At 69.1% G+C, this 228,659-nt stretch carries 215 protein-coding genes, 4 tRNA genes and 2 pseudogenes (2 of these 221 running past the window's edge); 150 read left to right on the forward strand and 71 right to left on the reverse strand.

The features are described 5' to 3' along the window. Positions 1–728 carry the end of an aldehyde dehydrogenase gene (gene adh / locus NQV15_RS02865; RefSeq protein ID WP_232398098.1) on the forward strand. The gene continues 796 nt to the left of window position 1, outside the view, so 728 of the gene's 1,524 nt are visible here — the last part of the coding sequence; its start codon lies off the left edge, out of view; its stop codon occupies positions 726–728. A gap of 16 nt (positions 729–744) precedes the next feature. Then, the gene (locus tag NQV15_RS02870; protein WP_232398099.1) at positions 745–1,134 is read left to right on the forward strand and encodes a DUF779 domain-containing protein; all 390 of its coding nucleotides are present in this window, start codon (positions 745–747) and stop codon (positions 1,132–1,134) included. A gap of 23 nt (positions 1,135–1,157) precedes the next feature. Here NQV15_RS02870 and NQV15_RS02875 read toward each other — a convergent pair whose 3' ends face one another. Beyond that, positions 1,158–2,453: a Wzz/FepE/Etk N-terminal domain-containing protein gene (locus NQV15_RS02875; protein WP_232398100.1), complete on the reverse strand. Its 1,296-nt coding sequence runs from the start codon at positions 2,451–2,453 to the stop codon at positions 1,158–1,160. Between the two features lie 416 nt (positions 2,454–2,869). Here NQV15_RS02875 and NQV15_RS02880 point away from each other — a divergent pair, with 416 nt between their 5' ends. The 6 genes from NQV15_RS02880 to NQV15_RS02905 all read left to right on the forward strand — a co-directional run bounded on the left by NQV15_RS02880 (position 2,870) and on the right by NQV15_RS02905 (position 8,874). Then, positions 2,870–3,682, forward strand: coding sequence for a sigma-70 family RNA polymerase sigma factor (locus tag NQV15_RS02880; protein WP_232398101.1), 813 nt, complete (start codon positions 2,870–2,872; stop codon positions 3,680–3,682). Next, the gene (locus NQV15_RS02885) at positions 3,667–4,191 is read left to right on the forward strand and encodes an adenylyltransferase/cytidyltransferase family protein (protein ID WP_232398102.1); all 525 of its coding nucleotides are present in this window, start codon (positions 3,667–3,669) and stop codon (positions 4,189–4,191) included. Before NQV15_RS02880 ends, NQV15_RS02885 begins: the two co-directional genes overlap by 16 nt. Before the next feature lie 33 nt (positions 4,192–4,224). Next, a complete protein-coding gene (locus tag NQV15_RS02890; protein ID WP_232398103.1) occupies positions 4,225–5,649 on the forward strand; it encodes a sugar transferase in 1,425 nt (474 codons plus the stop codon). 53 nt (positions 5,650–5,702) lie between these two features. Continuing rightward, the gene (locus tag NQV15_RS02895; RefSeq protein WP_232398104.1) at positions 5,703–7,304 is read left to right on the forward strand and encodes an AMP-binding protein; all 1,602 of its coding nucleotides are present in this window, start codon (positions 5,703–5,705) and stop codon (positions 7,302–7,304) included. Between the two features lie 53 nt (positions 7,305–7,357). After that, the gene (locus NQV15_RS02900; protein ID WP_232398105.1) at positions 7,358–8,392 is read left to right on the forward strand and encodes a YihY/virulence factor BrkB family protein; all 1,035 of its coding nucleotides are present in this window, start codon (positions 7,358–7,360) and stop codon (positions 8,390–8,392) included. Between the two features lie 86 nt (positions 8,393–8,478). Next, positions 8,479–8,874 carry a cold-shock protein gene (locus NQV15_RS02905; RefSeq protein ID WP_232398106.1) on the forward strand — a complete coding sequence of 132 codons (396 nt, stop codon included), beginning with the start codon at positions 8,479–8,481 and terminating at the stop codon, positions 8,872–8,874. Here NQV15_RS02905 and NQV15_RS02910 read toward each other — a convergent pair. Then, on the reverse strand, positions 8,871–10,319 hold the full coding sequence (locus NQV15_RS02910) for an MFS transporter (RefSeq protein ID WP_232398107.1): 1,449 nt from the start codon (positions 10,317–10,319) through the stop codon (positions 8,871–8,873). The genes NQV15_RS02905 and NQV15_RS02910 overlap by 4 nt on opposite strands. 60 nt (positions 10,320–10,379) lie before the next feature. Between NQV15_RS02910 and NQV15_RS02915 the strand changes: the two genes are divergently transcribed. Further along, positions 10,380–11,126 (forward strand): DUF3027 domain-containing protein, encoded by a 747-nt coding sequence (locus NQV15_RS02915; protein WP_232398108.1) that lies wholly within the window; start codon positions 10,380–10,382, stop codon positions 11,124–11,126. An 86-nt stretch (positions 11,127–11,212) separates the two neighbouring features. Then, positions 11,213–12,796, forward strand: coding sequence for an MDR family MFS transporter (locus tag NQV15_RS02920; protein WP_232398109.1), 1,584 nt, complete (start codon positions 11,213–11,215; stop codon positions 12,794–12,796). An 80-nt stretch (positions 12,797–12,876) separates the two neighbouring features. On the opposite strand, the gene NQV15_RS02925 is transcribed toward NQV15_RS02920, so the two are convergent. Beyond that, positions 12,877–13,284, reverse strand: coding sequence for a DUF2530 domain-containing protein (locus NQV15_RS02925; RefSeq protein WP_232398110.1), 408 nt, complete (start codon positions 13,282–13,284; stop codon positions 12,877–12,879). A 60-nt stretch (positions 13,285–13,344) separates the two neighbouring features. On the opposite strand from NQV15_RS02925, the gene NQV15_RS02930 reads away from it, so the two are divergent. The 3 genes from NQV15_RS02930 to NQV15_RS02940 all read left to right on the forward strand — a co-directional run bounded on the left by NQV15_RS02930 (position 13,345) and on the right by NQV15_RS02940 (position 16,418). Next, on the forward strand, positions 13,345–14,349 hold the full coding sequence (locus NQV15_RS02930) for an SMP-30/gluconolactonase/LRE family protein (RefSeq protein WP_232398111.1): 1,005 nt from the start codon (positions 13,345–13,347) through the stop codon (positions 14,347–14,349). Positions 14,350–14,437: 88 nt separating this feature from the next. Beyond that, complete coding sequence (locus NQV15_RS02935; protein WP_232398112.1) at positions 14,438–15,877, forward strand: NCS2 family permease; 1,440 nt, start codon at positions 14,438–14,440, stop codon at positions 15,875–15,877. A 22-nt stretch (positions 15,878–15,899) separates the two neighbouring features. Continuing rightward, the gene (locus NQV15_RS02940) at positions 15,900–16,418 is read left to right on the forward strand and encodes a gamma carbonic anhydrase family protein (protein WP_232398113.1); all 519 of its coding nucleotides are present in this window, start codon (positions 15,900–15,902) and stop codon (positions 16,416–16,418) included. 22 nt (positions 16,419–16,440) lie between these two features. Here NQV15_RS02940 and serC read toward each other — a convergent pair whose 3' ends face one another. Next, the gene (gene serC, locus NQV15_RS02945; protein WP_232398114.1) at positions 16,441–17,547 is read right to left on the reverse strand and encodes a phosphoserine transaminase; all 1,107 of its coding nucleotides are present in this window, start codon (positions 17,545–17,547) and stop codon (positions 16,441–16,443) included. A gap of 41 nt (positions 17,548–17,588) precedes the next feature. Here serC and NQV15_RS02950 point away from each other — a divergent pair, with 41 nt between their 5' ends. The 6 genes from NQV15_RS02950 to NQV15_RS02975 all read left to right on the forward strand — a co-directional run bounded on the left by NQV15_RS02950 (position 17,589) and on the right by NQV15_RS02975 (position 27,575). Beyond that, a complete protein-coding gene (locus NQV15_RS02950; RefSeq protein WP_232398115.1) occupies positions 17,589–17,906 on the forward strand; it encodes a hypothetical protein in 318 nt (105 codons plus the stop codon). Between the two features lie 63 nt (positions 17,907–17,969). Further along, entirely contained in the window at positions 17,970–19,796 is a 1,827-nt protein-coding gene (locus NQV15_RS02955; protein WP_232398116.1) for a methylmalonyl-CoA mutase family protein, read from the forward strand. Next, a complete protein-coding gene (scpA, locus tag NQV15_RS02960) occupies positions 19,793–21,976 on the forward strand; it encodes a methylmalonyl-CoA mutase (protein ID WP_232398117.1) in 2,184 nt (727 codons plus the stop codon). The genes NQV15_RS02955 and scpA overlap by 4 nt, the downstream gene beginning before the upstream one ends. A 13-nt stretch (positions 21,977–21,989) precedes the next feature. Continuing rightward, on the forward strand, positions 21,990–22,997 hold the full coding sequence (gene meaB, locus NQV15_RS02965; RefSeq protein WP_232398118.1) for a methylmalonyl Co-A mutase-associated GTPase MeaB: 1,008 nt from the start codon (positions 21,990–21,992) through the stop codon (positions 22,995–22,997). Positions 22,998–23,031: 34 nt separating this feature from the next. Next, positions 23,032–23,823, forward strand: a complete 792-nt coding sequence (locus NQV15_RS02970) for a transglutaminase-like domain-containing protein (protein WP_232398119.1) — start codon at positions 23,032–23,034, stop codon at positions 23,821–23,823. Between the two features lie 284 nt (positions 23,824–24,107). After that, positions 24,108–27,575: a glycosyltransferase gene (locus NQV15_RS02975; protein WP_232398120.1), complete on the forward strand. Its 3,468-nt coding sequence runs from the start codon at positions 24,108–24,110 to the stop codon at positions 27,573–27,575. Here the strand turns inward: NQV15_RS02975 and NQV15_RS02980 are convergent. Next, the gene (locus tag NQV15_RS02980; RefSeq protein ID WP_232398121.1) at positions 27,572–28,684 is read right to left on the reverse strand and encodes a citrate synthase 2; all 1,113 of its coding nucleotides are present in this window, start codon (positions 28,682–28,684) and stop codon (positions 27,572–27,574) included. The two genes, NQV15_RS02975 and NQV15_RS02980, sit on opposite strands and share 4 nt — an antisense overlap. 36 nt (positions 28,685–28,720) lie before the next feature. Here NQV15_RS02980 and pdxH point away from each other — a divergent pair, with 36 nt between their 5' ends. Together pdxH and NQV15_RS02990 are read left to right on the forward strand one after the other, a co-directional pair. Beyond that, positions 28,721–29,365 (forward strand): pyridoxamine 5'-phosphate oxidase, encoded by a 645-nt coding sequence (gene pdxH / locus NQV15_RS02985; RefSeq protein WP_232398122.1) that lies wholly within the window; start codon positions 28,721–28,723, stop codon positions 29,363–29,365. Then, positions 29,362–29,709, forward strand: a complete 348-nt coding sequence (locus NQV15_RS02990; protein WP_232398123.1) for a hypothetical protein — start codon at positions 29,362–29,364, stop codon at positions 29,707–29,709. Before pdxH ends, NQV15_RS02990 begins: the two co-directional genes overlap by 4 nt. Before the next feature lie 36 nt (positions 29,710–29,745). Here the strand turns inward: NQV15_RS02990 and NQV15_RS02995 are convergent, their stop codons facing one another. From NQV15_RS02995 to rfbB, 3 genes are all read right to left on the reverse strand, one after another. Further along, positions 29,746–31,005: an HNH endonuclease gene (locus tag NQV15_RS02995; protein WP_232398124.1), complete on the reverse strand. Its 1,260-nt coding sequence runs from the start codon at positions 31,003–31,005 to the stop codon at positions 29,746–29,748. 93 nt (positions 31,006–31,098) lie between these two features. Next, a complete protein-coding gene (locus NQV15_RS03000) occupies positions 31,099–32,391 on the reverse strand; it encodes a sugar nucleotide-binding protein (RefSeq protein WP_232398125.1) in 1,293 nt (430 codons plus the stop codon). A gap of 2 nt (positions 32,392–32,393) precedes the next feature. Then, positions 32,394–33,392, reverse strand: coding sequence for a dTDP-glucose 4,6-dehydratase (gene rfbB, locus NQV15_RS03005; RefSeq protein ID WP_232398126.1), 999 nt, complete (start codon positions 33,390–33,392; stop codon positions 32,394–32,396). Between the two features lie 80 nt (positions 33,393–33,472). Here rfbB and rfbA point away from each other — a divergent pair, with 80 nt between their 5' ends. Together rfbA and NQV15_RS03015 are read left to right on the forward strand one after the other, a co-directional pair. Continuing rightward, positions 33,473–34,336: a glucose-1-phosphate thymidylyltransferase RfbA gene (gene rfbA, locus NQV15_RS03010; RefSeq protein WP_232398127.1), complete on the forward strand. Its 864-nt coding sequence runs from the start codon at positions 33,473–33,475 to the stop codon at positions 34,334–34,336. 63 nt (positions 34,337–34,399) lie between these two features. Then, the gene (locus NQV15_RS03015) at positions 34,400–35,032 is read left to right on the forward strand and encodes a DedA family protein (RefSeq protein WP_232398128.1); all 633 of its coding nucleotides are present in this window, start codon (positions 34,400–34,402) and stop codon (positions 35,030–35,032) included. Here NQV15_RS03015 and NQV15_RS03020 read toward each other — a convergent pair. The 3 genes from NQV15_RS03020 to NQV15_RS03030 form a co-directional block, all read right to left on the reverse strand. After that, positions 35,016–36,200: an MFS transporter gene (locus tag NQV15_RS03020; RefSeq protein WP_232398129.1), complete on the reverse strand. Its 1,185-nt coding sequence runs from the start codon at positions 36,198–36,200 to the stop codon at positions 35,016–35,018. The genes NQV15_RS03015 and NQV15_RS03020 overlap by 17 nt on opposite strands. Positions 36,201–36,298: 98 nt before the next feature. Further along, on the reverse strand, positions 36,299–37,009 hold the full coding sequence (locus NQV15_RS03025; protein ID WP_232398130.1) for a hotdog family protein: 711 nt from the start codon (positions 37,007–37,009) through the stop codon (positions 36,299–36,301). 10 nt (positions 37,010–37,019) lie between these two features. Next, complete coding sequence (locus tag NQV15_RS03030) at positions 37,020–38,375, reverse strand: cryptochrome/photolyase family protein (RefSeq protein WP_232398131.1); 1,356 nt, start codon at positions 38,373–38,375, stop codon at positions 37,020–37,022. Positions 38,376–38,430: 55 nt separating this feature from the next. Between NQV15_RS03030 and NQV15_RS03035 the strand changes: the two genes are divergently transcribed. Next, on the forward strand, positions 38,431–39,120 hold the full coding sequence (locus NQV15_RS03035) for a metal-dependent transcriptional regulator (protein ID WP_232398132.1): 690 nt from the start codon (positions 38,431–38,433) through the stop codon (positions 39,118–39,120). A 76-nt stretch (positions 39,121–39,196) separates the two neighbouring features. On the opposite strand, the gene NQV15_RS03040 is transcribed toward NQV15_RS03035, so the two are convergent. Then, positions 39,197–40,006 carry a DUF1295 domain-containing protein gene (locus NQV15_RS03040; protein WP_232398133.1) on the reverse strand — a complete coding sequence of 270 codons (810 nt, stop codon included), beginning with the start codon at positions 40,004–40,006 and terminating at the stop codon, positions 39,197–39,199. 7 nt (positions 40,007–40,013) lie between these two features. After that, entirely contained in the window at positions 40,014–41,321 is a 1,308-nt protein-coding gene (locus NQV15_RS03045) for an SAM-dependent methyltransferase (protein WP_232398134.1), read from the reverse strand. A gap of 67 nt (positions 41,322–41,388) precedes the next feature. On the opposite strand from NQV15_RS03045, the gene NQV15_RS03050 reads away from it, so the two are divergent. The 3 genes from NQV15_RS03050 (at position 41,389) to NQV15_RS03060 (ending at position 44,573) form a co-directional block, all read left to right on the forward strand. After that, the gene (locus NQV15_RS03050; protein WP_232398135.1) at positions 41,389–41,877 is read left to right on the forward strand and encodes a PGPGW domain-containing protein; all 489 of its coding nucleotides are present in this window, start codon (positions 41,389–41,391) and stop codon (positions 41,875–41,877) included. Between the two features lie 72 nt (positions 41,878–41,949). Continuing rightward, positions 41,950–43,182: a S8 family serine peptidase gene (locus NQV15_RS03055; protein ID WP_232398136.1), complete on the forward strand. Its 1,233-nt coding sequence runs from the start codon at positions 41,950–41,952 to the stop codon at positions 43,180–43,182. 50 nt (positions 43,183–43,232) lie between these two features. Beyond that, entirely contained in the window at positions 43,233–44,573 is a 1,341-nt protein-coding gene (locus NQV15_RS03060; protein WP_232398137.1) for a dihydrolipoyl dehydrogenase family protein, read from the forward strand. 10 nt (positions 44,574–44,583) lie between these two features. Here the strand turns inward: NQV15_RS03060 and NQV15_RS03065 are convergent, their stop codons facing one another. From NQV15_RS03065 to NQV15_RS03085, 5 genes are all read right to left on the reverse strand, one after another. Continuing rightward, entirely contained in the window at positions 44,584–45,579 is a 996-nt protein-coding gene (locus tag NQV15_RS03065) for a DNA topoisomerase IB (protein ID WP_232398138.1), read from the reverse strand. A gap of 47 nt (positions 45,580–45,626) precedes the next feature. Continuing rightward, a complete protein-coding gene (locus NQV15_RS03070) occupies positions 45,627–46,319 on the reverse strand; it encodes a hypothetical protein (protein WP_232398139.1) in 693 nt (230 codons plus the stop codon). Next, positions 46,316–48,628, reverse strand: coding sequence for a putative bifunctional diguanylate cyclase/phosphodiesterase (locus tag NQV15_RS03075; RefSeq protein ID WP_232398140.1), 2,313 nt, complete (start codon positions 48,626–48,628; stop codon positions 46,316–46,318). Before NQV15_RS03075 ends, NQV15_RS03070 begins: the two co-directional genes overlap by 4 nt. Continuing rightward, the gene (locus NQV15_RS03080) at positions 48,625–50,013 is read right to left on the reverse strand and encodes a pyridoxal phosphate-dependent decarboxylase family protein (RefSeq protein WP_232398141.1); all 1,389 of its coding nucleotides are present in this window, start codon (positions 50,011–50,013) and stop codon (positions 48,625–48,627) included. Before NQV15_RS03080 ends, NQV15_RS03075 begins: the two co-directional genes overlap by 4 nt. 167 nt (positions 50,014–50,180) lie before the next feature. Continuing rightward, positions 50,181–50,254 (reverse strand) — tRNA-Arg (locus NQV15_RS03085). A 92-nt stretch (positions 50,255–50,346) separates the two neighbouring features. On the opposite strand from NQV15_RS03085, the gene NQV15_RS03090 reads away from it, so the two are divergent. The 4 genes from NQV15_RS03090 (at position 50,347) to NQV15_RS03105 (ending at position 53,304) form a co-directional block, all read left to right on the forward strand. Next, on the forward strand, positions 50,347–51,306 hold the full coding sequence (locus tag NQV15_RS03090) for an alpha/beta hydrolase family esterase (protein ID WP_232398142.1): 960 nt from the start codon (positions 50,347–50,349) through the stop codon (positions 51,304–51,306). A 27-nt stretch (positions 51,307–51,333) separates the two neighbouring features. Further along, on the forward strand, positions 51,334–52,128 hold the full coding sequence (locus NQV15_RS03095) for an HAD-IIA family hydrolase (RefSeq protein WP_232398143.1): 795 nt from the start codon (positions 51,334–51,336) through the stop codon (positions 52,126–52,128). Between the two features lie 113 nt (positions 52,129–52,241). Next, complete coding sequence (locus NQV15_RS03100; RefSeq protein WP_232398144.1) at positions 52,242–53,147, forward strand: NAD-dependent epimerase/dehydratase family protein; 906 nt, start codon at positions 52,242–52,244, stop codon at positions 53,145–53,147. Next, on the forward strand, positions 53,128–53,304 hold the full coding sequence (locus NQV15_RS03105) for a hypothetical protein (protein ID WP_232398145.1): 177 nt from the start codon (positions 53,128–53,130) through the stop codon (positions 53,302–53,304). The genes NQV15_RS03100 and NQV15_RS03105 overlap by 20 nt, the downstream gene beginning before the upstream one ends. Before the next feature lie 8 nt (positions 53,305–53,312). Here NQV15_RS03105 and mscL read toward each other — a convergent pair whose 3' ends face one another. Genes mscL through NQV15_RS03120 form a run of 3 tightly spaced genes read right to left on the reverse strand, consistent with a single transcriptional unit; the run spans position 53,313 to position 54,771 of the window. Further along, the gene (gene mscL, locus NQV15_RS03110) at positions 53,313–53,741 is read right to left on the reverse strand and encodes a large conductance mechanosensitive channel protein MscL (RefSeq protein ID WP_232398146.1); all 429 of its coding nucleotides are present in this window, start codon (positions 53,739–53,741) and stop codon (positions 53,313–53,315) included. A 54-nt stretch (positions 53,742–53,795) separates the two neighbouring features. Beyond that, complete coding sequence (locus NQV15_RS03115) at positions 53,796–54,404, reverse strand: SAF domain-containing protein (protein ID WP_232398147.1); 609 nt, start codon at positions 54,402–54,404, stop codon at positions 53,796–53,798. A gap of 55 nt (positions 54,405–54,459) precedes the next feature. Then, positions 54,460–54,771 (reverse strand): FmdB family zinc ribbon protein, encoded by a 312-nt coding sequence (locus tag NQV15_RS03120; RefSeq protein ID WP_232398148.1) that lies wholly within the window; start codon positions 54,769–54,771, stop codon positions 54,460–54,462. 99 nt (positions 54,772–54,870) lie between these two features. Between NQV15_RS03120 and NQV15_RS03125 the strand changes: the two genes are divergently transcribed. Genes NQV15_RS03125 through NQV15_RS03135 form a run of 3 tightly spaced genes read left to right on the forward strand, consistent with a single transcriptional unit; the run spans position 54,871 to position 59,793 of the window. Continuing rightward, complete coding sequence (locus NQV15_RS03125) at positions 54,871–56,235, forward strand: hemolysin family protein (protein ID WP_232398149.1); 1,365 nt, start codon at positions 54,871–54,873, stop codon at positions 56,233–56,235. Beyond that, positions 56,232–57,278, forward strand: a complete 1,047-nt coding sequence (locus NQV15_RS03130) for a hemolysin family protein (protein ID WP_232398150.1) — start codon at positions 56,232–56,234, stop codon at positions 57,276–57,278. The genes NQV15_RS03125 and NQV15_RS03130 overlap by 4 nt, the downstream gene beginning before the upstream one ends. Positions 57,279–57,288: 10 nt before the next feature. Then, a complete protein-coding gene (locus NQV15_RS03135; protein WP_232398151.1) occupies positions 57,289–59,793 on the forward strand; it encodes a penicillin acylase family protein in 2,505 nt (834 codons plus the stop codon). Here the strand turns inward: NQV15_RS03135 and NQV15_RS03140 are convergent. Next, positions 59,790–60,350: a 5-formyltetrahydrofolate cyclo-ligase gene (locus NQV15_RS03140; RefSeq protein ID WP_232398152.1), complete on the reverse strand. Its 561-nt coding sequence runs from the start codon at positions 60,348–60,350 to the stop codon at positions 59,790–59,792. The two genes, NQV15_RS03135 and NQV15_RS03140, sit on opposite strands and share 4 nt — an antisense overlap. A 23-nt stretch (positions 60,351–60,373) precedes the next feature. Between NQV15_RS03140 and NQV15_RS03145 the strand changes: the two genes are divergently transcribed. The 7 genes from NQV15_RS03145 to NQV15_RS03175 all read left to right on the forward strand — a co-directional run bounded on the left by NQV15_RS03145 (position 60,374) and on the right by NQV15_RS03175 (position 65,806). Further along, entirely contained in the window at positions 60,374–61,741 is a 1,368-nt protein-coding gene (locus NQV15_RS03145; protein ID WP_232398153.1) for a UTP--glucose-1-phosphate uridylyltransferase, read from the forward strand. Positions 61,742–61,746: 5 nt separating this feature from the next. Continuing rightward, positions 61,747–63,132 (forward strand): molybdotransferase-like divisome protein Glp, encoded by a 1,386-nt coding sequence (gene glp, locus NQV15_RS03150; protein ID WP_232398154.1) that lies wholly within the window; start codon positions 61,747–61,749, stop codon positions 63,130–63,132. Further along, positions 63,132–63,614, forward strand: a complete 483-nt coding sequence (moaC, locus tag NQV15_RS03155) for a cyclic pyranopterin monophosphate synthase MoaC (RefSeq protein WP_232398155.1) — start codon at positions 63,132–63,134, stop codon at positions 63,612–63,614. The genes glp and moaC overlap by 1 nt, the downstream gene beginning before the upstream one ends. After that, on the forward strand, positions 63,614–64,108 hold the full coding sequence (locus NQV15_RS03160) for a MogA/MoaB family molybdenum cofactor biosynthesis protein (RefSeq protein WP_232398156.1): 495 nt from the start codon (positions 63,614–63,616) through the stop codon (positions 64,106–64,108). Before moaC ends, NQV15_RS03160 begins: the two co-directional genes overlap by 1 nt. Further along, entirely contained in the window at positions 64,105–64,695 is a 591-nt protein-coding gene (locus NQV15_RS03165) for a GNAT family N-acetyltransferase (protein WP_232398157.1), read from the forward strand. Before NQV15_RS03160 ends, NQV15_RS03165 begins: the two co-directional genes overlap by 4 nt. Before the next feature lie 83 nt (positions 64,696–64,778). After that, entirely contained in the window at positions 64,779–65,690 is a 912-nt protein-coding gene (gene sepX / locus NQV15_RS03170; protein WP_232398158.1) for a divisome protein SepX/GlpR, read from the forward strand. A 43-nt stretch (positions 65,691–65,733) separates the two neighbouring features. Next, a tRNA-Ala gene (locus tag NQV15_RS03175) sits at positions 65,734–65,806 on the forward strand. 89 nt (positions 65,807–65,895) lie between these two features. Here NQV15_RS03175 and NQV15_RS03180 read toward each other — a convergent pair. Further along, positions 65,896–66,753, reverse strand: a complete 858-nt coding sequence (locus NQV15_RS03180) for an aldo/keto reductase (protein WP_232398159.1) — start codon at positions 66,751–66,753, stop codon at positions 65,896–65,898. A gap of 87 nt (positions 66,754–66,840) precedes the next feature. Beyond that, complete coding sequence (locus NQV15_RS03185; protein ID WP_232398160.1) at positions 66,841–68,220, reverse strand: NAD(P)/FAD-dependent oxidoreductase; 1,380 nt, start codon at positions 68,218–68,220, stop codon at positions 66,841–66,843. A 149-nt stretch (positions 68,221–68,369) separates the two neighbouring features. Here NQV15_RS03185 and NQV15_RS03190 point away from each other — a divergent pair, with 149 nt between their 5' ends. Then, positions 68,370–69,563: an NAD(P)/FAD-dependent oxidoreductase gene (locus NQV15_RS03190; RefSeq protein ID WP_232398161.1), complete on the forward strand. Its 1,194-nt coding sequence runs from the start codon at positions 68,370–68,372 to the stop codon at positions 69,561–69,563. Positions 69,564–69,569: 6 nt separating this feature from the next. Here the strand turns inward: NQV15_RS03190 and NQV15_RS03195 are convergent, their stop codons facing one another. Next, complete coding sequence (locus NQV15_RS03195; protein WP_232398162.1) at positions 69,570–71,096, reverse strand: dolichyl-phosphate-mannose--protein mannosyltransferase; 1,527 nt, start codon at positions 71,094–71,096, stop codon at positions 69,570–69,572. Between the two features lie 55 nt (positions 71,097–71,151). Here NQV15_RS03195 and rsmI point away from each other — a divergent pair, with 55 nt between their 5' ends. The 5 genes from rsmI (at position 71,152) to rsmA (ending at position 76,515) form a co-directional block, all read left to right on the forward strand. Further along, positions 71,152–71,979 carry a 16S rRNA (cytidine(1402)-2'-O)-methyltransferase gene (gene rsmI, locus NQV15_RS03200; RefSeq protein WP_232398163.1) on the forward strand — a complete coding sequence of 276 codons (828 nt, stop codon included), beginning with the start codon at positions 71,152–71,154 and terminating at the stop codon, positions 71,977–71,979. A 31-nt stretch (positions 71,980–72,010) separates the two neighbouring features. After that, positions 72,011–73,591, forward strand: a complete 1,581-nt coding sequence (metG, locus tag NQV15_RS03205; RefSeq protein ID WP_232398164.1) for a methionine--tRNA ligase — start codon at positions 72,011–72,013, stop codon at positions 73,589–73,591. Then, positions 73,588–74,460, forward strand: a complete 873-nt coding sequence (locus tag NQV15_RS03210; protein ID WP_232398165.1) for a TatD family hydrolase — start codon at positions 73,588–73,590, stop codon at positions 74,458–74,460. The genes metG and NQV15_RS03210 overlap by 4 nt, the downstream gene beginning before the upstream one ends. Before the next feature lie 61 nt (positions 74,461–74,521). Continuing rightward, a complete protein-coding gene (locus NQV15_RS03215; protein WP_306459357.1) occupies positions 74,522–75,655 on the forward strand; it encodes a resuscitation-promoting factor in 1,134 nt (377 codons plus the stop codon). Between the two features lie 14 nt (positions 75,656–75,669). Further along, positions 75,670–76,515 (forward strand): 16S rRNA (adenine(1518)-N(6)/adenine(1519)-N(6))-dimethyltransferase RsmA, encoded by an 846-nt coding sequence (rsmA, locus tag NQV15_RS03225; RefSeq protein ID WP_232398166.1) that lies wholly within the window; start codon positions 75,670–75,672, stop codon positions 76,513–76,515. Positions 76,516–76,518: 3 nt separating this feature from the next. Here the strand turns inward: rsmA and NQV15_RS03230 are convergent, their stop codons facing one another. Beyond that, entirely contained in the window at positions 76,519–77,211 is a 693-nt protein-coding gene (locus NQV15_RS03230) for a YoaK family protein (protein WP_232398167.1), read from the reverse strand. Between the two features lie 74 nt (positions 77,212–77,285). Here NQV15_RS03230 and NQV15_RS03235 point away from each other — a divergent pair, with 74 nt between their 5' ends. From NQV15_RS03235 to NQV15_RS03330, 20 genes are all read left to right on the forward strand, one after another. After that, complete coding sequence (locus tag NQV15_RS03235) at positions 77,286–78,344, forward strand: acetamidase/formamidase family protein (protein WP_232398168.1); 1,059 nt, start codon at positions 77,286–77,288, stop codon at positions 78,342–78,344. Beyond that, a complete protein-coding gene (locus tag NQV15_RS03240; protein ID WP_232398169.1) occupies positions 78,341–79,480 on the forward strand; it encodes an amidase family protein in 1,140 nt (379 codons plus the stop codon). Before NQV15_RS03235 ends, NQV15_RS03240 begins: the two co-directional genes overlap by 4 nt. 57 nt (positions 79,481–79,537) lie before the next feature. Next, the gene (gene uraD / locus NQV15_RS03245; protein ID WP_232398170.1) at positions 79,538–80,023 is read left to right on the forward strand and encodes a 2-oxo-4-hydroxy-4-carboxy-5-ureidoimidazoline decarboxylase; all 486 of its coding nucleotides are present in this window, start codon (positions 79,538–79,540) and stop codon (positions 80,021–80,023) included. Next, positions 80,020–80,334: a hydroxyisourate hydrolase gene (gene uraH / locus NQV15_RS03250; protein WP_232398171.1), complete on the forward strand. Its 315-nt coding sequence runs from the start codon at positions 80,020–80,022 to the stop codon at positions 80,332–80,334. Before uraD ends, uraH begins: the two co-directional genes overlap by 4 nt. Then, entirely contained in the window at positions 80,334–81,266 is a 933-nt protein-coding gene (gene pucL / locus NQV15_RS03255; protein WP_232398172.1) for a factor-independent urate hydroxylase, read from the forward strand. The genes uraH and pucL overlap by 1 nt, the downstream gene beginning before the upstream one ends. Further along, entirely contained in the window at positions 81,266–82,597 is a 1,332-nt protein-coding gene (gene allB / locus NQV15_RS03260; protein WP_232398173.1) for an allantoinase AllB, read from the forward strand. The genes pucL and allB overlap by 1 nt, the downstream gene beginning before the upstream one ends. Next, positions 82,594–83,814, forward strand: coding sequence for a pyridoxal-phosphate-dependent aminotransferase family protein (locus NQV15_RS03265; protein ID WP_232398174.1), 1,221 nt, complete (start codon positions 82,594–82,596; stop codon positions 83,812–83,814). The genes allB and NQV15_RS03265 overlap by 4 nt, the downstream gene beginning before the upstream one ends. Continuing rightward, a complete protein-coding gene (locus tag NQV15_RS03270) occupies positions 83,811–85,040 on the forward strand; it encodes an allantoate amidohydrolase (RefSeq protein WP_232398175.1) in 1,230 nt (409 codons plus the stop codon). Before NQV15_RS03265 ends, NQV15_RS03270 begins: the two co-directional genes overlap by 4 nt. Beyond that, positions 85,037–85,870 carry a MurR/RpiR family transcriptional regulator gene (locus NQV15_RS03275; protein ID WP_232398176.1) on the forward strand — a complete coding sequence of 278 codons (834 nt, stop codon included), beginning with the start codon at positions 85,037–85,039 and terminating at the stop codon, positions 85,868–85,870. Before NQV15_RS03270 ends, NQV15_RS03275 begins: the two co-directional genes overlap by 4 nt. Positions 85,871–85,872: 2 nt before the next feature. Then, positions 85,873–86,676, forward strand: coding sequence for an FAD binding domain-containing protein (locus NQV15_RS03280; RefSeq protein ID WP_232398177.1), 804 nt, complete (start codon positions 85,873–85,875; stop codon positions 86,674–86,676). Further along, positions 86,673–89,378 carry a molybdopterin-dependent oxidoreductase gene (locus NQV15_RS03285; protein WP_232398178.1) on the forward strand — a complete coding sequence of 902 codons (2,706 nt, stop codon included), beginning with the start codon at positions 86,673–86,675 and terminating at the stop codon, positions 89,376–89,378. Before NQV15_RS03280 ends, NQV15_RS03285 begins: the two co-directional genes overlap by 4 nt. Further along, on the forward strand, positions 89,375–89,851 hold the full coding sequence (locus tag NQV15_RS03290; RefSeq protein ID WP_232398179.1) for a nucleoside deaminase: 477 nt from the start codon (positions 89,375–89,377) through the stop codon (positions 89,849–89,851). Before NQV15_RS03285 ends, NQV15_RS03290 begins: the two co-directional genes overlap by 4 nt. Positions 89,852–89,976: 125 nt before the next feature. Then, the gene (locus NQV15_RS03295) at positions 89,977–91,050 is read left to right on the forward strand and encodes an ABC transporter substrate-binding protein (RefSeq protein ID WP_232398180.1); all 1,074 of its coding nucleotides are present in this window, start codon (positions 89,977–89,979) and stop codon (positions 91,048–91,050) included. Between the two features lie 26 nt (positions 91,051–91,076). Then, positions 91,077–91,910, forward strand: a complete 834-nt coding sequence (locus NQV15_RS03300) for an ABC transporter ATP-binding protein (protein WP_232398181.1) — start codon at positions 91,077–91,079, stop codon at positions 91,908–91,910. After that, positions 91,910–92,695 (forward strand): ABC transporter permease, encoded by a 786-nt coding sequence (locus tag NQV15_RS03305; protein WP_232398182.1) that lies wholly within the window; start codon positions 91,910–91,912, stop codon positions 92,693–92,695. The genes NQV15_RS03300 and NQV15_RS03305 overlap by 1 nt, the downstream gene beginning before the upstream one ends. An 8-nt stretch (positions 92,696–92,703) precedes the next feature. Next, the gene (locus tag NQV15_RS03310; protein ID WP_232398183.1) at positions 92,704–93,498 is read left to right on the forward strand and encodes an ABC transporter permease; all 795 of its coding nucleotides are present in this window, start codon (positions 92,704–92,706) and stop codon (positions 93,496–93,498) included. A gap of 1 nt (position 93,499) precedes the next feature. Continuing rightward, positions 93,500–94,219 carry a GntR family transcriptional regulator gene (locus tag NQV15_RS03315; protein WP_232398184.1) on the forward strand — a complete coding sequence of 240 codons (720 nt, stop codon included), beginning with the start codon at positions 93,500–93,502 and terminating at the stop codon, positions 94,217–94,219. Between the two features lie 115 nt (positions 94,220–94,334). Beyond that, positions 94,335–95,873 (forward strand): NCS1 family nucleobase:cation symporter-1, encoded by a 1,539-nt coding sequence (locus tag NQV15_RS03320; RefSeq protein ID WP_232398185.1) that lies wholly within the window; start codon positions 94,335–94,337, stop codon positions 95,871–95,873. Next, on the forward strand, positions 95,870–96,607 hold the full coding sequence (locus NQV15_RS03325; RefSeq protein ID WP_232398186.1) for an aspartate/glutamate racemase family protein: 738 nt from the start codon (positions 95,870–95,872) through the stop codon (positions 96,605–96,607). Before NQV15_RS03320 ends, NQV15_RS03325 begins: the two co-directional genes overlap by 4 nt. 9 nt (positions 96,608–96,616) lie before the next feature. Further along, complete coding sequence (locus NQV15_RS03330) at positions 96,617–97,534, forward strand: 4-(cytidine 5'-diphospho)-2-C-methyl-D-erythritol kinase (RefSeq protein WP_232398187.1); 918 nt, start codon at positions 96,617–96,619, stop codon at positions 97,532–97,534. A gap of 76 nt (positions 97,535–97,610) precedes the next feature. Here the strand turns inward: NQV15_RS03330 and NQV15_RS03335 are convergent, their stop codons facing one another. The 3 genes from NQV15_RS03335 to NQV15_RS03345 all read right to left on the reverse strand — a co-directional run bounded on the left by NQV15_RS03335 (position 97,611) and on the right by NQV15_RS03345 (position 100,950). Further along, entirely contained in the window at positions 97,611–98,483 is an 873-nt protein-coding gene (locus tag NQV15_RS03335; RefSeq protein ID WP_232398188.1) for a hypothetical protein, read from the reverse strand. Positions 98,484–98,642: 159 nt separating this feature from the next. After that, complete coding sequence (locus NQV15_RS03340; protein ID WP_232398189.1) at positions 98,643–100,427, reverse strand: ABC-F family ATP-binding cassette domain-containing protein; 1,785 nt, start codon at positions 100,425–100,427, stop codon at positions 98,643–98,645. Positions 100,428–100,461: 34 nt separating this feature from the next. After that, a complete protein-coding gene (locus NQV15_RS03345) occupies positions 100,462–100,950 on the reverse strand; it encodes a MarR family winged helix-turn-helix transcriptional regulator (protein WP_232398190.1) in 489 nt (162 codons plus the stop codon). A gap of 65 nt (positions 100,951–101,015) precedes the next feature. Here NQV15_RS03345 and NQV15_RS03350 point away from each other — a divergent pair, with 65 nt between their 5' ends. The 3 genes from NQV15_RS03350 to NQV15_RS03360 all read left to right on the forward strand — a co-directional run bounded on the left by NQV15_RS03350 (position 101,016) and on the right by NQV15_RS03360 (position 103,227). Beyond that, entirely contained in the window at positions 101,016–102,353 is a 1,338-nt protein-coding gene (locus tag NQV15_RS03350) for an amidase family protein (RefSeq protein WP_232398191.1), read from the forward strand. Beyond that, positions 102,353–103,123, forward strand: a complete 771-nt coding sequence (locus NQV15_RS03355) for a methyltransferase domain-containing protein (protein ID WP_232398192.1) — start codon at positions 102,353–102,355, stop codon at positions 103,121–103,123. Before NQV15_RS03350 ends, NQV15_RS03355 begins: the two co-directional genes overlap by 1 nt. A gap of 22 nt (positions 103,124–103,145) precedes the next feature. Next, positions 103,146–103,227, forward strand: a tRNA-Gln gene (locus NQV15_RS03360). Positions 103,228–103,255: 28 nt separating this feature from the next. Here NQV15_RS03360 and bla read toward each other — a convergent pair. After that, positions 103,256–104,161 carry a class A beta-lactamase gene (gene bla / locus NQV15_RS03365; protein ID WP_232398193.1) on the reverse strand — a complete coding sequence of 302 codons (906 nt, stop codon included), beginning with the start codon at positions 104,159–104,161 and terminating at the stop codon, positions 103,256–103,258. Between the two features lie 145 nt (positions 104,162–104,306). Between bla and glmU the strand changes: the two genes are divergently transcribed. Both glmU and NQV15_RS03375 read left to right on the forward strand, forming a co-directional pair. Further along, the gene (glmU, locus tag NQV15_RS03370) at positions 104,307–105,755 is read left to right on the forward strand and encodes a bifunctional UDP-N-acetylglucosamine diphosphorylase/glucosamine-1-phosphate N-acetyltransferase GlmU (protein ID WP_232398194.1); all 1,449 of its coding nucleotides are present in this window, start codon (positions 104,307–104,309) and stop codon (positions 105,753–105,755) included. Further along, positions 105,748–106,725: a ribose-phosphate diphosphokinase gene (locus NQV15_RS03375; RefSeq protein ID WP_306459360.1), complete on the forward strand. Its 978-nt coding sequence runs from the start codon at positions 105,748–105,750 to the stop codon at positions 106,723–106,725. The genes glmU and NQV15_RS03375 overlap by 8 nt, the downstream gene beginning before the upstream one ends. Before the next feature lie 83 nt (positions 106,726–106,808). Here the strand turns inward: NQV15_RS03375 and NQV15_RS03380 are convergent, their stop codons facing one another. Continuing rightward, complete coding sequence (locus NQV15_RS03380; protein ID WP_232398195.1) at positions 106,809–108,227, reverse strand: MSCRAMM family protein; 1,419 nt, start codon at positions 108,225–108,227, stop codon at positions 106,809–106,811. 143 nt (positions 108,228–108,370) lie between these two features. Between NQV15_RS03380 and NQV15_RS03385 the strand changes: the two genes are divergently transcribed. After that, entirely contained in the window at positions 108,371–109,339 is a 969-nt protein-coding gene (locus NQV15_RS03385) for a glycoside hydrolase family 6 protein (RefSeq protein ID WP_232398196.1), read from the forward strand. Between the two features lie 43 nt (positions 109,340–109,382). Further along, positions 109,383–110,327: a response regulator transcription factor gene (locus tag NQV15_RS03390; protein ID WP_232398197.1), complete on the forward strand. Its 945-nt coding sequence runs from the start codon at positions 109,383–109,385 to the stop codon at positions 110,325–110,327. A 24-nt stretch (positions 110,328–110,351) separates the two neighbouring features. Here the strand turns inward: NQV15_RS03390 and NQV15_RS03395 are convergent, their stop codons facing one another. The 4 genes from NQV15_RS03395 to NQV15_RS03410 form a co-directional block, all read right to left on the reverse strand. Beyond that, on the reverse strand, positions 110,352–111,068 hold the full coding sequence (locus tag NQV15_RS03395) for a hypothetical protein (RefSeq protein WP_232398198.1): 717 nt from the start codon (positions 111,066–111,068) through the stop codon (positions 110,352–110,354). A gap of 62 nt (positions 111,069–111,130) precedes the next feature. Beyond that, entirely contained in the window at positions 111,131–112,573 is a 1,443-nt protein-coding gene (locus tag NQV15_RS03400; protein ID WP_232398199.1) for a glycosyltransferase family 2 protein, read from the reverse strand. 99 nt (positions 112,574–112,672) lie between these two features. After that, the gene (locus NQV15_RS03405; protein ID WP_232398200.1) at positions 112,673–113,839 is read right to left on the reverse strand and encodes a GGDEF domain-containing protein; all 1,167 of its coding nucleotides are present in this window, start codon (positions 113,837–113,839) and stop codon (positions 112,673–112,675) included. Then, positions 113,839–115,563, reverse strand: a complete 1,725-nt coding sequence (locus tag NQV15_RS03410) for a sensor histidine kinase (RefSeq protein WP_232398201.1) — start codon at positions 115,561–115,563, stop codon at positions 113,839–113,841. Before NQV15_RS03410 ends, NQV15_RS03405 begins: the two co-directional genes overlap by 1 nt. Positions 115,564–115,771: 208 nt before the next feature. Between NQV15_RS03410 and NQV15_RS03415 the strand changes: the two genes are divergently transcribed. The 5 genes from NQV15_RS03415 to NQV15_RS03435 all read left to right on the forward strand — a co-directional run bounded on the left by NQV15_RS03415 (position 115,772) and on the right by NQV15_RS03435 (position 120,324). Beyond that, complete coding sequence (locus tag NQV15_RS03415) at positions 115,772–116,422, forward strand: 50S ribosomal protein L25/general stress protein Ctc (protein ID WP_232398202.1); 651 nt, start codon at positions 115,772–115,774, stop codon at positions 116,420–116,422. Next, positions 116,419–117,000, forward strand: coding sequence for an aminoacyl-tRNA hydrolase (pth, locus tag NQV15_RS03420; protein ID WP_232398203.1), 582 nt, complete (start codon positions 116,419–116,421; stop codon positions 116,998–117,000). Before NQV15_RS03415 ends, pth begins: the two co-directional genes overlap by 4 nt. 94 nt (positions 117,001–117,094) lie before the next feature. Continuing rightward, on the forward strand, positions 117,095–118,522 hold the full coding sequence (locus NQV15_RS03425; RefSeq protein ID WP_232398204.1) for an exopolysaccharide biosynthesis polyprenyl glycosylphosphotransferase: 1,428 nt from the start codon (positions 117,095–117,097) through the stop codon (positions 118,520–118,522). Then, complete coding sequence (locus NQV15_RS03430; protein WP_232398205.1) at positions 118,519–119,073, forward strand: hypothetical protein; 555 nt, start codon at positions 118,519–118,521, stop codon at positions 119,071–119,073. The genes NQV15_RS03425 and NQV15_RS03430 overlap by 4 nt, the downstream gene beginning before the upstream one ends. Positions 119,074–119,076: 3 nt before the next feature. Further along, the gene (locus NQV15_RS03435; protein WP_232398206.1) at positions 119,077–120,324 is read left to right on the forward strand and encodes an MFS transporter; all 1,248 of its coding nucleotides are present in this window, start codon (positions 119,077–119,079) and stop codon (positions 120,322–120,324) included. Between the two features lie 19 nt (positions 120,325–120,343). Here NQV15_RS03435 and NQV15_RS03440 read toward each other — a convergent pair whose 3' ends face one another. Next, positions 120,344–122,089, reverse strand: coding sequence for an AfsR/SARP family transcriptional regulator (locus tag NQV15_RS03440; protein WP_232398207.1), 1,746 nt, complete (start codon positions 122,087–122,089; stop codon positions 120,344–120,346). Positions 122,090–122,620: 531 nt separating this feature from the next. On the opposite strand from NQV15_RS03440, the gene NQV15_RS03445 reads away from it, so the two are divergent. Genes NQV15_RS03445 through NQV15_RS03475 form a run of 7 tightly spaced genes read left to right on the forward strand, consistent with a single transcriptional unit; the run spans position 122,621 to position 128,924 of the window. Beyond that, positions 122,621–123,307: a PIG-L deacetylase family protein gene (locus tag NQV15_RS03445; protein WP_232398208.1), complete on the forward strand. Its 687-nt coding sequence runs from the start codon at positions 122,621–122,623 to the stop codon at positions 123,305–123,307. Then, positions 123,304–123,993, forward strand: a complete 690-nt coding sequence (locus tag NQV15_RS03450) for a WbqC family protein (RefSeq protein ID WP_232398209.1) — start codon at positions 123,304–123,306, stop codon at positions 123,991–123,993. Before NQV15_RS03445 ends, NQV15_RS03450 begins: the two co-directional genes overlap by 4 nt. 17 nt (positions 123,994–124,010) lie before the next feature. Next, a complete protein-coding gene (locus NQV15_RS03455; RefSeq protein WP_232398210.1) occupies positions 124,011–125,006 on the forward strand; it encodes a TolB-like translocation protein in 996 nt (331 codons plus the stop codon). A 2-nt stretch (positions 125,007–125,008) separates the two neighbouring features. Beyond that, entirely contained in the window at positions 125,009–126,181 is a 1,173-nt protein-coding gene (locus NQV15_RS03460) for a hypothetical protein (RefSeq protein ID WP_232398211.1), read from the forward strand. After that, complete coding sequence (locus tag NQV15_RS03465; RefSeq protein ID WP_232398212.1) at positions 126,178–126,987, forward strand: WecB/TagA/CpsF family glycosyltransferase; 810 nt, start codon at positions 126,178–126,180, stop codon at positions 126,985–126,987. The genes NQV15_RS03460 and NQV15_RS03465 overlap by 4 nt, the downstream gene beginning before the upstream one ends. Continuing rightward, on the forward strand, positions 126,980–128,236 hold the full coding sequence (wecC, locus tag NQV15_RS03470; RefSeq protein ID WP_232398213.1) for a UDP-N-acetyl-D-mannosamine dehydrogenase: 1,257 nt from the start codon (positions 126,980–126,982) through the stop codon (positions 128,234–128,236). Before NQV15_RS03465 ends, wecC begins: the two co-directional genes overlap by 8 nt. A 34-nt stretch (positions 128,237–128,270) precedes the next feature. Beyond that, the gene (locus NQV15_RS03475; RefSeq protein WP_232398214.1) at positions 128,271–128,924 is read left to right on the forward strand and encodes a methyltransferase domain-containing protein; all 654 of its coding nucleotides are present in this window, start codon (positions 128,271–128,273) and stop codon (positions 128,922–128,924) included. A gap of 15 nt (positions 128,925–128,939) precedes the next feature. Here the strand turns inward: NQV15_RS03475 and wecB are convergent, their stop codons facing one another. Further along, on the reverse strand, positions 128,940–130,106 hold the full coding sequence (gene wecB / locus NQV15_RS03480; protein WP_232398215.1) for a non-hydrolyzing UDP-N-acetylglucosamine 2-epimerase: 1,167 nt from the start codon (positions 130,104–130,106) through the stop codon (positions 128,940–128,942). Then, a complete protein-coding gene (locus tag NQV15_RS03485; RefSeq protein WP_232398216.1) occupies positions 130,103–130,801 on the reverse strand; it encodes a hypothetical protein in 699 nt (232 codons plus the stop codon). The genes wecB and NQV15_RS03485 overlap by 4 nt, the downstream gene beginning before the upstream one ends. A gap of 152 nt (positions 130,802–130,953) precedes the next feature. Between NQV15_RS03485 and NQV15_RS03490 the strand changes: the two genes are divergently transcribed. The 4 genes from NQV15_RS03490 to NQV15_RS03505 all read left to right on the forward strand — a co-directional run bounded on the left by NQV15_RS03490 (position 130,954) and on the right by NQV15_RS03505 (position 134,338). Then, the gene (locus NQV15_RS03490) at positions 130,954–131,703 is read left to right on the forward strand and encodes a Wzz/FepE/Etk N-terminal domain-containing protein (protein WP_232398217.1); all 750 of its coding nucleotides are present in this window, start codon (positions 130,954–130,956) and stop codon (positions 131,701–131,703) included. After that, a complete protein-coding gene (locus NQV15_RS03495) occupies positions 131,678–133,012 on the forward strand; it encodes an O-antigen ligase family protein (protein WP_257125088.1) in 1,335 nt (444 codons plus the stop codon). The genes NQV15_RS03490 and NQV15_RS03495 overlap by 26 nt, the downstream gene beginning before the upstream one ends. A 266-nt stretch (positions 133,013–133,278) precedes the next feature. Then, positions 133,279–133,482, forward strand: coding sequence for a hypothetical protein (locus NQV15_RS18115; RefSeq protein ID WP_304523566.1), 204 nt, complete (start codon positions 133,279–133,281; stop codon positions 133,480–133,482). Between the two features lie 64 nt (positions 133,483–133,546). Next, the gene (locus tag NQV15_RS03505; protein WP_232398324.1) at positions 133,547–134,338 is read left to right on the forward strand and encodes a right-handed parallel beta-helix repeat-containing protein; all 792 of its coding nucleotides are present in this window, start codon (positions 133,547–133,549) and stop codon (positions 134,336–134,338) included. Between the two features lie 4 nt (positions 134,339–134,342). On the opposite strand, the gene NQV15_RS03510 is transcribed toward NQV15_RS03505, so the two are convergent. Beyond that, positions 134,343–135,242, reverse strand: coding sequence for a glycosyltransferase family 2 protein (locus tag NQV15_RS03510; protein ID WP_232398219.1), 900 nt, complete (start codon positions 135,240–135,242; stop codon positions 134,343–134,345). A gap of 94 nt (positions 135,243–135,336) precedes the next feature. Here NQV15_RS03510 and NQV15_RS03515 point away from each other — a divergent pair, with 94 nt between their 5' ends. Beyond that, positions 135,337–136,488, forward strand: a complete 1,152-nt coding sequence (locus tag NQV15_RS03515; protein WP_232398325.1) for a glycosyltransferase — start codon at positions 135,337–135,339, stop codon at positions 136,486–136,488. Between the two features lie 3 nt (positions 136,489–136,491). Here NQV15_RS03515 and NQV15_RS03520 read toward each other — a convergent pair whose 3' ends face one another. The 8 genes from NQV15_RS03520 to NQV15_RS03555 are packed head-to-tail and all read right to left on the reverse strand — an operon-like array spanning position 136,492 to position 148,979. Beyond that, positions 136,492–137,739, reverse strand: a complete 1,248-nt coding sequence (locus tag NQV15_RS03520) for a glycosyltransferase (protein ID WP_232398220.1) — start codon at positions 137,737–137,739, stop codon at positions 136,492–136,494. Then, positions 137,736–139,202 (reverse strand): lipopolysaccharide biosynthesis protein, encoded by a 1,467-nt coding sequence (locus NQV15_RS03525; protein ID WP_232398221.1) that lies wholly within the window; start codon positions 139,200–139,202, stop codon positions 137,736–137,738. Before NQV15_RS03525 ends, NQV15_RS03520 begins: the two co-directional genes overlap by 4 nt. Then, positions 139,199–140,320, reverse strand: coding sequence for a DegT/DnrJ/EryC1/StrS family aminotransferase (locus NQV15_RS03530; protein WP_232398222.1), 1,122 nt, complete (start codon positions 140,318–140,320; stop codon positions 139,199–139,201). Before NQV15_RS03530 ends, NQV15_RS03525 begins: the two co-directional genes overlap by 4 nt. Beyond that, complete coding sequence (locus NQV15_RS03535; protein WP_232398223.1) at positions 140,317–140,991, reverse strand: acetyltransferase; 675 nt, start codon at positions 140,989–140,991, stop codon at positions 140,317–140,319. The genes NQV15_RS03530 and NQV15_RS03535 overlap by 4 nt, the downstream gene beginning before the upstream one ends. After that, positions 140,988–142,133 carry a DegT/DnrJ/EryC1/StrS family aminotransferase gene (locus NQV15_RS03540; protein WP_232398224.1) on the reverse strand — a complete coding sequence of 382 codons (1,146 nt, stop codon included), beginning with the start codon at positions 142,131–142,133 and terminating at the stop codon, positions 140,988–140,990. Before NQV15_RS03540 ends, NQV15_RS03535 begins: the two co-directional genes overlap by 4 nt. Continuing rightward, the gene (locus NQV15_RS03545) at positions 142,130–143,128 is read right to left on the reverse strand and encodes an NAD-dependent epimerase/dehydratase family protein (protein ID WP_232398225.1); all 999 of its coding nucleotides are present in this window, start codon (positions 143,126–143,128) and stop codon (positions 142,130–142,132) included. The genes NQV15_RS03540 and NQV15_RS03545 overlap by 4 nt, the downstream gene beginning before the upstream one ends. Further along, entirely contained in the window at positions 143,125–144,219 is a 1,095-nt protein-coding gene (locus NQV15_RS03550; protein ID WP_232398226.1) for a Gfo/Idh/MocA family protein, read from the reverse strand. The genes NQV15_RS03545 and NQV15_RS03550 overlap by 4 nt, the downstream gene beginning before the upstream one ends. Beyond that, positions 144,216–148,979, reverse strand: a complete 4,764-nt coding sequence (locus NQV15_RS03555; RefSeq protein ID WP_232398227.1) for a DUF4082 domain-containing protein — start codon at positions 148,977–148,979, stop codon at positions 144,216–144,218. Before NQV15_RS03555 ends, NQV15_RS03550 begins: the two co-directional genes overlap by 4 nt. A gap of 189 nt (positions 148,980–149,168) precedes the next feature. Between NQV15_RS03555 and NQV15_RS03560 the strand changes: the two genes are divergently transcribed. After that, positions 149,169–149,777 (forward strand): acyltransferase, encoded by a 609-nt coding sequence (locus NQV15_RS03560; protein WP_232398228.1) that lies wholly within the window; start codon positions 149,169–149,171, stop codon positions 149,775–149,777. Positions 149,778–149,784: 7 nt separating this feature from the next. After that, on the forward strand, positions 149,785–150,840 hold the full coding sequence (locus tag NQV15_RS03565) for an LCP family protein (protein ID WP_232398229.1): 1,056 nt from the start codon (positions 149,785–149,787) through the stop codon (positions 150,838–150,840). 3 nt (positions 150,841–150,843) lie between these two features. Here the strand turns inward: NQV15_RS03565 and NQV15_RS03570 are convergent, their stop codons facing one another. Then, complete coding sequence (locus NQV15_RS03570) at positions 150,844–151,713, reverse strand: glycosyltransferase family 2 protein (protein ID WP_232398230.1); 870 nt, start codon at positions 151,711–151,713, stop codon at positions 150,844–150,846. A 59-nt stretch (positions 151,714–151,772) separates the two neighbouring features. Here NQV15_RS03570 and mfd point away from each other — a divergent pair, with 59 nt between their 5' ends. Then, complete coding sequence (gene mfd / locus NQV15_RS03575) at positions 151,773–155,309, forward strand: transcription-repair coupling factor (protein ID WP_232398231.1); 3,537 nt, start codon at positions 151,773–151,775, stop codon at positions 155,307–155,309. Positions 155,310–155,387: 78 nt separating this feature from the next. Here mfd and NQV15_RS03580 read toward each other — a convergent pair whose 3' ends face one another. Beyond that, positions 155,388–155,948 (reverse strand): 1-acyl-sn-glycerol-3-phosphate acyltransferase, encoded by a 561-nt coding sequence (locus NQV15_RS03580; protein WP_232398232.1) that lies wholly within the window; start codon positions 155,946–155,948, stop codon positions 155,388–155,390. A gap of 15 nt (positions 155,949–155,963) precedes the next feature. Continuing rightward, positions 155,964–157,253, reverse strand: a complete 1,290-nt coding sequence (locus NQV15_RS03585; protein WP_232398233.1) for an HNH endonuclease signature motif containing protein — start codon at positions 157,251–157,253, stop codon at positions 155,964–155,966. A 195-nt stretch (positions 157,254–157,448) separates the two neighbouring features. On the opposite strand from NQV15_RS03585, the gene NQV15_RS03590 reads away from it, so the two are divergent. From NQV15_RS03590 to NQV15_RS03645, 12 genes are all read left to right on the forward strand, one after another. Then, positions 157,449–158,948, forward strand: coding sequence for an APC family permease (locus NQV15_RS03590; RefSeq protein WP_232398234.1), 1,500 nt, complete (start codon positions 157,449–157,451; stop codon positions 158,946–158,948). A 2-nt stretch (positions 158,949–158,950) separates the two neighbouring features. After that, a complete protein-coding gene (locus tag NQV15_RS03595) occupies positions 158,951–159,598 on the forward strand; it encodes a hypothetical protein (protein WP_232398235.1) in 648 nt (215 codons plus the stop codon). Continuing rightward, positions 159,595–160,323 carry a MazG nucleotide pyrophosphohydrolase domain-containing protein gene (locus NQV15_RS03600; RefSeq protein WP_232398236.1) on the forward strand — a complete coding sequence of 243 codons (729 nt, stop codon included), beginning with the start codon at positions 159,595–159,597 and terminating at the stop codon, positions 160,321–160,323. Before NQV15_RS03595 ends, NQV15_RS03600 begins: the two co-directional genes overlap by 4 nt. A gap of 35 nt (positions 160,324–160,358) precedes the next feature. After that, positions 160,359–161,636, forward strand: coding sequence for a phosphopyruvate hydratase (gene eno / locus NQV15_RS03605; protein WP_232398237.1), 1,278 nt, complete (start codon positions 160,359–160,361; stop codon positions 161,634–161,636). A 117-nt stretch (positions 161,637–161,753) separates the two neighbouring features. Continuing rightward, positions 161,754–162,221 carry an FtsB family cell division protein gene (locus tag NQV15_RS03610; RefSeq protein WP_232398238.1) on the forward strand — a complete coding sequence of 156 codons (468 nt, stop codon included), beginning with the start codon at positions 161,754–161,756 and terminating at the stop codon, positions 162,219–162,221. Positions 162,222–162,223: 2 nt separating this feature from the next. Further along, positions 162,224–162,736 (forward strand): DUF501 domain-containing protein, encoded by a 513-nt coding sequence (locus NQV15_RS03615; RefSeq protein WP_232398239.1) that lies wholly within the window; start codon positions 162,224–162,226, stop codon positions 162,734–162,736. Positions 162,737–162,895: 159 nt separating this feature from the next. Further along, positions 162,896–163,675 (forward strand): cation:dicarboxylate symporter family transporter, encoded by a 780-nt coding sequence (locus NQV15_RS03620; protein ID WP_257125089.1) that lies wholly within the window; start codon positions 162,896–162,898, stop codon positions 163,673–163,675. A gap of 22 nt (positions 163,676–163,697) precedes the next feature. Continuing rightward, complete coding sequence (locus NQV15_RS03625; RefSeq protein WP_232398241.1) at positions 163,698–164,630, forward strand: Ppx/GppA phosphatase family protein; 933 nt, start codon at positions 163,698–163,700, stop codon at positions 164,628–164,630. A 20-nt stretch (positions 164,631–164,650) separates the two neighbouring features. Beyond that, complete coding sequence (locus NQV15_RS03630; RefSeq protein ID WP_232398242.1) at positions 164,651–165,559, forward strand: NAD(P)-dependent oxidoreductase; 909 nt, start codon at positions 164,651–164,653, stop codon at positions 165,557–165,559. Between the two features lie 7 nt (positions 165,560–165,566). Next, positions 165,567–165,640: transfer RNA gene (locus NQV15_RS03635), tRNA-Leu, on the forward strand. Positions 165,641–165,671: 31 nt separating this feature from the next. Then, positions 165,672–166,652 (forward strand): aldo/keto reductase, encoded by a 981-nt coding sequence (locus NQV15_RS03640; protein WP_232398243.1) that lies wholly within the window; start codon positions 165,672–165,674, stop codon positions 166,650–166,652. Positions 166,653–166,663: 11 nt separating this feature from the next. After that, a complete protein-coding gene (locus NQV15_RS03645) occupies positions 166,664–167,125 on the forward strand; it encodes a GNAT family N-acetyltransferase (RefSeq protein WP_232398244.1) in 462 nt (153 codons plus the stop codon). 1 nt (position 167,126) lies between these two features. Here the strand turns inward: NQV15_RS03645 and NQV15_RS03650 are convergent, their stop codons facing one another. Together NQV15_RS03650 and trmB are read right to left on the reverse strand one after the other, a co-directional pair. Beyond that, positions 167,127–167,507 carry a hypothetical protein gene (locus NQV15_RS03650; protein ID WP_232398245.1) on the reverse strand — a complete coding sequence of 127 codons (381 nt, stop codon included), beginning with the start codon at positions 167,505–167,507 and terminating at the stop codon, positions 167,127–167,129. A 5-nt stretch (positions 167,508–167,512) separates the two neighbouring features. Next, on the reverse strand, positions 167,513–168,232 hold the full coding sequence (gene trmB / locus NQV15_RS03655) for a tRNA (guanosine(46)-N7)-methyltransferase TrmB (protein ID WP_232398246.1): 720 nt from the start codon (positions 168,230–168,232) through the stop codon (positions 167,513–167,515). A 17-nt stretch (positions 168,233–168,249) separates the two neighbouring features. On the opposite strand from trmB, the gene NQV15_RS03660 reads away from it, so the two are divergent. Both NQV15_RS03660 and NQV15_RS03665 read left to right on the forward strand, forming a co-directional pair. After that, positions 168,250–168,768, forward strand: coding sequence for a DinB family protein (locus NQV15_RS03660; RefSeq protein WP_232398247.1), 519 nt, complete (start codon positions 168,250–168,252; stop codon positions 168,766–168,768). Positions 168,769–168,904: 136 nt separating this feature from the next. After that, entirely contained in the window at positions 168,905–169,756 is an 852-nt protein-coding gene (locus NQV15_RS03665; protein ID WP_232398248.1) for a Bax inhibitor-1/YccA family protein, read from the forward strand. A gap of 87 nt (positions 169,757–169,843) precedes the next feature. Here NQV15_RS03665 and NQV15_RS03670 read toward each other — a convergent pair whose 3' ends face one another. Beyond that, entirely contained in the window at positions 169,844–170,782 is a 939-nt protein-coding gene (locus NQV15_RS03670) for an SGNH/GDSL hydrolase family protein (protein WP_232398249.1), read from the reverse strand. 156 nt (positions 170,783–170,938) lie between these two features. Here NQV15_RS03670 and NQV15_RS03675 point away from each other — a divergent pair, with 156 nt between their 5' ends. Then, complete coding sequence (locus NQV15_RS03675; protein WP_232398250.1) at positions 170,939–172,333, forward strand: cytochrome P450; 1,395 nt, start codon at positions 170,939–170,941, stop codon at positions 172,331–172,333. Here the strand turns inward: NQV15_RS03675 and NQV15_RS03680 are convergent. From NQV15_RS03680 to NQV15_RS03690, 3 genes are all read right to left on the reverse strand, one after another. Continuing rightward, positions 172,317–172,751, reverse strand: a complete 435-nt coding sequence (locus tag NQV15_RS03680; RefSeq protein ID WP_232398251.1) for a VOC family protein — start codon at positions 172,749–172,751, stop codon at positions 172,317–172,319. The genes NQV15_RS03675 and NQV15_RS03680 overlap by 17 nt on opposite strands. Before the next feature lie 83 nt (positions 172,752–172,834). Next, on the reverse strand, positions 172,835–173,608 hold the full coding sequence (locus tag NQV15_RS03685) for an NmrA family NAD(P)-binding protein (protein WP_232398252.1): 774 nt from the start codon (positions 173,606–173,608) through the stop codon (positions 172,835–172,837). A gap of 80 nt (positions 173,609–173,688) precedes the next feature. Then, positions 173,689–174,273: a mismatch-specific DNA-glycosylase gene (locus NQV15_RS03690; protein ID WP_232398253.1), complete on the reverse strand. Its 585-nt coding sequence runs from the start codon at positions 174,271–174,273 to the stop codon at positions 173,689–173,691. 179 nt (positions 174,274–174,452) lie between these two features. On the opposite strand from NQV15_RS03690, the gene NQV15_RS03695 reads away from it, so the two are divergent. After that, positions 174,453–174,926 (forward strand): DUF4279 domain-containing protein, encoded by a 474-nt coding sequence (locus NQV15_RS03695; RefSeq protein WP_232398254.1) that lies wholly within the window; start codon positions 174,453–174,455, stop codon positions 174,924–174,926. Positions 174,927–174,971: 45 nt separating this feature from the next. Here NQV15_RS03695 and msrA read toward each other — a convergent pair whose 3' ends face one another. Then, positions 174,972–175,607 (reverse strand): peptide-methionine (S)-S-oxide reductase MsrA, encoded by a 636-nt coding sequence (msrA, locus tag NQV15_RS03700; protein WP_232398255.1) that lies wholly within the window; start codon positions 175,605–175,607, stop codon positions 174,972–174,974. Positions 175,608–175,773: 166 nt separating this feature from the next. On the opposite strand from msrA, the gene NQV15_RS03705 reads away from it, so the two are divergent. Next, positions 175,774–176,874: an AI-2E family transporter gene (locus NQV15_RS03705; protein ID WP_232398256.1), complete on the forward strand. Its 1,101-nt coding sequence runs from the start codon at positions 175,774–175,776 to the stop codon at positions 176,872–176,874. Then, positions 176,871–177,203, forward strand: a complete 333-nt coding sequence (locus NQV15_RS03710; protein ID WP_232398257.1) for an MmcQ/YjbR family DNA-binding protein — start codon at positions 176,871–176,873, stop codon at positions 177,201–177,203. The genes NQV15_RS03705 and NQV15_RS03710 overlap by 4 nt, the downstream gene beginning before the upstream one ends. A 12-nt stretch (positions 177,204–177,215) precedes the next feature. Here the strand turns inward: NQV15_RS03710 and NQV15_RS03715 are convergent, their stop codons facing one another. Then, entirely contained in the window at positions 177,216–177,653 is a 438-nt protein-coding gene (locus tag NQV15_RS03715) for a MarR family winged helix-turn-helix transcriptional regulator (RefSeq protein WP_232398258.1), read from the reverse strand. 69 nt (positions 177,654–177,722) lie between these two features. On the opposite strand from NQV15_RS03715, the gene ilvA reads away from it, so the two are divergent. Then, positions 177,723–178,913, forward strand: coding sequence for a threonine ammonia-lyase (gene ilvA / locus NQV15_RS03720; protein WP_306459361.1), 1,191 nt, complete (start codon positions 177,723–177,725; stop codon positions 178,911–178,913). 19 nt (positions 178,914–178,932) lie between these two features. Here the strand turns inward: ilvA and greA are convergent, their stop codons facing one another. After that, positions 178,933–179,436 (reverse strand): transcription elongation factor GreA, encoded by a 504-nt coding sequence (gene greA, locus NQV15_RS03725; protein ID WP_232398260.1) that lies wholly within the window; start codon positions 179,434–179,436, stop codon positions 178,933–178,935. A 62-nt stretch (positions 179,437–179,498) separates the two neighbouring features. Next, positions 179,499–179,876 (reverse strand): DUF4307 domain-containing protein, encoded by a 378-nt coding sequence (locus NQV15_RS03730; RefSeq protein ID WP_232398261.1) that lies wholly within the window; start codon positions 179,874–179,876, stop codon positions 179,499–179,501. Positions 179,877–180,000: 124 nt separating this feature from the next. Between NQV15_RS03730 and mca the strand changes: the two genes are divergently transcribed. The 4 genes from mca (at position 180,001) to NQV15_RS03750 (ending at position 183,209) form a co-directional block, all read left to right on the forward strand. Continuing rightward, complete coding sequence (mca, locus tag NQV15_RS03735; protein WP_232398262.1) at positions 180,001–180,873, forward strand: mycothiol conjugate amidase Mca; 873 nt, start codon at positions 180,001–180,003, stop codon at positions 180,871–180,873. Positions 180,874–180,877: 4 nt separating this feature from the next. Next, the gene (locus NQV15_RS03740) at positions 180,878–181,813 is read left to right on the forward strand and encodes a cation diffusion facilitator family transporter (protein ID WP_232398263.1); all 936 of its coding nucleotides are present in this window, start codon (positions 180,878–180,880) and stop codon (positions 181,811–181,813) included. Between the two features lie 71 nt (positions 181,814–181,884). Continuing rightward, positions 181,885–182,121 carry a hypothetical protein gene (locus NQV15_RS03745; protein ID WP_232398264.1) on the forward strand — a complete coding sequence of 79 codons (237 nt, stop codon included), beginning with the start codon at positions 181,885–181,887 and terminating at the stop codon, positions 182,119–182,121. An 8-nt stretch (positions 182,122–182,129) separates the two neighbouring features. After that, a complete protein-coding gene (locus NQV15_RS03750) occupies positions 182,130–183,209 on the forward strand; it encodes an SDR family oxidoreductase (protein ID WP_232398265.1) in 1,080 nt (359 codons plus the stop codon). Between the two features lie 96 nt (positions 183,210–183,305). Here the strand turns inward: NQV15_RS03750 and NQV15_RS03755 are convergent, their stop codons facing one another. Both NQV15_RS03755 and NQV15_RS03760 read right to left on the reverse strand, forming a co-directional pair. Further along, the gene (locus NQV15_RS03755) at positions 183,306–183,962 is read right to left on the reverse strand and encodes an HAD family hydrolase (protein WP_232398266.1); all 657 of its coding nucleotides are present in this window, start codon (positions 183,960–183,962) and stop codon (positions 183,306–183,308) included. Then, entirely contained in the window at positions 183,959–184,687 is a 729-nt protein-coding gene (locus NQV15_RS03760; RefSeq protein ID WP_232398267.1) for a GntR family transcriptional regulator, read from the reverse strand. The genes NQV15_RS03755 and NQV15_RS03760 overlap by 4 nt, the downstream gene beginning before the upstream one ends. Before the next feature lie 108 nt (positions 184,688–184,795). Here NQV15_RS03760 and NQV15_RS03765 point away from each other — a divergent pair, with 108 nt between their 5' ends. Genes NQV15_RS03765 through NQV15_RS03785 form a run of 5 tightly spaced genes read left to right on the forward strand, consistent with a single transcriptional unit; the run spans position 184,796 to position 190,407 of the window. Beyond that, positions 184,796–185,062, forward strand: a complete 267-nt coding sequence (locus NQV15_RS03765; protein ID WP_232398268.1) for a hypothetical protein — start codon at positions 184,796–184,798, stop codon at positions 185,060–185,062. Then, positions 185,038–186,300, forward strand: a complete 1,263-nt coding sequence (locus NQV15_RS03770) for an APC family permease (RefSeq protein ID WP_232398269.1) — start codon at positions 185,038–185,040, stop codon at positions 186,298–186,300. Before NQV15_RS03765 ends, NQV15_RS03770 begins: the two co-directional genes overlap by 25 nt. Next, positions 186,297–187,754, forward strand: coding sequence for an FGGY family carbohydrate kinase (locus NQV15_RS03775; RefSeq protein WP_232398270.1), 1,458 nt, complete (start codon positions 186,297–186,299; stop codon positions 187,752–187,754). The genes NQV15_RS03770 and NQV15_RS03775 overlap by 4 nt, the downstream gene beginning before the upstream one ends. Then, positions 187,751–189,172 carry an NAD(P)/FAD-dependent oxidoreductase gene (locus tag NQV15_RS03780; protein WP_232398271.1) on the forward strand — a complete coding sequence of 474 codons (1,422 nt, stop codon included), beginning with the start codon at positions 187,751–187,753 and terminating at the stop codon, positions 189,170–189,172. Before NQV15_RS03775 ends, NQV15_RS03780 begins: the two co-directional genes overlap by 4 nt. Continuing rightward, on the forward strand, positions 189,169–190,407 hold the full coding sequence (locus NQV15_RS03785) for an NAD(P)/FAD-dependent oxidoreductase (RefSeq protein WP_232398272.1): 1,239 nt from the start codon (positions 189,169–189,171) through the stop codon (positions 190,405–190,407). The genes NQV15_RS03780 and NQV15_RS03785 overlap by 4 nt, the downstream gene beginning before the upstream one ends. Positions 190,408–190,470: 63 nt before the next feature. Here the strand turns inward: NQV15_RS03785 and NQV15_RS03790 are convergent, their stop codons facing one another. The 6 genes and pseudogenes from NQV15_RS03790 to NQV15_RS03810 form a co-directional block, all read right to left on the reverse strand. Continuing rightward, complete coding sequence (locus NQV15_RS03790) at positions 190,471–190,680, reverse strand: AAA family ATPase (RefSeq protein WP_232398273.1); 210 nt, start codon at positions 190,678–190,680, stop codon at positions 190,471–190,473. Positions 190,681–190,715: 35 nt separating this feature from the next. Next, positions 190,716–191,898: pseudogene (gene mobF, locus NQV15_RS03795) on the reverse strand (MobF family relaxase). 25 nt (positions 191,899–191,923) lie between these two features. After that, complete coding sequence (locus NQV15_RS03800) at positions 191,924–192,196, reverse strand: hypothetical protein (RefSeq protein ID WP_232398274.1); 273 nt, start codon at positions 192,194–192,196, stop codon at positions 191,924–191,926. Between the two features lie 50 nt (positions 192,197–192,246). After that, positions 192,247–192,486: pseudogene (locus NQV15_RS18165) on the reverse strand (relaxase domain-containing protein); the annotation flags it as partial. Positions 192,487–192,798: 312 nt separating this feature from the next. After that, the gene (locus tag NQV15_RS03805; RefSeq protein WP_232398275.1) at positions 192,799–194,127 is read right to left on the reverse strand and encodes an FAD-binding oxidoreductase; all 1,329 of its coding nucleotides are present in this window, start codon (positions 194,125–194,127) and stop codon (positions 192,799–192,801) included. Positions 194,128–194,272: 145 nt separating this feature from the next. Next, positions 194,273–195,073, reverse strand: a complete 801-nt coding sequence (locus NQV15_RS03810; protein ID WP_232398276.1) for an IclR family transcriptional regulator — start codon at positions 195,071–195,073, stop codon at positions 194,273–194,275. Positions 195,074–195,214: 141 nt separating this feature from the next. Here NQV15_RS03810 and NQV15_RS03815 point away from each other — a divergent pair, with 141 nt between their 5' ends. From NQV15_RS03815 to NQV15_RS03825, 3 genes are all read left to right on the forward strand, one after another. Further along, complete coding sequence (locus NQV15_RS03815; protein WP_232398277.1) at positions 195,215–197,395, forward strand: malate synthase G; 2,181 nt, start codon at positions 195,215–195,217, stop codon at positions 197,393–197,395. Then, positions 197,392–197,820, forward strand: a complete 429-nt coding sequence (locus NQV15_RS03820; protein ID WP_232398278.1) for a GlcG/HbpS family heme-binding protein — start codon at positions 197,392–197,394, stop codon at positions 197,818–197,820. Before NQV15_RS03815 ends, NQV15_RS03820 begins: the two co-directional genes overlap by 4 nt. A 754-nt stretch (positions 197,821–198,574) precedes the next feature. Further along, positions 198,575–199,789, forward strand: a complete 1,215-nt coding sequence (locus NQV15_RS03825; protein ID WP_232398279.1) for an acyl-CoA dehydrogenase family protein — start codon at positions 198,575–198,577, stop codon at positions 199,787–199,789. 1,047 nt (positions 199,790–200,836) lie between these two features. Here the strand turns inward: NQV15_RS03825 and NQV15_RS03830 are convergent. Both NQV15_RS03830 and NQV15_RS18170 read right to left on the reverse strand, forming a co-directional pair. Next, positions 200,837–201,415 (reverse strand): ATP-binding protein, encoded by a 579-nt coding sequence (locus NQV15_RS03830; protein WP_232398280.1) that lies wholly within the window; start codon positions 201,413–201,415, stop codon positions 200,837–200,839. A 46-nt stretch (positions 201,416–201,461) separates the two neighbouring features. Then, positions 201,462–201,605, reverse strand: a complete 144-nt coding sequence (locus tag NQV15_RS18170; RefSeq protein WP_404801317.1) for a Mu transposase domain-containing protein — start codon at positions 201,603–201,605, stop codon at positions 201,462–201,464. Positions 201,606–202,146: 541 nt separating this feature from the next. Here NQV15_RS18170 and NQV15_RS18250 point away from each other — a divergent pair. Beyond that, a complete protein-coding gene (locus tag NQV15_RS18250; protein ID WP_439647519.1) occupies positions 202,147–202,509 on the forward strand; it encodes an integrase core domain-containing protein in 363 nt (120 codons plus the stop codon). A gap of 356 nt (positions 202,510–202,865) precedes the next feature. On the opposite strand, the gene NQV15_RS03840 is transcribed toward NQV15_RS18250, so the two are convergent. Further along, positions 202,866–203,699, reverse strand: coding sequence for an SDR family NAD(P)-dependent oxidoreductase (locus NQV15_RS03840; protein WP_232398281.1), 834 nt, complete (start codon positions 203,697–203,699; stop codon positions 202,866–202,868). A gap of 127 nt (positions 203,700–203,826) precedes the next feature. Between NQV15_RS03840 and NQV15_RS03845 the strand changes: the two genes are divergently transcribed. The 24 genes from NQV15_RS03845 to NQV15_RS03955 form a co-directional block, all read left to right on the forward strand. Continuing rightward, on the forward strand, positions 203,827–204,603 hold the full coding sequence (locus NQV15_RS03845; RefSeq protein WP_232398282.1) for an electron transfer flavoprotein subunit beta/FixA family protein: 777 nt from the start codon (positions 203,827–203,829) through the stop codon (positions 204,601–204,603). A gap of 28 nt (positions 204,604–204,631) precedes the next feature. Continuing rightward, positions 204,632–205,579: an electron transfer flavoprotein subunit alpha/FixB family protein gene (locus NQV15_RS03850; protein WP_232398283.1), complete on the forward strand. Its 948-nt coding sequence runs from the start codon at positions 204,632–204,634 to the stop codon at positions 205,577–205,579. A 218-nt stretch (positions 205,580–205,797) separates the two neighbouring features. Beyond that, positions 205,798–206,940, forward strand: coding sequence for an acyl-CoA dehydrogenase family protein (locus NQV15_RS03855; protein ID WP_232398326.1), 1,143 nt, complete (start codon positions 205,798–205,800; stop codon positions 206,938–206,940). Positions 206,941–206,981: 41 nt separating this feature from the next. After that, on the forward strand, positions 206,982–207,884 hold the full coding sequence (locus NQV15_RS03860; protein ID WP_232398284.1) for an acyl-CoA dehydrogenase family protein: 903 nt from the start codon (positions 206,982–206,984) through the stop codon (positions 207,882–207,884). After that, positions 207,877–209,109 carry an acyl-CoA dehydrogenase family protein gene (locus NQV15_RS03865; RefSeq protein ID WP_232398285.1) on the forward strand — a complete coding sequence of 411 codons (1,233 nt, stop codon included), beginning with the start codon at positions 207,877–207,879 and terminating at the stop codon, positions 209,107–209,109. Before NQV15_RS03860 ends, NQV15_RS03865 begins: the two co-directional genes overlap by 8 nt. Beyond that, positions 209,106–209,903 (forward strand): enoyl-CoA hydratase-related protein, encoded by a 798-nt coding sequence (locus NQV15_RS03870; protein WP_232398286.1) that lies wholly within the window; start codon positions 209,106–209,108, stop codon positions 209,901–209,903. Before NQV15_RS03865 ends, NQV15_RS03870 begins: the two co-directional genes overlap by 4 nt. Next, positions 209,904–211,523 carry an AMP-binding protein gene (locus NQV15_RS03875; RefSeq protein WP_232398287.1) on the forward strand — a complete coding sequence of 540 codons (1,620 nt, stop codon included), beginning with the start codon at positions 209,904–209,906 and terminating at the stop codon, positions 211,521–211,523. It abuts the gene before it with no gap. Next, on the forward strand, positions 211,520–212,611 hold the full coding sequence (locus NQV15_RS03880; protein ID WP_232398288.1) for an acyl-CoA dehydrogenase family protein: 1,092 nt from the start codon (positions 211,520–211,522) through the stop codon (positions 212,609–212,611). Before NQV15_RS03875 ends, NQV15_RS03880 begins: the two co-directional genes overlap by 4 nt. Then, positions 212,608–213,429: an acyl-CoA thioesterase gene (locus NQV15_RS03885; RefSeq protein WP_232398289.1), complete on the forward strand. Its 822-nt coding sequence runs from the start codon at positions 212,608–212,610 to the stop codon at positions 213,427–213,429. The genes NQV15_RS03880 and NQV15_RS03885 overlap by 4 nt, the downstream gene beginning before the upstream one ends. Further along, positions 213,426–214,325 (forward strand): SDR family NAD(P)-dependent oxidoreductase, encoded by a 900-nt coding sequence (locus tag NQV15_RS03890; RefSeq protein ID WP_232398290.1) that lies wholly within the window; start codon positions 213,426–213,428, stop codon positions 214,323–214,325. The genes NQV15_RS03885 and NQV15_RS03890 overlap by 4 nt, the downstream gene beginning before the upstream one ends. A gap of 78 nt (positions 214,326–214,403) precedes the next feature. Beyond that, complete coding sequence (locus NQV15_RS03895; protein WP_232398291.1) at positions 214,404–215,180, forward strand: SDR family NAD(P)-dependent oxidoreductase; 777 nt, start codon at positions 214,404–214,406, stop codon at positions 215,178–215,180. Further along, positions 215,177–216,394, forward strand: coding sequence for an acyl-CoA dehydrogenase family protein (locus NQV15_RS03900; RefSeq protein WP_232398292.1), 1,218 nt, complete (start codon positions 215,177–215,179; stop codon positions 216,392–216,394). The genes NQV15_RS03895 and NQV15_RS03900 overlap by 4 nt, the downstream gene beginning before the upstream one ends. Beyond that, positions 216,384–217,328 carry an acyl-CoA dehydrogenase family protein gene (locus NQV15_RS03905; protein WP_232398293.1) on the forward strand — a complete coding sequence of 315 codons (945 nt, stop codon included), beginning with the start codon at positions 216,384–216,386 and terminating at the stop codon, positions 217,326–217,328. The genes NQV15_RS03900 and NQV15_RS03905 overlap by 11 nt, the downstream gene beginning before the upstream one ends. Beyond that, on the forward strand, positions 217,325–218,137 hold the full coding sequence (locus NQV15_RS03910) for an enoyl-CoA hydratase/isomerase family protein (RefSeq protein ID WP_232398294.1): 813 nt from the start codon (positions 217,325–217,327) through the stop codon (positions 218,135–218,137). Before NQV15_RS03905 ends, NQV15_RS03910 begins: the two co-directional genes overlap by 4 nt. Before the next feature lie 41 nt (positions 218,138–218,178). Beyond that, the gene (locus NQV15_RS03915) at positions 218,179–218,922 is read left to right on the forward strand and encodes an enoyl-CoA hydratase/isomerase family protein (protein WP_232398295.1); all 744 of its coding nucleotides are present in this window, start codon (positions 218,179–218,181) and stop codon (positions 218,920–218,922) included. Positions 218,923–219,097: 175 nt separating this feature from the next. Beyond that, positions 219,098–219,928, forward strand: coding sequence for an alpha/beta hydrolase (locus NQV15_RS03920; RefSeq protein WP_232398327.1), 831 nt, complete (start codon positions 219,098–219,100; stop codon positions 219,926–219,928). 16 nt (positions 219,929–219,944) lie between these two features. Next, positions 219,945–220,730, forward strand: a complete 786-nt coding sequence (locus NQV15_RS03925; RefSeq protein WP_232398296.1) for an SDR family NAD(P)-dependent oxidoreductase — start codon at positions 219,945–219,947, stop codon at positions 220,728–220,730. Positions 220,731–220,981: 251 nt separating this feature from the next. Beyond that, the gene (locus tag NQV15_RS18175; RefSeq protein ID WP_369413829.1) at positions 220,982–221,482 is read left to right on the forward strand and encodes a flavin reductase family protein; all 501 of its coding nucleotides are present in this window, start codon (positions 220,982–220,984) and stop codon (positions 221,480–221,482) included. 142 nt (positions 221,483–221,624) lie between these two features. After that, positions 221,625–222,818 carry an acyl-CoA dehydrogenase family protein gene (locus NQV15_RS03930; RefSeq protein ID WP_232398297.1) on the forward strand — a complete coding sequence of 398 codons (1,194 nt, stop codon included), beginning with the start codon at positions 221,625–221,627 and terminating at the stop codon, positions 222,816–222,818. A gap of 109 nt (positions 222,819–222,927) precedes the next feature. Next, positions 222,928–224,028: a zinc-binding dehydrogenase gene (locus NQV15_RS03935; RefSeq protein ID WP_257125119.1), complete on the forward strand. Its 1,101-nt coding sequence runs from the start codon at positions 222,928–222,930 to the stop codon at positions 224,026–224,028. Positions 224,029–224,328: 300 nt separating this feature from the next. Then, positions 224,329–225,228, forward strand: coding sequence for a cyclase family protein (locus tag NQV15_RS03940; protein ID WP_232398299.1), 900 nt, complete (start codon positions 224,329–224,331; stop codon positions 225,226–225,228). Positions 225,229–225,295: 67 nt separating this feature from the next. Beyond that, positions 225,296–226,036, forward strand: coding sequence for an SDR family NAD(P)-dependent oxidoreductase (locus NQV15_RS03945; RefSeq protein WP_257125090.1), 741 nt, complete (start codon positions 225,296–225,298; stop codon positions 226,034–226,036). Positions 226,037–226,160: 124 nt separating this feature from the next. Next, entirely contained in the window at positions 226,161–227,213 is a 1,053-nt protein-coding gene (locus tag NQV15_RS03950) for an ABC transporter permease (protein WP_232398301.1), read from the forward strand. Beyond that, a protein-coding gene (locus NQV15_RS03955) for a sugar ABC transporter ATP-binding protein (RefSeq protein WP_232398302.1) crosses the window boundary here: on the forward strand, positions 227,129–228,659 show its 5' portion. 113 nt of this gene lie beyond the right edge of the window; the window shows 1,531 of its 1,644 coding nt (coding positions 1–1,531); the start codon lies at positions 227,129–227,131; its stop codon lies beyond the right edge, outside the window. Before NQV15_RS03950 ends, NQV15_RS03955 begins: the two co-directional genes overlap by 85 nt.

Here is a 228,659-nt window from a genome sequence, read left to right on the forward strand (position 1 = left end):
GCAAGAGCCCGAACATCTTCTTCGAGGACGTGGCGAGCAAGGACGATGCGTTCTACGACAAGGCGCTCGAGGGCTTCGCGATGTTCGCGCTGAACCAGGGCGAGGTGTGCACGTGCCCGAGCCGTGGCCTGATCCAGAACTCGATCCTGGAGCAGTTCCTGCCCGCCGCGACCGAGCGGGTCAAGGCGATCAAGCAGGGCAACCCGCTGGACACCGACACGATGCTGGGCGCGCAGGCCAGCAACGACCAGCTGGAGAAGATCCTGTCGTACTTCGAGATCGGCGTGCAGGAGGGCGCCCGCGTCATCACCGGCGGTGAGCGGGTCGATCTCGGCGGCGATCTGTCCGGCGGCTACTACGTCGCGCCGACGATCTTCCAGGGCAACAACAAGATGCGGATCTTCCAGGAGGAGATCTTCGGCCCGGTCGTGTCGGTCACCGGCTTCGAGGACTACGCCGACGCGATCGACATCGCCAACGACACGCTGTACGGACTGGGAGCCGGCGTGTGGTCGCGGGACGCGAACACCGCGTACAAGGCGGGCCGGGACATCCAGGCCGGCCGGGTGTGGACCAACTGCTACCACCAGTACCCGGCCCACGCGGCCTTCGGCGGCTACAAGTCCTCGGGCATCGGCCGCGAGAACCACAAGATGATGCTGGACCACTACCAGCAGACCAAGAACCTGCTGGTCTCGTACGACGAGAACAAGCTGGGCTTCTTCTGATGATGGGACGAGGCTGATGGCGGTCGACCGGGTCGCCATCACCCCGGAGGCTGCGGACCTGCTCCGCAGCCTCCGGGACTCGCACGCCGTGCCGCTGATGTTCCACCAGTCGGGTGGGTGCTGCGACGGCTCCGCCCCGATGTGCTTCACGCAGGGCACCTTCCTCACCGGCCACCAGGACGTCCATCTCGGGGACCTGGTGTACGGCGGGCCGGAGCCGGCACCCGTGTGGATCTCGCGCGAGCAGTTCGCCTACTGGTCGCACACGCACATCACGATCGACGTCGTGCCGGGGCGCGGTGCGGGATTCTCGATCGAGGGCCCGACGGGCAACCGGTTCATCATCCGGTCGCGGGTGTTCACCGAGGAGGAGATGTCCGAGCTGGCGACGTACGCGGCTCCGTGACAGCCCGGGGTGAGGGTCGCGCGTCAGCGGTGCAGCGTCACCAGCTCGGAGCGCTCCGGGAACAGCGCCGTCAGCGCGATGTCGACGCCCTTGGACTTCAGCAGGCCGGTCAGCCGGTTGAGGGCCTCGGCGTCGTCGGTCGTGGAGCGCGCCAGCACGACCGAGTCGGACCGGGTGGCCAGTGCGACCTTGTTGGCGTCCGAGGACAGGCGGGTCGTGTCGATGATGACGATCTCGCCGGCCCACGAGACCCGCTTCTTCTCGGTCGGCCAGCCGCGGCTGATCTTGCCCTCGTTGATCGCGCCGGCGTCGACGAAGCGCGCTGACCGGCCTCGGCGGGAGAGGGCGTCGACGAGCTCCTGGCCCGGTGTCAGCGCCCGACCCGGGTCGTCCTCGGCGTCGACCATGATCAGGAACGGGTCCTCGATGCCCAGATCGGCGGGGATCTTGAGCATGAAGGCCGCGATGTCCCAGGTGTCGGCGCGGTTGATGTCCTTGGTGCCGTCCAGGACGATCTGCTCGCCGAGCGACTGCAGGCCGTCGGCGCCCCCGATCTCAGAGCTCTGCTGGTCCTTCTTCAGCAGGGCGAACGGGATTCCGGCCAGCAGTCCGAGGAGCAGCCCGGCCAGGCCCAGCGTCACGGCTCCCGGTGTCGAGGAATCGTTCGGCGGCTGGGCGCTGCCGACGATCCGGCCGGGGGTCGGGTCGATGTTGCCGAGCTCCGCGAGCTTGTTGCCCAGGGCGTCGGCCTGGACACCGAACGCGCGCTGGCGCAGCACGCCGGCGTTCTCGGGCAGGTCGGCGCTGGCCTGGACGGCGGCGAGCTGTTCCTGCGCGGCCGTCCTCAGCCGTTCGACCTCGGCGGCGGCGTCGTCGCGCCGCGTCAGCAGATAGGCCTCGGCCACGGCATCGGCAGCCGCGGCCGCCTGACCGGCGGAGTCGCCGGTGAAGCGGATCGAGAGGATCAACGAGTCGTCGGGCGACTGGACGTCGATGGCGTCGCTGATGTCCTTGGCCGAGATCGCGTACCGGGGCTTGAGCGCCTTCGCGGCCGCCTGGGCGACCTCCGCAGAGGTCACGATGCCGGCTTCGGTCGGCATGCTGATCGATCGGGCCGAGTCGATCGACGAGCCGACCGGATCGGCGGAGATCGGGTTGACCGAGACCGTCGAGGTCGCCTCGTACCGAGACGGCACCGCCAAGGACACCGCAGCTCCCAGCAGGAGGCCCACGCCGGCGGCGGCGGCGACGACGCGCCAGCGCCGGCGAAGGGTGTCTCGCATCTCGGTGAGCTGAACGGGCTGCGGAGCTGTGACCATCGGGAGTGTCCTTGAGTCTGAACAAGATCCCGGGACCGGGTCCTGTACTGATGAGGAGGGGTCCGGCCGGTGGCTATGACGTCGCGGGCCCGAATTTCCGCGCTGAGGTGTAAATCACAGTTACCACCGTTGTCCGGGTCAGGGAGACATCCTGTGGCAAAAAAACATTGCCGACCCGCTGGGATCCCGCCTGAGTCGTCGGTTCGGGCCACGTCCGAGGATGCTCGATGCCGACATTTATTTATTTTGGGGCCGCAGTTGCAGTGAAAATATGCCATTCTCCCATCTGGCGTCGCGTCCGATCACATGGCAGGCTGCGATGGCCGACACCATCGGCCGCACGTCAACCGGGCCCTACATCGCCCGGGCGAACACAAATCCAGGGGACTCTCATGCACCACGTTGACGCTGTCAGCGTGTCCGATACCGAGCTGCAACTCGTTGATCTCGACGACGGGTCGCTCTTGGCCATGGCACGCACCGGCCACCAGGAGGCCTACGCCACCTTGTTCTCGCGGTACGGCTATGCCGCGCACCGCCTGGCCAGGCATCTGGGCCAGAAGGAGGACTCCGACGATGTCGTGTCGGAGGCCTTCGCGCAGGTCCTGGACCTGCTGGGCCGGGGCAAGGGGCCGGACCGGGCCTTCCGCGCCTATCTGTTCACGACGGTGCGCAACGAGTGCGCCCGCCGCGCCAAGGCGCGCAAGCGTGTCACCCCGACCGACGACATGCAGCAGATCGACACGCCGGTGGCCTTCGGCGGGGGCCAGCTCGACGCCTTCGAACGCTCGGCGATCCGAGCGGCGTACGAGTCGTTGCCGGCACGTTGGCAGACCGTCCTGTGGCACCTGGACGTCGAGGGACGCAAGCCCCACGAGCTCGGTCCGATGCTCGAGCTGTCGCCCAACAGTGTCTCGGCCCTCGTGTACCGGGCCCGCGCCGGCCTGAGGCAGGCCTATCTGCAGCAGCACGTCAAGCAGGACCGGCCCGGCGACGAGCGCGCCTGCCAGGAGAACCGGGGCAAGCTGTCGGGCTTCGTGCGGGGCACGGCCTCGGCCCGCGAGCAGGAACGGGTCCACGCCCACCTCCAGTCCTGCGGCGACTGCATGGCGGTCTACCTCGACCTGCAGGAGGTCAACCGCGAGGTCGGCACGGTCGCCGCGCCGCTGGCCCTCGCCGTGGCAACGGGCGGACTGTCGGCTCTGCTTCGGCGGTGGAAGAACGCCTGAACCGCCGTCACGATCCGGCGCTCCCTGGCTCTTCACTGAAGACACCGAGTGAAGGCATGGACCCAGTGAATGATGCGCGCCACATGTACGACGTCGGATACTGCAGCGGCGCATTCGACATGTTCCACGTAGGCCAGCTCAACCTCCTGCGCCGTGCCCGCAACCGGTGCCGCCACCTGGTCGTCGGCGTCGCGAGCGATGAGTACCTCGAGAGCGTGAAGGGCCGCGCGCCGGTCGTGCCGTGTGACGAGCGGATCGACATCATCTCCGCGCTGGGCATCGTCGACGAGGTGGTCATCGACCGCTCGCAGGACAAGCTGGCGATCTGGCAGCAGCGTCCCTTCGACGTGATCTTCAAGGATGGTGACTGGCAGGGCACACCGAACGGCTACCACCTCGAACGGGTGATGGGCAGTGTCGGCGTGGACGTGGTCTACTTCCCGCACACGGACCGCCCCGCCAGCTCGATGCTGCGGTCCTACCTGCTCGAGGGCGGCGCCGTCGAATGACGGTGTCCGATCCGGCCGGCAAGGGGCTCTGAGGTGGTCGCGGTCGACATCAGCGCCCCCTTGCAGGGCATGGACGTCGATGCCCGTACCGAGGTGCCGCGGCTCCCGTGGCCGCGCCGCGCCGGGAGCGTCCTCGTGCGGCAGGGCGTCTCGGGCTATCTCGCTGCCCTCGCCGTCTCGTGGTACCTCGCGGCCCGGCAGTTCGAGCTGCCCCCGGGCTGGACGGCCGGTGTCCTGGTCGTCACCTCGTCCTGGCTGCTGTACAGCTTCGCCGCGCTGCCGGCCTTCGAGCGGGCGCGGTCGTTCAGGCCGCCGTCACGACTCGTCGGGCTGGTCGGCACCGTCACCGTGGTGCTGATGATCGCGGGGGCCGAGAACTCCACCACCGTGCGGAGGGCGACGGTCGCGACCCTCGCGGCGGCTGCCGTCCTCGCCCTGTCCTCGGCGCTGCACCGTGTGGTCCTGCGCCACACGCCGACGATCCTGGTGGGCCACATCGACTCGGTGGATCACCTGCAGCGCCGATGGGCGAGGCGCAAGGACGTCAACGTCGTCGCGACGTGCTCGTGGCGGGCGCCGCACGAGCTCGCGCCCGCCGGAGCGGTGTCCGACCACAGCTTCCCCGAGATCGTGCGGGATGTGCTGGCGGCTGTTGCCGAGCGTCACGCGACATCTGTCGTGATCGCCAGCAGCCGTGCCTTCTCCAATCCGGCGCTGCGGCACCTCGCGTGGGCGCTGCAACGGGCGGAGGTGGAGTGCCTTGTCGTCGCCGACATGAGCGATCACGTCGAGTACCTGAGCCCGCGGCGGGTCGGCGACCAGATCGCCCTGTCGCTCCGGCCGCCCAACGACCACCTCATGTCCCTACTGGCCAAGTCGGTGCTGGACCGGGTGATCGCGGGCATCGCCCTGATCGTGCTGTCACCGCTGCTGCTGCTCATCGCGGTGCTCATCCGCGCGGGCTCGCGTGGGCCCGCGATCTTCCGCCAGGAACGGACCGGCCGTGACGGCCGGCCGTTCACGATGTTCAAGTTCCGCACCATGGTCGTCGACGCCGAGGAGCGCCTCGCGGGGCTGCGCGCCGACAACGAGGGCGCCGGTCCGCTGTTCAAGCTGGCCGACGATCCCCGCATCACCGCCTTCGGACGGGTGCTGCGGCGCACCTCGCTGGACGAGCTGCCCCAGCTGGTCAACATCGTCAAGGGCGACATGTCGCTGGTCGGCCCCCGCCCCGCCCTGCCGGCCGAGACCTCCCAGTACAGCTCGTGGGTCTGGCGCCGCCTCCACGTCAAGCCGGGACTGACCGGCCTCTGGCAGGTCAGCGGGCGCTCGCGGCTGTCGTGGGAGGACTCGATCCGGATCGACCTGCAGTACGTCAACAACTGGAATCTCAGGCTCGACCTGGCGATCCTGGCCCGCACCGTCCGAGCGGTGCTCTCGCGGGACGGCGCGATGTGAGGCGACGCCGTGACGGCAGGCAAAAGCGGTAACTCGTTGTTACACTCGCTGGCATGACCGACCTCGGCTACACGTTCAAGGTCCTCCAGCGGATCGGGTTGCTGCAACCGGTCATGCCCCACCGTCTCCTGGGAGCTGGCCTGGAGCTGGCCAAGTGGGGACCCGGGCTGCCCTCGGGTGTCGGCTCCGCGGCCAAGCGGTACCCGCAGCGCACGGCCATCATCGACGACGCCGGCGAGCTGACATGGGCGGAGCTGTCCGGGCAGGTCAACCAGCTGACCCAGGCGTTGAAGGACCGTGGTGCGCGCCCCGGCGACTCGATCGCCGTGCTGGCCCGCAACCACCGGTTCCTGGTCATGGCGCTCGTCGCGACGATGCAGCTGGGCGGGCGGGTGCTGCTGCTCAACACGATGGCCAGCCGGTCGCAGCTCGGCGAGCTCGTCCAGCGTGAGGACGCCACCGTCGTGATCCTGGACCAGGAGTTCCTGGAGGTCGCGCAGGACGTCGACCGGTCGCGGCTGGTGCTGGCCTGGGCCGATGACGATGCGCCGGACGACCTGCCGACCGTCGCGACGATGATCGACGGTCAGCCCGCCCGAGCCCACCCCAAGCCCGATCGGCACGGTCAGATCATCATCTTCACGTCCGGGACCACGGGGTTGCCCAAGGGCGCCCGGCGCGAAGAGCCCAAGAACCTGCTGCCGCTGATCGCCTTCTTCGGGTCGATCCCGTACCGCGGTGGCTCGACGGTCGCGCTCGCGGCGCCGCTGTTCCACTCCTGGGGCCTGCTGAACTTCGCCTTCGGCCTGTCGACCGCGCCCACCTACGTCCTGCGCCGCACGTTCGACGCCGAGCAGGTGCTGCGCGACATCGAGTCGCACCGTGCCGAGGTCCTGGTCGTGGTCCCGCTCATGATGCAGCGCATGACCGACGTCGATCCTGCCGTCATCGAGCGGACCGACGTGTCATCGCTGCGCATCACCGCCACCAGCGGATCGGCGCTCGCCGGGGAGCTGGCCAATCGCTACATGGATCTGTTCACCGACTCGGTCTACAACTTCTACGGGGCGACCGAGACCGGCTGGGTGACGATCGCCGGCCCCGAGGACCTGCGGGAGGCGCCCGGCACGGCCGGCACGCCACCGTTCCGGACGACGGTCAAGATCCTCGACCCGGACGGGCGCGAGCTGCCCCAGGGTGAGACCGGCGTCATCCACGTCGGCAACGACATGCCGTTCGGCGGCTACACCGACGGCAACACCAAGTCGTTCGCCGACGGCCTGATGAGCACGGGCGATCTGGGGCACTTCGACGAGAACGGACGCCTGTTCGTGTCGGGCCGCGACGACGACATGATCATCTCCGGTGGCGAGAACGTCTTTCCCCGTGAGCTCGAGGACGCGCTGATCGAGCACCCCGATGTGTCCGACGTGGTCGTGACCGGCATCCCGGACGAACGCTTCGGCCAGGTGCTCGCGGCCTATGTCGTGCTGAACCCCGGTGCGACGCTCAGCGAGGACGAGGTCAAGGCCTACGCCAAGGGCAAGGTGGCCCGGTTCGCGGTGCCGGCCAGGACGGTGTTTCTCGACGAGCTGCCGCGCAATGCCACCGGCAAGGTCATGAAGCGCGAGCTCCCCGAGATCGAGCAGTCCTAGAGCATCACGCAGCCTGACGGGCGCGCTGGCGTCGCTGTGGCAGGCTTTGCGGCGTGGACATCGCCGACGCGTCGCACCCGACGACGGCCGACGACGTCCCGCGGCCCGTCGGCCGGATCGACGCCTTCCAGCGCAAGCACCGCTTCATCGGCGTGCCACTGGCCATCGTCTACAAGTACTTCGACGACCAGGGCGCCTACCTGTCGGCGATCATCACGTACTACGCCTTCATCGCGATCTTCCCGCTCCTGCTGCTCAGCACGTCGATCCTGGGATTCGTCCTGCAGGACAATCCGGGGCTGCGCAACCGACTGCTCGACTCGGCCCTCAGCCAGTTCCCGATCGTCGGCGACCAGCTCGGCCGGCCCGAGGGTCTGCAGGGAAGCGCCGGCGCGATCGTGGTCGGCGCACTGACCGCGACCTACGGCGCGATGGGGCTGGGGCAGGCCCTGCAGAACGCGGCCAACATCGCCTGGTCGGTGCCTCGCAACAGTCGCGCCAATCCCATCCTGCTGCGGCTGCGCAGCCTCGCCTTCCTCCTGGTCAGCGGCCTGGGGGTCATGGCGTTGGCGATCGTGACGTCGGTGCTGTCCAACCCCGGTGTGCTCGGGACCGACCTCGGGCCGACGCTGGGATGGTTGGTCAGGCTGGCCAGCTTCTTGCTGACGGTGGTCATCTTCGCGTCGATCTTCCGCCTCGTCAGCCTGGGTCGCGCCCGCCTGCGGGCGGTGCTGCCGGGCGCCTTCGTGACGGGGGTGTTCTGGCAGGTCCTGCAGTTCGTCGGCAACACGTACGTGCGCGAGGTCATCGGCAAGGCCGACAACCAGGTCAACCAGACCTTCGCGCTGGTGCTGGGCCTGGTGGCGTTCATCTACATCGCGTCGATCATGGTCGTCATGGGCCTGGAGGTGAACGTCGTCCTGAGACGGCGCCTGTACCCGCGGGCCCTCCTGACCCCGTTCACCGACAACGTGATCCTCACCGAGGCCGATGAGCGGGCCTATGCGGCCTACGCCAAGTCGCAGCGGCACAAGGGGTTCGAGACGGTCGAGGTGACCTTCCAGAAGCGATCGGACGGGTCCGTCTGACGATCGGGGCGCACATGGTGGGCCCGGACCACTACGCTGGTGAGGACGACATCTGTCGTCCCGGACAGCGATGCGAAGGTGACACCATGCCCACGGGCAAAGTGAAGTGGTACGACTCCGAGAAGGGCTTCGGCTTCCTCAGCCGCGACGAGGGCGAGGACGTCTACGTCCGCGCCGATGCGCTGCCGGACGGCGTCACGTCCCTGAAGGCCGGATCGCGCGTCGAGTTCGGCATCGTGCAGGGCGGCCGGGGCGACCAGGCGCTGCAGGTGCGCCTGCTCGACCCCAAGACCTCCGTGTCCCGCTCGCAGGCACAGGCGCGGCGCAAGGACCCCGAGGCCATGGCGGTCATCGTCGAGGACCTCATCCGCATGCTCGACACGATCGGTGAGGGCTACCGGCACGGCCGCCACCCCGATGCCAAGAAGGCCAAGCCGGTCGCGCAGGTGCTGCGCGCCGTGGCGAGCGAGCTCGAGCTCTAGGAGCCCGTCGGCGTCCGGCTGCCGTCGCGATCTGCCGCGGCGGCGAGCCGGGAGCGCTGGAGGACGAAGACCAGCCACCCGATCAGCAGCGCGCCGATCACCAGAAGGCCGATGCGGGGGGTCGCGTCGAGGCTGAACAGCCCGATGCCGATCAGGCCACCGGTGACCCAACCCAGCTGGAGCAGGGTCTCGGAGCGGGCGAACATGCTGGTGCGGACGCGCTCGGGGACGTCGCGCTGGATCATCGCGTCCAGGCTCAGCTTGCCCAGCGACTGGCAGATGCCGACGGTCAGGCCCAGGATCACCGCGGTCCACCAGGTGAACAGCACCCCGACGGTCGCCAGCACCGCGACGTCGAGCACCAGCACGCCGACCACGACCTTCTCCGGTCGCCGGGTGCTCGCGGCCGAGCCGATCAGCGTGCCGATCGTGTTGCCGGCGCCGGCGCCGCCGATCACGAGCCCCAGCAGGATCGTCGGATTGCCGTCCCAGCCCATCGAGGCGGGTGGCTCACGCAGCGTGAACGCCATGAAGATGGTCAGGAATCCCGACAGCAGCCGCAGCCCGGCATTGCTGCGCAGCCCGTTGACGACCGAGCGCGTGATGCCGTGGCGCCGGCGCGTCGCCCCAGCGGTGGCCGTGAGCTCGATGGGCTCCTCGCCCTCGCTCGAGTCGACCTTGGCCGGGAGCAGGATCGCCAGCACGGTGCCGACCGCGAACAGCAGCGCTGCGTAGCGCAGGGCCCACTCCGCGCCGATCGTCGCTGCGCCGACTGCGATGGGCGCGGAGATCGCCGCGGCTCCGGTGCCGGTCAGCGAGATGCGGGAGTTGGCCTTGACCAGGGTGAAGGACTCCGGCAGCAGGCGGGGGACCGCCGACGCTCGGGTCACGCCGTACGCCTTGGACGAGACCAGGCAGCCCAGGGCGGCGAAGTAGAACGCTGGTGACTCATCGACCACGGCGCCGGCGAGCACCCAGCAGCAGAAGGCACGGATCGCGAGCGTGGCGCCGATGGCCCAGCGGCGGCCGCGGCGGAACCGGTCGAGGAACGGGCCGATCAGCGGGGCCACGACGGCGAACGGCAGCATCGTCAGCACCAGGAACAGGGCGACCTGACCGGTGGCCTCGCCGGTGGGGACGGTGAAGAACAGCGTGCCCGCCAGCGAGATCGCGACGGCCGCGTCGCCGGCGGTGTTGAAGGCGTGCAGCTCGAGCAGGCGCGAGAAGCCGCTCTCGCCGGCTCCGCCGGAGTGCGTGAAGCGCCGGGCACCGCCGAAGGCCGCGCTGCCCCCCTTGGCGAGGGCACGTCCGGTGCTGCGGGAGGCCCGGCCCACGGAGCGGGCGGCGCGGCTCAGTCCGGAGGACCGTGGCGTGTCGGCGCCGGACCGCTCTCCTGGGTACCCGGGATCGGTCGCGTGGTCATACGGCCAGTCGCGCTCCTCCATGCCGCCCATCCTGCCGCACCCCGGCACGCCATGTGCCACGACATGGGCGACAATGGGGGAATGCCCATCGATGACCAGCTCGCCGCCGCCGTCGCCATCGCGCGCGCCGCACTCGACGAGGCCACTGACGCAGCCACGATCGGCGATCACGTGGGTGTCGTCGAGGATGGCGAGCGCCTGGTCTCGCACCACTTCGCCTGCCGCAAGGCGGGATACACCGGCTGGTACTGGTCGGTCAGCATCTCGCGCGCACCCGACAGCGACCGGGTCACGGTCAACGACGTCGTGCTGCTGCCCGGCGACGATGCCATCACCGCTCCGGCCTGGACGCCGTACCGCGAGCGCATCCGCCCCGGCGACCTGAGCCCCGGCGACGTCCTGCCGCCCGACGAGGACGATGCGCGTCTGGTCCCTGCCTGGTCCGCCGGCGACGGCGAGGAGCAGACCCCGGACCGGTTCTTCGCCCGCGAGGTGGGCCTCGGTCGCGAGTGGGTGCTGTCCCTCGAGGGTCGCGAGCTGGCTGCCGACCGCTGGCAGGCCGGTGAGCAGGGTCCTGAGGCGGCGATCGCCCAGCAGGCTGCCGCCTCGTGCCACTCCTGCGGGTTCATGATCAGCCTGGCCGGCCCGCTCTCGGAGCGGTTCGGCGTGTGCGCCAACGGAATGGCCAATGACGACGGTCGGGTCGTGTCGTTCGAGCACGGCTGCGGTGCCCACTCCGGCGCCCGCCTCAGCCGATCGGCCGGTGCGCAGAAGCTGCCGCCGCCGGCCTTCGACACCCTCACTGTCGACGAGGTCGACAACTTCTGAGCTCCACCGCGGAACGCCCTTCGTGACCCTCGTCACGGAGGGCGTTCCTGGTTGCGCGCCGGGCGGCCCCGACCTATGGTTGCTGCATGCAACTAGAGGATGATCCGAAGGCCGTCGCGCCCGAACGGGTCGAGCAGTCAGCGCCCGAGTCGTACACGCACCGCGAGATCATGGAGATCCTGATCGGCCTGCTGGCTGCGCTGTTCACGGCGATCATCAGCTCGACGATCGTGTCGAACGCCCTTCCGACGATCATCGCCGACCTCGAGGGCTCGCAGGCCCAGTACACGTGGGTCGTGACGGCCTCGTTGCTGGCCATGACGGTCTCGACGCCCGTCTGGGGCAAGCTCTCGGACCTGTTCAACAAGAAGCTGTTGGTGCAGGTCTCGATCATCGTGTTCGTGATCGGCTCGGTGTTCGCAGGGCTGTCGCAGAACGTTCCCGAGCTCATCGCGATGCGTGTCGTCCAGGGCATCGGCATGGGCGGCCTGACGGCCAACGCCCAGTCGATCATCGGCTCGATCATCCCGCCGCGGGAGCGTGGTCGCTACAGCGGCTACCTGGGCGCCACGATGGCCGTCGCGACCGTCAGTGGACCGCTGGTCGGCGGCGTCATCGTGGACACCCCGGGGCTGGGCTGGCGCTGGACGTTCTACGTGTGCGTCCCGCTCGCCCTCGTGAGCCTGGTCATGCTGCAGAAGCACCTGCACATCGCCACGATCCGTCGCCGGGTCCAGGTCGACTACTTGGGCATCGTGCTCATCGCGATCGCTGCGAGCCTTCCGCTGCTGTGGGTCTCCTTCGCCGGCGACAGCTTCGCCTGGATGTCGTGGCAGAGCGCGGCCTTCGTCGTCGGCACGATCCTCGCGTGGGTCCTCACGGTCCGCGTCGAGCTGCGCCACCCCGAACCCATGGTGCCGATCGGCGTCATCCGCGAACGCACCACGGCACTGGCCATCATCGGCAGCATCGCCGTCGGCGTCGCGATCTTCGGCGGCTCGGTCTTCATCGGCCAGTACTTCCAGGTCGCCGGGGCGCGCACTCCGACCCAGGCCGGTCTGCTGACCATCCCGCTGATGCTGGGCTCCCTGGTCGGCACGCTGCTGTCGGGCCGCCTGATCACCAAGACGGGCTTCTGGAAGCGGTTCCTCGTGCTCGGCTCCGTGCTGCTGATCATCGGTCTGGCGCTGCTCGCGACGATCGACCACCGCACGCCGGAGTGGCACGCGATGGTCTTCCTGGGCTTCGTCGGGCTCGGCATGGGCATGCTGATGCAGAACTACGTGCTGGTCGTGCAGAACACCGTCGACGTCTCGCAGGTGGGAGCCACCAGCGCCGTCGTGGCGTTCTTCCGGTCGCTGGGTGGCGCCGTCGGCGTCTCCGTGCTGGGCGCGATCCTCGCCGCGCAGGTCAAGGACGATGTCACGTCCAAGCTGGCAGCGCTCGGCCCGGCCGCCAGCTCGGCCGGTGGCGGGTCCCTGCTGGACGTCAAGAACCTGCCGCCGCAGGTCGCCGAGATCGTCCGTGAGGCCTACGGTGACGCGACCGGCACGATCTTCCTGGTCGCGGCGTGCATCTCGGTGGTCAGCCTGGTCACGGCGCTGCTGATGAAGGAAGTGCCGCTGCGCACCACGCTGCACAAGACGGACGACGTCGACGCCAACGCCTGAGTGCCCCAGATCCCCGCTGGGCCTGACGTTTTGACCGACACGTACGGCGTGTCGGGGTCAAAACGTCAGGCCCAGCGGCGTCAGTCGCCCTTGCGGCGGCGGCCGGGCTGCATGCGCAGGGCGTTGCGGCGCCGGCGGCAGTACTCGATGCCGATCAGGCCGAGGCCGAAGCCGGCGACAGCCGTCCACAGCCACCACGTGCGGCCCTCCTCGTCGAGGGTGCCGAGGAACGGCAGCAGCGCGAGGACGACGACGCCCCAGGCGATCGTGCCGACGGTCATGGTGCGGACGCCGTCGACGTCCATCGGCTCGACCTCGGCGACGCGGTGCGTCGTGCGTCCGATCTCGAGCTCGGTGACCTCGGGCCGGCCGAACTCGTGGCGACGGGCGGCGCGTTCGAGGCGCGCGAGCTCGCGGTGCCCCATCTTGCGCTCGATGGTCTCGGGACCATCTCCCTGCTGGATGACCCAGTCGTCGCTGTCGCTCACCCCGCCAGCGTACCCGCCGCGACGACGGGCCCATCGTCGTCCTGTCATGCTTGAGGTGTCATGAATCCGCGCCATCGCCGCCTGCTCATCCCGGGCCTGCTCATCGCCCTGCTCGTCGTCGTCGTGATCGCGTCGCTGGCCGGCAAGGCCGACGCCGCGACGGACGGGCCGCAGCGCGTCAGCACGCTGGACGATCCCCGGATCAACGAGTCCAGCGGCCTGGTCCTCAGCATCGACGACGCGGACCGTGCCTACACGATCAACGACTCGGGCAGCGCGCCGATCGTCTACGCGCTGGACGTGCCGAGCGGACGCACCGTGGGCACCACACGGGTCGATGCGGACCTGGTCGACACCGAGGCGCTGTCGATCGACGCCGAGGGCACGCTGTGGATCGCCGACACGGGCGACAACCGGTCGACGCGCACCGATGCCGCGCTGTACTCGCTGCCTGCCGCGGAGCAGGGCAGCGACGCGGCGGCGGTGACCCGGTACCCGGTCACGTACCCGGGTGGGCCGATCGACGTCGAGGCGCTGGCGGTCGACCCGCGCACGGGTGACAAGTTCCTGATCAGCAAGGGCCTGTTCGGCGGCACCGTCTTCTCGCTGCCCGATCCGCTCGTCGCGGACCAGCCCAACGAGGCGGTGGCGATGAAGGGTGAGGTCCCCGGGCTGGTCACCGACGCGGCGTTCACGAAGGACGGCCGCCACGTCGTGGCGCGCACCTACACCTCGGCGTACCTGCTCGACCCCGCCACGTGGGACAGCGTCATGTCGATCGACGTCCCGTCGCTCGAGCAGGGGGAGACGCTGGCGACCGAGCCCTCCGGACGCTCGTTCCTGGTGGGCAGCGAGGGCGCCGGCTCCCCGATCGTCCGGGTGTCGTACTCGCCGCCGGCGCCAGCACCGGACCCCACGGCGTCGGTGGCCGCTGTCCAGCCGCCGGTGGCCGCGAAGGAACAGGCCGCGGGCGGCAACGGGTTCCCGGGTGCGACCTGGTTCTGGGCGTTGGTGGTCGTCGGCCTGCTCACGGCGATCGGCGCCGCGGCCACGCGCAGATCCTGATGCGGCGCGATGCCGGCGATCCGGGTTGGGCCATGCCGATCACGTCTGGCATGCTACTGCCGTTAAGCACCGCCGTGACAGGAGTGGCATGACCAGCACGATCGAGAAGTACTTCCAGATCTCGCAGCGCGGATCCACCATCGCGCGGGAGGTCCGGGGCGGCGTCGTCACCTTCTTGACGATGGCCTACATCATCGTGCTGAACCCGATCATCCTGGCCGGCGTGGCCGACGAGGAAGGCAAGTTCCTCGGCGGTGGCACCGAGCCCGGCTCCGGCTTCGCCACGATCGCCGTGTGCACCGCCCTGGTCGCCGGCGTGCTGACGATCCTGATGGGTGTCGTGGCCAACTTCCCGCTCGCGCTCGCGGCCGGTCTGGGCCTCAACGCCTTCGTCGCGTACTCCGTGGCGACCCAGATGACCTGGGCCGATGCGATGGGCCTGGTCGTGCTGGAGGGCATCATCATCCTGGTCCTGGTGCTGACCGGATTCCGGAAGGCCGTCTTCGACGCCGTCCCCGCCCAGCTCAAGACCGCGATCGCCGTGGGCATCGGTCTGTTCATCACCTTCATCGGCCTGGTCGACGCCGGCTTCATCCGCACGACCGGCAACGCCTCCCCGCCCATCGGCATGGGCATCGGCGGCAACCTGGCCGGCTGGCCCGTCCTGGTGTTCTGCATCGGCCTGCTGATCATGATCGCGCTGTACTCGCGGGGCGTGCCCGGTGCGATCCTGATCGGCATCGCCGTCACCACCGTGATCGCCGGCATCGTGCAGTGGCTGGCCGACGTCCCGGCCAGCGGCGGCGATGCGACGTCCAAGGGCTGGAACCTCAACGTCCCGGGGTGGCCCGAGAACGTGGTCGCCAAGCCCGACTTCTCGCTGCTCGGCGAGTTCTCCCTCTTCGGCTCGATCGAGCGGGTCGGCTTCGTCACCGCCGCGCTGCTGGTCTTCACGCTGCTGCTCGCCGACTTCTTCGACACGATGGGCACGATGACCGCGATCGGCAGCGAGGCGAAGCTCAACGACGCCGAGGGCACGCCGCCGAATGCGCAGCGCATCCTGGTCGTCGACTCCGTCGCCGCGATCGCCGGTGGCGCGGGCGGCGTCTCGTCCAACACGTCCTACGTCGAGTCGGCCGCCGGTGTCGGCGACGGGGCACGGACCGGTCTGGCCTCGGTCGTGACCGGCGTCCTGTTCCTGCTGTCGACGTTCTTCGCGCCGCTGGTCGAGCACATCCCCAACGAGGCGGCCGTCCCCGCGCTCGTCCTGGTCGGCTTCCTCATGATGAGCCAGGTCAAGGGCATCGACTGGGACGACATCGAGATCGCCATCCCGGCCTTCCTGACGATCGTCCTGATGCCGTTCGCGTACTCGATCACCGCAGGCATCGGCGCCGGGTTCATCGCCTACGTCCTGATCAAGGTGGTCAAGGGCAAGATCGCCGCACTGCACCCGCTGATGTGGATCATCACGGCCATGTTCGTGCTCTACTTCGCGATCGACCCGGTCAGCAACTGGATCAGCTGACATCGCGGGTAGGTTGTCCGGCATGTTGATCGCACTCGGAGACAAGGTCCCCCAGGTCGCGGAGAGCGCGTGGATCGCGCCGACCGCCGTGCTCGCCGGATCCGTCCGGATCGGCGAGGGCGCGAGCGTCTGGTACGGAGCCGTGCTCCGGGCGGACAACGAGCCCATCACGATCGGCGCGCGCAGCAACGTGCAGGACAATGCGGTGTTCCACGTCGACGCCGGCAAGCCCGTCGTCCTGGGCGAGGGTGTCTCGGTCGGCCACGGCGCGGTGATCCACGGGGCGACCGTCGGCGACCACGTCCTGGTGGGCATGAGCGCCACGATCATGAACGAGGCCGTCATCGGCGCCGAGTCGCTGATCGCGGCGGGCGCCCTGGTGACCGAGGGCATGGTCGTCCCGCCGCGCTCGCTCGTGGCCGGGGTGCCGGCCAAGGTGCGCCGTGAGCTCACCGAGGCCGAGATCGACAAGCTGCACCGCAATGCGTCGATCTACGAGGAGCACCGCGAGCTGCACCGCAGCGACACCGTCCTGGACTGAACCCGCCCGGCCCGGGGCGGACCTAGAGGTTCGCGACCACGTGGTCGATGCAGCGGGTCAGCTGCGTGACGTCATCGGGCTCGATCGCGGGGAACATCGCGATGCGCAGCTGGTTGCGGCCCAGGCCGCGGTAGCTGTCGACGTCCACGATCCCGTTCTCGCGCAGGTGACGGGTGACGTCTGCCTGCTCGACGCCGTCCAGGTCGATCGTGCCGACCACCAGGGAACGCTCGGACGGGGCCGGCACGAACGGTGAGGCGTACGAGGACGACTCGGCCCACGTGTACAGGCGCGACGAGGAGTCAGCGGTCCGGCTCACCGCCCAGTCCAGCCCGCCGTGCCCCAGCAGCCACTGCACCTGGTGCTCCATCAGGAACAGGGTAGCCAGCGCTGGGGTGTTGTAGGTCTGGTTCTTGCGCGAGTTGTCGATCGCCACCGGGAGGTCCAGGAAGCCCGGGATGTGCCGCCCGCCCGCCTTGATGCGCTCGGCCCGCTCGATGGCGGCGGGCGACATCAGCGCGATCCACAGGCCGCCGTCGGAGGCGAATCCCTTCTGCGGCGCGAAGTAGTAGACATCGGTCTGGTCGATGTCGACCGGAAGCCCGCCGGCGCCCGAGGTGGCGTCGACCAGCACCAACGCGTCGTCGTCGGCGCCGACGGGGCGGACGACCGGGGTCATGACACCCGTCGACGTCTCGTTGTGGGCCCAGGCGTAGACGTCGATGCCCTCGGAGGCCTGGGGGACGGGGTGGGTGGACGGATCCGTCTCGAGGATCTCCGGCGCCTCCAGGAACGGGGCCTTCTGGACGGCTGTCGCGAACTTGCGGGTGAACTCGCCGTGCACGAGATGCTGCGAGCGCCGCTCGATCAGGCCGAACGTCGCAGCGTCGAAGAACGCATGCGAGCCGCCGAGGCCCAGCACGACCTCGTAGCCGTCCGGGAGCGTGAACAGCTCTGCGAGGCCCTCACGCAGCGAGCCGACCAGGTTCTTGACCGGCGCCTGGCGGTGCGAGGTGCCCATCAGTGTCGTACCGGTCGCGGCGAGGGCATCGAGTGCCTCGACCCGGATCTTCGAGGGGCCGGACCCGAATCGTCCGTCCTGGGGCAGCAGCTCGGCGGGGATCTTCACGCGCCCAGTGTCTCAGGACCGCGGCCCGTAGGGTTGTCCGCGTGTGGACATGGGTGGACGGGGCCGAGGACATCGTCGAGGACGGCGGTTTCGCCGTGGGGGACGCGGTGGCGTGGCCGGCGCTGACGCGCGACTTCGACGAGCTGCTGCCGCAGCTGCCCGACGGGCTGGAGGCGGAGGTGACCAGTGCCGTCGACGACGGTGGCGACACCGAGATCGCCGGCACGATCTCGCGCATCGTCATGCTGACCGGCCGGCGCCGCATGCTGGCGCACGAGATCAGCGCCACGCCCGCCGAGCACGTGCAGGTCCTGGACATGGCCGGCTTCCTCGTGCACCTGGATGCGACCGGGGCGTAACGCGCTCGTCACATGCGTCACATTGGGTGGCCCGCCCCAGCGGTAGTTCGTACGATGCCCCCTATGGCATCTGACCCTTCGGCAAGCCCGAAGCCCCCCGCGGTCGAGGTTCCCCTCTCGAAGGGGCTGGAACACACCCAGCAGGAGTGGGAGAAGGCCACCGCCGCGGTGCTGCGCAAGTCGCGCCGGCTCGCCGAGGACGCGCCCGACTCCGATGTGTGGAGCGTCCTGGCGACGACGACGCTGGACGACATCTCGGTCACCCCGCTGGGGACGCCGGCGCTGAGCGCGGATCTTCCCGACGGTGGGCTGCCCGGCCAGGCGCCCTACACCCGCGGCACGACCGCGACGCGCGAGCTCGGCGGGTGGGACGTCCGCGCGTGGTTCACCGATCCCGACGTCGAGCGCACCGCCAAGGACGTCGTGACCGACCTGGAGAACGGCGTCAACTCGCTGTGGATCTCCGCGGGCACCGGCGGCGTGGCGATCGACGCCCTCGCCACGGTCCTCGAGCCGGTCTTCGTCGAGCTCGCGCCGATCGTCCTGGACGCCCCGTTCGAGCCCCTCGAGGCGGCCCGGGCGCTGGCCGCCGTGATCGCCGACAAGGGCGTCGCCGCGGCGCCCGGCACGAGCTTCGGCGCCGATCCCATCGGCGCGGCCTTCCGGGGCCGCGGGGTGGTCGACTTCGACGCCACGGTCGAGATCGCCCGCCTCGCGCAGCCGCTGGGCGCCCGCGCGATCACGGTCGACGCGACGGCCGTGCACGATGCGGGAGCGTCCGACGTCCAGGAGCTCGCATACTCCCTGGCCGCCGGCGTCCAGTACCTGCGCATCCTGACCGAGGCCGGCTTCGGCGTCGAGGAGGCCGCCGGGCTGATCGACTTCCGCTACGCCGCGACCGACGAGCAGTTCCCGACGATCGCCAAGTTCCGTGCCGCCCGCCGGCTCTGGAACCGGGTGGCCGAGCTGAGCGGCGTCACGACCGCCGCCGCCGGTCAGCTGCAGCACGCCGTGACGTCCCGGCCGATGATGGCCTCGTACGACCCGTACGTGAACATGCTGCGCACCACCGTCGCCGCCTTCGCCGCCGGTGTCGGCGGGGCCGCGGCCGTGACGGTCCTGCCGTTCGACGAGCCGCTGGGCCTGCCCGAGCCGTTCAGCCGCCGCATCGCCCGCAACACCTCGAGCCTGCTGATCAGCGAGTCCCACGTCGGCGCGGTGACCGATCCCGCCGGTGGTTCGCACGCCGTCGAGAAGCTGACCGACGACCTGGCCCGCGCGGCCTGGGAGCTGTTCGGCCGGATCGACGCCACCGACAGCCTCGAGGCCGCGCTCGACCTGGTGCGCTCGACCGTCGACGCGACGGTCTCGGAGCGTGCCCTGGCCATCGCGCGTCGTCAGCGCCCGATCACGGGCGTCTCGGAGTTCCCGAACCTGCACGAGCAGCTGCCGCAGCGCCGCCCGTACCCCAGCCCGCTGACGGTGCACCGCTACGCCGGCGAGTTCGAGGCCCTGCGCGACGAGCCCGCCGACAAGCCGGTGTTCCTGGCCGCCATGGGCCCGATCGCGAGCCACACGGCACGCGCGACGTTCGCGGCCAACCTGTTCGCCGCCGGTGGTGTCGACACCGTCGTGGGCGGTCCCACCGAGGGGGTCGACGACGTGCTCGCGGCCTACGAGGAGGCGGGACGTCCCGCCGTCGTCTGCCTGGTCGGCCACGACAAGGCCTACGAGGCGTGGGGTGCCGACCTGGTCACCGCCCTGCGCGAGGCCGGGGCGACCCACGTGGTCCTGGCGGGGAAGATGGACGTGGGCGCCGACATGACCGTGGCGGTGGGCGTCGATGCGCTGGCCTTCCTCCGTTCGATCCGAGAGGAGCTCACCCGATGAGCATCCCGAGCAACTTCTCCGGCCTGCCGCTGGATCCCGAGCAGCCGTACCAGCCGGATCCGGAGACGTACGCCCGTGCGACCGACGGCGCGGAGCCGTGGGCCTCGCCCGAGGGCATCGATGTCGAGGGCCTGTACACCGCAGCCGACCTGGAGGGTCTGGACGCCACCGACACCTATCCGGGCCTCACCCCGTTCCTGCGCGGCCCGTACCCGGCGATGTACACGACCCAGCCGTGGACGATCCGCCAGTACGCCGGCTTCTCGACCGCCGAGGAGTCCAATGCCTTCTACCGCCGCAACCTGGCCGCCGGCCAGAAGGGCCTCTCGGTCGCCTTCGACCTGGCGACCCACCGCGGTTACGACTCGGACAACCCGCGCGTCGTCGGCGACGTCGGCATGGCCGGTGTCGCGATCGACTCGATCTACGACACCCGCAAGCTGTTCGAGGGCATCCCGCTGGACGAGATGAGCGTCTCGATGACGATGAACGGCGCCGTGCTGCCGGTGCTCGCGCTGTACATCGTCGCCGCCGAGGAGCAGGGCGTGCCGCCCGAGAAGCTGTCGGGGACCATCCAGAACGACATCCTCAAGGAGTTCATGGTCCGCAACACCTACATCTACCCGCCGGCGCCGTCGATGCGGATCATCTCGGACATCTTCGCGTACACCGCGCAGAAGATGCCGCGGTTCAACTCGATCTCGATCTCCGGGTACCACATCCAGGAGGCCGGGGCCACGAACGACCTCGAGCTGGCGTACACGCTGGCCGACGGCATCGAGTACATCCGCGCGGGCCTGGACGTGGGCCTGGACATCGACGCATTCGCGCCCCGCCTGAGCTTCTTCTGGGCGATCGGCATGAACTTCTACATGGAGATCGCCAAGATGCGGGCGGCGCGTGCCCTGTGGGCGCAGCTCGTGGCGGACTTCAACCCCAAGAACCCCAAGAGCCTGAGCCTGCGCACCCACAGCCAGACGTCCGGCTGGTCGCTGACCGCGCAGGACGTCTACAACAACGTGGGCCGCACCGCGATCGAGGCGATGGCCGCGACGCAGGGTCACACCCAGTCGCTGCACACCAATGCCCTCGACGAGGCCATCGCGCTGCCGACCGACTTCAGCGCCCGCATCGCCCGCAACACCCAGCTGCTGCTGCAGCAGGAGTCCGGCACGACCGACATCATCGACCCGTGGGGCGGCTCGTACTACGTCGAGCGGCTGACCCACGACCTGGCGAACCGGGCGTGGGCGCACATCCAGGAGGTCGAGAAGGCCGGCGGCATGTCCAAGGCCATCGAGGCCGGCATCCCCAAGATGCGCATCGAGGAGGCCGCGGCCCGCACGCAGGCGCGCATCGACTCCGGCCAGCAGGCGGTCATCGGCGTCAACACGTACCGCCTGGCCGACGAGGACCCGCTCGAGGTGCTCAAGGTCGACAACAAGGCCGTGTACGCCTCGCAGATCGCCAAGCTCGAGCGGCTGCGCGCCGAGCGCAACCAGGACGATGTCGACGCAGCGCTGGCGGCCCTGACCCGCAGCGCCGAGCGCGGCTCCGCCACGGACGGGTCGCTGGACGACAACCTGCTGACGCTGGCGGTCAACGCCGCTCGCGCCAAGGCCACCGTCGGGGAGATCTCGGACGCCCTGGAGAAGGTCTACGGGCGCCACCAGGCCGTGATCCGTACGATCTCAGGTGTGTACCGCACCGAAGCCGGCCAGGCAGGCAACGTCGCCAAGGTCATCGAGACCACCGAGGAGTTCGAGAAGGCCGAGGGGCGCCGTCCCCGCATCCTGGTGGCCAAGATGGGCCAGGACGGCCACGACCGCGGCCAGAAGGTCATCGTGACGGCCTTCGCCGACATGGGATTCGACGTCGACGTGGGCCCGCTGTTCTCGACGCCCGAGGAGGTCGCCCAGCAGGCGATCGACGCCGATGTGCACATCGTCGGCGTGTCCTCGCTCGCGGCAGGTCACCTCACCCTGCTGCCGGCGCTGAAGAAGTCACTGGAGGAGCTCGGTCGTCCCGACATCATGGTCGTCATCGGCGGCGTCATCCCGCCCGATGACGTGCAGACGTTGAAGGACATGGGCGCGGCCGCGGTGTTCCTGCCGGGCACGGTCATCGCCGACTCGGCACTGGACCTGCTCGACAAGCTCCGCACGACCCTCCAGTCGTGACGGGACAGCGCTGATGGTCGACGTCACCGAGCTTGCCGACGACATCCGCGTCGGCAAGCGCGCGGCGATCTCGCGCGCCATCACGCTGGTGGAGTCCAGCCGCGCCGACCACCGGGCCGAGGCGCGCGAGCTGCTCGGGCTGCTCACCGACCCTTCGACGGGCTCAGGCGGCGATGGCGGCGCAGGGGGCGACAGCGGGGCGGTGCGGGTCGGCATCTCCGGTGTGCCCGGAGTCGGCAAGTCGACATTCATCGAGGCGCTCGGCACCCACCTGATCGACGAGGGGCACCGGGTCGGCGTCCTGGCGGTCGACCCGTCGAGCGTGCGCACGGGCGGCTCCGTCCTCGGCGACAAGACGCGCATGTCCAGGCTCGCGGTCAGCCCCGACGCCTTCATCCGCCCCTCGCCGAGCGCCGGGACGCTCGGCGGCGTCGCCCGGGCCACGAGCCAGGCCGTCACGGTGCTGGAGGCGGCCGGCTTCGACGTCATCCTGATCGAGACCGTCGGCGTCGGGCAGTCCGAGATCACCGTCGCGGGCATGGTCGACACCTTCTTGTTCCTCACCATCGCCCGGACCGGCGACCAGCTGCAGGGCATCAAGAAGGGCATCCTGGAGATCGCCGACGTCGTCGCGGTCAACAAGGCCGACGGCGACCGGGCCCAGGAGGCCGAGGCGACGTCCAAGGACCTCGCCGGCGCGCTGCGCCTGGTGCACGCCGGCACGAAGACGTGGGTCCCGCCGGTGCTGACCTGCTCGGCACTGGAGGGCACCGGCATCGACACCGTCTGGAACCGGATCATCCGCCACCGCGAGTTCCTGGGCCGCACGGGTCTGCGCGAGAAGCGTGCCCAGCAGCAGCTGGACTTCACCTGGGCGCTGGTGCGCGACGAGCTCGACCAGCGGCTGCGCAACGACCCCGCGGTCGCAGCCGTGCGCGCCGAGGTCCGCGAGGCGGTGCTGTCCGGGGAGATGCCGGCGGCCACGGCAGCCGACCGCATCCTCGAGGCCTACGACTCCTGACGCGGGCCCGGCGCGGCTGTGGCACGATCGGGCGGTGAAGAGAACCGTGACGGCCCACCTCGAGCTCTACCTGCACGGCGAGGCGGACCTGATCTTCTCGATCGCCGTCGCCCAGGGCCAGGACGTCACCGAGTCGCTGCAGATCAGCTCCAACGGCGTGCAGCTCGACCCGCACGAGATCATCGGCCGGCACGGCACGCGCCTGCACCGGCTGACCGGACCCGTCGGGCCGATGGTCATCGACTACTCCGCCGAGGTCCGTGGACAGGCCGATGCGCCGCCGGTCGAGGAGCTCGACATCATCGAGTACCGCCGGCCCAGCCGGTACTGCGAGTCCGACACCCTCTTCGCGACGGCCCGCTCGGAGTTCGCGGGGGTCCAGGGCAAGGAGCTGCTGGACGCGGTCAGCACGTGGGTGGGTGATCGCCTCAGGTACGTCGCCGGAGCGAGCCAGCCGACCGACGGCGCCGTGGCCACGATGCTGGCCCGCCGAGGCGTGTGCCGCGACTACGCGCACCTCGTCGTCGCCCTGCTGCGGGCGCTGGACGTCCCCGCCCGCCTGGCGGCGGTGTACGCCCCGGGCCTGGCCCCGATGGACTTCCACGCGGTTGCCGAGGCCTTCGTCGAGGGTGCCTGGCAGGTGGTGGACGCGACGGCGCTGGCCCCCCGGAGCTCACTGCTGCGCATCGCGACCGGCCAGGACGCCTCCGAGACCGCCTTCTTGTCCCAGCACGGCGCGGCCGTCGACCTGCGCTGGATGGCGGTCACCGCGGTCGTCGACGAGCTCCCCGGCGACGACCTGACCCAGCTCGTCACGCTGCGCTGAGACCGATCCGGACGGACTAGGGGTCAATAGTCCCAAATAACTAGTTCCGCCACGAAAGTCAAGACTGCACTTGGGGCAGATAATTCGCTACTGTCTTTCACAGAGGCACTGACGCGCAAGCGTCACGAGGCCGGCCGTCTCGGGGGGATGGCCGGCCTCCTCGTCTTTTCCGGCAGCGACAGCGGCGCGCGCCGCCTCGTCCTGAGCCTGTCGAAGGGGGCCTCGTCGCCGCCGCCGAGTGGCGCATTGCGTAGTCTTCGGGGTGCCCGACACCGAGGAGGAGCATGTCGCCGTCGCCCGCGGACCGGTTGCGCAGCGTCGCCAAGAGGGCCCGTGAGGCCGCCCGGACCGACGGGACGCCCGCCGACTCCGATGCGCGCACGCTCTTGGCCTCGGGACTGTTCGATCCCTGGTACTACGGCCTGCAGACGCGCACCGAGATGACGCCGTCCGAGGCCGCGGAGCACTACCTGAGCGACGGCGCGGCGTCCGGGCTGCTGCCCAATCCGCTCACCGACGTGGACGCGACAGGGCTGGCGCCGGACGACGTCGTCGCCGCGCTGCTGGGCGGCGCCGCCAGAACCTTCCCGGTCCGGCCGATCCTGGACGATCTGGAGCTGGTCGCGCTCGCGCCCGCCGCGACCGAGCATCCCGGCGGTCCCGTGGGCTTCTACCTGGAGCATGCCCGCGCCGGGGCACCCGTCCCCGCGCTGGGGCAGCGGTCGTGGAAGCGCTTCGTCCGCCTGCGCCAGCAGCAGTCGGCGGCGCTGGAGACGATCCTGGCCGCCGCGGTGCTCGACCGGCCGTACTACGAGGCACAGACCAGGCGGACGTTCCTGAGCGATCGCCAGGCGGTGTGGCACTTCCTGGAGACGGGGGAGTCGGCGGCGTTGTCGCTCTCGCCGCTGTACGAACGCGCCTGGTACCGCAGCAAGGCCGGGGTCCGGACGCCGATGACCTTCATGCACCTGCTGCGCACGGGCCAGACCGCCGGGGCGGCCGGTCCGCACTTCGACGGCGCGACCCATCTGCAGAGTGCCCCCGAGGCGGCCGATCATCCCGGCGGACCGCTCGGCCACTTCCTGTCCCAGGCAGACGACGCGACCCTGACGGTCCCGGACCCCGATTCCGGGATCGTGCCGGTCCCATGGGGCGCGTTCCGCGAGCACCTGCTCGCCGCGGCCACCGAGACCGGCCGTCAGGAGGCGCTGCTGCGTCCCCGGCCGACCAGCACGGCCCGGTGGACCCTTGCCGCAGCCGAGCCCGCCGAGGGCAGCTCAGAGCGCGTCACGATCGTCGCCGACGCGCGCACCTGGGGCCGCGACGTGCCCGAGCGCCTCGCCACGGTCCTCGCCCAGCGGTACCAGACCTGGACGATGCGGGTCGCGGTCGACGAGGGGGCGCCGATCCCACCCTCGCTGGCCGAGCTCGACGACCTGCGCATCGTGCTGGTGCCGACCCGGGCGGAATCCTGGGCCGGGCGAGCCCAGGACGTCCTGGCGACGGCCGACGAGCCGTGGACCATCTTCTGGCAGCCCCAGGAGACGTGGTCGCCCGCGCTGCTCGGCGCGCTGCTGTCTGCCGCGGCGCCGGACACCCTCGTGCACGCCGCCGTCGTGGACGAGGAGACCGGCCGGTGGTGGACCGATCTGGCCGACCACGACGCGCTGGTGTGGGACGAGCCCCGCTCGCTCGCGGCCATGCTCGTGCCCACCGAACGCCTGCGCGCGGACGCGCTGCGGTCGCAGGCCGAGGACCGGTTCGGCTGGGACTTCCTGCTGCGGCACGACCTGACCCCCCGCTTCGTCCCCTTCATCGGGCTGAGGGCAGCCGATCCGGGCAGCCTGCCGACCAGCGCCGGCCGCCGCAGCACCTACGCGCAGGTCGTCCGGTCTGCTGCCGCGGCCGACTGGGACACCATCACCCGGGGGAGCGGCACCCGGGTCGTCGGACGTGCGTCCGTCCTCGTCGTCGCGACCGGAGACCGCCACCGGACGCGCCGGGCCGTCGACAGTGTCCTCGAGGGCACTGCCGGCGACGTCGAGGTCGTGCTGGTCGACAACGGCTCCCATCGGGAGGTCTCCGCGATCCTCACCGCCTGCTACGCCGGCGACCCGCGTGTCCATGTCCACCGCCTTCCGTCGACGTCCCACACCCCGGTCGCGGTCAACCGCGCCGTGGCCGCGTCAACAGGCGAGGTGGTGGTGCTCCTGGACCACGACAACCAGGTGGACCCCGGCTGGCTCGAGCCGCTCGTCGAGGCGCTGCGCGACCCGGACGTGCTCGCCGCACAGCCGCTGCTGCTGACCGCCGACGACACGATCCGGTCGGCCGGGGTGGTCGGCGTGGGCCGCCACCTCGTACCCGTGCACCTGCTGGCGTCCCACCCGGTGGAGGACCTGCCCGCCGGCGACATCGCCCCCGACGCGGTCAGCGGCGTGTGCCTCGCGGTCCGCGCCGACGCGCTCGCCTCCGTCGGCGGGCTCGACCCGGTCTTCTCCGACCTGGCGGACGTCGACCTGTGCCTGCGGCTCGCCGACAGCCGAACCGGCCGGTTCGCGACCGTCGCCCGGTCCCGGGTCAGCCGTCGGGCGCGGCAGGCGATCCCACCGCCGGCCGAGGCGGACCAGCTGCAGCTGCTCGAGCGCTGGGGTGGACGCCTGCCGGAGCCGCGGATCGAGCACTGGCAACGAGCAGGGTTCGAGGTGGCCGGTTTCCGCGCCGGACCGGGGCTGCCGGCCAGTCGCCGGCGCACGACCGTGACGCCCGAGCTCACGCGGACGCCGCGGCTGGTCGCCGAGGGTCCCGGGGCCGGGCTGCCCAGCCTGCGCTGGGCCATCAAGATCGCCGCCCAAGGGGGTCCGCGCGGCGACGAGTGGGGCGACACGTACTTCGCCGCCGATCTCGTCCGTGGCCTGCGGGCCTGGGGACAGGAGGCCTTCGTCGACCGCCGCGGCGCCCACGAGCGTCCCGGGGTCGACGGCCTGGACGATGTCACCGTGACCCTGCGCGGGCGCTGGCCCGCGGTCACGCAGCCGGGCGCGACCAACGTCTTGTGGGTCATCAGCCACCCCGACGAGGTGCCGCTGGAGGAGCTGGGCCAGGGCTTCGACCTGATCTACTCCGCGGGCGCCGGCTGGGCCGAGCAGGTCAGGGCGGCCACGTCGCTGGACGTCCGCACGCTGCTGCAGGCCACCGACGCCTCGCGCTTCACGACGCACGGCGAGGCGATGGCCGGGCTGGGGACGTTGTTCGTGGGGCGTACCCGCAAGGTGATGCGCCCCGTGGTGGGCGATGCACTGGCAGCCGGTGCCGATCTGACCGTCTTCGGCGACGGGTGGGAGTCGTTCATCGACCCGGCCCATGTCGCGGCCGATCACCTGCCCAACGAGCAGGTGCCGGCGGCCTACCGGGGCGCTCGCATCGTCCTGAACGACCACTGGTCCGACATGGCCCGGCTCGGCTTCTACTCCAACCGGCTGTTCGACGCCGTGGCGTCGGGGGCGCGCGTCGTGACCGACCCGGTCGAGGGTGTCGAGGAGCTGCTGGGCCCGTCGGTGCGCAGCTACCGGACGCTCGACGAGCTACGGGACCTGCTGGACCCGAGCGGGTCGGCCTGGCCGGACCCGGACGTCGTCGCGGCCAATGCCGCGCGCGTCGCCGCAGAGCACTCGTTCGTGGCCCGCGCGAAGGTGCTGCTCGCGGACGTGCTCAACGCGCGAGGCGTCGAGCACGTCCTGGACGAGCGTTAGGCCTTGGTGGCGGCCCAGTCGGGGTTCCAGCCCTCGACCTCGTCGGCGCCACGCGAGGCGGGGCCGGTGTAGATCGCGGACGGGCGGATCAGGCGGCCGGTGCGCTTCTGCTCCAGGATGTGCGCGCTCCAGCCGGCCGTGCGGGCCGACGTGAACATCGCGGTGAACATGTGCGGGGGGATCTCGGCGTAGTCCAGGACGATGGCCGCCCAGAACTCCACATTGGTCTCCAGCACACGGTCGGGACGACGCTCCTTGAGCTCCTTGAGCGCAGCCTCCTCCAGGGCGATCGCGACCTCGGCGCGGGGGGCGTTGAGCTCCTTGGCCGTGCGGCGCAGCGTGCGGGCGCGGGGGTCCTGGGCGCGGTAGACGCGGTGGCCGAAGCCCATGAGCCGCTCGCCCTTGTCGAGCAGGTCCTTGACGTACTTGGTCGCGTCGCCGGCCTTCTCGACCTCCTCGATCATCGTCAGCACGCGGGCCGGGGCGCCGCCGTGCAGCGGGCCCGACATCGCGCCGACCGCACCCGAGAGTGCGGCAGCTGCGTCGGCACCGGTCGAGGCGATGACACGGGCGGTGAACGTGGAGGCGTTCATGCCGTGCTCGGCAGCGGAGACCCAGTAGGCGTCGATGGCCTTGGCGTGATCGGGGTTGACCTCACCGCGCCAGCGGGTCAGGAAGCGCTCGGTGATGGTGCCGGCCTTGTCGACCTCGCTCTGCGGGACGAACGGCTGTCCGACGCCACGCGCCGCCTGGGCGACGTACGACAGCACCATGACCGCCGCGCGGGCCAGGTCGTCGCGGGCCTGCGTGTCGTCGATGTCGTACAGCTGCTTCATGCCCCAGGCGGGAGCGGTCAGCGCGATGGCGCTCTGCACGTCCGCGCGGATGTCTCCGGAGTGGACGGGGATCGGGAACGGCTCGGCGGGCGGGAGACCGGGCTCGTAGGCCCCGTCGACCAGCAGGCCCCAGATCTTCTCGAAGGGGACGCGACCCACCAGGTCGTCGATGTCGACGCCGCGGTAACGAAGCGCAGACCCTTCCTTGTCGGGTTCGGCGATCTCGCTCTCGAATGCGATGACGCCTTCAAGTCCGTGGTGCACTTCAGTCATAGGCTGCATTCTGCACTGCGCAGCTAGTCTCGGCACATGGAGTCCCCAGATCTGGCGCGGATGAGGTCGGAGTACGCCCACGACGGGCTCGACGAGCAGGCCGCCGGCGACGACCCGTTGGTGCTGTTCGACCGCTGGTTCGACGATGCGGTGACAGCCGGCGTGCACGAGCCGAACGCCATGGCGCTGGCCACCGCGACGCCGCAGGGGCGGCCCTCGTCGCGCATCGTCCTGCTCAAGGGGCTGGACGACCGCGGTCTGGTGTTCTTCAGCGGCTACGAGTCCCGCAAGGGCCGGGAGCTCAGCGCGAATCCGTGGGCTGCCGCCACGATGCTGTGGCACCCGCTGCAGCGCCAGGTGCGGATCGAGGGCTCGGTGACCCGGATCCCGGAGGAGGAGTCGGACGCCTACTTCGCAGTGCGGCCACGGGGGGCGCAGATCGGTGCGGTCGCATCGCCGCAGTCGCAGCCGATTGCCGATCGGCGGACGTTGGACCAGCGGGTCGCCGACGTCGAGCAGGCCTGTGCGGGCCGTGACATCGAGCGTCCGGCGGTGTGGGGAGGTTTTCGCATCGCCGTCGACTCGATCGAGTTCTGGCAGGGGCGCGACAGCCGCCTGCACGACCGGCTGCTGTTCACCCGCGCGCCCGGCGGCTGGACCCGCGAGCGCCTGGCGCCGTGATCACCGGCCCGATGCGGGTGTACCTCCACTCCAGTGCAGAGGTGATCGCCTTGGAGGCGCCGCTGGAGAAGGGGCAACGCGTGCGCTGGTTCGTCCGGTGGCCCGGTGACATCGCGGAGGGGTACGGCGGGGACCTGGCGACCCGCCTGGGGATCGCGCCGGCGGACCTGACCGGCGGTCGGCTGCTCGTGGAGGACCACGACTGTTACTTCCCCAGCGCGGACGATGCCGATGCCTGGTGGATCGAAGGGACGGTGTCGTCCTGGGCCAAGCGGCCCGGCGATCCCGTGGGTTCCTACGTTCTCGTCGATCTGGACGACGTGACGATGAGCCGGTACCAGTAAGACCTCGGGCGTGCCGGTGGGCCGCCGGACGGTGGGTCAGGCGGCTTGGCGGTAGCCGGTTCGTCGTCGGCGGCGGATGGGTCGCCCGGCGCGGGTGGTGAAGGCGAACCCGTCGACGGCATTGCCCTCGATGTGCAGACGCCCACGGTGCAACAGGTGATGGCACCTGACGCAGAGCCCGATGAGCTGGTCGACGTCGGTGCGCCCGCCGAGCGACCACCACACGACGTGGTGGATCTCGAGGTGGGTGTGGTTGCACCCGGGGGTCGCGCAGACCCCGCTCTGGCGGGCGATCACGGATCGGCGTTGCTTGAGGTTCGGTTGGTACTTCGCGGTGCCGGCGTTCAGGACCTGCGCCTGCCTGGTTCCGCCGTCCGTCTTCATCAGAAAAGCGGTGACCTCGCTGATGCACATGAAGTACATCAGCAGATTCGGCCCGATCGCCCCGTGACCGGCCAGGGTGGCGGGTTCGGTGGGTGGCATCGGGTCGGGACGCAGATACGGCTCCTCGGTCTGCTGACGGACCCGCTCAGCGGCGGCGGCAACGGTGTCGGCGTCAGCGAACACCGACACGTGCGGCTTCAGCCCCTTGTCCGACGGCAGCTGCCCGCTGCCCAGGATCGAGGACAGCAGGTCGTCCAACCCCTGCACCCGGCGTTCCGAACCGGACCGGGTGTCGTCGGGGCCATCAGGCGCCGATACGGAGTCCAGGACCTTCTTCAGCTTCGCCCCAGTGGTCGTGTTCAAGAACCCCGTCACGTGCCAGCCATCGGGCAGGGCGTTGACCTGGAAGTCCTGCTTGTCCATGCCCTTCTCCCAGGCATCATCCAAATCGTCCGGATGGGTGCGGTCCTTCAGATGCTTGACCGCCTCGAACAATTCACCCGGCTCATGCTCACGGGCAACCTGGACGAACAGTTCCTCGTGCATCCGCATCAGATCCAGACCGACATGCGCCAACCCATAGACGAACACCCGCACATGCGCGGCGCTGATCTGGCCGGTCACGGCGGCCTCGGCCACGAGCGACAGATCCCGCAATGCCCCGACGCTGCGCACCAAGGCAGTCGCTTGGCCTGCATTCATCCGCAGCTGGGTCCGCACCCAGGCGTTCAGCGTTGACGCGCCGTCGATCTCGAAATCCTTGGAGGCATCCAGCTCGGCCAGCGCAATCGCCTGCGCCGCATCAAGTGCATCCTTCGCGGCCTGGATCGCCACCGCACGCTCCCGTGCGTCCCCGCTTCGCAACGACTGTGCGGCGGTCCGCATCGCGTCGATCGTGGGGGCTGGGTCCATGGCCTCATTCTACTCGAACACATGTTCGAATAGAAGTGACCAAAGTCCTGTCTTTGCAGCGAAAAACAGTCAAACCAGTTCGCGCCAATGGCGTCAGTGCAGGGCGCTGTACTTCGGTCGCGGAGCCATGTCCTTGCCCTCGCCGTAGACCTCGGTCGAGACACCGGTGACGTCGGCCGGATCGCGACCGGCCTCGGCGAACACCTCACGGGCGATGTCGGCCCAGGTCTTGACCGGTCCACCACCGGTGATGTGGTGGATGCCGTAGGGCGCGCCGCTGCGGACGAGGTCGACCAGACCCGCAGCCAGCTCGGCTGCGGTGGTCAGGCGTCCGTACTGGTCGTCGACCACGGTGGGGCTGACGCCGTCGCGGGCCAGGCGCTCCATCGTCGACACGAAGTTGCCGCCGTCGCCGATGACCCAGCTGGTGCGGACGATGTAGTGGCGCGGGACGGTCGACGTCACGGCCTCGCCGGCGGCCTTCGTCTGGCCGTACACACCCAGCGGGGAGACGGCCTCGTCGACGGTGTGCGTCTCGGCGGTGCCGTCGAAGACGTAGTCGGACGAGACATTGACGAGCGTGAGCCGGTGCTGGGTCGCGATGCGGGCCAGGGTCGCCACGGCGGTGACGTTGACGGCCCAGGCGGCGCGGCGTCCCTCGGGCGTCTCGGCGCGGTCCACCGCGGTGTAGGCGGCCGCGTTGTAGATCGTGTCGACGTCCTTCCACGGGACGGAGTCGTACGAGGCGGGATCGGTCAGGTCCAGGTCGGCGCGGGTCAGGGCCAGCGCATCGGGCAGCAGCTCGCGCAGCGCACGGCCGAGCTGGCCGTCCGCGCCGAGGATGACCGATCGGCGCGGGGCGATGGGCTCGACGTCGGCGAGGCGGGGGTGCGCCTTGTCCTTGTCGGACACCTCTGCCAGCGGCAGCGGCCACGGGATCGCGACGGTCTCGTCCAGCAGGTTGAGGTTGGTGTACTTCGCGTCCGCGGACCAGTGCTCGTTGACCAGGTACGAGTAGGCGGTGCGGTCCTCGAGCGTCTGGTAGGAGTTGGCGACGCCACGGGGCACGAAGACCGCGACCCCGGGCTCGATCTCGATCGAGAACGACTGGCCGAAGGTGTCACCCGCACGCAGGTCGACCCAGGCGCCGAAGACGCGGCCGACGACGACCGAGACGAGCTTGTCCCACGGCTCGGCGTGGATGCCGCGGGTCGCGCCGGCGGTGTTGTTGTACGAGACGTTGTGCTGGACCGGTCCGAAGTCGGGCAGGCCGGCGGCGATCATCTTCTCGCGCTGCCAGTTCTCGATGAACCAGCCGCGGTTGTCCGCGTGGACGGGGATGCGCAGGACGAGCAGCCCCGGGATCGGGGTCGTGGTGACGTCCATGGTCACTGTCCCTGGGCGGCGTACTTGGACTCGGTCTCGGCCTTCGCGGGCCGCCACCAGGCCTCGTTGTCGCGGTACCACTGGACGGTGTCGGCCAGGCCGGTCTCGAAGTCGCCGAAGGCGGGCTTCCAGCCGAGCTCGGTGCGCAGCTTGGTCGAGTCGATCGCGTAGCGGCGGTCGTGGCCGGGGCGGTCGTTGACGTGGTCGAAGTCATCGGGCTCGCGGCCGAAGATCTCCAGCAGGGCGCCGACGACCTCGCGGTTGTTCTTCTCGCCGTCGGCGCCGATCAGGTAGGTCTGGCCGATCTCGCCGGTGTTCAGGATCGTCAGGACGGCGCTGGAGTGGTCCTCGACGTGGATCCAGTCGCGGACGTTGAGGCCGTCGCCGTACAGGCGGGGGCGCTGGCCGTCGATGAGCTGGGTGATCTGGCGGGGGATGAACTTCTCGACGTGCTGGTACGGGCCGTAGTTGTTCGAGCAGTTGCTGATCGTGGCGCGGACACCGAAGGAGCGGACCCAGGCGCGCACCAGCAGGTCCGAGCCGGCCTTGGTGGCCGAGTAGGGGCTGGACGGCTCGTAGGCGGTGGCCTCGGTGAACCGGTTCGGGTCGTCGAGCTCGAGGTCGCCGTAGACCTCGTCGGTGGAGATGTGGTGGAACCGCACGTCGTGGCGACGCACGGCCTCCAGCAGCGTGAACGTCCCGACCAGGTTGGTCTGCACGAACGGGCTGGGGTCGTTCAGCGAGTTGTCGTTGTGCGACTCGGCGGCGAAGTGGACGACCGCGTCGTGGTTGGCGACCAGGTCGTCGACCAAGGCGGCGTCGACGATGTCACCCACGACCAGCGTGCAGCGGTCGGCGGGCAGGTCGGAGATCGACTCGCGACTGGCCGCGTAGGTCAGCTTGTCGAGCACGGTGACCGACAGGTCCGTGTTGGCGATGAGATGACGGACGAAGTTGGAGCCGATGAACCCGGCGCCACCTGTGACGAGGACAGAACGCATGCGCGCCAGCCTAGTGCACTTGGGGCTGCCCCCCGACGCGCGTTCTGCCGTGATACCGGCTCACCCTAGGATGGTCGGCCATGCGAGGAATCATCCTGGCCGGGGGAACCGGCTCACGTCTGCACCCGGTGACCAAGGCGGTCAGCAAGCAGCTGATGCCGGTCTACGACAAGCCGATGATCTACTACCCGCTGTCGACGCTGATCCTGGCCGGCATCTCCGAGGTCCTGATCATCACGACGCCGCACGACGCCGATCAGTTCGAGCGGCTGCTCGGCGACGGCTCGCAGTTCGGCATCACCATCACCTATGCGCAGCAGCCCAGCCCCGACGGCCTGGCGCAGGCGTTCGTGATCGGCGCCGACCACATCGGCGACGAGTCGGTCGCGCTCGTCCTGGGCGACAACATCTTCTACGGTGCCGGCCTGGGCACCCAGCTGGCCCGCTTCGAGGACGTCGACGGCGCGGTCATCTTCGGCTACCGGGTCAAGGACCCGTCCGCATCGGGTGTCGTGGAGTTCGACGCCGAGGGCAAGGCGATCTCGCTGGAGGAGAAGCCCGAGGTCCCCAAGAGCCACTTCGCGGTGCCGGGGCTGTACTTCTACGGCAACGACGTGGTCGAGAAGTCCCGCACGCTGAAGCCCTCGGCGCGTGGCGAGCTGGAGATCACCGACCTGAACCGCCTCTACCTGGAGGAGGGACGCCTGCAGGTCGACGTCCTGGAGCGCGGTGTCGCCTGGCTCGACACCGGCACCTTCGACGGGCTGGCCGAGGCCGGCGAGTTCATCCGCACCGTCCAGCACCGCCAGGGCCTGTCGATCGGCTGCCCCGAGGAAGCCGCGTGGCGAGCCGGGTTCCTGTCCGACGAGGGCCTGCGCGCGCAGGCCGCCGCCTACGCCAAGAGCGGCTACGGCGAGTACCTGCTCGGCCTGCTGGCCGAGTAGGAGTTCACCCGGCGTCCACCCCGGCTCCTGCTGCCGGACGTCCGGCGCCGGCACCGTGGAGGCATGAACGAGCTGATGCCTCTCGGCGCAGGGTTCGCGCTGGCGTTCGCGGAGTCGGGCCTCGGCCTGGGCATGCTGCTGCCGGGGGAGACCGCGGTCGTGCTGCTGGCGGCCACGATGGGGTCGGCCGGCCAGCTGTTCGCCCTCGGGGTCGTCGTGATGGTCGGCGCCAGCCTCGGCGACCACGTCGGATACCTCCTGGGCCGGCGCTGCGGCGACGCGCTGGGCCAGACGCGGGCGGTCCGGCGGCTCGGCCGGCACCACTACGAGCGGGCGACCGATCTGCTGCGCCGCCGCGGCGGGACTGCGGTGTTCATGACCCGTCTCGTCCCAGTGGTGCGCACGCTGACGCCGGCCGCCGCCGGTGCGTCCGGCCTGGGATACCGCCGCTTCGCGATCGCCTCGCTGTCGGGCTCGGCTGTGTGGTCGACTGCCTACGTCGGGGGAGGGTCGGTCGTCGCGGGCTTGGCGACGGTCACCACGGGCACCCTCGGGCGCGCGTCGTGGCTGCTGCTCGTCCTGCTGGCCCTGGCCGTCCTGCCGGTCCTGCTGGTCCGCGCCGTCACCGGGGTGCGACCTGCGGCAGCCGCCCCCGAGGTCGGATCGCTCGAGCTCGCGCTCAGGACCCGCGGGTGACGCGGTAGCGGACGAACGACGGGACGGCGAGCGATGCCACGACCACCCCGATCACGACGAGCACACCTCCGCCGGCCGCAGCGGCCGCGGTGCCGACCGCGGCCGCCGTGGCCCCGTGCAGGGTGTCCGCGATCCGCGGGCCACCGGCCACCACCACGATGAAGACGCCTTGCAGCCGGCCGCGCATCGCGTCATCGGCCGCCGACAGCAGCATGCTGGACCGGAAGGCCGCCGAGGCCATGTCGGCCGCACCACCGACCACGAGCATCGCCAGTGCGACAACCAGCATCGCGGTCGTCCACCGGTCGGCGAGGGCGACAGCGACACCGAAGCCGATCATCGCCACGCCCCACACGACGATGCAGATGACCACAGCGAGGCCCTGCCGGCGGACCCGCGAGACCCAGCCGCTGAACACACCGCCGATCACGGCACCGGCCGGGATCGCGGCGAACAGCAGCGCGAAGACGAGGCCGCCGTCGTCCGGGCCGTCGAAGCTCACGTGGGCGATCTCGGGGAACAGCGCACGGGGCATGCCGAAGACCATCGCGATCAGATCGACGACGAACGACATCATCAGGACGGGCTGGGTGCGCAGGTACACGAATCCGTCGATCACGGCGCGGACGCCCGGCACCGCGGTCGCGGCGTCCATCACCGGCAGGCTGGGCAGGCGCAGCACCGCGCCGAGCGTCGCGAACAGGGTCAGCGTGTCGATCAGGTAGAGCCAGGCGAAGCCCGTGAAGGGGATGAGGATGCCGGCCACGAGCGGCCCGGCGATCGCCCCGGCCATCGTGACGGTCATGTTGAGCGAGTTCGCCGCCGGCAGCAGCAGCGGATCGACGATCTTGGGCAGGATCGCGCTGCGGGTCGGCTGGTTGACGGCGAAGAATGCCTGCTGGACCGAGAACAGGCACAGCAGCAGCCAGACGTTGGTGTTGCCGGCGGCGGCCTGCGCCCAGAACAGGGCGCTGGTGACGATCAGGCCGACCGTCGTGACGATCAGCATCGTGCGGCGATCGAAGACGTCCGCCAGCGCGCCGCCGTACAGGCCGAACACGACCAGCGGGACGAGGCCGAACACCCCGGCCAGGCCCACGTACGCCGATGAGCCGGTGTCGGCGTACAGCTGGGCGGGCACCGCGACGACGGTGAGCTGGGCGCCCACCACGGTGATGATGTTCGCCAGCCACAGGCGCCGGAAGTGGGGGCTCCTCAGCGGCCGGACGTCGGCGAGCAGGTGCGACAGGGAGCGGCGTGCGTCGGTCAGCGGAATGCCTCGGCGTCGACCTGGATCCAGATCTGCTCCGCGCGGCCCAGCAGCTCACCGCCTGCGGTGTACAGAGCCGTGTCGGTGATGAACTTGCGGCCGTCCCGGTTGCGCAGCACTCCCGTCACCAGGCATTCCTCGCCGGCGCGCGGGGGCCGGACGACCTCGGCGGTCATGCGTCCCAGCACCATGACCTGCTTGGTGAAGTCGGCGGCCCACCCGCCGGGGCAGTCCAGCGCGGCCCAGGTCGTCGGGACGTCCAGCGCGCCGTCGGCGCCGCCGAAGGCCGCGTGCGGAGTCCACGCAGCCGCCGTCCGGTGCTCGTCGACGGGGCCGGGGAACAGGCGCAGGCCGTCACCGTCCCCGCGGGCCGTCCCGCACGTGAAGCAGCGGTCGAAGGGGTGATGGGTGAAGCCGGGATAGGCCGCCAGCGCCTGCTTCGCCTCCGCGGCGGTGGGTGCGGGCGGCACGTCACGGGCGAACTGGCCGGGCCCGGCCGATCCGACGACGGCGCCCCCGGTGGTCAGCAGGCGCACCTCTCCCGTCTCGGAGTCGTGCTCCCAGGTCAGCGCCGTGTCCAGGGGCGGCGGGATGCGCAGGGTCGAGGTGACGGGGCCGGAGCCGAGCTGGGCGGCCAGGAGGCCTGCGACGTATCCGCCGTTGCCGGAGTGCTCGGGACCGTTGAACTGTGCGGGGATGGTCACCATGGCGGTGACATTACCGACCCGCTCGGATGGCGTCATAGCGGCGCAGCGACTCGGCGCGTTCCTCGGCGTGGTCGACGATCGGCGCGGGGTAGCCGGCGGGCGGCTCGGCCATCTCCCACGGCGTGTGCACGTGCTTGGCCGGGACGTCGGCCAGCTCGGGCACCCAGCGCCGGACGTACCGGCCGTCGGGGTCGAACTTCTTGCCCTGGGTCATGGGGTTGAAGACCCGGAAGTACGGCGAGGCATCCGTGCCCGAGCCGGCGACCCACTGCCAGCCGTGCTGGTTGGAGGCCAGGTCGGCGTCCGCCAGGAGGTCGAGGAAGTGGCGGGCGCCGTGCTGCCACTCCAGGTGCAGGTCCTTGACCAGGAAGCTCGCCACGATCATGCGTACCCGGTTGTGCATCCAGCCCTCCGCGCGCAGCTGGCGCATGCCGGCATCGACGATCGGGATGCCGGTCTGCCCGGTCTTCCACGCCTCGAGGTCGTCGCCCGGGTGGTCGTAGGTCATCGCCTCGAAGGTGTGGTCGTAGTAGCCGAACGCCGAGTCGGGCCGCTGGTGCAGGACATCGGCGTAGAACTCCCGGAACCCGAGCTCGCGGGTGTACGCATCGGCCCCGGACAAGCTCAGCGTCGCCAGGTCGGCCAGCATCGTCCGCGGGTGGATCGAGCCCCACTTGAGGTGCACCGACATCCGCGACGTCCGGTCGGGGCCCGGCAGGTCCCGGGCGGTGTCGTAGTCCGGCAGGTCGTCGTCCATGAAGGCGTGCCAGCGCTCGAGCGCAGCCTCCTCGCCGAGGGGCGGCAGGGTCAGGCCGTCGGGGACGGGCGCCTCGTCGATGCGGTGGGTGCGGCCGGTCGGACGCAGCCACGGCGCGTCGTCGACGCGATCGGCCGGGGCTCGCCAGCCGTGCTCGGCCCACCGCCGGTACCAAGGCGTGAATACCCGGAACCCGGTGCCGTCGGGCTTGGTGACCCGGCCGGGCGCGACGGCATAGGGCGATCCGGTCCGGACCAGCGCGATGCCGTGCTCCGCGAGGGCCTGCTCGACGGCGGCATCGCGGCGGGCCCCGTACGGCGCGTAGTCCGCCGACACGTGGACGCTCGTCGCGCCCGCCGCCCGGGCGACCCTGGTCACCTCCGCGACCGGATCGCCGTGCACGACGTGCAGCCCGCCGATGCGGTCGGACAGCTGCGCCAGCAGGCGGGAGAGGTAGGCGACGCGGGTCGTGGCGCGCGGCGTCCAGAGGGTGTCGTCGAGGACGAACAGCGGAACGACCCCGTCCGGCCCCGCGGCGATCGCCTGGTGGAGCGCCGGGTGGTCGCCGAGACGCAGGTCACGGCGGAACCACATCACGGACGTCGCCATGTCTCCCATTGTGCGGCGTGGTGGAGAAGCTCGCAGGGCATGGGACAATGGACGGGTGAGCGAGCTGATCGACACCACCGAGATGTACCTCCGCACGGTCTATGAGCTGGAGGAAGAGGGGATTGTCCCGCTGCGTGCGCGCATCGCCGAGCGCCTGCACCAGAGCGGACCGACGGTCTCCCAGACCGTTGCGCGCATGGAGCGCGACGGCCTGCTCGCCGTCGAGGGCGACCGGCACCTCGAGCTCTCGGAGAAGGGCCGCCAGCTGGCCACCCGGGTCATGCGCAAGCACCGTCTCGCCGAGCGCCTGCTGATCGACGTCATCGGTCTGGAGATCGAGTACGTCCACGAGGAGGCGTGCCGCTGGGAGCACGTGATGTCCGAGCAGGTCGAGCGCCGGCTCATCAAGATCCTCGAGCACCCGACCGAGTCGCCCTACGGCAACCCCATCCCCGGTCTGGCCGAGCTGGGCCAGGTCGTCGACGAGGACCGGTTCCTCAGCGGCGTCGTGGCGATGACCAAGGCCGTCGCGCAGAGCACCGAGCCGAAGCGCCTGGTGATCCGGCGCATCGCCGAGGAGCTGCAGAAGGACACCGAGGTCATGTCGGTCCTGCGGCGCGTCGGGGCACTGCCGGGCAACGACGTCCTGGTGTCGCTCGGACACGACGGCGTCATCGTGGCGCGGCAGGCCGAGACGGCCGAGATCGACCTCGAGGCAGCCGGCCACATCTTCGTCACCGCCTGACGCAACCCACGCGTCAGCGTCCGCAACCCACGCGTCAGCGTGCGCAACCCACGCGTCAGCGTGCGCAACCCACGCGTCAGCGTTTGGGGGGCAGGGGGACGAAGTAGCTCGTGCGGCGGACGTAGTCGTCCCAGCCGGGCTTCTTGCGCTGACCCAGCTCGTTGAGCTTCGCGCCCGTGACGTTGACCAGCGAGTAGGTCATGATCGCCGGCCCGACCAGGGCGACGAGCCCCGGCCACGAGCCCGCACCGACCAGGCCGATGCCCCACCACACGCAGGCGTCCCCGAAGTAGTTGGGGTGGCGGGTCAGGCTCCACAGACCCGTGTCCATGATCTTGCCGCGGTTGGCCGGATCGCTCTTGTACGCCTTGAGCTGGGCGTCGCCGACGGTCTCGAAGAACAGCCCCACGGCCCAGACCAGGATGCCGAGGACCGCCAGCGGCACCGACATGCGGTCGTTGTTCGGGCCGACCATCAGCGGCGCCGACACGATGAACATGGCCACGCCCTGCGGCACGAACACCCGGGTGACCGCCGTCGTGGCGAACGAGCGACCGGCAGCCTCGCCCTTCTGGAGCAGATCGGCGTAGCGGGGGTCCTCGCCCGCGCCTGAGTTGCGTCCGCCGACGTGCCAGGCCAGCCGCAGGCCCCAGACCGCGACCATGGCCAGCACGATCCACCGCTGCGCCCGGCCACCGTCGCCGCCCAGCGACACCAGCGCGGACACGAGCGCCACGACGACGAATCCCAGCCCCCACAGCGTGTCGACGATCGACAGGAGGTGCCGGCGCAGGGCGTACGCCAGCCCGACACCCATGAAGACCAGGAGCGCGCCGAAGCCGGCCGCGAACGTGAGGCCGGTCTGCGCCAGGTCGTTGTCGATCATCGGGTGGTCACGTCAGCCAGTCCAGGGGAGAGGCGGGCATGCCGCTGACGCCACGCGGCGAGGGCTTGACCGCGAGGATCTGGTCGACGCCCATGCGGTTCTCCTCGAAGGCCAACGAGCCGCCGGCGAGGTACAGACGCCACACGCGGGCCTGCTCCTCGCCGATCAGCTTGACCGCGGTGTCCCAGCCCGCCTCGAGCCGGGCCGCCCACCCGGCCACGGTCTGCGGGTAGTGCTCGCGCATCGCCTGGACGTCGCGGATCTCCAGCCCGGAGGCCGCGATGCGCCCGATCGTCGTGGCCAGCGGCACCATGTGCATGTCGGGGGCGATGTAGGTCTCGATGAACGGCCCGCCACCGGGATGGTCAGCGGGGGAGCCGTTGCTGCGGGACATCTGCTGGATCAGCGCGCGCCCGCCCGGCTTGAGGTAGCGGTGGATCGAGTCGACGAACACGATGTACTCCGCATCGCCGACGTGCTCGCCCATCTCGATCGAGGCGATCGCGTCGATGCCGCCGTCACGGACCCCGGAGGCGGCCAGGTCGCGGAAGTGCCGCAGGCTGACGTCGACCCGGTCGGACAGGCCGCGCTCGGCGGCACGAGCCAGGACGTGGTCGCGCTGCTCGACCGACAGCGTCACCCCGGTGACGTGGACGCCGTAGTGCTCGGCGGCGAACAGCGTCAGCGAGCCCCAGCCGGAGCCGATGTCGACCATCTTCATGCCGGGCTGCAGGCCGAGCTTGCGGCAGACCAGGTGCAGCTTGGCGGTCTGCGCCTCCTCCAGCGTCATGTCCGGGGCGGCGTGGAAGCCGCTCGAGTACGCCATGGTCGGGTCGAGGATCAGCTCGTAGAAGTCGTTGGACAGGTCGTAGTGGTGCGAGATCGCCGCTTGGTCGCGTTCTCGGCTGTGCAGCTCCCCGGTCAGGGCGGACTCGGCGGCCGGTGCGGCGGGGCGCGGGCCGATCGCGCCGACCCGCACGGCCAGCCCGACGGCCCTGGCCACCTGGCGCGGGCCGATCCTCGGTCGTCCGGCGAGCTCGTCGGACGCCCGGGCCTCGCGCACGGCGTCCCACATGGCGCGCAGCCCCTCGCCGAGATCGCCCTCGACGTCCAGATCGCCCTGGACATAGGCGCGGGCCACGCCGAGCTCGCCGGGCTTCCACAGGATGTGACGCAGGGCGCGCTTGTCGCGGATCACGACGACGGGCGCCCCCGGGACACCGGCCGCGCTGCCGTCCCACGCCCGCAGCCGGATGGGCAGGTGGAGGCCGAGAGTGTCCTCGGCCAGGGACAACAGGGATGCCGCGATGTTCACCGCGCCAGTCAACCGTCGGCCGCGGGGACCCGCCACCTGAGTTCGCCCGGTGGGGCAGAATGTCCCCATGAGCGTTGGTACCAGGATCGAGCACTGGTTCCGGCGGACGGGCTCGGAGGTCCTCGGCTGGCTCCTGGTGCCGGTCGGCATCGTCATGATGCCCGCTCCGGGCCCCGGCACCCTCGTGCTCGTCGCCGGTCTCGCGCTCCTGGCCCGGCACTACGTGTGGGCCCAGCGGCTGCTGGTGCCGCTGGAGCGCGCCGCGATCGAGGCAGCCAAGTTCGGTGTCGCGACCCTGCCGCGCATCCTGCTCAGCCTGCTGGGAGTCGTGTGGCTCGTCGCGCTGGGCTTCATCTGGTGGATCAAGCCGAACATCCCCGAGTTCGACGTGCTGGGCATCGGCGTCGGCCCGGAGCTGCCCGCGGCCGGCTGGGGCACGGCGCTGGGCCTGTGGACGTCGGCCGTGGCGGCCCTGGGGCTGCTCGTCTACAGCATCGTGAAATGGCGCGAGCCCCGCTCAGCACGCCGACGGGCGACGGATTGGCAGGCCCCGTAGTGTTCGTGCTGGCGCGGCCCGCCGGTCGCCGTCCATCCCCGTGAACCCGGCTCGAGAAGGACGATCAACACTGTGGCACTGCGACGCACGCTCCTGACCCTGACCACCGGCCTGGCGCTGACGATCGGCATGTCGCCGCTCGCGCCGGCAGGCGCCGAATCGGTCGATGCGGAGGCGGCCGACATCCTGGCGTCGGCTCCCTCGGGCGAGCCGGTCACCGTCGTGACGACCACGCAGACCGCGGACGGTCCCCAGTTCTCGACCAAGGTCACCCGCTCGCGCGGAGAGGCGCTCGATGTCATCTCCTCGGCGCTGGACTCCTCGTCGGTGGACGCCGTCGACGTCGCCCACCCCGTCTCGATCGCGGTGACGGCCGCCAAGAAGAAGTCCAAGTCCAAGAAGTCCAAGCGGGTCAAGCGCTCCAACGACAGCTTGCGCAAGCGGCAGTGGGCCCTGAACCGGCTGGATGTGGAGAAGGTCTGGCGCAAGTCCTCCGGCAAGCGCGCCGTCGTCGCCGTGATCGACACGGGCGTGTGGGCCAGCCATCCCGATCTCAAGGGCCGTGTGCTCAAGGGGCGCGACTTCATCGAGAACGATCGCTCCGCGGGTGACCGCAACGGCCACGGCACCCACGTCGCGGGGATCATCGCCGCCAAGGCGAACAACAAGCGGGGCATCGCCGGGGTCGCCCCCTCGGCCAAGATCCTGCCCGTGCGGGTCCTGAACGCCGCCGGCGCCGGCAACACGGCCACGGTGGCCCGCGGCATCGTCTACGCCGTCAACAAGAAGGCGGACGTCATCAACCTGTCCCTGGCCGGCGTGCAGTCCGACGCCCAGCTCCAGGCGGCCATCCGCTACGCCCAGTCGCGCAATGTCGTCGTCGTGGCGGCCGCGGGCAACCGCGGCTGCGGCGCCCCGGCGTCCTATCCCGCGGCGTACCCGGGGGTCATCGGGGTCGGCGCGATCCACCGCAACGGCGGCGTCGACCGGTACTCGAACTGCGGCAGCTACGTCGATCTGGTGGCGCCGGGCACCTCGATCCGCTCCACCGTGATCCGGCACCCCTCCCTGGGCCTGCCCTGCCAGTACGGCAAGGACTACTGCATGATGTCCGGGACGTCGATGGCGGCGCCGCACGTCGCAGCCGCCGCGGCGATCCTGAAGTCCAGGACCAAGCGCGGCATGGGCCCCAACAAGATCAAGCGCCTCCTGCTCACCAAGGCTGACGACATCGTGACACCGGGCTACGACACGACCTCGGGCTTCGGGGTCCTGAACATCAAGCGGAGCCTCTCCGGACGCTGAGCCGTCCGGAAGGGGGTCGCCAACGGGCGGCTCATGACTGACACTGGAGCATGGCTGAAGTCTCATGTGATGTCGTCGTGGTCGGTCTGGGTCCCGGCGGGGAAGCGCTGGTGGCCCGACTCGCCGCGGCGGGCCTGGACGTCGTGGCCGTCGAGAAGGAGCTGGTCGGGGGCGAGTGCCCCTACTGGGGGTGCATCCCGTCCAAGATGCTGATCCGGGCCGCGAACGCCCTGGCGGAGACCCGCCGGGTGGACCGCCTCGCCGGCAAGGCCACGGTGACCCCCGACTTCGGGCTGGTGGCGCGGCGCATCCGGGAGGAGGCGACCGATGACTGGGACGACACCGTCGCGGCCGACCGCATCACCGATGCGGGCGCCCGGCTGGTCCGCGGGCACGGGCGCCTCGACGGTGATCGCCGGGTCGTCGTGGGGGACGACGTCTTCGTCGCGTCCGCCGGCGTCGTGCTGAACACCGGGACGGCGGCTGCCGTGCCGCCGGTGCACGGGCTCGCCGACACCCCGTTCTGGACCAACCGGGAGGCGCTGGAGGCCGAGGCCGCGCCGGCGTCCATGATCGTGATCGGGGGCGGCTCGATCGGGGTGGAGCTGGCGCAGGCGTTCGCGCGCTTCGGCACCGAGGTCACGGTGCTGGAGGTGGGACCCCGCATCCTGGCCGTCGAGGAGCCCGAGACGTCCGAGCTCATCGCGGGCGTGTTCGAGGCCGAGGGCATCGGCGTCCACGCCGGCATCACGATCGACGCGGTGGCGCACGACGGCGAGGTGTTCCACGTGACCTGCGGCCAGGTCACCTTCGAGGCCGAACGGCTGCTGGTCGCGGCGGGACGGAAGCCGCGCATCGACGACGTCGGCCTGGACACCGTCGGCGTCGAGCCGGGGCGGCACCTGACCGTCGACGACTCGATGCAGGTCACACCCGGCCTGTGGGCGATCGGCGACATCGTCGGTCGTGGCGCCTTCACGCACGTGTCGATGTATCAGTCCGAGCGGGCGGCGCGATCGATCCTCGGCGAACCGCTGGGGGAGTACGACACGAGCCTGCCGCGGGTCACCTTCACCGATCCGGAGGTCGGTGGGGTCGGCCTCACCGAGCAGCAGGCCCGCGACCGGGGCATCTCGGTGCGCATCGGCTCGACCGACCTGGCCGCGAGCAGCCGCGGCTTCGTCCACGGTCCCGGCAACGAGGGCCTCATCAAGATCGTCATCGACGAGGACGCCGGTGTCGTCGTCGGGGCGAACTGCGTGGGGACGACCGGGGGAGAGACGGTGTCCGCGCTGGCGTTCGCGGTCCGCGCGCAGATCCCCGTCGAGACGCTGCGCAACACGATCTACGCCTATCCGACGTTCTGGCGGGCCATCGAGTCGGCCCTCTAGCGGTCGCCGCTCAGGTCTGGCCCAGCAGCGCGAGCACCTCGCGCTCCAGCTTGCGGCTGGTCGGCGCTCCCGGGGCGACCCGGCGGTGGACCGGCGAGACCGTCTTGCCGACCTGGAACAGGTCGATGACGCGCGGGTCGACGTACGACGACCGGGCGACGGCCGGGGTGTTGCCCAGGTGCTCCGAGACGTCGCGCATCGCGGCCGCGACGACGCGCTTGCGCCGGGACACCGTCGACCCGTCGTGGCCGGCCAGGGCCAGGGCCGCGATCGTGGTGCCGCGCCAGGTCCGGAAGTCCTTGGCGGAGTGGTCCTCGCCCAGCAACGACTTGATGTACGCATTGACGTCGGACGCGTCCAGGTCGTGCCAGTACCGCCCGGACTTGTACGCCAGCAGCCGGTTGCTGCCGCCCCGGCGCCGGCGCAGCGTCTCCAGCACCTCCCGGACACGGTCGTCGCGCACCGTGACGTCGACCTCCTGGCCGGACTTCGCCGTGTACGCGAAGGACAGGCCCCGTCCCGCGGGGTGCACGTGCTGCTTCTCCAGCGTGGTCAGCCCGAAGCTGCCGTTCTCCTCGGCGTACCGCACCGAGCCGATGCGGAACATGCCGAGGTCGAGCAGGCTGAACGCGGTCGCGGACACCCGTTCGAGGGTCAGGCCCTCGCCGCCGAGATCGCGGCGGGCGCGCCCGCGGTGCGCCAGCAGGGAGGCGGCGAAGTCCTCCATCCGCTCGAACTTCTCCTGGTCGCGTCGTTCGCGCCACTGCGGGTGGTAGATGTACTGACGCCGCCCGGCGTCGTCGGTGCCGACGGCCTGCAGGTGGCCGTTGTCGACCGAGCAGATCCACACCTCGGTCCACGCCGGGGGGATGACCAGCAGCTTGCAGCGCTCGACCTGCTCGGGCTCGAGCGGTCGGCCGTCCTCGTCGAGGTACCGAAATCCCCGGCCGTGCTTGACCCTGGTCCAGCCGGGAGAGCTGACGGACGTGCGGCGGAGGCGGACCATGGTGGGACCACGCTAGGCGCAGGCGGTCCCGTCGGCACGTCGAAGCATCACGCCGGCGAGGTCACGCTGCGGCGGTGCCACACCCAGTCCGTCGGCATCGTGACGCCGTCCAGGCCGATCCCCTGGAAGATGAGCCGGTAGGCATCGGGATTGTCCTGCCGTTGCTGCTCGAGGCCACGGTTCAGGTTGGCCCACAGCGGGGTGCTGCTCGGCGAGCCGAGGTACTCGGCGGTCTTGGTGCCGGGCAGCGCGTGGATGTGCAGGCCCAGTGCGCTCAGCAGCTGGCGCACGTGGGAGTCCAGGATCATGACGATGAAGTCGATGTCGTTGGCGTACGCCGCCCGCACGATGCCGTGGTACAGCGCACCGGCGCACAGCCCGCCGCGGCCCGCGCCCTTGCGGACCGCGATCGTGGAGATGTCCCAGGTCCGGGCGGGATCGACGCCGGCGGCGCGGGCCGAGCGCAGCCCGTCGACCTGCCACGGCGGACGGCTCACGTCGTTGAGCGTCTTGAGCCCTTTGGGGCCGGGGGCGATGAAGCGCAGCGCCGCCGCGGCCACCCCGTCGTCCTGCATGACCACCATGAATCCGGTCGAGTCGGTGTAGGGGCCGTACTCGACGTCGAACTCCTCCGACGTGTTGCCGTAGGCCTCCAGGAATACATCGGACTCGCACTGCTTGGCAGCGGCGAGCTCGTCGCCCACTGGATCGAACACGAAGCGCAGGGGTGCTGCGGTCATCGTGACTCCTCTCGGTCCTGCTCGGGGTCTGCAACGTCCTTTGCCGACGACTCGGAGGAGTTGTTGTTCCGGGTCCAATCGCGCACCCAGCGCTCGACCTGGTCGGCGGGCATCGGGCGGGCGAGGTGGTAGCCCTGCACCGTGTCGATGCCCATCGCGACCAGGGCGACGAGGTCGGCGGCGTTCTCGACGCCCTCGGCGACGATGCGCATCTCCAGGGCGTGCGCGAGCTGGATCGTGGAGGCCACGATCATCCGGCTGCGGGCGTCGCTCGCCACGTTGGCGATCAGCGCGCGGTCGATCTTGAGCTCCTGCACCGGGAGGTTGCGCAGATAGGTCAGGGACGAGAACCCCGTCCCGTAGTCGTCGATCGCGACCTGCACGCCATGGCTGCGCAGCTCGAGCAGGACCTCGCGGGTGTGCTGCGGATCGTCCAGGAAGGTGTCCTCGGTGACCTCCAGGACGAGGCGGTCGACGGGGATGTCCCATTTCTCGATGGCCGCGTACAACCGCGGGAGGAAGGTCGGTCCCAGCAGCTCGGGAGGCGCGCAGTTGATCGCGACGGCGACGTCCAGACCGGCCCGGCGGCGCGCGTCGAAGTCCTCGACGGCCTGCTTGGCCACGACCTCGGACAGCTGCCCCATCAGGCCTGCACGCCGGGCGGCGGGCAGGAACGAGACCGGGCTGATCACCCCCTGGATCGGGTGCCGCCACCGCACCAGGGCCTCCAGGCCGCACACCTGCATCGTGGCGGCGTCGAGCTGGGGTTGGTACCAGACCTCGATCTGGCCGTCGGCGATGGCCTTGCGGAGCTCCTCGGCCATCTGCAGCCGCGAGCGGGTGAAGTCGTCGAGCTGGGAGTCGTAGAGCGCGACACCGAGCCCGGCGTTCTTGGCCTGGTACATCGCGACGTCCGCGCGCCGCAGGACCTCGCTGCCGTCATCGTCCTCGGGGCCGGCGACGGTGACGCCGATCGATCCGGCCGGGGTGATCTCGATGTCCTCGACGAGCAATGGCTTGGCCAGCTCCCGGAGCACGTGGTGCGCGGTCTCCATCAGCACGATCTCGTCGGTCGTGTCCATGATGATCGCGAACTCGTCGCCGCCGAGACGGGCGACCCGCGCGTGGGCGTCGACGCCCTCGGTCATCCTGACCGCCACGAGCCGGAGCACGGTGTCGCCCGCACGGTGGCCGAGGGAGTCGTTGATGTCCTTGAAGCCGTCGAGGTCGAGCAGCATGAGGGCCAGGGGGTTGCGGGCGGCCAGCTCGGTCGACAGCCAGGCCCGTACCGCTCGCCGGTTGGGCAGCTTGGTGAGGTCGTCGGTCTGGGACAGCGCGAATGCGTCGTTGGCCCGGTTGGCGTCCCGCAGCGCGAGGACCAGTCGGGCGCCGACGGCCACCAGCGTGAGGATGGACGGCGGCAGCATGTAGTAGGCCAGCGTGTCGTCCGGACGCAGCGTCAGGACGATCAGGGCGACGACTCCGGCCCCCATCAGGACGGGGGTGTCGGCGCTCTTGGGGACGGCGCGGATGACCGACTGCGGGGGCCGGCACGCCGCTGCGACCAGCAGGGAGAAGCTGGCTCCCCACAGGGCGTAGCTGACGTTGCCGAAGTCGTAGGTGCTGGCCGAGCCCTGCAGGGCCAGCGCGGAGTCGGCCACGCCCAGCAGGAGGAACGCCCCGCCGATCATGAGGGACTTGCGGCGGTCCGTCCGGGTCTGCAGGAGGGACTGGCCGAGCACGAGGAGCGCCAGGATCATGTCGGCCAGCGGGTAGATCAGCGCCAGCAGCAGCGACACCCCCTCCTGGTGGGACGCCGCCTGGACCGGGGTGACCACCAGGAGGCAGGCCAGGCTGGCGGTTCCGCCGCAGATGATGACGATGTCCAGCCAGCTGCGGGCGGGACGTGCCTGGCGCCGGTCGACATCGCGCAGCAGGTAGCCGGCCATGCCCAGGTAGGACACCAGGAACAGCCACTCCCCGTTGCCGGGGAACGTCGCCTCCTGATCGACCCGGGCGGCGTTGACCAGGATCGACCCCAGCGCCCACGTCGAGAGCGCGGCGATCAGCAGCACCAGGGCGAGTCGCCGCTTGGGATGGATCGCTGCCGCGAGTGCCGTCTGCAGGACGAGCAGGGGGAAGAAGATCGCGAGCGCAGTGAGCAGCACCGTGGGAGTGTGCTGGCCCGTGGACTGCAGGATCTCGTCGACGAGGATGCCGACGAGCATCACCGCCCACGGCAGGGGCGCGACGATCCGCTGGGCCAGGGCGAGGCGGGAGCGCGGCGCGCCGCGGGTCAGCAAGCTCACCACGATCTGCTGTCCCCTGTCGCACGATGGTCGGTGTCCGGCACGTCCTCCAGTGCTGGGGACGTGTCGGGCTCAAGAGTATTCAGGATGAAGTCCACATCGTCGGTCGAGGTCAGCGGGTTCACGAAACACAGCCGCAGCGCCGGTTTCCCCGCGTAGGTCGTGGGCGTCACGAGGGCCGTCCGGCGGGACCGGAGCCCGGCGGACCAGGCGGCGTATCGCGCGGCGTCCCAGCCGATCCGGCGGAACAGCACGACCGAGAGCCGGGGCTCTGTCACGAGCTCGAGGTGTGGGGCCGCCTCGACTTGTTTGGCGGCGTAGCCGGCCACGGCCAGGCAGGTCTCGACGGCGTCGACGTAGGCATCGGTGCCATTGGCCACCAGAGAGGCCCACACCGGGATCCCTCGCGCCCGGCGGGTCAGATGAGCCGCGTAGTCGGCGGGGTTGTCGTCGTCGTTGTCGACGGCGTCGAGGTATGCGGCACGCTGCCGGTGGGCGGAACGGGCCACGGCGGGGTCCAGGTACAGCACCGCCGCGCAGTCGAATGGCGTGAACAGCCACTTGTGCGGATCGATCGTGACCGAATCGGCCCGCTGGATGCCGTCGAACTGCGGGCGCCGGGTCGGGGACAGCAGGGCGGCCCCGCCGTAGGCGGCGTCGACGTGCATCCAGATGCCGCGTGCCTCGCAGGTCGCGGCGATCCCGGCGAGGTCGTCGATCGCCCCGGTGTTGGTGGCGCCGGCGTTCGCGACGACCGCCACGACGTCCCGTGGGTCGAGCGAGTCCAGCACGGTCGCCAGGTCCGCGGCCCCCGTGGGGTGGTCGGGGGAGCCTGCCGAGACGACCCGGCAACCCATGATCGCGGCGGCCGAGCGGATCGAGGAGTGCGCGGCGGCGCTGATCACGATGACATCCGGAAGGCCACCGCCAGAGCCCACCCGGTCGTGGCGGGCCGCCACGAGGGCGCTGAGATTGGCGAGCGACCCGCCGCTCACGAAGACGCCGTGGGCGTCCTCGGGATAGCCGATGACATCGCACAGCCAGCGCACCGCCATCCGCTCGGCGACGACGACGTCCCCGGCCTCCAGCTCGCTGCCGCCGTACACGGCGGCCGCAGACAGTGCGGCGTCGGCGATGACGGCAGCCGGCGTCGGGGATCCGCCGACGAAGGCCAGGTAGCGGGGATGGTCGGCCGGGAAGCTGCTCGGCAGCAGGACATCGCGCAGCAACGCCCAGGTGGCCCGGATGCCGATCCCCGAACGGCCCACCGCAGGGAGCGCGCCCGCGCTGCCGGGCGGGATCAGGACAGGCGCGTCGCGTCGATCGGCGATCCAGGCGGCGAGCTCGCCGAGCACCTGCCGTTCCTGCAGCGCGAAGTCGTGCACGTCGGCCCATCGAGTCAGAAGTGGTGGGATGACGCCCGCAGCGAGCGGCACCGAGACCGGCCCTGCGCAGTTCTCCCCGAAACGTTCTTGGCGAGGATAACGGTGTCGTGGGTCATCTGGCTGCACGGCGGGACGTGAGTGGGGTCACTGGTCCGGTCCGCTCGGGGTGCCCTCGACAGGAATCGAACCTGTGGCCTACCGCTTAGGAGGCGGTCGCTCTATCCGACTGAGCTACGAGGGCGTGGAGTCAGGTTATCGACTCTTGGTCCGACACCCTACGATCGCCCTTGTGTCATGCCGCCGGAACCACCCCATGTGCCGGGGTTGCGCGCGATGAGACGTCTGCTGGTCGGCCTCTCGATCCTGGTCATGGTGGCCGGCGGGATCGTGTTCTACGCGGCGAACGGGGACGCCACCGAGCAGGTCCGGACCGCCCCCGCGGGGTGCTCGATCGCCCGGCCGCTGCCGCCGGGCAGCACGATGCACACGATCACCTCCGGCGGGCACACCCGCCGGTACCTGCTGCACGTCCCCCCGACGTACCAGGGCAACACCGCGGCGCCGGTCGTGCTGATGTTCCACGGCCTCGGCGGCGACCCGAAGACCGTCGTGGACGCCACCGACATGGCTGACCGCGCCGACGAGGACGGGACGGTCCTGGTCGTCCCGCTCGGCCGCGGCACCCCCTCGGAGTGGAAGTTCCGCGATCCGGTCGGCGATCCCGACTCCGACCTGACCTTCGTCCGTGACCTGGTGCGCCACGTCCAGCGCACGGCCTGCACCGATCCGTCCCGCCTGTACGCCGCCGGATTCTCCAACGGCTCGGCGCTGACGCTCGCGCTGGCCTGCGACGGCACGACGAGGTTCGCCGCCTACGCCGCGGTCTCCGGCCCGTTCTACGAGCCGCGGTGCGATGACGCCCCGCCCGCCTCGATCATCTACTTCCACGGGACGTCCGACACCACGGTGCCGTTCGGCGGCGCCGAGACCGTCATCGGTCGCCTGCCCCCGGTCAACGACACGATGTCCAACTGGGCGACCCGCGGGCGGTGCCCGTCGTCACAGGCGTCCACCACCGCCGACGACGCGGTCCGCCACTTCGCCTGGCGAGGCTGCCGGGGCGGCACCGACGTCGACATCTACGCGGTGGTCGGCGGTGTCCACGGCTGGCCGGGCGGCGGTCCGATGTCCCCCGGCCGGGCCTCGCAGACCAAGGACAGCCCGGTCGACGCGACCGCGCTGCTGTGGTCCTTCTTCCAGCGTCACCCGCGTACCCCCGTGTCTGCGGGGTGACAATGGGGGCATGACGGACGTGCGCGCATGACCAAGCCCATCGAGACCTGGCTCACCGACATGGACGGTGTCCTCGTCCACGAGGAGAAGGTGATCCCCGGTGCGCCCGAGTTCATCGCCCGCCTCCGGGAGGCCGGCCGCAAGTTCCTGGTGCTGACCAACAACTCGATCTTCACGCCGCGCGATCTGTGTGCCCGCCTCCGGGCGGCCGGCATCGACGTGCCCGAGTCGGCGATCTGGACGTCCGCCCTGGCGACGGCGCAGTTCCTGAACGAGCAGCGCCCCGAGGGCACCGCCTATGTCATCGGCGAGGCCGGGATGACCACGGCCCTGCACGACGTCGGCTACATCATGACCAGCAACGCACCCGACTACGTCGTGCTGGGGGAGACCCGGACCTACTCGTTCGAGGCGATCACCCGCGCGATCCAGCTGATCGAGGCCGGGGCCCGGTTCATCGCGACCAATCCCGATGCGACGGGCCCCTCCCCGGCCGGATCGTTGCCCGCGACGGGATCGGTGGCGGCGCTGGTGACCAAGGCCACCGGCGTCGAGCCCTACTTCGTCGGCAAGCCCAATCCGCTGATGATGCGCAGTGCACTCAACAAGATCGAGGCGCACTCGGAGACCACGGTCATGATCGGCGACCGGATGGACACCGATGTCCTGTCGGGCCTGGAGTCCGGGCTGCGGACCTTCCTGGTGCTGAGCGGCTCGACGCGCCCCGGCACGGTGGACCGGTACCCGTTCCGTCCCACCCAGGTGTTCTCCTCGATCGCCGACATCGTCCCGCTGGTGACCCAAGAAGCTACCGACGAGTAGGCGAAGCCGGACTAAGGTTGTTATCGTTTCGCAGTCTCCTGGCGGGCCCGACCGGTCCTGACGGAGGCGCCCGGACGATCTCGTGCCGGGTCAGCCCACCCAGGGAGTCGATCGTGAAGATTTTCCTCACGGGTGCAAGCGGAGTGATGGGCCGATCGTCCATCGATGCCTTGCACCGAGCCGGCCACGACGTGGTCGGTCTGGCGCGTACCCCTGACTCCGCGAGCCGGCTCGCCGCCCTCGGCGTGGAACCCTGCCTGGGTGACGTCTACGACCGCGCGGCGATGACAGCCGGCATGCAGGGCTGCGATGCGGTCGCCAATCTCGCGACGAAGGTCCCGATCGGCGCGCAGGCGCTGCGCCCCGGATCGCTCAAGGCGATCGACCGCATCCGGCTGCACGGCTCGAAGGTCGTCACGGAGGCCGCGCGCCGGGCCGGTGTGGGACGACTGGTGCAGCAGAGCCTCAGCTTCATCTACGCCGACCACGGCGACGAGTGGGTCGACGAGCGCTGCCCCGTCGACGTGACCCGGGCGACCGAGCCGGTCGTCGTGGCCGAGGACAACGTCCGCGCCCTCGCCGACGAGGGGGGAGTCCCGGTCAGCCTGCGCTTCGGCCTGATCACCGGCGACGACCCCAACACGGCGTGGCTGTTCCGCCGCGCCGCCGCAGGTCGCTCGATCGGCCTCGGTGAGGCGGAGTCCTGGATGCACGTCATCCACCCCGACGACGTCGGGACCGCGGTGGTCCATGCGCTGACGGCGCCCGCCGGTGTCTACAACGTGGGCGCCGAGCCGGTGCTGCGCCGGAGCTACGTCGACACGATCGCCGCCGCCGCGGGGCGCACGAAGGGCGGACACTTCCTGCCCCCATGGATCCTGCGGCTGGGTGCCGAGAAGCTGGAGATCCTGGTGCGCTCGCAGCGGGTCAGCTCGCAGCTGTTCAGCGATCGCACCGGATGGCACCCGATCCGTCCCACCCTGTCACCGGACTGGTTCGATGACCTCGTCCCGGCCTGATCGGGCCGAGCAGGAGCGCCGCCGCCGGGCGGCCGAGCTGCTCGGTGACCTGCTGCCCACCACGACGTCCGACGAGACCGACGAGGGCTGGAACGAGCAGCGCGGGACGTCACGCGACGAGGAGCTGCTGCGCGACGTCCCGCCCCACCACGGCTGAGGGCCGCCCTACAGCCCGCCGGTCCCGCCGGGGGGCGTCCCGCCGGGGCGCTGCGCCAGGGAGTCGCGGATCTCGCGCAGCAGCGCGATGTCCTCGCTGACGCCCTCGGGCTCGGGCTCCGTGCCGCGGTCCCGCATCTCGTTGACCTTCTTCATCGGCACCACGATGAAGAAGTAGACGACGGCCGCGGTGATCGCGAACGTGATGACCTGGTTGATGAAGCCGCCGACGTCGATCAGCGTCTTCGGGTTGTCGCTGAAGATCTTGAAGCCCAGGCCGTTGGCGGAGTTCGCGCCCCCGAACGCGGCCAGCAGCGGGTTGATGAACGATGACGTGAACGAGGCCACCAGCGCCGTGAACGCGGTGCCGATGACGACCGCGACGGCGAGGTCGACGATGTTTCCGCGGAGCAGGAAGTCCTTGAATCCCTTGAGCATGTGTCCTCCTGGGTGGGTGGTTCCTCGACCCTAGCCACGACCGGGAGCCGTTCACTACCCGCCAGAGGTCCCGCGACCGGACGAGCCGATGACGCTCAGGCGTGAGGACAGGCCGGCCTGGGCCAGCGCCAGCGCCCCGTCCTCGGTGGTCACGACGCCGAGGGCGGCCACGTCGGCGTCCTCGGCTCCGGGCACCGTGACCACCTCGGCGTCACGGACCACGACCTCGGCGGGGGTCTCACCGCCCGGGTCGACCGCCACGACGTCGACCCGGTCGCCGACCCGCACCGCGGTCGCGTCGGCGGGGTCGATGCGGATCGTGGCGAAGACGGCGCCCTCGCCGTGACCCGAGAGCGCGCCGGGGCCGATGACGCGGAAGTCCGTCAACGGCTCGCCGGCCCGCATGGGCCCGGCCACCCGGCGGCCGATCGCCTCGCTCCGGCCGAGGACGTGCGCCGGAACCGCAGACGGCGCCACGGCGGCGTTGTGCACGTCATCGGCGGTCACGACATGGCCGCTGGGCAGGTCGTGGCGGGCGACCAGGACCGGCTCGGTCCGCGGGGCCTGCCGCACGGCGGTCAGCCCCGCCAGCACCGCCAGCCCGGCGAGGACGGCCGCGATCAGTCGTCGGTGCTCGTCGAGGAGCAGCTGGAGACGTCCCATCCCCGGAGGCTAGGCCGGTGGCGGCGCGAGCGTCCGGGGCTGTCCACAGGCCTGCTCAGGCGGCGGAGTCGGACCCGGTCTTCTTGGCGGGCGTGGCCGCGGCGGGCTTGCTGTCGCCGGAGCCCGACGAGCTGCTCGAGGTCGAGGTGGTCGACGAGGTCGAGCTGGTGGAGGCCGTCGACGACGAGCCCGACCGGCTGTCGGTCTTGTAGAACCCGGAGCCCTTGAACACCACACCCACGGCGTTGAACACCTTGCGGAGATCTCCTCCGCAGCTCGGGCACACGGTCAATGCATCGTCGGTGAAGCTCTGCTGGACCTCCAGCGCTTCTCCGCAGTCCTTGCACTGGTACTGGTACTTCGGCACGACTTGCTCCGCTCGGTCGATATTGCGATCCCAAGGGTACAGTTGTGCCACCGTGACCGATCACTTCCCTCATGGGGACAGCCCTTCCGGAGCACATCGATGACCGAATGGCTACTCCTGGCCAGTTCCGTGCTCCTCATGTTCGCCTGCGGTGTGTTCGTCGCCGCCGAGTTCTCCTTCGTGACCGTCGACCGGGCCACGATCGAGCGCGATGCCGCCGCCGGCGACAAGGGAGCCCAGGGCACGCTCATCGCGCTGCGGTCCCTGTCGACCCAGCTCAGCGGCGCGCAGCTGGGCATCACGATCACGAACCTGGCCATCGGCTTCCTGGCCGAACCGGCGATCGGCAGCCTCCTGCGCGATCCACTCGCCTCGGCCGGGCTCGAGGGCGGCGCGCTCCGTGGCACGTCCTATGCGATCGCCCTGGTGTTCAGCACCGTCGTGACGATGCTGATCGGCGAGCTCGTGCCCAAGAACTTCGCCCTGGCGCTGCCGCAACGCTGCGCGGCCGCCACCCAGCTGCCGCAGCGGATCTTCACCAAGATCATGGCCTGGCCGATCCGCCTGCTCAACGGGATGGCCAACGCCATCCTGCGCGCGCTGGGGGTCGAGCCGCAGGAGGAGCTGCGCTCGGCCCGCTCGCCCGTCGAGCTGCGGTCGCTGGTGCTGCGCTCCGCCCTGGAGGGCGCGATCGACGACGAGACCGCAGAGCTGGTGGCCCGCAGCATCGCCTTCGGTGACCGGACCGCGGCCGACGTCCGGACCCCGCGGGTGCGGGTGCACTTCCTGGAGGGACGCGACACGGCGCTGGACGTCATCGAGGCGGCCCGGCAGACCGGTCACTCACGCTTCCCGGTCATCGGCCGATCGCCGGACGACATCTTGGGCATCGTGCACGTCAAGCAGGCCGTGGGCGTCGACGTCGACCGGCGCCGCAACGTCCGGGTCGTCGACATCTCCGCGCCGGCCACGATCGTCCCCGACAGCATCGAGCTGGACCCGCTGCTGTCGCTGCTGCGCGAGCAGGGCATGCAGATGGCCGTCGTCGTCGACGAGTACGGCGGCACCGACGGAGTCGTGACGCTGGAGGATCTCGTCGAGGAGATCGTGGGCGACATCGCCGACGAGCACGACCGGCTCTCCTCGCGCAGCCGGCACCGCCGCGACGGCACGTGGTCGCTGTCGGGTCTGCTGCGGCCCGACGAGGTCGAGGAGCAGACCGGCATCCCGCTGCCCGAGGGCGAGGACTACGAGACGATCGCCGGCCTCATCCACGACGAGCTGGGACGCATCGCGGTGCGCGGCGACGTCGTCACGCTCACCGTGGACCGCAGGCCCGAGGACGATGACGAGGACCCCGAGCCGATGATCGTCACCCTGACCGTGGAACGCATGGAGGGACGCCGCATCGACCGCGTCTCGTTGACCGCCGACGCGGTGCAGACGGCCGGTGAGCAGGCATGAGCGACTGGTTCGCGGTCCTGCTGACCGTGGTGCTGCTGGCACTGAACGCCCTGTTCGTGGCGGCCGAGTTCGCACTGATCTCGGCCCGGCGGACACAGCTGGAGCCGCGGATCGCCGCCGGCTCCCGTCCCGCCCGCATGGCGATGCGGGCGATCGAGAACATCACCCAGGTCATGGCCGCCGCCCAGCTGGGCATCACGATCTGCTCATTGGGCCTCGGTGCGGTCGGCGAGCCGGCCATCGCCCACCTGCTGGAACCGCTGTTCGAGGCCGCCCATGTGCCCGAGGGCCTGGTGCACCCCATCTCGTTCACGATCGCGATGACCGTCGTGGTGGGCGCGCACGTCGTGCTCGGCGAGATGGTGCCCAAGAACCTGGCCCTCGTCGGCCCCGACCGGGCCGCGCTGGTGCTCGGCCCGTTCATGCTGGGCGTCGTCCTGGTGCTCAAGCCGTTCGTGGTCCTGCTCAACGGCGCGGCCAACCTGATCGTCCGGATGTTCCGGGTCGTGCCGGTCGACGAGGTGTCGTCGACGTTCACGCATGACGAGGTGGCCGGTCTGGTCGAGGAGTCGCGCCGCGAGGGCCTGCTGGACGAGGACGAGTACGGGCTGGTCTCCGGCGCGCTCGACTTCTCCGACGGCACCGTCGACCAGGTGCTGATCCCGCTGGCGGGCCTCGTCACGATCACCCCGAACGCCACCCCGATCGATGTCGAGCGGGCCTGCGCCGAGACCGGCTTCTCGCGCTTCCCGGTCACCGACGCGCTGGGCGACCTGAGCGGGTACCTGCACATCAAGGACGTCCTGGAGACCGACGAGCGGTCCCGCCGCGAGACGATCGCCGACAAGTGGGTGCGCCCGCTCGCGACCGTGGTCGCGGGTTCGGGCCTGTACGAGGCCCTGCGCACCATGCAGGCCCGGGGCTCGCACATGGCGCGGGTCGCCGACGCGAACGGCACGGTGCTGGGCGTCATCATGCTCGAGGACGTGCTCGAGGAGCTCGTCGGCGAGATCCGGAGCAGCAGGCCCGCCCTCGGTGCGTGAGAATGGCCCGGTGCTACGCATCGGGAGGATCATCGCGGCTCTGCTGGGTCTCGTGCTGATCGGGATCGCCGTGTTCTCGTTCATCACGGTCCGCCGGTCCTTCCCGGACACCACCGGAGAGGTGCAGATCGCCGGTCTCGGCGGCGAGGTGACGGTCAAGCGCGACGGCAAGGGCATCCCGCAGATCTACGCCGACACCCCAGAGGACCTGTTCCTGGCCCAGGGGTACGTCCACGCGCAGGACCGGTTCTACGAGATGGACTTCCGCCGGCACGTCACGGCCGGGCGGCTGGCCGAGCTGGTGGGCGATGCCGCCCTCGAGACCGACAAGTTCGTCCGGACGCTGGGCTGGCGCCGGGTCGCGGAGAAGGAGCTCGCGCTCCTGGACGACGACACCCGGAGGCTCGTCAACGCCTATGCCCGTGGTGTCAATCGCTACATCGAGGACCGGTCTGCGGCACAGCTCTCGCTGGAGTACGCGGTGCTCGGCCTGACGGGTCCCAGCTACCGTCCGCAACGGTGGACGGCGGTCGACTCGCTGGCGTGGATCAAGGCCATGGCCTGGGACCTGCGCAGCAACATGAACGACGAGATCTCGCGCGTCCTGTCCACGGCCGACCTGGGCGTCGACGAGGTCGAGGAGCTGTACCCGGACTACCCGTCGGCCCACGCGCCGATCGTCACCCAGAAGGGGACGGTCGAGGCGGGGCGGTTCGTCCAGGCGCCGGATGCCGCCGGCCTGGCCCGCTCGGCCGTCGCCTCGCTGAAGGCTGCGAAGAGCGGGGCCGACGCGCTGCCCGCCCTGCTGGGCACCGGTGACGGCATCGGCTCCAACTCCTGGGTCGTGGGTGGTGACATGACCAGCACCGGCAAGCCGATCCTGGCCAACGACCCGCACCTGGCCCCCTCGATGCCGGGCATCTGGTACCAGGTGGGCCTGCACTGCCGGACGGTCGACGAGGCCTGCCCGTACGACGTCGCCGGTTTCTCGTTCTCCGGCCTGCCCGGCGTGGTCGTCGGCCACAACGCCTCGATCGCGTGGGGCGTCACCACGATGTACGCCGACGTGGCCGATCTGTACCTGGAGAAGGTCACCGGCGACAGCTACGAGTACGACGGGCAGCAGATCCCCCTGGAGACCCGTCAGGAGTCCTTCGAGGTCGCCGGTGGCCAGACCGAGACCATCACGGTCCGGTCGACGCGGCACGGACCGATCCTGTCCGACCTGGACGAGGACGCCGCCGACGTGGGCCGGTCCGAGCAGAAGAATGCCGAGGCCGGCAGCTACGAGGTGGCGCTGCGCTGGACGGCGCTGGACCCCCAGCCGACGATCAAGGCGGTCTTCGCCCTCGGCCGGGCGCAGGACTGGGAGCAGTTCCGGGCCGCCGCGAAGCTGTTCACGGTGCCGTCGCAGAACCTGGTGTACGCCGACGTCAAGGGCAACATCGGCTATCAGTCACCCGGCACGATCCCCGTGCGCCGCACCGGCGACGGCCGGTGGCCGGTCCCGGGCTGGGACTCGAGGTACGAGTGGGACGGCTCCCTGCCGTTCGACTCGCTGCCGACGGTGCTCAACCCCGACGAGGGATCCATCGTGACTGCCAACAACCAGGTCATCGGCGACGAGTACCCGGCCGTGCTGGGTGCCGACACCGCGCCGGGATACCGGTCACAGCGCATCCGCGAGCTGCTCGAGGGCCGCGACGACCTGACCGTCGACGACATGTCGACAATCCAGAACGACACCTACAACGCGAATGCGGCCAGGCTCGTGCCCGCGCTGCTCGACGTCGACATGGGCAAGGGGTACTACCGACAGGGGCAGGCCACCCTGGAGAAGTGGGACCTGCACCAGGACGCGGACTCCCCGGGAGCGGCGTACTTCAACGTCGTCTGGAAGAACCTGCTGGCCCGCACCTTCCATGACGAGCTGCCGAAGAGCCAGTGGCCCGGCGGCGGCGAGCGCTGGTTCTCCGTCATCGACTCGATCCTGGACCGCCCCGGCAACCACTGGTGGGACGACACGACGACCCCCGACGTGCGCGAGAGCCGTGACGAGGTGCTGGCGGCCGCGATGCGCGACGCGCGGGACGAGCTGACGATGATCCAGTCACGCAATCCGCGTGACTGGCGATGGGGCACGATGCACACCCTCGAGCTGGTCAACCCGACACTGGGCGACTCGGGCGTCGGCCTGGTGGACAAGCTGTTCAACCGCGGCCCGATCAAGGTCGGCGGCGGCAGCGGGATCGTCAACGCCACCGGCTGGGACGCGACCGAGGGCTACAAGGTCACGGCCGTGCCGTCGATGCGGATGATCGTCGACCTGGACGATCTGGACCGCTCCCGGTGGATCCAGATCACCGGGGCCTCGGGGCATGCGTTCCACGACCACTACAACGACCAGACCGAGCTGTGGGCCGACGGGCGCACCCTGCCGTGGGCCTTCCGTGCCAAGGCGGTCGACGCGGCGACCGATGACACCTTGACCCTGAAGCCGTCCGGCAGCAGCTAGGGGACGCGGAACAACCCTGCCGGCGTCACGGCCATCTGCACCCGGACGTCGTGGGGCTCGTGCGGCACCTCGGCGAGCAGCTCGTGCGTGAAGACCACTGCGCACACCGGAGCCGTGACCCCGGCCAGCGCCCGGTCGTAGTACCCGGCGCCGCGGCCCAGGCGGTGGCCGGCGTGGTCGACCGCCAGGGCAGGGACGATGACCACCGAGCACATCGCGAGCGCATCGGCGCCCAGCCGCGGGCCATCCGGCTCGGGGATGCCGAGCGCGGTCCGGGTGACGGGCGCCGACGGGTCCAGTGCCACCCAGTCCAGGGTGTGGTCGGCCTCGCTGATCGGGACGAGGACCTCGACACCGCGCTCGTGCAGTGCCGCGACGAGCGGTCCGGTGCCCGGCTCGGTCGGCATCGACAGGTAGCACGCGACGCGGGTGGCCCTCGCGACCAGCGGCGTCGCGAGGAGGTGGGCGGCGATCGCCTCCGCGGCGTCGGCGCGCTCGGCATCGGTCATGAGGCGCCTGCGAGCCAGCAGCTCGGCCCGTGCTGATGTCTTCGGCACGCGCTGACGGTAACCTATGTGGGATGTCCGGACTGACGATGGCACAGCAGCGGATGAGTGACGCCGGCGTAGCACAGCGCGCGATCGACGTGTTCTCATCCTTCTACGACCAGCTCGAGCAGGGCGCGACGGGAATGATCCCGGAGTCGGAGATCGACCCACTGGTCGACGTCGACCACGCGGGCGCCATCTCGCTGAGCGACGAGGAGTGCCGCGCCGCCGCAGCGGTCACGGCCGTCATCAAGCTCAACGGCGGTCTCGGCACCTCGATGGGCCTGGACCGGGCCAAGACGCTGCTGCCGGTGCGCCCCGACCTCACCTTCCTGGACGTCATCGCAGGCCAGGTGCTGGCGATGCGCGAGGAGCTGGACGTCCCGCTGCCGTTGCTGTTCATGAACAGCTTCCGCACCCGCGACGACACGCTCGCGGCGCTGGAGAAGTACGACCTGGCGGTCGAGGGCCTGCCGATCGACTTCCTGCAGAACCGTGAGCCGAAGCTGCGCGCCGACGACCTCACACCGGTCGACTGGCCGGCCGATCCAAGCCTGGAGTGGTGCCCCCCGGGCCACGGCGACCTGTACACGGCCCTCGAGGTCTCCGGCATCCTGGACGCCCTGATCGACGCGGGATACCGCTACGCGACGGTCTCCAACGCCGACAACCTCGGTGCCGCGCCGGATGCGGCCATGATGGGCTGGTTCGCCGCATCGGGTGCCCCGTACGCCGCCGAGGTCTGCCGGCGAACTCCCGCCGACGTGAAGGGCGGCCACCTGGTCGTCCGCAAGAGCGACGGCCGGCTGGTCCTGCGCGAGACCGCGCAGACGCCCGACGAGGACGCCGCCGCCGCGGCCGATCCCGAGCGGCACCGCTACTTCCACACCAACAACCTGTGGTTCGACCTGCGGGTCATGAAGCAGACCCTGCAGGAGCGCGACGGCGTGCTCGGCCTGCCGCTGATCCGCAACACCAAGACCGTCGATCCGACCGACAAGACGTCGACCAAGGTCATCCAGATCGAGTCGGCGATGGGTGCGGCCGTCGAGGTGTTCGACGGGGCGACCGCGATCGAGGTCGACCGCTCCCGCTTCCTGCCGGTCAAGACGACCAACGACCTGCTGCTGCTGCGCTCGGACGTGTACGGCGTGGGCGAGGACTTCCGGGTCCGGGCCCAGGCCGACCCAGTGCCGCTGGTCGACCTCGACCGGCGCTTCTTCACCACGATCTCGGACTTCGATGCCCGTATCCCGTCCCCGCCGTCCCTCGTCCAGGCGCGGTCGCTGACGGTCAAGGGCGACTGGCGGTTCGGGGCCGATGTCGTGGTGCGCGGAGACGTCACCTTGGAGGACTCGGGTGAGTCTCGCGACGTGGCGACGGGCACGACGTTAGGCTGAACGGCATGTCAACAGGAGATACGGGCGGCGAGCCGGGGCAGGGCATGCTGCCGGCCGACCCGGACGCTCCCGGCCAGCAGCCGGTCGCGACCGCCGGCAGCGAGGAGCTCACCGAGCCCGTCCGGCCGGCGGCGCCCAAGCGGCAGCGCGCGGCCAGCATCCCCGACGGGATGCTCACGGTCGAGGACCACCTCGAGAAGATCCTGCGTGGGATCGGCCCGCTGGCGGCCTACGACCAGCCGTTGGTCGAGTCGCTCGGCCTGCCGCTGCACGAGGACTTCGTCGCCCCGATGGACCTGCCGTTGTTCGACAACTCCGCGATGGACGGTTACGCGGTCCGGGCCGAGGACATCGCATCGGCATCGCGCCAGCGTCCGGTCACGCTGCCGGTCGTCGGCGAGATCTCGGCCGGATCGGCCAAGCCCTTCGCGATCAGCGCCGGCACTGCGGTCAAGATCATGACCGGTGCACCGATCCCGCGCGGGGCGGACTCCGTTATCCCCTACGAGCAGACCGATCGCGGCAACGCCCGCGTCCAGATCTTCGCGCCGACCACGCCGGGGCAGTGCATCCGCCGCAAGGGCGACGACGTGCGCTCGGGTGAGACGGTCCTGACCGAGGGCGCCGTGCTGGGCCCCCGGGAGATCGGCCTGCTGGCGGCGCTCGGGGCCCCGCGGGTCAAGTCGCGTCCGCGCCCGCGGGTCGTGGTGATGTCGACCGGCAGCGAGCTGCGCGAGCCCGGCACCCACCTGGACTACGACTCGATCAACGACGGCAACAGCTACATGCTCGCCGCGGCGGTCCGTGCGGCCGGTGCGATCTGCTACCGCGTCGGCGCCGTCGACGACAAGCCCCGGACCTTCCAGCGGGTGCTGTCCGAACAGCTCGTCCGCGCCGATCTGGTGGTCACCAGCGGCGGCATCAGCAAGGGCGACCACGACGTCGTCAAGCAGACGCTGTCGGCGCTTGGCACGGTCGAGTTCAACGAGGTCGCGATGCAGCCGGGCAAGCCGCAGGGCTTCGGCCGGGTCTTCGACGAGCAGACCCCGATCATCACGCTGCCGGGCAACCCGGTGTCGGCCTATGTGTCGTTCGAGGTGTTCGTGCTGCCGGCCATCCGCCGCATGATGGGACGCACGCCCTACCGGCGCCCCATGGTGCACGCGGTGCTGGCCGCCGACCTGCAGTCGCGACCCGGCGTGCGCCAGTACGTGCGCGCGGTCTTCGAGGTGACCCATCGCGGGGCCAAGGTCACGCCGCTGAGCGGATCGGGATCGCACCTCGTCGGCACCCTGGCCAAGGCGAACGCGCTGATCATCGTGGGGGAGGACCAGACCGCCCTCAACCTCGGCGACACCGTCAGGACGCTGGTCCTGGACCGGCCGTTCTGATGCCGGAGGCGCCGCGGAACCGGCTGACTCACGTCGACGAGACGGGCGCGGCGCGGATGGTCGACGTCACCGCCAAGGACGTCACGGCGCGCACCGCCACGGCACGCGGCCGGGTCGTGGTGAGCGCGGAGGTGATCGGCCTGCTGCGGGGAGAGGGCGTGCCCAAGGGCGATGCGCTCGCCGTCGCCCGCATCGCCGGCATCATGGCCACCAAGCGCACGCCGGACCTGATCCCGCTGTGCCACCCCTTGGCGATCGGCGGGGTCGAGGTCGACCTCGCGGTCGAGGACGATGCCGTCAGCATCCGGGCCACCGTCCGCACCGCCGACCGCACGGGCGTCGAGATGGAGGCGCTGACCGCGGTGAGCGTCGCGGCGCTGACCGTCGTCGACATGGTCAAGGCGGTCGACAAGCTGGCCCGCATCACCGATGTCGAGGTCGTCGCCAAGTCCGGTGGCAAGAGCGGCGACTGGCGTCGCTGATGTCATCGCTCACAGCCGCGGTCGTCGTGGCGTCCAACCGCGCCGCCGACGGCGTCTACGCCGATGAGACCGGGCCGCTGATCGTCGCTGCGCTGCGGGACTGGGGCTTCGTGGTCGGCGATCCCGTCGTCGTCCACGACGGGGACCCGGTGGGCCTCGCGATCACGGCGGCCCTCGAGGCGGGCGCCGCGGCCGTCGTCACGACGGGCGGGACCGGCATCAACCCGACCGACCGCACGCCCGAGGCGACCCGGCCGCTGCTCGACCGCGAGCTGCCGGGCGTGGCCGAGGCGCTGCGGGCCCGGGGGGTCGCGAACGGGGTGCCGACCGCGGTGCTGTCGCGGGGCCTCGCCGGTGTCGCGGGAACCGCGCTGGTCGTCAACCTGCCGGGCTCCCGCGGAGGCGTCAAGGACGGTCTGGCGGTGCTGCACGAGATCCTGCCGCACGCCGTCGACCAGCTGCGCGGGGGAGACCACCCGGGGAGCCAGGCGTGAGCCCCGGCTGGCCGGTCACGCTGCGCCACGGTCACGTCGGCGTGCGGCCGGTGCGGCGGCGCGATGCCCGGGTGTGGGCCCGGCTGCGGGCCGACAACGCCGGCTGGCTCGGTCCCTGGGAGGCCACGCTGCCCAGCGAGGCCGGGAGCCCGGCGACGTCCTACGTCGGCATGATCGGGTCGCTGCGCCGGCGCGCGCGGCTGGGCCACACGATGCCGTTCGCGGTGACCTGGGACGACCAGGTCGTCGGCATGCTGACGGTCAACGGCATCACCTGGGGATCGGCCCGGTGGGCGAACCTGGGCTACTGGGTGGCGCAGAGCCACGCCGGTCGCGGTGTCACGCCGATGGCGGTCGCCATGGTGTGCGATCACCTGCTGACGACCGTCGGTCTGCACCGGGTCGAGATCGCGATCCGGCCCGAGAACGTCGCGAGCCTGCGGGTCGTGGAGAAGCTGGGCTTCACGGAGGTCGGCCTGGCCCCGGGATTCCTGCACATTGCCGGGCATTGGCGCGATCATCGCATCTTCCAGATCCTCGCCGAGGACGTCCCGCACGGCCTCGTCGCGCGGCTCGAGCGCGGCTGAGTCCCACCCGCCACACAAGTTCTCGCGCGACACACGGTCGCGGGTGCCGGGGAACGGTGCTCGCACCGCCTACGGTTTTCATCGTGGGTTCCAGCAGCGGTTTGATCATCGCCTTCGTCGTCGTCGTGTGGGCGGCGTACTTCATTCCGCTTGCCCTGCGCCGCTACGACGAGGCCAGCAAGAATGCCTCCGTCGAGACCACCGGGACGCTCAGCCGCGTCATCTCGCGCCCGAAGGCAGCCGCTGCCTCGGCCGCCTCCGCGGTCGCTGACGCGGTCAGCCAGTCCCCGCGCTCCCCGTCGCAGAAGACGGCCCCGGCTCCTCGATCCATGGATCGTCCTGCGGCTCGGCTGGCCGCCAAGCGCCGCCGCCGCACCCTGCTGACCCTGCTGGCCCTGACCGCCATCGTCGGCGCGGTCGCCGGATTCGGCGTCATCGCCCCCTACTGGGTCGCAGCACCCGTCGCGCTGGTCGTCGCGTGGCTCGTCGCCTGCCGCATCCAGGTACGCGGAGAGCGTGGCATCAGCCGCGAGAAGGGCTCGACCCGCAAGGTGTCGCTGCCCCGCATCGCCAAGCGCGCCGCGGACAAGGCCAAGGCTGCCAAGGCGCCGAAGGCCGCCAAGACCAAGGGCGCCGCGGCCAAGCGCGCGGTCGCCGCGGACGAGGAGGACACCGTCGTCGTGTCCGGCCTGTTCGAGGACATCGATCCCGGCCGCAAGCACGAGATGGAGAACGTCCCCCTCGAGGACGACGCGCTCGACGACAAGATCGTCATCGCGGTCCCGTCGATCTCGACCGCCGGCGAAGCCCTGTGGGACCCGCTCCCGGTCACCCTGCCGACGTACGTCACCAAGCCGCGGGCCGGTCGCACCGTCCGCACGATCGACTTCTCACAGCCCCACACCTGGACGTCCGGCCACATCGAGGGCGAGGACGTGGAGCTGCCGGGGAGGCGCGACGACACCGGAGAGGAACGCCGCGCGGTGGGTCACTGAGTGGCCTGATAAAGTTGCCGAGCACCCGCAGTTCGGGGTGCATGGGGCATTGGCGCAGTTGGTAGCGCGCTTCGTTCGCATCGAAGAGGTCAGGAGTTCGAATCTCCTATGCTCCACCGTGGTTGACACACTCACCCCCGACACGTGAAAGCGTGTCGGGGGTGAGTGCTTTCCGGGCACGTGCGGCCCCGCAGCGCTCTGCTGCTCACTTGCCGCTGTAGACGGGGAACGCGGCATGCTCGCCGTAGTCCCGCGCGTCGAGGTCCCGCAGCGCGGTCATGTCCTCGTCGGTGATCGTGAAGTCGACCTGGGCGTTGCTGCGCATGTGATCGGGGTTCGCGGTCTTCGGCAGGGATACGGTGCCGAGCTGGAGCGTGTACCGGATGCACAGCTGCGGCACCGACACGCCGTACCTGTCGGCGATCTCCCTGACGGTGGGGTTGCGCAGGATCTCACCGTGCGCGATCGGCGAGTACGCCTCCACGAGGATGTCCTTGCTCTCGCAGTACCCGATCAGCTCGGTCGGGGTGTTGCCCGGGTGCACGAGGATCTGGTTCACGTGCGGGACGACGGTGCCGCGAGCAAGGATGTTCTCCAGGTCGGGCTGCAGGAAGTTCGACACCCCGATCGCCCGGATCCGGCCCGCCGCATGTGCCACCTCCAGCGCCTGCCATGCCTGCAGGTTGCCATCGGCGTAGTCGCCGCCGCGGAAGTCGGCCCAGGGCTGCGGTGCGTGGATGAGCATCAGGTCGATGTGGTCCAGGCCCAGCGTGTCCAGCGATCCCTCGATGGCGGTCACGGCCCGGTCATGGTCCTTGATCTCGGCCGCGAGCTTGGTCGACACGAACACCTCATCGCGGGGGACGTCGCTGGTGCGGACGCCCTCGCCGACGCCACGCTCGTTGCCGTAGGCCTGGGCGGTGTCGATGTTGCGGTACCCGATGTCGATCGCGGCACGGACCGCCTCGGCGGCCACGTCGTCGTCGATGAACCACGTGCCGAGCCCGAGCCTCGGGATCTGGACGCCGTTGGCCAGGGATGCCGTCTCGTTCAGGACGTTCATGGGTTCGCTCCGTTCGTCACCTCCATGGAACGCCCGTGCCCCGGTCCTGGGAAGGGTCCAGTGGCCCGGCGCCTGCTGTGCAGGGTCTCAGGAGTCGAAGCCCAGCCCGAGACGGTCGAGCACCCGCAGCCACGGATTGCGCCGGCCGGTGCGGTCCGCGCGCTTGAGCGACCAGGTCGTGATCGTGATGCCGATCCACGCGAACGGCTCGGGCGGGAACGGCAGCGGCTTGCGGCGCACCATCTGCAGGCGGGTGCGCTCGGTGGGTGTGCCGGCCAGCAGGTCCAGCACGACATTGGCGCCGAAGCGTGAGGCGCCGACGCCCAGGCCGGTGTACCCGGTGGCATAGGCGACGCGGCCGCCGTGGGATGTCCCGAAGAAGGCACAGAAGCGGGTGCACGTGTCGATCACGCCACCCCAGCGGTGGCTGAACCGCAGGCCGGCCAGCTGCGGGAAGGTCGTGAAGAAGTTGGTGGCGAGGGCCTGGAAGGTCGCCTCCCGCTGCTCGTGCTCGGGCCTGATCGCCCGGCCGAAGTGGTAGATCGCGTCGTAGCCGCCCCACAGGATGCGGTGGTCGGCGGTGAGCCGGTAGTAGTGGAACTGGTTGCCCGAGTCGGCGACGCCCTGCCGGTTCGACCAGCCGATCGCGTCGAGCTGAGCGGGCGTGAGGGGTTCGGTCATGAGCACGTAGTCCCAGACCGGGACGGTGTGGAACCGCAGCCGGGCCAGCAGCGGGGCGAAGGCATTGGTCGCCAGTGCCAGGTGGGTGGCGGTGACGATGCCGTGCTCGGTCGTGACGGTGACGCCACCGGTGCTCCGCCGCAGCCGGGTGGCCCGGGTGTGCTCGACGATGCGCACGCCCGCGGCCTCGGCGGCGGCCGCCAGGCCCCAGGCGAGGCGGGCCGGGTCGATCATGGCGGTGCCCGTCCGGTCCCACGTGCCGCCCAGGTAGGTGGGGGAGTCGACCTCGGCCCGCAGCGCCGTGGCGTCCAGGAAGCCCGCGGCCTTCGGTTCGTACGCGGCCAGCTCGTGCGGACGGGTCGCCACGGAGAGCTCGCCGGTGCGCTCGAAGTCGCAGTCGATGCCGTACCGCTGGATGGTCGCGGCGATCTCGTCGAGGTTCTCCAGCCCGAGCCGGTGCAGCTGCTCGTACTCGCCGGGCCAGCGCTCGCGACCGTTGGCCTCGCCGTGGGTCAGGCTCGCGGAGCAGAAGCCGCCGTTGCGCCCGGTCGCGGCGTCCGCGACCCGGGTGGCCTCGATCAGCAGCACCTCGCGCTGCGGGTCTCGCTCCTTGGCCATCAGTGCCGTCCAGAGGCCGGTGAAACCGCCGCCGACGACCAGCAGATCGGTGGTCGTGTCGCCGTCGAGCGCAGGCCTGGCCGGCGGACGCTCGGGTCGGTCGAGCCAGAACGGCACGGTGGCGGCATCGGCCCAGCTGGCGCGCAGAGCCCGGTCGTCCAGATCCATCTGCTCATGATGGCCCACGGGGCCTGTGCGGACGACACGATTGCGCGGCGCCTGGGCCCGGCTGGCATCATCGAGCAGGAAATGGGTCATGGATCGGTGGGAGTGTCAGCAGTGCGGATCGTTCGACGACGCGGCGCAGGGCCGGTCCGGTGACCGACCGCACCGTCATCCTCGGTGCCGGCATCGCCGGCGTCAGCGCAGCCGCCGCCATGCGAGCGGCCGGCCACACCGGTCAGATCCACCTCGTCGGTGACGAGCCCGGGCTGCCCTACCGCCGGCCGCCGGTCTCCAAGGAGATCATCCGGGGCGAGAAGACCGCCGACGATATCCGCATCAAGAAGGCCGAGTGGTTCGGGCAGAAGGACATCACCCTGCACACCGGGACGCCTGCCGATGCGATCGACACCGATCGGCGGATCGTGCGGCTGGCCGATGGCGAGGAGCTGGGCTTCGACCAGCTGCTCATCGCCACCGGTGGACGTGCCCGCAACCCGTGGCACGCACCCGGGATCCGGACGCTGCGCGGGCTCGCGGACGTCGCGCCGCTGCAGGCCGGGCTCGTGCCGGGGGCGTCGGTCGTGATCGTCGGGGCCGGTCTGATCGGCTCCGAGATCGCCGCCAGCGCCACCGACATGGGGTGCCGGGTGACGTTGCTGGAGGCCGCCGACCTGCCGCTGCCCCGGCTGCTGCCGCCCGAGCTCGGCGAGATGTACGCCGACCTGCACCGCAGCCGCGGCACCGAGCTGCACACCGGTGTCACGGTCGAGTCCATCGACGATGCCGGTGACACCACCTCCGTCCGCGCCGTCGACGGGCGCACGTGGACGGCGCAGGTCGTCGTGGTCGCCGTGGGCATGCAGCCGAACACCGAGATCGCCGCGGCGGCCGGCATCGAGCTGGCCCGCCCCGAGGACGGCGGCGGCATCCTGGTCGATGCCCACGGACGCACGTCCGTCGACGGCATCTTCGCGGCGGGCGACGTCGCCAACCAGCCGAATCCGGTGCTGGGCGGTCGCCACCGGGTCGAGCACTGGCAGGGCGCGCAGAACCACGGCACGGCCGTCGGCAAGGTCATGGCCGGCGGCAGCGAGCCCTTCGCCGAGGCGCCCTGGTGCTGGTCGGACCAGTACGACCTCAACCTGCAGGTCGCCGGCTGGCCCCAGGGATCGCACGAGCTCGTCGTGGACGGGTCGATCGCCCAGCACGACTTCATCGCCTACCTGCTCGACGACGGCATCGTGCACGGTGCGGTGTCGATCGGGCGTCCGCGCGATGTGCGCACCGCGCGCGGGTGGATCCTGGACGGCGCCCGCCTCGCCGACGTGCTCCCTCGGGAGGGATGACGCCGGCTAGATCCAGCGGCTCCACCACATGCGGTCGCGCCACGCACCGTACGGGATGAGCTCGTCGGTGTAGAGCGGGTGGAAGTACCAGAACGTCACGACGGCGGCCACCACGTAGATGCCGATCGCCAGGGCGATGGCATACCGGTGTCGCGGTGAGCTCCCGGTCCGGATCAGCGCGTTGATCAGCAGGCAGATCGCGATGATCATGAACGGGACGCAGGTCACGGCGTAGAACGAGAAGATCGGCCGGTCGGCGTACTGGAACCACGGCAGCCAGCAGGCCAGCACCGCCACGACCGGGATGCCCCACGTGCCCGATCGCGTCCGGATCCACGCGACGACCGAGCCGACCAGCGCCAGGACGCCGGACCACCAGATCAGCGGGTTGCCCAGGATCAGGATCTCCCGGACGCACGTCTCGCCCGCAGCCTGGCCGCAGCGGGTCGTCGCCGGCAGGTCGAACTGGGCGTCCGCGCCGACCGGACGCCACTGGACGAGCCAGCCGGCCGGATTCGACTGGTACGGGTGCGTCGCGGAGTTCAGGTCGTTCGTGTGGAAGCCGTACGTCATGACGTGGAAGTGCCACAGGGACCGGAAGGCGTCCAGGACCTCGCCGAACAGGCCCTTGGACGGATGGTCGACGTAGTCGCCCCACGGGGCCGAGTAGTCGCCGTACCCGCGGCCGAAGCGGGCCTCGTAGACCTCGTGGTGCAGCAGGAACCCGGTCCAGGTCACCAGGTACACCAACAGGGCGACGATCACGAGCGACACGAAGGCCGGTGCGCCGGTCATCAGCGTCGTGCGCAGCCAGCCGTCCCGCCAGCCGGCGCGACGCCGGGCCAGGACCTCCCACACCACGGTCAGCAGGCCGAAGGCGGCCAGGACGTACAGGCCGCTCCACTTGGTCGCGCACGCCATGCCGAAGCTGACGCCGGCCAGCAGCTGCCACGGCCGGACGAACCGGTAACGGTCGAGACGTCCGCGGATCCAGTCCCGGTCGGCGGCCAGGCAGGCCACCGCGCACACCAGCCAGAACGTCAGGAAGACGTCGAGCAGGGCCAGGCGTGACATCACGAAGTGCATGCCGTCCACGGCCAGCAGCAGGCCTGCGATGCACCCGACGACCGTCGAGCCGGTCAGCCGCCGGACGAGCCGCGCCAGCACGAGCACGGTCAACGCGCCGACCACGACACCGGAGATCCGCCAGCCGAACGAGTCGAAGCCGAACAGCCACTCGCCCAGCGCGATGACCCACTTGCCGCCGTCGGGGTGGACGATCCAGGACGGCTCGCCGGTCATGACGCCGGCCAGGTCGCCCCGGACGATCTGGGCGTTGGCTCCCTCGGTGAAGTCCTGGACGTAGCCGTGCTGCAGCAGCGAGTACGCATCCTTGGCGTAGTACGTCTCGTCGAAGATGAACTTGTTGGGATGTCCGACGTTCCACACCCGCAGCACGAACGCCAGGACGGCGGTGCCGATCGGCCCGAGCCACCCCCACACGCGGTCGGCGCGCCACATCGTGATCGTCACGGCGCCCAGCCTAGGGGGAAGGACGTGGCACGCGAGGGGCTGAGACACTGGCCGCATGCTGATCCTCGCCGCGACACCCATCGGTCAGGTCGCCGACGCCAGCGGACGGCTGGGCGCCGCGCTCGAGTCGGCGGACGTCGTCGCGGCCGAGGACACCCGCCGGCTCAAGCGCCTCGCCGCCGACCTCGGGGTCGAGATCGGCGGACGGGTCGTGTCGTACTTCGAGGGCAACGAGGAGCGTCGCACCCCCGAGCTCGCGGCACTGCTCGCCGACGGGCAGACGATCGTCCTGGTCACCGACGCGGGCATGCCCAGCGTGTCCGATCCGGGCTACCGACTGGTCGTGGCCGCGATCGAGGCCGATGTGCCGGTGACCGCGATCCCCGGTCCGTCCGCCGTGCTGACGGCGCTCGCCGTGTCGGGCCTGCCGGTCGACAGGTTCTGCTTCGAGGGCTTCCTGCCGCGCAAGGCGGGGGAGCGGACACGAGCGCTGACCGAGCTGGCGACCGAGCGTCGCACGATGGTGTTCTTCGAGTCGCCGCACCGCACCGAGACGTCCCTGCGGGCCATGGCGCAGGTGTGGGGCGACGACCGTCCGGCCGCCGTGTGCCGCGAGCTCACCAAGACGTACGAGGAGGTCGCCCGCGGCGGACTGGCCGAGCTGGCCGAGTGGGCCGCCGGCCAGGAGCAGGGCGTTCGCGGCGAGGTGACGATCGTGGTCGGCGGCGCCGTGAGCGAGGCCAGGACGTACGCGCCGGGCGACCTGCGGGACCTGGTCGCGGCGCGGCAGGCCGACGGGCTGAGCCGCAAGGACGCGATCGAGCAGGTGGCCGGTGAGACCGGCATGCGCAAGAAGGACGTCTACGACGCCGCGCACTCGTAGCGTCGCGAGGGCACTCACTAGACTCGGAGGCGTGTCCGACTCCACGTTCTACGTCACCACGCCCATCTACTACGTCAACGACGCCCCGCACATCGGGCACGGCTACACGACGGTCATGGGCGACATCATCACCCGCTGGCACCGGCAGCGCGGCGAGAAGGTCTGGTACACCACCGGCACCGACGAGCACGGTGAGAAGGTCCTGCGCAAGGCCCAGGCCAATGGCGTCACCCCGCAGGAGTGGGTCGACAAGCTCGTCGAGGAGGAGTGGAAGCCGCTGCTCAAGACGATCGACGCCGCCAACGACCAGTTCACCCGCACGACCGATCCCCGCCACCTCGAGGGTGCGCAGGCGTTCTGGACCGCGCTGAACGAGCGCGGCGCGGTCTACCGGGGCGAGTTCTCCGGGTACTACAGCGTCGGCGCCGAGGAGTTCGTCGGCGATGACGACGTCATCGACGGCGAGGGCGACGACGAGGGCCACAAGATCTCCAAGCTCGACGGCAGCCGGGTCGAGCTGATCTCGGAGGAGAACTACTTCTTCCGGCTCAGCGACTACCAGCAGAAGCTGCTGGACTTCTACGAGGCGAACCCGCTGTTCATCCAGCCGGAGTCGGCACGCAACGAGGTCATCAGCTTCGTCAGCCGGGGGCTGCGCGATCTGTCGATCTCGCGCTCGACGTTCGACTGGGGCATCCCGGTGCCGTGGGACCCCAAGCACATCTTCTACGTGTGGATCGAGGCGCTGCTGAGCTATGCGACCTCGGTCGGCTACGGCGACGACCGGGAGCGCTTCGACGAGGTGTGGCCCGCGAGCATCCACCTGGTCGGCAAGGACATCGCCCGGTTCCACGCCGTGATCTGGCCGGCGATGCTGATGGCCGCGGGTGAGGAGGTGCCGCACCGCGTCTTCGCGCACGGCTGGCTGCTGGTCGGCGGGCAGAAGATGAGCAAGTCCAAGGCCAATGGCATCCGCCCCGACGAGATCGTCGACACCTTCGGCTCGGACGCCTACCGGTACTACTTCGCCCGCGCCCTGACGTTCGGCAGCGACGGCTCGATCTCGTGGGAGGACATCCACGCGCGCTACCACGCCGAACTGGCCAACGGCTTCGGCAACCTGGCGTCCCGGGTCGCCGCGATGATCGGCAAGTACTTCGACGGAGTGCTGCCGGCAGCCGGCGGTCGCACGGAGGCGGAGGCGAAGGTCATCGACACCGTCGCCGCGGCCGTCCGCGACGCCGATGCCGCGATCGAGGCGGTCGCCCCGCAGGACGCCCTCGCGGCGATCTGGCGCATCGTGGACGAGCTCAACGGCTACATCACCGAGCAGGCGCCGTGGAAGGTCGCCAAGGACGAGTCGGGCCGTGACCGGCTCGCGACGATCCTGCAGACCGCGGCCGAAGGGCTCCGCGCCCTGGCCGTGCTGCTCAACCCGGTGATGCCCAAGGCGTCCGCCGCGCTGTGGGAGGCGCTCGGCGCCGAGGCCGCGCTCGGAGCGCTGGCCGACCAGCGCATCGACGCCGTCGCCGGCTGGGACCAGCTGCCGGCCGGCACGACGATCACCAAGCCGGCCTCGCTGTTCCCGCGGATCGAGACCGTCGCCGAATGAGCCTGACCCAGGGCTGGCCCGAGACCCCCGAGGCGCTGCCCGCCCCGGTGGTCGACAACCACTGCCACCTCGACCACCCGGCGTACAGCAAGGGCGTCGAGGGCGGGCTGCTGATCCCGGTCGACGAGGCGCTCGACCGGGCGGCGGCCGTGGGGGTCACCCGCATCGTCCAGGTCGGCTGCGACCTGCCGAGCTCGCAGTGGGCCGTCGACACGGCCGCCGCGTACGACTCGGTCGTCGCGGCCGTCGCCCTGCACCCCAACGAGGCGCCGGGGCTGGCCGAGGCCGGTGAGCTGGACTCCGCACTGGGTCAGATCGACCGGCTCGCGGCCGGCGGCGAGCACGTGCGGGCCGTCGGCGAGACGGGCCTGGACTACTTCCGCACGGGCGTGGACGGACGAGAGGCGCAGCACGCCTCCTTCCGCGAGCACATCCGCATCGCCAAGCGGCACGACAAGACGCTGGTCATCCACGACAGGGACGCCCACGACGACGTCCTGGCGGTCCTGGACAGCGAGGGCGTCCCCGATCGCACCGTGATGCACTGCTTCTCCGGTGACGCCGACTTCGCCCGCGAGTGCGTCGAGCGGGGCGCCTACCTGTCCTTCGCGGGCACCGTGACGTTCAAGAACGCGGATAACTTGCGAGACGCGCTGCGGGTGACTCCGCTGGACCGTATCCTTGTCGAGACCGATGCGCCCTTCCTCACACCTGTTCCGCATCGGGGTCAGCCGAACGCTTCGTTCCTGATCCCGCTGACAGTACGGTTCATGGCTGGGATTGCAGGGATATCGGTCGATGACATGTGTCGAGCGATCGACAGCAACACCGACCGTGCCTTCGGCGGGACCTGGGCACAACGCGTTTGACGACAGGGGAAGCCTCGTTATGGTGGAATCTCGGCCCAGTCACCGACTCCCGAGGAATTCAGTGCTTCACCACCCCACCAGCACCACCCACAAGGCTCCCGGGCGGCGCGCGGAGCGTCGTCATCGCCGCAGCAAGCTGCTGCTGGCGTTGAACATCGCGATCGTCATGGTGGTCGCCGGCGGCACCGCTGCCTACGGCGCGCTCAGCCAGACCGTCACGCTGACGGTGGAGGGCAAGAGCCAGACGGTTCGCACCTTCGGCGGGACCGTGGCCGACGTCCTGGACGATCACGGCGTGACGGTCCATGCGGGCGACCGGCTGAGCAAGCAGCCTTCGGAGGCCATCTCCGACGGTGACACGATCGACGTCGCCTACGCCAAGACCGTCAAGCTCAGCGTCAACGGCGAGGTGTCCCAGCGGGTCGTCTTCGACCGCACGGTCGGTGACGCTCTGGACTCGCTCGGCGTCGAGTCCACCGAGGGCGCCTATGTCTCGGCAGCGCCGTCCAAGCCCCTGCCGCGTGACGGCATGGAGCTGGTCGTCAGCACCCCCAAGGCCATCACGGTCGTGGCCGACGGCGAGGCCAAGACGCTGACGACGACGCGTCCGACCGTGGCCGACGTCCTCGACGAGGCCGGCGTGACGGTCGACGAGGACGATGAGGTCAAGCCGGCCGTCGACCAGTTCGTGACGCCCGATGACAAGGTGCGCGTCGTGCGCATCGAGAAGATCGAGAAGACCGAGACGGTCAAGGTCGCCCACGGCACCGAGGTCCGTGAGGATCCCGAGGCCCTCGTCGGTGAGACCGAGGTCGTCCGCGAGGGCAAGAACGGCAAGAACCGTGAGCAGGTGACGCTGGTCTACGCCGATGGCAAGCTGCGTCAGCGCATCGTCGTCGCGACCGATCCGGTCAGCAAGCCCGTCGACGAGGTCGTCTCGCGCGGCACGAGCCGCACGCCCCCCGACAGCGTCTGGGACAAGATCGCCAAGTGCGAGTCCGGTGGCAACTGGTCGATCAACACCGGCAACGGCTACTACGGCGGCCTGCAGTTCAGCGCCGCGACGTGGAAGAGCGTCGGTGGACCGGGTCTGCCCCACCAGCACAGCCGGGAGGTCCAGATCAAGTACGCCAAGATCCTGCAGGCCCGCTCCGGCTGGGGCCAGTGGGGCTGCGCCGGGGCGAGGTTCAACTGACGCCCCGGGCCGCTGTGACGCCGCCGCGGCTCCTTGGAGCCGCGGACGTCCGGCGTCTGGCCGAGTCATGCGGGATCCGTCCCACCAAGCAGCGTGGACAGAACTTCGTCCACGACGCCAACACCGTGCGCCGCATCGTCAAGGCGTCCGGCATCACCGCCGATGACGTCGTGGTCGAGATCGGCCCCGGGCTGGGCTCGCTGACCCTCGGCCTGCTCGAGGTCGCCCGGCACGTGACGGCCGTCGAGATCGACGAGGTGCTGGCCGGCCAGCTGCCGCAGACGATCAGGGAGCACGCGCCCGACCAGGCCGGAGCGTTCGAGCTGGTGCTGGCCGATGCCATGAAGGTCACCGAGCTGCCCGGCCCCGAGCCGACCGCGCTGGTGGCCAACCTGCCCTACAACGTGTCGGTGCCGGTGCTGCTGACGTTCTTCGAGCGGTTCGCGTCGATCCGCACCGGCCTCGTCATGGTGCAGGCCGAGGTCGCGCACCGGCTCGCCGCCGGTCCGGGCTCCAAGACGTACGGCATCCCGAGCGTCAAGGCCGCGTGGTACGCCGACATGAAGCTCGCCGGATCGGTCGGGCGCAATGTCTTCTGGCCGATGCCGAACGTCGAGTCGTCGCTGGTCAGCTGGACGCGCCACGAGCCGCTCGGCGACGAGGCGCTGCGACTGCGGACGTTCGCCGTGGCCGACGCCGCGTTCGCCCAGCGCCGCAAGACGATGCGCGCCGCACTGGCGAACCTGGCGGGCTCGGGCGCGGCTGCCGAGGAGGCACTCGTCGCGGCCGGCATCTCGCCGCAGGCCCGCGGCGAGCAGTTGACGGTGCAGGAGTTCGCCCGGCTCGCGTCCTTCCTGTAGTCGTCAGGCCGGGTGATGCCTGGCGTGGATCGCGCCGAGCACCACCACGACCAGGGTGATGCCGCCGCTGAGGACCAGGCCGGCACCGAGGTGCCACTTCAGCAGCGCTGCTCCGGCGGCGGCGCCGGCCAGGATGAGCAGCACCGCGGCCACGCGGCGCGGGCTCTGCCCGGCGGCCTTGCCCGATCCGAGGACGGAGTCGGCAGCCAGCCCGGTGATCGTCGAGGTGACCACGACCGTCGTGACGTCCTTGACCGCGATGAAGCGCGCCGTCGCCGCCTGCACGCCCATCGCCGCGCCCAGCAGCGTGGTGATCGTGATGCCGACCGTGTGCGAGAAGTCGTCCTCGATGGCCAGCAGCAGCGCAGCGACAGCCAGCATGACGACCGCGACGAGGCTCAGCAGCACCGTCGTGCGACGGGTCCATCCGGGCTCGGCCGTCTTGAGGGCGCGGCCACCGAGGGCCGCTCCGGCCATGAAACCCACCAGCGCCAGCAGCGGGCCCAGCACCGGCAGGTCCTCGGCGCCGACCAGGCCCATGCCCAGGATCACGACGTTGCCGGTCATGTTGCCGGTGAACACGCGATCGAGCCCGAGATAACCCACGGCGTCGATGACGCCGGTCGAGAACGTGAGGGCGAGCATCAGGGCGAGGTGGAAGCCGTCACGGGGAACGGCAGCGATTCGTCGGATCACGATGACGAGTCTGTCCACATCGATGACGCTTCGTGTCACCGGGGCGTAACGAAACGGTCCTACGCTGTTCCCCGATGATCCTCCAGCCCGGTCACGCCGTCCCTGACGACGCCGCCTACCTGCCCGCGACCACCGACCACGTGCTGTGGGGGCGGCTGCCCTGCGCGACCGACTCGCCGGTGCTCGCGATCGACCCGGGCGACCAGGTCGTGATCGACACGATCAGCCACGAGGGGATCCTGGAGGACCAGGGGCGCGACCCGCTGGCGTGGTTCACCGCGGCGGGTGCACACGACGTCCTGGAGGACGCGATCGCGCTCGCGGCGTCGGACCACCCCCGCACGTGGGGCGTGGACGGGCCGCACGTCACGACCGGTCCCATCCGGGTGCCTGGAGCCAGGGTCGGCGACCTGCTGGCGATCCGCGTGCTGGAGACGACGCCCCGGGTCCCGTACGGCGTGATCTCCAACCGGCACGGCCGTGGAGCGCTCCCGGGGGAGTACCCGCTGGACGGCGCCGACGTGTTCAGCGTCTTCGCGACGGTCGACGACCAGGGCCGCGGCCGGCTTCCGCTGGGACCGGGCACCGAGGCGACGGTGGGCTTCGACCTGCACCCCTTCCTGGGCATCATGGGCGTCGCGGTGGCCGGGGACCGGCGCCCGCACTCCGTCCCGCCAGGGACGCACGGCGGGAACATCGACATCAACGTGCTCACGGCCGGCAGCACGCTGTACCTGCCGGTGCAGGTGGACGATGCCCTGGCCTACGTCGGCGACCCGCACTTCGCCCAGGGTGACGGCGAGGTCGCGTTGACTGCGATGGAGGCCTCTCTGCGGGTCCGGCTCGGCTTCGAGGTCATCGCCCGCGAGGACGCCGTCGAGGCCTTCGGCGAGCTGGTCGGTCCGATGGCCGAGACCTCGCAGTTCCTGGTGCCGACCGGCATGGACGCGGATCTGGACGTCGCGGTGCAGAACTGTGTCCGGGCGGCGATCGCCCTGCTGCAGGCCCGCTTCGGGATGGATCCCCGGCACGCCTACGCCTACCTGTCGGCGGCCACCGACTTCGACATCTCCCAGGTCGTCGACCAGGTCAAGGGCGTGCACGCGCGGATCCGCAAGGCGGACTTCGCATGATCCCGGTGGTCGACCGCAGGACGTGGCGCGTCGTCGGCAATCCGCTCGTCCGCCCGACGGGCCATGGAGGGCTGGACGGCGAGTGCGTCGCGGTCAAGGACCTGTTCGCTGTGGCCGGGCACCGCATCGGCGCCGGCAACCCCGCCTGGCTGGAGCAGGCGGCACCCGAGGCGCAGCACGCGACGGTCGTCGCCCGGCTGCTGGAGGCCGGGGCGTCCGTCCTGGGCATCGCCCGCACCGACGAGTTCGCCTACAGCCTCGCCGGGACGAACGCCCACCACGGCAGTCCGCCCAATCTGCGGGCGCCGGGCCGCATCCCCGGCGGTTCCAGCTCCGGATCGGCCTCGGCCGTGGCGACCGGTCAGGCCACGATCGGGCTGGGCACCGACACCGGTGGCTCGATCCGGGTGCCGGCGGCCTACCAAGGCCTGTGGGGCATCCGGACGACCCACGGCGCGGTGCCGACCGGCGGGCTGCTGCCGCTGGCGCCCGCCTTCGACACAATCGGCTGGCTGACCCGTGGCGCGTCGCTGCTGGCCCGCGTCGGCGACGTGCTGCTCCCACCGGACTCGGCGTCCCCGGGCGAGCTCGTGACCTCCCCGGCGCTGACGTCGCTGGCCGATCCCGTCGTGGCGGAGGCGCTCGGCTCGATCGCCGCCACCGGGATCGAGTGGCCGCTCGCGCCGATGCCGGACTGGCTCGCCGCGATGCAGGCCCTGCAGGCCTGGCAGGCGTGGCAGGTGCACGGCCCGTGGCTGACCGGACGGCTGGACACCCTCGGCCCGGACGTCCGCGCCCGTTTCGAGCGGGCGGCGTCACTGGGCCCCGAGGTGGCCGAGGCCGCATGCGAGGAGGTGGCGCGAGCACGGGAGAGCATCGAGGCGCTGCTGGGCGATGGTGTCCTGCTGCTGCCGTCCGCGTCGTCGGTCGCCCCGCCGCTGGATGACCTGCGCGCGCTCGACGCGGTGCGACAGGCCACGATGCAGCTGACCTGCCTGGCGGGGATCGCCGGGCGGCCGGCGGTGTCCGTCCCGCTGGCAACCCCGGACGGCCTGCCGGTCGGCGCCTGCCTGGTCGGTCCCGCCGGATCCGACCGCGCCCTCATCGACCTGGCCGCGACGTTGGAGCAGAGTTAACGTCGGTGAAACGCCCGTGCCGTCGGGGACGTCATCTGCGCCCATACGTTTCGTGAGGTGGACCTCGCAACGTTCAACGACCTCACCCCTGAGGCGGCTGCCGACACGGTACGGCCGTGCGCCGATGTGCCGGGCTGGATCGAGCACGTCGTCGGCGGTCGCCCGTACGACAGCGTCGGCGCCCTCCTGACCTTCGCCGAGGCGGCGGCCGCCGCCTGGGGCGCCGCCGAGATCGACGCCGCCCTGGCCCATCACCCGCGCATCGGGGAGCGGGCGACGGGCACGGGCGCCGAGGCCGCGATGTCGAGCTCGGAGCAGTCCGGCATCAGCGGCGACGAACGGGCCATCGCCGAGGGCAACCGCGCGTACGAGCAGACCTTCGGCCGGATCTTCCTGATCCGGGCGGCGGGACGCACGTCCGCGGAGATCCTCGAGCAGCTCACCGCACGGCTCGACCACGACCCTGCCACGGAGGAAGCAATCGTGGCAGGACAGCTGCGCGAGATCGCGCTGCTGCGACTCGAAGGGATGTTCGCCGCATGACGACACTGTCCACCCATGTGCTCGACGCGGCGGAGGGACGACCCGCCGCCGGCCTCGACGTCGTCCTCACCGCAGGGGACGGCACCTTCCTGGCCGCGGCGACGACGGACGCCGACGGCCGGGTCGCCTGGTCCGCCGACCTCGACCCGGGGTCGCACACGCTGACCTTCGCGACGGGGGAGTGGTTCGGCGCGGCCGACCGGACGACGTTCTTCCCGGTCGTGACCCTGCCGGTCGCGCTGGACGGCGACCACGCGCACGTCGCCCTGCTGCTCTCCCCGTTCTCCTACACGGCCTACCGGGGGTCGTGATGGCGACCGGTGACATCGTCCTGGGCGAGAACCAGTACGGGAAGGCGCAGTGCCGTCTCGTGCGGGTGACGCGCCCTTCGACAGGCTCAGGGGGCGGACCAGGCTCAGGGGGCGAGCACTGGATCGAGGATCTGACCGTGACCTCCCAGCTCCGCGGCGACTTCGAGGCCTGCCACACCGAGGGCGACAACTCGCAGGTCGTCGCGACCGACACGCAGAAGAACACGATGTACGCCCATGCCAAGGAGCACGGGATCGGATCGCCCGAGGAGTTCCTGATCCGGCTGGGCCGGCACTTCGTGGACGGCTTCGACTGGGTCACGGGTGGCCGGTGGGAGGCCGAGCAGCACGGGTGGCAGCGCATCGTCGTCGACGGGCAGCCGCACGACCACTCATTCGTCCGCACGGGCCAGGAGACGCGGACCGCGGTGGTGCAGGTCGTGGACGGGCGGACCCACATCATCTCGGGACTGACCGACTGCACGGTGCTGAAGTCGACCGGTTCTGAGTTCCACGGCTTCCCGCGGGACCGCTACACGACGTTGCAGGAGACCGACGACCGCATCCTGGCGACCTCGGTGACCGCTCGCTGGAGGTACGCGCAGCTGCCGACGGACTTCACCGCCACCTACGAGTCCGTGCGCGCCACGATGCTGTCGACCTTCGCGTCCCTGCACTCCCTCGCGCTGCAGCAGACGCTGTTCGCGATGGGCAAGGCCGTGCTGGAGCAGCACGACGAGATCGCCGAGATCAAGTTCTCGATGCCCAACAAGCACCACTTCCTGGTCGACCTGGAGCCATTCGGCCTGGACAACCCGGGCGAGGTGTTCTTCGCGGCCGACCGGCCGTACGGCCTGATCCAGGCGACCGTCCAGCGCGACGGCATCGCACCCGAGCCCGCGGCGTGGGCGTCGGTCGCGGGGTTCTGCTGATGCAGCTCGACGCGATCCAGGCCAGGCGCGTGCTGGTCGACGGCGTCTTCGTGCCGGCGACCGTCACGCTCGAGCACGGGACGATCACCCGCATCGGGCCGTACGACGAGGCGCCGGAGGGGATGATCCTGCGACCCGCCGACTCCGCGTACGTCGTCCCCGGGATCGTCGACACCCACGTGCACATCAACGAGCCGGGGCGCACGACGTGGGAGGGATTCCACTCCGCGACCGAGGCGGCCGCGCTCGGCGGCGCCACGACGCTGATCGACATGCCGCTCAACAGCATCCCGCCCACCACGACCGTCCAGCACCTGCGGCTCAAGCAGCAGGCGGCCACCGGGCAGCTGATGGTCGACACCGGCTTCTGGGGCGGCGCGGTCCCGCGCAATGTGGCCGATCTCGAGCCGCTGTGGGATGCCGGCGTGTTCGGGTTCAAGTGCTTCCTGGCCGACTCCGGGGTCGCCGAGTTCCCGCCCCTGGACCCCGCTCAGTTCACGGCCGCGCTCACCGAGATCGCCCGGTTCGGCGGGCTGATGATCGTCCACGCCGAGGACGCCCGGGTGCTGGCCGACGCACCCTCCGCGCCGACCCGCTCGTACCGCGACTTCGTGCTGTCCCGCCCTGACGAGGCCGAGACGGCCGCGATCCGACAGGTCCTGGACGGCGCCCGCGCAACCGGCGCCCGGGTGCACATCCTGCACCTGTCCAGCGCCAGGGCCCTGGACCTGATCGCCGCGGCGAAGGCCGAGGGCCTGCCCGTTACGGTCGAGACCTGCCCGCACTACCTGAGCTTCAGCGCCGAGACGATCCCCGACGCGGCCCCGCAGTTCAAGTGCTGCCCGCCGATCCGCGACGGCGGGAACCGCGAGGCACTGTGGCAGGCGCTGCGCGAGGGCATCATCGACTGCATCGTCAGCGATCACTCGCCCGCGACGGCCGAGGAGAAGTTCCGCGGCGACGGCGACCTGCAGCTGGCCTGGGGAGGTGTCTCCGGCCTGCAGGTCGGTTTCAGCGTCCTGGCGCAGGAGGCACGCCGCCGGGCGATCGCGCTGGCGGACCTGAGCCGCTGGATGTCGCGCAACACCGCCGACCTTGTGGGACTGGCCCGCAAGGGCCGCATCGAGGTGGGGGCGGACGCGGACTTCGCGGTGTACGACACGAACGCCGAGTTCCGCATCGAGGCCACCCGGCTGGCCCATCGCAACCCGATCTCGGCCTATGACGGCATCCGCTACGGCGGCCGGGTGACCCGGTCGGTCGTGCGCGGCAACGCGATCGACGTCGAACGCGTCGACCACACCTTCGGACGACAGCTGGAGCGCCCATGAGCACCGCCGAGCAGATCAATCCGCCACCCCGGCTGCTGATGGGGCCGGGCCCGATCAACGCCGACCCAAGGGTCCTGCGGGCCATGTCGGCCCAGCTGGTCGGCCAGTACGACCCGGCGATGACGGCGTGCATGACCGAGACGATGGGCCTGTACCGCGAGGTCTTCCGCACGAGCAACGAGCAGACCTTCCTCGTCGACGGCACGTCGCGGGCCGGCATCGAGGCCGCGCTGGTCAGCCTGATCGTGCCGGGCGACCGGGTGCTGGTGCCGGTGTTCGGCCGCTTCGGCCACCTGCTGGCCGAGATCGCGCAGCGCTGCGAGGCCGAGGTGCACACGATCGAGGTCGAGTGGGGGCAGGTCTTCACCCCCGAGCAGATCGAGGCCGCCGTCGTGTCGGTCCGCCCCGCGGTGCTGGCGATCGTCCAGGGCGACACCGCCACGACGATGTGCCAGCCGCTGGCCGATCTCGGCGAGATCTGCCGGCGCCACGACGTCCTGCTGTACTGCGATGCCACCGCCTCCCTGGGCGGCAACGACTTCGAGCTGGACGGCTGGGGCATCGACATCGCGACCGCCGGGCTGCAGAAGTGCCTGGGCGGCCCGTCCGGCAGCGCCCCGATCAGCGTCTCGCCGCGCGCCGTGGAGGTCATCGACGGACGCAAGCACGTCGAGGCGGGCATCGCGGAGGCGGACGACATCGGGCGGGGCCCGCGCATCGGCTCGAACTACCTCGACCTGGCGATGGTCATGGACTACTGGGGACCCCGGCGGCTCAACCACCACACCGAGGCCACCTCGATGCTCTACGCCGCCCGCGAGTGCGCCCGGCTGCTGGTCGCCGAGGGCATGGACACGGCGATCCGACGGCATCGCCTGCACGGGGCCGCGATGCTGGCCGGCGTGCAGGGCCTGGGTCTGGAGGTGTTCGGCGACGTGTCGCACAAGATGAACAACGTCGTGGCCGTCGTGATCCCGGACGGCCTGGACGGTGACGGCGCGCGCACGGCGATGCTCGAGGACTTCGGCATTGAGATCGGGACGTCCTTCGGGCCGCTGCGCGGCCGGGTGTGGCGCATCGGGACGATGGGCCACAACGCCCGCAAGGACGCCGTGCTGGTGACGCTCGCCGCGCTGGAGCAGGTGCTGCGTGCCGGCGGTGCGGACGTCACGGCCGGTGGCGGCGTCGGCGCCGCGCGGGAGGTGTACGCCCGATGACGACGGCCGCCGAGGTCCTGGCCCGGTGCGCCGAGCTCGACCGGTACTCCGCCCACCCGACCCATCTCGAGCGGGTCTACCTGTCGCCCCAGCACGCTGCGGCCAATGCCGCCGTCGCGGACTGGATGGAGAAGGCGGGTCTGCGGACGTGGCAGGACGCGGCGGGCAACCAGCTCGGACGGCGCGAGGGTCGCGAGCCCGGACTGCCCGCGCTGCTGATCGGCTCGCACCTGGACACCGTCCCGGACGCCGGGTCGTACGACGGGATGCTCGGGGTCGTCATGGCCGTCGCGGTCGCCGAGCGGCTCGGTGACCGCATCTCCGATCTGCCGTTCGCGGTCGAGGTCGTCGGCTTCAGCGATGAGGAGGGCACCCGGTTCGGCACGGCGCTGATGGGCAGCCGGGCAGCGGCCGGGACGTGGGACGAGGACTGGTGGGAGCTGCGCGACAAGTCCGGCACGACCCTGTACTCGGCCTTCCGCGAGTTCGGGCTCGACCCGCGGCGCGTGGGTGAGGCGGCGCGCCGTCCCGGGGAGCTGGTCGGCTACCTGGAGGCGCACATCGAGCAGGGGCCGTACCTGGAGGCCGCCGACGCCTCGCTGGGCCACGTCACGACGATCGCGGGGGCGCGGCGCTTCAAGCTCAGCGTCGTGGGCGAGGCCCGCCACGCCGGCGGCACGCCGTACCCGCGCCGGCGCGACGCGCTGGTGGGCGCTGCGGAGGCCATCACCGCGATCGAGCGCCTCGCCAGGGCATCGGACTGCATCGCCACCGTCGGACGCATCGAGGTCATGCCCGGTGCCGTCAACGTCATCCCCGGACGGGCCGACTTCAGTCTCGACCTGCGTGCGGAGAGCGATCAGGACCGTGACGCCATGTGGGAGGCGATGAGCGCCGAGATCGAGCGGGCCTGTGCGGCCCGGCGCCTGGAGGTGCGGGTCGTCGAGACCCACCGGGCGCCGTCGATGCGCTGCGCCCCGTGGTTGACCGATGCGGTCGTGCAGGGCATCCGGGCCACCGGCGATGCCAACCCGATGGGGCTGTGGAGCCGCGCCGGGCACGACGGCATGGCGATCGGCGTCGTCACCGACATCGCGATGCTGTTCGTGCGCTGCTTCGACGGCATCAGCCACCACCCCGCCGAGGCCGTCCGTGAGGTGGACGTGGCCGCCGGCCTGGACGCCCTCGAGCACGCGGTCCTGGCCGTCGCGAAGGGGATGGCATGAGCGCGGACCTGCGCATCGACGAGCGCATCGCCGAGCGGTACGGCGCCCTGTCGCCCCAGGAGCGGCGGGCCGCCGACGTCCTGCTCGCGCACCTGGACGACCTGGCGATCTACCGGGCCGCGGAGCTGGCCGATCTGGCCGGCGTGTCGAAGGCGACGATGAGCCGGCTGTTCCGGCACCTGGGATTCGACGACTTCGGGGAGGTGCGTGAGCACCTTCGAGGGCTGCGCGGCCGGGGTGTGCCGGTGACCCTCTCGGGCGCGCCGAGCCTCGTCGCGCACCTCGAGCACGAGATCGCCAACCTGCAGGCGGCCATGGCCCGCCTCGACGAGACCCATCTGGACACCGCCGCGGGCCTGCTCGCCGAGGCCGGCCGGGTCGTGGTGCTGGGCTGGCGCAACAGCTATCCGGTCGCCCTGCACCTGCGCCAGCAGCTGAGCCAGGCGCGGCCGGGCGTCACGGTGGCCCCGCAACCGGCCCAGTCCGTGTCCGAGGAGCTGCTGGGACTCGGGGCCGGGGACGCGGTCGTGGTCGTCGGGTTCCGGCGGCGTCCGGACAACCTCCGCGACCTGCTCGGCCTGCTCGAGGAGTCGGGCACACCGGTCGTGCTGGTGGCCGATCCGACGGCGCGGTCGCTCGCGACCCGCGCCGCGGTGTGGCTGCAGTGCCCGCTGACGACCGCATCGGCCTTCGACAGCTATGCCGCGGCGATGAGTGTCGTGGCGGTGCTGGCCGACCGGGTGCTGGACCGGGTGGGCGCCCGCGGCGAGGAGCGGGTCACGGCGATCGACGCCGCCTACCGTGCGGCCCGCGAGATCGAGGCCGTGTAGCCATGGACCTGTCCTCGATCACCTCCATGCGGGCCGCGCGCTCCCGCGACGACCTGGCGCTGGCACCGGGGGAGTCGCTGCTGGCGGGCGGCTCCTGGCTGTTCTCCGAGCCGCAGTCGGCGACGTCCGGGCTGGTCGACCTGACCACGATGGGCTGGGAGCCGTGGTGCATCGGGCCGGCCGGGCTGAGCATCGCCGCCACGTGCACGATCGCCGAGCTGCTCGAGCCGCCCGCGCCGGCGGACTGGACCGCGGCCCCGCTGTTCCGGCAGTGCGCCGAGGCGTTCTTGATGTCCTTCAAGATCTGGAACACCGCCACCGTGGGTGGCAACCTGTGCCTGGCCCTGCCGGCTGGGGCGATGATCTCCCTGGCCACGGCCCTGGACGCATCGTGCGTCGTGTGGACGCCTGACGGTGGCGAGCGCCACGAACCGGTCTCGAGCTTCGTCCGGGGGGCGGGCCGGACGTCGCTGGCCGAGGGGGAGGTGCTGCGCTCGGTCGAGCTCCCGATCGGTGCCCTGCAGGGGCGCACGGCCTTCCGCACGATCGCGCTCACCCCGCTGGGACGGTCGTCCGCGGTCGTCATCGGGCGGCTCGACCCCGACGAGCGGCTGACGCTCGCGGTCACGGCGGCCACGACCCGTCCCCATGTGTTCCGCTTCGGCCACCCGCCCACGGATGACGAGGTGCAGGACGCGCTGCGGACGATCGAGGACTGGTACTCGGACGCGCACGGCGCCCCGGACTGGCGGGCCGCGATGACCCACCAGCTCGCATACGAGGTCTGTGAGGAGCTGAAGCCATGATCGGCATCAACGGACGGTCGCACGACACGCCGCCGCGCCCCGGCCAGTGCCTGCGCACCTACCTGCGCGAGCAGGGCAACGTCGAGGTCAAGAAGGGATGCGACGCCGGCGACTGCGGGGCGTGCTCGGTGCTCGTCGACGGTGCGCCGACCCATGCGTGCATCTATCCCGCGGTCCGCGCGACGGGCCGCGAGGTCACCACCGTCGCCGGGCTCGGCACGCCGGAGCACCTCCACCCCGTGCAGCAGCGGTTCCTCTCCGCAGCGGGGTTCCAGTGCGGCTTCTGCACGGCGGGGATGATCGTGACCGCCTCGACGCTGGACGACGTGGACGACGTCGACCTGCCCCGGGTCATGAAGGGCAACCTGTGCCGGTGCACCGGCTACCGCTCGATCCGCGACGCGATCGCCGGGACGGTCAACACCGAGCGTCCCGCGGCCGGCGAGGCGTACGGCGCATCCGTCGCCGCCCCCGCGGGTGCCCGGGTCGTGACCGGCCGCGAGCGGTACGCGCTGGACGAGCCGGCGACCGACCTGCTGCACATCGCCGTGCTCGGCAGCCCCCACCCGCATGCCCGGATCATCTCGATCGACGTGTCCCGCGCGGCCGCGGTCGACGGCGTCCGGCTCGTCCTGACCCACACGGACGCGCCCGACGTCCTGTTCTCGACCGCCCGGCACGAGAACCGGCTCGACGATCCCGACGACACCCGTGTCCTGGACCCGGTGCTGCGGTTCCGCGGGCAACGGGTCGCGGCGGTCGTCGCCGACTCGGTCGCGATCGCGGAGCGGGCGCGCGAGCTGATCGAGGTCGTCTACGAGGTGCTGCCCGCCGTCCACGACCCGCACCGGGCCCGGCGCCCCGGTGCCCCGCTGGTGCACGGCGACAAGGATCCGCTGACGTCGCGCATCGCCGAACCGGGCCGCAACGTGGTCGCCCAGCTGCACGACGAGCACGGCGACGTCGCCGCCGGGCTCGCCGCGGCGCACGCCCGGGTGTCCGGCACGTGGCAGACGGCGCGGGTGTCCCACGCCGCGCTGGAGACCCACGGCGCGCGGGCCTGGCTCGCCGACGACGGATCACTCGTGGTGCGCACCAGCTCGCAGGTGCCGTTCCTGGTGCGGACCGAGCTGGCGCGCATCCTGGACCTCCCGGTCGACCGGGTGCGGGTCGTCGTGGGGCGGGTCGGCGGCGGTTTCGGCGGCAAGCAGGAGCTCATCGTGGAGGACCTCGTCGCGCTGGCGACGCTGCGCACGGGACGACCCGTGCAGTACGAGCTGAGCCGCGAGGACCAGTTCACGATCGTCCCGTGCCGTCACCCGATGACCGTCTCGGTCGAGCTCGGGGCCGCCGAGGACGGGACGTTGACCGCGATGCACGTCGACGTCGTGACCGACACCGGGGCGTACGGCAACCACGCGCCGGGCGTCATGTTCCACGGCTGCCACGAGTCCGTCGCGGTGTACCGCTGCCCCAACAAGCGGGTCGACGCCGAGGCCGTCTACACCCACAACCTGCCGTCGGGCGCATTCCGCGGCTACGGGCTCGGCCAGGTCATCTTCGCGATCGAGTCGGCGATGGACGATCTCGCGCGCGAGCTCGGCCTGGACCCGATCGAGCTGCGGCGGCGCAATGTCATCGTCCCCGGCGATCCGATGATCGTCACGGCGATCGAGGAGTCCGACCTGACCTACGGCTCGTACGGCCTGGACCAGTGCCTCGACCTGGTGGACGAGGCGCTGGCGTCCGGACGGGGCGCCGAGGCCCCTCCGGGCTGGGACGTCGGCAGCGGATCCGCCCTGGCGATGATCGCCACGATCCCGCCGCGGGGACACCACAGCGCCGTCCGGGTCTCGGTCGACCCGACCGGGACCTACACGATCGACGTCGGCACGGCCGAGTTCGGCAACGGGACCACGACGGTGCACGTCCAGCTGGTCGCCCACGAGCTCGGCACGACCCCCGACCGGGTGCGGGTGCGCCAGTCGGACACCGCGACGTCGGGCTACGACACCGGCGCCTACGGGTCGACCGGCTCGGTCGTCGCCGGCAAGGCCGTCCAGATCGCCTCCGAGCGGCTGCGCGGCGAGCTGCTGAGCCTCGCGGCCAGACGCCTCGGGGTCGCCACCGGCTCGTGCCGGCTGGGGCCCGACGGCGTCGCCGGGCCGTCGTCGTCGCTGGCCTTCGACGAGCTGCTGGTCGACGAGCTGTTGGCGGACGGGTCCCACGACGGCACCCCGCGCTCGATCGCCTTCAACGTGCACGGCTTCCGGGTCGCGGTCGATCCGGCGACCGGGGAGGTGCGCATCCTGCAGTCCGTGCAGGCCGTCGACGCCGGCGTCGTGATCAACCCCGAGCAGCTGCGCGGGCAGGTCGAGGGCGGCACGGCGCAGGGCATCGGCTCGGCGCTGTACGAGGAGATGACGCTGCAAGACGGCGAGGTGCTGACCCGCACCTTCCGCGACTACCGCGTGCCGCAGATGGCCGACATCCCGCCGACCGAGGTGCTGTTCGCCGACACCGTCGACGAGCTGGGGCCGCGCGGCGCGAAGTCGATGAGCGAGGCGCCGTACAACCCCGTCGCCCCGGCGCTGGCCAATGCGATTCGCGATGCCGTGGGTACCAGACCGTATGAGCTGCCGATGAGTCGCGACCGCATCTGGCGGTTGCTGAACCACGAACCGGAAGGAAGCACCCCATGACCCAGGAGACCGACGCAGACTGGCTGAGCCAGGCCATCGACCTGGCCGTCTCCAACGTCGCAGCCGGCGGAGGACCGTTCGGCGCCGTCATCGTCCGCGACGGCAAGCTCGTCGCGGCCGGGCAGAACCGGGTGACCCGCGACCTCGATCCGACGGCACACGCCGAGGTCGAGGCGATCCGCGCGGCCTGCGCCACGATCGGCGACTTCTCGCTCGCCGGGATGACGTTGTACACCTCGTGCGAGCCGTGCCCGCTGTGCGTGTCGGCATCCCTGTGGGCGCGACTGGACCGGGTCGTCTACGCCGCCGACCGGGAGGACGCTGCCCGCGGAGGATTCGACGACCGCGAGTTCTACGAGCTGTTCTCCCGCGACCGGGCCACCTGGCCGACTCGCGTCGAGGAGATCCGGCCGCCGCATGCCGAGGCGCCGTTCGATGCCTGGCTGTCCGCCGCGGACCGGATCGCGTACTGAGCCTGCCATCTCGGCCAATTGTTTAACGCCCACGTAATCCGCGACGTCGAACCGTGAAATCCGAGGCTCTTAGCGTGAGCGCCACGTAACGGGGGTTTCGTCCCACGCACAGAATCGGAGTTCACATGACCATCTCTTCTCGTCTCCCACGCAGGGGTGTGCGGCTCGCGGCCGTGGTCGCCGCCGTCGGGCTCACTCTCGCCGCCTGCGGTTCGTCGGACTCGGAGGGAGACGGGGCCGGATCGGACCAGGCCGACGGCTTCGGCAAGCTGACCGTCCAGCTGTCGTGGATCAAGAACGCCGAGTTCGCCGGCGAGTTCTTCGCCGACTCCAAGGGCTACTACAAGGATGCCGGTTTCAGCTCGGTCAACCTGCTGACCGGACCGGTGGCGCAGGAGGAGATCGTCGCGACCGGCAAGGCCGACTTCGGGCTCAGCAATGCCGTCTCGACCGCCTCGGCCGTGGCGAACTCGGACTTCCCGCTCAAGATCGTGGGCACGACCTACCAGAAGAACCCGTTCACGGTCCTGTCGCTGGCCGACAAGGGGAACATCAAGACCCCCCAGGACCTGATCGGCAAGAAGATCGGCGTCCAGGATCCCAACCTCAGCCTGTTCAAGGCGCTGCTGGCCGCCAACGACATCGACGAGGACGAGGTCGAGATCGTCCCGAACGGCTTCGACGTCGCGCCGCTGGAGGACAAGCAGATCGACGGCCTGGTCGCCTATGTCACCAATGAGTCGTTGCTGGTCAAGGGGCACGGCTTCGACACCGTCGATCTGCCGTTCGCCGACAACGGCCTGCCGTTCGTGGCCGAGAGCGTCATGACGACGGACGACACCATCAAGAACGAGCCCGAGAAGGTCAAGGCCTTCCTCGAGGCCGAGATCAAGGGCTGGAAGGACGCGTGCTCGGACCTGGAGGGCGGCGCCAAGCTCGCCGTGGAGGAGTACGGCAAGGACATCGACCCGCCGCTGGAGCTGGCCAAGGAGGTCGAGCAGGCCAAGGCACAGTGCGAGGACCTCGTCGTCAGCGACGAGACCAAGGCCAACGGCCTGTTCACGATCAGCGAGGACATGATCGCGGCCAACATGAAGTCGCTCAAGACCGCCGGCATCGAGCTGGAGGCCGATGACCTGTTCGACATGTCCCTGCTGGACGAGCTGCTGAAGGAGAAGCCCGAGCTCGCGCAGGGCTGACCGGGTACCGGGAGAGCTGGAGCAACGTGACGATCGACCAGGCGCCGGCCGGTGGAGGTGCCCCCCTGACCGGGGGTGTCTCCGCCGGCACCGGCCTGCACATCCAGGACCTGTCCAAGACCTTCACGGTCGGCCGCAAGGAGGTCGTCGCCCTGGACGGGGCGACGCTGCACACCGACAAGGGCAGCTTCTTGTCACTGCTGGGCCCGTCGGGCTGCGGCAAGTCCACGATCCTGCGCATCCTGGCGGGGCTGGAGACCGCGTCGGGTGGTCGCGCCGTCGTCGACGGCAAGTCGCCGGCCGAGCTGCGCCGGGCCCACCAGCTCGGCATCGCCTTCCAGGACGCGGCGCTGCTGCCGTGGCGCTCGGTGGAGTCCAACATCAGGCTGCCGTTCCAGGTGTCGGGCGAGAAGGCCGATGACGCGCTGGTCAAGGAGCTGATCCAGCTCGTCGGCCTGGAGGGTTTCGAGAAGGCCAAGCCGGCGCAGCTGTCCGGCGGCATGCGGCAGCGGGTGTCGATCGCCCGCTCGCTGGTCGTCAAGCCGTCGGTGCTGCTGCTCGACGAGCCCTTCGGCGCCCTGGACGACATGACTCGTCAGCGGCTCAATCTGGAGCTGCTGCGGATCTGGACCGAGAAGCCCGCCACGACGCTGATGGTGACCCACGGCATCTCCGAGGCGATCTTCCTGTCCGACAAGGTCGCCGTCATGAGCCCGCGTCCGGGACGGATCAAGGAGGTCATCGACATCGACCTGCCCCGGCCCCGGACGCCCGACATGATGCGGACCCCCGAGTTCCATGCCCTCCACGACCACGCCTCGGAGCTGTTGTTCGGCGCCGGCGGCGTCGCGGTGGAGTGATGACCGGCGAACGCGCCCGCACCGTCTGGATCGGCGCGGGCGGGGCGCTCGGCTCGATCGCCCTCTGGTGGATCGCGGCCGCGACGGTGCTGTCGGCCTTCCAGATCCCCACACCCCTGGAGGTCGTCGAGGTCTTCCACGAGCGCGGATTCGGCTACTACGAGCGGGTCTTCTCGATCACCCTGGCCGAGTCGGCGCGCGGCTACGTGGTGGGGGTCGTGCTGGCGCTGGCGACCGCGATGCTGGTGCTGCTGGTCCCGATCCTCGAGCCGCTCGTGATGCAGTTCGCGGTCATCACGTACTGCCTGCCGATCGTGGTGCTCGCGCCGATCCTCATCACGGTGCACGAGATTCCGGAGAAGGGTGGCCTGTCCCCGACGGCGATCGACCTCGCGGCGGTCTCGGTGTTCTTCACGACCGTCGTCGGCGCGGTCCTGGGGTTCCGTGCCGCCGACCGGTCGACGCTGGACGTCGTCGAGGTGTACGGCGGCAGCCGGTTCCAGCAGTTCCGCCGCGTGCGGCTCGTGTCGGCGCTGCCGCCGCTGTTCAGCACGCTGCAGATCGCCGCGCCGGCGGCCTTCCTCGGGGCCCTGCTGGGCGAGTACTTCGACCGGCACCTCGAGATCGGCGTCGGTCCCTCGCTCATCCTGAGCCAGAACAACCGGGAGACGGCGCTGGCCTGGTCGCTGGGCATCGGCTGCGCGGTCGTGTCGGGCCTGGCCTATGTCGTGCTGGGCCTGGTCGGGCGCGCGATCGCCCCGTGGTCGAAGGGGGTCGCGCCGTGAATCACCCCATGAGGTCCGTCGCGCTGCTGGGGCGTCCCCTGGTCAACTTCGTCTTCGTGATCGCCGCATCGCTCGGCGCCTGGTACGCCCTGGTGACGCTGACCGGTGTCAGCGAGCTGACGACGCGCCTTCCCCAGGACGTCGTGGGATACCTGTTCACCGACGAGGACGCCGGGCAGAACCGCTCCGAGGTGCTGGCCGCCCTCGGCCAGACGATCCTGGACGCCGGCATCGGGTTCGTCGCCGGCCTCACCGCCGCGACGCTGCTGGCCACCGCGATGGTGATGTTCGGCGGTGTCGAGGCGGCCACGATGCCGATGGTCATGGTGCTGCGGACGGTCCCGCTCGTCGCGCTGGCCCCGGTCATCACGCTGCTGTTCGGCAACGGCTTCTGGTGCGTGGCCGTCATGAGCGGCATCGTTGTGCTGTTCCCGGCCCTGGTCAACATCGCCTTCGGCCTGCGCACGGTCACCCCGCAGATGCGCGATGTCGTGACGGTCTACGGCGGCTCGTCGTGGGACGTCCTGCGCCGGGTGGCGTACCCGTCCGCGCTGCCGTCGATCTTTGCCGCGATCCGCATCTCGGTGCCCGGCGCGATCACCGGCGCGCTGATCGCCGAGTACTTCACGACGACCAACAGCGTCGGCAAGGCCGTCAACACCTCCCTGGCCCTGTACCAGTACGACAAGCTGTGGTCGCTCATCGTCGTGGTCACGGTCGTCTCGGTGCTCGGCTACCTGCTGGCGCAGCTGGCCGAGACGGTCGTGCTGACCAGGTACGGGCAGAGGGCGGGACGCACCTGACATGGCGGTCACGAGTCCCCGACGGCGATCGATCTTCGCCTCCCGGCTGGTCAGCTCAGCGCCGGAGGGCGGGCAGCCGCGGGTGCTCGAGGACCTGCGCCGGGCGATCCTGGACGGCGACGAGCCGCCGGGCACCGTGATCCCGATCGACGCCGTCGCGGCCTTCTTCGGCGTCAGCCAGATCCCGGTGCGCGAGTCGCTGAAGATCCTGACCGGCGAGGGGCTGGTCGAGCACCGCCCGCACATCGGCTACAGCGTCGCCAAGCTCCGGTTCGAGGAGTTCCGCGAGCTGTACGACGTCCGGCAGGCGCTGGAGACGTCGGCCCTGCGGGCGTCCGTCCCGCTCGCGACATCGGACGACGACGCGTTGGTGGGCTCGGTCCACGAGGCGCTGGCCGAGGCCACTCGCCGCGGCGACGAGAAGGGCTATCACTCCCAGTCCCGTCGCTTCCACATGGCGCTGATCGCGCCGTCGGGCATGCAGCGGCTGCTGCGGATGTACGAGTCGGCCTGGAACGTCACCGAGCCGGCCCGGCCGATGGCCCGCGTGTCGGACGGTGGGCGCAGCCAGTTCCACGCGGACCACGACCGGATGATCGACGCCTTCGTGGCGCGGGACGCCGAACGGCTGGTCACCGAGTCTGCCCACCACTACGAGCACCTCCGGGCGGCGATCGCCGGGTTCGCCGATGATCCCGATCTGTTCCTCGGCCCGGAATGACACGGCATTTCCTATATCTCTCCCGTAACCGGGGCTTGACCCGCGAGAACGATCCGGCGAAACACCGGCTTCCTACCGTCAGGACCACCAGTCGTCCTCACCCGCAGGAGCCACCATGACCGAGATCAAGAACGAGCCCGCCTCGCCCGCCGCCGGGCACGCTCCACCCGGCCCGGGCTGGGCCGAGAAGGGGTACCACCCGCGCCTGGCCAATGACGACCTCGCGCCGCTGGAGAAGCAGACCTGGAGCTCGTACAACATCTTCGCGTTCTGGATGTCCGACGTCCACAGCGTCGGCGGCTACGTCACGATGGGCACCCTGTTCGCGATCGGCCTCAACGCCTGGCAGGTGTTCGTCGCGCTGATCGTCGGCATCATGATCGTGCAGTTCTTCTGCAACCTGGTCGCCAAGCCCAGCCAGGTCGCCGGCGTGCCGTACCCGGTCACGAGCCGTGCATCGTTCGGCGTGCTGGGCGCCAACATCCCGGCGATCGTGCGCGGCCTCATCGCGGTGGCCTGGTACGGCGTGCAGACCTTCCTGGCTGCCGCCTCGCTCAACATCGTCTTCCTCAAGCTGTGGCCCGGCCTGGCCGACTTCGCCGACGTGGACACCCACGGATTCCTCGGGCTGTCGTACCTGGGCTACGTCAGCTACGCGATCCTGTGGGTCCTCCAGGCGGCGCTGTTCTGGCGCGGCATGGAGATGATCCGCCGGTTCATCGACTTCGCGGGGCCCGCGGTCTACGCCGTGATGTTCCTGATGTGCGGCTACATGCTGATGAAGGTCGACTTCGACATCGACCTGAACCTGTCGTCGCACCAGCTCAGCGGCTGGTCGCTCGTGTGGGGCTTCACCGCTGCGATCGCCTCGGTGGTCGCGTACTTCTCCGGACCGATGCTCAACTTCGGCGACTTCTCGCGCTACGCCAGCAGCTTCAAGGAGGTCAAGAAGGGCAATCTGCTGGGGCTGCCGATCAACTTCATCGTGTTCTCGCTGCTGACGGTGCTCACGGCGGCGGCCACGGTGCCGCTGTACGGCGAGCTCATCACCGACCCGATCGAGACGGTGGAGCGGCTCGACAACACCTTCGCGATCGTCCTGGGTGGGTTCACGTTCGTGGTCGCCACGATCGGGATCAACATCGTCGCGAACTTCATCTCCCCGGCGTTCGACTTCTCCCACGTCTCCCCGCAGAAGATCAGCTGGCGCATGGGCGGCATGATCGCGGCGGTCGGCTCGGTGCTCGTGACGCCGTGGAACTGGTACGCCAACGACGACGCGATCCTGTGGACGCTGGGCATCCTCGGCGCCCTGATCGGGCCGCTGTTCGGCATCCTGATCGCCGACTACTACGCGATCCGGCGCCAGACGATCGACGTCGACGCGCTGTTCACGATGTCCGAGGACGGCGAGTACTGGTACGCCAAGGGCTACAACCCGGCCGCGGTCAAGGCCGTCATCGTCGCGGGCATCGCCTCGGTCGGCTCGGTGATCGTCCCGGAGGTGCTCGACGTCGTGACCTGGCTGCCGTCGTACAGCTGGTTCGTGGGCTGCGGCGTCGGCTACGTCGCGTACATCGTCCTCGCCCGTGCGCAGAACGTGGCCGGTTCGGGCGATCGTCCGCTGGCGCTGACGGGCGACCCCGCGGCATGAGGAGTGCGCCGGTCAGGATCCTGGTCGTCAACCCCAACTCCACGGAGTCGATGACCGCCTCGATCGGCGCGTGTGCCCGGGCCGTCGCCGGCCCGGGCACGCTCGTCGAGGCGGTCAGCCCCGACGGCGGTCCGGTCTCGATCGAGAGCCACGTGGAGGAGGCGCTGAGCGTCCCGGGCGTGCTGGCGCAGATCGCCGCGGGGGAGCGGGACGGGGCGGACGCCTTCGTGATCGCGTGCTTCGGCGACCCCGGCCTGCTCGCGGCGCGCGAGCTGGCCACCGGCCCGGTCATCGGCATCGCGGAGGCGGCGATGCGCTCGGCGGCGTACCTGGGGCGCGGGTTCAGCGTCGTCACGACGTTGGAGCGCACCGTGGGCCACACGTGGGACCTGGCCCGCGCGTACGGGCTGGAGCGCCACTGCCTCGGCGTGCACGCGACGGGCATCCCGGTGGTGGAGCTCGAGACCGATCCGGTGGCGTACGCGACGGTGCTCGGGGCGGCGCGGGCCGCGATGGACACCGACGGCTCGGACGTCATCGTGCTGGGCTGCGCGGGCATGGCCGATCTGTGCGCGCGGCTCCAGGACGACCTGGGCGTGCCGGTCGTCGACGGCGTCGCGGCGGCGACCGTCATGGCCCGATCGCTGGTCGAGCTGGGTCTCACCACCAGTGGGCGCAGCGAGTTCGCGCCGCCCAAGCAGGCGCCGGTCGGCCAGGGACGCGGCTGCCACTAGGTTGTGACGGTGAGCTCAGCCAACGTCCGCGTCCCCGCCAAGATCAACCTGTGCCTGGGTGTCGGGCCGGTCCGCGATGACGGCTACCACCCGTTGGCCACGGTGTACCAGGCGGTCGACCTGCACGACGAGGTGCGCGCCGCGGTCCGCGACGACGACCGGATCACCGTCACGGTGCACACCGACCTGGACGCGCGCAGCGAGATCGCGGTCGTCCCCGAGGACGACGACAACCTGGCGGTCAAGGCCGCGCGTCTGCTGCGCGAGCGGACGGGTGTGTCGGCCGGCGCCGACCTGGCGATCCGCAAGGTCATCCCGGTGGCGGGCGGCATGGCCGGCGGATCGGCCGACGCCGCGGCGGCGCTCGTGGCGTGCAACGATGCCTGGGGCACCGGTCTGAGCCGGGCCGAGCTGGAAGAGCTCGCGGCCCAGCTCGGCAGCGACGTCCCGTTCCTGTTGCACGGTGGCAACGCGATCGGCGGCGGACGCGGCGAGACCGTCAGCCCGGTGCTGGCCCGTGGCTCGTACCACTGGGTCTTCGCGATGGCCGATCACGGATTGTCGACCAAGGCCGTGTTCGCCGAGTTCGACCGGATCAACGCCGGCTCCCAGGTCCCCGACCCGGTGGTGCCCGATGCGCTGCTGTCCGCGCTGCGCGCCGGGGACGCCGTGGCGCTCGGCCAGGCGCTGTCCAACGACCTGACCGAGGCGGCGCTGTCGCTGCGCCCCGAGCTGGCCGACACCCTGGCCATCGGCATCGAGGCCGGCGCGCTCGGCGCGATCTTGTCGGGCTCCGGCCCGACGGCGCTGTTCCTGGCCTCCGACGAGCAGAACAGCCTCGACATCGCCTTCGCCCTGACCAGCGCCTCAGGCTGCGCCGACGTCGTCCAGTCCCGCGGCCCCGTCGCCGGCGCCCGCTTGATCTGACCCCACCCGCACCCAAGGGTGGGACCGAGGATGAGGGTTTTGGGCAGCTGGGGCTACCGCGAACCCTCATCGTCGATCACGCTGCGCGCCAGCCGAGGGCCAGGAACATGCGGGTGAGCTGGTGGGTGACGAGCTGTGGCTCGTGACGGATGGCGTACGAGCTGAAGATCAGCAGCCGCCGGCCGCCGATGACGATCTCGTTGCCGCGCAGCAGATCGGCGTCCCAGCGGGCGACCTCCTGGTGCGGCGTGCCGTGCACCTCGACGGAGAACGCGAACGCGTCCCATGCCGCATCGAGGAAGTAGTGCCCGTCCGGGCCCTGGATCTTTCGCTGCCGGGTCGGGGCGGGCAGCCCGGCGGCGCGACGGATGTCGTCGAAGTCCCGCTCCGGCAGCGACTGGATGCCGCCCGTCCCGTCGAGGATCGACTCGCGGATCAGCCCACGGCGCCGGCACATCCCCCGCCGGTCGAGCGTCTGGTGCAGGCGCGCCGCGTTGACCAGGCCCTGCTGCATCGCGGCCAGGACGATCGTGCGGGCGTACCGGTCGGTCTCGCACCAGCTGGCAGCGTCGATCACGCTGCGTGCCGCGCGGGTGCGCCGCGGCTCCTTGAACGGGTGGACGTCTGCGGTGCCGAGATCGGTGCTGAAATGGGTCACGAGGGACGGGACGCTTGGCCGGGCGGCGCCCTCGGGGAGGACGACGAACGTCGAGTCGCTGGCAAAGCCGGTGAACCCGTCGTGCCGCAGCGCGCTCAGGCCGCCCAGCGCCGAGGCCGGCGCGCACAGGGTGAGCGCCACGAGCTCCTGCTCGTCCGGCGAGAGGGGACCCGAATGGGTCACCACCACGCCGCGGTGCGGGGACTGCCACCTGCCGGTCGCGATCGCATGACGGACCGCGCCGCGCCCATAGGCAGCCACGAGCTCCGCGGTCCGGAAGACGGTTCTCATGCGTCGACCCTGTGCGCGGACCATGCTCGGCCGCGAGCGGCGAGGGCTCGCCTGTGCGCGTCCGGCACCGTGCCGGGGCCTGTGGACGACCGAGGATGAGGGTTATCGGCAGCCCCAGCTACCCAAAACCCTCATCCTCGGTCCCCCCGCAGGGGTGGGTCAGCTCTCGAGGAGCTCGGTCAGCTCGAGCCAGCGCTCCTCGTGGGTCGCGACCTGCGCCTCGAGGTCCTTGACCTCGTTCGAGCGGGCGAGCAGCCCCGGGACGTCCGCGGGGTCGTGCTCGGCCAGCTCGGCGTGCAGCGCATCGATCCGCGCGGTCAGCTTGGCCATCTTGCGCTCGATCGAGCCGACCTCCTTGCGCGTGGTGCGCTCCTCGGCGCTCGACAGCTTGGACGCCTTGACGTGCCCTGCGGTGGACGGGTTCGACGCGGCGGGGGAGTCCTGCTCCTTGCGCAGGCGCAGGTATTGGTCGACGCCACCGGGCAGGTGCCGCAGGTGGCCGTCGAGGATCGCGTACTGCTGATCGGTGATGCGCTCGAGCAGGTAGCGGTCGTGGGAGACGACGAGCAGCGTCCCGGGCCAGGAGTCCAGCAGGTCCTCCATCGCCGCGAGCATGTCGGTGTCCAGGTCGTTGGTCGGCTCGTCGAGCACCAGGACGTTCGGCTCGTCGAGCAGGATCAGCAGCAGCTGCAGACGGCGCTTCTGCCCACCGGACAGATCGCGCACAGGAGTCGACATCTGCGCGCTGGAGAAGCCGAGGCGCTCCAGCAGCTGCGAGGGCGTCATCTCCTTGCCGCCGGAGACATACGCCGTGCGCTGGCGTCCGACGACGTCACTGACCCGGTCGGCGCCGACGTCCTTGAGCTCGTTGAGCTCCTGCGTCAGCGTCACGACCTTGACGGTCTTGCCCTTCTTGACCCGGCCGGTCGTCGGCTCGACCTTGCCGGTCACCAGGCCCAGCAGCGTCGACTTGCCGGCGCCGTTGGCGCCCAGGATGCCGGTGCGCTCACCGGGCCCGATGCGCCACTCGACGCCCTTGAGCACCTGCTTGTCGCCGTACGACACCGAGACGTCGAGGATGTCGACGACGTCCTTGCCCAGGCGCGAGGTGGCCATCTGCTTGAGCTGGATCGGGTCGCGCGGCGGCGGCTCGTTGGCGATCAGCTCATTGGCCGCGTCGATGCGGAACTTCGGCTTGGACGTCCGCGCGGGCGCGCCGCGCCGCAGCCACGCCAGCTCCTTGCGCATCAGGTTCTGCCGCTTGGACTCGGTCGCCGAGGCGTGCCGGTCGCGCTCCACCCGCTGCAGGATGTAGGCCGCGTAGCCGCCCTCGAAGGGCTCGACGATGCCGTCGTGCACCTCCCACGTCGCGGTGCAGACCTCGTCGAGGAACCAGCGGTCGTGGGTCACCACGAGCAGGCCGCCGGCATTGGCCGACCACCGAGACTTCAGGTGCCCGGCGAGCCAGGTGATGCCCTCGACGTCGAGGTGGTTGGTGGGCTCGTCCAGGAACAGGACGTCGTCGTCGCCGACCAGCAGCCGGGCGAGGGCGACGCGACGGCGCTGTCCGCCCGACAGCGTGCCGACCGTGGCGTCCCACGGGATGTCGGAGACCAGGCCGCCGATGACGTCGCGGATCTTCGGGTCCCCGGCCCACTCGTAGTCCTGCTTGTCGCCGACGATCGCGTGACCGACCGTGCCGTCCTGGTCGAGCGTGTCGGTCTGGTCGAGCATCCCGATCGTCACCCCGCCGCGGGTCGTGACGCGCCCGGAGTCGGGCTGCAGGGTCCCGGCGAAGATGCGCAGGAGCGTCGACTTGCCGTCGCCGTTGCGTCCGACGATGCCGATCCGGTCGCCCTCGTCGATGCCGATGGTGACCGACTCGAAGACGGTCTTGGTGGGGAAGTCGAGCGCGATCTGTTCCACGCCGAGAAGATGAGCCACCGCACGAGTCTAGGCGGCGGCCGGTGAGCCGCGCTCAGCGGTCGAATGGTTGGGACAGCTTGCGCAGCGCATCGGCGAGCTGGGTCGCCTCCGAGGGCGTGAGCCCGGCCAGCAGCTGCTTCTCCGCGAGGAGCAGCGCGTCGAGGGCGCCGTCGACGGCGGCACGCCCCTGGTCGGTCAGGCGGACCTGGACGCCGCGCCGGTCGGCGGGGTCGGGCAGGCGCTCGACCAGGTGCTTGCGGACGAGGCGGTCGACCCGGTTGGTCATGGTGCCGCTGGTCACGAGCGTCTCCTGCACGAGCTGCCCGGGAGACAGCTGGTAGGGCTCGCCGGCGCGGCGCAGCGCCGACAGGACGTCGAACTCCGACGACTCCAGGCCCTGGTCGGCGAAGGCGGCCTTGCGGGCCCGGTCCAGGTGGATGGCGAGGCGGGTCACGCGGCTCAGGACGTGCATCGGGGAGACGTCCATGTCGGGACGCTCGTGCTGCCATGCGGCGATCAGCCGGTCGACGTCGTCCTCCATGGGGTGAGCCTATCAAGAATCTTGATGTCGAGATTGTTTGCGCGGTAGGGCGGTAGGTTGCGCCCATGGACGCACCCGAGGCCGTCATGGCCGGACCCACCCGTCAGTCCGAGCTGCTCGCCTCCGGCGCGTTGACGTCCCGGGAGCTCACCGAGGCGACCCTCGCGGCGATCGAACGGGAGAACCCGGCCATCAACGCGGTCGTGCGGATGCTGTCCGACGAGGCCATGGCCGCCGCGGACGAGGCGGACCGCCGTCGTGCGGCAGGGGAGGACCTGCCGCTGCTGGGCGTGCCGATCGTCGTGAAGGACGATCTCGCCGTCGCGGGTCACACCACGGGTCTCGGCTCACGGGCGATGCTCCGCCCCGCCTCCCAGGACAGCGACCTGGTCGCCGCGCTGCGGGCCGAGGGCATGGTCGTCGTGGCCAAGTCCACCCTGCCCGAGCTGGCCATCTTCGGGTTCACCGAGTCCGCCGCGACCGGGGTGACCCGCAACCCGCACCACCACCGCCACACGCCCGGTGGCTCGTCCGGGGGCTCCGCCGCGCTCGTGGCCGCCGGGGCGGTCGGCATCGCGACGGCGTCCGACGGGGCCGGCTCGATCCGCATCCCGGCCGCGTGCTGCGGGCTCGTCGGCTTCAAGCCGACCCACGGGACGATGCCGAGCTCGGGTGGCTGGTACGGCCTGTCGACGCAGGGCGGCCTCGCCCGGCGCGTCGCGGACAGCGCCCTGTTCCTCGACACCGTCGGGACGTTCCCGACCTCGCTCGTCGCCGCGGCCCTGACCGATCCGGAGCCCTTGCGGATCGGCATGTCGTTCAGCGCCTCGGCCGCGACCCGAGCCGCTCCGCTCGACCCGCAGGTCCGGGCGACGGTGCAGGCGGCGGCCGAGACGTTCCGCGCCGCGGGCCACACCGTCACCGAGGTCGACGTGCCGTACGGCCTGGCCGCGAAGGCGCTGACGATCCGCTACCTCGCGGGCATCCGGGACGGCGCCGACGGCGTCGACCGTCCCGATCTGCTGGAGCCGCGCACCCGCGCCATCGCCCGGCTCGGCCGGCCGTTCGGCGCGCGTGCGGTCGAGTGGGCCCGGCGCAAGGGACACGAGTGGGGTGGCCGCGTGCACGACGGCCTCGGTGTCGACGTGCTGCTGACGCCCGTCATGTCGGGCCCGGCGATCGAGGTCGAGCACTGGAAGGGCAAGGGCGGCCTGGCGACGGTGCTCTCGATGAATGCGTTCTATCCCTACACCGCGCAGTGGAACCAGGCCGGTGTCCCGGCGGTGTCGATGCCGGCCGGCTCGGCCGCGAACGGGTTGCCGCTCGCGGTCCAGCTGATCGGTCGGCGCGGTGACGACGCCCGGCTGATGTCGTTGGCCGCCCAGCTCGAGCGGAGCGCCTGATGCCGGTGTGGGACCCCGCCCGATACCTGCAGTTCGCCGACGACCGCTCGCGCCCCTTCGTCGACCTGGTCGCGCGGGTGCAGGGCACGCCACGGACCATCGTGGATCTCGGGTGCGGACCCGGGCACCTCACCCAGGTGCTGCGGCACCGGTGGCCCGAGGCGACGGTGCACGGCGTCGACTCGTCCCCGGAGATGATCGAGCGCGCCCGCAACGACCAGAACGATGATGCCGCGACCTACGAGCTGGCGGACGTCACCACGTGGGCGCCCGCAGGACCGGTGGATCTGGTCATCTCCAATGCGCTCTTCCAGTGGGTGCCGGATCAGCTCGCGGTGATCGAGCGGCTCGCCGGGCACGTCGCCCCTGCGGGCACCTTCGCGCTGCAGGTCCCCCGCAACTACGACGCGCCCAGCCACACGCTGCTTCGTGACATCGCCGCCGAGCGGCCCTTCGCGGCCCACACCGCCGACGTCGTCGCCGACCGGGGGACCGAACCGGCCGCGTACCTCGAGCTGTTCGCCGCGCACGGCTGGGGAGTGGACCTGTGGGAGACGACCTACCTCCACGTGCTGGCCGGCGACGACCCCGTTCACGACTGGGTCTCGGGGACGGGCGCACGTCCCTACCTGCAGGCGCTGCCGGACGACCTGCGCGACGCCTTCACCGGGGCGTACCGCTCGGCCCTGCGCGACGCCTACCCGCGACGGCCGTGGGGGACGGTGTTCCCGTTCCGGCGAACCTTCCTCGTGGCCCGTCGACCGGCCTGACTCCGGTACGCTGGCCGGGCGATCCCCGGTTGGTCTGCCGGCAGGGCCCGCCGCACTTTGAATGCGGACAAGCGACGTAGGTTCGACTCCTACCCGGGGAGCCAGCAGTCCCGCGTGCCCGGGGCCCCTTGCTCAGGCCAGGGCCTGCAGGACCACCGCAGCGACGCGCGCCACCAGGGCGTCGTCGTACGCCGCGCCCGGATCGTTCCTCGCCGTGAGGATCGTCAGCACGACGGGCTCCCGTCCCGGCGGGGTGACGACCGCGATGTCGTTGCGGATGCCGGCGGCGCCGCCGGACTTGTCCGCGACGTCCCATCCCTGCGGTGCTCCCGCCCGGATGAGCGTGTCGCCCGTCGCGTTGTTGCTCATCCAGTCGATCAGGGCGGCGCGGTCGGGACGGCTCAGCACGGATCCGTCGAGGAGTCGCCCCAGAGCGGCGGTGAACGCGGCGGGGGTCGTCGTGTCGTCGGTGCTGCCGGGTTCGATCGTGTTGAGATCGGGCTCGTGGTTGACGACCCTCGTCGTGGTGTCGCCGAGCCGGGCCAGGAAGGCCTGCAGGTGCGCGGGACCACCCAGGTGGTCGAGCACCAGGTTCGCCGCGGCGTTGTCGCTCTCGCGCACCGCCGCCTCGGCCAGCTCCTGGAGCGTCAGGCCGTCGTCGACGTGCCGGCTCGCGACCGGGGCGTGGCCCGCCGAGGCGACGTCGTCGCGGGTCCAGGTCAGGCGTTCCCGTCGCTCGGCGGGGGTGGTCCGGTCGAGCAGGTGCGCGGCCAGCAGGGCCTTGTAGGTCGAGGCGTACCCGAAGCGCTCCCGGCTGCGGAACGTGACCGTGGTGCCGTCGCCGGTGTCCGTGGCGGCGACGCCGACCCGGGCATCGAACTCGCGCTCCAGCGAGCGCAGCTGGGTGCTCGCGTCGGGCGACGGCGGGACGTCCGCTGCCGGGGTCTGCTCCGCGGAGCCGGCGCCGCAGCCGGCCAGCGCGAGCGCTGCCGCACCAGCGGCGAGGAGCATGGGGACGCGGCGTCGGGTCGAGGTCATGTCGTGTCTCCGTCCTGTCGACGTCCGTGTCGAACGTCGTCGACTATGGCAACCGGCTGGTGATGAGCCGATCGGGCCATGCCGGCGGCCGTTAGGCTGGGGGGTGCGGGGCAACGGCCCGCGATCCCCCCGATGAAGGAGTCCGGTGACTGACCAGGTGACTGCGATCGTGCTGGCTGCAGGTGCCGGCACGCGGATGAAGTCCTCGCGAGCCAAGGTCCTGCACGAGATCGCCGGACGCAGCATGATCGAGCACGCGCTCATCGCGGTCGCCGGCGCCGGCGTCCACACGACCGTCGCGGTCGTCGGCCACGACCGCGAGCAGGTCTCGGCGGCCATCTCGGCGTACGACCCGTCGATCGTCCTGGCCGTGCAGGAGGTGCAGAACGGCACCGGCCACGCGGTGCAGGCCGCGCTGGAGGCCCTGGACGCACCGCCCACCGGCACCGTCCTGGTGACGTACGGCGACGTCCCGCTGCTGACGTCGCAGACGCTGTCCGAGCTCCTGGTCGATCATCGTGCGGCGGGACGCGCGGTCACGATCCTGACTGCCGAGGTCGACGATCCGACCGGCTACGGCCGCATCCTGCGGGACGCGGACGGCGCGGTGACCGCGATCCGCGAGCACCGTGACGCCTCGCCCGAGGAGCTCGCGGTGCACGAGATCAACAGCGGCATCCTGGCGGTCGACGCGCAGTTCCTGCGCCATGCGGTGGCGAGCCTCGAGTCGGGCAACGCGCAGGGCGAGCTCTACCTGACCGACATCGTGGGCAAGGCCGTCGCCGAGGGACGTCCGGTCGGCGCGCACGTCCTGGAGGACGTCTGGCAGACCGAGGGCGTCAACGACCGGGCACAGCTGGCCCGCCTCGGCCGCGAGCTCAACCGCCGGCTGACCCGGCAGTGGATGGCCGAGGGCGTCACGATGGTCGACCCCGAGACCACGTGGATCGACTCCGCCGTGACCCTGGCCCGCGACGTCACGCTCCTGCCGGGCACGCAGCTGCTCGGCGCGACGAGCGTCGCGGAGGGCGCCACGATCGGCCCGGACACGACCCTGCGCAACGTCGAGGTCGGCGAGAACGCCTCGATCATCCGCACCCACGGCTCCGATGCGGTCATCGGCGCCGGGGCGAACGTCGGCCCGTTCGCCTATCTGCGGCCCGGCGCCGAGCTCGGTGAGGACGGCAAGATCGGCACCTTCGTCGAGGTCAAGAACTCGGTCATCGGCACCAGCGCGAAGGTGCCGCACCTGACGTACGTCGGCGACGCCACGATCGGCGAGGGCGCCAACATCGGCGCCGGGACGATCTTCGCCAACTACGACGGCGTCCACAAGAACCGCACCACGATCGGCCGCCACGCCAAGACCAGCTCCAACAACACCTTCGTCGCCCCGGTGTCCGTGGGCGACGGCGCCTTCACCGGCGCCGGGGCCACGATCCGTCAGGACGTCCCGCCGGGGGCGCTGGCGGTGAGCGCCGGGTCACAGAGGAACATTGAGGGGTGGGTCGGCGCGAAGCGTCCCGGCTCACCGTCAGACGAAGCGGCGCGCACGGCGATCGCGGACAACAACCTGGAGGCCCCCGGTGAGTAGCCTGTCCAAGCGGACACCGACCCGCAACATGCTGCTGTTCTCGGGGCGCGCTCATCCGACCTTGGCCCAGGAGGTCGCCGACCTCCTGGAGATCTCGGTGGTCCCGACCACCGCTTACGACTTCGCCAACGGCGAGATCTACGTGCGCTTCGACGAGTCGGTGCGCGGTTGCGACGCCTTCGTGCTGCAGAGCCACGCCGCGCCGATCAACGAGGCGATCATGGAGCAGCTCATCATGATCGACGCGCTCAAGCGCGCCTCCGCCAAGCGGATCACCGTGATCCTGCCGTTCTACGGCTACGCCCGTCAGGACAAGAAGCACCTCGGCCGCGAGCCGATCTCGGCCCGCCTGATGGCCGATCTGTTCCTCACCGCAGGCGCCGACCGCCTGATGACGGTCGACCTGCACACCGCCCAGATCCAGGGCTTCTTCGACGGACCCGTCGACCACCTCCTGGCGATGCCGATCCTGACCCGGCACGTCAAGAAGCGGTACGGCAAGAAGGACCTCGCGGTCGTCTCGCCCGATGCGGGCCGCATCAAGGTCGCCGAGCAGTGGGCCAATGCCCTCGGCGGCGCGCCGCTGGCCTTCATCCACAAGACCCGCGATCCTCGCCGGCCGAACGAGTCGAAGGCCAACCGGGTCGTCGGCGACGTCGCCGGGCGGGTCTGCATCCTGGTCGACGACCTGATCGACACCGGCGGCACGATCGTCCAGGCCGCGGAGGCCCTGATGGCCGACGGCGCCGAGGCCGTCGTGATCGCCGCGACGCACGCGGTCTTCTCAGGCCCGGCCGTCGACCGGCTCAAGAACTGCGTGGCCACCGAGGTCATCGTCACCAACACGCTGCCGATCGCCGACGACAAGCGCTTCGACAAGCTCACGGTGCTCTCGATCGCCCCGCTGCTGGCCCAGGCCACTGCCGCGGTGTTCGAGGAAGGCTCGGTCACCAGCCTCTTCAAGAGCTGACGCCAACCAAAATTTGGCCCCTCAGCAACCGTTTCTTCCGCTTGTGCGGCATCGAACGGTTGCTGAGGGGCCAAATTTTGGTGCTAGCCGAGGATCGGCGGGGCGAAGGTCCGCGGCGCCGTCGCCACAGCTGTGCTGGGCGTCGGTTCGGTCGTCGGGACCGTGGGGGTCGGCGTGGGTGTTGGTTCGGTCGTCGGGACCGTGGGGGTCGGCGTGGGGGTCGGCTCGGTCGTCGGGACCGTGGGGGTCGGCGTGGGCGTCGGCTCGGTCGTCGGGACCGTCGGATCCGGCGCGGGGACAGCCGGCGGCGGGTCGTTGCGCTCGATGCGGATCTGACCGAAGTTGTGGTCGACGTTGTTGGCCATCGTCAGCGCACCCAGCACCGTGGGCTTGTAGGCGTGCTCCTTGATGGTGCTGTAGGCGAAGACCGTGATGGTCATGCCCGACTGCGGGCGGATCGTCCCGCCGATGCGGAACGTGCCGTCCTGGTTCGCGGGTCGCTCGTCGTGCACCTTGCCCCGGGCATCGGTCAGCCGGACGCTGATGTTCGGGATGCCGTATCCCTCGGTGGCATCGACGGCCTGGCCGGAGAACGTGCCGCCCCGGGTGCTCAGGTTGATCGTGGCATTGCGCTTCGCGCCGGCACGGATGCGACCGATGTTGAACGAGCCGCCGAAGTAGCCATTGGTGTCCGGCACCTGCAGGCGGTAGGAGCCGGGGGTGAGCCCGCGCAGCGACAGGTTGCCGGCAGAGACCTTCTGCACCCAGAACTCACCGGTCTTCTTGTTGACAGCGGTCACGAAGACCGTTCCTCGGACACGCGCTCCGCCGGCGGTCAGGAATCCGCGGATCAGGCCCGGCTTGGTGCGCAGGTCGAACGAGGCCTTGCGGAACGTGCGCAGCTTCACCGAGCGGATGAGCTTGCTCTTGCCGACGCGCCGCTTCTTGGCGTCGTAGGCGAACAACCGGTAGTCGTCCTTGGCCAGCCCGCCGAGCGCGTACTCACCGCGTTTGTTCGCCGTGACCTCGATGACCTGGCCGCCATTGCTGATCGCGCGCACGCGGGCCTTGGCCGCGCGCTTGCCCTGCACCTTGATCGTGCCGCCGATGGCACCGCCGCGACGCAGGCGGACGTTCTTCTGCACCGCCGACGAGCCGACGCGGGTGCGGACGTCGAGCTTCGCGGCATAGGCCTTGGTGTCGTACGCCGGGCGTCCGTCCACGAATTGCAGGTGATAGCTGCCCGGCCCCGGTGAGGTCATCTGGTAGACACCGTTGGAGCGCGTCTTGACCTCGCGGATGTACCCGAAGCCCTCGGTGAACAACCGCACCTTGATCCGGCCGATGGGCTTGCCGGTCGAGGCGTCGGTGACCCGGCCGAAGATCTGCGGTCGTGCGGAGGCCTCGGCGGGAGCGGAGACGGCGACGAGGGCACCGACCGCGAGGAGGATGGACAGCACGGCGGCCATCAGGGAACGACGTCCAGCGATCAGGTGTGACACGCGCGCGAGTGTACCGTTCCCAGGGGGCAGCCCGCGGGGGATTCCCGCGAGCCGTGAACCGCTGCGCCGATAGGATCGGCCTGCTCGAACCAGGCGCGCACAGCGGACACTGCACAACGGGCACTACAGGCGATGGAGGCTCGATGTCCGGAGTGCGTCACGGCACCCGTCCTCTGCTGCTCGCGGTGCCCGTCGTCCTCTTCGTGGCCGTCTTCGTCGCCGCCCGTCTGCTGGGCCAGGAGTCCCGCGGCGGGCAGGACGTCAACCCGTTCGCGGACCGGCAGCCCCTGGCCACGGCGGGCACCGCCGCGGCCGGCGCCGTCCCGACCGTGAGCGGCGATGACCAGCGCATCCTCGAGCGTCTCGCCGCCGTGCCACAGGCAACCTGGTTGACGCCGGAGGCGCATCCGGTCGGGCAAGTCGGCGCCTTCGTCGCCGGGCTCGCGGACAAGGGCCGCGCCACCGGGCGTGCCCCCGTGCTCGTGGTCTACGGCATCACCGATCGCGACTGCAGCGGCGGGCACTCCAGCGGCGGACTGTCCCCTGATGACTACCGGCAGTGGCTCGAACGCATCGCCGGGTCCATGGGCTCGGACGCCGTCGTGGTGCTGGAGCCCGATGCGCTGGCGACCGCCCCCGAGTGCGGGCGGGTCGATCAGCGCACCGCCCTGATCAGGGACGCCGTCGCAGTCCTGGCCGACGCCACGGTGTACATCGACGCGGGCCACTCCAACTGGATCGACCCGGCGGACATGGCGTCGATGCTCTCGGCGGCCGGCGTCGGCGACGCCCGCGGATTCTCCACGAACGTGGCCGCCTACGAACCGCTCGATGCCGAGAAGTCGTACGCCGAGGCCCTCAGCGCGGCGGTGGGCGGCGCGCACTACGTCATCGACACGGGCCGCAACGGCGCCGGCTCGAACGGGCAGTGGTGCAATCCGGCCGGCCGCGCGCTCGGGCGCGAGCCGGGGCCCGGTGACGGCGGTCGGCTCGATGCCTACCTGTGGATCAAGCCGCCGGGCGAGAGCGACGGCACGTGCGGCGGCGGCCCGGCTGCGGGGGTGTTCTGGACGGAACGCGCTCTGGAGATGGCGCGGGCAGCCGGCTGGTGAAAGTGGCGCCGGACCGACCCGTCGGACCGATAGGATCAGGGCCATGCCTGACCTGGAAGAGAAGCTCGCCGTCATCATCGAGGACGATGCCGACGTCCGTCACCTGCTCAAGACGGTGCTGACGCAAAGCGGCTTCCAGACCATCCTGACGACCAATGGCGAGGACGGCATCGAAGCCGTCCGTGCCCACAACCCGGTGCTGACCACGCTCGACGTGTCGATGCCGGGGATGGACGGTTTCGCCGCTGCCAAGCGCATCCGCGAGTTCAGCGGCACGTACATCATGATGCTGACCGCGCTCGCGGACGAGATCGACGTGGTGCAGGGGCTGGACTCCGGCGCCGACGACTACCTGCTCAAGCCCTTCCGCCCGCGGGAGCTCCGCGCCCGCATCGAGACGTTGCTGCGTCGCCCACGTGAGCGTGACGGCGTCCGTGGCGCCCTGGCCACCGCGCCGGCGCCCGTGGCCGTCTCCGCGCCGGCAGAGCCCGTGCCCCCCGCGCCCGTCGCCGTGGCTGAGCCGGTTCCGCAGCCGGCTGTCGTCGTCCAGGCACCCGTGGCGTCCGAGCCCGTCGTGGTTCCCGTGCGCGCGACCCGTCAGCCCGTCCACGAGTCGGCACCGGCCGTGGTCGACAGCACGCCGACCGCCGACGGCTGGCTGGAGCACCGCGGGCTGCAGCTCAACACCCAGACCCGGCACACCCGGGTCGACGGTCGCGGGGTCGAGCTGACCCGCAGCGAGTTCGACCTGCTGGCCACGCTCATGGCGTCCGGCCGGCGCGTGCGCAGCAAGGCCGACCTGGTGCTTGCCCTGCGGGGCGAGAGCTATGTGACCACGTACTACGTCAACGACGCCGACAAGCGCGCCGTCGAGGTCCACATGGCCAATCTGCGCCGCAAGATCGGCGACTCGTCCGCCACCCCGCGGTTCATCGAGACGGTCCGCGGCGTCGGCTACCGGCTCGCCTCGGACAGCGACACCGCCTGACCCAGTGGCCAGGCGGCGCCGGCGTCAGTTGGCGTTGACGGGGATGGGGACTGCCTCGGTGGGCTTGTCGGAGGCGAAGATCGCGATCGGTACCTTCTGGCGGATCGTCTCGCGGGTGTAGGACTTCGACCCCGGCGACCGCTGGATGCGCACCGTCGCCCGGAAGGTCAGATTGACCCCGTTGGTGTCGGCGGCGAGGTCACCGATCGGCTGGTTGCGCAGCTCGAAGGCGCCCTTCGGCGAGGTGATGAGCATGCCGTACTTGGACGTCAGCGGCTCCGGGTCCAGCGTGATGCTGGCGGCCTTGGCGTTCAGCGAGTAGGGCGACTGGACGGTTCCGGACGTCGTGGACGTGTCGGACTCGACCTCGATGCGGTCCAGGTAGACCTTGCGCTTGGTCTTGAACGGATCGCGCAGGTCCCGGTCCAGGTCATAGGCCTGGAAGGTGAACGAGAAGTACTTGTTGCCCGCCGGGTACCACTCGTTGGTGCGAGGGGTCGACTTGGTCGGGTAGAGGGTGTAGACGAAGTCGACCCCGTCGATGTCCACGTGCGACTGGAAGGTTCCGTCCCGCGTGAACTGGGAGTCGAAGAACACCGTGGGGGCGGGTGCCGGCGTCGCCGTCGGTGCCGGCTCGTCCTTCGACGCGGAGAACGTGTCGAGGCTGCAGGCGCTCAGCGCGGCCAGGGCTGCGACGGCGACGACGGCGGCCTTCGCGCGGCGGTGGAGGGCTGAGGTCACGGTGATGCTCCTGGTGATGCGGGGAACGGGGGGAAGGGTCGCTGTGGGGCGGCGCGAGTCGGTCACGTCGTGAAGCCCTTGTAGCGGCGGCACAGCTTGATCGCGAGCCACGCGGTCTGCAGGATCGTGATGATGCCCAGGCTCGTCCAACCCGCGAGCAGGACGGTGCTCTGGAGATCCTCCGAGAGCTGGGTCCAGATCGCGACGGCCGCTGACAGGGTGATGACGACCAGCGCGATCGGGCTCAGGTACGCCCAGCCGCCCGAGCCGCTCTCGGCCCTGGCCTGCAAGGCCCAGTTGTCGGTCTGGGAGCTGCTGAAGAACTTGGTCCAGGATCGGGCGAAGTGCCCCAGCCTGATCCACATGTACAGCTCCGCGGGCACCCAGAGCAGGGCGAACAGATAGTCGCGCCGGGTCGCCGACTCCATGCTGTGGGCGATCCGCAGGTTCAGCAGGGTCGCGACGATCGTGGGCACCAGCCAGAAGGCGAGGAACACGAACGCGTTCAGGATCAGCGAGCTGATGAGCAGGAAGAAGAACATCCAGCGGGTGCATCCGTTGATGACCATCGAGAAGTTCTCGAACCAACGCAGCCGCAGGTTCGGGTGCAAGGGCTGGCCCTTGGTGTCGCCGCGCTGCCCGGGCCACATCAGGTCGATGCCGCCGGTGTTCCACTTGACCTGCTGGGCGTCGAGGGAGCGCATGTCGTTCATGCCGCCGACGTTGGCGCGGGCCCGCGCGCTGATCTTGGTCAGGTAGCCGGCGCTCTTGATCTGCAGGGACAGCAGGGCGTCCTCGATCTCGCTGTCGCGCACCCACGGGTAGCGCTGGTGGGTCTGCTGCACGACCTTGCGCAGCGCCTCGGTCGAGAAGATCGAGTACTGGCCACCCAGCACCGCCATGTTGCGTCCGCGCAGCAGGTTCTGCATGTTGAAGGCCGCGAACTGGGCTCGCTGTCCGGCGATGAGGAACTTGCCCATCAGGGTGTCGACGCCGCTGTCGTCGATGCTGTAGATCGCCGAGATGCCGCCGATACGGTCGTCGTCTTGGATCTCCTGCACGAGGTACTCGATGGCGCGTGGGTCGGCGGTGGTGTCGCCGTCGACGCCCAGCAGGTAGTCCATGCCCTCGACCAGCGTGTAGCCGTAGTTGAGGGCGCCGACCTTCTTGTCGGGGTTCTCGCCGATGTCGTGCACGAAGATCTCGGTCATCTGCTCATCGCGGCCCTCGCCGCGGGTGTGCAGCCCGGCGTAGTGGCTGGCGATCTCGACCGTCGCATCGGTCGTGTTGTTGACGATGACGTGGATCGCGTCCGGCAGCAGGGTCTGGGCCAGCAGCGAGTCCAGGACGTCGGCGATGGCCTCTTCCTCGTTGTAGGCCGGTATGACGCAGCCGACCGTCGAGCGGTACGTCGGCAGTGCCTCGATGCCCGCCATGAAGTGACCGGCGTACTCGTCCATCGCCGGATGCACGGAGGGGGCGTGACCGATGCGATCGTTGCTCATGGGAGATGCTCCTGGGGACCGGGGACTGCGGAAGTGGTCCCAAGGCATCACCATGGCGGACCAGGATCAGGATTGGCGCAGGTCCGCCTCAGGATTGGATCAGTTCTTGACCGGCTCCGGTGATCCCAGGTTCGCCCGAGCCCGCTCGAGGTCGGCCGTCGCCTTGCTCAGCACCGCATCCAGGGTCGCCGGGGTGTCGGACGAGTGGCTGGTGCCGAAGCTCGCGGCGGTCCGCAGCTCCATGCCGTCGGCGACGGGGGCGTCGGTGAGTCCGGTCCGGATCGCGTCCACGACGGTCTGGGGGACGTCGGCGCGCAGCGCCAGCAGCAGGATCGCGAACCGTCCGGCCCCCAGGTGCCCGATCAGCGCCTCCGCCGGCACCCGGGAGCGCAGGATCTCCACGAACTGCACGAGCGCACGGTCGCCGCTCTCGCGGCCGAAGGCCGTGTTGAGCTCGTCGAGGTGGTCGATCTCGGCCAGCACCAGGCCCACGTGGGCCCCGGCGAGGGTCGCACGATCGATCCGGTCCCGGGCGTCCTCCCGGAAGGCGTCGGGGGCGAGGACGCCCAGATGGGAACGGCGGCTCGTCTCGCCGCTCATTGACCACCAGTTGCCGGCGCGCTCCACCCGCAGGGCCGACAGGCAGATCGCCGAGACCAGGAAGGCGCCGGTCAACGGCAGCGCGGTCGCCAGGAGATCCAGGTCCCGGATGTCCGAACCGGCCGCGGCGGCCGCGGCGAGTCCGGCCGCGATCACGAACCAGCCCCCCAGCAGGAAGAAGACGAACTGCAGGATGCGCGCGTTCAGATTGGTCCGCATCGGGCCCCGCAGCAACTCGGTGGCGGTCAGCCAGGCGAACAGCCCGGCCGTGCCCAGCTGGAGCGTTGTGCCGAGGGCGAGGTCGGGATCGGGATCCGACGATCGCAGCAGCGTCGGTGCGGCGACGACCAGCGCGGCCAGGACCGCCAGCCCGATCCAGGAGCGGCTGCGGCCGTTCAGCATCCGGCCACCGGCCCACATCGCGCCCAGCGCGAACACCGCGGATGCCTGACTGGTGGCGACGACCGGTGCGGGGGTCGAGCCGTCCGCGGCGTAGATGGCGTCCAGCCCGCTGCTGCACAGCATCGCGGCGAAGGCGGCCGTCCACGTGCGGTTGGCTGCGTCGTTGTGGCGCAGTGCCGACGTGGTGGCGAACACCGCGGACACGATCGTGATCGGCAGGACCCGCGCGATCAGCAGCGTCTCCAGGTCCAGGTCCATGGTCATCAGCTCTCCTCGGCGTGGCGGTCGGCCACGGTGAACGGGGACATCGGCTCGATGCCCTGGGGGACGGTCACGACGACCTCGGTGCCGCGATCTGGTGCGCTGTCGACCTCGATGGTCCCGCCGTGGCGCACCACGATGTCGCGCGAGATGCTCAGGCCCAGGCCGGTGCCGTGCATCGTGGAGCCGCGTACCGACTCGGCGCGGTAGAACCGTTCGAACAGCCCCTTCTGCTCCTCGAGGGTCATGCCGCGACCGGTGTCGGCGACGCGGATCTCGACGGCGGTGTCGCCGTCGCGGGGCAGGAGGCGGGTCGCGACGGTGATGCGACCGCCGCTGCGGTTGTACTTGACGGCATTGGACAGCAGGTTGTCGACGACCTGGCGCAGCCGGAACGCGTCGACCTGCGCGTGGACGTGATCGGCGATGTCGAGCTGGATCGAGATCAGCCGCTCGGTCGACAAGGGCCGGATCGCGTCGACCGACTCGAGCACCAGCGCGGACACGTCGCAGCGCGACGGACGCAGCGCGATGGCATTGCTCGGGCTCGTGGACCGGGCCGCGAGCAGGTCGTTGACCAGGGAGTTGAGTCGTTGCGCATTGGTCAGCGCGACCTCGAGCATCTCCCGCGTGGGCGCGGGGAGACCGTCGGACTCCAGGGCCAGGTCGACATAGCCCAGGACCGAGCTCAGCGGCGTGCGCAGCTCGTGCGACATCGACGTCACCAGGTCGTCCCGGTCCGTGATGGCCCGCACCTCGGCGGAGACGTCGCGCAGCACCACCACGACCCGGTCGATCTCGTCGCGGTCGTCACGCAGCAGTCGTGCGGAGACGTCGATCGTGAACCGGGTGCCGGTGCGGTGGCCGATGCAGTAGGTCTGGTTCTCCACGGTCTCGCCGGCCAGCAGCCGCAGGTGCGGGAACTCCGCCAGCGGGAGGGGAGTGATCTTGTCGGCCCGGTAAAGCGGGAACCGGTGCCACGGGGTGGACTCGGGCAGCCCGAGCTGGTTCAGCAGCGACCGGGACGCCCGGTTGGACGCCATCGTCCGGCCGTTGCGGTCCAGGCTGATGACGGCGAACTCCACGGCGTCGAACGCCTCGCGCAGGGTCGCCTCCTGGCGGCGGGCCCGACGCAGGGCCTTCTCGAGCATCTGCGTCTGCCGCCTCAGCAGCACCCGCTGGGACTCGACCCGCCGTGACGCCGCGTGCGTGACGCCCGCGACGAAGGCGAGTGTCACCGACAGGCTGATCGCCGAGATCGTGTTGGGCGGAGTGCCCGGCGGGACGTAGAGGTCGAGCTCCACGAGCAGGGCGTGGGGCAGCAGGATGAGGCTCGTGAGCGCGGGCCCGGCCACGTACCCCGCGCGGCCGAATGACGTCGCCAGCCAGATGACCGGAAAGATCATGAGCACGCCGAAGCCGCTGTCGGGCACCGCGAGGCGCAGCAGCGCGAGGGCCACGATGTCCAGCAGCGGGATGACCATCTGCCAGCCGAGTGCGATCCGCAGCCACGGGACGACGGCCGATGCGATCGTCACCCACAAGAGCGCGGTCAGGCCGAAGAAGAACGCGGCGCTCTCGGCCAGCACGCGGTCCGACAGCGCGACCGAGACGCAGACGATGAGCCCCACGGCACCGGCGAGCAGGATCTGCGAGCGGAAGACGCTGTCGCCGAACCCGGACGGGCTGATGTGGCGCGACCGATCGCGGACCGGGGACGCCTGCATGTGCGCAGCGTACCGTGAGCCGGGGCCGCCCCAGGGGAGTTTCTCGTGCGTGCCGGGCTGCGTTAGACTGGTGCGGTTGCCTCGGCGAGGGTTCCTCTGTGGACCGTGATCGACAGGGCGCTCCACAGGAGTGCTGTGTCGAGCGCCCTCGACACGGCGACGTCCGACGTTCGATCCACCGATGACGTAATCAAACAGGAGTTCCCTCGTGGCCGAGATCAAGATCGCCGCTGAAGCACGTACCGAGTTCGGCAAGGGTGCCGCCCGCCGCATCCGCCGTGAGGACAAGGTCCCCGTCGTCCTGTACGGACACGGTGCCGACCCGGTCCACCTGACGGTCCCGGGCCACCAGCTCATGCTGGCGCTGAAGAACTCCAACGCCCTGCTGGCGATCGAGGCCGGCTCGGACCGCCACCTGGCCATCCCCAAGCAGGTCCAGCGCGACCCGCTGAAGGGCTTCATCGAGCACGCCGACCTGCTGATCGTCCGCAAGGGCGAGAAGGTCGTCGTCGACGTCCGCATCGTCCCCGTCGGCGATGCCGTCAGCGGCAACCTGGTGGTCCTCGAGAACGCGACGATCTCCGTCGAGGCCGAGGCCACCCACATCCCCGAGTCCTTCGAGATCTCGATCGAGGGCCTCACCGGTGGCGACCAGATCCTGGCCAAGGACATCGAGCTGCCCGAGGGCTCGTCGCTCGCCGTCGACGAGGACCTGCTCATCGTCAACGTCACGTCCGCGCCCACCGAGGCGCAGCTCGAGGCCGAGCTGGCCGAGGCCGAGGCCGAGGCCGGCATCGAGCACGACGCCCCGGAGTCGGACGCTCCGGCCGAGGCTGAGGCGCCCGCCGAGTCGGAGTGACCTGGTTGGTCGTCGGGCTCGGCAACCCGGGCCCGACGTACGCCAGCACCCGGCACAACATCGGCTACATGGTGGCCGATGCCTTGGCGCTCCGCATGGGCGGAACCGCCAAGAACCCGGGCTGGAAGAAGCACAAGTCCGGTCGTGCCGACGTGGTCGAGGGACGTCTCGCCGGTGAGCGGGTCGTCCTCGGCCGCTCGCGGTCGTACATGAACGACAGCGGCGGCGCGGTCTCGACGCTCGCGAAGTTCTACGACGTCGAGCCCGATCACGTCATCGCGATCCACGACGAGCTCGACATCGACTTCGGCATGCTGCGGGTCAAGCTCGGTGGTGGCGACAACGGCCACAACGGGCTCAAGTCGATGCGCGCATCGCTCGGGACCGGCGACTTCTACCGGATCCGCGTGGGCATCGGCCGTCCGCCGGGACGGATGGACGTGCACGACTTCGTGCTGAAGCCGTACAGCTCCACCGAGCGCAAGGACCTGCCGACCTACATCGAGGAGGCCGCCGATGCGGTCGAGAGCCTCATGACGGCCGGCCTGGAGCGCACCCAGAGCACGTTCAACCGCTGATTCCGCACCGCCCTGAGCGGTTTGCGGATATTTGACGACCTCGCGAGAGCCTGTCCCTGCACATATTTCGGGGATCATGCTGCGGGGTGGGAAAGTGACGGCAGTCGAGCTCGGCGCGGAGCACGCGGGAGTCCGCGCGATGACCGGCGAGGGAACGTTGGCGGACGCAGCAGTGGGCGTCCGGCGCAGGACGCGGCAGTGGGTGCGAGCGAGGATGCAGCCCTACGCCGTCGCCTGCCTCACGGCGGCCGGTGCGGCTGCGGCCCTGACCGGCAGCGCGGGTCCCGTCGTGTGGGCAGCGGCCGGCGTCGTGGCCATCGCGATGGCGCTGGAGCTCGCGACCGCCCGACCCGCCACGCGGCGCCCCGGCACCGGTCCGGTCAAGCGACTGGGCCTGGCGGCCGGTGGAGCGCTCCTGGCCGCGTCGTCATTCGCGTGGCTCACGCCCGGCCAGACGCGTGCCGAGGCGGTCACCGTGATCGCGGCGTGCGCCGCATTCCTGATCGGTGCCCGGCTGGCGGGGGCCTCCCGCGGTCCGCGCACCGTGCTGGTCGTCGGTGGACGGGTGGGGGCGGCCCAGCTCATCACGCAGTGGGCCTCGTGCCGGGACGTGTCGGTGTCCGGTGTCTGCCTGCCCGATCACGTGGGCGAGGCCATGGAGCCGATCCTCGACGTCCCGGTCGTCGGCTCGCTCGACGACGTCGGGGCGGCCGCCGCCCGCCTCCGCGTGGACGAGGTGGTCGTCGCCCCCGGTCCGCTGCTCACCGCGTACGACGTCCGCCGGCTGAGCTGGTCGCTGGAGCGGGAGTCGGTGGGACTGTCGGTGGTCGCCGAGATGGACGGCATCGCGCCGCGTCGCATCGTCCCCCAGGTGATCGGGCACCGCGTCCTGATGTCGGTTCATCCCGGCGGGCGGTCCGGTCCGGCGCTGGGGGCCAAGGCCGTGCTGGACCGCGTGGGCGCCGCCGTCCTGCTGGTGCTGCTGGCGCCGGTGCTCGCGGCGCTGGCGATCATGGTGCGCCGTGACTCACCGGGCCCTGCGCTGTTCCGGCAGACCCGGGTCGGCCTGGACGGGAGCCTGTTCGAGGTCCTGAAGTTCCGCACCATGGTCGTGAACGCCGAGTCGATGCTGCCCGCGCTGCTGGCGGTGAACGAGGCCGCCGGCCCGTTGTTCAAGATGGCGTCGGATCCGCGCACGACCCGCATCGGCCGGCTCCTGCGCAGCACCTCCCTGGACGAGCTGCCGCAGCTGGTGAACGTCGTCAAGGGACAGATGTCGCTGGTCGGCCCTCGTCCCAGCCTGCCGACCGAGGCGATGCTGTACGACGAGTGGATCCATCGGCGGCTGAGCGCCAAGCCCGGCATGACCGGCGCCTGGCAGGTGGGCGGCCGCTCCAACCTGAGCTGGTCGGAGTCGGTCCGGCTCGACATCGACTACGTGGACAACTCGCGGCTGCGCGATGATCTGTGGATCGCCATGAGGACGGCGCGTGTGGTGATGACGCGCGACGGCGCGGTGTGAGTCTCGCCGACGTCCGCCGGATCGTGCTCGTGGCCGAGGCGGTCCTGCTGTCCGTGGTCCTGGCCGCGGTCCTGCTGCGCGGGGGCGGGTCCGACGACGGTCCTGATGCCAGTGCGGCGGTGGCCCGGACCACCGCCCCGCCGGACGCGGAGCGGGCCGCCGACGACGCCTCGGAGGTCATCAAGGAGTCCGAGCGTCCGCCGGCGGAGGAGGCGACCGATGTGGGCCCGGCTGCCGAGGACATGTCCGGGCCGCTGACGCTGCCCCCCATGCTGCCCACGTCGACCGTGGTGCGCAGCGGGGTGTCGTCGAGCAAGGGATTCCTGCAGGTCTCCCTGGTGGCGACCGACGACCGCTCGCCCGAGCAGGTGCTCGCGGCGTATCGGCGCATGCTGGGGGACCGCGGCTTCGTCGAGTCGAGCGTGCCGGCCGTGGGCGGTTCGACCGCTGCCGGCTTCGCGCACGGCGCCGAGCACCTGACCGTGACGACGACGCCGGACGGCCGCCGCACGAAGTACTCGCTGCTGGGCAGGCTCCGGGTCTCCGGGTGACACATGTACATCTCGATCGGTGATCGCCCGCCGGGCGCCCGGGGCGCAGCACCGGGCCGGCGGGTCAAGGTGGCGCCGGTCGTGGTGTCGCTCGGCCTGGTCAGCCTGCTGACCGACATCTCGTCCGAGTCGGTTGCGGCGATCCTGCCGCTGTACCTGACGACCGTGCTCGGCCTGTCACCCGTGGCGTACGGCTTCCTCGACGGTCTCTACCAGGGAGCCAGCGCCCTGGTCCGGATCGCGAGCGGCTGGGCGGCCGACCGCGGTGGGCATCCCAAGTGGGTGGCCTTCCTGGGCTACGGCCTGTCGGCGGTGACCAAGCTGGGTCTGCTGGTCGCCAGCGGGTTCGCGGCCGTCACGGCGGTGGTGGCGGTCGATCGCGTCGGCAAGGGGATCCGGACGGCTCCGCGCGACGCCATGATCGCGGCGTCGACGCCGCCGTCCCACCTCGGGCGGGCCTTCGCGGTGCACCGCACCCTCGACACGGTCGGTGCGGTGATGGGTCCGTTCATCGCGTTCGCCATCTTGTGGGCGGTTCCGGACGGCTACACGACGGTCATGATCGTCTCCTTCGCCTTCGCCCTCGTCGGTCTCGCGCTGCTCGGGCTGCTGGTGCCGGACGAACGGCTGCAGCCCGGCCCCGCTGCCGAGCGCGCGCCGTTCCGGTGGCGCGAGGTCTGCGATCCCCGGCTGACCAAGCTGCTCCTCGCCGCAGGCGGGCTCGGGCTGCTGACGGTCGGCGACGGGTTCATCTACCTGGCCCTGCTGGACCGGGGCGGGTTCGCCGCCACCTGGTTCGCCCTGCTGTACGTCGGCACGAACCTGGCCTATCTTGCCTTCGCGGTGCCGTTGGGGCGGCTGGCCGATCGTGTCGGCCGGGCGCGGGTGCTCATCGCCGGGCACGGGGCGTTGGTCCTGACCTATGCGTGCGCGGCGTTGCCGCTGGGCGGAGTGGTGGTGGTCATCGTCCCGCTGCTGCTGCTCGGGGCGTTCTACGCGGCGACCGACGGGGTGCTGGCCGCCGTGGCGGGCCGCCTGGCCGCGCCCGAGGTCAGGGCCAGCGGGATCGCCTGCGCGCAGACCGTCGTCGCGGTGGTCCGCCTCGTCGCCTCGACCGGTTTCGGGGTGCTGTGGTTCACCATCGGTCCCCAGCGGGCCCTGCTCACCGTCGCGGCCCTGCTGCTGGTCGTGGTGGTCGCGACCTATGCGTGGGCCAAGGACCTCGACGAACCCGAACCCGGCCGCGCCTGAGGTGCTCCCGTCCCGCGGGTCAGGCCTGGGCGGCGATCCCGCGCGCCGGGACGCTGCCGACCTGACGCAGCAGCCGTGCCTTGACCGCCGGCCGCAGCCGCAGCTCGAAGGCGTCCCGCACGGCGCGGTTGCGCAGCTCGTAGCCGCCGGGGCCGACGCGCAGGACACCCAGGTCCGAGAGCTCGTCGAGGCTCGCCTGGATGTCCCCGAAGCGATCGGGCCGGTCCTGGTCTGCGTGGGCGATCTCGCGCAACAGGTCGCCCGAAGCGGGGCGGTCGAGGACGGCCAGCAGCTGGCACAGCTCGGTCTCCGCCACGCTCAGCTGCTCCAGGATCGTCCGGAAGTAGTTGCCCATCGGGAAGGCACCCGCATAGGCACTGGGATCGTTGTACAGATCGACCCCGCTGGTCGTCGAGATGATCCAGCCCGAGGAGATCCAGTCCCTGAGCACCGCGACGGCGCGACCGGCGAGCCGGTCGCTCTGCTCGGCCAGCTCGGCCAGCAGCCGGGGGGACGGGACGCAGGACAGGGAGGCGGTCGCCAGCGCGACCAGACCGCGGTCGGAGAGGGGACCGACCGAGACGCGGTGCACCGCGATCGGACCGTCGGACAGCTGCGCGGTCAGCAGGTCACCGGCTTCGTCCGACGTGATCACCACGATGACGCGGGGGACGGCCGCGTCGACGCCGCTGAAGAAGGTCCTCAGCAGATCCACGTCGGTGGCCGGGTCGTTGTCGGTCGGGCCCCACACGGTGATGTCGGAGCGGCGGTGGCTCGCGAGGCGGGTGAGCCGGTGGGCGGCCGACGTGCGCGGGCCGTCCTCGATCAGGTGCCGCAGGTGCGCGTGCTCGACCGTCGCCACGGCGGCGTCCAGCAGGGCGCCGCGGCCCGATCCGTTCGGACCGGTCAGGCACACCACATCGCATCCGTCGCCGGCGATCGCGGCGCGGATGTCTGCCGCGAGCGACGACACCGAAGCACTGTCGCCGATGAACGGGCGACTGCCCGTGTCGGCGGCGGGCTCGGACGAGAGCAGCTGGATGTGCAGCGCCCTGCTCTGCGGAGAGGGATCGGCGCCGAGCTCCTGGGACAGGCACACCCGCAGGTGCTCGAAGGCACGCAGCGCCAGCTCGGTCTCACCGAGCGCCAGGTGGGCCTGCATCAGGGTGCGGTGCGGGCGTTCGAAGCACGGGTCCTCGGCGATCGCCAAGGTCGAGAAGTCGATCGCGTCGCGCATCCACTGCAGCTTGAGGGCCGACTCCCCGGCGTCGGCCAGGATCGACTGGCGGCTGATCAGCAGCGAGTCGCGGGTCTGGGTCGCCCAGAAGCTCTTGTCGTCGTACGCGCGGAAGTCCGCGATGTAGAGCGCCTCGGTTTCTCGAGCCAGTGACACCACACGGGCGTGGTCGCCGGCGTGCAGCGCTGCGCTGAGGTCGTGGGCGGCGCTCTGGAATGCGGTGACGTCGGCCCACGCATTGCGAAGGACCAGACCGCCGAGGTGACGTTCGATGCACGGCTCGTCCAGCACGTGACGCACTCGCGAGACCGCGGTGCGGAGGCTGGCGCGGGCCTTGTCCTCCTCGACGTCGGGCCACAGCTTGTCGATGATGCTGTGCACGCTGACGGTGCGGTTGTTGTTGAGCGCGAGCAGGCGCAGCAGGTCCGTGGTCTTGCCCGTGCTCCACTCGTCCGCCTCGACGACATCCCCGTTCGAGCGACGAACGAAGAACCTGCCGAACATACGAATCTCGATGCGATCGTGCATGTGGCGAACCTCCGGGCTTGCTGCCTGGGTCCGGTTGTCTCGACCGTCTCGTCAGCGGGTTTTCACGCCCTGCTGGTGTGTGCCCTGGCACGTGCAAATGAATGGAATTTCATCCAGATTACGACTCGGATTCCGGTGTGTCGGGCGAATGCGAATATTGCCGCGATTGTGACCAACCGCCTGCAAGCACAGGGTATTTGGTCCCTCTTTGACGCTGCCTTGACGGCGCGCCCCCATCATGGGTGCCACGGGAGCGACCGCGTCGCTTCCGTTCACGGAGGCTTCCGTGGAGCGAGGCAGTCATCGCCCCGAGGGTGTCGTCTCGCCGCGGGAGAGGGAGGCTGTGCGGTACCCCTGGTGCCGCGCAGCCTCCTGCTTCTTCGCTCGCCGACAGGGGTGGCCGGCTTTGACGGAAATTTTCTCGCACCGTGCAGTAATGAGCCGATCCACCTTGGGGCTGGACATCGGATCGTGCTGGGGGCACGGCGCCGATGCGTCATGGCTCCGCCGTGCACATCCAGGGAGCCATGCATGATCGATCACGGAACAGGCGAGCCACGTTCGCCGCGTCGGGCCAGCCGGCTCGTCGTCGCGCCGCACGTCGGCGACGAGACGCTGGGCTGTGGCGGGCTGCTCGCCCGGCATCACGATGACGCGGCGGTCGTGATCCTCGCCGAGCCCGATGAGCGGCGCAAGGAGCAGCTGGTCGCCGCCCAGCACGCGCTGGGCCGGCCACCGGCCACCGTGCTCGGATTCTCCAGGCGCCATCTGGGCGAGGACATGGACCTGCTCGTCGGCATGCTGGCCGACCTGCTCCGGATCGTGCAGCCCTCGATGCTGTACCTGCCGTTCCCGTCCAACCACCACGACCGTGCGGTCGCATACGAGGCCGGCATGCGTGCTGTCCGTGCCCCACACGGGCACGGGGCGCGCCCAGGTCCGACGGTCCTGGTGTACGACGTGGGTGCGGTCGAGGTGCCCGAGTACGCCGAGGACGTCCGCTGGGGCGTCCACGAGCAGCTGGACGAGCGCGACCTCGAGCGCAAGATCGCCGCCGCGGTCGCCTACGGGTCGCCGCTGGCCGGTGGCCTGCGCAAGAACGCCCACGTCGTGGGGGAGGTCCACCACGTCGCATGGGCCGAGCAGTTCGCGGTGGTGCGCAGGTCGCCGGGTGCCCGGGTGGCGCGCGCGGCCGAGACCGTGGGCAGCACCTCATGATCATCACCGGTCACCAGGCAGACCTGCTCCCGCGGTCGGAGTTCTGGTACAAGATGGCGAAGGCCGATCTGTTCGACCTGAGGATCTACGACCCGCTCGAGGCACGCGGCTTCCAGCGCCGGGTCATGATGCGCGGCCGGTGGGCCTCGATCCCGATCATCGCGGGCCCGCCCGGCTCGCTGATCTCCGAGGCGCGGATCATCCCGGAGGAGACCCGTGAGGCGCTGCGGGCGGTCGTGACGGAGCGATACCGCGACGCCAAGCACTGGTCACGGCACGGTCCGACGATCCTGGCGATGATCGACGACATCCACACCGAGCACCTGTGGCAGCTGAACCTTCAGCTGATCCTCGGCGTCCGGGAGGTGCTGGGCATCCGCACACCGGTGTCCATCGCGCCGCCGCCGGCCGGGACCGGCGTCACCGACCTGATCTCGGTCATGCACCAGTACAACGCGACGAGCTACCTGTCAGGCACCGAGGGCCGCGCGTACGTCGACGATGACGAGAGCTACCGCGACAGCGGCGTGCAGATCACCTGGTCGACCCACCGGCCGGTCACCGGGGACTCGATCCTGTCGGTGCTGATGGACTACGACGACCCGATGTCGGTCGTGATGGCCGAGGAGCCCTGGCTCGTCCATGCGTCCCCGGCCGGACCCGTCGGCAGCCGGCGACGGGTGTGACGAGCCGTGGACGTCTCATGATCTTCGGAGTCATCTGCGCGGTGGCGCTGACCGGCGCCGGGGCGTGCGTCGTCATCGCGGTCCAGCGGGCCGCGGCGCGCGCCGACGCCCCACCGAAGGTCACCGTCACCCCCGCCGAGGCGCTGGAGGGCGAACCGCGGGTCGTGTTCCGCAACACCGAGATCGGGTCGCGGTACGGACTGGTGTCGGTCGTGAGCCTGGCGGACCCCGACGGCCCACGGGCCTTCACCGATGTCGCGTGCGACCGGGTGTACGCCGCGGCGGGGACGACCAGCTGCCTGCGGGTCAAGCGGGGACTGGCCACGACGTTCGAGGCCGTGCAGCTGGACGCCGACTGGAATCAGGTCGAGTCCTGGGGCCTGCCGGGCGTACCGAGTCGGACCCGTGTCTCGGCCGACGGCACGCTGGTGGCCACGACCTCGTTCGTGACCGGCCACTCGTACATGCAGGTCGGCTTCTCGACCGCGACGGACATCCGCGAGGTCGGCGGCAAGGACCTGGGCAACCTGGAGGAGTTCACGCTGGTCGTGAACGGCCGACGGGTCCGACCCGCCGACCGCAACATCTGGGGCGTCACGTTCGCCCGTGACGACAACACCTTCTACGCGACCGTGGCGACCGGTGGCACGACGTACCTGGCCCGCGGCGACCTGTCGGCGCGCACGCTGACGACGCTGCACGCGGGCGCCGAGTGCCCGTCCCTCTCGCCCGACGGCCGGCGGGTCGCCTTCAAGCACGACGTGGGCGGCTCCACCCCGCGGTGGCAGGTCGTCGTCCTGGACCTGGCATCGGGAGCGGAGACGACGCTGGACGGCGAGACGCGCAGCGTCGACGACCAGGTCGAGTGGCTCGACGACGACTCGCTGCTGTACGGGCTGCCCCGTGACGGCGAGGCCGGCGTGAGTGACATCTGGCAGATCAAGACCACCGCCGGCGCCGCGCCCTCGATCTTCATCGAGCAGGCGTGGTCCCCGTCGATCGTGAGGAGCTGAACATGGCCACTGACCTGCAGGGCGACGGACACGACGCCGCGACGGGAGCGGACCGCATCGCTCGCGTGGAGGCCTTCGGGGCGGCGGCGCAGGTGCGCCGGCTCCTCGCAGTCGGCCGCCGGGGACTGCCACTGGGGTACGACGCCGACACCGGTCAGTTCGCCCAGACGGTGCGACGCTCGGACGGGCCGGGAGGCCGGCCCCGCCCGGAGGGGGCCAGCCTGCGTTACGCGGCCATGGCAGCACTCGGGCTGTCGCGACTGGATGCCTCGCAGCAGCGCGCCGTGCTGGGCGGGACCACGGCCGCCGAGCTGGCCCGCGCGACGGGGGTGCTCGCCCGGGAGCAGGACGATCCGGGCGCCGTCGCCCTGGCGGCCTGGGCCGTGGCCGAGACGGCGGGCACGATCGACACGGCGCTGTTCTCCCGCCTCGGCGCGACGATCTCCAGCGGCCGTCCGCTCGAGACGGTCACGGTGTCGTGGATCGTGACGGCTGCCGTCGCGGCGGGCGGGGAGCTGCTCGCGATGGGGGAGGCGATGAGTGCTCGCCTGCTGGCGGCGCAGGGCGCCGAGGGGATCTATCCGCACGTCGTGCCGGCCACCGCACAGAACCGGTGGCGCCGGCACGTCGGCTCGTTCGCCGACCAGGTCTACCCGATCCAGGCCCTCGCCAGGATGTCCCGGGCGTCGGGGGACGCAGCGCTGCTGCGGGCCGCCGATGCGACGGCATCCCGCCTCTGCGAGCTCCAGGGGCCGGACGGCCAGTGGTGGTGGCACTACGACGCCCGCACGGGGGACGTCGTGGAGCGGTATCCGGTCTACAGCGTCCACCAGCACGCGATGGCGCCCATGGTGCTGTTCGACCTGGTGGAGGCCGGCGGCACGGACCACACGTCCGAGATCGTCCGCGGGCTGCGCTGGTTGGAGGATCACCCCGAGGTGGACGAGCCGCTCGTCGCCGACGCCGCAGGGCTCATCTGGCGCAAGGCCGGCCGGCGTGAGCGGGCCAAGGCCGTGCGTCGGCTCTCCGCGGTGACCACCGCGATCCGTCCCGGGATGCACCTGCCCGGCCTGGACCGGGTATTCCCGGCCAGTCGCGTCGACCACGAGTGCCGGCCGTACGAGCTCGGATGGCTCCTGTACGCCTGGCTCCCCGCGCGGGGGGTGACGGCATGACCGCCCTGATCGGCCGGCACCCGCGGCGGGACCTGTTCGGCCTGCGGATCGACGCGATGACGCTCGACGCGGTCGTCGAGCTGGCCGATGTGGCGATACGGACGCGCCGGCGGCTGCTCGTGGGCGTCGTGAACGCGGCCAAGATCGTCCACCTCCGCTCGGACCCGCTGCTGAGGAGCTCGCTCCTGGAGTGTGATGTGCTGCTGGCCGACGGCCAGTCGGTCGTGTGGGCGAGCCGCCTGCTGGGGGAGCCGTTGCCCGAGCGGGTCGCCGGCATCGACCTGTTCGAGCAGCTGCTGGCCCGCGCGGACCGCGACCGCCGCTCGGTGTACCTCCTGGGCGCCACACCCAGCGTCCTGGACGCGGTCGAGACGGCCGTGGACACCCGATGGCCGGGGGCCCGGGTCGTGGGCAGCAGGGACGGCTACTTCGATGCGAGCCAGTCGGGCGAGGTCGCCGCGTCGATCGCGGCGTCCGGCGCCGACATGCTGTTCATCGCGATGCCGTCGCCGAAGAAGGAGATCTTCCTCGGGACCTACGGGGCGACGCTCGGAGTGCCGGTCATGCACGGCGTCGGTGGCTCCTTCGACGTCATCGGCGGCCTCACCAGGCGTGCCCCCGCGCGCTGGCAGCGATGGGGCCTGGAGTGGCTCTACCGCGTGCTGCAGGAGCCCGGCCGGCTCTGGCGTCGCTACCTGACCACCAACACCGCATTCATGGCGCTGCTGCTCAGAGAGCGGGTCCGCAGGACCACCCCGTACGTCCCAACCTCCACCACCGCCAAGGAAGGCACCGCACATGAATGAGATCTTCGAGGGACGGGTCGCGATCATCGGCCTGGGCTACATCGGGCTGCCGACGGCGGTGGCCCTGGCGACCCGCGGCGTCGAGGTCGTCGGCGTCGACGTCAACGAGGCCACCGTGAAGGCCATCGCGAACGGGGAGGTGCCGTTCATCGAGCCGGACCTCGCGGTCGGCGTCAGCGGAGCGGTGGCGATGGGCTCGCTCACCGCCACGACGGTGACGCCCGAGGCGGATGCGTTCATCATCGCCGTCCCCACGCCGTTCCTGGACAACCACGAGGCCGACATGTCGTACGTCCGTTCGGCGGTCGAGCAGATCGCGCCGCGGCTGCGCGGTGGCGAGATCATCGTGCTGGAGTCGACCTCGCCCCCGGGCTCGACCGAGAACGTGAGCCGGTGGCTCGAGGAGCTGCGCCCCGACCTCAACCCCGCGCACGCCTCGGAGGGACTGCCCGACCTGCACGTCGCGCACTGCCCCGAGCGGGTCCTGCCGGGCAAGATCATGATCGAGATGATCACCAACGACCGGGTCGTCGGAGGGATCACCCAGGAGTGCGCACGCAAGGCCGCCTCGATCTACCGGGTCTTCTGCCTCGGCGAGATCCTGCTGACGGATGCGGCCAGCGCCGAGATGTCCAAGCTGGTCGAGAACGCCTACCGCGACGTCAACATCGCCTTCGCCAACGAGCTGTCCCTGATCAGCGAGGACCTCAACCTGGACGTCTGGGAGGTCATCAAGCTCGCCAACCACCACCCGCGCGTCAACGTCCTCACGCCCGGACCGGGCGTCGGCGGTCACTGCATCGCGGTCGATCCGTGGTTCATCGTGGGTGCGTCGCCGGACCTGACCCCCCTGATCCGGGCGGCCCGGGCGATCAACGACTCGAAACCCCACCACGTGGCCGATCAGCTGATCGTCAAGACCGCACGGTTCCGCGAACCGACGGTCGCGTGCCTCGGGCTGGCCTACAAGCCGAACATCGACGACCTGCGCGAGAGCCCTGCGGTCGCGATCGTCGACGAGATCGCCGCAGCTCTGCCCGATCTGGACATCCGGGTCGCCGAGCCCTTCATCCACGTGCTGCCGGCGGCTCTCTCGGGGCATGACAACGTGCAGCTCCAGCCGGCCACCAGCGCCATCGCCGACGCCGACATCGTGCTGCTCCTGGTCGACCACGACCACTTCAAGTCGCTCAGCCGGTCGCGTCTCGAGGGCAAGGTCGTCTACGACACCCGCGGCGTGTGGCGATAGGGGCCGGTCCGGCCCACCAGATGAAGGAGAACCCATGAGCGCCGCCACCACCATTCGCAACCGATTCGTCGACGGTCCGGACTCCCTGGCCGAGCGCTACCGCGCCCGGCGCTGGGAGCAGCTCCGCACAGAGTTCCCGGACATCGCGGACATGACCATCGTCGACCTGGGCGGCACGGTGTCGAGCTGGCGCCGCGCGCCGGTGAGGCCGCGCAAGGTCATCGTCTTGTCATTCGAGCCCGAGGGAGCCGACGACGTCGACTGGATCGAGTCCCATCACGCCGACGCCTGCGACCTGCCCGCACCGTTCCGCGACCTGCGCGCCGACCTGGTCTACTCCAATGCCGTCATCGAGCACGTCGGGGGAGCGGAGCGGCGGCAGCGGTTCGCGGACAGCGTGCACCGCTTGGCCGATCACCACTGGGTCCAGACGCCGTACCGCTACTTCCCGGTCGAGCCGCACTGGCTCTTTCCGGGCTTCCAGTTCCTTCCGGTCCCGGCCAGGGTCGCGGTCAGCCGCCGGTGGCGACTGGTGCACACGCCCAACAGCGACCGGCAGGCCGCGGTCGACAACGTGCTGTCGGTCGAGCTGATCGGGCTGACCGAGCTCAGGAACCTGTTTCCCACCTCACGGGTGCTCACCGAGCGCGCGGCGGGTCTGGTCAAGTCCATCATCGCGGTGCGCTGAGGCGACTCGAGCGGCTCAGCCCTCGGTCGGGGGCGGGACGAACTCGTCGGGCCGGGGCCCGTCACCGAAGTGGTGGGCGATGGCGTCCACGATCCGCCCGGCCGCCCGCCCGTCACCGTATGGGTTCACGGCCTGGGCCATCGCCTTGTACGCCGTCTCGTCGGTCAGCAACGTCGACACGGCATCGACGATGACCTCCTCGTCGGTCCCGACGAGCCGCACCGTTCCGGCATCGACGGCTTCGGGCCTCTCGGTCGTCTCACGCAGGACCAGCACGGGTTTGCCCAGGCTGGGAGCCTCCTCCTGCACGCCTCCGCTGTCGGTCAGCATGATCGAGCAGGCGTCCATGGCGCGCGCGAAGTCCGAGTAGCCGAGCGGGTCGGTGACCACGATGTTCGCCAGGCCGGTCAGGGGAGGGAGCAGGACCTCACGCACGGCCGGGTTCAGGTGTGCGGGCAGGACGAACAACACGTCGGGGAAGCTTCTCGCGAGCCGCGCGATGGCCCGGGCCGTGCAGGCCATGGGTGCCCCCCACGACTCACGACGGTGGCTCGTGATGAGCACGGCCTTGCGGTCACCGAGGTCGAGCAGCGGTGACAGGGCCTGGTCGTGCAGCGGCAGCCTGCGGTCGACCACGGCGAGCAGGGCGTCGATGACGGTGTTGCCGGTGACGTACACGTCCTCGGCGGCGATTCCCTCGGCTAGGAGATTGGCGCGTGACGTCGGGGTGGGAGCCAGGTGTGTCGATGCCAGCTGCGAGGCGAGGCGGCGGTTGATCTCCTCGGGGAACGGGTTGTAGCGATCGCTCGTGCGGAGACCGGCCTCGACATGGGCGACCGGCACCTGCTCGTAGAACGCCGCGAGCGCAGCCACGAAGGCTGTGGTGGTGTCTCCTTGGACGATGACCATGTCTGGCCGCTCGGCCCGGATCGTCGCCGTGAGGCCATCGAGGGCTCGTGACGTGATCTCGTGCAGCTGCTGGCGCGGTCGGATGATGTCGAGATCGTGCTGGGGCGTGATGCCGAACAGGGTGTTGACCTGGTCGAGCATCTCGCGGTGCTGGCCGGTCACCGCGACGACCGGTCGCAAGGTGCTCGAACGCTCCAGCGCGGTGACGACGGGAGCCATCTTGATGGCCTCGGGTCGGGTCCCGTAGATGACAAGGGCAGTTCGTGCGGTCATGTCGGGTCCGATCCTTGGCGCGGCTGGGTCATGGGCTGGGGCTGCAGTGCCGCGCGGCGTCGACGTGCACCGGGGACGGTCCGGTCGAAGCCGAGCGCAGCGAGTGCCGTCAGGATCGTTCCGAGCGCCACGACGGCTGCCACGGCGCGTTTGGGTTGTCCTTCGGTGCGGACGACCGTCGCGACCGCTGGCGTCAAGGACGTCGTGATGAAGTCCTGACTGGCTGCGCCGTCGGCGGCCTGCAGATCGTGGAGAGCACGATTGATGCGCAGCACCTGTCGGTCGAGTGTCGAGCGAACCCAGGTCTTGGACGGCCCGACCACCTGGATGTCCAGCTCGGGACGATCGAAGTTGTTGGCCCACTGGCCGCCGGAGTCGGGAAGTCTGATGGAGTACCCGCGCCGAACTCCCTTCCCGGTGAGGGTCACGCCCGAGGAGGCGGTGGCCGGCTCCTCCTTGCCGTTTCGGACCATGCGGGCGACCAGACCGGTGGTGGCGATCAGACTCTCGGAGGAGTCTTTGATGGGATTGGGATTCTGGGCGCTCTGCGGGGCGAGGAAGAGCACGTCTGCCTGAGTGACGTAGACAGCGGGAACTGTCGCGACGTTCACCACCACGGCGCCCGTCAGGAGCAGACCGGCCAGGACGATGTACCAGCGCTGGCGCAGCACCAGCAGTGCGTCGGTTGCTGTCATCGGGTCTCCTCGTCGGTCTTCATCGTGGCAGCACGACCGATCAACATGGGAGCGAATCCAGAGCTCGAGCGGGCGATTTCGCGAATAATTGACGTTCCCGACCTAGCCTGCTCACGCATCCTCAGGGAAGGGAGTGTGACTCCTTTATGTACATGCGCGACTTGTGGGCCAGCGTGGCTCGTCGATGGATCCTTGCGCTGTTCTGTGTGGCGGCGACAGCCTGCTTCGCGCTGTTTGTGGCCTCGCAATCCCCGCCGCCCTACGAGTCGAGCGCTGACGTTGTGCTGGTGCCGCCCAGGAGCACCGAGGATCCGACCGCCAACCGATACCTGTCGTTGAGCGGCCTACGACAGGCGGTGGACGTGCTGACTCGATCGTTGGGATCGGACGCCACGATCGCCAAGATCCGGCGCGCGGCTCCCCACGGGACCTATGAGGCGACCGCCGACTTCACCACGAGTGCGCCGATCCTCATCGTCACCGTGACCGCGCCGACCAGCCGGCAGACGCAGCAGCTGCTGGACGCTGTGGTCGCCCAGGTGCCGATCAGCCTGCATGATCTGCAGCAGTCCCTGGAGATCGCGGAGAAGAGCCTGATCACGCCCCAGATCGTCGCGCAGGACGACAAGCCGCGCGCGGTCACGGCGACGCGAGTACGGGCAGTGGGCGCGAGCGTCGCGTTGGCGTTGCTGCTGAGCGCCGTGACCATCGCCGCGGTCGACAACGTGCTACTGCGGCGTGGACACGGCGGGAGACGCTCGCGCCAGGCCGAGGCCGCCGAGGGAATCCCCGATCTTCACCTGACCAACCCGTCGGCGTTCGAGTTCGAGTGGCCGGTCCGAGAGACCGTGCGCCCGGGGCCGGCGAACACCCGTGATGTCCCGGTCGAGAACAGCCGCTGAGCGCGCCGGGGTCGTGGACGTCGTGGCGTCCACCTCCCCGGACGCTCTGCGGCGTCCCGATGCCGTCACGTTGATCACCGTCTACCTGCTGCTGCTCGTCGTCATCCCGTCCAGGCTGACCGTCGCGCCGCTCGGGGCAGCGGGATCGCCGGCGCAGCTGGTCGGCCTGTTGGCCCTGGGGTGGTGGATCTTCTACGAGGTCCAGCGGACGACGCAGGATCCGCCCGGGGCGCGACCTGTGCGGGTGATGTACATCGCGACGGCCTGCGCCTTCTTCGCGAGCTATGTCGTGGCGATGAGCCGGCCCATCGACGGGACGGAGTCGAGCAGCGCCGATCTCGGAATGGTCGCGACGGCCGCCTGGGGCGGGGTGCTCCTGCTGACCAATGATGGCGTCGCCTCCTGGGACCGGCTCTACGTGCTGCTGCGGCGCCTGTCCCTGGCTGGGGGTGCGATCGCCCTTCTGGGCATCGTTCAGTTCGCGACGGGCGAGGCGCTCGTCGACAAGATCTCTGTGCCGGGTCTGCGGGCCAACGTGGACCTGACGGGCATCGCATTGCGGAACGGGTTCAACCGTCCGGCCGGGACGGCGCTGCACCCCATCGAGTTCGGAGCAGCGATCTCGATGATCCTGCCGGTGGCACTCACCATGGCTCTGAACGACCGCGATCGGGGTGCGATCAGGCGCTGGTTCCCGGTCGTGGCCATCGGTTTCGCCAGCGGCTTGTCGATCTCTCGATCAGCTCTCATCGCCTCGCTCGTCGCGCTGGTGTTGCTGGGAGTCAGCTGGAATCCGATGCGCAGGTTGGTCGGTGGCCTCGTGGTCTTGGTGTTCGGCGGGGCAATGTTCTTGACCGTCCCAGGTCTACTTGGCTCATTGCTCGGGCTGTTCACCGGACTGGGTGACGACAGCAGCGCTCAGTCGAGGTCGGGCTCCTACGACATCGCCGGTGAGTTCATCGCGCGCTCACCGGTGTTCGGCAGGGGGTTGTTCACGTTCCTTCCGCGGTACCGGATCCTGGACAACCAGTACCTGGGGTTGATGATCGATGTCGGCATCCTGGGGCTAGCGTGCTTCTTGGGACTGATCGTCGCAGGCATGTGGTGCGCACGAGCCGTCCGGATCCATGCCGACGACGCCCGCACGCGCGAGATCGGCCAGTCGCTGCTGGCTGGGATCGCCGGGGGCGCCTGCGGGTTCGCACTGTTCGACGGGTTCAGCTTCCCCATGGCCGCGGGACTGTTCTTCCTCTTCCTGGGCCTGGCGGGAGCGACCTGGCGGTTGGCGCGCACGGGCCCATCGAGTTGAGCACGGCTCCGTAATCCTGTTACGGTCGAACGGTCGCAAGTCGGGCATGTGACGTAAACCCAACTGATTCGGGACACCGATCGAGGAGTTCACATGCCCGGAAATGGCCTACGTCCGCCCGCACCCACGAAACGTGCACACCGCTGGGTGACCATCGCGTGCGCGCTCGGACTGACACTAGTGCTGGGCACGGCATCGGTCGCCGCCCTCTCGGCCGCGGACCGGAGTCGGACGTCGACGGCACGATTCGCCAACGCGGAGGCCTCGTGGACGCCATGGTGCGGCCACCGCTCGTGGTCCCGCGCCACGTGCGGGTACCCCCGGCCATGGACGTCCGGGACTCCCGGCGAGCCGACGACCGAGACGCCCGCCACGCCGTCGGCCACACCCACGGACGAGCCGGCCACGCCTGGACCGACACCCCCGCCCGAGCCGACGGCAACGGCTCCCACGCCGACCGGCCCCGCTGAGGTCATCACCGGGTGCGCTCCGGACCCCAGCTCGTGCGGCTACCCGGACGCGAGCACGACGGGGGTGCCCGAGGGTACCGAGCTCGTCCGCGTCCCCCAGGACGCCAGGTCGGGCGACGGGTGGCACTACGACGAGCGCGGTTGGATCGAGGTCGATCAGACCGGCGCGACGCTCTCGGGCATCTCGACCACGAGGAGCGTCAACATCACGGCCTCGAGTGTCACGGTCCAAAACTCCCGCATCATCGTGTCCGGTGAAGACTTCGGCATCGCGGTGCGCCATGCGGACAACGTGACGCTGCGCAACAACGACATCGCCGGCCCGGCCAGCTCAGGTCCCACACGGCTCATGAACGGCATCAAGGACATCTACTCGGACTCGGCGAACCTCCAGGTCATCGGCAACGACATCTCGAACACCGCCTGCGGTGTCCAGACCGACCAAGGTCTGATCGAGGACAACTACATCCACGATCTCGCGTTCACCGGGGACGACCATGTCAACGGCACGACGAGCAACGGTGGTTCGCGCCCGCTGACGATCCGGCACAACACGATCTTCAATCCGCAGGACCAGACGGACGCGGTCAGCCTGTTCCAGGACTTCGGTCCGCAGAACAACCGCGTCATCGACGACAACCTGCTGGCCGGCGGGGGCTACACGATCTACGCCGGCGCCAACGCGGGCAAGGAATCCTCCGCCACCAACATCTCGGTGACCAACAACCGCATCTCTCGGGTCTTCTATCCCAAGGGAGGCTTCTTCGGGTACGCGACGGCGTACACGACCAGCGGGGGCAACTCGTGGGAGGGCAACGTCTGGGACGACACCGGGGACCCGATTCCCGCGCCGTAGCGGGTCAGCGGGGGACGATCGTGTCCGAGCAACCCAGCTCGGCCGGTCGGCTCCGGGGGCTGAGCAAGGCCTTCACCGACGCGATGCTCTCGCCCTGACCGCGCAGCACCCATGACGTCTCGCTCAGGACCGAGAGACACAGGTAGGCGACTCCTGCGTACGGAGGATGACGACGGGCGTACAACCGCACCCGGTTGAGCACCTGCATCACGTGGGTGCGCACCGTGCGACCCGAGGCGCCGCCGATGTGCGTCACGACGGCGGTGGGTTCGTAGACGGTGCTCCAGCCGCGGTCCTTGGCGCGCAACGAGAAGTCGGTCTCCTCTGAGTACAGGAAGTAGCTCTCGTCCCAGCCGCCCAGAGCCGTGTGGACATCGCGCCGGACCAGCAGGGCCGCACCGAGCGCCCAGTCGACCACCTGGCGATGCTCGTACGTTGCCGGATCACTGATGTACTCGTCGAAGCAAGGGCGTTTGGTCCAGCCGAGACCCGCTGTGCGAAGCAGCACAGGCTCACGGCGCAACGACCGGAACAGCTGCCCGTCGGGTTGGAGCACGCGAGGCGCGACCACCGCCGCCCGAGTGGCCTGCAGGGTCGCGAACATGCTTCGGACGCTGCCGGGACCAAGACGCACATCGGGGTTGAGGACCAGGATGGTCTCGACCCCCGGAAGTGCCTCGACCCCGCGGTTCACGCCGGCGGCGTAACCGGTGTTGCTGTTCTCGACGACGAGGCAGTCGTCCCGCGCCCGCAGGATCTCCAGCGAGTTGTCGGTCGAGCCGTTGTCGACCACCGCGGTCACCGCCGACAAGCCGTCGAGGGCTTGGGGGATCGTTGCGAGCAACCCCTCGATGACGTGGGCGCTGTTGTAGGAGACGATGACCACCCCCACGTCGTAGCTCATCCTCGGATACTAGGTCCGGTACCGTCAATTGAGCGTCATATGAGCAAGATGATCGGTCCCGGCGGCCCACGGCACAACCTAGACTACGACCGTGATGTCCACCCGGAGGCAAGCGATCGTGTACTGCGCCGGTGCTCCGTGGGACGCCGTCCAGGGCACCGACCGGCACCTGGTGAGAAGCCTCGCGCGGCACGTCGACGTCCTGTGGGTGGACCCGCCGCTCTCATCGCTGCGGATCGCCGCCGGACGTGAGCCACGTGGTGCAGTGGCAGGCGGCCGTCTGCGCGACGTCGATGACCGCACGACCCGACTCCTCACGATCGGCCCGCCCTTTCCGGGTCGACGAACGGTGCTGCCGATAACCCAGGGCATCATGCGACGCTCGATCAGGCGGGCCGTGCAGGAGGCAGGCATGGAGGTCCTGGCCACCATCGTCGCGAGCCCGTTGCAGCCGTTGAGGGTCGTCCCCGGGGGAGCACAGGTGTACTTCGCGACGGACGACTTCGTGGCCGGCGCGGAGCTGATGGGGCAATCACGATCGCTCCTCGCCCGGGAGGAGCAGCGGCGGCTCGACGAGGCCGACCTCCTCATGGCGGTCAGTCCCACGATCGCCGGGCCATGGCAGGGCCGCTCCGCGGCGACGATGGTCCTGCCGAACGGGTGTGACGCCTCGGCGTACGACCGGCTCGACCAGGCCCCGGAGGTGACGGACGTGCCGCTGGTGCCGCCGATCGCGGGTGTCGTCGGTCAGCTGTCGCCCCGACTGGACCTCTCGTTGATCGAGGCCGTGGCGGACAGCGGCATCTCGGTGCTGCTCGTCGGTCCCGTGCAGCCCGGATTCGAGCCGGAGCGGTTCGCTCGCTTGGCTGCGCGGCCGAATGTGGCATGGGTGGGTCGCAAGGAGCTCTCGGAGCTTCGGTCGTACCTGCGCCTGATGGACGTCGGCCTGACGCCTTATGCCGACTCGGACTTCAACCGCGCGAGCTTCCCCCTGAAGACGCTGGAGTACCTGGCCGCGGGGATGCCGGTCGTCTCGACGCCGCTGCCGGCTGTGGAATGGCTCGGCACGTCGCTGATCGCCGTGGCGGAGGAACCGCTGGACTTCGCCCGGGCGGTGAAGCAGGCCGTCACGGACGCGGCGTCCCCGCACACTGCGGAGCGGGCACGCAGCTTCGCCGGCCAGCACACCTGGGACGCCCGAGCGGCCGACCTGCTGCAGGCGATCGACCGCCTGGCCGACCGGTAGCTCCTAGGAAGTGCTCGGACGCGGCAGCGCGTCGCGCGCCACCGGTCGGGCGTTGAAGTCGTCCTCAGCCGTCCGGCCCAGCCACCGGCGCGTGCGCCGCACCAGATCATGACGGGCGAATCGTGCGGTCGCCACGATCTCCTCGTGGCCGGTTCGCCGGCTCTGATGCTGCGCCCCGTCATACACCTCGAGCTGTGTCGTGGCCGCGGCCGTCAACGAGAAGCGGTCCTCGACCACCTGCCGGGCGAAGAGGCCGAGCTCCAGGCGGCGGACCGGATCCAGCAGCAGACGGTCGAGCAGAGCGCGCAATTCCTCAACCGGATTCCCGGTGAGGCTGCCGTGCCCGTACCAGCCGGTCCAGAGGAACTCAGGCAGTGTGTCGGGCGTCAGGAGCCGGAAGAACCCGCCCTCCCCTTGGACGATGAGCGGTTTCGCAAAAGCCATCGAGCGCAGCGCTGAGCCACCCATCGCGATGCACACGTCCGCGAGGTCGTAGGCGGAGCGGGGATCCGCGACCTCGCCGGTCAGCACCACGGCTCGGCGTCCGATCGCCTCGTTGACCCGGCGCGCGCTGTCCTCAACCTCCTTCCGGGCCGGTCCGTCACCGACGATCAACAGCTGCGCCGGGCAGGAACGATCCAGGACCGCGATCGCGGCGATCGCGGTCAGCAGTCCCTCGAGCTTGAGCTCGCGCGCCAGGCGAGTGACGCACACGATGATCGGCAGCTCCCCCCGCAGGTTCCACTGCTCCCGGGTGGCGTGCGCATCCCCGGCGACGCCGGGACGATTGCCCACCAGATCGACGGGTGGCTCGATGACCGACACCAGCTGACGGCGTCGCCCGCGCTCACTCGCTGCGATCTGCTCGGTGCCGACCACCAACGGCATGCTGTGCGGCAGGAAGGGCGCCACCGCCATCGACATGACGGTGGCGACCGGGGCGGCGGCTCGTCCGCGGCAGGCCAGGTAGGACTCGAGCCCGGGCGGCCACTCGTAGCCGTGCACGATGTCGATGCCTCGCTGGTCGATGAGGCGGCCGATGTCCTGCACGACGGAGCGGGTGGGGCGGCGATGGACCGGCGGTGACTCGACGAACTCGAGACCGAGCTCGTCGATCCGGGCGCACAGCGGCCCCGGCTGGCCGTACACGAGCGTCTCATGGCCTTGGCGGCTGATCTCGTGAGCGATCTCGATCGCGTTGAGCTGACTGCCGCCGACGCCGAGGTCGTGGGGATACACGAGGATCTTCATGCGGCGACCTCCGCCGGTCGTGTCCGTAGCGCGGTCAGCGATGCCCGGTCGCGCCACAGCAGTGCGCCGACGACCACGCAGGTGACCAGGCCGCTGCCGGCGAGGGCCGGGAAGGCCGTCGGGATCAGATGGGCCAGGACGGCGACGACGCCACCGAGCGCCACGGTGGCGACAAGAGCCGGGGCGCAGTGGCGCCACACCGCGCGAAGGTCGATGCCGACCCGGCTCAGTGCACGCAGGTACATCGGCAGGACCACGACGGCGGCCACGGCGACGACCCCGGCACCGGCTCCGCCCGCGCCACCGATGCGGGCGCCGGCGATCACCAGCGGCACCAGGGCCAGGAGCCACACGAGCTGGACGGCCAAGATGATGCGCGAGCGCCGCAGGACGACGAGGTAGTCGTACGTGAGCTCGAAGAAGATGCGAAAGGCGGCCATCAGGCACAGCCAGCGCAGTGGTTCGGCGGCCGGCAGCCAGGCAGGTCCGTAGACGAACGAGACGATGTCGGGCGCGGTGACGCCCAGCACGACGCAGATCGGGAGGGCGACGGCCGCCAGGGGGCGCAGCAGGCGGTGGAACGCCGCCGACATCGCCTCGGGGTCGTGCTGCAACCTGGCGAACATCGCGGGCGCGACGCTGCGCAGGGGCTGCGAGAAGATGCTGACCGGCCAGCTGGAGAGGTTGAAGGCGAGCACGTAGTAGCCCAGGACGACCGGGCCCAGGAGGTGGCCGACGGCGAGCTGGTCGACGAAACCGATCGTGAAGACGATCAGGCTGGCCCCGGCGAGGGGCGCTCCGAATCGGAGCAGCGGCCGCACGTACCGGCGGTCGAGGCCGAGACGGTAGGGCAGGGGGGAGTAGGCGATCAGCAGGACGCCGGACGTCAGTGCGCCGGCGAGCCGTCCGATGACCAGGCTCCAGGCCCCGGCGCCGGACACCGCCAGGCCCAACGAGACCGCGGCACCGACCCAGACGTTGACCTGGTCGCTGATCATGCGCCGGTCCTGTCGGAAGTACCTCTGCAGGAGGGCCGCCGGGGTCGCCACGGCCCCGTTGAGCAGGACGCACAGGCTCAGCGCCTGCACCATGCCCGCGGCGTCCGGGTCGCCCATCGCCTCCGCGAACGGGCCGGCAGCCAGCAGCATCCCGGCAGTGATCACGGCGCTCATGAGCAACGACACGGAGGTGACGGTGGGTGCGATGGCCCGAGGATCGTCGGTCCACCGCACGATCGCCAGGCTCACCCCGAGCTCGTTGAAGCTCAGCACCGCCAGCAGGGCGATGAAGGCGACCGCGAACGTCCCGAACTCCTCAGGGCCGAGCAGCCGGGCCAGGGCGACGCCGATGGCCAAGGTGCCGAATCGCGCCACCACGGTGTTGGTGAAGCTCCACGCGAATGCGGTCGAGGCCCTCCCCGCAGCCTGTGCCTCGGCGTCGGGGGAGTTCCGACGTGCCCTCACCGCGCCCCCCGGGTCAAGGTGGTCGCGGCCGCGAGGCTGGCAGCGACGTACTCCTGCTGCTCGGGCGAGATGTGCGGGAACATCGGCAGGGACAGGATGCGTCCGGCCGCGGCCTCGGCCACCGGAAAGCAGCCGCGTCCCAGCCCCAGATGGGCGTAGGCCCGCGTGAGGTGGACCGGCGTCGGGTAGTGGATCCCGGCACCGATGCCTTCGGCGTGCAGGGTCTCGAGGACGGCGTCGCGGCGGTCGACCTGGACGACGTACAGGTGCCAGACATCGGTGTTGCCCGGCGCCGACTCCGGACGCGCGATCCCGGGCAGGTCCCACAGCAGTGAGTCGTAGAGCTCGGCGGCCTTGCGCCGGTTCTCGTTCCAGCCGGCGAGCCGCCTGAGCTTGGCCTTCAGGACGACTGCCTGGACCGTGTCGAGCCGTGAGTTCATGCCGATGACGTCGTGGACGTACTTCGCGGGGCTCCCGTGCGCGGCCAGCACCCGGATCGCCCGGGCGATGTCGGGATCGTTCGTCGTGACCGCGCCCGCATCGCCGGCGGCGCCGAGGTTCTTGCCGGGGTAGAAGCTGGTGGCGGCGACCAGCCCGACTCCGCCCGATGTCGAGCCGTGACGGACGGCCCCCTGGGACTGGGCGGCGTCCTCCACGACCGGGATCCCGGCGGGGGCGGCGATCCGGGCGATCCGCTCCATCGGCGCCATCTGCCCGAACAGGTGGACCGGCACGATCGCCTGGGTCCTGGTCGTCACGGCCTCGGCGACACCGTGCGGGTCGATCAGCAGATGGGTCGGGTCGACATCGACGAGGACGGGCGTGGCCCCGATGCGCGACACGGCCTCCGCCGTGGCGATGAAGGTGTTGGCCGGCAGGATGACCTCGCCGCCGGGCCCGACGCCCGCCCCACGCAGTGCCAGCTCGAGCGCGTCGGTCCCGTTTCCCACGCCCACGCAGTGCGCGACGCCGGTCTCGGCGGCGTACGCCTGCTCGAACTCCTCCACGTCGCTGCCCCCGATGAACGCCGTCGCTGCGAAGACCCGGTCCAGCCCCTGCCGGACCTCCTCAGCGACCTCCGCCTGCTGGGCGCCGAGGTCGACCAGCGGGACCCTCATGAGACCGCCTCCATCGTGGCTGCCGCGCGCAGGTGGGGGGATGCCCCCAGCAACCGTGCCGGCACGCCCGCCCAGGTCTGGTGGTCCGGCAGGTCGCTCAGCAGGGTCGAGCCCATCCCGAGGGTGCTGTCGGCGCCTACCCGCAGCCCTTGGCGCACGCTCGCATTGGTGCCGAGATAGGCGGCTTCGCCGACGCTCACCCCGCCGGCGAGGCTCACGCCTGCGCACAACGTGGCGTAGTCGCCGATGACGTCATCGTGGGTCACGGTGACATTGGGCATCGCGACGACGTGCCGTCCGATGCGGGCGTCCGCGGTGATGGCCACGTGGGCCAGCAGCACGGACCCGACCCCCAGGAAGCACGAGCGGGGGACGTGGACCGATGGGTGCACGACCGTGCCGAAGCGTGACGGCCCGATGTCGTGCTCGGCCAGCTGCGCGACGATCGCCCGGCGGGTCAGGCCCTGCCCGGTGCACACCACGACGTGCGAGCTGCGGTCCCAGTACAGCTGCTCGAGGCCGCCGATGACCGAGATGCCGCCGACGGACGTCCCGTGCAGGGCCGCGTCGTCGTCGACGATGCCCACGATGCGGTACCGGTCGGCTGCTGCGACGGCCTCGGCGACCTCGCGGGCCAGGCCTCCTGCCCCGATCAGGATCAGGTCGTTCATGGCTTGTCTCCACTTCCGGTGAGCAGGGCTGAGATGACGCGGGCCTGCTCACCCACGGACATCTCGTGGAACAGGGGCAGGATCAGCGTGTTGTCGCTGAGGTGCTCCGAGACCGGCAGCGAGCCTGGCCCGAGGCCCTGGTGTGCGTAGGCGGGCTGGCGGTGGGCCGTCATGATGCCGCGGCGTGCCGAGATGTCCAGGGAGGCCAGGTGGGCCAGCAGGTCGTCCCGGTCGAGCGGATACGGATCGCCGACCTCGATCCAGTACGACTGGAAGTTCGTCGTCCCCCCGGAGGGATCGGCGACGGCGCGCAGACCGTCGATGTCGTTGATGTACTTGGTGTAGACCTCGGCGAACTGTCGGCGCCGCTCGATGATCTCGGGCAGCCGGCCCAGCTGGACGATCCCGACGGCGGCCTGCAGATCGGTCATGCGGTAGTTGAAGCCGATCTCGGTGTACTCCTCGAGCTGCGCCAGGGTGCTGCCGTGGCGGTCCGCGGCCGAGACGCTCATCGAGTGCTCACGCAGTCGGCGTGCGCGGTCGGCCCAGTCGGCGTGGGCGGTCGTGATCATCCCGCCCTCGCCGGTGGTGATGATCTTGCGGGGGTGGAACGACCAGACGGCGATCTCGGCACCTGCGCCCACCGGTCGCTCGAGGTAGGTCGACCCGGCGCCGCACGCGGCGTCCTCGATCACCACGATGCCCCGGGGGTCGCACAGCGCCCTCAGCTCGTCCAGCGCTACCGGCACCCCGCCCTGGTCCACCGCGATGACCGCGCGGGTCCGCTCGGACAGCACCTTCTCGACGGTCCGGGCGGTCAGGTTGCCCGTGACGGGGTCCACGTCGGCGAACACCGGCTGCGCGCCCACGTACGTCGGCGCGTTCGCGGTGGCGATGAACGAGAACGACGGCACGACCACCTCGTCGCCGAGACGGACACCGGCCACCTTCAGCGCCAGGTGCAGCGCTGCGGTGCAGCTGGACACCGCGACGGCGTGCTCCGCCTGCTGCATGCGGGCGAAGTCGGCCTCGAACGCGGCGACCCGCGGGCCCTGTGCGATCCAGCCCGAGCTGATGACCTCGGAGAGGGCGGCGACCTCCTCGCGACCGAGCCACGGCTGCATGACGTTGACGCGGCTCATCGCCGCGCCTCCATGCCGCGCCCGACCGAGATCTCGGCCCTCAGCGGCCTCCACCAGGTCACCAGCTCGGCCAGGCCCTCCTCGAGACCGACCTGAGTCCGGAACCCCAGGTCACGGTCCGCCGCCGACACATCGGCCAGCCGTCGGGCGACGCCGTTGACGGCACGCTCGGGACCGTGCTGGACCGGGATGGTCGAGCCCATGACCTGCGACAGGGTCTCGGCCAGCTGCAGCAGGCTCGTCTCGGAGCCGGAGGCGATGTTGTAGACGCCCTCGGTCACATCGCTCTGTGCCGCGAGGATGTTCGCGCGGGCGATGTCGGTCGTGCAGGCGAAATCCATGGTCTGCTCGCCGTCGCCGAACACCAGCGGCGCCTGGCCGTCCTCAATGCGCTCCATCCAGCGGACGAGCACCTCGGTGTAGAGCCCGTGCACGTCCATGCGGGGCCCGTACACGTTGAAGTAGCGCAGCAGGACGTAGTCGAGGCCGTACATGGCCCGGAAGCTGCGCAGCATGCCCTCGTTGAACGACTTGGCGGCGCCGTAGAAGGTGTCGTTGTTGTGGTGGTGGTGCCGCTCACCGGTCGGGAACTGCTCGGCCATCCCGTAGACGGAGGCCGAGGAGGCCGACACGATCTTGTCGACGTGCTGGTCGACCGCCGCCTCGTAGACGTTGAACGTCCCGTCGACCAGGACCTCCAGGGCGAGTCGCGGCTCCTCGGCGCACTGGGTGATGCGCAGGGCGGCCTGGTGGAACACGAGGTCCTTGCCGGCCGTGACGTCATGGACCAGGTCCCGGTCGCGGATGTCGCCCTCCACGAGGGTCACCCGGTCACTGCTCAAGGCCTCCTCCAGGTTGCCCAGGCGTCCCCGGACGAGGTTGTCGAGGACGTCGACGTGGTCGGCGCCGGCGGCCAGGAGCTGATCGACGATCGTGGACCCGATCGTCCCGGCGCCGCCGGTCACGAGCACGCGGGCTCCATCGAGTGAGGTCATGCGGCAGACACCTTCCGGGTGGGGACGATCGGGGAGACGGGGACGGCTGGTTGTTCGGGGTCGAGCCGGGTCAGGGCGCCTTCGGTCTGCAGGCTGCGCGCGGCGGCCTCGAGCACCGACAGCACCCGCAGGCCCGACTCGCCATCGGTCCGCGACGTGCGTCCCTCGCGGATGCAGGCGGCGAACTCGGTGGCCATCTGGCCCAGCGCCTCGCGGTGCGGCAGCGCCGGCGCCCAGGTGTCGCCGAGGCGGTAGGAGATCGTCGAGTCCCGGCGGTCGGCCGCCGTGGACGGCTGGTCGGCCAGGTCGACACCCCGGTCGTAGACGCTGAGCGGCTGCTGCGGGTTCAGGTCGTCCCACACCAGCGTGCGACGGGTTCCGCCGATGACCATCTGGCGGATCTTGGTGGGGCTGAGCCAGTTGACGTGCACGTGGGCCAGGGCCCCGTTGCCGAGCGGCAGCGTGAGGTACCCGACGCAGGGGCGCCCGGCCCCGAGCGGGTCGGCGCCGTGGGCCGCGACGCCCGTCGGGCGCAGACCGCCGGGGAGGATGAAGTCCAGGATCGACAGGTCGTGCGGTGCCAGGTCCCAGAACACGTCCACATCGGGCTGGATCAGGCCCAGGTTGATGCGCACGGAGTCCACGAACAGGATGTCGCCGAGCGAGCCGTCGGCGATGAGCTCACGGATCTTCAGGACCGCCGGGGTGTAGCAGTACGTGTGGTCGGCCATCAGGACCAGACCGCGCTCGGCGGCCGTCCGGACCATCTGGCTCGCGTTCGCGAGGCTGTCCGCCAGGGGCTTCTCCACCACGACGTGCTTGCCGGCCTCCAGGGCCGGCATCGCCATGGCCTGGTGGGTCCGGGCAGGAGTCGCGATCGCGACCGCGTCGATGTCGGGTCGTGCCAGCACCTCGTCGAGCGACGTGGTGACCGCGACCCCGTCCCCGGCCACGCTGCGGGCACGGTCCAGGTCGAGGTCGCAGACCGCGCGCAGGTCCCAGTCGGCGCTGGCACGGAAGTTCCGCGCCAGGTTGGGTCCCCAGTACCCGGCCCCGATGACGGCGACCCCCAGCTTGTTGGCAGTTGTCACGGTGTTCCTCCCGTTGATGACGCCGCGCGCATGATCACGTCGACGAAGTAGTTGGTGGCGTTGAAGGAGCCGGTCGGGAATCCGCCGCCGGGTCCGTAGGTGAACAGGCCGTTGTTGCTGGGCCGAACGATCAGCGGGATCGAGGTCCACGGGGTGTGGAAGAAGGTCGGCGTGCCCGAGTAGCGGCCCAGCGGCGCGTAGTAGGACACGACGTACGTCGTGCCGGCAGTGATCGGGACGGGCGTCGCCAGCGCGGCGGTCTGCCACCCGCCGGTGCTCTCGGAGGTGAAGGTCACCGTCGCGAGCTTCGTCCCTGTGGCCGACCACAGGTTGCCGACGTGCGTGCCACCGTTGCCGGGGCCCTTGTAGAACCTGATGGCGGTGACGAGGCCGTCGATCGAGGAGGAGAACGCGGTGCCGAGCTCGACGGGGTCACTGTCGTTGATCGCGGCGATGGCGGGCGTTCGGTCGCCGAACAGTGAGTACTCCGTGGAGCCGGCGGCCTCGGTGCGGAACGACCACGTCCTGGCGGGCAGCGTCGCGCCGTCCGCGGACACCACACCGGTCAGGCGCGCGGTGAGCTCGGTGTCGGCGGGCAGCGTCGATGCCGGCTGGAAGCTGATGGTCCTGTTGTCGGTCGACACCGTGGCGGTGCCGGCCACGGGGGTACCGCCGTCGGAGACGGTGAGCGACCAGCCGGTGGCGACCGGCGCCGACAGCGATGCGGTGACCTTGGCCGAGCGCGACACGTCCGTCGCGCCGTCGGACGGGCTGATGGCATCGAGGCTGATCGTGGGGGCGTCCGCCATGAACGCGACGTCGACGAAGTAGCTGGTCGAGTTCCAGTCGTAGATCGGGAAGCCACCGTTGGCGCCGTAGAGGTAGCGGCCGTTGCTGCCTGCCGGCGCGGTCAGGTCGCCGTTGGTCAGGGCCTTGCTGAAGAATCCGCCCGTCGACGCGTAGTGGCCCTGCGGGGCGAGGTACGACACGACGTACGACGTCCCTGCGGTGACCGCCAGCGGCTGGCTGAGCCGCGCCGTCTGCCAGCCGGTCGAGGTCTCGTTCGTGAACGTCACCGAGGCCAGCTGCTGGCCCGTCGAGCTCCAGATCCGGCCGACGTGCGTGCCGGCGTTGCCGGCCCCCTTGTAGAAGCGGATCGCGGTGATGGTGCCGTTCCTGGCCGGCTTGAACGCGGTGCCGAGCTCGACCGCGGAGCCCTCGCTGACGGCCGGCACGGCCGGGACCTGGTCGCTGAACAGGGTCTGGGCCAGTCCGACGGGATCGGTCGCGGCCGTGCGGAACGTCCAGGTCTTCGGGCTCAGCGAGACACCGCTGGTGGACGTGACACCCGCGAGGGTCACCGAGATGAGTGCGTCCTGCGGGAGGGGTCCGCCCGGGTCGAAGGTCAGCCGGGTCGCGTCCGTGGCCAGCCGGGTCGTGCCGCCGATGGCCGAGCCGCCGCTCGTGACGCTCATCGTGGCGCCCGGCTTGATGGTGTCGTTGAACGAGACCTGGATCTCGGTGCTGCGGGGCACGTCCACGGCCCCCGGGGCCGGATCCTGCGAGGTGATCGCAATCTGCGGCGCCGGCCGATCGAAGATCACGTCGACCAGGTAGTTGGCTGACGTGCGGGTGTTGGGGAATCCGGTGCCGTACGTGTAGGAGCCACCGCTCGAAGGGGTCCGCAAGGGCGATCCGGGTCGGTCGGCGACGAACCCGCCGGGGGTGGCCGAGTACTTGCCGGCCGGGGTCCGGTACGAGGCGATGTACTCGGTGTCCTTGGCGATCTCGACCGGCTGGTCGAAGATGAGCGTCTGCCAGCCGCTACTGCTCTCCCCGGTGAAGGTGCCCTCCGCGAGCTTCGTCCCCGAGGTGGTCCACAGGGTTCCGGTGTGGGAGCCGGTGTTGTTGGGGCCCTTGTAGAACTTGACCCCCGTGATGGTGCCGGCCGCGTCCGAGGCGAAGCGGACGCCCAGCGTGACGGCCGCGGGGTCGGAGTCCTGCAGCAGTGTCGGGACCGTCGAGTCGTTGAAGATGCTGCACGGGCACACCCCGGGCGCCGGAGTGGGCCTCGCCGTGGTGAACGACCAGGTCCTCCCGTCCGTGACGGACTGGCCCTGGGCGTCCACGCCGGCAGCCGTCGCGGTGTACTCGACGAATCCGCTCAGCGCCGACGTCGGTGTGAAGGTGGCCGTCCTCGTGGCGGAGTCGTACGCGGTGCTCCCGGGCACCGTCGCGCCGTTGGCGTCCTTGAGGGTCAGCCTCTGCGATCCGTCGGTCAACGGCTTGGAGAACTGGGCCATCACCGTGGAACCGGCCGGGACGCTGGTGGCGCCCGCAAGCGGCCACTGGGACGTCACGGTCAGCGGGGAGTCGTCGATCGTGGTGAACATCGCGTCCACGAAGTAGCTGCTGCCGCGATACGCCGTGGTGGGGAAGCGTCCGGGGTCGGCGTAGGTGCCTGCCGGCGTGGCGCCGTAGCCTCCCGCGACCGTCAGCGGCGACGCGTCGAGCCCGGCCACGGTGAAGGCGCGCGCCTCGGCGGCGTACCGGCCGTTGGGCGCGGTGTACGACACGACGTACGTCTCGCCCTCGGTGACAGGGACCGCCGAGGCGAAGGTGGCCTGCTGCCAGCCCGTGGCGCTCTCCCCGGAGAAGGTCACACTGGCGAGCCTCTGCCCGCTCGTGCTCCACAGCGAGCCGATGTGGCTGCCGGTGTTGCCGGTCCCCTTGTAGAAGCGCACCCCGGAGACGAACCCGTCCGTGGTGGGAGAGAACCGCAGCCCCAGCTCGGCTCCGCCGGCGTCGTTGACCGCGGGGGTGCTGGCGGGCCGTGTGCCGTAGACGCTGCACGGGCAGGTGATCGTCAGCGAGCGGGTCGCCGGGTCGCCGATGTTGGCGCTGTCGTCGATCGCGCGCGCCATCAGCGGCGTGCTCCCGGTGCCGTGCTGGGTGTACTGATAGCTCCACGAGGTGGTGCCGGTGGCCGGGTGCCAGGTGGCCCCGCCGTCTGTCGAGACCTCGACCCCGGCGACGACTCCGCCGCTGTCGGTGGCCGTGCCGGTCGCGGTGACCGTCGTGCCGTTGGCGAGCGTGGCGCCGCCGGCCGGTGAGCTGATCGTCGCGATCGGCTTGGCGGTGTCGGCGGACTTCGTCGCGACGCTCAGTGCCGGGTCGAGGGTGGTGGGCTGGGCGCCCATGTCGGCGAAGAGGTTGACCTGGGCCTGCTGCATGCGGCGGTCTGCCGGGGCCCCGTTGCCGTCGTGTGTGGCGTCCAGGCCCCAGGTCCACTGGATCGAGCCGGCCGAGAAGACCAGTGCCCCGCTCGGTGCCCGGTACATCGTGAGGTGGTGGGTAGTCGTTCCAGGAGCGACGTCGTTCCCGAAGTCCTGCAGGTACTGCGGTGCCGGACCGGTGGTCGTCGACAACCGGATCAGCCCCGGTGGGCGTGAGCCGTTGTCGATGTCCTCGTTGGACTCGTAGCCCACGGTGTGCGGGGCCAGCTGTGCGCGCGTCCCGTCCGGCAGCGACTGCAGGCTGGTGCCCCGCCACAGCCGCAGCTTGCCCTCGTCCGCGTCCACCGTGACCGGGAGATCGGTGTCGTTGGACATGTAGAGGGTGCCGGTCAGCGCGTTCTCGGGCCGTCCGCCGCCCTTGTCCTTCGGCGCGTACCGAGGATCACGCCACGTCCCGGTCCACTCGGCCGACGGGTCGATCTTGGCGTTGGACCAGGTCTCCTTGTACGAGACGAGGGTGCGGTACGGGACCTGCCCCTCGTCGGCCGAGCGCTGGTAGCGCGTCTTCCAGTAGACCTCGTTGCCGCTGAGGAACATCAGGTTGACGCCGGCATCGCGGGCAGCCTCGACATTGGCGCGCTGCTGCTTGCTCCAGTACTCGTCGTGACCCATCGAGATGAAGGTCTTGTGCTGCTTGATCAGCGCCCCGTTGCGGGCGGAGTCGACGCCGGCGATGTAGCTGACGTCGTAGCCGTTCTTCTCCATGAACCGCACGAGCGGGTACTCCGCGCCGAAGTAGAAGTCGCGGGCCTCGAGGCCGGCTCGCGTCGCGAACGGCCGGTTGTAGCTGAGCTGGTAGGACCGGCCGTTGGCGCCGCCGCGGTAGAAGTTCGAGCCGCCGTACATGTTGTACGCGTGCCACGTCGGGTCCGAGGTCTGGGCGACGATGTCCGATGTGCTGGAGTCGTCGCGCACGATGAAGGTGATGTGGCTCTCGCCGCCGGTGTCCGGCCGCTTCAGCCTGGCGATGTAGACCCCCGAGACGGCGGCGGACGGCACGTCCCACGAGGCCGAGACCCCCCACGTGCCGCAGTCGTACAGCTGGGTGGTCGCATCGGTGATGCAGGAGGGCTGGTGCTGGGGGAGCGACGCGGACGGCGTGATGGTGGTGATCCTGCGTGCGCCGTCGCCGTCGTAGTAGCCGGTGCGGTAGATCGTCACGGAGTAGGCAGAGGCCGTGGTGTCGACCTTGAAGTCGATCCGGTTGCCCACGTTGACGCTGATGTCGGTCGCGAAGCCCTGGATGTCGTCATCGCCGGCACCGTCGACGTCCCACTCGCTCGGTGGTGATCCGGGCTTGCTGTTCTCGCACGAGATCGCGTTCCCGTTGGGTCCGCACGGATCGTCGGTGGCCGACGACGGCGCCCCGGTGAAGGCCGTGACCAGTCCCGCGAAAAGCACCCCGACGGCGAGGGCAGCGACGGCGCGCGTCGGCGCTCGGCGGCCGCTGCGGCTGGTGGACATCTGGACTTCCTTCTGGTCTCAGACACCGACCGCGCCTCGGTGAGGGGGCCCGTGTTGGTGCTGTCTGTCTTGCCAGAATCGCCCTGCGCCAGAGGGGCCTGCAGGCGTTTGGACGACTACTTCGATCGCCGCTCGCGCATTTCACGATCCTTTGACGATCGTGCGGAAACTCATTGCCATGGGGCGATCATGAAAGACCTACGTGCAGCGCACATCGCTGCGACAGCAGACATCGATCCCCGTGCCACGATTGGCACGGGGACACTTGTATGGGACCTCGCCCAGGTGCGCGAGAATGCCCGTCTGGGGGAGCGCTGCGTCATCGGCAGGGGCGCCTACATCGGGCCCGGCGTGGTCCTGGGCGACCACTGCAAGGTGCAGAACCACGCCCTCGTGTACGAGCCGACCAGGCTCGGCGAGGGCGTCTTCATCGGCCCCGCGGCTGTGCTGACGAACGACCTGTTCCCTCGTGCGGTCACGCCCGCCGGGGAGCTCAAGCGAGCCGAGGACTGGGATGCGGTCGGGGTCGTGGTCGAGGCAGGAGCCTCGGTCGGTGCCCGGGCGGTGTGCATCGCACCGGTCAGGATCGGCCGGTGGGCGATGATCGCGGCGGGTGCGGTCGTGACGCGGGACGTGCCGGACTTCTCCCTGGTGGCAGGTGTCCCGGCCCGCCGGATCGGCTGGGTGGGCCGGGCGGGCGTACCCCTGGAGGAGACCGGCGCTCACACGTACAGGTGCCCGCGTACCGGAGAGGCGTACGTCGAGCACGGCGACGTCCTCGAGCCCGCGGGGGGCTGAGGCGACGATGCGCAAGCCCGCCCGGCGACGGTCACGTCGCCATCGTGTCCTGCGCCGGGTCCTGCTGGGCCTGGCGATCTGCATCGTCGGCCCCGTCATGGTGTTCCTGTCGTTCGCGCTGTACCTCCAGCACCAGCTGACTGGCCAGATCCACCGCATCGACGGGGTCTTCGACGGTGGTCACGAGCGCCCCGCCAAGTCGGCGGGCAGGGCCGCCGATGCGGTCGACATCTTGGTGCTCGGTACCGACCGTCGCTCCGAGCAGCCGACGACGGGCACCGATGCCACGTCGGCGGCCTGGGTGCCCGGCGCCCAGCGCTCCGACGCGATGATGATCCTGCACATCGATGCCGACCGGCGCGGCGCCTCGGTGATCTCGCTCCCGCGGGACCTGTGGGTCACGATCCCCGGCCACGGGCCGGGCAAGATCAACGCCGCCTTCTCCTACGGCGGACCGTCTCTTGCCGTACGGACGGTCGAGTCCGTCACAGGCATCCGGATCGACCACCTGGCGGTCATCGACTGGAACGGGTTCCGGCAGTTCACCGATGCCCTCGGTGGGGTCACGATTGACGTCCCCGAGACCGTGCACGACGGCTATCGCGACATCACCTGGACCGCCGGGCGCCACACGATGAACGGCGACGAGGCGCTGGACTACGTCGGGCAGCGCGCCGGTCTCCCGGGCGGCGATCTCGACCGGATCCACCGCCAGCAGAACTTCCTGCGCACCCTGCTCGACGAGACCCTGACCCAGGAGCTGGTCAAGGAGCCGCGCCAGGCCTACCGGATCCTGGACATCCTGACCCAGAACCTGTCCGTGGACAGGGACTGGTCGGTCGGGAAGATGCGCAGCCTGGTCATCTCCCTGCGGCACCTGCGCTCGGCCGGGATCGATTACCTGACCGTCCCGGTCGCGGGCACCGGGATGGAGGGCACCCAGAGCGTCGTCCACCTCGACCGGGTCGGCAGCGAGGACCTGTGGGCTGCCGTGCGGGACGATGCCGTGTCCGTCTGGCTGGCGAAGAACCTGACGAGCGCGACACCGGCCACGGTCAGCTGAGCCTCACACCCGGGACGACTCGTCGCGCTGCCAGGTCGTGAAGTCCCCGGACCGGATGAACCGGCGGGCGCGGAAGCGGGCGATCGCCGTGACGACCAGGAAGACCCCGATGCGGGGAACGAAGGAGGGCCGGCGCCAGGCGATGCTCAGGAGCGTCGACAGGCCGGTGCTCGAGTCGGGCCGCCTGACCCCGACGGCGCTGGCCTGCCGGTTGCCGGTCACGACCCGCACCCGCCGACGCAGGAGATCGGCGACCACACGTGGTGGTCGGACGACGACCGTGGCGGCATCCACGATGAGCCGCTCGTCCGGGCCGAAGGCGTCCGAGACGGCCAGATCATCGCTCATCACCTGCGGCAGCGCGTCGACCCGCTCCTGGGCGGCGCGACTCAGCGCGAACGCCCCCCGGCCCACCAACCCCTCGGCCACCTGCGGCAGCTGCTCCCACACCTCGTAGTACCACCGCACGACCACGCTGCTGGCGTCCGAGGCGATGACCCGGCGGGGAGCCGTGGCGAGGATCGAGCCGCTGCCCAGCGGCTCGATCAGGCGGATGACATCGGCACCGGTCAGCGTGACGTCGGCGTCAAGGTGCACGCGGGGGAACACGTCGGTGGCGGCGTTCCCGGCCTTGACCGCAGCCGTCTTGGACGCCTCGGCGATCTCCAGCACCCGGACAGCGGAGCCGAATCCGCGCGCCACCTCGGCGGTGCCATCGGTGCAGCCGTTGCAGACCACGAGGACGTCCAGGGTGCAGCTGCCGTCGAGCAGCGCCGCCAGTGTGCGCGCGATGCCGCGCTCCTCGTCGTGCGCCGGGATCACCACGCTGGCGAGGAACCCTTGTCCGTGCCCGGCCGTCGGGGTGCTGCTCACGCTGACATCGTGGCACGCGAGGTAGCGACCTTGTCGGCGAACGGTAGATTGGGCAGGTCATGACCTTGCAGCCCCTCGCGTCTCTCGTAGCCACCGAACCGACTCTCGCGCAGGCGCTGGCCGACCGCCTCGACGGACGCCAGGAGCTGCACCTGCGGGCCCCGGAACCGCTGCGCCCCTTCTTGGCCAACGCGCTGGCCCAGCAGTCCTCGGTGCTTGCCGTGACCGCGACCGCACGCGAGGCCGAGGACCTCACGACCCAGCTGGGCGAGCTGCTGGGTGCCGAGTCGGTCGCCTACTACCCGGCCTGGGAGACGTTGCCGCACGAGCGCCTGTCCCCGCGCTCGGACACCGTCGGCCGGCGGCTGGCCGTGCTGCGCCGGCTGGTCCACCCGACCGCGCCCGGCGCGCTGGACTCCGAGACCGCGAGCGGGCCGCTGCGTGTCGTGGTGGCCCCGGTCCGCTCGCTGCTGCAGCCGCAGGTCAAGGGACTGGCCGATCTCGAGCCCGTCGAGCTGCGCAAGGGCGACGAGGTCGCTCTGGAGCAGGTGGTCCGTGACCTCGCGGGCGCCGCCTACTCCCGCGTCGACCTGGTGGAGCGGCGTGGTGAGTTCGCCGTGCGCGGCGGGATCATCGACGTCTTCCCGCCCACCGAGGAACATCCCCTGCGCATCGAGTTCTTCGGTGACGAGGTCGACGAGATCCGCCGGTTCGCGGTCGCCGACCAGCGCACGCTCGAGGCGGTCACCCACGTGTGGGCCCCGCCGTGTCGCGAGCTGCTGCTGACCGACGAGGTGCGCGCAAAGGCCGCCGAGCTGGCCGCCGCCCATCCGTCGCTGGCCGAGATCTTCTCCAAGCTGGCGGAGGGGCACGCCGTCGAGGGCATGGAGTCGCTGACCCCCGTGCTGACCGACGAGATGGAGTCGTTCGTCAACCTGCTGCCGGAGCGGTCGGCGATCGTGCTGATGGACCCCGAGCGCATCCGGGCCCGTGCCGCCGATCTCGTGGCGACCAGCGAGGAGTTCCTCCAGGCGTCGTGGGCGGCCGCCGCCGGCGGTGGTGAGTCGCCGATCGACCTCGGTTCCGCGGCGTTCCACACGCTCGAGGAGGTGCGTGAGGAGACGCTCGGCCTGGGGCACACCTGGTTCACCCAGTCACCGTTCGGTCTGGACGACGAGGGTGACGAGGCGATTCGGACCGTCGACATGGAGCCGTCCGCGGCCTACCGCGGTGACACGACGGCGGCGCTGACCGACATCCGCCGCTGGACCGAGAGCGGCATGCGGGTCGTCTTCGTGGCCCCGGCGACCGGGCAGGCCCAGCGCACGCTGGAGTGGCTGACCGACGGTGGGGTGGCCGCCTCGCTGGACGACACCGTCACTGGTCCGTCCGCCCGCGTCGTGCAGGTCAGCATCGGCGAGCTCGAGCACGGCTTCGTCTCCCAGCCCCTGCAGCTGGCCGTCATGACGTACGACGACCTGGTGGGGCAGCGCGCCGCTGACCGCACCGAGCGCAAGATGCCGGCCCGCCGCCGCAAGCAGGTCGATCCGCTCGAGCTCAAGACCGGCGACTTCGTGGTCCACGAGCAGCACGGCGTGGGCAAGTACGTCGAGCTGATGCAGCGCGTCGTGCAGGGTGCGGCCCGCGAGTACCTCGTGATCGAGTACGCGCCGTCCAAGCGCGGGCAACCGGCTGACCGGCTGTTCGTCCCGATGGACCAGCTCGACCAGATCAGCCGGTACGTCGGCGGCGAGTCGCCGTCGCTGGACCGCCTCGGTGGTGCCGACTGGACGACCCGCAAGAACAAGGCGCGCAAGGCCGTCCGTCAGATCGCCGGCGAGCTGATCAAGCTCTACGCCGCGCGTCAGGCGACCAAGGGTCACGCCTTCGGCCCCGACACGCCCTGGCAGGCCGAGCTCGAGGACTCCTTCGCGTTCGTCGAGACGCCCGACCAGATGGTCACGATCGACGAGGTCAAGCGCGACATGGAGCGCAGCGTCCCGATGGACCGCTTGGTGTGCGGCGACGTGGGCTATGGCAAGACCGAGATCGCAGTGCGTGCGGCGTTCAAGGCGATCCAGGACGGCAAGCAGGTCATCCTGCTCGTCCCGACGACCCTGCTCGTGCAGCAGCACTACGCGACGTTCGCCGAACGGTTCGGCCAGTTCCCGGTCACGATGAAGCCGCTGTCGCGGTTCCAGACCGAGAAGGAGAGCAAGGAGACGCTCGCCGGCCTGGCCGACGGCTCGATCGACATGGTCATCGGCACCCACCGGCTGCTGCAGCCCGGCGTCAAGATCAAGGACCTGGGTCTCGTGATCGTCGACGAGGAGCAGCGGTTCGGCGTCGAGCACAAGGAAGCCATGAAGATGCTGCGCGCGGCGGTCGACGTCCTGTCGATGTCGGCGACGCCGATCCCGCGAACCCTCGAGATGGCCATCACCGGCATCCGGGAGATGTCGACGATCGCGACCCCGCCGGAGGAGCGGCACCCCGTGCTGTCGTTCGTCGGGCCCTACGAGGACCGCCAGGTCATCGCCGCGATCCGCCGCGAGCTGCTGCGCGAGGGGCAGGCCTTCTACATCCACAACCGGGTCCAGAGCATCGACAAGGCCGTCGCCAGGATCAAGGAGCTCGTGCCTGAGGCGCGCGTCGCCGCGGCCCACGGCCAGATGGGCGAGCACCAGCTCGAGGAGGTCATGGTCGACTTCTGGGAGAAGCGCTACGACGTCCTGGTCTGCACCACGATCGTCGAGTCCGGCCTGGACGTGTCCAATGCCAACACCATGATCATCGAGCGCGCCGACACCCTGGGCCTGTCGCAGCTGCACCAGCTGCGCGGCCGCGTCGGACGTTCACGGGAACGCGCCTACGCCTACTTCCTGTACCCGCCGGAGAAGCCGCTGACCGAGACCGCGCACGACCGGCTGGCCACGATCGCCCAGCACTCCGAGCTGGGCGGCGGCATGGCGGTCGCGATGAAGGACCTGGAGATCCGCGGTGCGGGCAACCTGCTCGGCGGCGAGCAGTCCGGGCACATCGCCGATGTCGGCTTCGACCTGTACGTGCGGCTGGTCGGCGAGGCCGTCGCGGAGTTCCGTGGCGATGCCGAGCCTGAGCGCGAGGTCAAGATCGAGCTGCCGATCGAGGCCCACCTGCCGCACGACTACGTCGGCAGCGAACGCCTGCGACTCGAGATGTACAAGAGGCTCGCGGATGTCCGCGCGCTGTCGGACGTCGACGAGATCCGCGTCGAGCTGGTGGACCGCTACGGCGAGCCGCCCGAGGCCGTCGACGTCCTGCTGGACGTCGCCCGGTTGCGGGTCCGGGTCCGCGAGGCCGGCCTCAGCGAGGTCACCGCGGCCGGACCGAACATCCGGTTCAGCGGTCTCAAGCTGGCCGACTCGGCGCAGATGCGCCTGTCGCGCGTCTACCCGCGCAGCACCTACAAGGTGGCGGCCGAGGTCGCACTGGTGCCGCGTCCGAAGACCGCTCCGGTCGGCGGCACGCCGCTGGTCGGTCGTGAGCTGCTGGAGTGGACCCGCACGGTCATCGACACCCTCGTCCCCGCGGCGGTCCCCGCCCCCGCCGTCTGACCCACCCACCCGCTGAGTGGGACGTTTCCGCGCGTCGTCACGCGGCGGCAGACGCGCAGAACGTCCCACTCAGCGGGTTCAGCCCTCTTCGCGCAGGCGCGGGGGAGTGGCGTTCTTGGGCCGGATGCCGTGCTTGTCGGCGTAGAACTCCCGGACGATGTCCATGTCGGCGGTGACGTCGTCGCTGGCCAGGAAGGTCGGGCCGAAGCCCATCGTCCGGGTCGGCGGGTCGAAGAAGGCCAGGGTGATCGGCAGGCCGGTCTCGCGGGACAGGCGCAGGAAGCCGGACTTCCAGTACTCACCCTTGGAGCGGGTGCCCTCGGCGGCCAGGATCAGACGGAACGACTCGCCCGACCCGGCCTCGTCGACCAGCTCGCGGACGACCGTTCCGGCGTTGTCACGGTCGAGCGGCACGCCGCCGAGCGCCGTGATCAGCCAGCCGAGCGGTCCCTTGAACAGCTGCTTCTTGACCAGAACTCGCGGGTGCGCGCCGCCGTGCCACATCACGAGCAGCATCGTGACGAAGTCCCAGTTGGACGTGTGCGGCGCGCCGACCAGGATTCCGGTCTGCGGCACCTCGCCCACCATGCGGTAACGCATCAGCCGGACGATCGTGCGGGCCAGTCGCTGACGAATCATGCGACAACCCTATGGCTAGGCGGCGCGGGGTTGTTGTCGGGTGAATCTGGCGTGGCGCCTGGGTCTCTGCTCGGGGTCGATGCGGGGTGGCGGGATGATCTCGGGGATCCCGTCGGCTCCCATGCGCGCTTCCCACTCGCCCTCGTGGACCAGAAAATGATGGAAGTGGCACAACAGGGCCGCGTTGTTCAGGTCTGTCGGCCCGCCCTCGGACCAGAAGCTCAGGTGGTGCGCTTCGCACCATGCCGGGGGCCGGTCGCAGTCGGGGAACACGCATCCCTTGTCGCGCACGGCGAGCGCGAGGCGCTGGTGCCGGTCGTAGAGTCTTTTCGTCATACCGTGGTCGATGACCCGGGTCCCGTTCTCCAGGTACAACGCCACCAGGTGCGCGTTGCACGCCAGCCGTTGGGCCTTCCGCGCTGACATCGTCGTGCCGGAGGTGTTCTCGGCGACGCCTTGCCCGGTCCGCAAGTCGTCGACGTCCACGGTGACCGCGACGGTCGCAGCCAAGCCACCCGCGACCGGCAGCGAGTCGGTGGGCAGGTGGGTGATCAGCTCAGTGAACGCATGCCCGAGCTTGCGGTCCCTCGGCAGCGCCAGCCAGTCGTCGGCGCCCATGCCGTGGTGCTCAGCATTGGCCGCCGTGCGACGTGGGGCGATGATCCCCTCAAGCGCTGCGCGCAGGGTGTCCGCATCGGCCTGCGGGATGATGAACGACCCCCGCGTGGTGCCGTCGCCGCGGTCCTTGACCGACATGCGCGTTGCGTCCCAGGCCTTCTGCTCCTGCTTGCGCAGCTGCTCACCGAGGTGCTCGTCCGCGCCGTCTGGGTCGATGACCTCCAAGACGCGGTTCGCGAGTCGCTTCAGGTCGTCCAGGCCGTATTCGCCGGCCAACCGGATCAGATGCGCCTCGGCGTCAGCCCGCTCTTCGTCACCACACCAGTCGGGCAACGCGTCGATGGCCTTCATGATCACGGCCGCCTGATCCGTGGACAGGTCACCGGCAGCCCAGGCCGCTTGAGTGGCCTCCACCCCGCTCACGCGAGCCAGCCCGACGAGCTTGGCGGCTTCGCCCTTGCTGATCCCCGTCGCACCCGCCAACCACACTGTCGTCGACGTCGCGCCGTCATCCTTGGCCAAGCCCATGTCCTCCGCGCACCCAGCAAGACGCGACAACGCCGCGTCCAGGCAGGTGCGGGCCTTCACGACCGCGAGCGCGACCTGCTTGACCTCGCCACCGGTCAACATCCACGGCTCGAGCGCGGCAAGATCGTCAGTGAGGGACGACAGCTGCTCGACGATCATGGACGGACTCCGATGGACTAGAACATATGTTCGATCCTAGTCGGTGACCGAAGGATCCGCAACCCTCTCGGCCCAAGAAAATCCTGGAATCCCAGGGAGGAATGGCGTCATCGTTCGTGGCCGACCGACTGCTGGTGTGGCCGCCACCACGTCGCGCACGGTTGCGAATCGGAACCGTCGTACTAGCGTTCTCGCATGGCCAATGCCGGGACATGGAAGCAGCTCGTCCGTACCAAGAATGTCGATGACGTCATCCACCAGAACGACGACGATCCCTCCGGGGATGACCACCACGCCCGGCTGAGCCGCCGGCTGACGGTGTGGGATCTCATGGGATTCGGCATCGGCATCGTGATCGGCACGGGCATCTTCACCCTGACCGGCACCGCCGCGAAGGACAACGCCGGACCTGCGGTCATGATCTCGTTCCTCATCGCCGGCATCGTGGCGATGCTCGCCGCGCTCTGCTACGCCGAGCTCGCGGCAGCCGTGCCCACCGCCGGCAGCTCGTACACCTACGCGTACACGACGATCGGTGAGATATTCGCCTGGATCATCGCGTGGGACCTGATCCTGGAGTTCGCGCTCGGCGCCGCCGTCGTGGCCCGCGGCTGGTCGGGCTACCTGCAAGGCGTGTTCGACCTGCCGAAGGCGTTCTTCGGCGAGGACGACAGCGTGGTCAACCTCGGTGCGGTCTTCATCGTCATCGTGCTGGGCATCGTGGCCGCGATGGGCATCCGCGAGTCCAAGCTCGTGACCAACTCGCTGGTGGTCATCAAGGTCTCGATCTGCCTGTTCATCATCGCGGTCGGGCTGTTCTACGTGAACATGGACAACCAGAAGCCGTACATCCCGCCGAGCGAGAAGGTCGAGGGGGCCAGCGGTCTCAAGCAGCCCCTGTGGCAGTGGGTCACCGGCGTCGACCAGACCGCCTACGGAGTGACCGGCGTGCTCGTGGCCGCCGCGATCGTCTTCTTCGCCTACTCGGGGTTCGAGGCCGTCGCCAACCTCGGCGAGGAGACCAAGAACCCCGGCAAGGACATGCCGCGCGGGCTCATCGGCACCCTGATCATCTGCACCGTGCTCTACGTGGCCGTCTGCTTCGTGCTGACCGGCATGGTCAAGTACACCAACCTCAGCACGGGCGAGCCGCTCGCCGACGCATTCGACCAAGCGGGTCTCGGCTGGGCCAGCATCATCATCGGGACGGCCGCGGTCGCGGGCCTGACGTCGGTGATCCTGGTCGACATCGTCGCGATGGGCCGCATCGGCTTCGCCCTGTGCCGCGACGGCCTGCTGCCGCCCGCGATCGGTCGCATCCACCCCAAGTTCCAGACCCCCGTGGTGATCACGGTCGGGACGACGGTTGCCGTCGCGATCCTGGGAGCCTTCGTCCCGCTCGCCGTGCTGGCCGAGATGGTCTCGATCGGCACGCTGTTCGCCTTCCTGGTGGTGTCCATAGCCGTGGTCGTGCTGCGCCGCACCAAGCCGCGCATGAAGCGACCCTTCCGCGCACCGCAGGTGCCGCTCATGCCGGTCGTCTCGGGAGTGCTGTGCATCGCGCTGATGACGAATCTGGCCGTCGAGACGTGGCTGCGGTTCCTGGTCTGGCTCGCGCTTGGCCTGCTGGTCTACTTCGCCTACGGCCGCAAGCACTCCCGCCTCGGCAAGAGCGAGACCACCAGTACCCTGTGACCATGGTCACCCGAACGCGCGGAGTCGTGCTCGCCCTCGCAGGCCTCTCACTGGCGGCCTGCGGCAACATCCACCCCGGAGCGGCGGCTGTCGTCGACGGCAAGACGATCTCGATGCAGACGCTCGACAAGACCGCTGACGCGTACTGCGCGATCACCGCCAACGCGGCTCGTCAGCAGGGGGTCACGACGGTCAGCAACTCCGACGTGCGCCGGCAGGCGGTCGTGGGTCTGGTGTCGCTGGTTGTAGCCCGAGACCTCGCCGAGAGCGAGGGGATCACCATCCCGAAGGCGAGCTATCAGCTGACCGCCGAGGAGCGCGACCAGATCGAGGCGGTGTTCCCGGACGCCGACACCGACGAGATCGCCAAGGTCATCGAGGACAACCAGGAGGTCTCGGCCATCTCGATCGCCCTCGCCGAGAAGAACACCAACCAGCAGGCGACGGCGCAGAACCAGGAGCAGTTCGCCGAGCTGGGGCAGCAGGAGATCCTGAAGGCGTTCGGGGCCAATGACGTGTCGTTCGCCCCGCGGTTCGGCCTGGACGCCAAGGCTCAGGAGCGCGCCGAGACCGGCTCGCTCTCTGTCACCGCGGTCGACCTGGATGCCCCGGTCGACGAGGAGCTGCCCCGGTCGCTGCGTTGCGCATGATGCGCGTCCTGGTCCTCAGCCACCGCGTCGCGCCGGGGATCCTGACGCTGCCCGCGTGGGACGCGCTGCGGGAGGCGAGTGTCGTCCGTGCTGCCGTGGATGATCCGCACGTGCAGGCGATCGTCTCGGCCGGCATCGCGGTGCAGGTGCTGGACGGCCCTCCGCCGTACGAGCCGGGCTCGGTCTGGATCGCCCCCACCGGGGACGCCGTCCTGGCGCAGGCCGCCGCCGACGAGCTGGAGGGGGCCGGCCGGGACGTCGAGGTGCTCTTCGGCTCCTACGACCTTCCCGGCGCCGGGGTGCTGGACGTCGTCGAGGTCATGGACCGGTTGCGGCGTGAGTGCCCGTGGACGGCGCAGCAGACCCACGAGTCCCTGGCGCCGTACGTGCTGGAGGAGGCCCAGGAGACCTACGAGACGCTGGAGGCCGGTGACTCCGAGCACCTGCGCGAGGAGCTCGGCGACCTGCTGATGCAGGTCGTGTTCCATGCCCGCATCGCGGCCGAGGCCTCCGCGGACGAAGGGGAGGGCTGGGACATCGACGACGTTGCGGCCGGCATCGCCGCCAAGCTCGTGCGCCGCAATCCGCACGTGTTCGCGCCGGAGACCCTCGAGAGCCTGCCGACCACGGCGGCCGAGATCGACGCGCAGTGGCAGGCCATCAAGGCGCAGGAGCGATCCGGCGGCGAGGCGAGTCCGGGCGTGGACACACCGGGACTACGCTGACCCTGCACGTTCTTTCACTCATGAGGAGCAGTCTCTTGGCACGCATCGACGCCGTCGGAGCACGGGAAATTCTGGATTCACGGGGCAACCCGACCGTCGAGGTCGAGGTCGCCCTCGACGACGGCACGATCGGGCGCGCTGCGGTGCCGTCCGGCGCCTCGACCGGTGCCTTCGAGGCCGTCGAGCTGCGCGACGGTGGCAAGCGCTACCTCGGCAAGGGCGTCCGCAAGGCCGTCGCCGGTGTCAACGACACGATCGGACCGGCTCTCGTCGGCTTCGACGCGGACGACCAGCGCGCGATCGACATGGCGATGCTCGACCTGGACGGGACGCCCAACAAGGCCAACCTCGGTGCCAACGCGATCCTGGGCGTCTCGCTGGCGGCCGCCAAGGCTGCTGCCGACTCGGCCGACCTGCCGCTGTTCCGCTACGTCGGTGGCCCCAACGCGCACGTGCTGCCGGTCCCGATGATGAACATCCTCAACGGTGGCTCGCACGCCGACTCCAACGTCGACATCCAGGAGTTCATGATCGCGCCGATCGGCGCCGCCACGTTCTCCGAGGCGCTGCAGCAGGGCGCCGAGGTCTACCACAGCCTCAAGTCGGTCCTCAACGAGCGCGGCCTGTCCACCGGCCTCGGTGACGAGGGCGGCTTCGCCCCGAACCTGGACTCCAACCGGGCCGCGCTGGAGCTCATCTCGGTCGCGATCGAGAAGGCCGGCCTGAAGGTCGGCACCGACATCGCGATGGCTCTCGACGTCGCCGCGTCGGAGTTCTTCAAGGACGGCGCGTACGCCTTCGAGGGCCAGCAGAAGTCGGCCGAGGAGATGTCGGCGTACTACGCCGAGCTCGCCCGCGACTTCCCGATCGTCTCGATCGAGGACCCGCTGGACGAGGACGACTGGGCCGGCTGGACGACGCTGACCGAGACGATCGGCAACGATGTGCAGATCGTCGGCGACGACCTGTTCGTCACCAACGTCGAGCGCCTGACCCGCGGCATCTCCGAGGGTGCGGCCAACGCGCTGCTCGTCAAGGTCAACCAGATCGGCTCGCTGAGCGAGACCCTCGACTCGGTCGACCTGGCGCACCGGCACGGCTTCGCGTGCATGATGAGCCACCGCTCGGGCGAGACCGAGGACACCACGATCGCCGACCTCGCGGTCGCGACCAACTGTGGCCAGATCAAGACCGGCGCGCCGGCGCGCTCGGACCGCGTCGCGAAGTACAACCAGCTGCTGCGCATCGAGGAGATGCTCGGCGTGGCGGCGTCGTACGCCGGCGCCTCCGCCTTCCCGCGGCTGGTGCTCTGACGCATGCCAGCACGTTCACCCCGCGGTCCCGCCCGGCCCCCATCGCGGAGGCCGGCCGGGACGCGAGGTGGGCGTCCGGCCTCCCGCATCGGGGGTGCGGCCTCGTCACGGACGACCGTGACGGCCCGGCCCCCGGTCAAGCCGACCGCGGGCTCCGGTCCGCAGCTGACGACCCGCGCGATCATCCTGCTGTCGGTCGTCCTGCTGCTGATCGCCTCGTACACCTCCACGCTGCACGCTTGGTGGCAGCAGCGCTCCGACATCCAGTCGACCAGGGCCGAGATCGTCATGCGCAAGCAGGCGATCGCCGAGCTGGAGGACCAGATCGCCCGGTGGGAGGATCCTGCCTACGTCAAGCAACAGGCCAAGGAGCGCTTCGGCTGGGTCTCGCCCGGCGAGGTCGGCTACCGCGTCATCGGCAGCGACGGCAAGGTGCAGGGCACTGACGTCCCGACCCTCGACGCGCCCACCTTGGCGGCGCCCCCCGCCTGGTACGACAAGCTGTGGGGCAGTGTGAAGGAGGCCGGCAAGGAGCCGGCCCCACCCAAGACAAACGATCCCGATCCGGACAAGGTGCTGAAGTAGTTGTGACTGTCGACCAGACCGACCTCGACGCCGTCGCCGAGCAGCTCGGCCGCCCGCCGCGCGGCATCCTCGAGGTGATGTCGCGCTGCCCCTCCGGCCACCCCAACGTGGTCAAGACCGAGCCGAGGCTCGACGACGGGACGCCGTTCCCGACGATGTACTACCTGACGTGCCCGCGTCTTGCCGGTGAGATCGGCACCCTCGAGGCGTCGGGGCTGATGCGCGAGATGACCGAGCGCCTGGCCACCGACGCCGAGCTGGCCGCTGCCTATCGCCGCGCCCACGAGGAGTACCTCGCCGAGCGCGAGGCGCTGGGGCACGTGCCCGAGATCGACGGCATCACCGCCGGCGGCATGCCGACGCGGGTCAAGTGCCTGCACGTGCTGGTCGCCCACTCCCTGGCCAAGGGACCGGGCGTCAACCCGCTGGGCGACGAGGCCCTGGAGATGCTGGGGCACTGGTGGGACGGCAACTCCTGCGGGCCCGGCTGGGTCGAGCCCGAGCCCACCGACTGACCCCTGCCCCACCAGGGACGGTTTACCACGGTCCCTCCGCAAACCGCGTCCGCCCACGGAAAATTTGCATGGGGAGGACGCGGTTTGCCGCGGGCGGACGTCCGAGGGCTCCAGTTTGCCTGGGGACCGTGGTAAACCTCTAGGAACCGGGTCTTTCGCGTGCTGGCCATGATCATGTGGCTCGCCCCGATCGGCGCGTTCGGCGCGATGGCCGCCGTCGTCGGCGCGACCGGCGCGGACGCGCTCAAGAGTCTGGCGACGGTCATGATCGCCTTCTACATCACCTGCCTGCTGTTCGTGCTCGTCATCCTGGGGACGCTGCTGCGCGTCGTCACGGGCGTCAGCGTGTTCGCGCTGCTGAGGTACCTGGCCCGCGAGTTCCTGCTCATCGTCTCGACGTCGTCCTCGGAGTCCGCGCTCCCGCGTCTGATCGCCAAGATGGAGCACGCCGGGGTGTCCCAGACGACCGTGGGCGTGGTCGTGCCGACCGGTTACTCCTTCAACCTCGACGGCACGGCGATCTACCTGACGATGGCGTCGCTGTTCGTGGCCGAGGCGATGGGCGAGCCGTTGTCGATCGGTGAGCAGATCTCGCTGCTTGTGTTCATGATCATCGCGTCCAAGGGTGCGGCCGGGGTGTCCGGTGCCGGTCTGGCGACACTGGCCGGTGGTCTGAACTCCCACCGGCCCGAGCTCGTCGACGGGGTCGGGCTGATCGTCGGCATCGACCGGTTCATGTCGGAGGCGCGTGCGCTGACCAACTTCGCGGGCAACAGCATCGCGACCGTCCTGGTCGGTCACTGGACGGGGACGCTGGACCGGGCGCAGCTCGACGCGGTGCTGGCGGGCGAACGTCCCTTCGACGAGGCCACCATGGTCGACGACACCCCGTCCGACGACGACACCCCATCCGACGAGGAGGCGCCCCGCCCGGCCTGAGCCGGCCCGGTAGGGTCGGCGCATGCCTGAGCCTCGCTCCCGCGTCGCCGCGATCGACTGCGGCACCAACTCGATCCGGCTGCTGGTCAGCGACATCGACGGCGACGAGAAGACCGACCTGCTGCGCGAGATGCGCATCGTCCGCCTCGGTGAGGGGGTCGACCGGACCGGCCACCTCAGCGAGGAGGCCATCCAGCGCACCCTGCAGGCGACCCGCGAGTATGCCGAGATCATCGCGATGTTCGGCGTCACCCACATCCGGTTCTGCGCGACGTCCGCCGTGCGGGACGCCGACAACGCCGTGGAGCTGGAGGACGCCGTCGAGGGCATCCTGGGCGTCCGCCTGGAGGTGCTGGCCGGCCTCGATGAGGCGCAGGCGTCCTTCGTCGGTGCCACCCGGGACCTGCCGGGCGGGCGCACCCTGGTGGTCGACATCGGCGGAGGTTCCACCGAGCTCGTGGTCGGCACGGGCGACGACATCGAGTGGTCGGTGTCTTTGGACATCGGCTCGGTCCGGCTCACCGAGCGCTTCCTGGGCACCGATCCCGCGTCGGTCGCCGATGTCACCGCCTGCATCGAGCACGTCGACTCGGTGCTGGCGCCCGTCGTCGAGCAGATCGCGCCGGTCGACACGTTCGTCGGCGTCGCCGGCACCATCACGACCGTGGCGGCACACTCCCTGGCCCTGCCGTCGTACGACTCGCAGGCGATCCACCTGGCACGGCTGCACCTGACCGACGTGAGCGCGGCGTGCCTGTCGCTGGTGCAGATGTCGGTGGCGGACCGCCGCCGCCTGCCGTTCATGCACCCCGGACGTGCCGACGTCATCGGCGGAGGGGCCATCATCCTCGACCGACTCGTGGCACTGCTGCCGCTGCGCACCGACACGCTGGTGGTCAGCGAGCACGACATCCTGGACGGCATCGTCTGGGGCACGGTGTCCACCCCCTCCTGACCGTCCTGCATGATCGAGACATGACCCCACGAACGCTGCACGTCACGGTTCCCGACGAGGGCTGGGTCGACAGCCTGGCCGATCTGGACGGCGTCGACCTGACGGTGTGGGACATGGTGACGCCGCAGCCCGACCGCCACGTCGACCTCGCGGTGCGGCCCTACACGACGCTGGCGGACGGTCTGGCCTCGCTGGACCCCAGCCGCCTGTCGGTGATCCAGTCGCAGGCCCTGGGCTACGACGGGGTGGCCGACACCCTGCCGGCAGGTATCACCTACTGCAATGCCGTGGGCGTCCACGAGGAGTCGACCGCCGAGCTGGCGGTGGCGCTGCTGCTGGCCTCGCAGCGCGAGGTCGACCGCTACGCGCGCGAGCGCGGCGAGTGGAACCGTCACTTCACCGGCAGCCTGATCGACCGGCGGCTGCTGATCCTGGGAGCGGGTGGCATCGGGGTCCAGCTGGTGAACCGCCTGGACGGCTTCGGTGCCGAGCTGGTGCGCGTGGCCCGGCACCGCCGCACCGACGAAAGAGGCGTGATCCACGGGCAGGACGAGCTCATGGAGCTGCTGCCCACGGTCGACGCGGTGCTGCTCGCCGTGCCGCTGACCGACGAGACGACGTCCCTGGTCGACGATGACTTCCTCGCCCGTCTGCCCGACGGTGCGATCGTCGTCAACGTCTCGCGCGGCAAGGTCGTCGACACCGACGCGGTCGTCCGCCAGGGCGGACGGATCCGCCTCGCGGCCGATGTCACCGATCCCGAGCCCCTGCCGTCCGAGCACGCCCTGTGGCTGACTCCCGGCGTCCTGATCTCCCCGCACGTGGGCGGGATGTCCTCGGCGATGCGTCCGCGCATCGAGGCCGTGGTGCGTCGGCAGGTCGCGCGACTGCTCGGGGGTCTGCCGCCGGAGGACGTTGTCCTAGGCTGAGGTCCGCGCTCCCGTAGCCCAATTGGCAGAGGCAGATGGCTTAAACCCGTCACAGTGTGGGTTCGACCCCCACCGGGAGCACCCAGGGACATCTATCGAGGGAGCGAACACCATGGAGACACGCACACTGGGACGTACCGGACGAGACGTCTCGATCGTCGGTCTCGGAACCTGGCAGCTCGGCGCCGACTGGGGTGACGTGACCCGTGAGGACGCCATCGAGGTGCTGGACGCTGCTGTGGCCGGCGGGGTGACCTTCTTCGACACCGCGGACGTCTACGGCGACGGGCGCAGCGAGCAGCTGATCGGGGAGTACCTGCGCAGCCGTCCTGAGCTGGACGTCTTCGTGGCGACCAAGATGGGCCGCCGGGCCGAGCAGGACCCGCAGCACTTCACGCTCGAGAACTTCCGCGAGTGGACCGATCGCTCGCGGCAGAACCTGGGGGTCGACACCCTCGACCTGGTGCAGCTGCACTGCCCGCCGACGGCCGTGTTCTCCGACGACCGGGTCTTCGACGCACTCGACACGCTGGTCGAGGAGAAGGTCATCGCCGCCTACGGCGTCAGCGTCGAGACCGTCGACGAGGCACTGACGGCGATCGCCCGGCCCCACGTCGCCAGCGTCCAGATCATCCTGAACGCCTTCCGGCTCAAGCCGCTGGACGAGGTGCTCCCGGCCGCCCGCGAGGCCGGCGTCGGCATCATCGCGCGGGTGCCGCTGGCATCGGGCCTGCTGTCGGGCCGCTACAGCGAGGACACCACGTTCGCCGCGGACGACCACCGCACCTTCAACCGGTCCGGTGAGGCCTTCGACGTGGGCGAGACGTTCTCGGGCGTCGACTTCGCGACGGGTGTGCAGGCCGCGCGCGAGTTCGCAGATCTGGTGCCCGAGGGCGTCCACCCCGCCCAGGCCGCGATCGCCTGGATCCTGGCACAGCCCGGCGTGACCGCCGCGATCCCCGGCGCACGCAACGTCAGCCAGGCGCAGTCCAACGCAGCGGCGGCGGACGTCACCCTGCCGGACGGCTTCGACGCCGGCGTTCGTGACATCTACGACCGCCTGCTGCGCGACGCGATCCACCCGCGCTGGTAGGCGCTGGCGAGGTGATCTTCTCGTCGCCCGACCCCGCCGGCGACCCGTACCTGGCCCGGGCGGTGCTGTCGCTGCAGCGGGCCTCTTATGCCGTCGAGGCGGACCTGATCGGGGACCACAGGCTGCCGCCGCTCCAGGAGGACCAGCACCAGCTGGCCGCCTGGCGGGGCCGCTGGGTGCTGGCGTGGGACGGTGTCGACCTGGTCGGCGCCGTCGCGTGGTCGGAGACTGAGAGCCACCTCGAGATCGAGAAGCTCATGATCGGTCCCGCGGCGATGCGTCGCGGCATCGGGTCCGCGCTGCTGGGCCGGGTCGTGGCCTGCGCGTCGGGTCGCCGCGTCCTGGTGACCACCGGTCGCGACAACGTGCCTGCCGTGTCGCTCTACCGCAAGCACGGCTTCGCCCACGAGGCGGACGTCCGGGTGCCTCCCGGCATCTGGATCAGCCGGCTCGCGCTGGCCGGCAGTGCCTGAGCTAGTCCTGCTCGATGCGCAGGGCGGCCCAGGCGTCGTCCAGGATGACCGACTCGTGGGCATACCAGCCGTAGTCGGCGGTGAGCTCCTGGATCGCGTCCTCGTCGATGTCGTCCTCGCCGATGGGGTGGGCGATCCACACGACGGGAATCGATCCGAGCTGGGGCAGGACGTCGTCGAAGCTGTCGGCGAGCGAGGTCCGGTCGCTGGCGAACAGGACGGCGGCGTCGACCGACTCGGGCTCCTCCTCGTCGCGGACCTCGATCATGGTGGCGCTCTCGGGCATCGGATCGAGCAGCGACAGCTCCTCGATCGACGTCCCGATGATCCACACGACGAATCCCTCGCTGATGCGCAGCTTCTCCGCGTTCGTCAGGTCCACGGGCATCATCCTAGGGGGTCGCGGCGTACCGCCACGAGATCTCGGATCTCCCGGTCGACGCCGAGTCCCTTGCCCTCGAACCGCGTGACCGGCCGCCCCTCGAAGCGCGGCGCCCAGGTGCCGGAGAACTCGAAGTCGGGGCTCTGCTCGAGCACCTCGAGCATCTGGTCGGCGTAGTCCTGCCAGTCGGTCGCCAGTCGCCAGATGCCGCCCGGCTCCAGGACCCGGGCGGCGAGCCGTGCGAACTCCGGCGTGATCAGGCGACGCTTCTGGTGGCGCTTCTTGTGCCAGGGGTCGGGGAACCAGATGCGCAGCTCGTGCACCGAGCCCTCGGGGATCATCGTGCGCAGCGCCTCGGCGGCGTTGACCACCATCAGGCGGATGTTGTGGACGCCGAGGTGGCGCATCGTCACGAGGGTCTGGGCGACGCCGGGGACGTAGACCTCCAGGCCCAGGAAGTCCATCTCGGGGTGCTCCTGCGCCGCATGGACGAGGGCGTCGCCGCGTCCGCTGCCGATCTCGACCACGAGCGGGGCCTTGCGCCCGAACAGCGCCTCGGCGTCCAGGACGTAGTCGGGATCGACCGATGTGCTCATCCCGTTGTCGGGCACCTCGACGACGTAGGTCTGGGCCACGGCGTCCCACGCGGCCTGCTGCCGTTCACTGAGTCGCCCGCCGCGGCGGGCGAAGGAGACGGGTTCGGTCCGGTACTGCGTCGGTTCCACCGCGCTAGCCTAGACGTGTGGACATCGATCCCGACACGAAGGACTGGACCTGGGTGCTCGAGCGCCCGTGTCCCGACTGTGGCCTCGCGGCAGGGGAGGTCGTGCCGACCGAGGTGTCCGCGCGGGTGCTGGCGGACCTGCCGCGGTGGGAGGACGTCCTGCGGCGGGCCGAGGCGCGGGTGCGGCCTGCCCCAGCGATGTGGTCGCCCACTGAATACGCCTGCCACGTCCGCGACGTCTTCGTGATGTTCGACCAGCGGGCGCGCATGATGCTGACCCAGGACGACCCGCTGTTCGCCAACTGGGACCAGGACGAGACGGCGCTCGAGGACGACTATGCATCGCAGCTGCCGTCGGAGGTCTCGACACAGCTGGTCGCGGCCGGCCGGGCGATCGCCGCGACGTTCGACGGCGTGCTGGCCGATGAGTGGAACCGGACGGGTCGTCGCAGCAACGGCTCGACCTTCACCGTCGGCACGCTCGCGCAGTACTTCGTGCACGACATCGTCCACCACTTGCACGACGTCCGCGGCTGACGCGTCGCACCCGTTCGCCCGCTATGAACGTTGCACAACCCAACCAGTCAAGCGGGATCAAAAAGGCTGTCACGGGCGTTCGGTAGAGTAGACGTAACGACTCCACCTTTTCGGAGCCATCCCACGGAGGGAAATAATGAAGAGCAGCAACCCTGTCTTCGCCCGCAGCGCCGAGTTCAACGGTCGCGGCAGTGCGACAACAGTCAACGATCCGTCCCAGTGGCAGGTCGACCTGAACGGTTCGCCCGTCTCGTCGCCGACCCACACCGAGCCGGGCGTCGGACGCATGACCATCGACTCCGTCGTGGAGAAGACAGGTCTGACCCTGGCCCTGCTCACCGTGGCGGCAACCGTCACCTGGTTCGCCATCGGTGACGTGATCGACCCGACCACCGGCGAGGCCACGATGGGCAAGGCCGCGACCTTCGCCATGGTCGGCGCGCTCGTCGGCCTGGTCCTGGCGCTGGTCAACTCGTTCAAGAAGGTCATCAGCCCCGCGCTGGTCCTGGCCTACGCGGTGTTCGAGGGCGTGTTCATCGGTGCCTTCTCCAAGGTCATCGCGGCCTACGTCGGCGACACCTCGATCGTCTTCCAGGCCGTGCTCGGCACGGTCGTGGCCTTCGCAGGCACCCTGGCGGCGTACAAGTTCTTCAACATCCAGGTGACCGACAAGTTCCGCAAGATCATGACGATCTCCGGTTTCGCGATCGTCGGCGTCCTGCTGATCAACCTGCTGCTGAGCGTCACCGGTGTCTTCGAGTCCGGCGGCCTGCGGGGCTTCAACACCCTCGGCCTGCTCGTCTCGTGCGCCCTGGTGGTCTACGCGACCTTCATGCTGATCATGGACTTCGACTACGCCGAGAAGGGCATCGAGGCCGGACTGCCCGAGCGCGAGTCCTGGCGAGTGGCCTTCGGCCTGACCGTCACGCTCGTGTGGCTCTACATCGAGATCCTGCGCATCCTCGCGATCCTGCGTGGAGACAACTGATCTGCAGCACCACCCACGACGATGGCCGGCTCCCGCGAGGGGGCCGGCCATCGGTCTGTTCCAGGCAGGTGTCGAACGAACAGGTGATCAGGCGCGGCGCCGCCGCAGCACGGTGGCCCAGCGCCGGCCGTGGCCCGCTTCCTGGACGACCTGCGTGCCTGCGTTCTCGGCGGCCTCCGCAGCCGCCGCGTGCACCGACATGAGGTCGCGGGGCGGCTCGGTCGTCGGGTAGCTCGCGTAGGCCAGCAGGCGGTTCTTCTCGCGCAGCGAGGCCGCGACGGCCGGAACCAGCACCGAGACCATGTTGGCGTAGCCCCGCTCGGACGGGTGGAAGTTGTCGAGCCCGAACATGATGTCGCGGTTCTCGACGAACAGGTCGCCCAGGAGATCGGCCAGGGACACGGCGCGACCGCCGGCACCCACCACCGCGATGGTCTGCTTGCGGGCCAGGTTGCGGCTCCACCGGCGAGCGACCGCGCGCAGGGGCTGCATGATCGGGCGGATGGTGCCCAGGTCGGGAGTCGTTCCGACCACGACCTCGCAGCCGGAGTCGACCAGGTGGCGGACGACGTCGCCGAGGAGGCGGGCCGAGGTGCTGGGCGGCACCTGGTGCGTCACGTCGTTGGTGCCGACGACGATCACCGCGACGTGCGGCTCGAAGTCGGCCTCGCGCTCGATCTGGCCCATCAGCTCGGATGTTTGGGCGCCGACGACTGCCTGGCTGCGCACCTCGACGGGGGCGTCCATGACATGTGTCAGCCCGATGCCCAGCATGGCCGGCGGAGTGGAATCGGCGGTTGTCATGCCGTAACCGACCGCGGCGGAGTCACCGATCACCAGCAGGCGGATCGGGGCGCCGGGCAGGTCGTCGCCGTAGATGGCATCCGGGGAAGGGGGGCGGGCGTCTGTCGTGCCGATGGCACGGCGCGCCAGCATGGCCTCGCCGATCAGGAATCCGTAGAACCCCGAGAGAGTGGCTCCCCCTCCGATCAGTGCGGTGGCGGCAGCTCGGCGGGGACGGACCATGTAAGGATTTTAGGGTGCGCTGGTCCCGGGCCGCGTCCGGGAGGGGCGCAGTGAGATGGCTGTCCCGCGAGGAGCGCGCGAGCCCTTGTCGCTCCGGCCAATCCGGTGCTACGGTCGATTTCGGATACCAACAGTATCCGGGGCGAAGGGGATCGGATGCGCAACGACTGGTCGGGGCAGCACTTCCCGCATCCGCCCGGACGCCGCCCGGTCGTCGGTGACGTCCTGGGTGCCGATCCCGCCCAGCCGCTGCAGAGCACGATGCGGCGCGCGGGAGGTCTCGGACCGATCTTCGAGCTGCACGTGTTCGACCAGAAGTTCGTCTTCGTGAGCAGCGCGGAGCTGGCCGCCGAGCTCGCGGACGAGTCGCGGTTCCAGAAGGCTCTCTCGCCGGCCCTGGTCGCGCTGCGGGAGTTCGCCGGGGCGGGCCTGTTCACCGCGTACAACGACGAGACCGACTGGGCGCTCGCGCACGACCTGCTCCGTCCCGCCTTCACCCGCGACTCGATGCGGGGCTACCACCCGATCATGCTCGCAGCGGCGCAGGAGCTGTTCGACTCGTGGGACGCGGGCACCGGCCCCGTCGACGTCGCGGCCGACATGACCAGGCTCACGATGGAGACGATCAGCCGGACGGCGTTCAGCCACGACTTCGGCTCCTTCAGCCGCGCCGAGCCCCACCCGTTCATCCCGGCGATGATCGCGGCCCTGCGAGCCGGTCAGCGCAAGGGGTCGCTCAACGCGATGCCGGGCTCGGCCCTGATGGCCCGCCGGATCGACAAGCGCAACGCCCATCACCAGGCGTACGTCGACCGGTTGCTGGACGACATCATCGCGGAGCGACGGGCCGAGGGCGCCGCGAAGAAGGATGACCTGCTGGGCATCATGCTCGACACCCCGCACCCGCAGACCGGGGAGAAGCTGGACGACCTGAACATCCGGCACCAGATCTTGACCTTTCTGGTCGCCGGTCACGAGACGACCTCCGGCGCGCTGTCGTTCGCCCTGTACTACCTGTCGCGCAATCCGGCGCTGATGGCCACGGCGCACGAGGAGGTCGACCGCATCCTCGGCCCGGACCGTGACGCGGAGCCGACCTTCGAGCAGGTGCCCAAGTTCCGGTATCTGCGCCGCGTGCTGGACGAAGGGCTGCGCCTGTGGCCGACGGCCCCGGCCTTCGCCCGCAGCCCCCGCGCCACGACGACGCTCAGCACCGGACACGTCATGCGGCCTCAGGACTGGGCGCTGGTCATGCTGCCGATGGTGCACCGCGATCCCGCTGTCTGGGGCCCGGACGCCGACGAGTTCGATCCCGACCGGTTCTCGCCCGAGCGGTCCCGCGGGCGGGTGGCCCACAGCTACAAGCCGTTCGGGACGGGGGAGCGGTCGTGCATCGGACGCCAGTTCGCCCTGCACGAGGCGATTCTGGTGCTCGCCCGCGTGCTGCGCCGCTACGACCTCACCCCAGACCCCGGGTACGAGCTGCGGATCACCGAGCGGCTGACCCTGATGCCCGAGGGCTTCGAGCTCTGGCTCAGCCCGCGTCGCTGAGACGGACGCGTCCGCTCTCGTCGATCGGCCAGAACGGGTTGAAGGCAACCTCCCAGGGATGCCCGTCCGGATCGGCGAAGTACCCCGAGTAGCCACCCCAGTCCTGCTCCGCGGCCGGCTTGAGGATCGTGCCACCGGCGGCCTCCACCTCGGCCAGCACCTGGTCGACCTCGTCGTGGGTGCGGGTGTTGAAGGCGATCGTGATGCCGCTGAACGTCGCGCCGGTGTCGGCGACCCGGGCGTCGCCCGCGAGGTCGTCGCGGCCCCAGAGCGCCAGAACCAGTCCGTTCGTGAGCTGGTAGAAGGCGACCTCGGGCTCCGGGTTGCCCTTCGTCCACCCCAGCCCGTCCTCGTAGAAGCGCCGCGACCGCTCCAGGTCGGCGACGCCGAGCGTGATGAGGCTGATGCGCTGCTCCATCCGGTGAGACTACTTCTGCCCGCGCAGACCGTCCACGAGTGGAATCGTCGGGCGGCCGAGCAGATCGTGCAGGTCGCCCGTGGTCACCTCGAGCTCGCCCTTGCTGATCGAGACGTCCGAGGCGGCGGCGAAGCCCATTGCTCCGGGACACCGGCATCCTTGAGGATCGCGACCTGCTGCGCGGGGGTGACCTGCGAGACGGAGACGGGCTCGCCGATGACCTCCGAGATCGCGGCGGCCAGCTCATCCTGCGTCCATGCGACATCGCCGCCGAGCTCGTAGACCGCCTTGAGCGGCGCATCGGTGGTCAGGACGACCGCGGCGGCCTCGGCGAGGTCTGCGCGGGCGGCGCTGGAGATCTTGCCGTCGCCGGCGCTGGTCAGGAGCGTCCCGGTCTGGGCGGCCGACTCCACCGACGGCAGGTAGTTCTCGTGGTACCAGCCATTGCGCAGCAGGACGTGCTCGATCCCGCTGGAGGCGAGGTACTTCTCGGTCTCGAGGTGCTCGGGCGCGACCGGCAGCGTGGAGGTGTCGGCAGACGGCGCGCTCGTGTAGGCCAGCAGGCTGACGTTCTGGGCGATCGCGGCGTCGACGACGTTGGCGTGCTGGCGGGGGCGCTGACCGATCTCGTTGCCCGAGATCAGCAGGACCTTGTCGACGCCGACGAGGGCCGCGTCGAGCGCCTCGCGGTCGTCATAGCTGGCGATGCGGACCTCGACGCCCTTGTCGGCGATGGGCTGGGCCTTGGCGGCGTCGCGCACGACGGCGACGATCTCGGAGGCCGGCACGCGGTCGAGCAGCGCGTCGACGACGAGCGAGCCCAGGTGTCCGGTGGCGGCGGTGACGGCAATGGGCATGAGTGGTCCTGTTCGATAGGGGCCGCGCAGAGGCGGGTGAAATCGAGCCTATGACTGTTCGACGGGATGCCGGCCGTTGCTCAGGCCTCGGACACGGCCTGGCCGGCAGCGTCCGCGACGACCCCGGCTGCGACAGCGGCCTCACGGTAGGCGGCAGCCAGCGTGGTGACGGTCTCGTGGGCGTTGAGCCCGCTGGGATTGGGCACCACCCACACCTGCGCGCCGCCCATCGTCCGTTCCTGACGGCCGGCGCGGGCCTTCTTCTCGGCGAAGGCGATCCGGTACGTGGTGATCCCCGCCAGCGCGACGACCCGCGGACGATGCTGCTCGACGAAGGCTTCGAGCCGCGTCCGTCCCGCGAGAAGCTCGTCGTTCTCCAGCTCGTCGGCCCGCGCCGACGCCCGGGCCACGATGTTGGTGATCCCCACGCCGCGCGACAGCAGGGCAGGCGCGGCGTCCTCGGGGGTCATGACGTCGTCGGGCAGGATGCCGGCGAGCCGCAGAGCCGGGTAGAACCGGTTGCCGGGCCGGGCGAAGTGCAGGCCGGTCGCGGCGCTGACCAGACCGGGGTTGATGCCGACGAACAGCAGCCGCAGGTCCTCAGGGACCAGGTCCGGGATCGTCCGCCCCGCGAACGACTCCAGCTCAGCCCGTGAGAACCCCATGCCCCGACCGTAGCGTCCGGCAGGACCTCGGCCGGTCTGACGACTCAATCCTCCAGATCGGAAAGGATCGCACGGTGGCGGGTCGCGACAAAGCGCCCTGTGGCGCGAGCGCCGCTACTAGTCTTTCGTTCGTGCAACGACCCACATGGATGCGGACCCGCCGGCAACCACCCATGCGGATGAGCCAATACGCCTGCTTCGCGCTGCGCAGCCAGTCGATGTCGTCCGTCGAGATGGCTGCCCATCTCGCGGTGGAACCAGACGAGGTCACGGTTCGCGGAAGTAGACAGCTCGATCCCGTACGTCCGGCGGGCCACTCCTGGAAGGTCGTCTGCCGAACCCCAGGGCTCGATCTCGACACGCTGGTCGCCACTGTCCTTGATCGGGTTGCCCCGGCGGCGGCCCGGATTCGGGAGCTTGTTGACGCGGACGTCATTGACGCGACGCTCCTGATCGTCAGGTACTTCAACGACGAGGCCGGTCAGGCCGAGGAGAAAGTGGCGTTCGACGAAGACGGTCACACCTGGGAGAAGATGCCCGGTCAACATCACATGTTGGGGTGGTCGTTGGAGGCAGAGACGCTCGAGCTGCTGGTGTCAATGGGTGCGTCGATCGACGTCGACGAGTATGGGTGGCCGATGAGCATGAGCTGATGCATCGCGATCGGCATGCGGTCGCGATGCATCAGGATCGGTCAATCAGGCGTACGAGACGCCGGTCGCGTGCAGCGGGCAGTAGCCGAACGGGTTCTTGACCAGGTACTGCTGGTGCTCGGACTCCGCGTAGTAGTAGTGCTCCAGCGGCACGATCGAGGTGGTGATCTCGCCGTAGCCCGCCGCAGTCATCTGCTTCTGGTAGGCATCGCGGGACGCCTCGGCCTCGGCCTGCTGCTCGGGCGTCGTGGTCAGGATGATCGAGCGGTACTGCGTGCCGCGGTCATTGCCCTGGCGCATCCCCTGCGTGGGGTCGTGGTTCTCCCAGAACACCTTCAGCAGGTCGGCGTACGAGACCTTGGTCGGGTCGAAGATGATCCGCACGACCTCGGCGTGACCCGTACGGCCGGTGCACACCTCCTCGTACGTGGGGTTCGGGGTCTGACCACCGGCATAGCCGACGGAGGTCGACCAGACGCCGGGCACCTCCCAGAACGTCTTCTCCTCGCCCCAGAAGCACCCGAGGCCGAACACGGCGACCTCGAAACCATCCGGTGCCTGGGTCTCGACGGGGGTCCCGAGGGCCAGATGGGTTCCACCGACCTGGAACGGACGTCCCTCGCGGCCCGGCAGGGCGCTCTCGGGCGTGGGCAGCTCGGACTTGTTGCGACCAAAAATCATGACGTCCACCTTTCAACGGGACTCTGTGGACCGCGCCGCGTCCCGCTCCTGTCCGAGCGCCCTCGCGGGCGACGGGTGGGCAAGACGTGCGACACGGCGTCGGTTACAACTCATCACAGCCCCGAGGTGTTCCGCCGGTTAGTGTTGCCAGAAGGAGTGTGAGCCAGTGAGCGACAGATATCAGGTGCCGCCGGGCGTCGAGATCGCTACGCAATGGGCGTGGCGGCTGCTGGTCATCGCGGCAGCAGGCGCCCTCGGGATCTGGCTGCTGCGGTACTTCTCCGAGCTGACGGTGCCGCTGGCGGTGGCCCTGCTCGGCACGGCCCTGACCATCAGCGTCGTCGACTGGCTGAACGCTCGGGGGCTCCCGCGCCTGCTGTCCACGTTCATCGTCGTGATCACGATGCTCCTGGCGTTCTTCGGCATGCTGGCCCTGGTCGGGCAGCAGCTCTCGACGCAGGCCGGCGATCTGCGGTCGAACGTCGTCGAGGGCATCTCGCAGGTGCAGGAGTGGGCGAAGGACGGGCCGCTCGACCTGAGCGACACCCAGATCGAGGGCTGGGTCGACGACGTCAAGCAGTCGATCGCGTCCAGCGACACCACGATCCTCACTCGGGTCGGTGAGGTCGGCGACACCGTGACGCACCTCGTCGCCGGATTCTTCATCGCCCTGTTCGCCTCGTTCTTCTTCCTCTACGACGGGCAACGCATCTGGAGCTGGGTCGTGGCCCTGTTCCCGCGCACCGCCCGCGCCCGCGTCGACTCGTCGGGCCACACGGCCTGGGTCTCGCTGACCGCCTTCGTGCGGGCCACCGTCATCGTTGCCTTCACCGATGCGGTCGGCATCGCGCTGGGCGCGTGGCTGCTCGGCGTCCCGCTGACCTTGGCGATCGGCGTGCTGGTGTTCCTCGGCGCGTTCGTCCCCATCATCGGCGCGCTGCTGTCCGGGATGGTCGCGGTGCTGGTGGCGCTCGTCGCGCAGGGGCCCTGGACCGCCCTGATCATGCTGCTGGTCGTGATCGCGGTCCAGCAGATCGAGGCGCACGTGCTGCAGCCGTTCCTGATGGGCCGGCTGGTGGCCGTCCATCCGCTCGCGATCATCCTGGCCATCGCCGCCGGCGTCACGGTGGCCGGTGTCGTCGGCGCGCTGATCGCCGTTCCGCTGGCCGCATGCCTCAACGGGGTCGTGCGACACCTGGTGGCCGGCGCGCGGGAGTACCAGGACGAACCCGAGGGCGAGGTCGACCTCGGACCCGATCCGGCGTGACGGACGTCCACGCGTTCTGCGCGGCCATGCCAGGCGCCCAGCTGAGCTTCCCGTTCAACGAGGAGATCGCGGTCTACAAGGTCGGCGGCAAGATCTTCGCCCTCACGGGGGTCACGGACGTCGAGAGCATCAACCTGAAGGCCGAGCCCGCCGATGTCACCGGTCTCGTGGAGACGCATGAGGCGATCACGCGCGGCTTTCACATGAACAAGAAGCACTGGATCACGGTGCGGCTCACCGGTGACCTGCCGTCCGGCCTGCTCGAAGAGCTCATCGAGGACTCGTACGACCTGATCGTCGACAAGCTCCCGGCGCGCGACCGGCCCTAGATCGTCTCAGAGCTAACCGAGTGACTCGTCCAGGCGCAGCAGGTCGTCGCGCAGACGATCGCGCTCCTCGTCGGTCCAGTCGGCCATCGCCTCGGTGATGACGGCGCGCCGCAGGTCGAAGCTGCAGCGGAGGCCGTCCCGGCCGGCATCGGAGATCGCGATGATGCGCGCGCGGCCGTCCTGCGGATCGGGACCGCGCTCGATCAGCCCGCGGTCGCACAGCTGCTGGACGTGGCGGCTGACCGTCGAGGCGTCCAGGTGCATGGCCTCTGCCAGGTCGCCCAGCCGAATGGGGCCCTTGGCCTTGAGTGCGTGCAGGACGCCGGCCTGCGAGGCGTCGACGACGTCGCCGTCGACGCGTGCCCGGAACCGCCGATTCATGGCCAGCATCATCCGCAGAACGACGTCCTCGGCCGAGGGCTTCTCGACGACTGCAGGTGCCGGTTGCATGACGCAAGCATATGTCAGTTGCTGGGTGCAACCAAGTGTCGTATGACACCTTCGGACTACGCTGTCGGAGTGGACCTGAGCGATGTGCGAGCCGCCCGCAAGCTGCTGGACGGCGTGACCGAGACGACCCCCATGGCGCACTCCCGATGGCTCAGCTCGCGCACGGGCCAGGACGTCTTCCTGAAGGCGGAGAACCTGCAGCGGACCGGATCGTTCAAGATCCGCGGGGCCTACGTCCGCATCGCCCGGCTCAGCGACGAGGAGCGTGCGCGCGGTGTCGTCGCGGCCAGCGCCGGAAATCACGCCCAGGGCGTTGCGCTCGCCGCATCGATGCTGGGCGCCAAGGCGACGATCTTCATGCCGGTCGGTGCGGCCCTGCCGAAGGTCGCGGCGACCCAGGGGTACGGCGCCGACATCGAGTTCCGCGGCGCGGGAGTGACCGAGGCGCTGGTACCGGCCAAGGCATTCGCCGAGACGACAGGTGCGGTCCTGATCCACCCCTTCGACCACGAGGACATCATCGCGGGCCAGGGGACGGTCGGCCTGGAGATCCTCGAGCAGTGCCCCGACGTCCGGACGATCCTGGTCCCGCTCGGCGGGGGCGGGCTCGCCGCGGGCATCGCGCTGCTGCGCACGGAGCGGCCCGACCTGCGGATCATCGGGGTGCAGGCCGAGGACGCGGCGGCCTATCCGGGCTCGATCGCCGCGGGCCAACCGCTGGCCGCCACGATGGGGGTGACGATGGCGGACGGCATCGCGGTCGCCCAGCCGGGAGACATGCCGTTCGAGATCCTGGCCTCCCTGCTCGACGAGGTCATCACGGTCAGCGAGGAGTCACTCAGCCGGGCGCTGATCTCGCTGCTGGAGCGGGCCAAGATGCTCGTCGAGCCGGCGGGGGCTGCCGCGGTCGCCGCCGTGCTGGAGCGGCCCGATGCGTTCGAGGGACCCGTCGTGGCGGTGCTGTCCGGCGGCAACATCGACGCCCTCGTGCTGCTGGACGTCATCCGGCACGGTCTGGCGGCCGGGGGACGCTTCCTGACGATGCGTGTGCGCATCGGCGACCGTCCCGGCGAGCTCATGCGTCTGCTCGGCGACCTGGCGCGGCTCCAGGTCAATGTGCTGACCGTCAACCACGACCGCTCGTCGGAGCTGCTGGGCGTCCGGCAGGTCGACGTGGACATCCAGGTCGCCACCCGTGGCCCGCAGCACCGCGACGAGGTCATCGCCCGCCTGCGGGACCACGGCTACGAGCTGCTCTGAGCCCCGCGTGGGGGATGGGTCAGAACGGCTTCGCGTCGACGATCTCGACGGTCATGCTCTTGCCGTTGGGGGTCTCGAACGAGACGGTGTCGCCGACCGACTTGCCGGCGATCGCGGCGCCCAGCGGGGAGGTGGGGGAGTAGACGTCGATCTCGACGCTGGAGTCCATGCTCAGCAGCTCGCGTGAGCCGAGCAGGAACCGCTCGGTGTCGGAGTCGCCCTCGAAGCGGACGGTCACGATCATGCCGGCCTCGACCAGGCCATCGTCGGCAGGCTTCTCGCCCACCTCGGCGCGCCGCAGCATCGCCTCGAGCTGGTCGATGCGGGCCTTGGTCTTGCCCTGCTCCTCGCGGGCGGCGTGGTAGCCGCCGTTCTCCTTGAGGTCGCCCTCGTCACGAGCAGCGGCGATCTTGGCCGTGATGTCGGCCCACACATCGCCCTTGAGGTGCTCGAGCTCCTTCTGCAGACGGTCGTACGCCTCCTGGGTCACCCAGATGGTGTCGGTCTCTGTCGGCTGAGTCATACGAGTGCTCCTTTACGTGCTGCACCCCGGACAGCGCCCGGGGTGAACGACGAGGTTAGCACTCAATCAGCGGGCACACACGTTCTCAGGACACCGTTCACGGCGCGGCGCTCGGTCTCGATGTCGATCGTCACGCGGACCTCTTCGCGCTCGGATGCCGGGACGTCGACGGTCTTCTCACCCACGATAGCGTGATCGGCCGCTTGGGCGTAGACCGTGCACGTGACGGCGAGCGGATCGGGACGGACGATGTCGACCTTGACGGTGACCTGGCGGTCGCTGACGACGTCGTACGCCCACATACGTGCGGTGACCGGATCCTTCTGGAAGCCGACCCATGCTGCGAAGGCCACGCCGAGGGTGATGCCGATGGCCGCGATGGTGGGCCAGAACCACCGGGGGCGCTGGCGGGATCCGTAACGGGTGCTGAGGTCGGTCACGTGCTCCATTGTCTCAGGCGTTCCCAGCCGACTCGGCGAGGGTTCGTCGGGCCACCGGAACACCCGGCGCGTGCCGGTTGTTGCCGTGGGTGCAAGGATTTGTCAACGCCTTCGAAGGAGACCCGTGGACGAGAAGCTCCGCCTGATGCACGTGCACGCCCATCCCGACGACGAGTCGAGCAAGGGCGCGGCATCGACCGCGAAGTACGTCGCCGAGGGGGTCGACGTCCACGTCGTGACCTGCACGGGCGGTGAGCGAGGCTCGATCCTGAACCCCCAGTACAAGCATCCGGGCATCGAGGACAACCCCGAGCTCATCACCCTGATCCGCCGCGAGGAGATGGATCGGGCCCGTTCGATCCTGGGCATCACGCAGGACTGGCTCGGCTTCGTCGACTCGGGCTGGCCCGAGGGCGACCCGAAGCCGCCGCTGCCCGAGGGTTGCTTCGGCCTGAAGTCGGTCGAGGAGGCCGCCGAGCCACTCGTCCGGCTGATCCGATCGTTCAAGCCGCACGTGCTGACGACGTACGACGAGAACGGCGGCTACCCGCACCCCGACCACATCATGTGCCACAAGATCAGCGTCGAGGCCTACGAGGCCGCCGCCGATCCGAACCGGTATCCCGATGCTGGGGAGCCGTGGCAGGTCTCCAAGCTCTACTACCACCTGGGCTGGAGCTGGGAGCGCATGGAGGCGATCGCCAAGGCGATGGAGTCCCACGGCCTGGAGAACCCCTACGCCGACCGGTTCAAGAACTGGGAGCGCAAGCCGGAGGACGAGGCGCGGCTGACCACACGGGTCGAGTGCGCCGAGTACTTCCCGGTCCGCGACGCAGCGCTGCTTGCCCATGCAACGCAGATCGACCCCGATGGCTGGTTCTTCGCGGTGCCGCACGAGGTCCAGACCGAGGCGTGGCCCACGGAGGACTACCAGCTGGTCGACAGCAAGGTCGAGACCTCCATCCCCGAGACCGATCTGTTCACCGGATTGCGCTGACGATGTGAATCTCACCGTCGTCCTGGCCTTCACCGCCAACGTCCTCGTGGCGCTGGCCAAGACGGCCGCGGCGGTGCTGACCGGTTCGGCGTCGATGGTCGCCGAGTCGGCGCACTCCTGGGCGGACACGGGCAACGAGGTGTTCCTGCTCGTGGCGGACCGGCGCTCGCGTCGCCGTCCCGATCACAGCCATCCGCACGGGTACGGGCGCGAGGCGTACGTGTGGTCGATGTTCGCGGCGGTGGGGTTGTTCGTGGCCGGGGCCGCGGTCTCGATCATCCACGGCGTCCAGGAGCTCGGCGCCAAGGAGGGCAACGAGAGCTTCACGCTCGCCTACGTCGTGCTGGCGGTCGCCTTCGTGCTCGAGGGCACCTCGTTCCTGCAGGCCTACCGCCAGGTGCACCGTGGCGCGGAATCCGCCGACCAGACCGTGCTCCACACGGCGCTGTCGACCTCGGACCCGACGCTGCGCGCCGTGTTCGCGGAGGACTCGGCGGCACTGGTCGGCATCCTGCTCGCCGCGGGCGGCATCGGCCTGCACCAGGTGACCGGCTCACCGGTCTACGACGCGATCGGGTCGATCCTGGTCGGCATCCTGCTGGCCGTGATCGCGTTCGTGCTGATCGACCGCAACCGCCGGTTCCTGGTCGGCGAGTCGGTCACTCCGGAGATCCAGACGCTGGTCCGCGACCGCATCCTGGCGATGCCCGAGGTCGCGAGCGTGGGATATCTGCACATCGAGTTCGTCGGCCCGCACCGGCTGTACCTCGTGGCGAGCGTCGACCTGATCGGCGATGAGAGCGAGTCCGTCGTGGCGGACCGGCTGCGCTCCCTCGAGCGCCGGATCGAGGCCGAGGACGCCGTCGTGGAGGCGGTGCTGACGGTGTCGCGCCCGGGCCGTCCGCCGGACGCGGATCTGGACGACGTCGTGCCGGAGTGAGGCCCGCGTTGACGGGGCTTGCAGCGCACCCGCGCGGCTCGTCGGGCAGGCACGACGACTAGACTCAAGACATGCGCGCCTACGTTCTTCTCGCGGATCTTGCCGCTGCCGGCACACGCGACAAGCCGCTCGACCCCAATGACGTCAAGCCCGGCTGGGTGGCGCTCGGCATCGTGGTCATCTTGATCATCGCGGTGTACTTCCTGGCCCGCTCGTTCCTGAAGCACGCCCGCAAGGCGGAGAAGCCCTGGGACGGCGAGGACGTCGACGGCGGCACCGGCCGCACCACCCCGCACGACCGCAACTGAGCCGCTTCGTGCGCCCCACGCCTCACGCCCTCGTCGTCGGTGCGACCGGTATCGCCGGCAGCGCGCTCGCGCAGCACCTGGTCGACGACGGCTGGCAGGTGACGGGCCTGTCGCGCCGTCAGCCGGTCGGCATCGACGGCGTCGAGGAAGTCCATGCCGATCTGAGCTCGTCCGACGAGGCCGTCGCCGCGCTCGGCGGCACCGAGTTCACCCATGTGTTCATCACGGCGTGGGTGCGGTGCGCGACCGAGGACGAGAACATCGCCGTCAACAGTGCGATGGTCCGAAACCTGCTCGACGCGGTGCGTCCGGCCGGCACGGTCCAGCACGTCGCCCTGATGACCGGGCTCAAGCACTATCTCGGACCATTTGACGCCTACGGGGCCGGCGAGGTCAGGGACACGCCCTTCCACGAGGACGAGGAACGGCTGCCGTACCCGAACTTCTACTACGCGCAGGAGGACGAGCTGTGGGCTGCCGCTGAGCGGGACGGCTTCACCTGGAGCGTCCATCGCGCGCACACCGTCATCGGCACAGCAGTCGGCAACGCCATGAACATGGCCCAGACGCTCGCCGTCCAGGCCGCGATAAGCCGTGAGCACGGTCGTCCATTTGTCTTCCCGGGCTCGCAGACGCAGTGGAACGGCCTCACCGACATGACCGATGCCGGCCTCCTGGCCGAACACATGCAGTGGGCCTCCACCACCGAGGCGGCGGCGAACAACTCCTACAACATCGTCAACGGCGACGTTTTCCGCTGGCGCTGGATGTGGCCGCGCATCGCGGCGCTGCTGGGTGTGGAGCCCGAGGGCTTCTCCGAGCGGCCCCGTCCGCTGGAGCAGCAGATGGTCGACGCGCCGGCGGAGTGGAAGGCCGTGAGCGCGCGCCACGGACTGGCGGTTGAGGACGTGTCGGCGTTGGCCTCTTGGTGGCACACCGACGCGGATCTCGGGCGTGACATGGAGTGCCTGACGGACATGCGACGCAGCCGCCTAGCGGGATTCGACGGAAACCGCCCGACGCTCGACTGCTTCGTGCGCGTGTTCGACGAGCTGCGGCAGCGCAACCTGATTCCCGTCATCTCGTAGACCCGAGGCATGCGCGCCTAGGTTCTTCTCGCGGATCTCGCCGCTGTCGGCCGCACCACCCCGCACGATCGCAGCCGGCCTGACGCCCGGCCGGCGTCACCGCCAGATCTGCGCCCGCTCACGCACGGCGCGGGGCAGTGCGTCGAGCGTCCGGTCGGACGGCTCGACCAGCACGGGCGTCGTCGCGCGCTCCAGCAGCGGCAGGTCGGAGTCCGAGTCGGAGTACACGACGTCGTAGGGCGGGGCGAAGCCGAGCTCGGCGGCGCGCTCGACCTTGCGTCCGCCGTAGTGGTGATCGGCCAGCACCACGCCGCTGCGGTGCTGCGCGAGCCTGCTGCCCGCAGCCGTGACCGCTCCCGGCCCGGTGAGCAGGGCGACCCAGGCGTGCACGAACGGCTCCAGCCCGGCGGACGAGACCAGGACGCGATCGCCCTGGGCGACATGGGAGCGCAGTGCCTCGACGGTCCGCGTCGGGGCGAGACCCTCCTGGGCGTGCAGGTCCTCGGCCAGGGCGCGCAGCTCGGCCTCGACCGAGTCGATGCGGCGTCCGAGCAGTGCAGCGGCGACCACGGCCCGTGACCATCGGCTGCGCCACCGAGACCGGCGATCGGACAGCGCGAACAGGGCCCCGGTGACCGCGACGGGCGGCAGCAGCCACGGCGAGTGGCGCAGGCGCCGTCGCAGCAGCTCGACCGTGGAGTCCCCGTGCAGGAGCACCCCGTCCAGGTCGAACACGACGGTCTTGCCGCTCATGCCCCGTCGGCCGGACGCAGCGGTGCGTCGATCTCGAACTCTGCCCGGTCGGCCCGGTAGACGTCCTGGGCGAACTCGAAGCAGCGTCCCTCGGTGTCGAAGGTGCGGCGGGTCAGCAGGATGCCGGGTGAGGCCGCCCGGATGTCCAGGAGGGTGCACGAGTGGCTGTCCAGGACGACGGATCGGACCGTGGCGCGGGCGCGGTCCGGGACGATCCCGTACTCGTCCCGCAGCAGGTGCCACAACGATCCGCTGAGATCGCGCTCGAACAGGCCCGGGGTCAGCGACCGGCGGAAGTAGCTCGTCTCGAGGGCGATCGGTTCGTCGTCGGCGAACCGGAGGCGCTGCACCGCATGCGCCCGGTCGCCGTCGAATGCGTCGACGGCGGCGGGCAGGTCACGGATCTCGGACCAGATCAGCTCGGCGGACGGCTGCTTGCCGACCCGTGACAGCTGATCGGTGAAGCTGCCGATCTGGAATGCCACCCGCGGTTCGGACACGAAGGTGCCCCGGGGCGGCTTGCGATAGACCACCCCCTCGCTCTCCAGCAGCGACAGCGCCTGCCGGGCGGTCATCCGACTGACCCCGTGGGACTCGCCGAGCTCGCGCTCGGACGGCATCAACGTGTGGGGGTTGAGCTCCTCGGACCGGATGCGCTCGCGCAGCTCCGCGGCGATCGCGACGTACTTGGGCGGTGTTTCGTCTACGTGAAATTTCCCCCGCATGCTTGACAGGCTACCGCTTGGAGACTGTACCGTGTGGGCCACCCACATGGTCTATACCATCCCGACTGCGAGCGTTGCGCTCGTGGAACACACCCCCAAGGAGGTCGCATGAGCGATCACTCGAGTGGCAGCAACGCGGACAGTCGTGAGCTGGCGCAGTTCGGCTACGAGCAGTCCTTCGAGCGCCACACCGGAAAATTCGCCTCGTTCGCGGTGGCCTTCGCCTTCGTCTCGATCGCGACCGGTCTGTTCACGACCTACGGCGCAGTCCTGAACTCCTCGGGACCCGTCGGCATCTGGACCTGGCCATCGCGACGCTCGGCTCGGTCGCCGTCGCCCTGGTGCTCGGCATGCTGGCCTCCCGCATCCCGGTGACCGGTTACGCCTACCAGTGGACCTCCCGCCTCGCCAATCCTGTGCTCGGCTGGATCATCGGCTGGGTCTCGTTCTCGTTCCTGGCCATCGTCGTCGTCGCGGTCGACTACACGATCGCCGGAACCGTGCTCCCGGTGCTCCTGAACTACGAAGGAACGACGCTGAACGCGGCGCTGATCACCGGCGTCGTGGTCCTGTGCCAGGCGGCACTCGTGTCGCAGTCGACCCGCTGGACGGAGCGGGTCAACAACGCCGCCGTCAGCGCCGAGCTGATCGGCATGGTCACGCTGACCGCGCTGCTGTTCATCGTCGCCGCGATCCGTGGCCAGGCCGACGGGGACAACCTGTTCAGCAAGGGTGCGCTGCCCGATGCCGACTTCTGGAGCTTCGGCGACTGGAACACGGCCGGCCCGTGGATGTTGGGCTTCCTGCTCGGCTCGTTCACGATCGTCGGCTTCGAGTCGGCCGCCAACCTCGCCGAGCAGACCAACGATCCCGAGCGGGTCGTGCCGCGCGCGATGTGGCAGGCCGTCCTGGCCTCGGGCGTGCTGGGCTTCCTGTTCCTGCTGGCCGTCACGCTGGCCGCGGGCGACCCGGTCGCCCTGGCGCAGTCCGGCACACCGGTCGCCGACGTGATCGAGAAGGTCCTCGGCTCGGTGGTCAGCACGCTGCTGCTGATCATGGTGGTGCTCGCGATCTTCGCCTGCGGCATGGTCATCATGCTGACCGGGACGCGTCTGACCTGGGCGATGGCCCGCGACGAGCGCTTCCCGGGCTGGAAGGTGCTGAACAAGGTCTCGCCGCGCACCCACACGCCGTTCAACGCGACCGTCTTCTACACCGTGCTGGCCCTGGCGATCCTGGCCGTGTTCACGTCGGTGTCGTCCAACGCCCTGTTCACGCTGTTCAGCGCCGCGTCGCTGCTGCCGGCGATCATCTACGCCTCGACGGTCGTGCTGTTCATCGTCAAGCGCAAGAGCCTGCCGGCGAGTGACAAGTTCAACCTGGGCCGTTGGGAGATCCCGGTGGTCGTCGTCGCGGTCGTCTGGCTGGTGTTCGAGCTGTCGCTGTTCCGTGACTCCTCGTTCAAGGAGACCTGGCTGTACGTCCTGGCGATGATGGTCGTCGGCGGCATCTACCTCGTGGCACTGCTGGCCACGCGCGGTCGCGCCGCCCTGGCCATGCCCGAGATGACGTCGATCGACGCCGAGTTCGATCGGGAGGCCAACGTCTCGTGACCGACGGCATCGTGCTGGCGATCGACCAGGGCACGTCCGGCACCAAGGCCATCGTGGCCGACGGTGCCGGGCAGGTCCTGGCGATCGCGGAGCAGGCCATCCACCCGCGCTACCTTGGCGGAGGAGCGGTCGAGCAGGACCCGGCCGAGCTGCTGGCCTCGGTCCTGTCGACCGGCCGACAGGCGGTCGCGGAGGCCGGCGTCCGCATCGACGCGGTCGCCCTGGCCAACCAGGGTGAGACCGTGCTCGCGTGGGACCGCACCACCGGACAGCCTCTGTCGCAGGCGATCGTGTGGCAGGACCGCCGCTCCGAGCAGATCTGCGTCGATCGGGCCGAGCACGCCGCTCTCGTCGCGTCCCGGACCGGACTGGTGCTGGATCCGTACTTCTCGGCGCCCAAGATGCGCTGGCTGCGCGACAACGTCACCACCGCCGGAGTCGTCACGACCACCGACACGTGGCTCGTCCACCACCTGTGCGGCGCCTTCGTCACCGACACGTCGACCGCCAGTCGCTCGCTGCTGCTCGACCTGGACACGCAGCGCTGGGACGACCGGCTGCTCGGCGTGTTCGGGCTCGAGGGCGAGCAGCTGCCGGAGGTCGTGGCGAGCGATGCCATCGTCGGCACGACGACGGCCTTCGGCCCCGAGGTGCCCGTCACCGGGCTCATCGTCGACCAGCAGGCGGCCCTGCTGGCCGAGTCGTGCCTCGAGCCCGGCACCGCGAAGTGCACGTTCGGGACCGGCGCGTTCCTCCTGGCCCAGCTGGGGGGCACCAGCAGCCGGTCCGCCAGCGGCCTGACCACCTCGGTGGCCTGGACGCTGCGCGACAGCACCTCGTTCTGCGTCGACGGCCAGGTCTACACCGCGGCCTCCGCGGTCCGGTGGATCAAGGAGCTGGGGATGATCGCCGGCGCCCACGAGCTCGACACCGTCTCGGCTGCCTCCAGCGAGGGCGTCCTGTGCGTCCCCGCACTGGCCGGCCTCGGATCGCCGTGGTGGGACGCGACCGCCACGGCGACCTGGACGGGCATGACGCTCAGCAGCACCAAGGGACACCTCGTCCGCTCGGTGCTCGAGGGGATCGCTGCGCAGGTCGCCGAGCTCATGCGCGCCGTCGGCGACGACATGGGCACGCCGTTGACGCGACTGCGGGTCGACGGGGGACTCACCCGGTCGAAGGTGTTGATGCAGGCACAGGCCGATCTCGCGCAGGTGCCGGTCGACGTGTACCCGTCCTCCCACGCGACACCGCTGGGCGCCGCGGCGTGCGCGCGGCTCGCGCTCGACCCCCAGCTGACGGTCTCCGAGGCAGTCGGCGACTGGGCCGCGACGCACACCTACGAGCCACAGTGGTCCGCCGAGCAGGCGGCCGAGCATCTTCGACGCTGGGAGAGCGCGGTCACGGCGTCCCTCGGCAGCCAGAGCAACCAGGACACGAAGGAATCAGTGTGAGCACCAACGAGCACGGACGCACGTTTGACGTCGTGGTGATCGGCGGCGGCATCGTCGGCGCCGCGATGGCCCGAGAGCTCGGGGCGACCTCGCTGGACGTGGCGATCCTCGAGGCACGCGGAGATGTCGGCGACGGGACCTCGAAGGCCAACACCGCGATCCTGCACACCGGATTCGATGCGAAGCCCGGCACCCTCGAGTCGCGCCTGGTCGCTCGCGGGTACGACCTGCTGGGCGCCTATGCCGAGCAGGTGGGCATCCCGGTCGAGCGCACCGGCGCGATCCTCGTGGCGTGGACCCTGGAGGAGCTGGCTGCCCTTCCCAGCCTGAAGGAGAAGGCGGAGCAGAACGGGTACGACCGCTGCCAGATCATCGACGCCGATGCCGTCTACGCCGAGGTGCCCGATCTCGGAGAGGGGGTCCTCGGTGGGCTGACGGTCCCCGGTGAGTCGATCATCTGCACGTGGACGACCAACCTGGCGCTGGCGACCGAGGCGGTCGACCGTGGCGTGACCCTGTTGACCTCGCACCGCGTCGAGGGGCTCGAGCGCTACGGGCGCCGCACCCGCCTGATGACCGACCAGGGACCGGTCACCGCCACCTGGGTCATCAATGCGGCGGGTCTGGGCGCCGACTGGATCGACGAGATGTTCGGTCATCACCGGTTCACCGTGACGCCCCGGCGCGGCGAGCTGTTCGTGTTCGACAAGCAGTCCCGCCCCAAGGTGCCCAAGATCGTCCTGCCCGTGCCGTCGTCGAAGGGCAAGGGCGTCCTGGTCAGTCCCACGATCTACGGCAACGTGATGCTCGGCCCCACGGCCGAGGACCTGCACGACCGCACCGCGACCGGCACCTCCGAGGACGGCTTCGCCTTCCTGCTGGAGAAGGGCGGCCGGCTGATGCCCACACTCCTGGACGAGGAGGTCACCGCCTCGTACGCCGGGCTCCGCGCTGCGACCGAGCACGGCGACTACGTCATCGAGCTGGATGCCGAACAGCAGTACCTGCTGCTGGGCGGCATCCGGTCCACGGGCCTGACGGCGGGCATGGCGATCGCCGAGCACGCGACGGGCCTGCTGGCCGACGCCGGAGTGGACGTGACGCCGCGGCCGGAGTCGTCGTTGCCCGAACCGCCGCTGATGCCTCACATCGGTGAGGCCGGCGCTCGTCCGTACCAGGACGACGAGCTCATCGCCGCCGATCCCGCCTATGGCGAGATCGTCTGCTTCTGCGAGCGCGTCACCCGAGGCGAGGTGCGCGATGCGTTCTGCTCCAGCATCCCGCCGACCGATCTGGACGGGCTGCGCAGACGCACCCGGATCATGAACGGACGTTGCCAGGGCTTCTTCTGCGGCGCCAACGTCCAGGCACTGCTCGACAGCGCAGGCACCAGCACCGAGACGGAGGCAGCACGATGATCGAGCACGTCCGAGTGGCCATCATCGGCGGCGGCCCGTCGGGGCTGACCGCGGCAGCCGCCCTCGCCGGCCGCGTCGGCGGAGAGGTGCGGGTGTTCGAGCGCGAGGCCGAGGCCGGCGGCATCCCCCGGCACAGCGACCACCCGGGGTACGGCATCCGCGACCTCAAGCGGTTCATCTCCGGGCCGGACTACGCCCGACGCCTGGTGCGGTCGGCCGTCGATGCCGGAGCGGTCGTGGAGACCGGGACGATGGTGACCGGCTGGAGCGGTCCGCGCCGCTTCGAGATCACCTCGCGGCGCGGTCGGCGTGAGATCGAGGCTGATGCCGTGGTGCTCGCCACCGGCGCGCGCGAACGGCCACGCCCGGCGCGGCGCATCCCCGGCGACCGCCCCGATGGCGTGCTCACGACCGGTCAGCTCCAGAACCTGGTCCACCTGCACCACCGCGGAGTCGGCTCCCGGGCCGTCGTGGTCGGCGCCGAGCTGGTCAGCTGGTCGGCCGTGCTGACCTTGCGCGAGGCCGGTTGCGAGCCCGTCCTCATGACCACCGAGCACCCGAAGTCGGAGTCGTACGCCGCATTCCGCCTGGCCGGACGCCTCGCGCTGCGCGTCCCCGTCGCCACGCGGACGCGCCTGGTGAGCATCGCCGGGCGCGGCCGCGTCGAGTCGGTCACCCTGGAGGACATCGACACCGGCCGGCGGCGGGTCGTCGCGTGCGACACCGTGGTGACGACCGGTGACTGGATCCCCGACAACGAGCTGGCCCGGGCAGCCGGTCTGCGCATGGATCGCGCGACCCGGGGGCCCGAGGTCGACATGAGCCTGGCGACGTCGCAGGAGGGCATCTTCGCGATCGGCAACCTGGTGCACCCGGTCGACACCGCGGACGTCGCGGCGCTCGACGGCCGGCACGTGGTCGAGGCCGTGCTGCGGAGCCTGACCGGCGACGGAACACCGGCGACGGGTCCGCGCCTGCAGATCGACGCGCCCCTGCGGTGGATCTCGCCCCAGCGCCTCGATCTCGGGCACGCCCCCTCACGCGGCAAGCTGCTGCTGTGGAGCGATGAGCTGGTCCGGTTCCCGGTCGTCGTGGCCGAGCAGGGCGGCCGTGAGATCGGCCGGGTCAGGCCGCCGTGGCCGTGCGCGCCGGGACGCGTGTTCCGCGTGCCGTTCCGCCTCCTGGCGAAGGCCGATCCGGCGGCGGGCGACGTCACCGTGCGCCTCGCACGCTGAAGGCAGGGGCAGATGGTGGCAGGCTGAGTCGGTGACCAACCGACTCGCTGATGCCACCAGCCCCTACCTCCAGCAGCAGGCCTCGTCGATCATCACCAACGTTCCGGCCCCGCTGCGGTTCAGCATGGAGTCCGGCGCGGGGTGGTCGAGCGCGTGGATCAGCTTGGCCACGGTGCCGGTAGTGGCACCAGTCTGATCGCCGAGCGTGGCTGATGGGGCAAGGCCGATCACGTTGCCGCCGCCGTCCTCCCGCGCCCTAGTCAGCGCCCGCATCGCGGTGGTCCTGCCCGTCCTGGCCGTAGCGATCCCTAACTGGACCCGTACGCCGTAGTCGCCATCTGGCGCACCAGCGCCGTCTGACCGGGATTCGACGCAGTGCCGTGGGCGCCGCATTCGGCGAGTGCGAGGTCGACCACGTCGTCACCGACGCGCGCGCCCCCGGTTCGTCCTGATGCGTCGACGATGCGTTGCTCAGCGTCCAGGACCGCCTCGCTCGTGAACAAGTCGCTCCCGGCGACGTGATAGACGCTGGACCCGTCACGACGCAGTAGATCGGTGGGCGCGCGGATCTGGTCCCGGTCAGTCGCCAACGACACGGAACGATCGACCGCCCCGTCGACGATCAGCTGGACCAGATCACCCACCCGGTCCGCGGCGACATTGGCGGACCGGACCCGGCGCTGCGCTTCGGCACGCAGATGCCAGGTCTGCCACGTCGCACGTCGCTGCTGAACCTGCCCCAGCACGACCTCGGTGCGCTCGTTCACCCATCGGGCGGTGACCCGAACCCCAGCAGGTTCGCCGCGAAATAGTGCGCCGTTGGCCATCCGGTTGACAGCTTCGCTGCTGCCAAGAACCTCCACCGCCTGCTCATGCCAAGTGCCGCGTTGTTCGGCGAATCTGCGCGGCTCGTGCTTGGCATCACGGGTCTCAAGCGTTGCCTGCTGCGCCAATCCGATCGCCTCGACCGGGGTGGGTGGGCGCCCATGGGTGCGGAAATCGGTCGCTAGCACCGACCTGCGTGCCTCGATGCCGACCCGCCTGGACGACCATCGCGCGTTCAGCTGAGGGTCAACGCCGACGATCTCCCGGACGGGGCGTTTGCTTGCATCGGTTGCAGGTCGTTCGGCGAACCTGACGCGGAGCGCCTCGGTGAGTTGGCGTTCCAGCGGTGTAGGTCTCGGAGGCAGCGACGCCAGCCTTGAACAGCACCCGTCCATCGATCGCCAACCACCTGCCATCCATCGTCTGGACCTTGTTTGCGACAGCCACATGGGTGTGGAGATCGGGATCCCCGGCGCGTGAATCCCGATGGGTGAACGCCGCAGCGACCAGTCCTGTGACGTCGACCTGTTGCAGCCCGTTGGTGCCGGTCCGGGTGAACAGCGCCTCGGCCTCGATGACGCCCAGAGCATCCCGAACGGCGGCATCGTGGGCGCGCTCGATCGCTGCAGATGTCGGGGGATCGGTGATCGCCCACAGCGCCGACACACTTTTGACGGGCGAGAAGGTCAGGTCATGACCCGCGACGGCGGTCGTTCGGCCGCGTCAGCCGTGCCACCACCGCTGACAGCTCCCGCGCATTCTCCGGCGGCCGGCCATGCTCGCGCTCGAACGCTTCGGTCGCTACCTCGGTGCGTATGCGCGCACGATCCTCGAGGCTGACCTCTGCGTCGTGTGACCGGCCAGCCGCAACGTTGAGTTCTTCCAGACTTCGTGCGACCTCGACGTGAAAGGCGGGAACGTCGTTGTCATACACCTTGAACGGCGTCCCGAGTCGCCGCGCCATTCTGACTCCTGTCGCGCTGGCAGACACATCCAGCCAGCCATCCGTGCGTCCGCGAGGGGGTGAGATGCAAAAGCGAACAGAGCCTTCATTTGCCCGGCCGTCACGGTGTCTCCGACCCCGAGTCCTTCGAGGTTCCCCAGGCCGGAGCCGGTCCAGCGGCCCGGCGCCTCGCCCTTCTCGGAGTAATACGACGACAGGGACGAGCGACCCAACTTGGTCGAGTCCTGTACCGCGACCTGCACCGGGTCAGGTAGCCATTCTGACCCGGCCGTCAGCTCGTGCAGCGACATCGTCACGTCGCCGCAAGGTCAGCGTTCGCCCACCAGCGGCTACAGATTCAAGTTCAACTACCCGAGATGCAAAAGGTGTGTCGGTTGTCAGTTGTTTAGGGTCGATGACGTCGCTAGAGGAACGAGAGATAACTATGGTGTTGCGATATTTCGATGTCGCGGGGTGAACGGTGCGATCCACTGGAGCGTGCACCGTGGTGTGTTGAGAACGGTCTCAGCTGCGCCGCACCGGAGTGGCGCAGGTCGACGCTACGCAGCTCGTCGCAGCGCTTGTCGGGACCCCAATCCTGCACGAGTCGGGATCGACATGGATCAGACGACGTCAACATCCAGGACAGCGCCGGGATTCAAGATTCCTTGAGGATCAAGGGCAGCTTTTACCCGGTGGTTGAGAGCAAGGACGTTGGGACCGAGATAGTCGCCGAGCCACGGCTTCTTGAGCCGTCCTACGCCGTGCTCGCCGGTGATCGTTCCGCCGAGGGCGATTGCGAGGTCCATGACCTCGCCATAGGCGGTCTGTGCGCGCGCTCTCTCATCGGCGTCCATGGGGTCGAAGACGATGAGGGGGTGGGTGTTGCCGTCGCCGGCGTGCGCAATGACCGCGATTGTTACCTGACGCGCCTCCGAGATCGCCTCTATGCCGCGGACCAGGGAGCCGAGCTCCGGCAGGGGGACACCGACGTCCTCGAGTAGGAGGGATCCCTTCTGCTCGACGGCTGGGATCGCCATGCGGCGCGCCACCACGAATGCCTCGCCCGTCTCGAGGTCGTCGGTCGAGAAGACTTCCGTGGTGTGGTTGGCCTCGCAAATCGCGGTGATCTCGGCGATCTCGGCGGCGGCGTGGGTATCTGGCTCGTCGGACTGGATGATCAGCATGCCCTCGGCCGAGCAGTCCAGGCCCATCTTGGTGACGTCCTCGACCGCGTTGATCGTGGTCTTGTCCATGAACTCGAGCATCGACGGGCGCATGCGTCTAGTGATGTCGAGGACTGCCTGCGTCGCGTGGTCGAGCGAGGCGAACGAGGCAACGAGTGTCGAGGGGGGGCGCTGAGCCGGGACCAGCCGGAGGACGACCCGGGTGATGACGCCGAGCGTTCCTTCGCTGCCGACGAACAACTTGGTCAGCGAGAGTCCTGCGACGTCTTTGAGGCGGGCGCCGCCGAGCTCGACCGCGGTGCCGTCGGCGAGGACGACTGTGAGGCCGAGGACGTAGTCGGTCGTGACGCCGTACTTGACGCAGCACAGGCCGCCGGCATTGGTCGCGACGTTGCCGCCGATCGAGCAGAACTCGAACGACGAGGGGTCCGGCGGGTACCAGAGGTCGTGGGCGGCCGCGGCGGCCTTGACCTCGGCGTTGAACGCTCCCGGCTGCACCGTCGCGGTGCGGGTCACGGGGTCGATCTCGATATCGCGCATCAGGTCGAGGGCGATGATGAGGCACCCGTCGATCGCGGACGAGCCCCCGGACAGGCCCGATCCCGCGCCGCGGGGCACGATCGCGAGGCCGTGTGTGGCGGCGAACCGGACGGTGGCCTGTACGTCCTCGGTGCTCGTCGCCCGGACGACGGCCAGCGGCACACCGGCCGAGGGATCATTGGCGCGATCCCAGCGGAAGGCGTCCATCTTCACCGGCTCGGTCACAACGCAGCCATCGGGAAGCACCGCTATCAGTGGGGTCAGGTCCACGCGCGTCTCGACGCTCGGACTCGGTAGTGCGGACATCTGATTGCCTCTTCCATCATGCGGAAACTAACTTCCGAAAAGTTAAGACAGATCGATTAGGATGTCAACGATTCGAATTCAGGCTGCCGGTCAAGTCGGCCGCGAGAGTGGCCGCTGCCTGGCGCAGCAGCGGCACCGCGCGGTCGACGACCTCGTCGGTCATCCGGCCCAGCGGTCCCGAGACAGAGATGGCCATCCAGGACGCGGTGCCGGTGGGGATTGGAACCGCTACGCAGCGCACGCCAAGCTCCTGCTCCTCCTGGTCAATCGAGAATCCCCGTTCGCGGACAGCCGCCAGGGATGCGCCGAGAGCGACCTCGTCCGTGATCGTGTGGGGCGTGTATGCAGGCATGCCGACCCGACGCACGATCGCCTGGACCTGGGCGGAGTCGAGTTGGGCGAGCAGTGCCTTGCCGACGCCGGTGCAGTGCAGCTCGACGCGCCGACCGACCTCGGTGAACATGCGCATCGAGTGGCGTGATGGGACCTGGGCGACGTACTCGGCGTGATCGCCGGAGAGGACCGCGAGGTTGGCGCTCTCGCCGAGCTGGTCGACGAGCCCGGCGAGCACCGACTGCGCATTGGCGCCGACGGTTGCGCCTGCCGCGATGCCGAGCGGTACCAGCCGGTAGCCCAGGGCGTAGCGACGGTTCGGGAGTTGGCGCATGTAGCCGCGCTCGATCAGGGTCTTAAGCAGTCGGTGGATCGTGGGCAGCGGGATGTCCGAACCTGCGGCGATCTCGCCGATGGCCATCTGGCCGCCACCGGCGGCCACGATCTCGACCAGGTCAAGCGCTCGCTGCACGGACTGGACACCGCCTGTCGACCGCGGGACCGCGGTGACGTGCTCGCTGGCCTGGGTCATGGTCCTCCACTGTCGTCGCGCTTGGCCGTCACTCTGGTTCGAGGTCGCAGGCTTGGTTGACATCGAGACCGACGAGTGTCTACATTCCATGATGTAGATGGATACTTCCACCATACGGAAACATGATGCAGGAGGCAAGAGATGGCCCAGCGTGTTCAGGCGGCCGGGCTCAGCGTCGCCGCCGAGCTCCACCGCTTCATCGAGGACGAGGCCTTAGTCGGGACGGGCATCGCGCCGGCGGCATTCTGGGCGGGCGCCGATGCGATCGTGCACGATTTTGCCCCTCGCAACCGCAAGCTGCTGGCCCGGCGCGAGGAGCTTCAGGCCGAGCTCGACGCCTACCACCTCGGCCAACGCGGGATGCCCATCGACCCGACCGCGTACGAGGCATTCCTCCGTGAGATCGGCTATCTGGTCGAGGGGCCGGAAGATTTCACGGTCGGCACGACAGGGGTCGACGTCGAGATCGCCGCGCAGGCAGGTCCACAGCTCGTCGTCCCATTGCTCAACGCGCGATTCGCGGTCAACGCCGCCAACGCCCGGTGGGGCTCGCTCTACGACGCGCTATATGGGACCGACGTCATCGCCGACGACGGGGACCTAGCCCGCGGATCGTCCTACAACACGGCGCGGGGCGCCGAGGTCATCGCCCGTGGGCGGAGCATGCTCGACGCGTATGTGCCGCTCGAGGGAGCCTCTCACGCCGACGCGACAGCGTACGCGATCGACGCCAACGGGCTAGCCGTGACCGTCAAGGGCCAAATGTTTCGCCTGGCGCACCCTTCGCAGCTCGTCGGTCACCGCGGCGACGGCTCGGCGCCCGAGGCAATCGTACTGGTTCACCACGACCTGCACCTGGAGATCCAGATCGACCGCGCCCACCCGATCGGCTCGACCGACGCCGCCGGCGTCAAGGACATCGTCCTGGAGTCGGCGATCAGCACGATCATGGACCTGGAGGATTCGGTCGCCGCGGTCGACGCGTCCGACAAGGTCCAAGGCTACCGCAACTGGCTGCAGCTCATGCAGGGCACGCTGTCCGAGGAGGTCAGCAAGGGTGGGACGACGTTCACTCGCACAATGAACCCCGACCGCACGTGTATCTCGCCGTTAGGCGACGAGGTCGTCCTCCACGGCCGTTCGCTGCTGTTCATCCGCCAGGTCGGGCACCTCATGACCACCGATGCGGTGCTCGACCGCGATGGCAACGAGGTCCCGGAGGGCATTCTCGACGCGATCGTCACAGCGGTTGGATCTTTGCACGACCTGCGCAGGGAAGGCGGGCTGGCCAACTCCCGTGCGGGTGCGATGTACGTCGTCAAGCCCAAGATGCACGGGCCCGAGGAGGTCACCTTCACCGACGAGCTGTTCGGCCGGGTCGAGGACGTCCTCGACCTGCCCCGCCACACAATCAAGGTCGGCATCATGGATGAGGAGCGTCGCACGTCCGTCAACCTCAAGGCCTGCATCTATGCCGCCCGTGATCGCGTCGCGTTCATCAACACGGGCTTCCTGGACCGCACAGGAGACGAGATTCACACCTCGATGCAGGCTGGTCCCGTCGTCCGCAAGGCCGACATGCGCAGTCAGTCGTGGATCAAGGCTTACGAGGACTCCAACGTCGACATCGGCCTGGCCTGCGGCCTGCAGGGGCGCGCCCAGATCGGCAAGGGCATGTGGGCCGCTCCCGACAGCATGGCTGCGATGGTCGAGCAGAAGATCGCCCACCCACAGGCCGGTGCGACGTGCGCATGGGTGCCGTCGCCGACTGCGGCGACGCTGCACGCGATGCACTACCATCAGGTCGACGTGCAGGCCCGCCAGCGCGAGCTCACGGGCGGGCGTCGCGCCACCCTCGCGGAGCTGCTGACGATCCCACTCGGCGATCCCGCCGACTGGTCGGACGACGATCGTCAGGCCGAGCTGGACAACAACATTCAGGGTGCGCTCGGCTACGTTGTGCGCTGGGTCGACGCGGGTATCGGCTGCTCCAAGGTCCCCGACATTCACGGCGAGGCTCTGATGGAGGACCGTGCCACGTGCCGGATCTCGTCCCAGCACGTCGCCAACTGGCTCCTGCACGGCGTCGTCACGACCGACCAGGTCGAGGAGACGCTGCGTCGCATGGCGGCCGTCGTCGACAGCCAGAACGCCGGCGATGCCGACTACGTGCCGATGGCGCCGTCGTTCGACGGCCAAGCCTTCCTGGCGGCGCGCGACCTCATGCTCCTAGGCGGCGACCAGCCCAGCGGCTACACGGAGCCGATCCTGCACCGCCGCCGCCAGACCGTGAAAACCACCGACCGAAGGATCGTCTCATGACGCTCGACCTCGACACCGCCCGAACGATCGTCGCGGGTGCCCGCGCCCACGCCGCCGACGCCGGCTTCAAGCCGCTCACCGTCGTCGTGCTAGATGCCGGGGGACACGTCCTCGCCGTTGAGCGCGAGGACGGATCGTCCAACAAGCGCTTCGAGATCGCTTTCGGCAAGGCGCACGGAGCTGTGTCGCTGGGAATGGGCTCACGGGCGCTGATGGCACGGGCCGAACAGCAGGCCTACTTTATCGCGGCCGCGACGTCGGCGATCGGGGGTGCGCTCGTGCCGGTACCAGGTGGCGTACTTGTCAACGACGCGAGCGGCGCGCTGATCGGAGCGGTAGGGATCTCAGGGGAGTCTTCCGACAACGATGAGGCTGCTGCAGTGGCTGGCGTCGAGACGGCTGGTCTGTCCGCCGTCACCGGCTGATCATGGTGATCGGGCTGTTGGGTTCATGGACATCGGAGCAGGTTCAGACTCCGGGCGAACTCGCCGTTCAACGTCGGCCGCAAATGCGCCACCGTGTCGCCCTCGAAGAACCCAGCTCGGCCTCGACCTCGTCGCCGGCCTCACGGATCTCGATCGAGGACCACAGCAACGGAGAGGGCTTCGTCGTTGACATGCTTTTGATCTGATCGGTGGCCTTCACACCCTTCAGATAACGGGCGATCGATGCCGGCGACATCGCCAACAACTCGGCACGCACCAAAGGTCATACCGGTCGATCCCGCAGGCGAGTTCACCATGAGGCTTCAGCCCACCGAGCTGGAGTCGCATCGACGCGGCGAGGTAGTTCCGGAATTGGCCACCCGAAGCGGCCTACGCCCGCTTCAGTGTCTTCAAGGTGTCGTAAGAGTACTTCAGTGCCCGCGGCTTCCTCGGCTTGATCGCGACCAGCCCGTCACCTCTATGATCGGGTCCTCAACCAGGCCATTATCCTTCTTCGAACTCACCTACGCCTCGGCGTACCTGCCGCGAGACGACATCGACAGCTCATTTCCCATGCCAATCAAGCATCGCCGTTACGCGGGCATCCCTACGTGAGGCACGGAGATTATTTCGCGGGTACTTTCATGAGTCTCGTCGATCCATTGACCATCTAGTCTATTATTGCTACCTTAGCTAAGAAGCTCGTTGCGATGTCGCTGAGCTAACTTATGCCAACGCTGCGAAGGGACTAACCGTGACTGCAAGCACCTCTGTGACGACGCCGAACGAGGGAGAACCGCGACGTGCCAGTAGTAAGCCGTTGCAGCAGAGAGTTGCTGAAGCCTGTGAGGTCGTGCGCAGCGAATCGGCAGCGAGTCGCGCCGGAGGTCGACTGACCGACAAGGCAGTCGAGGCAGTGATCGGGGCTGGGCTCCCGTGGCTTCTCGTGGCGACCGACCTAGGGGGCGACGGGTGTGGCCTGGAGGAGTACTTCGGCGCCATTGAGGACCTGACGTGCGCGGACGGGTCGGCTGGCTGGACAGTGATGGCTGCGTCGGGAGGTAACGGCATCGCCTCGTCTTCCATTCCACCTGCGGCCGCCGAACGCATACTCGGCCCAGAGTCGCGCGGCATCATTGTGGGTGCTGCGGCACCCACAGGGAAGGCCGTACCGACCGAGGGTGGTTACCTGATGTCCGGGCGCTGGCAGTTCGGGAGCGGCGCTAGCTTCGCCACACACTTCGTAGCGGGATGTCTTCAGATGGACTCCGACGAGCAGCTAGTAATGAAGGACGGCAACCCCGTTCTCCTAATGCCGATCATCCCGCGCGAGGAAGTTGTCACTCACGTCAATTGGGACGTGGTGGGCTTGCAAGCCACCGCTAGTTGGGACTACGAGTTTACCGACGTCTTCGTGCCTCATGACCAGATCGTCGACCTGACGGACCCCAAGACGTACCGGGCCGAGCCTACTCAGAGAATCGGGTTCTTGGTTCGGGTCTGGGCGGGTCACACCGCTGTTGCTCTCGGATTTGCGAAGCGGGCGCTGGGTGAGGTCGCAACCATCACCCTTTCCAAAACCCGGGTCGGCTATGGAAAATCGGTCGCGGACTCAGACATCTTCAAGCACGAGTTCGCGCAGCGTGTCATGAGTTACGAGGCCGCGCGGGCGGTAATCGTGAAGGCTCTCGTGGCAGCGGAGGAAGAAGCAGGATTGCACGGCTCGGTGTCGGCGGCCTCTCACGACCGCTTGAGAGTCAGCAACGCGTGGGTTGCGCAGGTCTCCGACGAGATCGTGCAATGGGCCTACTCGTGGTCTGGCTCGGTGGCAGTACGGCGTCCAAGTGAGATTGCCAATGTCCGCGACGATTCGGCGGTAGCGGCCACCCACCTTTACGTCGACCGGATCAATCTGGTGGAGGGTGCCTCGACACTTCTCACCGATTGGGCAACCAAGTCTTCCAGCTAGCCACTACCTGCGAAAGGCGAACTCGTCGTGACCCGTCGAGCGAATGGCACGGCCGAACCCAGAATTGGTGGAACTCACAGTTTCGCCATCACTGGTGCGGAGTGCGCTGCTGCGTAGCCGAGCAACCCGGGACCCGGGACCCGGAAGAATAACCGATTGATGAGCTCGTCTCCGTTGAGTCGGGTTCAAGATTTCGGTGCCGGACCGCCCAGGCCTTGGTTGACACCTTGACCTGTGAGGAATTCCTCGCTGGAAGGATGTTGACCATGCCCGAGCCGTATCCCCCGAGTTGCGCGAGGACGTCGTGGCCGTGGCCCGCAAACTTGGGGTCCCGTTGAAGTAGACCCCGAAGGACTTCGGGATCTCTGAGGTCTGCTTGTCGAACTGCTCGAACAAGGAAGACGTCGAAGCCAGCACACGCCCCGGTCTTGATGACGCTGACCTCAAAGAGAAGCGTGAGGTCAAGAAGCGGGTGTATCTGCTGGAGCAGGAGGATGAGGTTCTACGACGTCCTGCGGCATAGTTGTCGCAGGCGAATCTGCCGGGAGAATAATCCTCCCGCTCGTCCGTGAGCTGGGCCGCGGCCGGTGCCCCATCAGGGTGCCGGCCGCGGTGGTGTGCAGGGTTCTGGAAGCTCAGTAGGCGGGCGCACCACCGGTGGGTCGCCGAACCGGTCAGCCAGCACGATTTCGATGATGCGCACGCAATGAACGCGTTGCGTGAAATCCATGAGGACGATTACGCATTGGGTGCCCGGTTCCTGACCGACGAGCTGGCGACGTGGGGATTTCCGCCTCTGAGAGCCGAGTTTGGGTGCCCTGCTCCATGGCAGGCGTGTTCACGTCGCACCTGTCGGAAAAGTTCGAAAAATGAAGGCCTCTGGTCCGCTGTTTTAAAGTTTGCCGGGTCTTGGGTTCTGTTGTTGGGCAGGGTGTCGATTCTGCGTTTGCGTGGCCGGTATCTGGCGCCTTTGAGGGTCAGGATGTCGGCGTGCTGGACGACGCGGTCGTTTATTGCTGCGGCGGCGTGGTCGCGAAACACGCCGCCTCAACCGTTGAAGGACAGGTGCGATGTCAAGATCAGCGGGGCATGTTCGTAGCGGCAGTTGACCTGCTGGAAGAACAGGTTCGCGGTGTCTTGCTCGTAGGGCAGGTACCGACTTCTTCGACGACGATCAGCCCGTAGCGCCGCAACCGTGCGAGGCCGTCCGGTAGTCGTCCGGCGCGGTGACCGAGTGAGTCGGGTGACCCACTCGGTCACAGTCGTGAACAGGACCCGGTGCACGATGTTGCGTGCTCCCGTGAGGAACCCGCCAGTTGCCAGTGATGCGACCTGCGGACGACCTGCTGGTTGGGCGTCCCAGTCGAACTCCTCGATTGTTTTGCGGCTACAGAATTCGGCGACACGGACCGGCAACCTTGTGCCCGAGGCATTGCGGGCTGCGGCCTCACGATCCAGCACGGCGGCGAGGTATTCCTCGTGGGTCCAACCGGTGTCACGGGCGTGATCGGCCAGCCGGGCGGCGGCTTCGGTGATCCGGGATGCCTTCAGTGCCCCAGCGAGATGGGTCAACTGCTTGCGCGCCTCGGTTGCGTCGCTGCTGGCCTTCTCTGCGTGGGTCGTCATCAGGCCACCTCACCGTCGGTCAGGCCAAAGGCGCGGTCGTAGTCAGTCAGGTCCCGCACCATCTCAAGATCCGGATCTGGTGCTGTTCGGGGTCAACCGAGTAGTCGTTGCTGTCGACGCGGACGTTGTAGTCACGCCCAACCGGACCAGGTTGACCCACCCGTGGGGCCGGTGCCACCGGCGGCAGCATTGAAGCCCGATCAGCATTGATCCGGCCCAGCGGGCGGGCTTGAGGGTCTGCACGATCCGGGCGTCCGCCTTGGTCAACCAGTCGGCGAACTGGGCGTTGAAGTCGGCCGGGGATGTGAACTCACGCCCGGGCATGAAAGACTTCTCGAAGAACCCGTTGCGTCGCTCCACGACACCTTCGCACTCAGGGGCATACGGCTTGAGCGGCCTCATCGTGGTCGCGAGCGTGCCAGCGAACGCCCCCACGCCCCGTGTGGCGTTTGCCGCGACCGATGCCGGACTCGCTGTCTCAGATCAGCCTGCGTGGGACACGCCCGACTTGCTGAAGCAGCTCCCCCATCCCCAGCAGCAGGTCAGCGGTGTGATGGGTTGGGATCATTCGGCCAGTCGTGAACTGCGAGTGCGCCGCAGTGATCACCAGGTCCGGCAGCAACGTTTCCGAACCGTTTTCGAGCGGGATCTTCTTCGGCGGGAACCGCAAGTCACATTGGGCTGCGTCTCCCCTGCAGCCAGATCATCCGACCCGCCGGATTGAGTGGTTGATGATCAGGACGCTGCCTCCGGACGTTGTCACGGAACCCGGTGATCGATCCGGTCCAGCCGACTCGCTCAGCGATCACCGCGGCCGGTATGTCCGGCACCGTCACCAGCTGTTGCCGCACCAACGGCTCGAACGGCGCAAACGATGTCGGCGCCGCCGCCCTCTCGTACTTCGGCGGCCGGTCCGAAGCCAACACCCGCTCGACCCTCGACCCTCCAACGAAGGCTCGTGGCGCGGTGTCGAAGACGTCGAATTGAAGACCCTGAACTGGGTCGACTGGTTCAACACCCAACGCTTTCACGAAGCACTCGACGACCTGACACCGATGGCCGCCGAGGAACTTCACTATGCTACAAGAAACTAGCTCCAGCCGACCGGCTGAGCCACCAAATTCAGCCTCCGGAAACTCCGGGGCAGTTCAGTTGCGAAGAGCCCTTAATTCTGGCTGCCCGATGTGAGGATATTTGTTCGGGATGAGTCGCCGGCAAATCGTGAATTGTCACATGGAGTGCAGTCGCGAGGGTGTCCAGATCGGTGTCCATGTTCGGTCTCGAAGGTTCGAGATTGGGTTGGGACGCCGATCTGGACACCCGAGCACTCAATCGGTGCAGCCACGCCGGTCATACCCCTCGGACTCACTCATCTGGTCTGATTCTCTTTGTTGCCCGAGTTTGCGCGTAGGTGTGCTGACCCCCAATGTTCTCCAGTCGTCAGCCGGTCTCAGGAGGACGTTTCACTCCGCTTCTGGGCCGCTACGCGACGTAGATATGACATGTAGCCGACAGAGACACGACTTCCTCCGTTGACGGGGATCACTGCGCCGGACAGCCAGGCTGTTTCGTCTGACGCCAAGAAGGCCACGACCGGTCCGATGTCGTCAACGACGCCCAGTCGACCGAGGGGCACAGAGTCAATCTGCCGTTGGCGTCGCTCAGGTGTGTTCATGACCCCGACGTCAGTCTCGTCAAGTTCAGTCAGGACCAGTCCTGGTGCGACACAGTTCACGCGGATGCCGAGGTGACCCCATTCGACTGCCATCGTTGCGCTGAGGTTTTCGACTGCTGACTTAGCCGCGCCGTAGTGACCCGTATTCGGATTTGGCTGGGACGCGCTCCGTGAAGTGATGTTGACCAGGCTCCCGCCTGATGTCATGACTCTGGCGGCTGTCTGACAAGCGAAGAACGTGGCCTTCAGGTTGAGGTCGACAACTCGGTCCCACCTGCCCTCGTCGATGTCAAGGAGGGGACCGACGTCGTCGGGACTTGCGCTGCCGGCATTATTGACCCAGCAGTCGATCGCCCCGAATCGTTGAAGCGTGAAGTTGGCAAGGTCCTGCGATGCACTCGGTTCGGTAATGTCCTGGACCAAAAACTCTGCTTCGGCGCCCGCTGCGCGGAGCTCATCTACGGTGTTGCGCAGAGCGTCAGCCGAGCGCCCTGAGACCACAACTGCGCTCCCATTCTGCGCGAGGGATTTGGCGATTCCCCGTCCGATGCCGCGACCACCTCCGGTAACCACCGAGGTCTTGCCTGCGAGGTTGAACATGTTCCTCATTTCGTTCGAGAGATGCTAATATAGCTATGTTAGCCTACTTACATCTAGTGTCCCAAGCCTCTGACTGACTCGACACCACATCAGTTGCGGTATCCGGGTCACACGCTGCCCGAAGGAGAGTGTTGGCATGAAAATTGTTGTCGCTGTGAAGTATGTCCCCGACGCGACGGCTGACCGGACCTTCAGCGCCGATAACACCGTCGATCGTGTTGGTGTCGACGGTTTGCTGTCAGAGCTCGATGAGTATGCGGTGGAGCAGGCGCTCCAGATCGTCGAGGCCGGCGACGGTGACGTCACCGTGCTGACCGTCGGTCCTGAGCAGGCTGCTGATGCGGTGCGCAAGGCCCTGCAGATGGGTGCGGACGCCGGCGTCCACGTGCAGGACGACGCGATCCACGGATCCGATGCGTTCGCGACCTCGCTGGTCCTGGCCAAGGCGATCGAGAAGCTCGACTACGACCTCGTCGTGTTCGGCATGGCGTCGACCGATGCGGGTATGGGTGTCGTTCCGACGCTGGTGGCCGAGCGTCTGGGTCTGCCGGCTGTCACGTACGCCAACGAGATCACGGTTGACAGCGACACGGTCAAGATCGTCCGCGACGGTGATGTCGCCACGCAGGAGATCGAGGCCACCGGCAAGCTCGTGCTGTCGGTCACCGACCAGACCGGCGAGGCTCGTTACCCGTCGTTCAAGGGCATCATGGCTGCCAAGAAGAAGGACGTCCAGGAGTGGACGCTGGAGGACCTGGGCATCGACGCCGGTTCCGTCGGCCTGGACAACGCCTGGACGAAGGTCGAGTCCTTCGAGCCCCGCCCGCCGCGCACCGCCGGCGAGATCGTGACCGACGAGGGAGACGGCGGCGCCAAGCTCGTCGAGTTCCTCGCCTCCAAGAAGTTCGTCTGAGAAGACTCGACGGAAAAAGGGATTTGACATGACTGAAGTACTCGTACTGATCGACGCCGTCGACGGCAAGGTCACCAAGCCGTCGCTCGAGCTGCTCACGATCGCCCGCCGCATCGGCGAGCCGTCCGCGATCGTCTTCGGAGCAGCTGACAACGGCGTCCTTGCCGAGTACGGCGCCGAGAAGATCTACACCTTCGACGACGCCGCGTTCGGTGAGTACCTCGTGGGCCCCAAGGCCGAGGCCCTCGCGCAGCTGGTCTCCGAGAAGTCCCCGGCCGCGGTGCTGGTCGGCGCTTCGACCGAGGGCAAGGAGATCGCTGCTCGGGTCGCGCTCAAGACCGAGTCGGGTCTGATCACCGACGCGGTCGACGTGCAGGTCGATGCTGGCACCGTCACCACGACCCAGTCGGTCTTCGCCGGCAACTTCACGGTCCAGGCGCAGGTCAGCCAGGGCACGCCGGTCATCGCGGTCAAGCCAAACTCTGCTGCCCCCGAGGCCGTTGCCGGTGCCGGTGCGGTCGAGGCCGTGACGGTCAGCATCTCCGATGCTGCCAAGGGCGCGAAGATCACCTCGTCGAAGGAGAAGGCCGCTTCGGGTCGTCCCGAGCTGACCGAGGCCGCGATCGTGGTCTCGGGTGGCCGTGGCACCGCCGGTGACTTCACCGATGTCGAGGCGTTCGCCGATTCTCTCGGTGCGGCTGTGGGCGCAAGCCGTGCGGCGGTCGACTCCGGCTGGTACCCGCACTCGTTCCAGGTTGGTCAGACCGGCAAGACGGTCTCGCCGCAGCTGTACGTCGCCAACGGCATCTCGGGTGCGATCCAGCACCGCGCCGGCATGCAGACGTCCAAGACGATCGTCGCGGTCAACAAGGACGACGAGGCGCCGATCTTCGAGCTCGTCGACTTCGGTGTCGTCGGAGACCTCAAGGCCGTCCTGCCCCAGGCCACCGCCGAGGTCGCCAAGCGCAAAGGCTGAATCGATGGTGAAAGCCGCAGGACGAGGCGCACGTTGACTATCCAGTCTATTATTGCTATAATACATATAACGTGCGAATAGTCAGAGGCTCCGCAAGAGCGAAATTTTGAGTGGAACGACAGGCCGACTGTTCCACCGTCGCGAGCGCTACCGCCATGACATGGCACTAAGAATGCTATAATAGTGCATGTTGGGCACGAGGAGGAGTTGCTGTGTTGATGCAGACCGAAGCCGGCGAGTTGCGGACGAAATTGCGGGCGATGATCGATGAGCGTCTCCCCGCAGACTTCGTCGGCTCGTTCACGGGAGATTCGAAAGACCTGGCCACTGCGGAGGACTTCTGTCGGCAGCTGGCGGAAGACAAACTGCTGTGCATGGCATGGCCCGAGGCGTACGGTGGCCAGGACGCCGGTCCGTGGCTTCAGACCATCGTGCGCGAGGAGATGTGGGCACATTTCGAACCCCGAGGCGCGCAGTATATGGGCGTCAACTGGGTGGGGCCGGTCATCATGCGACACGGCACGGAGGAGCAGAAGAGTGAGCACCTTCCGAGGATCAGCGCCGGAGAAGTGATTTGGTGCCAAGGATTCAGTGAGCCCGAAGCGGGATCGGATTTGTCTGGCCTTCGAACCACCGCGACGCCCGACGGCGACGGATACCGCATCAATGGTCAGAAGGTGTGGACGTCTTACGCGTCCATCGCCGGCTGGTGCTTCCTGTTGGCCCGCACCGAACGCAATCCTGCTGATCTGCGTTCTGGAATCACTGTTTTTCTCGTCAAGACTGACTCGCCTGGATTCTCGGTTCGACCTCTCGACTCGCTTGTGGGTCACATGCATCTGAATGAGGTCTTCTTCTCTGATGTGTACGTGCCAGCCTCGCAGGTGCTCGGTGAGGTCGGCCAGGGCTGGCGCATCGTCATGGAGGTCTTGGCGTACGAGAGGCTCGGTATCGCGAGATACTCCAAATGCGATCGTCTCCTCGCCGAGGTGCGGACGCATCTCGGCGAGGAGTGGAATGACGTGCCGTCAGGCCTTCGTGAGCGATGGGTGCGAGCACTGGTCAGAACGAGACAGTCTCGGCTCCTGGCCTACCGGGTAGTCGCCGCGCAGGCGGCGGGTCATGTAGACCCGGCCGACGTCGCGGCTTATCGCATAGCTGTCACTGTGCTCGACCAGGAGGTGTCGGAGATTCTCACTGAGATCGTCGGGCCCAAGGCGCTGTCGCCTGGCCTGACCGAAAGTAAACTCGTCCGAGCGGTCGAGGACCACTGGAGATACGCGCTTGCGGGAACCGTGTCGTCAGGAACCATCGAGATGCAGCGCCGGGCTTTGGCGCGGGCAATCCTGGCCCCCGCATGAGGACACAGCTCCCCCACGAAGGGGTGGACTTCGGTGACGCCATGTCATCCGCACTGCGACGTGCGGGCGGCACCGACCTCGTCAAGCGTGCAGTCACCGAGCCAACGGTGCGGACCGTCGAGATTCCGGCCCTGCTTGAGCGGGCTGGTCTCGGTGACATCAATCCGTATAGCGGTGACATCAATGAGATCGCTGCGGCGGCCTATGCCTGCCGAGCGGCTGGCGCGGTCGCGCTTCCCTTTCCGATTGTTGGACAGCTCGCAGGCGCCCAGTCGGCCTTGGGTCTCGTGCTCGTCTCGCGGACGCAGCCGGTCGTCGACCATGTTGACCTGATGACCGGGTGGCAGGCTGTCGACCGGTTCGGCAGCAGAACTGACGTCGTCGGTGCTGTGGAGTCCGCGAGGACGATCAGCGCACCGTTTGCAGGCATCGCTAAGACGACGACCTGGTCCGAGGGCGAGATCAGCCCAGTTCTCGTCTACTTGGTCCTCGAATGCTGGTCCGTTTTGGGCAGTCTGGAGTCTGCCCTTGCGCTCTCGGTCCAGCACGCAAAGGACCGAGTTCAGTTCGGGTCACCTCTGTCGCGCTACCAAGCCATCCAATTCCAGATTGCGGACGCGTATGTCGAACTGGGCGGTCTTGAGGTCATTGTCGAGCAGGCTGTCGCCTCGTATGCATCTCACGGTGCGCAGAGCCTGACCGACATCGTGGCCGCCAGGGTCGCCATGCTCGAGGCGGCTGAGAAGTGCCTGCGTGTGGCCCACCAGATTCACGGCGCAGTCGGCTTCACGGACGAGCACGATCTCGCGTGGCTGAGTCGGCACGGTCACATCGCCCGCCGCTCGCCCCTTGGTGTGTCGGGCACCCTCGCCTGGGCAGCTGAGTCGATCGAACGGCACGGATTCGATGGCTTGTTCCCCGTGATGGGCGCCGGGCGTGAGTGAGACGGGGTGGCGTCACGCCAACGACTTGCTGGATGACCTTTTCCCTTTGAGGGAGAGTGCAGCCGCCACTGCTCTCCGGGGTGAGTTCAGGGCCTGGCTGAAGGCCAATCTCACCGGTCGGTTTACCCCACTGATAGGCCGGGGCGGTGCGTGGGATGAGGAGAATTTCTCGCTGAATGTCGAGTGGGAGCGTCATCTCGCAGCCGAGGGGTGGGCTTGCATTACCTGGCCCAAGGAATTTGGGGGGCGCTCGGCCGGAGCGGCCGAGCTGTTCGCGTATCGCGACGAGTACTTCCGAGCGGGCGCTCCGGAGCGGGTGAACTTCCTGGCGGAGGACCTCGTGGGCCCTACCCTCATGAAGCACGGCACGCCCGAGCAGATCGACCGATTCCTGCCGCCAATGCAGCGGGCGGAGGAGATGTGGTGTCAGGGGTACTCCGAGCCGGATGCTGGTTCGGACCTCGCGAACATCCGGACCCGCGCACGCCTCCAGGGCGATACATGGGTCATCGACGGCCAAAAGACATGGACGAGCCTTGCCGCCAGAAGTGACTGGTGCTTCGCGCTGGTTCGCACTGAGCAGGGTTCCGCGCGGCGCGCGGGGTTGTCGTACCTGCTGATCCCCATGGATCAGCCTGGCATCGAGGTGAGGCCCATTCGGCAAATGACCGGCTCCGCCGAGTTTGCCGAGGTATTTTTCGACGGGGCGGTCACGTCGGCGGAGAATGTCGTGGGTGCTGTTGGCGAGGGCTGGTCGGTAGCGATGGCGACACTCGGGTTTGAGCGCGATTGGTTCATGAGCCGCTACTTTCGGTTCGCTCGAGATCTCGCGGTGACCGTGGACTACGTACGAAATACGCTCGGCGACCCGCGGGCCTTCGAGGAGCGGATTGTCCGGTCGTTTACCGAGCTCGCAGCCTTTAGAGCAATTGGCCTGCAGACCTTGGCTGCGCACGAAGCAGGGGAGTCAACGTCGCCGCTCACGTCGCTGACGAAGCTTTTCGGGAGCAGTTGGCACCGCGATCTAGGTGAACTGTCCTTCAGTGTCCTCGGTGCTGCTGGCGCGCAGACGCATGATCAGAACACCGTTGAGCACGCGCTTCAGCGCACATTCCTGTACAGCCGCGCGGAGCCCATCTTCGCGGGGACCAACGAGATCCAGCGCAATATCATCGCTCGGCGGATGCTCGAGCTGCCGTCCAGCACAGCGGGGAGCCGATCATGAATGACACACCAGTTGTCAGCACCATCGTTGAGGGGGGCGTCGCGACAGTCACGTTCTCGAGGCCTCCGGTTAATGCCGTTGATCGCGCGGCATACGGTGCGATCCGTGACGCATTTCGTGAATTCACCGATCGCACCGACGTCAAAGTCGTAATCTTCACAGCCACCGGCGACCGTGCGTTCATGGCTGGCGCCGACGTGAAAGAGCAGCACCGGCTCGCGGTTGAGGGTCCTGGTTCGCTGCCCGTGAGTGATCGCCTCGATCGCGGGCGACTTGTCCGCGACTCGCTCTGGTCGCTGCGGGATTGCCCCGTACCGGTGATCGTGGCCATGAATGGTCCCGCGATCGGCGCGGGCCTCGCCTACGTGGCGATGGCCGACATCGTTGTCGCTGCAGAGGGGACGACACTAGCTGCCACAGAGATTGACGTCGGGATGCTGGGGGCCACAGCACATATGAGCCGGCTCGTTGGTCCGTTCCGGACGCGGGAACTGTTTTACACGGCGAGCCATGTTTCGGTGGACGAACTAGCCGCGCGTGGCACCGTGAGCCGCGTCGTCCCGCGTCAGCAGCTGCTCGCGGCAGCCAACGAGATCGCCGCCGAGATCGCACAGAAAAGCCCACTGGCCATCCGGCTGGCCAAGGAGTCGATGAATCGTACGGAAGGCCTCGCTTTGGAGGACGCCTACCGGCTTGAACAGGATTACACGAACCGGCTCCGCCAGTTCGAGGATTCGGCCGAAGCGCAGCGCGCTTTCGTCGAAAAGACCGAACCAGACTGGAAGTGGATCTAAATGGTTGCGCTTACTGCGACGGCACTCAATCCGCTGACCGATCACTATGCGCAGACCGGCGCGATTGGCAGCACTCTGGTCTGGGAATTGCTGCGCGATCTCGCTGAGACCAACCCCAATGATCTGGCGATTGTCGATGGTGATGTCCGCCTTACCTTCGCGGAGTACTGGTATCGCGTTGAGTCGCTTGCTGTCTCGTTGACGTCGTTGGGTGTTGGCCCGGGCACGTGCGTTGTCTACCAGCTACCCAATTGGTGGGAGCACCTGGTGGCCCATCTGGCCATCGTGCGTGCAGGCTCGGTGGCGGTCCCTGTCGTGACTATGTTCCGCGAGCACGAACTGCGGCACATCTTCGCCGAACTTGAACCGTCATGCGTCATCGTGGCAGGGCAGGCGAGTGACATCTCCCCGGCTGCCGTCGCACGGCGTTCGTTGGCCGACGCCGGACACGACTGTCCCTTGGTGGTGGTACGACCGCTTGAGGTTGACGGACTCGACTTCGCTGACCTGCTGGCCGCGGCGCCGGATCCATCCGTGATCGCTCCGCCTGCGTCGCCCTCGGATGTGTGCGCGGTCATCTACACCTCGGGCTCGACAGGGTCACCCAAGGGGGTACTCCACACCCATCAAACGCTGCTGTGCGACGCAAAGTCACGGATTGATGACTTCGGCATTACGAGCGCCGACGTCATTTTCATGCCCTCGTCTTTGGCGCACATCGCCGGACTGTCCTACGGGGCGCACCTGCCGCTCCTGGCAGCGCTGCCGACCATCGTTGTCGATCGCTGGTCGCCAGTCGACGCAGTAGAACTGATCGAGCGTCACCAGGCGACGATCATGAATGGCGCACCCCTGATGCTCAGGGGCTTGACCGAGGAATACGGCCGATCCGGGCAGAAAAGCCGTCTGCGGGTGTTCGCCTGCGGAGGCGCTGACGTCTCCGAGCAGTTGGTTCATGACGCCGCGAGAGTGCTCGGGAGCTTTGTGACGCGCGCCTACGGCTGTAGCGAAATTCCGACTTTGACCTGGGGAGGTCTGAAAGACGATCCCGCGCGGGTAGCCAGCACGGATGGTCGCGCGATCGGCGCGGTCGAGCTTCGTGTGGTGTCGGACGACGGCTCTATCCTCGGCGTCGACGAGGTAGGCGAATGCGAAGCCATCGGACCGGAGCGGTGCGTGGGCTACGTGGACCCGGACCTCAATTCGGAGTTGTTCACGGCCGACGGGTGGGTCCGGACCGGCGACCTGGTATCGATCGACGCTGACGGCTACTTGACCGTCCGCGGTCGTAAGAAGGACATCATCGTGCGCGCGGGGGAGAACATCAGCGCTCGGGAAATCGAGCTGTTGCTGCTTGACCACCCGGATGTCGAGGACACAGCGGTCGTACCCATCCCAGATGAGCGTCTTGGTGAGAAGGCCTGTGCGTTCGTCGTGTTGGGGGAGGGGCGGCGCCTCGAACTGGACGATGTGAAGCAGTACTTTGCGGCGCAGGGGGTGGCCAAGATCAAGTGGCCCGAGTCGCTGCGTGTCGTCGGCGCGCTCCCACGCACTGGGTTCGGCAAGGTCGACAAGCCCCAGCTGCGAAGCATGCTGGCGAAGGAGAATGCGGACCGATGACGCTCACCGATGAACAGTATGAGTTGCAAGCAATCACCCGGGACGTTCTTCAGCCTTATGCGCCGGGTGGAGGATCCTGGTCGGCCGAAGGGTTGTCTGCTGAAGATTCGTCCGCCATCTGGAAGCTCCTCACTGAACAGTTGGGCATCGGGGGGCTCGGCACCGCTGAGCGCGACGGTGGCGTCGGCGGCACCCTCGTGGACCAGCTCGTCGTGATGGAGGAGCTCGGCAGAGCACTCGTCCACGTGCCCTTCCTCGCGTCATCGGTCGTCAGCGCCCACGTGCTTCAGGAGGGTTCGAACGCTTTCGCACGAGAGCTGCAGGTCGCGATCAGCGCGGGACGCGTCGTGGCTACGACCTTGAACCCCGCGGATACGACCGTGCAGACGGCCGGACCCGAAGAGGCAGCCGTGAGCGGCCACCTGGACATGGTTCTCGACGCGGATCTCGCCGATTGGATTCTCGTGCCGTCCGGCCCAGATGACCCGGAAACTCTCTGGGCCATCGATACGCGTAAGAGGGGCGTCACTATCCGCGCACGCGATGGCATCGACCGAGGCTGGTCTGTGCAGAACGTCGATCTTCGGGGCGCAGCAGCGCGAAGAGTCCGGCTTTCAGTCTCCGCGCACACAGCGCTGAAGGATGCGGTGGCCCTGCGCGACCTGGCAGCCGCGGCAGAGGCTGTAGGAATCGCACAGGGCGCACTGTCCCACACACTCATGTATGTCAAGCAACGCCGGCAGTTCGGCCAGCCGATCGGTTCGTTCCAGGCCGTGCAGCACTCCTGTGCGGACATGTTGGTGTCGGTTGAGTCCTCCCGCGTACTCATCAAGGAAGCCGCCGTCGCTTTTCCGAGTTCAACTGGGCACCGCGAACTGCTCGCATCGACGAGTGCGACGTATGCCATGGACGCTGCGCAGGCGGTGTGCGGTGCCGCGATTCACTTGCACGGAGGTATCGGCTTTACGTGGGAGCATTGGGCACACCGATACTTCAAGCGAGTCGCGGCACTTCGGTCGATGACGACCCCCCGGACGCGTCACCATTGCCGAATTGTCGATGCGCTACTCGGGGGAGCGGGATCATGACCGAGACGTGGTCGCAAGTCTTTCCGACGGTCAAGGTGGACGACGAGTTCGTGGCAAGCGCGCCGCTGCGCGCAGACGGAAGTCCACGAAGCTTCGGTGGCCATCTGACTGCGATCGCGGTCTCCGCTGCCGGACAACGATTCGCCTCTCACCTGCCCCACTCGGTGCACGGCTACTATCTGCGGCCCGTCTTGTCAGGAAGCGAGATCGCGGGACGGCTGGTTGTTCTCGGCGAGGGACGGCAAGTCTCACGGTGTCAGGTCACTCTGAGCGTTAGTGGAAAGCTCGTCTACGTGGCGGTAGTCTCCCTGCACGCACCACAAGAGATCGCTACGTCCGACTCCGATCAGCTCGTTGTGCCGGCGGTCCCGTCGCCGAGTGAAACTGAGCCGCTTGAGCTCTTTCCAACGGCGGCGACAGCGGCATGGTTCGAGCAGCGCCCGGTAAGCGCCGAACCGATGCGGATCTGGGTTCGATCGGCCCAGCCACTTCCTGCCGACCCGTGGACGTCATACGCCGCGATCGCGAGCATGACTGACATCGGCCTGGTTCGGGCTGCGGATCCGGCTGCTGCTCAGGATGTGAGCGATGAACACGGCCAGCCGGAGGGCGTGACCCTCGAGCACGCGCTCTGGTTCCACCAGAGGCCTGACGCCGCAAGTTGGAATCTACTCGACGCAACCGGCATCCGTAGCAGCGACGGCCGCGCCCTCGCGCAAGGGCGTCTGTGGTCACAAGACGGCACGCTGTCCGCGACGTTCGTGCAGGACGTGCTTGCGCGTCCTGCCAAGAGCCAAACGATGAAAGGTGCGAAATGAATCTCCGAGGCAAAGCTGTCGTGGTGACGGGTGCGGGGCAGGGCATCGGCAAGGCTTACGCCCGGGCGATCCTTGATGAGGGCGGGTCCGTTGTGGCGAACGACATCGATGATGATCTGCTTGCGCAGCTGGCTGAGGAGTGGGCCGTCGATTCCGACCGACTGGTCACCCACCGCGCGGATATCACAGACTGGACCGCTGCGGAAGGCCTCATCGCTGCATCGACGGCGTCATTCGGGCGGCTCGACGGCCTCGTCAACAACGCCGGTGTCTACGATGTGCGTCGCGCCGACGAGAACGACGCGGCAGTGATCCGTCTGCAGGTCGATGTCAACGTGCTTGGCACGATGTACTGCGGCATTCACGCGATGCGCTCCATGCTCAAGCAGCAGGGCGGGTCCATCATCAACACGACGTCAGGAGCGATGGTCGGGCTACCGCTGCGAGGCATCTACAGTGCGACCAAAGCGGCAGTGGCGGCATTGACGTGGTCGTGGGCACAGGATTTGCAAGGCACCAATGTTCGGGTGAATGCTATTTCCCCCTTGGCTAGGACGCGCCAACTGGACGTCGCGGCCGCCTATCTTCAAGTGGATCACGATCAACTGATGCGCAATATCCCCCCAGAGGCGAACGCGCCGATCATCACCTACCTGCTTTCGGACGCCGCCGATGACATCCGCGGTCAGATTGTCCGCATTAGCGATGATCTGCTCACGCTGATCCACAAACCTGACGTGGTGCGACCCGGAGTCCACCTCCCTGCGAGCACGATTGAGGCAGTGGGGGAGGCGTTCGACGAAGAACTGCGCCATCATCTGGAGCCCGTGGGCGCTCCGAACTGGTCCCCGGTCGGCGGGCAAACGACTGTCACGGCGAAGGCGACGGCGCGGTGACTGCGCCCTTGGCGGGCCGTGCCGCATACGGGGCTCTCGGCAATTCAGCCCATCGCTCAGATTCATAGGGAGATCGACATGAGCATCATCTACGAAGAGTATGTGCGCGACTTCCGTGGACTGGGATTCCTCGATAACGACGTCGCCGTCGTCACGGGAGGTAGCAGCGGCATTGGACGGGCCGCAGCTCTGAGCCTGGCCCGGTCCGGGCTGCACGTGGCGATCCTAGACATTGACGAGGCCGGCGCGATGCAGACCAGAGCCGATATCGAGTTGATGGGCGGCGCCGCATCGGTCATCCGCATCGATGTCAGTGACGTCGACTCGATCAAGGCGGCGTTCCGTGAAGTCAACGAGCTCGGCCCGTGCAAGTACCTGTTCAACAATGCCGGCCCCGCCAGCCAGAGCGACGCGCCGATCATGGAGAGCGTTGACGTCGCAATCGGTTCGATGGTCAACGTGGCCGAGGAGTGGATCTCCACCTGCCGCTCGACGGCCGAGAGCGTGGTCTTCACATCCTCCGTGGTCGGCAACTGGTTGGCCGGTAGCGGCCTTGTGCAGAGCTTCTACCCCATCGCGAAGGCAGGGATCGCCTGGTACGGCAAGCACCTTGCGGTCCGCGAGGCCGGCACCTTGCGATCGAACGTGGTTGCGCCATCATTCACGTTGACCCCCCGCACCGAGCCGTGGCTGTCGATGCCGGGCTATCAAGCGCAGATTCAGCGCAACCCCATGAAGCGGCCGGCGCTGCCCCACGAGATTGCGAACGTCGCGTGCTTCCTGCTTTCGCCCGCGGCATCCTTCGTCAACGGGACGATCACTCCTGTGGACGGTGGCTTGGTGATCGCGTCGTGACCCTCAAGCCATACGTTGACCTCCGCCTCGACCTTAGTGAGGCGGGCGTGGAGCGTTGTGCCCGTCAGGGTGACCATACTGATCTCGAGGCTAGCTTCACGCGCTGGATGGTCCAACATGCCGATGAGCTGCGTCCGTATCTGGAGCCTGGCCCCGTCGACGTCGTCGAGGCGAACGATCTGCATGCGGGCTTGATTCGACTGCTTGATCGTGACGGCTGGATGCGGGTGGGCTGGCCTGAGGAGGTCGGCGGTACCGGGGGTGACATCGTCCAGCGAGCGACGATTTACGACCTTCTCGGCCGCGGCGGGGTCGCGATCCCAGAGCGCCTCTACCCTTTGGAGATCCTCGGACCAACTCTGCTTTCATTCGCTCCCGACATGGCCAAGGAGATGCTGCCTGCGTACCTTGCAGGTGACGAGTTCTGGTGCCAGGGATTCTCCGAGCCCGAGGCGGGCAGCGATCTTGCGTCACTGCGGTGTCGGGCGGAGGAAGTGAGCGACGGCTTCATCGTGCGTGGTCAGAAGATCTGGACGAGCAATGCGCAACTGTCGACGCGGTGCATGCTTCTTGCCCGAACGGGTGAGCCGGATAGCCGCCATCAGGGACTGACAATGTTCATGGTCGACCTCGACTCGCCAGGAGTGGAGATCCGAACAATTCGAGCTGCCACCGGCGAGGACCAGCTATGCGAGGTGTTTTTCGACCACGTGCATGTCCCGTCCGACAGGGTCATAGGCGAGGTCAACGGCGGCTGGGCTGTGACGATGTATCTGCTGCAATTCGAGCGGAGCATGTACGCGTGGATGCGTCAGGCAGTGCTGCACGAGAGGGTCCACCACATCCTTGAACAGCTGCCCGCCGACCGAGTCGCTCCGTTCGACCGGATCGGTGAACTGTACCTGGCCGTTTCATCGCTGCGCACTCGTTCGTTGAGGACCGTCGAGCGGCTTGCCAGCGGTGACTTTCTCGGCCCGGAGGTTTCGGTCGACAAGCTGCTTCTGTCGACGGCAGAGCAGCTGGCTTGCGACGTTGCCCGTGAAGCTTTGTTCCCGCTGCTCGAGACAGGTGAAGGCGAATGGGCCGACTACTGGAGGTCGTCGTGGTATTTCTCGCGGGCCGCCTCGATTTTGGGCGGAACAAGCGAGATTCAAAAAGGAATCGTCGCCCAGCGCCTGCTGGGTATGCCAAGGGAGGAACCACGTGGACGCTGAGCTTGCAAAGGATGTGAAATCGGCCCTGGAGGCTTCCCTGGCGGAGGTAGCGGCGGGGCAGGACGTGGTCGATATTCTCCCCAGCCTCGGATGGTCAGAGATCCAAACCCTCGACCGCCCGGGTGCGGATCGTCTGTTGTTCGACGTCCTTGGGCGCAAATTGGCCGGTGTCAGGGCGCTCGATGAGCTCATTGTCCACCGCGTTTTCCGTGCGGGCGCTCTCGAGCTCCCGGAGGGCGCGCGTGTCGTGCTGCCACACCCTGATCCGCGCCTTGGTCACCACGGGGTGCTGGCTAGCTCGTGGGACGGTTCGGGCGTGGTGGCCGTGCCTAACGTGACTGCAGATGCGGGGACCGAGTGGTGGATTGGTGACGCCGCCAACGCCAAGGCCGTGGCGTTCGGAGGCTGGGACGACTCGCTCGGTTGGTCATTGGTCGACGTCGCGGCCTTCGGATCGTCCGATGGGGTACGAGTGGGTGGTACTCGCGCGCAGGATGCGTGGGAGACAACGCTGACCGCCGGCCGTACGGCCTTCGCCCAGATGCTGGCGTCGATATGCTCATCCATGATTCAGATCGCTGCCGAGCACGTCGCCCAGCGAGAGCAGTTCGGGCGTTCCATTGGGTCGTACCAAGCTGTGCAGCATTCGCTCGCTCTTGCGCACGTGGCGACAGAAGCTGCGCAGCGCGGCGTTGATGTGGCTTGGGTTGAGCAGACAGCGTGGTCCGCCCAAGTGGCCAAGGCGCTGGCTGGTCGGGCGCACGACACCGTCTCCCGTGTGACGCAGCAAATCACCGGCGGGATGGGAATGTCGTGGGAATTCCCCTTGCATCACTATGTCCGACGAGGTGCGGTGTTTAACGCGATGCTCGGCACCGCTGCTGCTCAAACGTCAGATCTTGGACGCTCGCTGGTCATCGGGAGGCCATCATGAATGACGCAGATGCGTCCCCCGTCCTGTTCACGAAGGACGACGAAGGTGTCGCCGTCCTGACGCTGAATCGGCCAGACCGGCTGAATGCGTACACCCCTGAGTTATGCGCCGGGATCGTGACCGCCGTTGATACCTACCTCCGTGACGATGCACTGCGGGCACTGATCATCACCGGCGCCGGTCGTGGCTTTTGCGCTGGTGGTGATATCAAAGGTGACACTCCTGAGTTCCTCGAGAATCGGGCCATGCAGCTTGGTGAGGCCAAGTCGCTCCGACAGGACATGCATGCCGTGTGTCGGGCTATCGCTGGCGTCGACAAGCCGATCATCGCTGCGATCAACGGTGTGGCGATCAGCGGCGGTCTCACGCTCGCGTTGATGTGCGACGTGCGACTGGCGGGGACGAGCGCGCGCCTTGGGGACACCTCTGGGCGAGCTGGAATGATTCCTGACGAGGGCGGCGCGTGGGCCTTCCCGCGCGCAATGGGCTATGACCGGGCCTGGCTGATGGTTGCGACACAGGAGCTGCTGACAGCTCAGGATGCTGTCGCGTGCGGCCTGGTCACTCGAGTTGTCCCCGATGAGGCGCTGATGGATGAGGCGATCGCTCTTGCCCGGCGTATCTCTCAAGGAGCCCCGATCGCTCAGCGCATGGCGAAGCGACTAATGAGAGCCGGAGCAAACCAGTCGTTGAGCGATGCACTTGATGCGGCTGGGATCGCTGCCGAGATCGTGATCCACACTGACGACGCCACCGAGGGAAAAGCCGCGTTCCGTGAGAAGCGCGCGCCGCGCTTCACCGGAAGGTGATACATATGCCAATGCCTCCGCAGGATCAAGAAAGGTACAACATGACTGGCGACGATGTCCTGTTGGTCGAGAAGCGTCCTGGCGGCGTTGCCGTGGTCACGCTGAACCGACCTACAAAGCTGAATGCGATCGATGACGCCTTGCACAATCGGCTGTCGGCCGTGTGGGGGGAGCTGACACTTGATCTCTCGGTGCGAGCGGTCGTGCTGACGGGATCTGGCCGTGCCTTCTGCGCTGGCGGAGACTCCTCAACCTTTCCATTCGGGGAAGACCCGGAGAAAGTCCGCCGTGTCCGCATGAGCAGTGTGCGAGACATCGTCGATCACATGGTCGGCTTCCCGCTCCCCGTGATTGCGGCGGTGAACGGCGCAGCCGTAGGTTTGGGTGCCACTCTTATCTCGCTCTGTGATCTGACGGTAATGTCTGAGGAGGCCTTTCTCAGTGATCCGCACGTCAGCGTTGGAATGGTTGCGGGTGACGGCAATGCCGTCACCTGGCCATTCCTGATGAGCCTGGCTCGTGTGAAGGAATTCCTCTTCACGGGGGATCGCATCCCCGCCCCATTGGCGCTGGAACTGGGACTCGTCAACCGGGTCGAACCGGCCGCTGAAACGCTCGACGCGGCGATCGCATTGGCCCAGCGGCTCGCCGACCAGCCAACTCAGGCCGTCCAGCAAACGAAGCGGCTGGTCAATATGCATCTACGTCAGGCAGCCGGACTCATGATGGACATGGCCGTGGCGCTCGAGACAGAGTCGTTCTCGAACCTATCAGCGCCGAGATGAGCGCCGTGGCGGGCGGCTATATGAGACTGGTTTGTCATTCGGATTGGAAGGGGTGTTCCGGCGCGCACCGTAAGCGCGGCGGCACAGAGCTAACGATCACGGTGTCGACGGGACGTGACACGTGTCAGATCTAGACCCTGCTTTGGCGGCCCGCCGGATTGAGCTCGACGCGGCCATGGCCACACAAGCGATTTCGCCTCAGGTCTCTTGCACGTCCGTGAGAACTGATGACTTTACTGCCATTCTGTTAGAACCTGTCTCGGTCCCGGACGATCTGACGATTCTTTACTTTCACGGCGGGGGGTTCAGGCTCGGAACGGCCAACGGTTGGGCGCCATTTCTCAGCCGGCTTGCCGAATCAGCTGGCGTAGCGGTGTTGGCGCTGGACTATCCGTTGGCACCTGAATATCCCTATCCTGCTGCTCGCGTCGCAGGACTTGCGGCGTTTCGCTGGTTGCTCAAGCACCGGTCAAGGGTTGTCATTGGTGGCGACTCGGCAGGGGGAAACTTAGCGTCGTCAGTCGCCCTCGCCATCAACGGATCCTCAGCGCGCACGGCTCACGCCGGCACAATCCTCTTTTCCCCTTGGGTGGACTTGACGCTGACGAATGAGAGCTTTCGTCGGTGCGGACGTCCTGGGCAATTCTCGGAGGCGGTCGCGCGCGAGTGTGTAGACATGTATGCCGCTGGGGAGGACGTTCGAACGACGGAACTTTCCCCAGGCTTGGGCGACTGGACGGGCCAACCGCCCCTGCTCATCGAGGTAAGTAGTACCGAAGTCTTGCGGGATGACGCTCGCAATCTTGCTAGGTCAGCGATCGCTTCGGGGGTGCAGGTATGGTTTCGCGAAGTCGCCGATCAGCCGCACGTATGGCAGATCGACGACCCGTCCTTGATCGCCGTGCAGGCTTCGATGCGAATGGTGACGGACTTCATCAGCTCCGTACGGGCAGGTCCGGGGTTCACGTCCCATCAGCGTTTCATGCATCCTTCGGACGAGAGGTAGTCGAGTGACCAATCCAATGATCGATCTCACCGGTCAGCGCGCAATCATCACCGGTTCGAGCCGCGGAATTGGGCTGGCCGTTGCTGAACTGTTTCTCGAGCTTGGTGCGTCAGTGGTGATAACGGGCCGCGACGTCGCCCGCTGCACGGAGGTCGTGGCGAGGTTGGGCGATCGCCACCACGGACGAGTCGTTGGCTACCCAGGTGATGTCGGCAATAAGGACTACATCGACGCGCTGGTCGAGTTCTCGTCGACTACCTGGGGTGGACTGGACATCGTCGTCGGAAATGCCGCAGTAGCGAAGCCCGGAAGCGTCTCATCGGTGAGCGAAGCCGACTTCGAGGAGATGTTGAGATGCAACCTTTACGGCAATGTCTGGCTGGCACGAGCCGCGCTTCCGCACATGATCGACGGGGGAGGCGGCGCCATCGTCTTGGTCTCCTCAATAGGCGCGGTGCGAGGAGCGGACCGGATGGGTGCGTACTCGCTCGCGAAGGCAGCGGAACTTGCTCTAGTGCGCACTCTGGCCGTGGAGAACGGACGGTATGCGGTGCGTGCAAACGCCGTGGCTCCAGGGCTGGTCGGTACCAGCGCTGCGGCGGGACTGTGGCGAGATGAACCGGCGCGGTTCGCCTCGTTCGAAGCTCGCAACCCCACAGGTCGGATGGCGCGCCCGGAGGAGGTCGCGAAATCGATCGCGTTTCTCGCCAGCCCAGCGGCTTCGTACATCACCGGGCACACACTCGTAGTTGATGGAGGCTCAAGCATCACCCTGGACCCACTGATGGGCACGCACGCATAGTCGCTCAAACTGGCGGAAAAGTCTCACTTAGTCAGCTACAGTATGATCAGTATCATAGCGATGATAAGTGGTATGGGCCGAGCCGAATCTGTCGAAGTGGGCGGGGCGGGCTGCAAGATCTGCCCGACGAAACGAAAAGCCACACAGTACGTCAACGATGGAGGGCTGGCATGTCGTCAAGTGCGATACAGAATGCGAACGGACACGACCTCGACCATGAAGCGGAGTTGCGCGACAGATTCCGTGAGGCGATGGCTCAGGTTGTGTCCTCCGTCATGGTGGTGACCGCAATCGAGGATGGGCACCCTCACGGCACGACGGTGAGTGCATTCTCGTCCTTATCGATGCAGCCTGCTCAAGTGCTGATCGCTCTGGATCAGACATCAAGACTCTTAGGTCGAATCGAAAGGGTGGGATGCTTCGGCGTCAACATCCTCGCTTCTGACCAGGGTGAGTTGGCCTGGGCCTTCGCTGGCAAGGGGGATGACAAGTTCGGCGGCGTTGGCTGGGACCCATCCTCCGGTTCGGCGCGTATACGGGGAGCGGCCGGGTGGGTCGCGTGCCGTGTGCACGCCCTGCTACCTGGCGGGGACCACGTGATCGTCGTTGGCGACATCCTTGACGCTCGAAGCCATGGTCGTACGCCACTTTCTTACCAGGATCGAACATTGGGCGTACACCTCCCCAATACAGCGCCGGCCCCAAGCCCGTATCGCGGAGGCGACGCTTTCCGCGGGCTCGCTTGGGAGTAAGCGGCATTCGACCCCACGAGCTCCCTACGAAAACGTAAGTGGCTCAGCCCACCTATCGACATCTGCGCTATTATAGCTATAATTATATTATTACGACGATGTCGGATGGCAACAAATCGGCGCCCCAATGTGGAGGAAACATATGAGCGAAATCGATGTGTTGAGTTCTTCGCGGGTTGAGGGCGCCGGTACCGGACTGATTGATCGGGCTCGTGGCATTCGTGAGATCCTCTCAGCCGAGGCGGCTGGCGCCGAAACGAACGGGCAACTGAGCCAACGCGCCGTGGAGGCCATGGTAGGGGCCGGGCTTCCGTGGTCCCTTGTTCCGGAAAAATGGGGCGGAAGCGGCGTCACTGACATCGTTGAGATGCTCGATGTTCTCGAGGAGGTCTCGTACGCCGACGGCTCGGCAGGATGGGTCCTGATGGCCACGGCCTTCGGAAATGACATGGTGGGTTCCATTCTGGATCCCGAGACCGCTGAGTCGATGGTGGGATCTGAGACCAGGGGGATCGTTTGCGGCGCAGTCGCGCAGACCGGCCGCGCCGATCGTGTAGATGGCGGGTACAAAGTGAGCGGTCGCTGGCAGTTTGGCAGCGGAGCGAACTATGCAACCTTCTTCGTTGCAGGCTGCGTGGGCTACGACCGTGACGGGCGGCAGATGACTCATGAGGGGAACCCGGCGTGGATCCTCCCGCTCATTCCGGCCCACGACGTTGAGTTGCTCGGTAACTGGAACGTTAGCGGTTTGCAGGGAACGGCAAGTTGGGACTATGCGGTCAATGACGTGTTCGTTCCGGATGCACGCATCATCGAATTGCCGTCGCCCGACATTCGGCGCCAAGATTCAGTTTTCCGCCTCGGCTTCCTCTCGTGCGTCTACGCTCAGCACTCAGGCGTTGCCCTTGGCGTTATGAAGCGCGCGTTCGCGGAACTAGCCTCAGTCATTGCGGGCAAGAAGCGGGTCGGGTACGAAGGAACGATCGGTGAATCGCCGGTGTTCCTTTATGAGTTTGCTCGAAAGGAAGCCGAGTATCGCGCGGTTCGCGCTGGCACGCGTGAGGCCTTCGACGAAGTACAGAACAGTTTTGCGAAGAACGGGTCAGTCAGCGATCTCGATATGGCCAAACTCCAGGTCACGTGTGCCTGGATGACGCAGTCGGCGATGGAGTTGGTTGCCTGGTGCCACTCGTGGGGAGGATCTGCCAGTGTCCGAGAGCCCAGTGTGCTGTCGCGGTGCCTTCGTGACATTTCAGTCGCCGGCAATCATCTCTACGTCGATCGCATCAACCTTGTCGGCGGCGCAGGCCGGATTCTTCACGACTGGCGAGAGTGAGGACGTGCGAGCTGCGTCGTCAATGACCGCTGCGCACGGCTGACCCCTTAGGCAACTGGACGTCTCCTCGCAATGGCGGGAGCGGAACGAAAGAACGGTGGCTGCAGTGATGCCAGGAGTTGGGACGAAGAAGCTCGTGCGGCACGTGTCATTTGACTCGTCGGCGGGTGTATCCCTTGCGTCGTCGCCGCTCGGCAGGGCCCCGGAAGGAGGACTTCTGGCTCGCGTCACCATGGCGGGCGTATGTGGGACAGATGCTCACCGGATTCGAGGAGCACTCGCACCCACGCCCGAACCAGTTTCCTTCGGTCATGAAGCGGTCGGAGTGGTGATTGAAGTTGGAGCGGGGACGGTCGCCGATTGGGTTGGATCACCCATCGCCGTGGGTGATCGCATCGTCTGGTTCCCGGCCAGCGGATGTCGAAGGTGTTATGCATGCATCGTTTTGCGCAACGAAAGCATGTGCGAGGGACGAGCATGGCCTCCTCCGTCGGCAACGCCAAATGCAGCTGGCTTTCGCGAGGTGGCGGTTCTCCATCCGCATATCGTGTTCAGAAAAATTGACAGTTCAGTGCCTGATGAAGCGTTGGTGGCATTCGGTTGTGCCCTGCCGACCGCTGTCGCAGGTGTGGAGCGTCTTGGCGGGATTCCCGTCGCCGGCAATGTGGTCGTCCAAGGCTCGGGCCCTGTTGGACTGGCGTTCGTCCTTTTAGCCCGCCTAGCGGGCGCTCGTAACATCATCCTTATCGGGGCGCCGTCCGCGCGACTCGCACTGGGTGTGTCATTGGGTGCGACGGCGGTGTTCGATATCGCAACGACGAGTGTCGCGGAGCGCCGGGCGGCCGTGCTCGAGGTGACTGGCGGACGCGGGTCAGAGGTGGTGATCGAGGCGGCCGGCCAACTGACGGCATTCCCGGAGGGACTGAATCTCGTCGCTCGCAGCGGGCGCTACTTGATCGCGGGGCTGTACGCGGGGGACGCAACTGTCGACTTCAACCCGGTGGCGGTGAACCGCGGCAACCTATCGATGCTTGGGAGCCTCGTGGTCAACGCGGAACATATGCTCCGGGCAGTCGAGCTGGTCGACATGTACCACGAGACCTTTGACTTCAAGCGGTTCGTCGACCAGCGGTTCTCGCTCTCGAGCACCCACGCGGCCATTGATTCGATGGCTCGCGGCATGGCCACAAAGGTCGTCATTGTGCCCTGAGCCAGTGGCCGATGGTCCTTGGCTGGTCCCACACCAAAGCGACATTACTTTGCCCAATATCTAGGTAATCAAAGCGATGATTGCTATCATAGTGTGATGTTGGTTACTGTAACGCAGATCGCCCGCCTGCCCCTCGTAAGGGGCGGTTGCCGGGCGGGTGTGTTGCCCGAGCCTGCGATGTGGGCGGACGTCTACTTACGCCTTAATCGCCGCTGGGATTCAAAAAACAGCTGACTCTGACTTCTCGGCGACTGGCGAGAAGGCCCAAACATCCGATCTTGACGGGACAGGTGAGTGAACGTGACCACAGAAACCAATAGTTGGGGGCGCTGGGGTGCCGACGACGAGCGAGGCGCGCTTAACAAGCTGACGGAAGAGAACGTTATGTCGGCTGTGCGCGCAATTGCCACCGGTCGCTCCTATCAGCTGGCCATTCCGATCCAGCACGCAGGAACTCCTGTTCTGGACTATCGCGGAGCTCCGCACAGACTCACGCTATCCAGTTGTCACGATCCTGAGATGTTCTCGGGGTACGGAGCGCCAGCTGGCACTGGCGCGAACGAGGACATCCTGATGATCGCCTGCCACAACGGCACCCACATGGACTCGCTCTCCCACGTATTTGCAGACGACAAGATCTACAACGGATTCGCCGCTGAAACGTTTAAGCCGAATTCGGGTGCATCTCGCGCAGGAATCGAGAAGTGTGGTCCGGTCATCGGGCGGGCTGTGTTCTTGGATATCGCTGAGCTTCACGGCGTGTCCTCCCTGGCCGCGGATGTCGTCATCACGGCCGACGACATTATCGCTGCTGAGCGGCGACAGGAGGTCGAGATTCGACCTGGCGACATCGTGTTGTTGCGTACGGGCTGGATGGAGGCGTATTTCGAGGCGACCTCCCGCGGTGAAACCCTGCCGTTTGAACAGCCGGGAATTGGCAAGTCGGCGAGCAAGCTACTGGTCGAACGCGACGTCGCTGTGGTTGGTTCCGACAACTGGGCGGTCGAATCGATCCCGTCAGACGGTGGCTTCCTCGAGGCGCACATCGAGCTGCAGGTTAGGCACGGTATCCCATTCATCGAGGGCCTGACACTTGGGGAACTGAGCCGCGACAAGGCGGGCTACGGCTTCTTTGTCGCAAGTCCCCTACCCATTACCGGCGCAAGCGGTTCGCCGGTCAATCCGGTCTTCATCGCGTGACGTACGTGGAGTTTCCTGCGGACGCATCAGTCCGACGGTCCTGCCTATCTTCAGGAGCATGATTCAGATGAGCAGCATCAAAGTGGCAATAGTCACGGGCGCAAGCTCAGGTATTGGTCGAGCGATCGCAACCACATTGGCGAGCGAAGGGTGGGCGCTAGCGCTTGTCGACAGCGCCAAGATGACAGAAGACCCACCTGTGAGCAAGGGCGACCGGAAGAGGGTCTTGACCTTTCAGTGCGACGTCACCGATGAGGCGGGGGTCAAACACGTCATAGACTCCGCCGCCGAGCAACTGGGCGGAATTTCGGCGCTCGTCAACTCGGCTGCTGTGTCGCTCCTTGCGGACTCGCACAATATCGAGAACGTGTCTGTCGACGACTTCAGGCGCACGATCGATGTCAACCTCACAGGCACCTTCATCACGTGCAAATATGCCATGCCTTGGCTCAGGCAGAGCAAGGGTTCGATCGTCAACCTCGCGTCAACCGCTGCGATTCTCGGTGGACCCAGCACGGCATATCCATCGAGCAAGGGCGGAGTCGCAGCCCTGACACGCAGCATCGCTCATCAGTATGCGTCGGTCGGTGTTCGCTGCAACGCGGTACTGCCTGGTCCGACCGACACGCCCATGCTTGACCTGGCAGAGAAAAAGGGCGCATTTGATCCCTCGAAATTCCCAGGGATGCTTCCACGCAAAGCGGAGGCCCGCGAGATCGCTGAACTCGTCGCATACCTGGTTTCGGATAAGGCCGGGTTCATTACCGGATCGTCGGTCGTCATCGATGGAGGACTTTCAAGCTCATGAGCGAAAGTACAGCCCGCATTGACGGGCACGACCGGGCATGTGCCCGAGGGCTAACGCCCGTCTACAAACTGGGAGTGATGAGCAGTGATCGAATCGTCGTCCTTCACCGAGGGGTTGGATCGTCGTGAACGGACGCGATAAACCAAAGGTCATCGACGTTCCTGCTGCTGAGCAAAATGCAGCGCCTGGAGGCGTCGAGACTGCGTCGCCTGGACCGGGATGGCGGCAACTGCTCCAGACAGGCAGCGGTGACGCGCTTCGGACCTACGGGATACTCGGAGCACTTGTCGTGTTGGTGATCGCCGCAAGTGTCCTGTACCCAGGATTTCTCGATTCGGGAAACCTCCGAAACATTCTCTCCCAGAACGCAGCCCTCGGCATCGCCGCAGTTGGGGTCACTTTCGTCATAATTGGTGCCGGATTCGACCTATCCGTCCCGGCCGTAGTGGGCATTGGCGCGGTGGTGTCTGCCAAGCTGTCTGATGGTTCAGTGGTGATGGTGCTCCTGACTGTGATTATGGCAGGTCTCGTTTGCGGCCTGATCAACGGACTCATCGTCACGCGCCTGCGGGTCAACCCGTTCATCGCAACGCTCGGGACGTCGTCGATCTTTACCGGCGCGACGCTCCTGTACGCGAGCGGCACATCGATCTCAATTTCGGACCCCACCTTCATTAAGATTGGCCAGCAGGACTGGTTCGGTCTGCGGATCTCGGTCTGGATCATGCTGTTCATCTTTTTGATCGCTGGAATTGTCTTGTGGAAGACGACCTTTGGTCGTGCCGTTTATGCCATCGGCGGCAACTCCGAAGCCGCTCGTCTCGCAGGCGTCAGGGTTGACCTCGTTCGAACGACGACGTACGCGCTCAGCGGAGTGACCTCAGCCCTCGCCGGATTTGTGATCGCATCGACCCTTCTGGTCGGTCAACTGGATGTCGGCCAGTCCGGTTATGCGCTGCAGGCGATCGCGGCGGTCGTCATCGGTGGGTGTTCCCTGTTCGGCGGTATGGGAGCGATCTGGCGGACAGCGGCCGGTTTGACGCTGCTGGCAGTTCTCACGAATCTATTTAATGCACTGGCAATCCAGTCTGCATGGCAGTCCATTGTGCAGGGTGCGATCCTGATCGTGACGGTCGGCATCGATGTGGCGACCCGTTCCGGACGAGGCCGTTCGTGACCGCGAGCTTGGGAGGCGCGGGGGGACGCCCCGGGAGCGCTCTCGCCGTAGAGATTGCGGGAGTCGGCAAGAAGTTCGGGTCAACGACGGCACTTAGCGGGGTTGACCTCGAGATTGAGGCTGGAACTATCCATGCTCTTGTGGGGGAAAACGGAGCTGGGAAGTCGACGTGTCTGGGCATCATCGCGGGTAGGATTTCGCCGTCGTCGGGACGCGTCAACATCTTTGGACAGCGGTTCACATCAGGTCAGCCACGAGCAAATCGCGCTGCGGGAGTCGCTGCCGTTTACCAAGAGCTGACCATCCTGCCGAACCTCAGTACTCAAGCGAATGTCTTTGTCGGCAATACGCGAAGCCGATTCGGTTGGTTGTCCGAGCGGCGGATGCGTGATGAGTATGTGGCTCTTTGCGCAAGGACCGGAGTAGCGAGCTTCCCGGACGTCTTGGCCGGTACTTTATCGGTGGCGGACCAGCAGATGCTGGAGATTCTCCGCGCGGTTGCAGCTGAGTCCAAGATTGTGTTGTATGACGAGCCCACAGCCTCCCTCGCACCAGCCGAGCGCGACGCTTTGGTGCGGACCATGCTGGCTCAGCGCGGTCGTGGCGTCACCCAGGTGCTTGTCAGCCACAATCTCGATGACGTCGTCGAGATCGCGGACCGGGTCACAGTATTTCGTAACGGACAACTGGTGCGCACGTTCGAACGCGATGAAGTGACCAAACCGTTACTCGTTCACGCGATGCTCGGCCGAGAGTTGGAGCAGAAACTGGGTCATCCTGGTCGGGCGGGGAGTGAGGGACGCGACGGACAGCCCAGCGCGATCACGGTGAACGACATGCATGTCGGCACCTTCATCCGAGGTGTTGGACTCGACGTGCGCAAGGGGGAGATCGTAGGGATAGCTGGGTTAGTCGGCTCTGGGCGGTCCACCGTTCTACGTGCGCTAGCAGGGCTTGAGCCTCGTGCCAGCGGACAGATGAAGATGAAGGGGCGCGAAGTCAGGTGGCCCCACTCTCCTCGAGCCGCGCTGGCTCTTGGCGTGGCGATGTCGCCAGAAGATCGAAAGGGCAGCGGTCTTGTGCTCGGGCTTTCCGGGACCGCCAATATCGCGCTCGGGTCTCTGTCTCGGTTCTCGCGCTTGTCCTGGTTCAGCGAGAGCAAGGCACGCGTATCCGCGGGTGAACTTGGAAAGCGCCTTGGGCTGGATCCGTCTCGGCTGGAAGAACCCGTCGGCCAACTTTCGGGAGGAAACCAGCAGAAAGTACTACTTGCCCGCGTTGCACTGGCCAATCCGGATGTGCTGCTTATTGACGAGCCAACGCGGGGCATCGACGTTGGTGCGAAGGCAGAGATCATGGCGCTCCTTGAGCAATTCGCCAGCGAGGGGATGGCGATTGTCGTCGTCTCGTCTGAGATCGAAGAGCTACTCGCGATCGCAGATCGGC

The sequence above is a fragment of the Aeromicrobium wangtongii genome, assembly GCF_024584515.1.
In the GTDB taxonomy this organism is placed as follows: Bacteria; Actinomycetota; Actinomycetes; order Propionibacteriales; family Nocardioidaceae; genus Aeromicrobium; species Aeromicrobium wangtongii.

Bases quoted from the DNA above. Each gene is read 5' to 3' on its own strand.
- NQV15_RS02870 (WP_232398099.1), top strand. From the start codon at position 745: ATGGCGGTCGACCGGGTCGCCATCACCCCGGAGGCTGCGGACCTGCTC.
- NQV15_RS02875 (WP_232398100.1), bottom strand. From the start codon at position 2,453: ATGGTCACAGCTCCGCAGCCCGTTCAGCTCACCGAGATGCGAGACACC.
- NQV15_RS02895 (WP_232398104.1), top strand. From the start codon at position 5,703: ATGACCGACCTCGGCTACACGTTCAAGGTCCTCCAGCGGATCGGGTTG.
- NQV15_RS02905 (WP_232398106.1), top strand. From the start codon at position 8,479: ATGCCCACGGGCAAAGTGAAGTGGTACGACTCCGAGAAGGGCTTCGGC.
- NQV15_RS02910 (WP_232398107.1), bottom strand. From the start codon at position 10,319: ATGGAGGAGCGCGACTGGCCGTATGACCACGCGACCGATCCCGGGTAC.
- NQV15_RS02915 (WP_232398108.1), top strand. From the start codon at position 10,380: ATGCCCATCGATGACCAGCTCGCCGCCGCCGTCGCCATCGCGCGCGCC.
- NQV15_RS02920 (WP_232398109.1), top strand. From the start codon at position 11,213: ATGCAACTAGAGGATGATCCGAAGGCCGTCGCGCCCGAACGGGTCGAG.
- NQV15_RS02930 (WP_232398111.1), top strand. From the start codon at position 13,345: ATGAATCCGCGCCATCGCCGCCTGCTCATCCCGGGCCTGCTCATCGCC.
- NQV15_RS02935 (WP_232398112.1), top strand. From the start codon at position 14,438: ATGACCAGCACGATCGAGAAGTACTTCCAGATCTCGCAGCGCGGATCC.
- NQV15_RS02940 (WP_232398113.1), top strand. From the start codon at position 15,900: ATGTTGATCGCACTCGGAGACAAGGTCCCCCAGGTCGCGGAGAGCGCG.
- NQV15_RS02955 (WP_232398116.1), top strand. From the start codon at position 17,970: ATGGCATCTGACCCTTCGGCAAGCCCGAAGCCCCCCGCGGTCGAGGTT.
- scpA (WP_232398117.1), top strand. From the start codon at position 19,793: ATGAGCATCCCGAGCAACTTCTCCGGCCTGCCGCTGGATCCCGAGCAG.
- meaB (WP_232398118.1), top strand. From the start codon at position 21,990: ATGGTCGACGTCACCGAGCTTGCCGACGACATCCGCGTCGGCAAGCGC.
- NQV15_RS02975 (WP_232398120.1), top strand. From the start codon at position 24,108: ATGTCGCCGTCGCCCGCGGACCGGTTGCGCAGCGTCGCCAAGAGGGCC.
- NQV15_RS02980 (WP_232398121.1), bottom strand. From the start codon at position 28,684: ATGACTGAAGTGCACCACGGACTTGAAGGCGTCATCGCATTCGAGAGC.
- pdxH (WP_232398122.1), top strand. From the start codon at position 28,721: ATGGAGTCCCCAGATCTGGCGCGGATGAGGTCGGAGTACGCCCACGAC.
- NQV15_RS02995 (WP_232398124.1), bottom strand. From the start codon at position 31,005: ATGGACCCAGCCCCCACGATCGACGCGATGCGGACCGCCGCACAGTCG.
- NQV15_RS03000 (WP_232398125.1), bottom strand. From the start codon at position 32,391: ATGGACGTCACCACGACCCCGATCCCGGGGCTGCTCGTCCTGCGCATC.
- rfbB (WP_232398126.1), bottom strand. From the start codon at position 33,392: ATGCGTTCTGTCCTCGTCACAGGTGGCGCCGGGTTCATCGGCTCCAAC.
- rfbA (WP_232398127.1), top strand. From the start codon at position 33,473: ATGCGAGGAATCATCCTGGCCGGGGGAACCGGCTCACGTCTGCACCCG.
- NQV15_RS03015 (WP_232398128.1), top strand. From the start codon at position 34,400: ATGAACGAGCTGATGCCTCTCGGCGCAGGGTTCGCGCTGGCGTTCGCG.
- NQV15_RS03025 (WP_232398130.1), bottom strand. From the start codon at position 37,009: ATGGTGACCATCCCCGCACAGTTCAACGGTCCCGAGCACTCCGGCAAC.
- NQV15_RS03030 (WP_232398131.1), bottom strand. From the start codon at position 38,375: ATGGCGACGTCCGTGATGTGGTTCCGCCGTGACCTGCGTCTCGGCGAC.
- NQV15_RS03040 (WP_232398133.1), bottom strand. From the start codon at position 40,006: ATGATCGACAACGACCTGGCGCAGACCGGCCTCACGTTCGCGGCCGGC.
- NQV15_RS03050 (WP_232398135.1), top strand. From the start codon at position 41,389: ATGAGCGTTGGTACCAGGATCGAGCACTGGTTCCGGCGGACGGGCTCG.
- NQV15_RS03060 (WP_232398137.1), top strand. From the start codon at position 43,233: ATGGCTGAAGTCTCATGTGATGTCGTCGTGGTCGGTCTGGGTCCCGGC.
- NQV15_RS03065 (WP_232398138.1), bottom strand. From the start codon at position 45,579: ATGGTCCGCCTCCGCCGCACGTCCGTCAGCTCTCCCGGCTGGACCAGG.
- NQV15_RS03070 (WP_232398139.1), bottom strand. From the start codon at position 46,319: ATGACCGCAGCACCCCTGCGCTTCGTGTTCGATCCAGTGGGCGACGAG.
- NQV15_RS03090 (WP_232398142.1), top strand. From the start codon at position 50,347: ATGAGACGTCTGCTGGTCGGCCTCTCGATCCTGGTCATGGTGGCCGGC.
- NQV15_RS03095 (WP_232398143.1), top strand. From the start codon at position 51,334: ATGACCAAGCCCATCGAGACCTGGCTCACCGACATGGACGGTGTCCTC.
- NQV15_RS03105 (WP_232398145.1), top strand. From the start codon at position 53,128: ATGACCTCGTCCCGGCCTGATCGGGCCGAGCAGGAGCGCCGCCGCCGG.
- mscL (WP_232398146.1), bottom strand. From the start codon at position 53,741: ATGCTCAAGGGATTCAAGGACTTCCTGCTCCGCGGAAACATCGTCGAC.
- NQV15_RS03115 (WP_232398147.1), bottom strand. From the start codon at position 54,404: ATGGGACGTCTCCAGCTGCTCCTCGACGAGCACCGACGACTGATCGCG.
- NQV15_RS03125 (WP_232398149.1), top strand. From the start codon at position 54,871: ATGACCGAATGGCTACTCCTGGCCAGTTCCGTGCTCCTCATGTTCGCC.
- NQV15_RS03130 (WP_232398150.1), top strand. From the start codon at position 56,232: ATGAGCGACTGGTTCGCGGTCCTGCTGACCGTGGTGCTGCTGGCACTG.
- NQV15_RS03145 (WP_232398153.1), top strand. From the start codon at position 60,374: ATGTCCGGACTGACGATGGCACAGCAGCGGATGAGTGACGCCGGCGTA.
- glp (WP_232398154.1), top strand. From the start codon at position 61,747: ATGTCAACAGGAGATACGGGCGGCGAGCCGGGGCAGGGCATGCTGCCG.
- moaC (WP_232398155.1), top strand. From the start codon at position 63,132: ATGCCGGAGGCGCCGCGGAACCGGCTGACTCACGTCGACGAGACGGGC.
- NQV15_RS03160 (WP_232398156.1), top strand. From the start codon at position 63,614: ATGTCATCGCTCACAGCCGCGGTCGTCGTGGCGTCCAACCGCGCCGCC.
- NQV15_RS03180 (WP_232398159.1), bottom strand. From the start codon at position 66,753: ATGAACGTCCTGAACGAGACGGCATCCCTGGCCAACGGCGTCCAGATC.
- NQV15_RS03185 (WP_232398160.1), bottom strand. From the start codon at position 68,220: ATGGATCTGGACGACCGGGCTCTGCGCGCCAGCTGGGCCGATGCCGCC.
- rsmI (WP_232398163.1), top strand. From the start codon at position 71,152: ATGCTGATCCTCGCCGCGACACCCATCGGTCAGGTCGCCGACGCCAGC.
- NQV15_RS03210 (WP_232398165.1), top strand. From the start codon at position 73,588: ATGAGCCTGACCCAGGGCTGGCCCGAGACCCCCGAGGCGCTGCCCGCC.
- NQV15_RS03235 (WP_232398168.1), top strand. From the start codon at position 77,286: ATGATCCTCCAGCCCGGTCACGCCGTCCCTGACGACGCCGCCTACCTG.
- NQV15_RS03240 (WP_232398169.1), top strand. From the start codon at position 78,341: ATGATCCCGGTGGTCGACCGCAGGACGTGGCGCGTCGTCGGCAATCCG.
- uraH (WP_232398171.1), top strand. From the start codon at position 80,020: ATGACGACACTGTCCACCCATGTGCTCGACGCGGCGGAGGGACGACCC.
- pucL (WP_232398172.1), top strand. From the start codon at position 80,334: ATGGCGACCGGTGACATCGTCCTGGGCGAGAACCAGTACGGGAAGGCG.
- allB (WP_232398173.1), top strand. From the start codon at position 81,266: ATGCAGCTCGACGCGATCCAGGCCAGGCGCGTGCTGGTCGACGGCGTC.
- NQV15_RS03265 (WP_232398174.1), top strand. From the start codon at position 82,594: ATGAGCACCGCCGAGCAGATCAATCCGCCACCCCGGCTGCTGATGGGG.
- NQV15_RS03270 (WP_232398175.1), top strand. From the start codon at position 83,811: ATGACGACGGCCGCCGAGGTCCTGGCCCGGTGCGCCGAGCTCGACCGG.
- NQV15_RS03275 (WP_232398176.1), top strand. From the start codon at position 85,037: ATGAGCGCGGACCTGCGCATCGACGAGCGCATCGCCGAGCGGTACGGC.
- NQV15_RS03280 (WP_232398177.1), top strand. From the start codon at position 85,873: ATGGACCTGTCCTCGATCACCTCCATGCGGGCCGCGCGCTCCCGCGAC.
- NQV15_RS03285 (WP_232398178.1), top strand. From the start codon at position 86,673: ATGATCGGCATCAACGGACGGTCGCACGACACGCCGCCGCGCCCCGGC.
- NQV15_RS03290 (WP_232398179.1), top strand. From the start codon at position 89,375: ATGACCCAGGAGACCGACGCAGACTGGCTGAGCCAGGCCATCGACCTG.
- NQV15_RS03295 (WP_232398180.1), top strand. From the start codon at position 89,977: ATGACCATCTCTTCTCGTCTCCCACGCAGGGGTGTGCGGCTCGCGGCC.
- NQV15_RS03305 (WP_232398182.1), top strand. From the start codon at position 91,910: ATGACCGGCGAACGCGCCCGCACCGTCTGGATCGGCGCGGGCGGGGCG.
- NQV15_RS03310 (WP_232398183.1), top strand. From the start codon at position 92,704: ATGAGGTCCGTCGCGCTGCTGGGGCGTCCCCTGGTCAACTTCGTCTTC.
- NQV15_RS03315 (WP_232398184.1), top strand. From the start codon at position 93,500: ATGGCGGTCACGAGTCCCCGACGGCGATCGATCTTCGCCTCCCGGCTG.
- NQV15_RS03320 (WP_232398185.1), top strand. From the start codon at position 94,335: ATGACCGAGATCAAGAACGAGCCCGCCTCGCCCGCCGCCGGGCACGCT.
- NQV15_RS03325 (WP_232398186.1), top strand. From the start codon at position 95,870: ATGAGGAGTGCGCCGGTCAGGATCCTGGTCGTCAACCCCAACTCCACG.
- NQV15_RS03335 (WP_232398188.1), bottom strand. From the start codon at position 98,483: ATGAGAACCGTCTTCCGGACCGCGGAGCTCGTGGCTGCCTATGGGCGC.
- NQV15_RS03345 (WP_232398190.1), bottom strand. From the start codon at position 100,950: ATGGAGGACGACGTCGACCGGCTGATCGCCGCATGGCAGCACGAGCGT.
- NQV15_RS03350 (WP_232398191.1), top strand. From the start codon at position 101,016: ATGGACGCACCCGAGGCCGTCATGGCCGGACCCACCCGTCAGTCCGAG.
- NQV15_RS03355 (WP_232398192.1), top strand. From the start codon at position 102,353: ATGCCGGTGTGGGACCCCGCCCGATACCTGCAGTTCGCCGACGACCGC.
- bla (WP_232398193.1), bottom strand. From the start codon at position 104,161: ATGACCTCGACCCGACGCCGCGTCCCCATGCTCCTCGCCGCTGGTGCG.
- NQV15_RS03385 (WP_232398196.1), top strand. From the start codon at position 108,371: ATGTCCGGAGTGCGTCACGGCACCCGTCCTCTGCTGCTCGCGGTGCCC.
- NQV15_RS03390 (WP_232398197.1), top strand. From the start codon at position 109,383: ATGCCTGACCTGGAAGAGAAGCTCGCCGTCATCATCGAGGACGATGCC.
- NQV15_RS03400 (WP_232398199.1), bottom strand. From the start codon at position 112,573: ATGAGCAACGATCGCATCGGTCACGCCCCCTCCGTGCATCCGGCGATG.
- NQV15_RS03405 (WP_232398200.1), bottom strand. From the start codon at position 113,839: ATGACCATGGACCTGGACCTGGAGACGCTGCTGATCGCGCGGGTCCTG.
- NQV15_RS03410 (WP_232398201.1), bottom strand. From the start codon at position 115,563: ATGCAGGCGTCCCCGGTCCGCGATCGGTCGCGCCACATCAGCCCGTCC.
- NQV15_RS03435 (WP_232398206.1), top strand. From the start codon at position 119,077: ATGTACATCTCGATCGGTGATCGCCCGCCGGGCGCCCGGGGCGCAGCA.
- NQV15_RS03440 (WP_232398207.1), bottom strand. From the start codon at position 122,089: ATGCACGATCGCATCGAGATTCGTATGTTCGGCAGGTTCTTCGTTCGT.
- NQV15_RS03445 (WP_232398208.1), top strand. From the start codon at position 122,621: ATGATCGATCACGGAACAGGCGAGCCACGTTCGCCGCGTCGGGCCAGC.
- NQV15_RS03450 (WP_232398209.1), top strand. From the start codon at position 123,304: ATGATCATCACCGGTCACCAGGCAGACCTGCTCCCGCGGTCGGAGTTC.
- NQV15_RS03455 (WP_232398210.1), top strand. From the start codon at position 124,011: ATGATCTTCGGAGTCATCTGCGCGGTGGCGCTGACCGGCGCCGGGGCG.
- NQV15_RS03460 (WP_232398211.1), top strand. From the start codon at position 125,009: ATGGCCACTGACCTGCAGGGCGACGGACACGACGCCGCGACGGGAGCG.
- NQV15_RS03465 (WP_232398212.1), top strand. From the start codon at position 126,178: ATGACCGCCCTGATCGGCCGGCACCCGCGGCGGGACCTGTTCGGCCTG.
- wecC (WP_232398213.1), top strand. From the start codon at position 126,980: ATGAATGAGATCTTCGAGGGACGGGTCGCGATCATCGGCCTGGGCTAC.
- NQV15_RS03475 (WP_232398214.1), top strand. From the start codon at position 128,271: ATGAGCGCCGCCACCACCATTCGCAACCGATTCGTCGACGGTCCGGAC.
- wecB (WP_232398215.1), bottom strand. From the start codon at position 130,106: ATGACCGCACGAACTGCCCTTGTCATCTACGGGACCCGACCCGAGGCC.
- NQV15_RS03485 (WP_232398216.1), bottom strand. From the start codon at position 130,801: ATGACAGCAACCGACGCACTGCTGGTGCTGCGCCAGCGCTGGTACATC.
- NQV15_RS03490 (WP_232398217.1), top strand. From the start codon at position 130,954: ATGCGCGACTTGTGGGCCAGCGTGGCTCGTCGATGGATCCTTGCGCTG.
- NQV15_RS03495 (WP_257125088.1), top strand. From the start codon at position 131,678: ATGTCCCGGTCGAGAACAGCCGCTGAGCGCGCCGGGGTCGTGGACGTC.
- NQV15_RS03510 (WP_232398219.1), bottom strand. From the start codon at position 135,242: ATGAGCTACGACGTGGGGGTGGTCATCGTCTCCTACAACAGCGCCCAC.
- NQV15_RS03515 (WP_232398325.1), top strand. From the start codon at position 135,337: ATGTCCACCCGGAGGCAAGCGATCGTGTACTGCGCCGGTGCTCCGTGG.
- NQV15_RS03520 (WP_232398220.1), bottom strand. From the start codon at position 137,739: ATGAAGATCCTCGTGTATCCCCACGACCTCGGCGTCGGCGGCAGTCAG.
- NQV15_RS03530 (WP_232398222.1), bottom strand. From the start codon at position 140,320: ATGAGGGTCCCGCTGGTCGACCTCGGCGCCCAGCAGGCGGAGGTCGCT.
- NQV15_RS03535 (WP_232398223.1), bottom strand. From the start codon at position 140,991: ATGAACGACCTGATCCTGATCGGGGCAGGAGGCCTGGCCCGCGAGGTC.
- NQV15_RS03540 (WP_232398224.1), bottom strand. From the start codon at position 142,133: ATGAGCCGCGTCAACGTCATGCAGCCGTGGCTCGGTCGCGAGGAGGTC.
- NQV15_RS03545 (WP_232398225.1), bottom strand. From the start codon at position 143,128: ATGACCTCACTCGATGGAGCCCGCGTGCTCGTGACCGGCGGCGCCGGG.
- NQV15_RS03555 (WP_232398227.1), bottom strand. From the start codon at position 148,979: ATGTCCACCAGCCGCAGCGGCCGCCGAGCGCCGACGCGCGCCGTCGCT.
- NQV15_RS03560 (WP_232398228.1), top strand. From the start codon at position 149,169: ATGAAAGACCTACGTGCAGCGCACATCGCTGCGACAGCAGACATCGAT.
- NQV15_RS03565 (WP_232398229.1), top strand. From the start codon at position 149,785: ATGCGCAAGCCCGCCCGGCGACGGTCACGTCGCCATCGTGTCCTGCGC.
- mfd (WP_232398231.1), top strand. From the start codon at position 151,773: ATGACCTTGCAGCCCCTCGCGTCTCTCGTAGCCACCGAACCGACTCTC.
- NQV15_RS03580 (WP_232398232.1), bottom strand. From the start codon at position 155,948: ATGATTCGTCAGCGACTGGCCCGCACGATCGTCCGGCTGATGCGTTAC.
- NQV15_RS03585 (WP_232398233.1), bottom strand. From the start codon at position 157,253: ATGATCGTCGAGCAGCTGTCGTCCCTCACTGACGATCTTGCCGCGCTC.
- NQV15_RS03590 (WP_232398234.1), top strand. From the start codon at position 157,449: ATGGCCAATGCCGGGACATGGAAGCAGCTCGTCCGTACCAAGAATGTC.
- NQV15_RS03595 (WP_232398235.1), top strand. From the start codon at position 158,951: ATGGTCACCCGAACGCGCGGAGTCGTGCTCGCCCTCGCAGGCCTCTCA.
- NQV15_RS03600 (WP_232398236.1), top strand. From the start codon at position 159,595: ATGATGCGCGTCCTGGTCCTCAGCCACCGCGTCGCGCCGGGGATCCTG.
- NQV15_RS03625 (WP_232398241.1), top strand. From the start codon at position 163,698: ATGCCTGAGCCTCGCTCCCGCGTCGCCGCGATCGACTGCGGCACCAAC.
- NQV15_RS03630 (WP_232398242.1), top strand. From the start codon at position 164,651: ATGACCCCACGAACGCTGCACGTCACGGTTCCCGACGAGGGCTGGGTC.
- NQV15_RS03640 (WP_232398243.1), top strand. From the start codon at position 165,672: ATGGAGACACGCACACTGGGACGTACCGGACGAGACGTCTCGATCGTC.
- NQV15_RS03665 (WP_232398248.1), top strand. From the start codon at position 168,905: ATGAAGAGCAGCAACCCTGTCTTCGCCCGCAGCGCCGAGTTCAACGGT.
- NQV15_RS03670 (WP_232398249.1), bottom strand. From the start codon at position 170,782: ATGGTCCGTCCCCGCCGAGCTGCCGCCACCGCACTGATCGGAGGGGGA.
- NQV15_RS03675 (WP_232398250.1), top strand. From the start codon at position 170,939: ATGCGCAACGACTGGTCGGGGCAGCACTTCCCGCATCCGCCCGGACGC.
- NQV15_RS03680 (WP_232398251.1), bottom strand. From the start codon at position 172,751: ATGGAGCAGCGCATCAGCCTCATCACGCTCGGCGTCGCCGACCTGGAG.
- NQV15_RS03685 (WP_232398252.1), bottom strand. From the start codon at position 173,608: ATGCCCATTGCCGTCACCGCCGCCACCGGACACCTGGGCTCGCTCGTC.
- NQV15_RS03690 (WP_232398253.1), bottom strand. From the start codon at position 174,273: ATGGGGTTCTCACGGGCTGAGCTGGAGTCGTTCGCGGGGCGGACGATC.
- NQV15_RS03695 (WP_232398254.1), top strand. From the start codon at position 174,453: ATGAGCCAATACGCCTGCTTCGCGCTGCGCAGCCAGTCGATGTCGTCC.
- msrA (WP_232398255.1), bottom strand. From the start codon at position 175,607: ATGATTTTTGGTCGCAACAAGTCCGAGCTGCCCACGCCCGAGAGCGCC.
- NQV15_RS03715 (WP_232398258.1), bottom strand. From the start codon at position 177,653: ATGCAACCGGCACCTGCAGTCGTCGAGAAGCCCTCGGCCGAGGACGTC.
- greA (WP_232398260.1), bottom strand. From the start codon at position 179,436: ATGACTCAGCCGACAGAGACCGACACCATCTGGGTGACCCAGGAGGCG.
- NQV15_RS03745 (WP_232398264.1), top strand. From the start codon at position 181,885: ATGCGCGCCTACGTTCTTCTCGCGGATCTTGCCGCTGCCGGCACACGC.
- NQV15_RS03755 (WP_232398266.1), bottom strand. From the start codon at position 183,962: ATGAGCGGCAAGACCGTCGTGTTCGACCTGGACGGGGTGCTCCTGCAC.
- NQV15_RS03760 (WP_232398267.1), bottom strand. From the start codon at position 184,687: ATGCGGGGGAAATTTCACGTAGACGAAACACCGCCCAAGTACGTCGCG.
- NQV15_RS03765 (WP_232398268.1), top strand. From the start codon at position 184,796: ATGAGCGATCACTCGAGTGGCAGCAACGCGGACAGTCGTGAGCTGGCG.
- NQV15_RS03770 (WP_232398269.1), top strand. From the start codon at position 185,038: ATGCTGGCCTCCCGCATCCCGGTGACCGGTTACGCCTACCAGTGGACC.
- NQV15_RS03785 (WP_232398272.1), top strand. From the start codon at position 189,169: ATGATCGAGCACGTCCGAGTGGCCATCATCGGCGGCGGCCCGTCGGGG.
- NQV15_RS03790 (WP_232398273.1), bottom strand. From the start codon at position 190,680: ATGCGGGCGCTGACTAGGGCGCGGGAGGACGGCGGCGGCAACGTGATC.
- NQV15_RS03800 (WP_232398274.1), bottom strand. From the start codon at position 192,196: ATGGCGCGGCGACTCGGGACGCCGTTCAAGGTGTATGACAACGACGTT.
- NQV15_RS03810 (WP_232398276.1), bottom strand. From the start codon at position 195,073: ATGACCCAGGCCAGCGAGCACGTCACCGCGGTCCCGCGGTCGACAGGC.
- NQV15_RS03815 (WP_232398277.1), top strand. From the start codon at position 195,215: ATGGCCCAGCGTGTTCAGGCGGCCGGGCTCAGCGTCGCCGCCGAGCTC.
- NQV15_RS03820 (WP_232398278.1), top strand. From the start codon at position 197,392: ATGACGCTCGACCTCGACACCGCCCGAACGATCGTCGCGGGTGCCCGC.
- NQV15_RS03830 (WP_232398280.1), bottom strand. From the start codon at position 201,415: ATGACGACCCACGCAGAGAAGGCCAGCAGCGACGCAACCGAGGCGCGC.
- NQV15_RS18170 (WP_404801317.1), bottom strand. From the start codon at position 201,605: ATGCTGCCGCCGGTGGCACCGGCCCCACGGGTGGGTCAACCTGGTCCG.
- NQV15_RS18250 (WP_439647519.1), top strand. From the start codon at position 202,147: ATGATCAGGACGCTGCCTCCGGACGTTGTCACGGAACCCGGTGATCGA.
- NQV15_RS03840 (WP_232398281.1), bottom strand. From the start codon at position 203,699: ATGAGGAACATGTTCAACCTCGCAGGCAAGACCTCGGTGGTTACCGGA.
- NQV15_RS03845 (WP_232398282.1), top strand. From the start codon at position 203,827: ATGAAAATTGTTGTCGCTGTGAAGTATGTCCCCGACGCGACGGCTGAC.
- NQV15_RS03850 (WP_232398283.1), top strand. From the start codon at position 204,632: ATGACTGAAGTACTCGTACTGATCGACGCCGTCGACGGCAAGGTCACC.
- NQV15_RS03855 (WP_232398326.1), top strand. From the start codon at position 205,798: ATGCAGACCGAAGCCGGCGAGTTGCGGACGAAATTGCGGGCGATGATC.
- NQV15_RS03860 (WP_232398284.1), top strand. From the start codon at position 206,982: ATGTCATCCGCACTGCGACGTGCGGGCGGCACCGACCTCGTCAAGCGT.
- NQV15_RS03870 (WP_232398286.1), top strand. From the start codon at position 209,106: ATGAATGACACACCAGTTGTCAGCACCATCGTTGAGGGGGGCGTCGCG.
- NQV15_RS03875 (WP_232398287.1), top strand. From the start codon at position 209,904: ATGGTTGCGCTTACTGCGACGGCACTCAATCCGCTGACCGATCACTAT.
- NQV15_RS03880 (WP_232398288.1), top strand. From the start codon at position 211,520: ATGACGCTCACCGATGAACAGTATGAGTTGCAAGCAATCACCCGGGAC.
- NQV15_RS03885 (WP_232398289.1), top strand. From the start codon at position 212,608: ATGACCGAGACGTGGTCGCAAGTCTTTCCGACGGTCAAGGTGGACGAC.
- NQV15_RS03890 (WP_232398290.1), top strand. From the start codon at position 213,426: ATGAATCTCCGAGGCAAAGCTGTCGTGGTGACGGGTGCGGGGCAGGGC.
- NQV15_RS03895 (WP_232398291.1), top strand. From the start codon at position 214,404: ATGAGCATCATCTACGAAGAGTATGTGCGCGACTTCCGTGGACTGGGA.
- NQV15_RS03910 (WP_232398294.1), top strand. From the start codon at position 217,325: ATGAATGACGCAGATGCGTCCCCCGTCCTGTTCACGAAGGACGACGAA.
- NQV15_RS03915 (WP_232398295.1), top strand. From the start codon at position 218,179: ATGACTGGCGACGATGTCCTGTTGGTCGAGAAGCGTCCTGGCGGCGTT.
- NQV15_RS03920 (WP_232398327.1), top strand. From the start codon at position 219,098: ATGGCCACACAAGCGATTTCGCCTCAGGTCTCTTGCACGTCCGTGAGA.
- NQV15_RS03925 (WP_232398296.1), top strand. From the start codon at position 219,945: ATGATCGATCTCACCGGTCAGCGCGCAATCATCACCGGTTCGAGCCGC.
- NQV15_RS18175 (WP_369413829.1), top strand. From the start codon at position 220,982: ATGGCTCAGGTTGTGTCCTCCGTCATGGTGGTGACCGCAATCGAGGAT.
- NQV15_RS03930 (WP_232398297.1), top strand. From the start codon at position 221,625: ATGAGCGAAATCGATGTGTTGAGTTCTTCGCGGGTTGAGGGCGCCGGT.
- NQV15_RS03935 (WP_257125119.1), top strand. From the start codon at position 222,928: ATGCCAGGAGTTGGGACGAAGAAGCTCGTGCGGCACGTGTCATTTGAC.
- NQV15_RS03945 (WP_257125090.1), top strand. From the start codon at position 225,296: ATGAGCAGCATCAAAGTGGCAATAGTCACGGGCGCAAGCTCAGGTATT.